The sequence below is a fragment of the Paenibacillus lupini genome, from assembly GCF_011761355.1.
Classification (GTDB): Bacteria; Bacillota; Bacilli; order Paenibacillales; family Paenibacillaceae; genus Pristimantibacillus; species Pristimantibacillus lupini.
The window spans coordinates 679,216-864,491 of sequence record NZ_JAASRW010000003.1; the positions used below are offsets into that span (position 1 = coordinate 679,216).

146 protein-coding genes, 1 rRNA gene, 2 pseudogenes and 2 riboswitches (1 of these 151 running past the window's edge) are annotated in these 185,276 nt (G+C 47.5%); of the genes and pseudogenes, 109 read left to right on the forward strand and 40 right to left on the reverse strand.

The window, feature by feature from the left end; translation table 11 throughout:
* Nucleotides 1–98, forward strand: partial view of a YneF family protein gene (locus FHS17_RS12695; protein ID WP_167278758.1) — the end only. The gene continues 124 nt to the left of window position 1, outside the view; 98 of the gene's 222 nt are visible here — the last part of the coding sequence; the start codon falls outside the window, past its left edge; it ends in the stop codon at nucleotides 96–98.
* Nucleotides 99–137: 39 nt separating this feature from the next.
* The gene (gene folE / locus FHS17_RS12700; protein ID WP_167278759.1) at nucleotides 138–728 is read left to right on the forward strand and encodes a GTP cyclohydrolase I FolE; all 591 of its coding nucleotides are present in this window, start codon (nucleotides 138–140) and stop codon (nucleotides 726–728) included.
* 87 nt (nucleotides 729–815) lie between these two features.
* Here folE and FHS17_RS12705 read toward each other — a convergent pair whose 3' ends face one another.
* On the reverse strand, nucleotides 816–1,928 hold the full coding sequence (locus FHS17_RS12705; protein ID WP_167278760.1) for an alpha/beta hydrolase: 1,113 nt from the start codon (nucleotides 1,926–1,928) through the stop codon (nucleotides 816–818).
* Nucleotides 1,929–2,164: 236 nt separating this feature from the next.
* Here FHS17_RS12705 and FHS17_RS12710 point away from each other — a divergent pair, with 236 nt between their 5' ends.
* Nucleotides 2,165–2,908 (forward strand): IclR family transcriptional regulator, encoded by a 744-nt coding sequence (locus FHS17_RS12710; RefSeq protein ID WP_167278761.1) that lies wholly within the window; start codon nucleotides 2,165–2,167, stop codon nucleotides 2,906–2,908.
* 281 nt (nucleotides 2,909–3,189) lie between these two features.
* Here FHS17_RS12710 and acnA read toward each other — a convergent pair whose 3' ends face one another.
* Entirely contained in the window at nucleotides 3,190–5,892 is a 2,703-nt protein-coding gene (gene acnA / locus FHS17_RS12715; protein ID WP_167278762.1) for an aconitate hydratase AcnA, read from the reverse strand.
* 203 nt (nucleotides 5,893–6,095) lie between these two features.
* On the opposite strand from acnA, the gene FHS17_RS12720 reads away from it, so the two are divergent.
* The 6 genes from FHS17_RS12720 to FHS17_RS12745 all read left to right on the forward strand — a co-directional run bounded on the left by FHS17_RS12720 (nucleotide 6,096) and on the right by FHS17_RS12745 (nucleotide 12,057).
* A complete protein-coding gene (locus tag FHS17_RS12720) occupies nucleotides 6,096–7,457 on the forward strand; it encodes an amidase domain-containing protein (protein ID WP_167278763.1) in 1,362 nt (453 codons plus the stop codon).
* A gap of 25 nt (nucleotides 7,458–7,482) precedes the next feature.
* A complete protein-coding gene (locus tag FHS17_RS12725) occupies nucleotides 7,483–8,607 on the forward strand; it encodes a D-alanine--D-alanine ligase (RefSeq protein ID WP_167278764.1) in 1,125 nt (374 codons plus the stop codon).
* Between the two features lie 25 nt (nucleotides 8,608–8,632).
* On the forward strand, nucleotides 8,633–8,950 hold the full coding sequence (locus tag FHS17_RS12730; RefSeq protein WP_167278765.1) for a hypothetical protein: 318 nt from the start codon (nucleotides 8,633–8,635) through the stop codon (nucleotides 8,948–8,950).
* Nucleotides 8,951–8,956: 6 nt separating this feature from the next.
* The gene (gene uvsE / locus FHS17_RS12735) at nucleotides 8,957–9,973 is read left to right on the forward strand and encodes a UV DNA damage repair endonuclease UvsE (protein ID WP_167278766.1); all 1,017 of its coding nucleotides are present in this window, start codon (nucleotides 8,957–8,959) and stop codon (nucleotides 9,971–9,973) included.
* A gap of 202 nt (nucleotides 9,974–10,175) precedes the next feature.
* Entirely contained in the window at nucleotides 10,176–10,994 is an 819-nt protein-coding gene (locus FHS17_RS12740; protein ID WP_243865347.1) for a sulfite exporter TauE/SafE family protein, read from the forward strand.
* A gap of 205 nt (nucleotides 10,995–11,199) precedes the next feature.
* Nucleotides 11,200–12,057, forward strand: a complete 858-nt coding sequence (locus tag FHS17_RS12745) for an inositol monophosphatase family protein (protein ID WP_167278768.1) — start codon at nucleotides 11,200–11,202, stop codon at nucleotides 12,055–12,057.
* 72 nt (nucleotides 12,058–12,129) lie between these two features.
* On the opposite strand, the gene FHS17_RS12750 is transcribed toward FHS17_RS12745, so the two are convergent.
* A complete protein-coding gene (locus FHS17_RS12750; RefSeq protein ID WP_167278769.1) occupies nucleotides 12,130–13,755 on the reverse strand; it encodes a response regulator transcription factor in 1,626 nt (541 codons plus the stop codon).
* A gap of 77 nt (nucleotides 13,756–13,832) precedes the next feature.
* The gene (locus tag FHS17_RS12755; RefSeq protein ID WP_167278770.1) at nucleotides 13,833–15,563 is read right to left on the reverse strand and encodes a sensor histidine kinase; all 1,731 of its coding nucleotides are present in this window, start codon (nucleotides 15,561–15,563) and stop codon (nucleotides 13,833–13,835) included.
* Nucleotides 15,564–15,725: 162 nt separating this feature from the next.
* Here FHS17_RS12755 and FHS17_RS12760 point away from each other — a divergent pair, with 162 nt between their 5' ends.
* The 4 genes from FHS17_RS12760 (at nucleotide 15,726) to FHS17_RS12775 (ending at nucleotide 29,037) form a co-directional block, all read left to right on the forward strand.
* Nucleotides 15,726–16,691 carry an ABC transporter permease gene (locus FHS17_RS12760; protein WP_415639843.1) on the forward strand — a complete coding sequence of 322 codons (966 nt, stop codon included), beginning with the start codon at nucleotides 15,726–15,728 and terminating at the stop codon, nucleotides 16,689–16,691.
* Between the two features lie 18 nt (nucleotides 16,692–16,709).
* The gene (locus tag FHS17_RS12765) at nucleotides 16,710–17,588 is read left to right on the forward strand and encodes a carbohydrate ABC transporter permease (protein ID WP_167278771.1); all 879 of its coding nucleotides are present in this window, start codon (nucleotides 16,710–16,712) and stop codon (nucleotides 17,586–17,588) included.
* A gap of 137 nt (nucleotides 17,589–17,725) precedes the next feature.
* Nucleotides 17,726–19,504: an extracellular solute-binding protein gene (locus tag FHS17_RS12770; RefSeq protein ID WP_167278772.1), complete on the forward strand. Its 1,779-nt coding sequence runs from the start codon at nucleotides 17,726–17,728 to the stop codon at nucleotides 19,502–19,504.
* Between the two features lie 158 nt (nucleotides 19,505–19,662).
* Nucleotides 19,663–29,037 (forward strand): hemoblobin-interacting domain-containing protein, encoded by a 9,375-nt coding sequence (locus FHS17_RS12775; protein ID WP_167278773.1) that lies wholly within the window; start codon nucleotides 19,663–19,665, stop codon nucleotides 29,035–29,037.
* A gap of 69 nt (nucleotides 29,038–29,106) precedes the next feature.
* Here the strand turns inward: FHS17_RS12775 and FHS17_RS12780 are convergent, their stop codons facing one another.
* Complete coding sequence (locus tag FHS17_RS12780; protein WP_167278774.1) at nucleotides 29,107–30,417, reverse strand: glutamate-1-semialdehyde 2,1-aminomutase; 1,311 nt, start codon at nucleotides 30,415–30,417, stop codon at nucleotides 29,107–29,109.
* 510 nt (nucleotides 30,418–30,927) lie between these two features.
* The gene (locus FHS17_RS12785) at nucleotides 30,928–31,980 is read right to left on the reverse strand and encodes an LCP family protein (protein WP_167278775.1); all 1,053 of its coding nucleotides are present in this window, start codon (nucleotides 31,978–31,980) and stop codon (nucleotides 30,928–30,930) included.
* Nucleotides 31,981–32,227: 247 nt separating this feature from the next.
* Between FHS17_RS12785 and FHS17_RS12790 the strand changes: the two genes are divergently transcribed.
* The 10 genes from FHS17_RS12790 (at nucleotide 32,228) to guaA (ending at nucleotide 44,845) form a co-directional block, all read left to right on the forward strand.
* Nucleotides 32,228–33,310, forward strand: a complete 1,083-nt coding sequence (locus FHS17_RS12790; protein WP_167278776.1) for an ABC transporter ATP-binding protein — start codon at nucleotides 32,228–32,230, stop codon at nucleotides 33,308–33,310.
* Nucleotides 33,307–34,101, forward strand: a complete 795-nt coding sequence (locus FHS17_RS12795) for an ABC transporter permease (RefSeq protein WP_167278777.1) — start codon at nucleotides 33,307–33,309, stop codon at nucleotides 34,099–34,101. The genes FHS17_RS12790 and FHS17_RS12795 overlap by 4 nt, the downstream gene beginning before the upstream one ends.
* A gap of 6 nt (nucleotides 34,102–34,107) precedes the next feature.
* Nucleotides 34,108–34,899, forward strand: coding sequence for an ABC transporter permease (locus tag FHS17_RS12800; RefSeq protein ID WP_167278778.1), 792 nt, complete (start codon nucleotides 34,108–34,110; stop codon nucleotides 34,897–34,899).
* A gap of 49 nt (nucleotides 34,900–34,948) precedes the next feature.
* Nucleotides 34,949–35,416 carry a thioredoxin-dependent thiol peroxidase gene (gene bcp / locus FHS17_RS12805; RefSeq protein ID WP_167278779.1) on the forward strand — a complete coding sequence of 156 codons (468 nt, stop codon included), beginning with the start codon at nucleotides 34,949–34,951 and terminating at the stop codon, nucleotides 35,414–35,416.
* Nucleotides 35,417–35,558: 142 nt separating this feature from the next.
* The gene (locus FHS17_RS12810; protein WP_167278780.1) at nucleotides 35,559–36,845 is read left to right on the forward strand and encodes a polysaccharide deacetylase family protein; all 1,287 of its coding nucleotides are present in this window, start codon (nucleotides 35,559–35,561) and stop codon (nucleotides 36,843–36,845) included.
* A 74-nt stretch (nucleotides 36,846–36,919) separates the two neighbouring features.
* Nucleotides 36,920–37,945, forward strand: coding sequence for an AAA family ATPase (locus FHS17_RS12815; RefSeq protein ID WP_167278781.1), 1,026 nt, complete (start codon nucleotides 36,920–36,922; stop codon nucleotides 37,943–37,945).
* The gene (locus FHS17_RS12820; protein ID WP_167278782.1) at nucleotides 37,942–39,435 is read left to right on the forward strand and encodes a DUF58 domain-containing protein; all 1,494 of its coding nucleotides are present in this window, start codon (nucleotides 37,942–37,944) and stop codon (nucleotides 39,433–39,435) included. The genes FHS17_RS12815 and FHS17_RS12820 overlap by 4 nt, the downstream gene beginning before the upstream one ends.
* The gene (locus tag FHS17_RS12825; protein WP_167278783.1) at nucleotides 39,435–41,909 is read left to right on the forward strand and encodes a DUF4129 domain-containing transglutaminase family protein; all 2,475 of its coding nucleotides are present in this window, start codon (nucleotides 39,435–39,437) and stop codon (nucleotides 41,907–41,909) included. Before FHS17_RS12820 ends, FHS17_RS12825 begins: the two co-directional genes overlap by 1 nt.
* Nucleotides 41,910–42,324: 415 nt before the next feature.
* Entirely contained in the window at nucleotides 42,325–43,191 is an 867-nt protein-coding gene (locus FHS17_RS12830) for a polysaccharide deacetylase family protein (protein WP_167278784.1), read from the forward strand.
* Between the two features lie 118 nt (nucleotides 43,192–43,309).
* Nucleotides 43,310–44,845 (forward strand): glutamine-hydrolyzing GMP synthase, encoded by a 1,536-nt coding sequence (gene guaA / locus FHS17_RS12835; RefSeq protein ID WP_167278785.1) that lies wholly within the window; start codon nucleotides 43,310–43,312, stop codon nucleotides 44,843–44,845.
* A 62-nt stretch (nucleotides 44,846–44,907) separates the two neighbouring features.
* Here the strand turns inward: guaA and FHS17_RS12840 are convergent, their stop codons facing one another.
* From FHS17_RS12840 to FHS17_RS12875, 8 genes are all read right to left on the reverse strand, one after another.
* Nucleotides 44,908–45,903, reverse strand: a complete 996-nt coding sequence (locus tag FHS17_RS12840) for a Gfo/Idh/MocA family protein (RefSeq protein ID WP_167278786.1) — start codon at nucleotides 45,901–45,903, stop codon at nucleotides 44,908–44,910.
* A 39-nt stretch (nucleotides 45,904–45,942) separates the two neighbouring features.
* The gene (locus FHS17_RS12845; protein ID WP_167278787.1) at nucleotides 45,943–47,025 is read right to left on the reverse strand and encodes a Gfo/Idh/MocA family protein; all 1,083 of its coding nucleotides are present in this window, start codon (nucleotides 47,023–47,025) and stop codon (nucleotides 45,943–45,945) included.
* The gene (locus FHS17_RS12850; RefSeq protein ID WP_243865313.1) at nucleotides 47,022–47,699 is read right to left on the reverse strand and encodes a hypothetical protein; all 678 of its coding nucleotides are present in this window, start codon (nucleotides 47,697–47,699) and stop codon (nucleotides 47,022–47,024) included. Before FHS17_RS12850 ends, FHS17_RS12845 begins: the two co-directional genes overlap by 4 nt.
* On the reverse strand, nucleotides 47,699–48,649 hold the full coding sequence (locus FHS17_RS12855; protein WP_341805823.1) for a sugar phosphate isomerase/epimerase family protein: 951 nt from the start codon (nucleotides 48,647–48,649) through the stop codon (nucleotides 47,699–47,701). Before FHS17_RS12855 ends, FHS17_RS12850 begins: the two co-directional genes overlap by 1 nt.
* A gap of 6 nt (nucleotides 48,650–48,655) precedes the next feature.
* Entirely contained in the window at nucleotides 48,656–49,546 is an 891-nt protein-coding gene (locus FHS17_RS12860) for a carbohydrate ABC transporter permease (RefSeq protein WP_167278788.1), read from the reverse strand.
* Nucleotides 49,546–50,451, reverse strand: coding sequence for an ABC transporter permease (locus FHS17_RS12865; RefSeq protein WP_167278789.1), 906 nt, complete (start codon nucleotides 50,449–50,451; stop codon nucleotides 49,546–49,548). Before FHS17_RS12865 ends, FHS17_RS12860 begins: the two co-directional genes overlap by 1 nt.
* Nucleotides 50,452–50,483: 32 nt before the next feature.
* Nucleotides 50,484–52,061, reverse strand: coding sequence for an extracellular solute-binding protein (locus tag FHS17_RS12870; RefSeq protein WP_208420339.1), 1,578 nt, complete (start codon nucleotides 52,059–52,061; stop codon nucleotides 50,484–50,486).
* Between the two features lie 168 nt (nucleotides 52,062–52,229).
* A complete protein-coding gene (locus FHS17_RS12875) occupies nucleotides 52,230–54,509 on the reverse strand; it encodes a helix-turn-helix domain-containing protein (RefSeq protein ID WP_167278790.1) in 2,280 nt (759 codons plus the stop codon).
* Nucleotides 54,510–54,782: 273 nt separating this feature from the next.
* Here FHS17_RS12875 and FHS17_RS12880 point away from each other — a divergent pair, with 273 nt between their 5' ends.
* The gene (locus FHS17_RS12880; RefSeq protein ID WP_167278791.1) at nucleotides 54,783–54,938 is read left to right on the forward strand and encodes a hypothetical protein; all 156 of its coding nucleotides are present in this window, start codon (nucleotides 54,783–54,785) and stop codon (nucleotides 54,936–54,938) included.
* Between the two features lie 115 nt (nucleotides 54,939–55,053).
* On the opposite strand, the gene FHS17_RS12885 is transcribed toward FHS17_RS12880, so the two are convergent.
* The gene (locus FHS17_RS12885) at nucleotides 55,054–57,972 is read right to left on the reverse strand and encodes an S-layer homology domain-containing protein (RefSeq protein WP_167278792.1); all 2,919 of its coding nucleotides are present in this window, start codon (nucleotides 57,970–57,972) and stop codon (nucleotides 55,054–55,056) included.
* 211 nt (nucleotides 57,973–58,183) lie between these two features.
* Between FHS17_RS12885 and FHS17_RS12890 the strand changes: the two genes are divergently transcribed.
* The 4 genes from FHS17_RS12890 to FHS17_RS12905 all read left to right on the forward strand — a co-directional run bounded on the left by FHS17_RS12890 (nucleotide 58,184) and on the right by FHS17_RS12905 (nucleotide 63,527).
* The gene (locus FHS17_RS12890) at nucleotides 58,184–59,047 is read left to right on the forward strand and encodes an AraC family transcriptional regulator (RefSeq protein ID WP_167278793.1); all 864 of its coding nucleotides are present in this window, start codon (nucleotides 58,184–58,186) and stop codon (nucleotides 59,045–59,047) included.
* A 112-nt stretch (nucleotides 59,048–59,159) separates the two neighbouring features.
* Nucleotides 59,160–60,125, forward strand: a complete 966-nt coding sequence (locus FHS17_RS12895; protein ID WP_167278937.1) for an N-acetylglucosamine kinase — start codon at nucleotides 59,160–59,162, stop codon at nucleotides 60,123–60,125.
* 97 nt (nucleotides 60,126–60,222) lie between these two features.
* Nucleotides 60,223–61,539: a 6-phospho-beta-glucosidase gene (locus tag FHS17_RS12900; protein WP_167278794.1), complete on the forward strand. Its 1,317-nt coding sequence runs from the start codon at nucleotides 60,223–60,225 to the stop codon at nucleotides 61,537–61,539.
* 258 nt (nucleotides 61,540–61,797) lie between these two features.
* Nucleotides 61,798–61,898: riboswitch (purine riboswitch) on the forward strand.
* A 243-nt stretch (nucleotides 61,899–62,141) separates the two neighbouring features.
* On the forward strand, nucleotides 62,142–63,527 hold the full coding sequence (locus FHS17_RS12905) for an NCS2 family permease (protein ID WP_167278795.1): 1,386 nt from the start codon (nucleotides 62,142–62,144) through the stop codon (nucleotides 63,525–63,527).
* A gap of 539 nt (nucleotides 63,528–64,066) precedes the next feature.
* Here the strand turns inward: FHS17_RS12905 and FHS17_RS12910 are convergent.
* Both FHS17_RS12910 and FHS17_RS12915 read right to left on the reverse strand, forming a co-directional pair.
* Nucleotides 64,067–65,146, reverse strand: coding sequence for a phosphodiester glycosidase family protein (locus tag FHS17_RS12910; RefSeq protein WP_167278796.1), 1,080 nt, complete (start codon nucleotides 65,144–65,146; stop codon nucleotides 64,067–64,069).
* Nucleotides 65,143–65,571, reverse strand: coding sequence for a hypothetical protein (locus FHS17_RS12915; RefSeq protein ID WP_167278797.1), 429 nt, complete (start codon nucleotides 65,569–65,571; stop codon nucleotides 65,143–65,145). Before FHS17_RS12915 ends, FHS17_RS12910 begins: the two co-directional genes overlap by 4 nt.
* A gap of 220 nt (nucleotides 65,572–65,791) precedes the next feature.
* Between FHS17_RS12915 and msrB the strand changes: the two genes are divergently transcribed.
* The 6 genes from msrB (at nucleotide 65,792) to FHS17_RS12945 (ending at nucleotide 71,853) form a co-directional block, all read left to right on the forward strand.
* Nucleotides 65,792–66,751, forward strand: a complete 960-nt coding sequence (gene msrB / locus FHS17_RS12920; RefSeq protein ID WP_167278798.1) for a peptide-methionine (R)-S-oxide reductase MsrB — start codon at nucleotides 65,792–65,794, stop codon at nucleotides 66,749–66,751.
* Nucleotides 66,752–66,791: 40 nt separating this feature from the next.
* A complete protein-coding gene (locus FHS17_RS12925; RefSeq protein WP_167278799.1) occupies nucleotides 66,792–67,364 on the forward strand; it encodes a nitroreductase family protein in 573 nt (190 codons plus the stop codon).
* 213 nt (nucleotides 67,365–67,577) lie between these two features.
* Nucleotides 67,578–68,012 (forward strand): MarR family winged helix-turn-helix transcriptional regulator, encoded by a 435-nt coding sequence (locus FHS17_RS12930; protein WP_167278800.1) that lies wholly within the window; start codon nucleotides 67,578–67,580, stop codon nucleotides 68,010–68,012.
* A 24-nt stretch (nucleotides 68,013–68,036) separates the two neighbouring features.
* Entirely contained in the window at nucleotides 68,037–69,668 is a 1,632-nt protein-coding gene (locus FHS17_RS12935; protein ID WP_167278801.1) for an MDR family MFS transporter, read from the forward strand.
* A gap of 188 nt (nucleotides 69,669–69,856) precedes the next feature.
* The gene (locus FHS17_RS12940) at nucleotides 69,857–70,291 is read left to right on the forward strand and encodes a MarR family winged helix-turn-helix transcriptional regulator (RefSeq protein ID WP_167278802.1); all 435 of its coding nucleotides are present in this window, start codon (nucleotides 69,857–69,859) and stop codon (nucleotides 70,289–70,291) included.
* 41 nt (nucleotides 70,292–70,332) lie between these two features.
* Nucleotides 70,333–71,853 carry a DHA2 family efflux MFS transporter permease subunit gene (locus tag FHS17_RS12945; protein WP_167278803.1) on the forward strand — a complete coding sequence of 507 codons (1,521 nt, stop codon included), beginning with the start codon at nucleotides 70,333–70,335 and terminating at the stop codon, nucleotides 71,851–71,853.
* 253 nt (nucleotides 71,854–72,106) lie between these two features.
* Here the strand turns inward: FHS17_RS12945 and FHS17_RS12950 are convergent, their stop codons facing one another.
* Nucleotides 72,107–73,396, reverse strand: a complete 1,290-nt coding sequence (locus FHS17_RS12950; protein WP_167278804.1) for a LysM peptidoglycan-binding domain-containing protein — start codon at nucleotides 73,394–73,396, stop codon at nucleotides 72,107–72,109.
* A gap of 270 nt (nucleotides 73,397–73,666) precedes the next feature.
* Nucleotides 73,667–73,767, forward strand: a riboswitch (purine riboswitch).
* Nucleotides 73,768–74,055: 288 nt separating this feature from the next.
* On the opposite strand from FHS17_RS12950, the gene purE reads away from it, so the two are divergent.
* From purE to FHS17_RS13030, 16 genes are all read left to right on the forward strand, one after another.
* A complete protein-coding gene (gene purE / locus FHS17_RS12955) occupies nucleotides 74,056–74,541 on the forward strand; it encodes a 5-(carboxyamino)imidazole ribonucleotide mutase (RefSeq protein WP_167278805.1) in 486 nt (161 codons plus the stop codon).
* A complete protein-coding gene (gene purK / locus FHS17_RS12960; protein ID WP_167278806.1) occupies nucleotides 74,538–75,704 on the forward strand; it encodes a 5-(carboxyamino)imidazole ribonucleotide synthase in 1,167 nt (388 codons plus the stop codon). Before purE ends, purK begins: the two co-directional genes overlap by 4 nt.
* A 7-nt stretch (nucleotides 75,705–75,711) precedes the next feature.
* Nucleotides 75,712–77,007: an adenylosuccinate lyase gene (gene purB, locus FHS17_RS12965; RefSeq protein WP_167278807.1), complete on the forward strand. Its 1,296-nt coding sequence runs from the start codon at nucleotides 75,712–75,714 to the stop codon at nucleotides 77,005–77,007.
* Nucleotides 77,008–77,028: 21 nt separating this feature from the next.
* A complete protein-coding gene (locus FHS17_RS12970; protein ID WP_167278808.1) occupies nucleotides 77,029–77,928 on the forward strand; it encodes a phosphoribosylaminoimidazolesuccinocarboxamide synthase in 900 nt (299 codons plus the stop codon).
* 361 nt (nucleotides 77,929–78,289) lie between these two features.
* On the forward strand, nucleotides 78,290–78,532 hold the full coding sequence (purS, locus tag FHS17_RS12975) for a phosphoribosylformylglycinamidine synthase subunit PurS (RefSeq protein WP_167278809.1): 243 nt from the start codon (nucleotides 78,290–78,292) through the stop codon (nucleotides 78,530–78,532).
* A 3-nt stretch (nucleotides 78,533–78,535) separates the two neighbouring features.
* Entirely contained in the window at nucleotides 78,536–79,231 is a 696-nt protein-coding gene (gene purQ / locus FHS17_RS12980; RefSeq protein ID WP_167278810.1) for a phosphoribosylformylglycinamidine synthase subunit PurQ, read from the forward strand.
* Nucleotides 79,209–81,452, forward strand: coding sequence for a phosphoribosylformylglycinamidine synthase subunit PurL (gene purL, locus FHS17_RS12985; RefSeq protein WP_167278811.1), 2,244 nt, complete (start codon nucleotides 79,209–79,211; stop codon nucleotides 81,450–81,452). The genes purQ and purL overlap by 23 nt, the downstream gene beginning before the upstream one ends.
* Nucleotides 81,437–82,915, forward strand: coding sequence for an amidophosphoribosyltransferase (gene purF / locus FHS17_RS12990; protein ID WP_167278812.1), 1,479 nt, complete (start codon nucleotides 81,437–81,439; stop codon nucleotides 82,913–82,915). Before purL ends, purF begins: the two co-directional genes overlap by 16 nt.
* Nucleotides 82,916–82,945: 30 nt before the next feature.
* Nucleotides 82,946–83,989 (forward strand): phosphoribosylformylglycinamidine cyclo-ligase, encoded by a 1,044-nt coding sequence (purM, locus tag FHS17_RS12995; RefSeq protein ID WP_167278813.1) that lies wholly within the window; start codon nucleotides 82,946–82,948, stop codon nucleotides 83,987–83,989.
* Nucleotides 83,989–84,600: a phosphoribosylglycinamide formyltransferase gene (gene purN / locus FHS17_RS13000; protein WP_167278814.1), complete on the forward strand. Its 612-nt coding sequence runs from the start codon at nucleotides 83,989–83,991 to the stop codon at nucleotides 84,598–84,600. The genes purM and purN overlap by 1 nt, the downstream gene beginning before the upstream one ends.
* 45 nt (nucleotides 84,601–84,645) lie before the next feature.
* Nucleotides 84,646–86,199, forward strand: coding sequence for a bifunctional phosphoribosylaminoimidazolecarboxamide formyltransferase/IMP cyclohydrolase (purH, locus tag FHS17_RS13005; RefSeq protein WP_167278815.1), 1,554 nt, complete (start codon nucleotides 84,646–84,648; stop codon nucleotides 86,197–86,199).
* Nucleotides 86,200–86,313: 114 nt separating this feature from the next.
* Nucleotides 86,314–87,582 (forward strand): phosphoribosylamine--glycine ligase, encoded by a 1,269-nt coding sequence (gene purD, locus FHS17_RS13010; RefSeq protein WP_167278816.1) that lies wholly within the window; start codon nucleotides 86,314–86,316, stop codon nucleotides 87,580–87,582.
* Between the two features lie 419 nt (nucleotides 87,583–88,001).
* Nucleotides 88,002–88,823 carry an alpha/beta hydrolase gene (locus tag FHS17_RS13015; RefSeq protein ID WP_167278817.1) on the forward strand — a complete coding sequence of 274 codons (822 nt, stop codon included), beginning with the start codon at nucleotides 88,002–88,004 and terminating at the stop codon, nucleotides 88,821–88,823.
* A gap of 84 nt (nucleotides 88,824–88,907) precedes the next feature.
* Nucleotides 88,908–89,972 (forward strand): DUF3048 domain-containing protein, encoded by a 1,065-nt coding sequence (locus tag FHS17_RS13020; RefSeq protein WP_167278818.1) that lies wholly within the window; start codon nucleotides 88,908–88,910, stop codon nucleotides 89,970–89,972.
* A gap of 242 nt (nucleotides 89,973–90,214) precedes the next feature.
* Nucleotides 90,215–90,826 (forward strand): DUF47 domain-containing protein, encoded by a 612-nt coding sequence (locus tag FHS17_RS13025; RefSeq protein WP_167278819.1) that lies wholly within the window; start codon nucleotides 90,215–90,217, stop codon nucleotides 90,824–90,826.
* Between the two features lie 29 nt (nucleotides 90,827–90,855).
* Nucleotides 90,856–91,851 carry an inorganic phosphate transporter gene (locus FHS17_RS13030; protein ID WP_167278820.1) on the forward strand — a complete coding sequence of 332 codons (996 nt, stop codon included), beginning with the start codon at nucleotides 90,856–90,858 and terminating at the stop codon, nucleotides 91,849–91,851.
* A 76-nt stretch (nucleotides 91,852–91,927) separates the two neighbouring features.
* On the opposite strand, the gene FHS17_RS13035 is transcribed toward FHS17_RS13030, so the two are convergent.
* The 3 genes from FHS17_RS13035 to FHS17_RS13045 all read right to left on the reverse strand — a co-directional run bounded on the left by FHS17_RS13035 (nucleotide 91,928) and on the right by FHS17_RS13045 (nucleotide 95,487).
* Nucleotides 91,928–93,277 carry a lytic polysaccharide monooxygenase gene (locus tag FHS17_RS13035; protein WP_167278821.1) on the reverse strand — a complete coding sequence of 450 codons (1,350 nt, stop codon included), beginning with the start codon at nucleotides 93,275–93,277 and terminating at the stop codon, nucleotides 91,928–91,930.
* 800 nt (nucleotides 93,278–94,077) lie between these two features.
* Nucleotides 94,078–94,752 (reverse strand): DUF559 domain-containing protein, encoded by a 675-nt coding sequence (locus FHS17_RS13040; protein ID WP_167278822.1) that lies wholly within the window; start codon nucleotides 94,750–94,752, stop codon nucleotides 94,078–94,080.
* Between the two features lie 162 nt (nucleotides 94,753–94,914).
* The gene (locus tag FHS17_RS13045) at nucleotides 94,915–95,487 is read right to left on the reverse strand and encodes a hypothetical protein (RefSeq protein WP_167278823.1); all 573 of its coding nucleotides are present in this window, start codon (nucleotides 95,485–95,487) and stop codon (nucleotides 94,915–94,917) included.
* A 338-nt stretch (nucleotides 95,488–95,825) separates the two neighbouring features.
* Here FHS17_RS13045 and FHS17_RS13050 point away from each other — a divergent pair, with 338 nt between their 5' ends.
* The 4 genes from FHS17_RS13050 (at nucleotide 95,826) to rlmD (ending at nucleotide 99,474) form a co-directional block, all read left to right on the forward strand.
* Nucleotides 95,826–96,116, forward strand: a complete 291-nt coding sequence (locus tag FHS17_RS13050) for a YerC/YecD family TrpR-related protein (protein WP_028612369.1) — start codon at nucleotides 95,826–95,828, stop codon at nucleotides 96,114–96,116.
* A gap of 4 nt (nucleotides 96,117–96,120) precedes the next feature.
* The gene (locus FHS17_RS13055; protein ID WP_167278824.1) at nucleotides 96,121–96,894 is read left to right on the forward strand and encodes a sirohydrochlorin chelatase; all 774 of its coding nucleotides are present in this window, start codon (nucleotides 96,121–96,123) and stop codon (nucleotides 96,892–96,894) included.
* 35 nt (nucleotides 96,895–96,929) lie between these two features.
* Nucleotides 96,930–97,844: a diacylglycerol kinase gene (locus FHS17_RS13060; RefSeq protein WP_167278825.1), complete on the forward strand. Its 915-nt coding sequence runs from the start codon at nucleotides 96,930–96,932 to the stop codon at nucleotides 97,842–97,844.
* 112 nt (nucleotides 97,845–97,956) lie between these two features.
* On the forward strand, nucleotides 97,957–99,474 hold the full coding sequence (gene rlmD / locus FHS17_RS13065; RefSeq protein ID WP_208420342.1) for a 23S rRNA (uracil(1939)-C(5))-methyltransferase RlmD: 1,518 nt from the start codon (nucleotides 97,957–97,959) through the stop codon (nucleotides 99,472–99,474).
* A gap of 55 nt (nucleotides 99,475–99,529) precedes the next feature.
* Here the strand turns inward: rlmD and FHS17_RS13070 are convergent, their stop codons facing one another.
* Complete coding sequence (locus FHS17_RS13070; protein ID WP_167278826.1) at nucleotides 99,530–100,063, reverse strand: NAD(P)H-dependent oxidoreductase; 534 nt, start codon at nucleotides 100,061–100,063, stop codon at nucleotides 99,530–99,532.
* A gap of 213 nt (nucleotides 100,064–100,276) precedes the next feature.
* Here FHS17_RS13070 and FHS17_RS13075 point away from each other — a divergent pair, with 213 nt between their 5' ends.
* The 4 genes from FHS17_RS13075 to FHS17_RS13090 all read left to right on the forward strand — a co-directional run bounded on the left by FHS17_RS13075 (nucleotide 100,277) and on the right by FHS17_RS13090 (nucleotide 103,994).
* Entirely contained in the window at nucleotides 100,277–100,642 is a 366-nt protein-coding gene (locus FHS17_RS13075; protein ID WP_167278827.1) for a winged helix-turn-helix transcriptional regulator, read from the forward strand.
* A 157-nt stretch (nucleotides 100,643–100,799) separates the two neighbouring features.
* Nucleotides 100,800–102,068 carry a carbohydrate-binding domain-containing protein gene (locus tag FHS17_RS13080; RefSeq protein ID WP_167278828.1) on the forward strand — a complete coding sequence of 423 codons (1,269 nt, stop codon included), beginning with the start codon at nucleotides 100,800–100,802 and terminating at the stop codon, nucleotides 102,066–102,068.
* A gap of 294 nt (nucleotides 102,069–102,362) precedes the next feature.
* On the forward strand, nucleotides 102,363–102,998 hold the full coding sequence (locus FHS17_RS13085; RefSeq protein WP_167278829.1) for a glycoside hydrolase family 11 protein: 636 nt from the start codon (nucleotides 102,363–102,365) through the stop codon (nucleotides 102,996–102,998).
* A gap of 78 nt (nucleotides 102,999–103,076) precedes the next feature.
* Complete coding sequence (locus FHS17_RS13090; RefSeq protein ID WP_167278830.1) at nucleotides 103,077–103,994, forward strand: formylglycine-generating enzyme family protein; 918 nt, start codon at nucleotides 103,077–103,079, stop codon at nucleotides 103,992–103,994.
* 164 nt (nucleotides 103,995–104,158) lie between these two features.
* On the opposite strand, the gene FHS17_RS13095 is transcribed toward FHS17_RS13090, so the two are convergent.
* Complete coding sequence (locus FHS17_RS13095; protein WP_167278939.1) at nucleotides 104,159–104,437, reverse strand: M28 family peptidase; 279 nt, start codon at nucleotides 104,435–104,437, stop codon at nucleotides 104,159–104,161.
* Between the two features lie 40 nt (nucleotides 104,438–104,477).
* On the opposite strand from FHS17_RS13095, the pseudogene FHS17_RS31110 reads away from it, so the two are divergent.
* From FHS17_RS31110 to FHS17_RS13130, 6 genes and pseudogenes are all read left to right on the forward strand, one after another.
* A pseudogene (locus tag FHS17_RS31110) lies at nucleotides 104,478–105,029 on the forward strand (DUF6882 domain-containing protein).
* 228 nt (nucleotides 105,030–105,257) lie between these two features.
* Nucleotides 105,258–105,800: a histidine phosphatase family protein gene (locus FHS17_RS13110; RefSeq protein ID WP_167278833.1), complete on the forward strand. Its 543-nt coding sequence runs from the start codon at nucleotides 105,258–105,260 to the stop codon at nucleotides 105,798–105,800.
* Nucleotides 105,801–105,816: 16 nt separating this feature from the next.
* Nucleotides 105,817–106,842 carry an alpha/beta hydrolase family protein gene (locus tag FHS17_RS13115; RefSeq protein ID WP_243865314.1) on the forward strand — a complete coding sequence of 342 codons (1,026 nt, stop codon included), beginning with the start codon at nucleotides 105,817–105,819 and terminating at the stop codon, nucleotides 106,840–106,842.
* 163 nt (nucleotides 106,843–107,005) lie between these two features.
* Entirely contained in the window at nucleotides 107,006–108,061 is a 1,056-nt protein-coding gene (locus FHS17_RS13120) for a CapA family protein (RefSeq protein WP_208420343.1), read from the forward strand.
* Between the two features lie 93 nt (nucleotides 108,062–108,154).
* Nucleotides 108,155–108,697: a GNAT family N-acetyltransferase gene (locus FHS17_RS13125; protein WP_167278834.1), complete on the forward strand. Its 543-nt coding sequence runs from the start codon at nucleotides 108,155–108,157 to the stop codon at nucleotides 108,695–108,697.
* Complete coding sequence (locus FHS17_RS13130; RefSeq protein WP_415639842.1) at nucleotides 108,666–109,574, forward strand: aminoglycoside phosphotransferase family protein; 909 nt, start codon at nucleotides 108,666–108,668, stop codon at nucleotides 109,572–109,574. Before FHS17_RS13125 ends, FHS17_RS13130 begins: the two co-directional genes overlap by 32 nt.
* A gap of 56 nt (nucleotides 109,575–109,630) precedes the next feature.
* Here the strand turns inward: FHS17_RS13130 and FHS17_RS13135 are convergent, their stop codons facing one another.
* The 5 genes from FHS17_RS13135 to FHS17_RS13155 all read right to left on the reverse strand — a co-directional run bounded on the left by FHS17_RS13135 (nucleotide 109,631) and on the right by FHS17_RS13155 (nucleotide 116,915).
* Nucleotides 109,631–110,728, reverse strand: coding sequence for a Ger(x)C family spore germination protein (locus FHS17_RS13135; RefSeq protein ID WP_167278835.1), 1,098 nt, complete (start codon nucleotides 110,726–110,728; stop codon nucleotides 109,631–109,633).
* Nucleotides 110,725–111,825: a GerAB/ArcD/ProY family transporter gene (locus tag FHS17_RS13140; protein WP_167278836.1), complete on the reverse strand. Its 1,101-nt coding sequence runs from the start codon at nucleotides 111,823–111,825 to the stop codon at nucleotides 110,725–110,727. Before FHS17_RS13140 ends, FHS17_RS13135 begins: the two co-directional genes overlap by 4 nt.
* Nucleotides 111,822–113,255 carry a spore germination protein gene (locus FHS17_RS13145; protein ID WP_167278837.1) on the reverse strand — a complete coding sequence of 478 codons (1,434 nt, stop codon included), beginning with the start codon at nucleotides 113,253–113,255 and terminating at the stop codon, nucleotides 111,822–111,824. Before FHS17_RS13145 ends, FHS17_RS13140 begins: the two co-directional genes overlap by 4 nt.
* Before the next feature lie 119 nt (nucleotides 113,256–113,374).
* The gene (locus FHS17_RS13150; protein ID WP_167278838.1) at nucleotides 113,375–115,153 is read right to left on the reverse strand and encodes an ABC transporter ATP-binding protein; all 1,779 of its coding nucleotides are present in this window, start codon (nucleotides 115,151–115,153) and stop codon (nucleotides 113,375–113,377) included.
* A complete protein-coding gene (locus tag FHS17_RS13155; protein WP_167278839.1) occupies nucleotides 115,140–116,915 on the reverse strand; it encodes an ABC transporter ATP-binding protein in 1,776 nt (591 codons plus the stop codon). The genes FHS17_RS13150 and FHS17_RS13155 overlap by 14 nt, the downstream gene beginning before the upstream one ends.
* Nucleotides 116,916–117,262: 347 nt before the next feature.
* Here FHS17_RS13155 and FHS17_RS13160 point away from each other — a divergent pair, with 347 nt between their 5' ends.
* Nucleotides 117,263–118,027, forward strand: a complete 765-nt coding sequence (locus FHS17_RS13160) for an aminoglycoside adenylyltransferase domain-containing protein (protein ID WP_167278840.1) — start codon at nucleotides 117,263–117,265, stop codon at nucleotides 118,025–118,027.
* Nucleotides 118,028–118,457: 430 nt separating this feature from the next.
* Here the strand turns inward: FHS17_RS13160 and FHS17_RS13165 are convergent, their stop codons facing one another.
* Nucleotides 118,458–119,318 (reverse strand): SDR family oxidoreductase, encoded by an 861-nt coding sequence (locus FHS17_RS13165; RefSeq protein ID WP_167278841.1) that lies wholly within the window; start codon nucleotides 119,316–119,318, stop codon nucleotides 118,458–118,460.
* A gap of 162 nt (nucleotides 119,319–119,480) precedes the next feature.
* On the opposite strand from FHS17_RS13165, the gene FHS17_RS13170 reads away from it, so the two are divergent.
* From FHS17_RS13170 to FHS17_RS13200, 7 genes are all read left to right on the forward strand, one after another.
* Nucleotides 119,481–120,077, forward strand: a complete 597-nt coding sequence (locus tag FHS17_RS13170; protein ID WP_167278842.1) for a TetR/AcrR family transcriptional regulator — start codon at nucleotides 119,481–119,483, stop codon at nucleotides 120,075–120,077.
* Between the two features lie 147 nt (nucleotides 120,078–120,224).
* Nucleotides 120,225–121,364, forward strand: a complete 1,140-nt coding sequence (locus FHS17_RS13175) for a GerAB/ArcD/ProY family transporter (RefSeq protein ID WP_167278843.1) — start codon at nucleotides 120,225–120,227, stop codon at nucleotides 121,362–121,364.
* Nucleotides 121,354–122,931 carry a spore germination protein gene (locus FHS17_RS13180; RefSeq protein WP_167278844.1) on the forward strand — a complete coding sequence of 526 codons (1,578 nt, stop codon included), beginning with the start codon at nucleotides 121,354–121,356 and terminating at the stop codon, nucleotides 122,929–122,931. Before FHS17_RS13175 ends, FHS17_RS13180 begins: the two co-directional genes overlap by 11 nt.
* The gene (locus FHS17_RS13185; protein ID WP_243865315.1) at nucleotides 122,932–124,038 is read left to right on the forward strand and encodes a GerAB/ArcD/ProY family transporter; all 1,107 of its coding nucleotides are present in this window, start codon (nucleotides 122,932–122,934) and stop codon (nucleotides 124,036–124,038) included.
* A complete protein-coding gene (locus FHS17_RS13190; RefSeq protein WP_243865316.1) occupies nucleotides 124,035–125,270 on the forward strand; it encodes a Ger(x)C family spore germination protein in 1,236 nt (411 codons plus the stop codon). Before FHS17_RS13185 ends, FHS17_RS13190 begins: the two co-directional genes overlap by 4 nt.
* Before the next feature lie 4 nt (nucleotides 125,271–125,274).
* A complete protein-coding gene (locus FHS17_RS13195; RefSeq protein ID WP_167278845.1) occupies nucleotides 125,275–125,532 on the forward strand; it encodes a hypothetical protein in 258 nt (85 codons plus the stop codon).
* Between the two features lie 207 nt (nucleotides 125,533–125,739).
* Nucleotides 125,740–126,768 carry a LysM peptidoglycan-binding domain-containing protein gene (locus FHS17_RS13200; RefSeq protein WP_167278846.1) on the forward strand — a complete coding sequence of 343 codons (1,029 nt, stop codon included), beginning with the start codon at nucleotides 125,740–125,742 and terminating at the stop codon, nucleotides 126,766–126,768.
* Nucleotides 126,769–126,825: 57 nt separating this feature from the next.
* On the opposite strand, the gene FHS17_RS13205 is transcribed toward FHS17_RS13200, so the two are convergent.
* Both FHS17_RS13205 and FHS17_RS13210 read right to left on the reverse strand, forming a co-directional pair.
* A complete protein-coding gene (locus tag FHS17_RS13205; RefSeq protein ID WP_167278847.1) occupies nucleotides 126,826–127,089 on the reverse strand; it encodes a hypothetical protein in 264 nt (87 codons plus the stop codon).
* A 71-nt stretch (nucleotides 127,090–127,160) separates the two neighbouring features.
* Complete coding sequence (locus tag FHS17_RS13210) at nucleotides 127,161–128,381, reverse strand: MFS transporter (protein ID WP_167278848.1); 1,221 nt, start codon at nucleotides 128,379–128,381, stop codon at nucleotides 127,161–127,163.
* 117 nt (nucleotides 128,382–128,498) lie between these two features.
* Here FHS17_RS13210 and FHS17_RS13215 point away from each other — a divergent pair, with 117 nt between their 5' ends.
* The 3 genes from FHS17_RS13215 to FHS17_RS13225 all read left to right on the forward strand — a co-directional run bounded on the left by FHS17_RS13215 (nucleotide 128,499) and on the right by FHS17_RS13225 (nucleotide 130,102).
* On the forward strand, nucleotides 128,499–129,299 hold the full coding sequence (locus tag FHS17_RS13215) for an AraC family transcriptional regulator (RefSeq protein WP_167278849.1): 801 nt from the start codon (nucleotides 128,499–128,501) through the stop codon (nucleotides 129,297–129,299).
* Between the two features lie 117 nt (nucleotides 129,300–129,416).
* Nucleotides 129,417–129,788 carry a MerR family transcriptional regulator gene (locus FHS17_RS13220; protein ID WP_167278850.1) on the forward strand — a complete coding sequence of 124 codons (372 nt, stop codon included), beginning with the start codon at nucleotides 129,417–129,419 and terminating at the stop codon, nucleotides 129,786–129,788.
* The gene (locus FHS17_RS13225) at nucleotides 129,785–130,102 is read left to right on the forward strand and encodes a thioredoxin family protein (RefSeq protein WP_167278851.1); all 318 of its coding nucleotides are present in this window, start codon (nucleotides 129,785–129,787) and stop codon (nucleotides 130,100–130,102) included. The genes FHS17_RS13220 and FHS17_RS13225 overlap by 4 nt, the downstream gene beginning before the upstream one ends.
* A gap of 282 nt (nucleotides 130,103–130,384) precedes the next feature.
* On the opposite strand, the gene FHS17_RS13230 is transcribed toward FHS17_RS13225, so the two are convergent.
* From FHS17_RS13230 to FHS17_RS13250, 5 genes are all read right to left on the reverse strand, one after another.
* A complete protein-coding gene (locus tag FHS17_RS13230; RefSeq protein WP_167278852.1) occupies nucleotides 130,385–131,134 on the reverse strand; it encodes a class I SAM-dependent methyltransferase in 750 nt (249 codons plus the stop codon).
* 340 nt (nucleotides 131,135–131,474) lie between these two features.
* Nucleotides 131,475–133,043: an ABC transporter substrate-binding protein gene (locus FHS17_RS13235; RefSeq protein ID WP_167278853.1), complete on the reverse strand. Its 1,569-nt coding sequence runs from the start codon at nucleotides 133,041–133,043 to the stop codon at nucleotides 131,475–131,477.
* A gap of 127 nt (nucleotides 133,044–133,170) precedes the next feature.
* Complete coding sequence (locus FHS17_RS13240) at nucleotides 133,171–134,049, reverse strand: carbohydrate ABC transporter permease (RefSeq protein ID WP_208420345.1); 879 nt, start codon at nucleotides 134,047–134,049, stop codon at nucleotides 133,171–133,173.
* A 19-nt stretch (nucleotides 134,050–134,068) separates the two neighbouring features.
* Nucleotides 134,069–135,061 carry an ABC transporter permease subunit gene (locus FHS17_RS13245; RefSeq protein WP_167278854.1) on the reverse strand — a complete coding sequence of 331 codons (993 nt, stop codon included), beginning with the start codon at nucleotides 135,059–135,061 and terminating at the stop codon, nucleotides 134,069–134,071.
* A 178-nt stretch (nucleotides 135,062–135,239) separates the two neighbouring features.
* Nucleotides 135,240–137,549: a helix-turn-helix domain-containing protein gene (locus FHS17_RS13250; protein ID WP_167278855.1), complete on the reverse strand. Its 2,310-nt coding sequence runs from the start codon at nucleotides 137,547–137,549 to the stop codon at nucleotides 135,240–135,242.
* Between the two features lie 205 nt (nucleotides 137,550–137,754).
* Here FHS17_RS13250 and FHS17_RS13255 point away from each other — a divergent pair, with 205 nt between their 5' ends.
* From FHS17_RS13255 to FHS17_RS13275, 5 genes and pseudogenes are all read left to right on the forward strand, one after another.
* Nucleotides 137,755–139,842 (forward strand): right-handed parallel beta-helix repeat-containing protein, encoded by a 2,088-nt coding sequence (locus FHS17_RS13255; protein ID WP_167278856.1) that lies wholly within the window; start codon nucleotides 137,755–137,757, stop codon nucleotides 139,840–139,842.
* Between the two features lie 231 nt (nucleotides 139,843–140,073).
* Complete coding sequence (locus FHS17_RS13260; protein ID WP_167278857.1) at nucleotides 140,074–140,607, forward strand: VOC family protein; 534 nt, start codon at nucleotides 140,074–140,076, stop codon at nucleotides 140,605–140,607.
* A gap of 193 nt (nucleotides 140,608–140,800) precedes the next feature.
* Entirely contained in the window at nucleotides 140,801–141,583 is a 783-nt protein-coding gene (locus FHS17_RS13265; protein WP_167278946.1) for an SDR family oxidoreductase, read from the forward strand.
* A 47-nt stretch (nucleotides 141,584–141,630) separates the two neighbouring features.
* Nucleotides 141,631–141,909: pseudogene (locus FHS17_RS13270) on the forward strand (GNAT family N-acetyltransferase); the annotation flags it as partial.
* A gap of 45 nt (nucleotides 141,910–141,954) precedes the next feature.
* A complete protein-coding gene (locus tag FHS17_RS13275; protein ID WP_167278859.1) occupies nucleotides 141,955–142,311 on the forward strand; it encodes a hypothetical protein in 357 nt (118 codons plus the stop codon).
* Here the strand turns inward: FHS17_RS13275 and FHS17_RS13280 are convergent.
* Nucleotides 142,280–143,143 carry a methyltransferase domain-containing protein gene (locus tag FHS17_RS13280; RefSeq protein WP_167278860.1) on the reverse strand — a complete coding sequence of 288 codons (864 nt, stop codon included), beginning with the start codon at nucleotides 143,141–143,143 and terminating at the stop codon, nucleotides 142,280–142,282. The two genes, FHS17_RS13275 and FHS17_RS13280, sit on opposite strands and share 32 nt — an antisense overlap.
* Nucleotides 143,144–143,349: 206 nt before the next feature.
* Here FHS17_RS13280 and FHS17_RS13285 point away from each other — a divergent pair, with 206 nt between their 5' ends.
* The 3 genes from FHS17_RS13285 to bshB2 all read left to right on the forward strand — a co-directional run bounded on the left by FHS17_RS13285 (nucleotide 143,350) and on the right by bshB2 (nucleotide 145,083).
* On the forward strand, nucleotides 143,350–143,904 hold the full coding sequence (locus FHS17_RS13285) for a GNAT family N-acetyltransferase (protein ID WP_167278861.1): 555 nt from the start codon (nucleotides 143,350–143,352) through the stop codon (nucleotides 143,902–143,904).
* A gap of 83 nt (nucleotides 143,905–143,987) precedes the next feature.
* A complete protein-coding gene (locus FHS17_RS13290) occupies nucleotides 143,988–144,335 on the forward strand; it encodes a YojF family protein (protein WP_208420346.1) in 348 nt (115 codons plus the stop codon).
* A gap of 91 nt (nucleotides 144,336–144,426) precedes the next feature.
* Nucleotides 144,427–145,083, forward strand: coding sequence for a bacillithiol biosynthesis deacetylase BshB2 (gene bshB2 / locus FHS17_RS13295; protein ID WP_167278862.1), 657 nt, complete (start codon nucleotides 144,427–144,429; stop codon nucleotides 145,081–145,083).
* A 69-nt stretch (nucleotides 145,084–145,152) separates the two neighbouring features.
* Here bshB2 and FHS17_RS13300 read toward each other — a convergent pair whose 3' ends face one another.
* The gene (locus FHS17_RS13300) at nucleotides 145,153–145,761 is read right to left on the reverse strand and encodes a transglutaminase-like domain-containing protein (RefSeq protein ID WP_167278863.1); all 609 of its coding nucleotides are present in this window, start codon (nucleotides 145,759–145,761) and stop codon (nucleotides 145,153–145,155) included.
* A 140-nt stretch (nucleotides 145,762–145,901) separates the two neighbouring features.
* Here FHS17_RS13300 and FHS17_RS13305 point away from each other — a divergent pair, with 140 nt between their 5' ends.
* The 6 genes from FHS17_RS13305 to FHS17_RS13330 all read left to right on the forward strand — a co-directional run bounded on the left by FHS17_RS13305 (nucleotide 145,902) and on the right by FHS17_RS13330 (nucleotide 149,014).
* Nucleotides 145,902–146,246: a DUF1801 domain-containing protein gene (locus FHS17_RS13305; protein ID WP_167278864.1), complete on the forward strand. Its 345-nt coding sequence runs from the start codon at nucleotides 145,902–145,904 to the stop codon at nucleotides 146,244–146,246.
* A gap of 185 nt (nucleotides 146,247–146,431) precedes the next feature.
* The gene (locus FHS17_RS13310; RefSeq protein WP_167278865.1) at nucleotides 146,432–147,151 is read left to right on the forward strand and encodes a GntR family transcriptional regulator; all 720 of its coding nucleotides are present in this window, start codon (nucleotides 146,432–146,434) and stop codon (nucleotides 147,149–147,151) included.
* A gap of 18 nt (nucleotides 147,152–147,169) precedes the next feature.
* Nucleotides 147,170–147,541 carry an iron chaperone gene (locus FHS17_RS13315; RefSeq protein WP_167278866.1) on the forward strand — a complete coding sequence of 124 codons (372 nt, stop codon included), beginning with the start codon at nucleotides 147,170–147,172 and terminating at the stop codon, nucleotides 147,539–147,541.
* Nucleotide 147,542: 1 nt separating this feature from the next.
* Entirely contained in the window at nucleotides 147,543–148,064 is a 522-nt protein-coding gene (locus FHS17_RS13320) for a GNAT family N-acetyltransferase (protein WP_167278867.1), read from the forward strand.
* 20 nt (nucleotides 148,065–148,084) lie between these two features.
* Nucleotides 148,085–148,564 carry a DinB family protein gene (locus FHS17_RS13325; RefSeq protein ID WP_167278868.1) on the forward strand — a complete coding sequence of 160 codons (480 nt, stop codon included), beginning with the start codon at nucleotides 148,085–148,087 and terminating at the stop codon, nucleotides 148,562–148,564.
* 135 nt (nucleotides 148,565–148,699) lie between these two features.
* Nucleotides 148,700–149,014 (forward strand): hypothetical protein, encoded by a 315-nt coding sequence (locus FHS17_RS13330; protein WP_167278869.1) that lies wholly within the window; start codon nucleotides 148,700–148,702, stop codon nucleotides 149,012–149,014.
* A gap of 512 nt (nucleotides 149,015–149,526) precedes the next feature.
* On the opposite strand, the gene FHS17_RS13335 is transcribed toward FHS17_RS13330, so the two are convergent.
* Together FHS17_RS13335 and FHS17_RS13340 are read right to left on the reverse strand one after the other, a co-directional pair.
* Entirely contained in the window at nucleotides 149,527–151,149 is a 1,623-nt protein-coding gene (locus FHS17_RS13335) for a response regulator (RefSeq protein ID WP_167278870.1), read from the reverse strand.
* 27 nt (nucleotides 151,150–151,176) lie between these two features.
* Entirely contained in the window at nucleotides 151,177–152,889 is a 1,713-nt protein-coding gene (locus FHS17_RS13340) for a sensor histidine kinase (protein WP_167278871.1), read from the reverse strand.
* Between the two features lie 220 nt (nucleotides 152,890–153,109).
* Here FHS17_RS13340 and FHS17_RS13345 point away from each other — a divergent pair, with 220 nt between their 5' ends.
* The 20 genes from FHS17_RS13345 to FHS17_RS13440 form a co-directional block, all read left to right on the forward strand.
* Nucleotides 153,110–153,994: an ABC transporter permease gene (locus tag FHS17_RS13345; protein ID WP_167278948.1), complete on the forward strand. Its 885-nt coding sequence runs from the start codon at nucleotides 153,110–153,112 to the stop codon at nucleotides 153,992–153,994.
* Between the two features lie 13 nt (nucleotides 153,995–154,007).
* Nucleotides 154,008–154,886, forward strand: coding sequence for a carbohydrate ABC transporter permease (locus tag FHS17_RS13350; RefSeq protein WP_167278872.1), 879 nt, complete (start codon nucleotides 154,008–154,010; stop codon nucleotides 154,884–154,886).
* 76 nt (nucleotides 154,887–154,962) lie between these two features.
* On the forward strand, nucleotides 154,963–159,273 hold the full coding sequence (locus FHS17_RS13355) for a carbohydrate binding domain-containing protein (RefSeq protein ID WP_243865317.1): 4,311 nt from the start codon (nucleotides 154,963–154,965) through the stop codon (nucleotides 159,271–159,273).
* A gap of 116 nt (nucleotides 159,274–159,389) precedes the next feature.
* Nucleotides 159,390–160,079: a beta-glucanase gene (gene bglS / locus FHS17_RS13360; protein WP_243865349.1), complete on the forward strand. Its 690-nt coding sequence runs from the start codon at nucleotides 159,390–159,392 to the stop codon at nucleotides 160,077–160,079.
* Between the two features lie 217 nt (nucleotides 160,080–160,296).
* On the forward strand, nucleotides 160,297–162,027 hold the full coding sequence (locus FHS17_RS13365) for an extracellular solute-binding protein (RefSeq protein ID WP_167278874.1): 1,731 nt from the start codon (nucleotides 160,297–160,299) through the stop codon (nucleotides 162,025–162,027).
* A gap of 158 nt (nucleotides 162,028–162,185) precedes the next feature.
* Nucleotides 162,186–163,652, forward strand: a complete 1,467-nt coding sequence (locus FHS17_RS13370; protein WP_167278875.1) for a sulfatase — start codon at nucleotides 162,186–162,188, stop codon at nucleotides 163,650–163,652.
* Between the two features lie 18 nt (nucleotides 163,653–163,670).
* Nucleotides 163,671–164,666, forward strand: a complete 996-nt coding sequence (locus tag FHS17_RS13375) for a formylglycine-generating enzyme family protein (protein WP_167278876.1) — start codon at nucleotides 163,671–163,673, stop codon at nucleotides 164,664–164,666.
* A gap of 574 nt (nucleotides 164,667–165,240) precedes the next feature.
* Nucleotides 165,241–166,590 carry an extracellular solute-binding protein gene (locus FHS17_RS13380; RefSeq protein WP_208420347.1) on the forward strand — a complete coding sequence of 450 codons (1,350 nt, stop codon included), beginning with the start codon at nucleotides 165,241–165,243 and terminating at the stop codon, nucleotides 166,588–166,590.
* Between the two features lie 94 nt (nucleotides 166,591–166,684).
* On the forward strand, nucleotides 166,685–167,989 hold the full coding sequence (locus FHS17_RS13385) for a carbohydrate ABC transporter permease (RefSeq protein WP_167278877.1): 1,305 nt from the start codon (nucleotides 166,685–166,687) through the stop codon (nucleotides 167,987–167,989).
* Between the two features lies 1 nt (nucleotide 167,990).
* Nucleotides 167,991–168,833, forward strand: a complete 843-nt coding sequence (locus FHS17_RS13390) for a sugar ABC transporter permease (protein WP_167278878.1) — start codon at nucleotides 167,991–167,993, stop codon at nucleotides 168,831–168,833.
* 46 nt (nucleotides 168,834–168,879) lie between these two features.
* Nucleotides 168,880–174,807 carry an S-layer homology domain-containing protein gene (locus FHS17_RS13395; RefSeq protein WP_167278879.1) on the forward strand — a complete coding sequence of 1,976 codons (5,928 nt, stop codon included), beginning with the start codon at nucleotides 168,880–168,882 and terminating at the stop codon, nucleotides 174,805–174,807.
* 163 nt (nucleotides 174,808–174,970) lie between these two features.
* Nucleotides 174,971–176,539 carry an ABC transporter substrate-binding protein gene (locus FHS17_RS13400; RefSeq protein ID WP_167278880.1) on the forward strand — a complete coding sequence of 523 codons (1,569 nt, stop codon included), beginning with the start codon at nucleotides 174,971–174,973 and terminating at the stop codon, nucleotides 176,537–176,539.
* 27 nt (nucleotides 176,540–176,566) lie between these two features.
* Nucleotides 176,567–178,324 (forward strand): sensor histidine kinase, encoded by a 1,758-nt coding sequence (locus tag FHS17_RS13405; protein WP_167278881.1) that lies wholly within the window; start codon nucleotides 176,567–176,569, stop codon nucleotides 178,322–178,324.
* Nucleotides 178,321–179,931 carry a response regulator gene (locus FHS17_RS13410; RefSeq protein ID WP_167278882.1) on the forward strand — a complete coding sequence of 537 codons (1,611 nt, stop codon included), beginning with the start codon at nucleotides 178,321–178,323 and terminating at the stop codon, nucleotides 179,929–179,931. The genes FHS17_RS13405 and FHS17_RS13410 overlap by 4 nt, the downstream gene beginning before the upstream one ends.
* Before the next feature lie 138 nt (nucleotides 179,932–180,069).
* Nucleotides 180,070–181,635 (forward strand): spore germination protein, encoded by a 1,566-nt coding sequence (locus tag FHS17_RS13415; protein ID WP_167278883.1) that lies wholly within the window; start codon nucleotides 180,070–180,072, stop codon nucleotides 181,633–181,635.
* Nucleotides 181,632–182,756 (forward strand): GerAB/ArcD/ProY family transporter, encoded by a 1,125-nt coding sequence (locus FHS17_RS13420; RefSeq protein WP_167278884.1) that lies wholly within the window; start codon nucleotides 181,632–181,634, stop codon nucleotides 182,754–182,756. The genes FHS17_RS13415 and FHS17_RS13420 overlap by 4 nt, the downstream gene beginning before the upstream one ends.
* A complete protein-coding gene (locus tag FHS17_RS13425; RefSeq protein ID WP_243865318.1) occupies nucleotides 182,737–183,855 on the forward strand; it encodes a Ger(x)C family spore germination protein in 1,119 nt (372 codons plus the stop codon). Before FHS17_RS13420 ends, FHS17_RS13425 begins: the two co-directional genes overlap by 20 nt.
* Nucleotides 183,856–183,967: 112 nt before the next feature.
* The gene (locus FHS17_RS13430) at nucleotides 183,968–184,183 is read left to right on the forward strand and encodes a hypothetical protein (RefSeq protein ID WP_167278885.1); all 216 of its coding nucleotides are present in this window, start codon (nucleotides 183,968–183,970) and stop codon (nucleotides 184,181–184,183) included.
* Between the two features lie 63 nt (nucleotides 184,184–184,246).
* The gene (locus FHS17_RS13435) at nucleotides 184,247–184,921 is read left to right on the forward strand and encodes a DNA alkylation repair protein (protein WP_243865319.1); all 675 of its coding nucleotides are present in this window, start codon (nucleotides 184,247–184,249) and stop codon (nucleotides 184,919–184,921) included.
* A 294-nt stretch (nucleotides 184,922–185,215) separates the two neighbouring features.
* Nucleotides 185,216–185,276: ribosomal RNA gene (locus FHS17_RS13440) — 16S ribosomal RNA — on the forward strand; the annotation flags it as partial.

Sequence of the window (185,276 nt, forward strand, 5' to 3'; positions counted from 1 at the left end):
TCCAAAAAATGGCCAAACAAATGGGCTACAACTTGAACAAGCAGCAAATGAATCGTGCACAGAATATGATGAAAAATCAGAAAATGCCACGAAAATAAAGTGCGGTTAGTTGGAAGTAGCCGGAGAGGTGGTTCGAAATGGCGGGTATGAAAGACTACGTCAATTCGGCGGTATCGCGCAACCGGGAACAAATTGAGCATCATGTGAAAGAAATACTGAAGCTGGTTGGCGAAGACGTTGAAAGAGAAGGGCTCTTGGAGACTCCGGCTCGTGTTACCCGGATGTATGAAGAGATTTTTGCAGGCTATGAGGTAGATCCACGCGAAGTGCTAGGCGTCACCTTTGACGAGCAGCATGAAGAGCTTGTTATTGTCAAAGACATTGTTTATTACAGCCAATGCGAGCATCATATGGCGCCTTTCTTTGGAAAGGTGCATATCGGATATATTCCAAGCGGTAAAATCGCAGGTCTCAGCAAACTTGCAAGACTTGTTGAAGCGGTAACGAGAAGACTTCAGGTACAGGAACGGATTACTACGCAGATCGCTAATATCATGCAAGAAGTGCTGAAGCCACAAGGTGTGATGGTTGTTGTTGAAGGCGAGCATCTGTGCATGTGCGCGCGTGGCGTTAAGAAGCCGGGCAGCAAGACGGTTACATCGGCAGTCCGCGGCGTGTTCTCGGACAGTGCGCTTCGTTCAGAGTTTCTGACTCTGCTGAAGCAATAACAGCAGTAATGAAAGAAAAGCCTCCTGTGTAACAAGCGTGATTCGCTTGATGCACAGGAGGCTTTTTGTATAAGTGCTAGATACTTATTATAACGTTTGAGATGATTCAACAGATGAGTTTGATTCAGCATCTGCTTGAGCTTGGAACTGTTGGTCCACTTGGCCTAAGAATAGGGCTGCGCGCTGAATATATTCAGTTGGTGAAGCTCGGAACAGCATTTCGTGTTGACCGTTTGGCACGATCCACGAACGGGACAGCGGATTCGACTGACCAGCTGCGATTTGCTCTGCTAACTGGTAAGGCGCCTTTGCATCATTTGTACCATGCATAATGTAAAGCGGGATATTAAAGGATTTCGCTAATATTTGATTGACGGGTACCTGCTTCAAATTCGCACCTGACCAGATCGGCAGCAGAGTCTCGATCAGCGGCATAGACGGGAACTTAGGAAGCGGCAGGATTTGCGTCACGTTATGGAACATCGTATCTGAGCTGGCAAGGAAAGTGCTGTCCAGAATCATGGCATCAATGTCATTGGTTTGGAGTGCCGCTTGAAGCGCTGTTCCTGCACCCATCGAGAAGCCCCAAACCACGATCTCTTGTGCTCCACGGGATTTAGCAAAATTAATCATGGCAAGCAGCTGCTGTGATTCTTCTATGCCTCCCGTTGCTGGAGCTTTGTGCTTCTGGGAAGCATATCCGTAGTCAAAAAGTACCACATTATAGTGAAGCCCATGCAATAGCTTCGTCAGATCATACATTGGTACCCAGCTTTCCTCCCGGTTCGCTCCATAACCATGGCTGAAAATAACGGTCCGTTCCGAGGATTGGGTCGAGCTTGCCAGGACAGCGTCTGAATCATTGTCTGCAGCAGGGACATACCAGCCGCTGACGGTGGTCTTACCACTTACACTAGGTAACATGATATCTTCATAATCGAGGCCAACTGCGGCCTTCGGGTTGGATGTGAGTGGTGCAACATAGGGATAAGTCAGCATCCATGCGATATATCCGTAGAAGACGAGAACAAGCAGCAAACATAGTGCAGTGAAAGAGGCGACAAGCGCAATAAAGAAATGTTTGCGAGTCTTCGCTTTAGGTCGTTGTTTCTGCAGTCCGCCTTCGAGAAGAGGATAAGGCTGCAAGGATTGAGGAAAGCCGGTTTCAAGCGGCATCGGTGTCATAATAGTTGTGTTCATCGCAGTGTCCCTCCCCACAAAACATAAAACTATGTAAGCGCTTCTACGCTTCTAGTACTTTTATCGTAGACCGATAGGGTGAGCCTGTCAATTGATGTCGATGTAATGTTAAGCATTTGTAATCATGCTGTAATGAACGAACTTATCTTTACCACTCTTACTTTATTAAGGTATACTAGATGATAATAAGTTTCATTGTACGGAACTAGATTTACAGCAAAAGGAGGACGGACTTCATGGAAGAGGGCAAAGCAAATGTACGGGCAGTTGAGCGGGCGCTGGATATATTGCTATGTTTTACGACGGGAACGGATCTGGCCATGTCAGAGATCGCGGAGAAGGTCGGTCTGCATAAAAGTACCGTCCACCGTATGCTGGCTACGCTGGAGGATCGGGGTTTTCTAGAGAGGGATCCTTCGTCGGAGCGGTATCATCTTGGAATGCGGATGTGGGAGCTGTCGGCGCATTTATCCCGTTCGGATGATCAAGCAGTTATCTGGCAGCCGGAGATGGAGCGTTTGCGTGACCGGTTAGGAGAGACGGTAAGTATTTATGTGCGTGACGGCTCGGAACGCGTTCGTATTCAAGCCGTGCAAAGCAATCAGCCGGTTCGTCGGGTTGCGCCGGTTGGTGCCAGACTACCCCTGTATGCTGGTGCTTCCAGCAAAGTATTAATCGCTTATTCGGACCGTTTTGTGCAAGAACAGATTTTCGGCGACCCCGCATGGTTGTTAACCATCGATCTGGATCAATATAAGCAGCAGCTTGAGGAAATCGTAGAGCAAGGCTACGCAACAAGCTTCGAAGAGCGGGAGCCGGGTGTAGCGGCTTTGTCTGCGCCAATCTTCAACCGGCATGGCCAGGTAGCAGCAGCGTTATCAGTATCGGGACCGGCAAGCCGGTTAACCATGGAGAGTATGCGTGAATATTCATCTGTCTTAATTGAATATGCGAAGCGTATGGGGACGATGATAAAGTGACGGTTAAAGTAGAGGTTAAGGGGGCAACTGCGCATTCGAATGTTCTTCCGATCGCCATTGCTCAGGGATTCCTTGGAACAATTCCAATGGGATTGGAATCCCTGAGCAAAAGCGAACGCTTCAAAGCTTTCTGAAAGAAAGCTACTTCGTAAGCATCAACTTCGCTTCTCCAGAATCATTCGAATGCTCCGTTTGCCATTAACCTAACTTTAAAGAGTGGAAGATTAGAAAGAAAAAGCGACTGTGCAGGCTAAGCCTAGCACAGTCGCTTTTTTTGCGAATTACATGATCTGGCGCAGTACGGTTTGAAGGATGCCTCCGTTGCGATAGTAGTCGACGTCGACCATGGAGTCGAGTCGTACGGTTGTACTGAACTCGGTTACTTTGCCGTTCTCATCGGTGGCTTTGACGCTTACCTTTTGACCCGGCTTTACGTCATTCGAAAGCCCCGAAATATCAATCGTCTCGCGGCCAGTCAGGCCAAGGGATTTCCAGCTTTGACCTTCCAGGAACTGCAGCGGAAGGACACCCATGCCTACGAGGTTCGAACGGTGAATCCTCTCGAAGCTTTCGGCAATGACCGCTTTGACGCCAAGCAGGAGGGTGCCTTTGGCCGCCCAGTCACGAGAGCTGCCCGTTCCGTATTCTTTGCCGGCGATCACGACAAGGTTGGTACCATCATCCTGATACTTCATGGAAGCATCATAGATGGACATCACTTCATTCGTAGGCAGATATGTGGTCACACCGCCTTCGGTTCCTGGAGCCACCTGATTACGAATCCGGATATTGGCGAATGTACCGCGCATCATGACCTCATGGTTACCGCGGCGGGAGCCATAAGAGTTGAAGTCGACCTTATCTACGTTATGATCGGTCAAATAGGTGCCGGCTGGACTGTCGGTCTTAATATTACCCGCAGGCGAAATATGATCGGTTGTCACTGAATCACCAAGCAGGGCGAGGATCTTCGATGCTGGAATATCAACGATGTCGGCAATATCTGCACCCAAATCCTCAAAGAACGGTGGATTCTGGATATAAGTTGAATCCGGATCCCATTCGTAGCTTTCACCTTTTGGTACCTCGATCGCGTTCCAGCGGTCATTTTGCGTGAAGACGTTGGCATATTTGTCACGGAACATTTCCGGACGGAGTGCGGCTTTGATTGCTTCATGCACCTCTTGATTTGTTGGCCAGATATCCTTCAGATAAACCGCCTTGCCATCCGAGCCTAGACCGATCGGATCCTTCGACAGGTCGATATTAACCGTGCCAGCAAGTGCGTAAGAAACGACAAGCGGCGGGGATGCCAGATAGTTTGCTCTTACCTGGGCATGGATACGGCCTTCGAAATTCCGGTTGCCGGAAAGAACGGCAGCTACAGTCATGTCATTGTCCGCTATGGCTTTGCTGACTTCATCAGGAAGCGGGCCAGAGTTGCCGATACAAGTCCCGCAGCCGTATCCGGTCAAGTGGAAGCCAAGTGACTCAAGCGGTTTCATTAAGCCTGCACGATTAAAGTATTCCGTTACAACAAGTGAACCCGGCGTCAGTGAAGTCTTCACATACGCAGGTACCTTAAGCCCGCGTTCGACTGCTTTCTTGGCCACAAGTCCTGCGGCGAGCATTACACTTGGATTGGACGTATTGGTGCAGCTGGTGATGGCTGCGATAACTACAGCACCAGTTCCCATTTCGCTCTCACGGCCGTCTTTATGGTGAACTGGAACCTTTTGATTAATATTCTCTTCACTTAAGCCGTAACCGCCTCTTTCAACGGACAGGTTGATAATGTCATTAAACGCCTCTTTCAGATGCGTAAGCTCTACGCGGTCCTGCGGCCGTTTGGGCCCAGCGAGAGAGGGGACAACACTCGATAAATCAAGCTCCAGCGTATCCGAAAATACAGGATCTGGTGTCTCATCGGTTCGGAACATATCCTGCGCCTGATAATACGCCTTTACCAGTTCAATCTGCGCCTCATCCCGGCCTGTATCACGAAGGAACCGGAGTGCTTCTTCATCTACAGGGAAATAGCCGATTGTTGCACCATACTCCGGTGACATGTTAGCCACGGTAGCACGGTCTGGCAGGCTGATATTGGACAGTCCTGGTCCAAAAAACTCGACAAACTTGCCAACAACACCTTTTTTTCGCAGCATTTGTGTAACGGTCAGGGCAAGGTCGGTAGCGGTCGAGCCTTCGGCTAGGCTGCCCGTCAGCTTGAAACCAATGACTTCGGGCATGACGAAATAAAGCGGCTGTCCGAGCATCCCGGCTTCTGCCTCAATACCGCCTACACCCCAGCCTACAACGCCAAGTCCATTGATCATCGTAGTATGGGAGTCTGTGCCGACAAGAGAATCGGGGAATACAACGGTGTCTTCTCCGATCTGTTTGGTCGCAGCCACAGACGCTAAGTACTCTAAATTCACCTGATGCACAATACCTGTACCGGGAGGGACTGCACGGAAATTATCAAAGGCCGTTTGCGCCCAGCGAAGGAACCGGTAGCGCTCGCCATTACGCTTGAATTCTAGCTTGGTATTGTACTCTAGGGCATCAGGGGTGCCGAATGTATCGATCATGACGGAATGGTCGATGACAAGATCAACCGGAACAAGAGGGTTGATCTTCTTCGGGTCACCCCCAGCACGCTTTACCGTATCGCGCATCGCTGCAAGATCAACAACGACTGGAACACCGGTGAAATCCTGAAGAACAATACGAGCTGGAATAAAAGGAATTTCCTTATCAACCCGGCCATTCGCCCAAGCGGCAATCTGCTTAACATGCTCTTCCGTTATCGCTCGTCCATCGAATTGGCGGACAGCCGCTTCAAGCAGTACTTTGATGGAGAAAGGAAGTTTAGAAACAGGGCCCAGCCCTTGCTTCTCCAGTTCTGCGATCGGGTAATACACATAGGTTTTGCCGGCAGCATCCAGCGTACTGCGCTGTGCAAAAGGGTTGTTCGTGGACATACGCTTTTTGACCTCCTAAAAAGTTTGCGAAGCAAACTTCGCTTCGAAAGCATCGGCTTAAGTTTGCGAAGCAAACTTCACTTCATTAGCATCCTCTGCTGTTTACCTCAAGTAGTGTTCCCAAGCCCTGTGGTGATTGTTACATGAATTAATACATTTGCTCATATAATGAACCAGCAAATACAGGAATGGGAGGGGTAGCCATGTCTACGCGATCGGATCGACCAAGGAATCGTGCCGATAGGCAGCGGTCAAACAAAGCCTTACTGCTCCAGCCGGCGCCGGTACGTTCCGTCCAGCCGTCAAGCCAGGCGGATTCTCAGGAGAGACATTCGTTTGAGGTACCTAATAATGCAGTCGTGCGTGAGCAGACCGGCAATCCGACGTTGTCATCGTCCAGAGAGCTACCTGCCCAATCCACCCATCCAAAGTCTGCCCAGCCTTCTGCCGGACATACTGCTGAGAGGCCAGCCCGCCAGAAGCTTTCTTCCTTGCTTCGTTCCTCGGATCAGGCAGGAGCAAAGAAGAGAGAAGCCTCTGGTGAATGGAAAACGGCCATTTCGAAATATGTAAACTTATATAATAAGGCGGAGACAGATCAGCATTTTGCTGCCCTAGATGACTATATAGACGATAAAGATCACTGCTCACGACTTCGTTATCGACTCGAGAGATTAAGGGAGAGAGATTTGTATCGTGGTGTGCTGCCAGCAAGAGGCGAGACAAAAGCTGATCTGATAAGGGTGAATGAATCCCCAACGGAAGTATCCGTACTTGTGAAGCTGCATATCAAAAGGCAAATGGAGCAGTCCGGGCTGTACTATCTGGAGGAGAGAACCGAATTCGAGCGGCTATGGCTGAATTTTACAGGAGAAGCTTGGCGTATTTTCCGAGTTGAGCCTGTCATTGCCGAGCGGAGACCACGATTTGGAATGGCGGAATATACAGGTGCAGTCGAAGAGGAGGTTCTGGATCAGACGCGGGAAGCATCTGTCTTCCGGTCCACACCATTTCTGAATCTTGACCAGTATCCACAGCTGAAGCAGCGGGTGAAAGGAATCCCATACCGGCGTGAAATGGCGGCTGCTTACGCCGACAGATGGTGGAATGAAGGTAATCCAGCCTATGAAGAATTTGAAGTGAACTGTACAAACTATATTTCCCAGTGTCTCTTTGCAGGCCACGCGCCTATGAACTATACTGGTAAAAGAGAAAGCGGCTGGTGGTACAAAGGCCGAAATGGCGGTAAAGAATGGTGGAGCTACAGCTGGGCAGTGTCCAATGCACTTACCAATTATTTGTCCGGCAAACGAAGCTCTGGCCTGCATGCAACGGTTGTTGAATCGGTGGAAGAGCTTCAGCTTGGTGATGTCATTACGTATGATTGGAACGGGGATAATAGGTACCAGCACAGCACGATTATTACGGCCTTTGATGCGGCGGGTATGCCGCTCGTTAATGCGAATACGGTTCCGAGCCGGCATCGCTTCTGGGATTATCGTGATTCCTATGCATGGACAGAACAAACGAGATATCGTTTTTTTCATATAGCGGACCACTTCTAAAATTGATCATACCGGAGGATACCTAATGGGGAAGAAAGTACACTTAGGGTTGATTTACGGAGGGAAGTCGGGAGAGCATGACGTATCGCTGCAGACGGCATTTGCAGTAATGGGTGAGCTCGATTACGCAAAATATGAAATAACGCCTTTTTATATTACTAAGCTTGGCGAGTGGAGAGTAGGAGAGGTAGCTGGATGCCAGCCGGCGGCAATTGATGAGCTTCGGCTCCTGCCGCCTGACGGTTCGCAGGTACCTGTAACTCCGGCATTCCCGCTCGCTCCATTGCTTGGCAGTCTAGCTGGCGGGAATACTGCGGCAGGAATTGATGTTGTTTTCCCGCTGCTTCATGGCACTTTCGGAGAAGACGGAACCATTCAAGGAATGCTGGAGATAGCGAACATTCCATATGTCGGGGCAGGGGTTTTAGCTTCCTCTGTCGGGATGGACAAGATTACAATGAAGAAAGTATTCGCCTACGAGGGTCTGCCGCAGTGCGTATTCCGTTATTTTAACCGGGCGCAGTGGGAGAAGGACGCCTCCTTTTTTATTATGGAATGTGAGGTTGCATTAGGGTATCCCTGTTTCGTGAAGCCTTCTAATCTCGGATCCAGCGTAGGAATATCCAAAGCGAAGAACCGAGATGAGCTTATCGCTGCCGTAGATTTTGCCTTTCGATTTGACCGCAAGGTCATCATTGAAGAATTTGTTGATGCAAGGGAAATTGAGGTCAGCGTACTGGGAAATGAAGATCCGAAGGTATCCGTGCCGGGCGAAATTGCGCCTTCCAATGAGTTTTACGATTATAAGGCGAAGTACGTAGATGGCAGATCAACCATTCACATTCCAGCAAATATCCCGAACAATAAGGCAGAAGCCATACGAGATATGGCGATTCGTGCATTTCTTGCGATTGACGGGTCGGGCCTGTCCCGCGTAGACTTTTTCTTAAGAAAAACAGATGGGCAGCTATTCATTAACGAAGTGAATACGATGCCAGGCTTTACGCCAATCAGTATGTATCCGCTTATGTGGAAGGAATCAGGTCTGCCTTACCGTGATCTGCTTGATAAGCTGATCGATCTTGCTCTGAAGCGTTATGCGGATAAGCAAACGATAGATTATGGCGGTTGCGGCAATATAGGTCCCTAATTCTAGAAGAAAGGAGGAGTTTAGAATGGGTTTTGCAACAGAGTTTAATTCCGTGTGTAAATTCAAATCGGAGCAAGAGCTGTATGAATTGCTTGAATACGGTAGGGGCAAAATGGTGAAGAGCGGGTTCCGCGTCTTCCCAACCGGCCAGAAAGTAATCGCGTATACACCTAATAACGAAGCGATTGCGATCGTTCGCGTCCTCGCCTCGATTGCGGAAATTAATTTCCAAGGCGAAGAAGTGACGGAAGTGGAGATGGAGCTGGTGCGCAAGCTGAACGAAGAGGAAGCGCGCATTCAGACGGCTCTCGCCTACGAGATGTTTTTCGGAGAGAGGGTATAATTCATAATGATCGTCCGGTTCGGATTTGTCGCCATGAGTATGATTCTTGAGAATGCTTCACCGTCTCGGACGATGACATTTGCGAGCTTTAATAAGCTGAATGATCGAGAGGCCGGCATACGGAAAATGGAGCGGATCGCAGAGGATAATCTGCGAAGCACGCTTCGTATCATGAAACATGCTAATGCGCATGACATCCACATGTACCGATTCTCGTCAAAGCTTATCCCGCTTGCTACCCACGGCGATCTTGCAGATTGGGATCCGTTTGTTGTGCTTCGTCCTACGATGAAGGAACTTGGCGACTATGCAATTAAGACAGGGATGAGGACCTCGTTCCATCCCGATCATTTTTGCGTATTCAGCACGAATCGGCCAGAGGTTCTGGTGAATTCCGAGCGTGATCTCGATTACCATATCCGGATGCTTGAGGCAATGGAGCTTCCCGAGACCGTGAAATGCAATATTCATATGGGTGGAGCTTATGGCGATAAAAAGCTGTCCAGTGAGCGTTTTATCGAGCAGTTTGGTGCATTATCGCCGAGGTACAAGCATCGAGTTACGTTAGAGAACGACGATAAGACATTTAATGTTCGAGAAACGCTGACAGCAGCGGAAGCCGTCGGCGTGCCGATGGTGCTGGACATTCATCATCATGCCGTCAACAGCGGCGATGTATCGATGGACGAGCTGTCTGCTGGCTTATGGCCGCGGATTGCACGTACCTGGAAGCTGGAAGAGGAGCGCCTTGGGCTAAAAGAAGGTGCACTGCCGCCGAAAATTCATGCTTCGAGTCCCAAAAGTCTTTCGGATCCTCGCGGCCATGCAGAGTTTCTGGAGCCAGAGCCGCTTGTGCAGTTTCTGCGAAGCGTTGCATCTACAACGCCAAGGATTGATTGTATGCTTGAAGCCAAGAGCAAGGATGCCGCTCTGCTCAAGCTGATGGAGGATTTGAAGGAAAGGGCCGCGCAGGAAGACGGGATCCGGATTCTTGATGGCGGAACCATTGAGATCGAGCCATAATCGTTAGCACCGTCAAGGTAGACTCCTTGAATTCTAAGCATTTATAAGTCTTGTCTTATAAACAGGTCTTAGAATTCTCCGGAATGAAACGCATCTCGCCGTCAGAAGATAGCGCAGAGCGTTTCACCTTGGCGGTGTTGTTTTATACAGGTACATAATTGAGATGCATCCAGAGACTTCAGAAAGCGGTGAAGCAAAAGTGTTGGAGTGGATTCTTCTAGCGCTGCTTGGCGTTGTTGCAGCGATGTTCGGGAGTATCGTTGGTCTTGGCGGGGGCATTATTATCGTCCCTGTGCTGATGCTCCTTGGGTCGCAGCTCACGGGCGGTGAGATCAGTCATGCGACCGCCGTAGGTACATCGCTCACGATGCTGATTGTAACGGCACTTGCTTCAACTCTAAGTTATGCGAAGAAGAAACTGGTCGATTTCCGCAGCGGCTGGTTGTTCTTTATCACCAGCGGGCCAGCTGCGATGATTGGATCAGCTTTGACAAGCCGGTTCCAAGGCGCCGCATTCTCGCTTTCGTTTGGCATATTCATGCTGCTTATGGCTGGCTTGTTAATCGCTAAGGATTATTTGAAACCGATTACCAGGGAATGGCCGATCAAACGGACGGTGGTGGATGCCAAAGGGCAAGAGCATACGTATGGCTATGCGATGGTTCCGGCACTCAGTATTGGTTTTGCTGTTGGGTTGATTTCGGGCTTGTTTGGGATCGGGGGCGGTTCTTTATTTGTTCCTCTGATGGTGCTGTTATTCCGATTCCCGCCGCATACAGCTACCGCGACATCCATGTTTGTTATCTTCCTTTCATCCATTCTTGGGAGCGGGATGCATGGCTTTCTTGGTGAAATCAATTATTGGATTGTACTGGCACTGGTGCCGGGAGCGTGGATTGGCGGCAAACTTGGAGCTATGATTGCTAGACGCATGAGTGGGAAAGGTCTGCTATGGCTGCTGCGCATCACGTTATTGCTGCTGGCTGGCCAATTGATATACGAAGGTTTGACGAAGCTTTAACACTAGGTTAATATTTTTAAAATATACGAAGTGTAAGATTTCACTATACTGAGCTACTATTTCATCGTGAAGTTTACGCTGCTCTTCCTAAGGATGACGCAGCCGTTTTCACTTGTGTGAAACTTGCATAGGAAGTCATACGTATAAGTTACAAACATACAATTAAAGCATTCATTAAATTATGACGAGAGTAGAGTGATGGACTGTGACTGTAGGTGATCAGCAGGGCACCGTCGTCGGAGGCAAAAGCTTCGCCGCCGTGGCGATCAACTGCGCGGCTAAAGCGGGAGAATGGATAAAGTCTAAGCTAGGAAATTATGAGAAGCTTGATATAAAGTATTCGGCGCATGATTTGGTGACAGAAGTGGATAAAGGCTCTGAGACATTGATTAAACGTCTTGTGCTGACACATTTCCCTCATCATTCGTTCCTAGGTGAAGAGGGTGTTGAGCCAGGGCCAGAAGCCTCCGCGCGTGCATTGGAAGAATTAAGCGATGCCGAGTATCTATGGATTGTTGACCCGATTGACGGGACAACCAACTTTGTTCATGGTTTTCCGTTTTTCGTCGTATCGATTGCCCTTGCCCATAAAGGTGAAGTTATTCTAGGGGTTGTTTATGATCCGATGCGGGATGAGCTGTTTATTGCCGAGAAGGGCAAAGGCGCTTATGTACATGGCAAACGGATGAGCGTGTCTGGCGAGGATACTCTGAAGACGAGCCTGATTGCAACGGGCTTCCCGGCAGATGCAGAATTTGCACTGCCGCTGAATATGAAGGGATTACAAGCAATGGCGCCGCAAGTGCGTAACATTCGTTCAGGCGGTTCCGCTGCCCTTCATATGGCTTATGTCGCTGCCGGACGCCTTAGCGGCTTCTGGGAAATTGGTCTGAACAGCTGGGACCTCGCAGCAGGCGCGCTGCTGGTACAGGAATCCGGCGGTATTGTAACCGATACACTAGGCGGGGCGTACAGTCTTGGCGTCCGCCATGTCGTAGCTTCGAATGGAAAGGTGCATAAACCATTCCTTGAGGCGCTTGCGAATGCGGAGGCAGTGCAATAGTAGGATGTACCAAGATAAAAATAGCGGTACAGGGATATCCCTGTACCGCTATTTTTATTTGCGGATTAACCTTTAGTTAGCAACCTTATTCCGATATTCCTGAGGTGTGATGCCAAAATGCTTCTTAAATAATTGAATGAAATAGCTTGGCTTCTGATAGCCGAGCATGACCGAGATTTCATAGATTTTCTCATCGGTTTGGGCGAGTAGTTCAGCTGACTTCTCCATCCTGGCACGGAGTAAATATTCGCTGATGCCTTCCCCGGTCTCCGTCTTATAAATCTTAGACAAGTAGGAAGGATTTAAGTAAACATGAGTGGAGATGGAGTTAAGCGAAGCCTGCTCCAAATGGCCATGAATAAATTCCTGGACTTTACGGATGATGCCCGAACGTGAATCCTTATCTTCACTATTAACTGACTTCTGATAGGAAGTGATGGACCGGCTTGTCCATGCACGCAAATCCTCAACGGAATTGATTGGACTGCCGTTCGCGAAAGCGTGGAAATCATCGCCAATCATGTCAGAGAGCCATTTCTTGTTCTTGTGAGCTAATGCAGCAAGAGAGGCAGCGATAGAGAAATAGGCTTCCAGCACATGCTCTTGGGAACCACGCCATTCTTCTTCGATTTCCCGGAAAATCGCCTCAAGCTTGTCGTTTGCAGTATCCCATTGACCAAGCTCAAGCATCTGCAAGACGGATGGCGGGCGGTACAGTTCGCCGAGCAGTTGAGGGGCTCCGCGTGTAGGCTCTTTGGCGAGCGACACGAATAGTTCTCTCTCACCACCGATGAACTGACGGAAGTTAGTGATGGAAGTCTGATAGAGCGGGTTTACATCTTGTGGGAATGTCCCGCCTTTACTCGTCAGAATGGAGATACCGACCTTGAGATAGGACTTCACAACATGCTGCAGCTGGAAGGCATGGCTTTCGATCCAGCCATCGAGGTCAGTTGGAATGGTAGAACCAGCTTTAGCTTTTAACAGACAGACAATAAATCCGTTCGAATCCTTACAATGCCACATATCCAGCTGATCCCCAAACACTTCTTCCGCCATATTGGATAGGGCATAATCAATGAGGCCTTCACTTTCACCATCATCATAGAGCCGGTCTTCATCATTCAATCGGAGCAGCAAGACATGGAATGGATCTCCCTCCTGGAAAGGGATCGAATAGGTCGCCAGCTTTTTCGATAATCGCTGAAGCGATATGGATTGTTTGCCGCTTAAGAGATCAAGCAGCAAATACTCCCGCAGCTTAGGCAATTGTTCTCGAAGGGAGTACATAGCTCGCTGCATAGAGCTGATCTCGAGCCATTCCTGTTCGAGTTCCTTAATTGCCCTGCGGACCGAAGTAAGAAGCTCATCATCAGCTGCGGGCTTGAGCAAATAATCAGTGGATTTCAGCTTCAGTGCCTGCTTCGTATATTCGAAATCGGAATACCCGGAGAGCAGGATACATTTCGTATGCTTCCAGTTCTGTTTAATTTCCTGAATAAGCTCAAGTCCTGTCATGCCAGGCATCCGGATATCGGTAATAACGACATCAATTGCGTGTACATGCATCAGCTCGATCGCATCTGGACCCGAATAAGCTTTATGTACGACATCAATCCCCGCTTCATCCCATGGCAGCATATCTGCAAGATCATCTGCCAGTATGGATTGGTCATCTACAATAAGAAGTTGGCGCATGTTAGATTCCTCCTAAAAAGAATTGTGAAGCAATTCTTACTTCGAAAGCATAGGCTTAAAGAATTGTGAAGCAATTCTTACTTCGTAAGCATGTTTGTCTCATTTGGCCAATACAACTCAACGGTAAGTCCACCGTCATCACCACGGTAAAGTCGTACGCCTGCTTCTTGTCCATACTGGAGCAGCATACGCTGGCGTGTATTCCATAACGCGCAGCCCTTATCCTCGGTAGGAGGCATAGACATTTGCAGCTTCAGCTGGGCGAGCTGTTCCTCGGAAACACCAATGCCGTTATCTGTGACGGTAATGAGGTTGTAGCGGTCATTTTGCGAGCCTGTAATTTGGACTTCGCCAGTACCGATAGGCTCCAAACCGTGCACAACGGCATTTTCTACAATTGGCTGCAGGATAAGCCTTGGAATTTCGAGCTCTTCCATTGCCTCTGGAATTGTAATGACATAGGTCATATCCTGGACATTCATCGCTTGAATAGCTAGATAGCTTTTGACAAGGTCCACTTCTTCTCGCAAGTAGGCCAGCTGTCTCTCGGATCTAGTTGTATAACGGTAATAACGGCTGAGATGAAGAGCAAGTTCCATAACCGATTCTTTCTCTCCAAGTCTCGTTAAGCTGCGAATGAGAGAGAAGCAATTATAAAGGAAATGCGGATTGATCTGGGACTGCAATTGCTTCAGGTTAGCATCTCTTGAACGGATCTGTTCGAGATAGACGTTCTGGATCAGCTGCTCGATCTGGACGGCCATATCGTTGAAGCTGACGAGCAGGAAGTGGAACTCATTATTCGGATGGAAGACCTTCAGCTTCGGATATTCCCCTTTCTTCAGCTTCTTCACACCGCGAATAAGCTCCCGTATTGGTACCTGGACATTCGTATACAGGATATAGGCGGCAATCGTACTGCCGATAAGCAAAAACACGATACAAATATAGAAAAGATTGCTGTTTGCTGTAATCGGTCTGACAACATCATCAATCGGTAAATAATCAAACAGATACCAGCCCAGCTCGGGCATGTAGACGCTGTTCACGGTATATTCGGTCCCGTTTAGCTTAATACGAGAGTACTGCGAGTGTGACAGCTTACTCAAATCTACTTTAGAGAGCAGCGTTTGCTGAAGCTCTTTGTCAGAGCCTCTTACGGCTAATATTTGCTGCTCGGGCGAAACGAAGAAGGCATCTCCCTTGCCACCTTGTTTAAAGCGTTCAAGCCCTTTTACTAATTCATCTGCTGCAAAGCTGACTTCTACAATAACCCCAGCGTTACCGGAGGAGCTGTCATAAGGTTCGGTCAGAAATCGGACAAACCTTGGATTATTCTGATAGTAGGGGGCGACATTCTCGGTATATTTCCATACCTTTGAATAGTTTTTCGTGACGAGATCTTTATTGTATTCCAGGTGGAAGTCGGTTGAAACGAAGGTATTGGTTGCAGGCGCATAGATGCTGATTGTTGTGTCCCAATCGGAGGAAGCATTGATCAGCCGAAGCTTGTCGGCAATTCGAATCTTCTGATCCGTTTGTTCATATAGGGTGGCAATCTCTAGAAACTCGAGGGTACGTACGTTGATATCTTCCGTGATCATAAGACCACTCTTTGCAAGCTGTTCTGCCGTTTCATCCGTCTTATCAGCAAAATAGGACAAGTCCTTATTCATAGATATTTCGACTTCATTCATAACAACATCCATGCTTGTTTTATTAGAAAACCAATAGAGCGCGATAATCGGAATAAGCAGCAAAACGATAATGCCGACTATTTTTGTAAACGTATTCAATCTAAGCGACATCCTTGTCCGTCTCCCCGCATCAATGTGGATGAAAACAAAAGAAATGGGTATCGTTCTAAAATCATTGGCGCAGACTTGCCGATTCCCCGATTGCTATACTTACTATACATCATGATGAGACTCTGTCAATCGACAAAAAGAATAGCGGAAAGGACAATGGGGATGGGGACAACAACAAAGGCGATAGCCCGTAATGAGGTCATTGGAGAGAACACTGAAAAAACAAAAGCAAGAGGTTTCCTGAAGAGGACATGGCCGCTGCATCTCATGTTGCTTCCGGCAGTAATCTTGCAATTCATCTTTGTGTACGTACCTCTCGGGGGATTGGTAATCGCTTTTCAAGACTATAAACCTTACGATGGTATTTTCCATTCCAAGTGGGTTGGGCTTGAGCATTTCAAGTTTATGTTCGATTATCCGGACATTCAGCAAGTGATCACGAACACGGCGTTTATTGCATGCCTGAAGATTATATGCGGTATTATTGTGCCGTTCATCTTCGCGCTTCTGCTGAACGAAGTGAACTTTAATCCATTCAAACGTACTGTTCAAACCTTGGTATATCTACCCTACTTTATTTCCTGGGTATTCCTCGGCGGGATCCTGAACGATATGCTGGCTTCGGATGGCATTATTAACTCCGTCCTTCATGATTGGTTCGGGATGAAAGAATCGATCTTGTTCCTGGGAGATGGGGACTGGTTCCGATTTGTAGTCGTACTAAGCGATGTATGGCAGCAATTTGGTTACGGTACAATCGTCTACTTGGCAGCGCTTGCGGGAGTTAATCCTTCTCTCTATGAGGCAGCAGAAGTGGATGGTGCAACTCGCTGGAAGCAAACCTGGCATGTTACGATCCCTTCGCTCTTGCCAATTGTTATCGTTGTAGGTACGCTTGCACTCGGTAATATTTTGAACGCAGGCTTCGACCAAATCTTCAACTTGTATAATCCGCTTGTCTACGATAAAGGCGATATCATTGATACCTTCGTCTATCGGACGGGTATTCTGAATGGGCAGTACAGCCTGGCGACGGCAGTGGGCATATTTAAATCCTTGATTGGATTCGTGCTCATCATTGTTGGCTACAAGCTCGCTCACAAATATGCGGATTATAAAATCTTCTAGAAAGGGGTACCTGCGTACATGTATCAGAAAACATTTGGCTATCGAGCATTCTCTGTCTTTAACTATCTCCTCTTAAGTCTCGCGGGACTGCTGTGTATTATACCAATCATTCATATTCTTTCGATCAGCTTTAGTGCCAGTGCCCCTGCGAATGCGCATTTGGTTGGCATGTGGCCGGTAGACTTCAACACGGAATCGTATACGAAAACAATGAATAACCCGAACTTCCTCCGGGCGTTCTGGATTTCGATCTTTCGAACAGCGCTTGGTGCCTCGATTACACTAGCGGTTATTACATTAGGCGGCTATGCGCTGTCGAAGGATACAACGGTATTCAAGAGCCGGTCGAGATATGCTTGGTATTTCGTATTTACGATGTGGTTCAGCGGCGGTATCGTTCCTCTGTATATCGTCATTCGTAATCTCCACATGATGAATACGATTTGGGCGCTTGTTCTTCCAGGCTCGGTTGCTGTATTCAATATGATTCTCTTGATGAACTTCTTCCGTGCAACTCCCAAAGAACTGGAGGAAGCAGCTTTCATCGACGGGGCAGGGCATTTCTCGATTTTGTTCCGAGTCTATCTTCCTCTAGCAATGCCGGCAATTGCAACGATGTCGTTGTTCACGATTGTTGGCAACTGGAATGCATGGTTTGACGCTTTGCTTTATATTAACGATTATCGTAATTACCCGCTCGCAACCTTCTTGCAGACGGTTATCGTCCAGCAGGACTTCAGTAAGCTGAACCCGGACGTGAACGAGCTGAAGAATATCTCGCAGCGTACCGTTAAGGCAGCGCAGATCTTCATCGGGATGCTTCCAGTACTCCTTGTGTATCCGTTCCTGCAGCGCTTTTTCGTCAAAGGGATTGTCCTAGGTGCGGTAAAAGAGTAATTGTTTCAGGAAGATAAAATAATGGTATGTTACTCAAAATTATGGTATTTATAACAGTGAAAACCAAGACTATAGTATTACTTGAGAGTAAATAAAGCGCTCTCATATAGGAATAATCATATTACGGGGGGAAAACAATGCGTAATTCAATGAAAAAGCTAATGCTCGTTTCGTTGACTGGTGTACTTGCAGCAAGCCTCGCGGCATGCGGATCGAACAATAATAACGGCAACAACCAGCCAGCTAGCGAAAAACCTTCAAACTCTGGCAACGCAGCAGCTACAAACAATGCGGCTACTAACGACGCGGGCAGCGGCGTGGACGAAACAGGCTGGGATGGCACGAAATATGCTGAGCCTATTACTCTTTCAACAGTAAAAGGCGTAGGTACGAACTACTTCTTCAAGACTGGCGAAACGATGGAAAACAACGTTTTGCAAAAGTATATGAAAAAAAACCTGGGCATTGATGTGAAATATGACTGGGTAGTAACAGATACAAACGACGCTTACAAAACAAAGCTTCGTCTGATGCTTTCTTCCGGCGAGAAAATGCCTGACGTTATTACTTACCGTGGTGACATGGAAACAGTTAACATGCTGATTGACTCCGGTCAATTCATGTCGGTTAACGATTTGTTTGATAAATACGCTGGCGACGAGTACAAAAAAGCAGCTGCTCTGAACCCGGATACATTCCTTCCTGTAACACGTGACGGCGAGAAAATGGCTCTTCCAGTTCTCGACTACGCATACAACGATGATATGGTGCTGTGGCTCCGCCAAGACTGGATGGATAAACTAGGTCTGCAAGCTCCAAAAACAGTTGCTGATCTCGAAGTCATCATGGATGCGTTCACAACCAAAGATCCAGACGGCAACGGCAAACCAGATACATTTGGTATGGCGCTTGGCTTCAAGAACGGCTTCCTGAACTGGATGACAGATGTAAGCTGGCTGTTTGGTGCATACGGTACAATGCCTGGCCAATGGAATAAAGCTGCAGACGGTACGCTGGCATTTGGTTCAGTTGATCCAGCTGCGAAGCAAGCTCTTGGTACATTGAAAAACTGGATGGATAAAGGCTGGATCTCGAAAGACTCCGGTTTGAAGGATGATACTTCGGGTTCCGAGTTCTTCACGAAAGGTCAAGCAGGCGCAATCGTAGGCCGTAACTGGCTGCCAGACTGGCCGTTTGGCGATCTGATCAACAACGTTCCAGGCGCGAAATACAAAGCATACGCAATTCCTGCTGGACCAGACGGTAAAATTGGTTCCCAAAGCGGTAACCCATCCGTTAACGGCTGGATGCTGATCAACAAAAAAGCAGAGCATCCTGAAGCGCTGCTCCGTTACTATAACTTCTTCTTCGATAACTGGGCTAACCCAGCAAAAGGCAGTCAGTTCGAGAACGGCTTCGCTGAAGGCTATGATTGGGCTAAATTGCCAGATGGCACAATTACAAAAGATCCGCAAAAATATCCGGACCTGTTCCCGAACTATGCAGACCGTACACATCTTGTAGAGCCAATCTACTACTCGCTGACATTTGAAGGCGCTCGTCAACCTTCACTGTATGCAGATACAATGATCAAGATTGCTAATGGTGAAGCGATGACGACTCCTTACGAAGAGCAAACCAAAGCGATTCGTAAGCCAGAGAATGTAGATGCGATGAAGATCGTTATGGAGCAAAAAGATATTCGTATGAAAAACTACTTCCAAGGTCCTCTGACGGAAACGATGAAATCGAAGAACGAATTGCTCAACAAGCTTGTTAACGAATCGTTCTCCAAAATCATCTACGGCCAAGCACCAATCGACTCGTTCGATACAATGGTAGAGAACTGGAAGAAATCCGGCGGCGACCAAGTGACGAAAGAAGTTAACGAATGGTACGCTTCCGCTTCGAAATAATCTATCAGTAAGCAGTAAGTATTTGCAACAGGATAAGGAACGCCATATTTATGCCAGGGCGTTCCTTTTCTATTGCCAAAATATATATTTTTAATATTCTGAAAGCGTTAACAGCATGAGAGACTCCCTAAGAATAACGTAAGAGAGGGGAAACGGCGTTGATACAAAGAAAGAGAAAAGGCAGTCGTCTTCGTATGAGACGGATGCTGTCACTAGTCATGTCGGTCATGATTCTAGCAAGCTATCTTCCATCTGCTGCTTATGCTTCAACGGAAGCTGCAGAACCCGTAAGTGTTGGACCTGCTGATGTAACCGGGCACTGGGCAGCGGAGCAAGTAGGCGAGTGGACTTCGAAAGGACTTGTCGCAAGTTATCCGGACGGCAGCTTTAAGCCGGAACAGCAAATTACACGTGCAGAGTTTACGAAATTGATTAACAGCTTGTTTGGCTTCACAGTGAAAGGCGACGATAGCTTTTCTGATGTAGCAGCTGGTGCATGGTATACGGATCAGATTGCTATTGGTAAAAAAGCAGGCTTCATTAATGGTTACCCAGATGGAACATTCAAGCCAAATGCGGCCATTACGAGACAGGAAGCTGCGAAAATTGCAGCAGGATTGTTCCGTCTGCCTGCAGTAACAGGCAATGACCCTTTAAGTGCCTTTAATGATAAAACGCAAGTTGGCGCATTTGCAGTAGAATCATTTGCCCAATTAGTAAGCGGGGGCTATCTGAAAGGATTCCCTAACGGCACCGTTCAGCCGCTCAAATCGATCACTCGTGCAGAAGCAGTTGTGCTGCTAGATCGTTTGGCAGGCGAGGCTTACACGAAAGCTGGTACTTACAAGGATCAGCAGCTGACTGGCAATGCGCTGGTGAACAAAGACGGAGTCACACTTGAGGATGCAGCCATCGGCGGTAATCTGTTCTTAACTGCGGGCATTGCTGAAGGCGATTTCACGCTGAAAGATTCTGAGGTGAAAGGCACCATCTATGTAAGTGGCGGTGGTGTTCATAGTATTCATTTTCATAATGTGAAGGCGCACAATATCGTCGTAGATAAGAAAGAAGGACCAGTACGTGTTGTGATTGAGGACTCTGATATCGATGATATGGATCTTAATACGAATACGGTTCTTGAAACAGAAAATACGGATATTGATCATTTGAACAATAATTCATCTGATTCTACCTTGAATGGAAACAAGCTGGACAAAGGGCAGAAGCAAGTGAGTAGCAACAGTAATAGCGGAAACGGAAGCACGAATTCTACACCAACACCGACACCAACACCGGACGAGGAAGAGTGGGAGCTGGTCTGGAATGATGAGTTTGACGGAACAGGCAGCCATCTCGACACGAATGGTGTAAACCTCGATAAGTGGGGATACCAGCTTGGTACAGGCTCGCAATATGGCCTGGATGGCTGGGGCAATAATGAGCAGCAAAGTTATGAAGCTGACAATATGAAAGTAGAAGATGGCAAACTTGTCATCACAGCAAAGAAAGAAGCAAACACCAATAATAAGCCTTATACATCGGGCAGAATTTTCACACAGGACACGTTCACCAAAGCTTATGGTAAATTCGAAGCGAAGTTGAAGCTGCCAAAAGGTCAAGGCTTCTGGCCAGCCTTCTGGATGATGCCGGCAACTAGTGAATATGGTACATGGGCATCCTCCGGTGAAATTGACATTATGGAGGCTGTAGGCAGACTGCCAGGTGAAGTTTCAGGAACGATTCATTATGGTAAAGCCGCTCCTGGTAACCGCTATACAGGTAACAAATATACCTTCCCAGAAGGAGTAGATTTTAGCGGTGAGCATGTTTACGCCGTTGAGTGGGAACCAGGCGAAATTCGCTGGCTGGTAGACGGCAAAGTCTATCAAACGCAGAACAATTGGAACAGCTGGGGGATTGATCAACCAGCGAAATATGCTTATCCGGCACCATTTGATAAGCCGTTTTATATGATTTTGAACCTAGCAGTTGGCGGTAACTTCGATGGCGGCAGAATGCCAACGGACGACAACGCCCGGACAATGGAAGTAGATTATGTCCGCGTGTACGACAAGAAAGGCGGATATTCAACTGCTGGTCTTGAGGAGCCGAAGGTAGATCGGGAACCATTGCCTGCTGATCATAAAGAAGCGATTAATGGCAACTATGTGCATGATGTGAACTTCGCAAATGGCTTCAAGACGGTGACAACGGATACAGATACACTCGATCCGGAAAAATGGAATTTCGTTCACGTACCTACCTACAATGGTAATGGTTCAATCGGAACTGATGTGATTGGCGGTACCACTTATGCGAAAGCAGAGATTACAAACGGTGGTTCTCAAGACTACGCGGTACAGCTTATACAGAATGTGACGGTTGGAAAAGGAAGATATTACAAGCTGTCCTTTGATGCAAAATCCAGCACGAACCGGACAATGTCCGCCAAGATTGGCGGCGGGGCTGACCGCGGCTGGGGCACTTATTCGGATGTCTTATCCGTTAACTTGACTGATGAGTTCAAGAACTACAGCATGACTTTCCAGATGGCAGCGGATACCGATGTTCTCGCTCGACTTGAGCTAAATATTGGTCTCAATACGAATCCTGTCTGGATTGGCAATGTGAAGCTGGAAGAAGTAGATGCACCGGATCCGTACAACGAGGATGCTGCTAAGGAGCCAATCCAAGGCAACCATGTCTATAACGGCAGCTTTGATCTTGGTAGATTGGACCGCCTCACGTACTGGCATTTTAATACGGCAGACGGAGCAGCAGCAACGGCTTCGGTTGATCCAGATGCTCGCGAGTTCACAGCAAATATTACAAACGGCGGTACCGGAGCCGCTTCGATTACATTGCTGCAAAAAGGCGTAAACCTCATTCCAAACAATGATTATGAAGTGAAGTTTAAGGCAAGTGCAACATCAAACCGTACCATTAAGGTCGGTATTCAAAAGCAGGACGGCACAAATGTGGTTGATCCTATTGAAGTGAACCTGATCGCGTCATCTGCTGTACAGACGGTGAACTTCAACTCTGCCGAAGCGGCAGACGACAAAGCGACTCTTGTCTTTATGCTTGGTGGTAATGATGCAGATGTAACTATCGATAATGTCGTTATGACTCGACTCACTAACAATGGCATCGGTGATCTGCCGCTAGCGGATCAATTCCCGCTCAAGAACGGTGACTTCTCAAACGGCAAGACCTCCTGGAATTTACATGTTCAGGGCTCCTATGACGGCTGGGACAAAGTGACCGGATACACCGAAGATGCAGGCAGCATGAAAGTTAATGTTAGCAGCGTTGGCAACAATCCATGGGACGTTATGCTGATGCAAAATGACTTCAATCTGAACAAAGACAATACCTACGTCGTATCCGTAGATCTCAAATCGACTGCAGAACGTGACGTTGAAATTGTGGTAGATAATGCTGGAGGAAGACTGCTCTCGAAGATGGAGCATTTGACGGCAGATTACCAGACGTTTACGTACGAACTGCCTGTTACAGCTGATACTCTAGCATCCTTTAAAGTACTGCTTGGCAAGCAAACAACAAATCCAGCTGGAGCACATGATGTGTACATGGATAATGTACGCGTAGAGATTAAAGGTGCCCGAGACAAAGCCTTCCTATTAAAGAACGGCTACTTTGCAAACGAAGGTGCTAATTGGTCTCAGCATGTGCAAGGCGTATACGACGGTAACTCCAAAGCAACCTTTGATTTTACAAGCGGCAGAGCCAAGGTGAACGTTGAGAATGTTGGTGCGAATCCTTGGGATGTGATGTTGTATCAACAGCCTCTGCTCGTTAAGAAAGACATGACTTATATCGTTACGTTCGATGCAAGATCTACACTTGCGAAGAACATGGAAGTGATCGCAGAGAACGGTACCTACACACGTTATCTGAATGAGAAAGTAACACTTGGTGAAACGACCAAGAGCTACTCGTTTGAGTTCACGATGCCAAAGGATGATACGGTAGGACTGAAATATCTGCTTGGTAAGAATGGCGATGCTTTGGCCGTCCATGACGTCTTTATTGATAATGTCCGATTCGAACGGAAAGGCGCGAAGGATGCATTAGGCGAAAAAGCCCCATTAGTCAATGATATCCGGCTCACTTCCGCACCAATTGTAACGCCGGATATCACAGACAACAGCCTTGGCAAAGATATTACGCTAACCATCGCTTTCCAGCCGGGCTGGAGCAGCTCGATTAAAGCGATTACGGTAGACGGAACAGCTCTTGCAGGAGCAGACTATACCGTTGGAACAAACAGCATCACGATTAAAGCAAGTGTCTTTACGACTGCAGGCGATCACGTCATTGTATTCCAAGCTTCCGGTTATGAGCTCGGGCAGGTGACACAAACGATTGAAACGGAGCAAATGTGGTCACTCGTGTGGTCTGACGAATTTAACGGTGATACGGTTACTCCAGATACAAACGGTGTCGACCTGTCCAAATGGGGCTACCAAGAAGGTAACGGCTCCGAATATGGCGTGGCCGATTGGGGGAATAACGAGCAGCAATACTACCGCAAGCAAAACATTACCGTAGATCCGGAAACGGGTAACCTTGTTATTACAGCTAAGAAAGAAACATTTAACGGTAAGCCTTATACCTCTGGCCGTCTATGGACCAGCAATACGTTTACGAAGGCTTATGGTAAATTCGAAGCTCGAATGAAACTTCCAGAAGGAACAGGCATTTGGCCAGCCTTCTGGATGATGCCCGCTGACAGCGAATATGGCGGCTGGGCAGCTTCTGGCGAGCTTGATATTATGGAAGCTAGAGGACGTCTGCCAGAAGAAGTTGGCGGAACTATCCATTACGGCAAAAACGCTCCGAATAATAAAGCAACAGGGGCAGCTTATAACTTCCCTGAGGGCGAGTCTATTACGGGCTATCATACCTACTCGGTAGAGTGGGAGCCAGGTGAGATCCGCTGGTATGTGGATGGCACGCTGTATCAAACTGTTAACAACTGGAACAGCTGGGGAGCAGATCAGCCAGATAAATATGCTTACCCTGCACCGTTTGACAAACCGTTCTATATTATTCTGAACTTGGCAGTTGGCGGTCAATTTGACGGCAACCGATTGCCAGCAGACAGCGACCTGCCAGCGAAAATGGAAGTCGACTACGTCCGTGCTTATGATCTGACAGGCCGCCCTTACCGTACGCCGGTAGAGCCGGATTCGAAGGACGACATCCCAGCAAACGCAAAAGCAATCGTTGACCAGGATTTCGAGCATGGTCTGACGGATATTACAGACTCTACACAAGCGCTTGATGCGAACTACTGGAACTTCCTGCATACGCCTGATTTTGGCGGCGCAGGCTCTGCAACCGTCGATACCATTGGTGACGATAAGTTCGCTAAAGTATCCATTACAAACGGCGGCGGTCAGAACTACGCTCTGCAATTAATTCAGTATGCGACGATTACGAAAGGCCATGCTTACAAAATCAGCTTTGATGCTAAAGCATCGGCAGCAAGAAACATGAGCTTGAAGGTTGGCGGAGATGCTGATGATGGCTGGGGCGCATATTCGGATAATTTCGACGCAGCTCTGACGACTAATCTGAAGCATTATGAATACCGCTTCTTGATGAACAACGATACAGATTTGGCTGCACGACTGGAGCTTAATCTTGGTCTCAATACGAATACGGTATGGATCGGCAATATTAAAATCGAAGAAGTAGATAGTGTCTCTCAAGCTAATGGTCCAAAGGCTCCGCTTGGCAATGGACAGCACGTCTATAATGGAAACTTCGATCTTGGTACGATGGACCGTATGTCTTACTGGAACTTCTCTACATCCGGCGACGCGGATGCATCTGCATCGGTTGACCCTGTTGTTAGACAGCTAGAGGCAGCGATTACTGACGGTGGCGACATTCCAGCGGACATAACGCTGACGCAAAAAGGGATCAATCTGCTGCAAAACGATTCCTATAAGCTGACCTTCAAGGCTTCTGCGGAATCGGATCGTTCGATTAACGTTTCATTCGTAAGTAAAGATGGCAGCACCGTCTATGCTTCGGATGACTTTACAGTTGGTACTGCAATGAGTAATCAGGAATTCACCTTCACAATGCCTGTTGGCATAACGGATGAAGAAGGGCAACTTGTCTTTGGACTTGGAGGAAGTGACGCGGATGTTGTGATCGACAACGTATCCCTGATCCGTACAACCAATAACAACTTCGACTTCACAGGCGTAGATCTATTCCCGCTGAAAAACGGTGATTTCTTCGCTGGCCTGCTGGGCTGGGAGCAGAATTCACAAGAGGGCGGAGCAGCACTATTTACGACGGAGGATGGCGCTGCAAAGATCAATGTAACAAGCGTAGGCAACCAACCGTACAGCAACATGCTGATTCAAGGCGGCATGAGCTTCAAGAAAGGTTTGACCTATACGCTTGAGTTTGATGTGAAAGCATCCGTTGCCCGCGATTTGCAGGCTACACTTGAGAATGCATCCTACGTAAGGAAATTTGATTCAGGTCTTCAATCTATCGGTACAGACTGGACACATCTAACCTTTACGATTCGTCCGAATGCCGATGAGCTGCTTGCCCTTAAAATCATGCTGGGCAAAACACCTAACGCAGTAGTTGGTACCGTATGGATCGATAACGTTGTGCTTGAGGTGGAAAATACACCAGTGAAACGTCCGCCAACAATGGTTGCGGACAGCACAAATAATCTGGCTGGCCAAGAAATCGTCATTCCTTTTGCGGATGACGCGGCTTGGAGAGGGGCTATCACATCGGTTTCCGTAAATGGTGTGGTATTAAATGCTTCGCAATATGCCGTAACAGCTGGCACATTGACGCTTCACTCGGACGTCTTCTCGGTTGACGGGAACTATCCAGTAAAAGTAACAGCTAGTGGGTATGGCGATGCTGTAATCACGCAGCAAGTCTTCTCCGGCGACGGCAATCTGGTTCTGAACGGCAGCTTCACGAACGGCACGTCGAACTGGGAGTCCTGGAAAGGCGCTGATGATTACTCTTCTATTTCTGTAGAAGGTGAGAAGGCTAAGATCCAAATTAACTATAACGGCGGTTTGGATCAGCAATGGCATGTGCCTTACACGTGGTCCACGCAGTTCATGCAATCCGGTATTCAGCTGAAAGCCGGCAAAACGTATGAGCTTAGCTTTAAAGTTTCGTCTACGGTTGACCGTCCGATTCTGGTAGAACTGACCGGCTACAACAATAATCAGCAAGTGGTGTTCTTTATTACGGGTGATGAAGCTGTCTACTCGAAAGTGCTGAAACCAACCGCTGATATGACCTTAACCGTGAAGTACCTGCTTGGTAATGTGATTAACGGTGATCAAGTGACACCAGAAGGTGAGCATACGATCACGATCGACGAGGTAGCTGTCCGCGAGAAAGTATCACCACCAGCTGTAGCTGCCGATGCAACAGATAATAAATTAACTAATCCAATTGAGCTGACCTTTACGGACAACACAACTTGGAGAAATGTAATTACAGGCATCATGATCGACGGCGCAGCAGTTGATGCAAGCAAGTATACGATTGCAGCTGGCAAAATCACGTTTGACCCATCGCTCTTCCCGTCTATCAAGAAGTATGCGATTGCTATTCTGGCTAATGGTTATGCGGCTGCGGAGGTATCGCAGGAAGTGAAGACCAATGCGAAGAATGCTGCGATCGGAAGCACGGCAACGGCTTCATTCAACAATCAGCCCGCGGCTAATGCCATTGATGGCAATATGGGTACAAGATGGGAGAGCGCTTCTCAAGATCCACAGTGGATTTCGCTCGATCTGAAAAAGCTTTATAAGCTCGACAGCATTATGCTCAGCTGGGAAGGGGCTTACGGTAAGACCTATACCGTTCAAGTCTCTGCAGCGGAAACGCCGGGAGATAACGACTGGACGACAATCTTCACCGAGCCATCCGGCAACGGGGGGATCGACAACATTACCCTGCATGGAGAAGAAGCCCGTCATGTACGTATCTACGGCACCGTAAGAGGTACGACCTATGGCTATTCGCTCTATGAATTCGAAGTATATGGCAACCCGTCTAATCCGGATCCAGTACTGCCTCTTGGGCCAGTTCTGACAGCCGATTCTTCGGATAATAAAGCAGGCAGCAGCATCGATGTTACCTTCTCAAGCAATACCGCATGGGAAAATGCAATTACAGCTGTAAAAGTGAATAATGCTGCTCTTGCAGCCAATCAATACACCGTTGCAGCAGGCAAAATCACACTGAATGCCAGCGTATTTACAGCCGCCGGCAGCTACACGATAACGGTAGCTGCTACGGGCTACGCAGACAGTGAAGTGACGCAAGCTATTACGGCGGATGTGAATCTGGCCCTGGGTAAGACAGCTGCTGCTTCGTCTAATGCTAATAACAGTCAGGCAGCAGCCGTACTTGATGGCAATCAGGGAACAAGATGGGAAGCTGCAACAGGCAGTAATCCAGAATGGGTTTATATTGATCTTGGTGCGGTATATTCCATTACGAGATTGAACCTGCTGTGGGAAACAGCTTACGGCAAAACCTTTGATATTCAAGTTGCTCAGCCGGGTGCTGATCTTAGTGATACGAACAGCTGGACAACGGTTAAGCATCTGGACCGCACACTGACTGGCTCGGGCAAAATACAAGATGCTATTTTGCTAGACTCACCAGCTGTTGGTCAGTACATCAGAGTGTATGTGACAACAAAAGGCTTCCCTCCATACGGTCCATCCCTTTGGGAGTTCGAAGTGTATGGCTCTGAAGCGGAAGCGACAGGTCCTGTTACAGCAGCGCCACCTGCTTTAACAGCAGATACAACAGATAACCAAGCAGGCAAAAGCATTGATCTGAGCTTTACGGGCGACGCAGCGTGGGAAGGTGCTGTGTCTGCCGTGAAGGTTAACGGGACATCGCTTGCTGCTGAGCAATTCAAAGTGGAAAGCGGCAGAATTGCTCTTGCCTCAACAGTATTCACGGCAGCTGGCAGCTACAATATCGTCATTGAAGCAAGCGGCTATTCGGATGCTGCGGTGACGCAAGTCATTACAGCGGCAGACGCTCCAGTTATCAATCTAGCATTGAACAAATCGGCAGTCGCTTCTTCTGCGCAAGGCCCTTATCTAGCAACGGAGGCGACTGACGGTGATCAAGGCTCCAGATGGGGTGCAGACTGGGAAGCAAATACGGATAACCATCCGGAATGGATTTATGTTGATCTTGGTGCGGTAGAGACCTTCAATAAGCTTGTATTGAATTGGGAAGGAGCATACGGTAAATCACTTGTCATTCAAGTGGCTCAACCAGGAGCTGATCTGTCCAGCAATGACAGCTGGACGACGGTTCATACCATTACCGGCCAATCCCTAAGCGGGGAAGGCTTGAAGCAGACGATTAATCTTGCTGCTCCGGCAGAAGGCCAATATGTACGGATTTATGTAATGGAGAAAGGCCTTGCTGCCTACGGTCCATCGTTATATGAGATTGAGATTTACTAGGTACTAGAAAAGCCACCTCATCGAACTGCCTGATGGCAGCCGATAAGGTGGCTTTTTGATGTTGTAAGTTTACAGCTTCGAGAAGGCAATCTCAGCGGCTGCGAGAGTAACCTCGATGTCTTCTTTTGTATGGGCGGTTGTCAGGAACCACGCTTCATATTTAGAAGGCGCTAGATTGATGCCTTGTTCAAGCATCAGCTTGAAGAAGCGGCCAAACACATCGCCGTTCGTATCCTGCGCTTCATCATAGTTGGTAACTGGATGATTACAGAAATGCGTCGAGAACGAACCGCGGATTTGGTTGATCGTAAGTGGGATGCCATGTTTGGAAGCAGAGGCACGAAGACCATCCGCCAGCAGCGTTGCCAGATCATTCATACGGTCATAGATGCCAGCTTCCTGCAATACTTCAAGACAGGCGATACCAGCCGAGATAGATGCTGGATTTCCCGCCATTGTACCCGCTTGATAAGCCGGGCCAAGCGGAGCGACCTGCTCCATAATTTCTTTGCGGCCGCCATAGGCGCCGATCGGCAGACCACCGCCGATGATTTTGCCAAGAGCAGTAAGGTCAGGCTCAATCGCTTTGAAGTCCGGGAATACGTTAAATGTTTGAGTCGTACCGTAATGGAAGCGGAAGGCTGTAATGACTTCATCATAAATAACGAGTGCACCAGCTTCACGGGTCAACTTGCAGACACCTTCCAGGAAGCCAGGTTCCGGCATAACCATACCGAAGTTGCCAACAATTGGCTCGATCATAACAGCTGCTGTATCATCGCCCCAGCGTTCCAGAGCTTCTTTTAAGGCTGGCAGGTTGTTGAAGGGAACGGTAATCACTTCTTGGGCAATGCTCGTAGGAATACCGGCGCTGTCCGGAATGCCAAGCGTAGAAGGGCCGGAGCCTGCTGCAACAAGTACAAGATCGGAATGGCCATGGTAACAGCCAGCGAATTTAATGATCTTGTTGCGTTTCGTGAACGCACGTGCAACACGGATGGTAGTCATAACCGCTTCCGTACCGGAGTTGACGAACCGTACTTTATCAAGGGAAGGAATAGCTTCCTTCAGCATACGGGCCATCTGGATTTCGAGCTCTGTAGGCGTACCGTATAGGGTACCGTTTTGCGCGGCACAAACGATTGCCTCTGTAATATGCGGGTGGGCATGTCCGGTAATAATCGGGCCGTATGCGGCCAAATAATCGATGTAACGATTATCGTCAACATCATAGAAGTAGGCGCCTTCGGCACGCTTCATAAATACTGGTGCGCCGCCACCAACTGCCTTGAAAGAGCGGGAAGGGCTGTTAACGCCTCCGACAATATGCTTGAGCGCTTCTTCATAAAGCGCTTCTGAACGTGTACGTTGCATAGACATAGAATAAATCCTCCGTATAAGAAATATGTAAGCCATCCTTAATCGGTCGAACGGCCTTAAGGGTTTTTAAATCGACACTCCCCATTATCGCGCAGTCTGGGCAAAAAGCAAAGTGCCGTGCTTACCTCTGTCTATGAACAGGCTAGGCTATATGGCGGCGGAGGTCAATTTCAGGTATAGAGGTATCGGACGTTACTTAGGTTGGATTTCATCCAGCAAAAGGGGTTTTTGAGAATGGTAAGGTTGGCTATAATGGATTCCATCCAATGAAATGATCCAGCTATACCCCCAGAAGTCCAAGTGAGGCGGTTTTTGTTGGACAATCTCCAACATAGAGCGGACTCTATCTATAGAGTTGCCATTTCACTGTACAAAATCCAACATAGGCAGGTTAGAGGTGACGAGTACTGCAGGATGTAAAGCCTGACCGATAAACAAAAGGACCTCAACTCCCGCCGCTAAGCGTGAGTATGAGGTCCTTTATTATTCAGTTATTCAGTAAGCTATATCTTATTGTGTTGTGCTGCTGTTATCAGTTGTTGCATCCGTTCCGTTCTCCGCACCAGGCGAAGTGGATGGAGGAGCTACTGTATCATCCGATGCGAGTGTATCTTGAACCGAAGCTTTCAGTTCATCCAGATCACGAACGCCAAGAACGGATGCACCACCAACATGCTCTTCCGCAATGTTATCCATTGGAGGCACTTGCTGCGTACCTGCCAGATGGGATTCAACGCCAAGCTGGCCAAGCTTCAGCATATCGGTAACCTGTAGGTTCGTCTCGATGTAAGGGGATACGCTGTCCAGAATTTTTTTCATCTGAACGATGTTCCAGCCGGATTTAAGCTTATCAGCTACAGCACCTAAGAACTCACGCTGACGCTCTGTACGTGTGAAGTCACTCATTGCGTCATGACGGAAGCGAACGTATTGCAAGGCTTTGTCGCCATCAAGCAGCTGATAGCCTTTCTTCAGATCGATATCGTATTTGTTCTCATCCGCGTTGTCCGTATAATGCATATCCTTTTCAACATCGAAGTAGACGCCGCCGATCGTATCGACGAGGGCTTTGAATCCTTCGAAATCAGTATACACATAATACTGAATATCAAGGCCAAGCAGATCACCAACTGTCTTCATTGCAAGCTGTGGTCCGCCAAGCGTTATAGCTGTATTGATACGCCCTTTGTCATGACCTTCAATATCAATATAAGTGTCACGCAGGACGGAGAATAGATGAGCTTTCTTCGTCACCGGATCAAAGGAGGCGATCATGATTGAATCGGAACGCGGTACCTGATTTTCTTCCAAGCCGCGGGCGTCACCGCCAAGCAGCAGGATGTTAACACGTTCTGTACCCTCCCATTTTGGAGGTGGTTCAACGGTTTCGTTATTAAATTGTCCGAAGCGGGATTCTTCCTTCGACTTGCTGAAGTTGTCCAATGAATTGTATACGCCCGTGCCCCAGTACACTAAGGCAGCGACGCCAAGGACTATAACTACGAGAAAACCGCTGAGAACCCATTTCCAAGGTTTTCTTTTCTTTTTTGCTTGTGTAGCCATGACTGTAGTAGTGCTCCTTTCAGCAACTCTCCTGCAAAATGGTGTAAACCCAAATGAGACAGGCGATCTGATTAACCTAAGATGCCTGCCATTTACGCACAACAATAACTAATGTAATATTACATATCATAAAATTATAAAGCGGAACGATAGATAGAAGCAAGTTTTATCGTTTCCCTTGGAAAAAACTCATAATTCCTCGGGAAATGTCGACCGTTGTAAACGGAGAGGAGATTATTTAAAGCTTATGTTAGCGATTGATGTCAAAGATCTGCGAAAGCAGTTTAAAGTGCAAAAGAACAGAGAAGGCTTGTCCGGCGCACTAAAAGACCTGTTCAAACGTGAATATAACGAGGTTACAGCCGTTAAAGATATTTCGTTCCAAATTCCACAAGGCGAGATCTGTGGTTATATTGGTGAGAATGGTGCAGGCAAGTCAACTACGATCAAGATGCTTACCGGTATTCTGGTCCCGACAGCGGGACAGCTGAAGGTAAATGGATACGTGCCGTTCAAAGACCGTGAGAAATTTGTAGGAGGGATCGGTGTTGTCTTCGGGCAGCGTTCCCAGCTGTGGTGGGATATCGGTGTTATTGAGTCTTTCCAGTTGCTGCGTAAAGTATATCGGGTATCCGAACAGGATTTCCGCAAAAGATTGGACAACCTGGTGGAGCGCCTTGATCTAGGTGAGCTGCTGAACCGTCCGGTCCGTAAACTGAGTCTTGGCCAGCGGATGCGCTGTGAGCTGGTTGCTTCACTGCTTCATAATCCGTCGATCTTGTTTCTGGATGAACCTACGATTGGTCTGGATATCGTGGTGAAGACAGAAATTCGTGAGTTTCTGAAGGAACTAAACCGTGAGGAAGGCACAACTATACTGCTGACCACCCATGACCTGCAGGATATTGAAGCGTTATGTTCCCGTGTCATTATGTTGGATGACGGCCGCATTATATATGATGGTGGTCTTGAAGAACTGAAGAATCGTTGGAGCAAGGGGCGCGAAATTCAATTCCAATTCGGTACTGTAACCCCTCTGACAAAGCTGCAGCTGCTGACAGCAGGTCTTGATGTCACCTGGACAATGAACGAGCAGGGGGCTTCCATGTGGCTGCCGCATACGATTAATGTATCTGATGCGCTTGGCATGGTAGTTGGCGGGGCGGATATCCGCGATATTAAGATCCTCGAGACGAACACTGACGATATCGTTCGTGAAATTTATCGCTCCGGTTCGGCTTCAGCGTCAGCCGCTGCAACGCTGCTTGAAACGGACTCCCCCAAGCAGGAGGCTGAGGTAGAGCCTGAGAAGGAGACTTCTCTCCGATGATGAGCGCATACGTAGATTTTATCCGAATCAGGTTTCTAACGATGCTGGCTTATCGCGTCAATTATTACAGCGGCATTATTATCTATGCCATCAATATTGGCGCTTATTATTTCTTGTGGAAGGCGATCTTTGGCTCAGCAGAGACACTTCAAGGCTTTACATTAGCTCAAATGACGACGTACATTGCGGTATCCTGGATGGCCCGCGCGTTTTACTTCAATAACCTAGACCGCGAGATTGCAAATGATGTCCGGGACGGCAGTATTGCGATGCAGCTTATCCGGCCATACTCGTACCTTGTTGTGAAAATGATGCAGGGACTTGGCGAAGGCTTGTTCCGCCTCATTCTCTTTATGGGGCCAGGTTTAGTTATCGTCTGTCTGCTCTTCCCGGTCAAGCTCCCGAAGGATCCAGCCGTATGGATTATCTATTTCGTCATGCTGATGTTTAGTCTGTTTATCAATTCGCAGCTTAACATTCTGACGGGCCTTGCGGCATTCTTCGTGGAAAATAACGAGGGCATGATGCGGATGAAGCGGGTCCTTGTTGACCTGTTCTCCGGTGTCCTCATTCCGATCGCTTTCTTCCCGGGGTGGCTGAAGGCGACGATGGAATGGCTGCCTTTTCAGGCGATTACGTATTTACCAAGTGCGGTATTTACAGGACGTACCCCGATGAGTGAGGCTTGGGGTGTTCTGGGGCTGCAGGCGTTATGGTTCCTTATTTTGCTTGTGCCTATCATGTTTACTTGGCGGGCGGCCCGTAAGCGGCTGTTCGTGCAAGGAGGTTAATTCTAGATGCTGTATGCAGTGTTGTTCTGGGAATACATTAAAAACTATGCGAAGACTCGTCTGACTTACCGTGCTGACTTCTGGGTAGAGGTTATCTCGGACTTGATGTTCCAAGGGATGAACCTGGTCTTTATTCTGGTCGTGTTCCAGCACACGCCAACGCTTGGCGGCTGGACGGAGTCCGAAGTCATCTTTGTTTACGGCTTCTTTATGATCCCGTATGGCTTATTCTCGACTTTCTTTGGGATGTGGAACTTCAGTGAACGGTATATTGTGAAAGGCGAGATGGACCGGATTCTAACTCGGCCGGCTCATAACCTGTTTCAGGTATTGCTGGAGAACGTTGATCCGCCATCCCTGATTGGTTCGGTTGTTGGGGCGGTCATTATGGCTGTCTGCTGGAATGATCTTGGACTAGCTTTCCATTGGTACTACGTGCTGATTATGCTCCTGTTCGTGCTTGGTGCCGTGCTTGTGTATGCAGGCATCTACACGGCGCTGTCGGCGATATCGTTCTTTTCGGATGCGCCAACGGGCATCGTTCCGCTAATTTATAACGTTCAGAACTATGGAAGATATCCGGTTAACATTTATAATAAAACGATTCGTTTTGTTTTGACCTGGCTGCTGCCTTTTGCCTTTGTTGGTGTTATACCGGCTTCGTATTTCTTGGAGAAGAAAACGGATGACTTGTCGCAGCTGGCTTGGTTTACGCCTGTTATGGGGATTATCGTATTCACGCTTGGTCTTATCATTTGGAATCATGGCGTGAAGCGTTACCGCGGGGCGGGTTCGTAGTCAGAAGCTAAGAGCAGCAGGTTGGGAGAGGTATTGGAGGAAAGTAACAATGAGTGCAATCGAGGTTGGCAAGAAGGCGCCGGATTTTAAGCTGCCGGCATCAAACGGAGAAACGGTTAAGCTAAGTGATTACCGCGGGAAAAAGGTCGTCATTTACTTCTATCCGAAGGATAATACACCGACTTGTACGCAGCAGGCTTGTGATTTCCGTGATGCGTATCCGGCAATGGCAGACAGTAATACAGTTGTGCTGGGCATCAGCTCGGACCCGGTTAAGTCGCATGAGAAGTTTATCGGCAAGCAGGGCTTGCCGTTCCTGCTGCTTTCGGATGAAGAACACAAGGTATGCGAGAAATACGGCGTATGGCAGATGAAGAAACTGTACGGCCGCGAATACATGGGCGTTGTCCGCTCAACCTTTCTCATCAATGAGAAAGGCAAACTGGTCCGCGAGTGGCGCGGCGTGAAGATTAAAGGCCATGTCCAGCAGGTAGCGGATGAGGCAGCAAAGCTATAAAAGATCGAAGGCGGGCCCTGATGGGCTCGCTTTTTTTGTTGCAGCACGTAACAAACAAATATGATCCACTGGGCATTTGCTAGATTTGCCGCTCATATACTCTATTAGATCGATTACGAGAATAGAGAAGGGTGGCAGATTCATGCGCTTGGTGAAGCAGACGGGGTTATGTTTGTTTATTGTATGGTTTGGGCTGCTAGGGATTGGTGTGGTAAATGGAGGAGAGGCGGCTCGTGAAGCGGCATTTGCAGGTTTATCGAGTGAGACAGCAACTGCTGCCGGGCGTTCGATAGTAACAGAAAATTTAGCTGCAGGGGAAGGTAACCTCACTCTATTAAATCAGTTAGCTGATTCTAGCACAGAAGTCGTACAAGCTTCGGACAAGGTCAAGCCAATCGTATATCTGACCTTTGACGATGGGCCAAGCGAGAAGACGAAGCAGGTGCTTGCGATCCTGAAGAGGGAAGGTGTGAAGGGGACTTTTTTTATGCTGGGCAAAGAGGTAAAGCGTTATCCGACTATCGCTAAGCAGGTTGTGCAAGAGGGCCATGCGATCGGCAATCATTCGTATGATCATGTATATGCAGAGCTGTACAGCAGCTTCGGGACGTTCGCCAAGCAGATTATGGATACCGATGATGCGATCTATAAAGCAATAGGAGTAAGAACGAATCTGGTTCGTGCGCCGGGTGGGACGTTTGGGAACTTCGACCAAGGCTATTTTGACGCGCTTGCGAAGGCAGGTTATATCGTGAACGACTGGAATGTAGACAGCGGGGATTCGACGAGGCTGAATGTCCCGGCAAAAGAAATTATAAGTACGGTTGAAGGCTCGAGGTTATCCAGCAAAGTTGTTGTACTCATGCATGACAGCTCCATTCACGGAGAATCGGTGAAGGCTTTGCCGGAAGTGATTGCTTTTTTCAAAAAGAAAGGGTATCAATTCGCCGTCTTGTCCGACCAAGTGAAGCCTATTCAGTTCCGGCTCGCGGAGTCTATCAAATGGAAACGTCCGAAGGTTACGGAAGCTGAGTTGCAGACCCTCGTTCAATATATGGCACGAACAAGAACAATTGTAGAAGCACCAAACCAACAAAGCTTGGTTGTTCATGCGGGCGATTATGAGATTGATTTTGCCCCAGCTGACTACAGAATGAGTAATGGAACCATTGAAGTCCCTCTTCGTCAATTGGTGACAGGACTGACAGGCATTATTCGATTGGACGTCTCAAACGGCATTGTTGAGGCTATGGTTAATAACCAAAGCGTGAGCTGGACAGCAGCTGAGGTGGGAGGAAGCGGACTATCGTTCCCGAGCCGGGTTATGGTACCGCTTAGGGATACGCTGCAGCAGTTTAATTATAGGATTAGCAAAATTACGATTACGACGGATAAAAGAGAGATTTGGGCAGACTCTATCTCCATCTAGCAGGTCTAAATATAGCGGCGCGTGGCGATACTGAAAGATAGAGAAGCTATTTTTCAGGAGGTTGAATAGAAGAGATGATAGCGCCAAAATTCGAAGGATCGTCGCCCGGGAGACAGGAAGCTCAGCCATGGCCGGAACCACCGCAGGTGCTGCTGCAGAGACTTATTCATAGAATAGATCATGTTTTGCTAGGAAAAAAAGAAACGGTTACCCATCTAATCACAGCTATGCTAGCTGGTGGTCATGTGCTGCTGGAGGATGTTCCCGGAGTGGGGAAAACGATGCTGGCCAGCGCTTGTGCTCGTGTTCTTGGCGGTGAGTTCAAGCGGATCCAGTTCACTTCGGATATGCTGCCTGCCGACGTAATTGGCGGCTCGGTCTGGGACAGTCGGATCAGTGAGCTTGTCTATCGGCCAGGGCCAATTATGGCCAATATTGTCCTTGCAGACGAGATCAACCGTACTTCACCACGTACGCAGTCTGCTCTACTGGAGGCGATGGAGGAGCGGCGCATCAGTATTGAGGGAGAGACGCGCAAGCTGCCTGAGCCGTTTGTATTAATTGCGACGCAAAATCCATTAAGTTATGAAGGAACGAATACGCTGCCGGAAGCACAGCTGGATCGTTTCATGATGCGGCTGTCCATCGGTTATCCGTCTATGGAGAATGAAGCGAGGATGCTGGAGCAGTATGCGGTTGGCTCAAGACCCGAGCCTCATCAATTGCGGCCAGTGCTTATGCTGGAGGAATGGCTGCGGATGCAGCGCGAAGCACGCCTCGGTCATGTTCATCCAGGACTGCTCGAATTTATGGCAAAAGTGACTGATGCGACTAGACGTGCACCTGAGCTGGAGCTAGGCTTAAGCCCCCGTGCGGGACGGGATTGGCTGCGTGCAGCGCAAGCCAGAGCCTATGTAGAAGGCAGACGGTATGTGCTGCCGGATGATCTGTTTGCAACTGGGGAGGTTGTTCTGACGCATCGTCTGAACGGAATAGCTGCTGGTGGAAGAAGAGCGTCAGAAGCGTTAACGCGTATTATGCGAACTACACCGCTGCCGGCATCGATTGCTCCTGCCTCTATGACAGGGAGACACAGATGAAGGCGCAGCGGAATGATTCGGATCTGGCAGTAACGGATACCTCTCAAGGGCATAAGACGCAGGGAAGTCAGGCAGGTGCTTTTTCAAAGAACGTATCGCAGCCGCAGTTAGATGATCAAATCCCATTGTTTGAGAAAACAGGTAAGCTGTATTACCGCACGAGGTGGGTAGCATGGCTGATCATAGCGATAGGCTGGTCTGTAAGCTTGGCAGCTGTTCTTACCAAGGGCGGGGCTGTGGAAATGTATCTGCTGATTGTGCTCAGCTTATTGCCGATCATTTCGATTGCGTTGCCATTACTTTCAATAATTGGTCTTTCCATCAGCCGGACCATTCAGGTCCAGCAGGTGAAGGACGGCGGTAAGGCAGATGTTCAGCTTACGATAAAGCGATCTGCCGCGATGCCGTTTGCCTGGCTGGCTGTTCATGATGGCATGGTGAATACGAGCTCGAAAGAGAAGACACGTCTGGATTATCGCTATATTGTTATGCCTTTGTTTCAAAAAGAGGTGCAAATCAACTACTCCATGCTTGCAGTCAGACGTGGAGAGCATCAGTTCGATCAGGTAACGGTAACCGTTGGTGATTGGCTGGGCCTTACGGCCATTCATCGCAAACTGGCATGTCCGGGTGTGCTGCTTGCATTTCCTGCGCTGCCGGAAGAGATCGGAAAACGCGCGGGGCGATTACATGGAGCGATAGCTGAGCAGCTATCTGGCGATTCATCGTCAGCCTATATAAGTGATAGTGGAGAGATCAGCGAATCTGTGGTGGATAAGCTGATTCAGCAATCAGGGATTGGGCCAGACAGCAGGCCTTACCGCGAAGGGGACTCTCTTCGACATATCAATTGGCGTGCCGCAGCCAAAGGACGTGGCATGTTCACGAAGCAGCATATGCTCGAACAGCCGGCAGAAGTGATCGTCATTGCGGATACCTTTGGTGCCGCCTACAGTCAGGATGGTCGTCTGTTTGATGCCTGTCTCGGGTGGACAGCCCGTGCCATAGAGCGAGCAGCTTCAGAAGGCAGCGAAGTAAGGCTGATCACAGCGACAGCAGGTGCAGCGAAACAACCAAAGAAGGATACTGAGGCAAAAGCCAAGTCGTCGCGAAAAGAGAATGCACGGCGGGGAAGCTTATCCCAGCAGACAAAAGCTCATTTGGAGCGGCTGGCTAAGCTGACGCTTACCAGTACGGTTGTCACAGCAGAGAACTTGCGGTCAGAGCTTGGCGGATTGAAGCCGGGCGGGATGATCCATGTTTTTACGGCAGATTGGAAAAACAGTCAAAGCTGGACCCAGCTCGCTGCTTATGCTGCCGAACAGGGTTGTCGCTTGGAGCTGCATTTGGTCACGAAGCAGTTGGTGTTGACCTATGCGATGCGTGAGCAGCAAAGGCAACTCGAGCAGGCAGGGATGGTTCTGAACTGGCTTGCTTATCCAGAGCAGATGAACCAGCAGCCGCAAGTGGTGGAAGGAGGCGGCAAGTAATGCGAGGGATCAATCATGAGAACGGCTCGCTTGGCTTCCGACTGCTGACAACGGTTCTGCTGTTTGGCTTATTAGCGGAATGGATGCTTCCATGGCTCCGTTACGGGGAATGGGCGGATGTGTACCAGGTTGGTCCACTTCTTGTCGTTGTAGGCTGTGTGATGATAGCGGGCCTTTTCCGCCCCGCTTGGTATATGTCGCTGCTGATGAATGGCGTATTATGCCTAATCACCCTTATGCTTTTATTTAAAGGGGACGACCAGAACGCCCTGCAATGGCTGGTTCATTATCCGCAACTGCTTGTGGAGGATATCAAGCAGCTGTTTACCTACGGCATGTGGACAATGAGTAATGAACTAAGGACATTGCTGTTGTTCGTGGGCTGGGCGATGCTGGCTCCTGCTTTGCAGGCACTGGTATGGATGAGGCAGGTAGCCTTGGGGCTGACCGCCATTACCGCGGCCTACTTGCTGACGCTGCATATATGGGTAGGGATGGATGTTTTTGATGGCTTGCTGCGTACGTCTGCGGAAGGACTGCTGCTAGGGGCTGTTGTCACCATTGCCAGGGTCAAACGTCTGCATGGCGGCAGCAGTGAGTACGATCGGCAGATTCATCCGAAATGGCTTGCAGCAGGTGAATTTCTCGTGCTGCTATGTGTAGGTATCGGCATGCTGATATCGAGCGGCCAGCCAAGGCAAACAGAGCCAGCTGCATGGACGGTAACCGCAGCGAATCGTCTCGAAGAGGCGATGGTTGAGCTTGGCAAAGCAGATTACTCCGCAGCAATGCAGGCAGCAGCCGGCACAGCGGGCCAAAAACTTTCACTCACGGGGTATGGCTTTGACGATAGTGAACTTGGTGCGTCTATCACGCCGGATGATACGGTTGTGTTTAATGGTTTTTCCCCGGTTCAGACCTACTGGCGGGGTGAATCCAAATCCATTTATGACGGTCGCGGCTGGAACAATAGCTGGAGCGGGAAAGTGCTGCATCCGGTAGAAAACGGCGATAAGCTCGATAAGCCATCGGAGGTTGCTGTCAGCACCGATTCGGGTAACCAGGTCATTAAGCAGACTGTTGTGATGAAAGAGCCTTCGGCTGCACAAGGGCTGCCGCTCTTTTTCGCAGGAAGCTCGGGGCGGGTTGTAAGCTTGTCTGCGATTGATCCAAATCGGCAGTTAAGCACGTATGTCGAAGATGAGCTGGCCGATACGCTGTACGCCGCAGATAAAGAGGCGAAGGTAGAGCGGTATACCGTTGAGAGCAGGCTTCCGGTTACCGATGTATCTGTACTCCGCAGCTCGGACCGCTCAACCTTCGAAGGAAATACGGCGGCGCTGAATACAGCGGCGGATGAAGCAGATCTCTCGGAGTATTTGCAGCTGCCCGATTCCATTCCAAGTCGTGTAAAGGCATTAGCGGATGAGATTGCCGGAGCGGGCATCACGAGCCAATACGACCGGGTTAAAGCGGTAGAGCAGTATTTGAAAAACAACTACAATTATTCGCTCGACAGCGCGGTTCCGCCTAAGGGAGCAGATTTCGTCGATTACTTCTTGTTTGAGCAGCAACGCGGTTATTGCGTTCATTTTTCAAGCGCAATGGTTGTCCTGCTTCGAGAGGAAGGCATTCCTGCGAGATGGGTAAAAGGTTTTGTGTCTGGCACGCCGGTATCTACGGCGGGCTTCGAAGAGACCAGCGCAGCCGGGACTCTCTACAATGTGCGTGCCAAGGATGCGCACGCTTGGGTAGAGGCGTACTTTCCCGGTGTAGGCTGGGTGCCGTTTGATCCAACGCCAGGCTTTGCCGGCGGTATGGGGCCTGTGGATGCCGACGCCGGAATTAACGCGGCGTCGGATGGGGTGGCATCGGCGGGTAATGCCGATGCTTCTGCGCTAGAGCATGCCGGAACTGACGGCATGCTGGCGCGGGCCCAGGCTGCTGCGGAACGCGCAGCCTCGGCCGTGACGCGAGGGGCGGATGTCCTCGCGGAGGCGGCGCAGAGCGCCGCAAGCGGTGCGGCGGCGGCTTCGCCCGCCGCCATAGCCGCCGCAGGCGCGGCCGCGCTGGTGCTCGCGGCCGCTCTGGCGGCAGCGGCGCAGCGCAAGCGGCTGCGCCTCGCGCTGGCGCTGCGCCGGTACCAGGCGGCGCATGCCGCTGGCCGCGCCGCCGCCGTGCAAGAGCAGTTCGCGGCAGTGTCCGCCGCGACTTGGGTACTGCTCGGCCGCCGCATTCTTGTGCGGCCGCCGCAGCACACCGCGCGCGAATACGCGGACGCCGTATCGGCGTCGATACCCGGCGCGCGCGCCGATGCGCTCAGGCGGTTCATCGCTTGGGACGATGCCGCCAGATTCGGGCAGCGGGGCGACTGGCAAGCCCCGCCTCCGGAGGAGCTTGCCACCGCGATTCAAGCGCTGCTCGGCAAGCCTCGCATCACCGGCACATCGGCTGCCGTTCAAGCTGCCGAATAACACAAGCCCGTCCCCTGATTGATGGGGGACGGGCTTTTTGCGTTGAAGAGAGCAGGAATAAGGAGGTTAATGTCCCTGAGGGACTCTAAAGGTGAGAAAAAGGGAGCAAGCTTGGAGTTTAAGGTCCCTAAGGGACTTTAAATCCGGCAAAGAGGCGGCTTAGTGCGCTGAAGAGAGCAGGAATAAGGGAGTTAAGGTCCCTGAGGGATCCTAAAGGTGAGAAAGAAGGAGCAAGCTTGCTGTTTAAAGTCCCTAGGGAACCTTAAATACTCTAAAGAGGCGACTTGGAGCTTTGGACTGCATGGAAATATGCAAGGTATGGGCTTTTTGTCTATTATGCATAGACTCCCCGCCAGTTGCCATTCTAATAAAATGGAAAACTACGACACAACTACGTACAGAAGGGGGATCTTCCATGATTAGAGGGTTAGCGATTTTTATGATAGGCGGCATGTTAGCACTTGCGGCAGCGGGATGCGGCAGTCACTCGGGAAATGAGCATAATCAAGGAGAGCCGCTTCCACAGCCTAATGCTTACTCGGATGAAGAGGGAGTGCCGATTCAAATAGAGGAGAATGATGATACCCCTGAGTTGGTTGATGGTTCGGAAAAAGCGGTCCGCAAAGAGGAGCCTCTGACGCTCGCGGAATTACGCGAGAAATATAAAAGCACTTTTTTGCTGCAGGGCAGCTCCAAGGAGAAACGAGTTGCTCTTACTTTTGATGACGGCCCGGATGAGACTTTTACCCCGCTGGTGCTCGATGAACTGAAAAAAGCAGGTGTTCATGCGACTTTTTTTGTCGTGGGTAACCGGATTGAAGCGAATCCGGATATTTTCCAGCGGATAGTGAATGAAGGACATGCCATCGGCAACCATTCCTACAGCCACCCGAATTATTTGAAACTGTCCGATGAGGATTTCCGGGATGAAATTGACCGTACCGACAAGCTTATCCAAACGTATATCGGCCACCGGCCTTCGCTTACAAGACCACCTTACGGCGGCGTTACGGAGAATCAGATTGAATGGCTTGCCAGCATGGAGAAAAAAATCATCAATTGGAACGTGGATTCCCTGGATTGGAAAGGCCTAAGTGCAGACGAAGTGTATACCAATATTATGGATGCGACTAAGGCTGGCAGCATTATTTTGCAGCATTCCGCAGGTGGTGATGGGGAGGACCTGACAGGGTCGGTCGAAGCTCTTCACCGCGTGATTGCTGAACTGAAGAAAAAGAACTTGGAGTTCGTAACTGTACCGGATCTCATTCATTTGCAGTAGGAGTTCGGAATATCGTCAACTCTAGCCGACATAAATCGAGTTTTGCCCTGCTCCCCTACCTTGACTCGTCCGAAGGGCTATATATATAATTACTACATTAATTGAGGGAGGCTCGGTAATGAACAAGAATGAAATTATCATTGTTCTCGACTTCGGAGGACAATACAACCAGCTGATCGCACGCCGCATTCGCGACTTGGGCGTTTACAGCGAACTGCTGCCATTTAACACGTCGGTAGAACGGATCCGTGAACTACAACCGAAAGGTATCGTATTCTCGGGAGGACCGGCAAGCGTTTATGAAGAAAAATCTCCGCTCGTTGATCCAGCGATCTACGATCTTGGAGTGCCAATCTTTGGTATTTGCTACGGCATGCAGCTGATGTCTCATCAGCTCGAAGGTAAAGTTGAGCGTGCAGGCAAACGCGAGTACGGTAAAGCAGAAGTTGACTTCGCAGCAGGCAGCCATTTGGCAGAAGGCCTTGAAGCAACTCAAACAGTATGGATGAGCCATAGTGACCTTGTTGTCGAGCCGCCAGTGGGCTTCCGCGTCGACGCAAGCACAGAGCATGCGCCAATCGCAGCAATGAGTAATCCTGATCGTAAATTCTATGCGGTACAATTCCATCCAGAGGTTCGTCACTCCGTGTATGGCAACGAAATGATCCGTAACTTCCTGTACAATATCTGTGGTTGCGAAGGCAACTGGACGATGGAATCGTTCATCGAAGATACGATCCAAGAAATCCGTAACGAAGTTGGCGATAAAAAAGTGCTTTGCGCTTTGTCCGGCGGCGTTGATTCTTCCGTTGTAGCGATTCTGCTTCACAAAGCAATCGGCGATCAATTGACTTGTATGTTCATCGACCATGGTCTGCTGCGTAAAGGCGAAGCAGAAGGCGTTATGGAAACCTTCGTTGGCAAGTTCGACATGAAGGTTGTGAAAATCGATGCGCGTGACCGCTTCATGGGCAAATTGGCAGGCGTCGATGACCCTGAGCAAAAACGTAAAATCATCGGTAACGAATTCATCTACGTCTTCCAAGAAGAATCCGCGAAGTTCGATGACTTCGAATTCCTGGCACAAGGCACACTCTACACCGATATCGTAGAGAGTGGTACAGCTACAGCTCAAACGATCAAATCCCACCACAACGTTGGCGGATTGCCTGAAGATATCAAGTTCAAGCTCGTTGAGCCGCTTAAAGCATTGTTCAAAGACGAAGTTCGTAAAGTCGGCGAAGAGTGTGGTCTGCCTTCCGAGATCGTATGGCGTCAACCGTTCCCAGGTCCAGGTCTTGCGATCCGTGTACTGGGCGAAGTAACAGAAGACAAGCTGCACATCGTTCGCGAATCCGATGCGATTCTGCGCGAAGAGATTATCAAAGCAGGTCTTGATCGTGAAATTTGGCAGTACTTCACAGCTCTGCCTGGCATGAAATCCGTTGGCGTTATGGGTGACGCTCGTACGTATTCGTACACTGTCGGCATCCGTGCCGTAACGTCCATCGACGGCATGACAGCTGACTGGGCTCGTATTCCGTGGGACGTTCTTGAAAAAATATCCGTTCGTATCGTTAACGAAGTAGACAACGTTAACCGTATCGTTTACGACGTAACGTCGAAACCACCTGCAACAATCGAGTGGGAATAAACCAAACAGCAAAGAAGCCGGGAGTAATTCCCGGCTTCTTTGCTGTTTAAAGTGACTGGTAGCTACGCCTGCAGCTGCGAAAGCTCTACCGCTTTGCCAAGTTTGGCTGAGAGGTTGGAGGCTTCCATGAGACGGGACAGGTCAAGAGCCATCTCCAGATTTTGCGTGTTTATCGTATTCTGCTGAATATGAGAAGCCCATTGCTCTAGATCCGAAGGCAGGGCATCCGGCAGCGGCCACTCTATCACCGGGTGGTCTCCGTTGTCCACGCTGGCCACAATCAGCTTCCGATTTTGCAGGCTGAAGGCCATGCTTCCTTTCGTGCCGTGCGCTTCAAGCGTTAACGGGGACAGCGGATTCACAAAGCCGGTTTCGACGATGCCCACAGCTCCGTCCGCATAACCCAATACGGCGACGGCGTTGTCTTCCACTTCTCTCCCTGTCACATAACCGTAGCTTGAGATGATGCTCTTCGGCATGCCGAGCAACAAGCGAGTCAAATACATCGGATGGCAGCCCAGGTCAATCATGGCACCGCCTCCGCATTGCTCTAGGCTGTAGAAGTAAGGAGGCAATCCCGTTTCCGACAACGCCCCTTTGTGCGCCATTCTTACCCGGACCTGTGTAAGTCTGCCGAGCAGTCCCTTGGCGGCCACTTCCTGAGCGGCTTGGGCAAAAGGGGTGTTCAGCCGGGGGAGGGAAACGGTCAGCTTGACGCCCGCTTTTTGCACGGAGTCCACAATTTCTTGGGCTTCCCGATTGGTTGCGGCGAGTACTTTTTCGGTAAAAATATGTTTGCCGGCTCGAGCCGCCGCCGAGATCACATCCCAGTGCATCGAAGTTGGAGTCGTGACAATAACGGCATCAATTTCCGGATTGGCTAGCAGTTCCTCCAAATCCGCATAGAAGGGCACCTGCCGTACTTCTGCCTGCATGGCTCCGCGGTCTGGGTCCTCGTCCCAGATCGCTTTGATCACCATCTCAGGATGCTGCTCGGCCTGCAATGCGTAATCCTTGGCATGGACATGCCAAAAGCTCAATATAGCTACATTGATCATCTCTTAAAACCTCCTTATGGCAGGGCTCTATCAGCTCTATCAATCGAAATAAATGGCCTCGCCGGTACGGTTGGATTCATAAATAGCTTCGATAATTTCCGAGACTACGCAGGCTTGCTCAGGTAATACGACCGGTTCCGTATCGTTCAGGATTGCTTCGATCCACATCCGGCATTCCCGCTCATGCATGCTTTCCTTGCGTCCGTCAAAGAAATCCGCGCCTTTGACGTCGAATTGGATGCTATTGGCGTAGAGGCGGCCGTATTTTTCGCCGTTAATCCGAAGTGTCTCTTTTACATCTGCACCGCCTTCCGTGCCGCAAAGCGTGTATAACGCTTCGCGTGTATCCAGCATATTCAGTGCCCAGCTGGACTCCAGCATCAGCGTAGCGCCATTTTTCATGACGATCATGCCAAACGCCGAGTCCTCTACCGTAAATTTGCCAGGATCCCAAGCTCCGCCTGCGTTAGCCGATCCCTTGCGGTTAGCCAGCTTTTGATAAGTAGTTCCCAAGACTGCCTTGGGTTCGTAATTGTTCATTAGCCACAGCGTCAGATCCAGCGCATGGGTACCGATGTCGATAAGCGGGCCGCCGCCTTGCTTGTCCTTGTCGAGGAAAACACCCCAAGTCGGAACGCCCCGTCTGCGCAGCGCGTGGGCTTTGGCGAAATAAATGTCGCCGAGATCGCCGTTGTCGCAAACCTGCTTCAAAAATTGGCTGTCCGGCCGGAACCGATTGTTAAAGCCGATGGTCAGTTTTTTGCCTGTACGTTTGGCGGCCTCCACCATACGGCGGGCATCGGTAGCGGTTTTGGCCATCGGTTTTTCGCACATCACGTGTTTACCTGCTTCCAGTGCAGCGATGGAAATTTCGGCATGGGCATCGTTTGCCGTACAAACATGCACAACGTCGATGGAGGAATCCGCCAGCAGTTCCCGGTAATCGCTGTAAACTTTAGCGTCCGTCGTTCCGAATTTTTCAGCAGCCTGCTGGGCTTTCTCGGTCACAATATCCGCGAAAGCCGTAATGGCAACGGCCTCTTGTTTGCTCAAGTTAGGCAAATGCTTGCCAAATGCGATAGCTCCGCAGCCAATGATTCCGACCTTTAATTGTCTGTTCATTTCTCTTTTCCCCCCAGGAATTCATCAATTTCAGCCAGTCTCTCCTTAATTCGGACGGGGACCTCAGCATGAAGCTGCTCCCAAGTGGTGTAAAGCGCCGGATCAATGCGGTATTCCCTGAATTCCATGGCAGGTTTGAATCGGAAGCTCTGCAAATAAAGCTCTACTTTGCGGTCCGTTTCGTCATCCGTCGAATATACCCCGTCGAACGGACCGGTAATCAGCAGACCGCGTCTTCCCGCATATTCATCCGTTGCGGTCATTAACTCCGGCAGCAGATAAAATATGTCCGCCTGAGGCAGGAAGGCATGTTTGCCCGGCTGGGAGTACAGCTTAACATGGGTGCCGTCAACCAGGTTGCTGCGGTCATGCAGAAGTCCTTTGAAATGTCTGCCGTGGAAGCTGGCGTCGCAATCAATGACATCGTCGTTTTGCCCCACATAAACCCATACATGCTCCAGCTCGTACAGGTGCTGAATATCGTAATCCCAATAAATGGCGTACTCGATAATATACTTAAGGCCCGGCTCGTCGAAAGCAAAGGTTCTGCGCGTAGAAGGAGAAGGACCTGCTTCCTCCAGCACGGTAACGCCGACACGGACAGGGAAGAAAGGTTCGTTGTTGTCAAAATAAATATAAGGCGCGTATTTGGAAATCCACTCCGTATTCATCATCAGGCTTGACCCTCCATAATAAGTAATTTGTTAATGATTTGGTTGTGACTTTGTTCAATTTCCTCAGGCATACAAGCGGATTTCAGCTCGTAAACCCGGACAGGAGCCTTATGGATCGTATCCAGGAAAACATCGAAATCGTCATTCTCGCTGTGGACATAAGGACACCAATGATCCGAAAGACCGATCGTTTCATGAATGTGTACGCCGGCGAGAGGGATATCAAGCTCCTGAAGGTCGCGCAGGTTCTCGTACAGCCCCATGCGGTCCATCATCATGGCATGGCCGATATCGTACCAAAGCCCGACAGGACTACCCTTCAGGCGGCTGGTCAGCCACTCGGCCTCGCGCAGCGTCGGAATCTGGTAGCAGCGTGCCCTGGTCTCAATGCCGATGGCTACCTTGTAGCCTTTATGCCCGATGAATTCACTGATCTCCTCCAGGCTGCGATGAATGCGTTCCAGGTTCTGCGGAGCCTGGTTTTGCCTTTGCTCCAGCATCGTTGTCCAGAGGGCAGCGTAAGCCTCCGAGTCTCTGCCCTGGTTCTTGTAAATCTCTTTAAGCCGGGCGTCGATGTTGCCTTGAAACACGACCTCACCGGGATGTACCACGACAGCTTTCGCGCCGTAGCGGACGGCATATTCAACGGATTGCTTAAGCAGATCAACCGCCCGTCTCCGTTTCTCCTCATCTTCATAACCAAGCATGGGCGAATCCGTGTCGAAATCCTTGTCGTCAATGAACGGAAAAGCATGGTGGACGCTGGATACGCCGATGGTGCCACTTTCGATCATCGGTTCGATCGTGGTCAGGTGCTCCCGCGTGACGTTATAATTCAACTCGACATGTTGGAAGCCGAGCTCGATAATTTCTTCCAGCATCGCCCTGCCATTCCGATGCTTCTTGATGTTCCAGCAAGTAGAAAATGAAAAGTCGCCTTTGTTCCTCACTTTGCGCTACTCCTTTACGGCCCCGATCATGACGCCGGAGATAAAATATTTTTGCAGCCAGGGATAAACAAGTAGAATCGGCACCGTGGCAAACATAATGCTTGCCGCTTTGATGCTTTCGGGCAATACGGAAACGACCTGATCGCCCTGCATCGACAAAGGATCGTTGGTCATGCTGTTCATGACAACCTGATACAGCTTTAGCTGAATGGGGTACAGCTTCGGATCCGTAATGTACATCAATGCGTCCATGAACCCGTTCCAGCGGCCCACAGCGTAAAATAAGCTCAGCGTAGCCAGCGCCGGCAGCGAAAGCGGCAGGACAATCCGAGTCAGGGTATGGAAATGACTGCTGCCGTCTATTTCGGCGGCTTCAAGCAGCCCACTGGGCAGTGAACGAAGAAAAGTAATAAGAATGATCATAAAAAACGGATTAATCATCGTAGGCAGCAGCAATGATCCGAGATGATTGGTCAAATGCAGGCCCCGGATCAGCAAATAATCCGGAATGGTGCCGCCGCTGAAAAACATCGTAAATACGATAAGGAACATCACATACTTTCCGCCCTTCAGCCGCTTGGAGAGCGGATAAGCGGCAAACACGGTCATCAGCATGGACAAGGCGGTATAACTCGCCGTCAATCCTAACGACAGCAGGAGCGAACGAATCATGGAAGCATCCTGAAAAATTTTCTGATAGGCCTCGAAATTGATTTCGAGTGGGAACACGGTTACCTCTCCGGAAAGAATAGCCCGGTTGGAGCTAAGCGACATGGAGGCGATATGAAGCAAAGGGGCTAGGCACAATATGACCAGCACAGCGATGATCACCGTATTAATGAGTTCGAATACACCTGCTTCAGATGAAACGGTCCGTTTAGGGTTTATAGCTTTCATCAGAACACTCCGTTACCCGTTATTTTCTTGGCGATCCGGTTTGCTCCAAGCAGCAGAATGATGCCTACTACGGCCTGGAACAGCCCCACGGCTGTTGCGAGGGAGAAGTCGGCCGTTTGAACCCCGGTCTTATATACAAACGTGCTTATTACTTCCGAGAAATCCAGAACGGTTACATTGCCGATGACATACGGCCGGTCAAAGCTGATTTGCACGATTTCCCCGATCTTGAGAATAAGCAGCACCACAACGGTCGGCCGGATGCCCGGCAGCGTAATGGACCACATTTTCCGGAAACGACCCGCTCCATCCACGGCCGCAGCCTCATAAAGCTCGGAATTGATGCCAGTAATGGCCGCCAGATAAATGATCGTCCCCCAACCTGCGCTTTGCCACACCCCTACAACCAGGTAGGTGATCAGCCAGTTGTATTTATTGGTCAGAAACGGAATCGGATCAATGCCCAGATGTCCCAGTAGCAGATTAACAATCCCTGTATTGGTAGCGAAGACTTGAAGCATGATGCCGCCGATAATGACCCAGGATAAAAAATGAGGCAGATACAAGATGGTTTGGGCCCATTTTTTGAACCTTGCCCGGCTAAGCTCATTAAGAAGAAGCGCAAGCAGAATAGGGGCAGGGAACGAAAAAAGCAGGTCCGTCAGATTCAACATAAAAGTGTTCCGGAGCGCCTTATAAAAGGCGCTCATGTCAAAAACCTCGCGGAACACGTCGAACCCGACCCAGGGACTGCCCATAACCCCTCTGAAAAGATTGAAATCTTGAAAAGCAATCAGGATGCCGTACATCGGGCCGTATTTAAAGACTAGAAAGTAGGCGACCGGACCAAGCAGCAGGACATACAATTGCCAATTTCGCAAAAAGTAAAGCCACAGTTGTTTCATTCCAAGCCTCCAAATGTTTGATTAGATAGCTGTCATTTCGCCATTGCTTTGTAGGCTTCTGTACGTTCTTTAACAATGGCATCCCCGCCGCTTGCCATATAATCTTTAAGGAGATCCTCGTAAACCTTGTCGAAGTCTGCAGCTTTGGCCATGATGCTTTTCACGATAAGTTGGTCATATATGTCTCTCAGCGCCGGCATATATTTGTTTTCCGCTTCGATCGGCGTGGTGAAGTTGGCATAACGAGTTGTGTCGGTCAGCGACATTTTGTAAGCGTCAATCACACTCTGCCGAAATTGCTCAGGTACGGCAGCCGCGGCCGCGGCCCAGTTTTTCTCGTTGCTGCCGAAATCCTCGCCCTGCGTAATCATGGCCATATCAGCGGAATTAAACATCCGCTTGCTGGTTTCTTCCGCTTGCGTGCGCTGCGGCAAACCGTCCACCAGCGTATAATCTTCGCCTTCGATGCCGTTCATCAGCGTTAAGAGCACGTCCGGCTGAGCCATCCAGTCCAGATATTTGATGGCCTCAACGCCGCGTTTGCTGGAAGCCGGAACCATTAGGAAGAAACCTGTAGGATCATATTCCGGTTTCAAGTGTTTGCCGGCATTGTTGGTATAAGGGTCAACAGGAACTAGATTCGCACCCGGAATGTTTTGAGTCAGCAGCTTGGCGATGCCGGGATTGTCCGTGTAGGCATTGCCCAAGTTATCGCTGTACATGCCGACTTTTCCGTTCATGACATCCTGGAAGACCTGTTTTTCATCTTTATCAAGCGCAAAATCGGGACTGACGAGGCCTTCATTGTAGAGCTTGTTCAAAAACTTCACTGCGTCTTTATGTCCAGGCAGCAGCAGCGGATAACCGAGATTTTCCGACAGGGTGTAGCGCTGTTCGTCAGTAAGACCGTCCTGAATGAATGACCAGACGATTGGTTCAAGGGAGGCTGGCGTCAGAGACAAGCCGAGAGGAATCACTTTACCGCCCGTTTGTCCTGGATCTTTTTCTTTAAAAGCCTTCAGCGTTTCATACACCTGCTCCGTGGATTGCGGCATCGGCAGACCAAGCTTGTCCAGCCAGTCCTTGCGGATCAGGTTTTCGTATTTGCCTGTGTTGACGCGGCGTCCGGGAATCGAATATTGCACCCCGTCAACCTTGCCGACGTCCAGAGCGTCTCCCAAATACATTTTAAGGTTCGGACCATATTGGTCGATAAGTGAATCGAGCGGTAGCAGACCGCCATCCTTGGCGTAACCATAAGGCGTTAGTACATTGGTGCTGGCGAATACGATATCCGGCGCATCGCCGCTAGTCATCATGACGTTGACTTTGTCGGAGGCATCGTTGCGCGGAATCGGGACAAACTCAACTTTAATGTGGTTGGGATCGCCGAAATTTTTTTGGACGTAGTCCGTCCAATAGTTATCCGTAGCTGTGTACCCCGCAGGAGCATTCCCGCGGTCAAAAATGCCGACCTTTAAGGTTACCTGCTTGCCCGCATCTGCGGACGCCGCGCCATCAGCTTCGTTTCCGCTTCCGGACGAACACCCGCCCAGAAAGCCGATAGACATGGTGGCCAACAACGCGTAGCTCAACGCTCTTTTTCTCATAAACCTTTTTTCACCTCGCCATAAGATTTGGAGTTGCAATTACGTTATAGCCTGAGTGAGTGAGGCGAGACAATTTACAAGTTTCCGCGGCCTATACAAAAGAGCAGAAATGGCGCCCGCGAGGCGCCATTGGAGCAAATAAACCTTATTCAGACAGCATACAAAAAGCTATAAACGGCCGGAATGAAGGGCATTTGGCTTATTTATGGGGCCAGACTGACTCTCCGGAGTCCGCATCAGCTTGCGGTAATCGCCGGGAGACAAGCCAACCATTTTCTTGAATATTCTCCCAAAAGAAATAACGTGCTCATAGCCAACCAGCCGCGAGATTTCATTTATCGATTCGTTGGTTTCCCGCAGCAGTTTTTGCGCTTGATCTATCCGCAGCCCAATCAGAAAATCGATGAACTTGATCTCGAATTTTTCCTTGAACAATTGGCTGGCGTATTTCCCGTTAATGCCGAAGCGGTCGCTTATGGATTTCAGGGACAGATCAAAGTCGTTAAAATGGTCTTCAATATATTGTTTCACCTCATATATCAGGTGATCTTTGCTTCTGGACTCCAGCATAACGTTGTACTGCTCATAAAGCTGATCAAACAGTTCGCTGAACAACAACCGGATTTCAGAGGTTTCCTCCATTTCTTTGAGAGCTTCGGTCATCCGGGGATAGATAACCATATGCCAATATTGATTGATCGTGGGCGAGGTATCCTCGAGCTCCCGTGCGAAGCGGTGTGTCAGATAATTAAAGAGGAGCTGCATTTCTTCGTTTTTCAGCAATTGGTCCTCCAGAAGATCGAAGATCCGGGAAAAATCGTTTTTCCATTCCTGCTGCTGAATCCGGAAATGGTGAACTAAATCTTCTACCCGCTTAAAATAAAGCGGGTTAACGGATTCCTCCCGGTCCCTTATGTCCAGATAAACGAGAATCCGATTGCTGCCTGTGGTCATTTTATATTGCAGGGCGGTCAGGGCTTCGCCAAAAGACTCTTTAATTTGCTTCAGCTCCGGTACCAGAGAACCGACCCCCATAGTGGTGGTAAACACTAATTCGCTTTCGGAACGGATTTGGAGCTGCTCAAGGGCATGAACCACGGCTTGCAGCGGCTCATCCTGCCCTTCAGATCCGTGCTCCAGATCCGAGGGGACATAAATTAGAAGGGACAGCCTGTCGGCTGAAATCCAATTATGAGCGACAGTTCGGGCCTGCAAATTCGGCCACTCCGCTGCCAGCTTTTCCAGCCGCTGCTTGGAATCGAACATGTTCTGACGATTCTGGCGCATCAAAGGGACGTATTTATCAATTTCCAAAATGGCGATGACCAGGCTGCCGTGCTTCGGAAGATCAAACAAGGAAAGATAGTAGTTCTGCCATTCCTCGGCCGGAACGACGTTTTCATAATCCTGCAGCTCGCTGAAAAATTGTCTTCGTCTGTACTGCAAATTTTCGGCTTCCTTAAGATCAATTTGATTCATCCGGATCAGCATATCGTCGAAAGCCTGCTCCAGAATGGCAAACTCATCGTCACCGGAGGTTTTAAGCTCCTGGTAGGAAGAGACCCTCGTGATCATATGTTCGATCGGCCGATAACCTCTTCGGGTGACATACAGGATCACCGCTACGATGGCAGCCAGGGTTAATACAATGATGGTCAAGGGATACAAGGACAACACGGCTGCTTGTCCGAGTAAATGCTCATTAGACATTCCGCTCGAAAAAGTCCAGCCCATATAATTGGAGTATAACTGGGTCGACAGCTTGGTAGTGCCGTTGTTAGGTCCGGTTGAATAAATGGGCAGCCCCTGGTGATCCGAAATGCTCATGAAGCTGCGGGAATGGTTTTTGAGATTGTCGGCAGCAGTCAGCAGGAGGTCCGCCTTTACATTCAATATAATCCAACCCTCGGATCCTATTTTCTGGGTCATGGATATAACTTGCTCGGGAGGATCAATTAAGGGGAATTCGCTATAAGTACGGAGGGACGACCACCGGGAGGCAGGGGGATTCTTTTGCAATTTTAGGATGAAACGATTGTCTTTAAACCGTGAAAGGCTGGTGATGTAACCTCCCGTAAGCACTTCCTGGTCCTTGCTCCGGAAAAAATACACGGAATGAATCAATGGGTTATCGCGAATGTTGTCTATCTCGTTAGAAGCATTATAGTTGATCAGTTTTGTTGCACCGTCGCCTCCGTCATTGTAAAAAAAATCGTTGATCGCTTGGTTTTTGATGATTTGCCCGGCTAATGTTCGTTCTAAATTCTTTAAGGACGTCGTCATACTGTCGACCACATGGTTGGCGTACTCGCTGTTTGACTTCTTAATATCCCGAACCAAATCGCTGTATGTGACGGCGTATGTGATGCAGATAATAGCAGCTCCAAAGCTGCACAGGATAGCCAAATGGGAATAAAGCATTTGTTTCAACCATTTTTTATTTCGCATCTCAATCAAATCCTTCCTTAACACGTTGAGTAGTTTTCTCGTATTGGGTTGGATAAAGCCTGTTTTTGTCCATGTTACTCGCCTTGTGTTATCGCAGTGTTTTGGACAGGCAAAGAGATGAAGGAGTGACTTGCTAATTCCTACAAACAGATTTTTTCGAAACTTGCGATAATAACGGGAACAGAACGGAAAGTCGTTCTACCTACAAAGTAGCCCGATAATGTTTCGGCGTCATGCCCGCATGGGCTTGCTGCCGCTGCAGCTGCCGGCGACATGAGAACGGTAGAGGAGCAGTTCAAGGATGTGCCTCATGACATGGTAATCCATGTCGACTCCGAGCAGCATACTTATGATTTTGGCTATGGATTGGACTGGAAAGGCGTCAACGAAGACGAACGTACACGGAGATATAGAAAAAATAGTTCATAACGTAGGTTTTTCCGACCTTGCGGGCCAGGTAAACTAGCGAAAAAGCTCACTTCGAGCTGCGTTATAGCAGTCAGAAGGGAGCTTTTTTTGTTAACTTGTTTGGTTGACAGCCGTTTTAAATATTTAATACATCAAGCAAGGTGTAAGCGACCTTCACAGCCTCAGCGCGCGTCAGGGCGTTATCCGGGCGGAAGGTGCCGTCGGGATAACCGCTCACGATACCCGAGGACGTGGTTTGATTTACTGCATCAAAGGCCCAAGCTGGGATAGCCGATGCATCGCTGAATGTCTTGCTTGAGCCAGCTGGTGCAATGCCGGCAGTCTTCAGAACGCGCGCGGCAATGACCGCGATTTCGGCGCGAGTAATTCGCTGCGAAGCATTAAAGACGGAGCCTTCTTTGGTATCAAAGCCGGTTACATAGCCCGCATCAGTAGCTGTTTTAACTTGTGACTTTGCCCATGCCGGGATGAGGCTGTCATCGGCAAAGTTAGTTGTACCGGATGCTTCAGGAAGTCCAAGCGAGTCCACGAGCAGCTTCACCCATTCTGCACGAGTGACCGATTGGTCCGGACGGAATTTTCCGTCTTCGTAACCAGAAATCACTCCCATGCCGATTAAGCGGTCGGCGTAAGGTTTTGCCCATGATGTGGTCAGATCCGAGAAGGTTTGAGGTGCGTAGCCGAACACTCCAAATTTCGTGAAATGCTTAACGTCGACGGTAATGGTCGTTCCGTTTGCTTTACCTCCGAGGAAGATCCATTTCTTCAACTTTTCGTTGTAGTAGTACACAGCAGGTTGGCTGTTTGGTGCAGTCGATTTCATTGTGTAGTTAAATGTCAGTTCAACTGGCTTGCCAAACGTCGTGCCCGCATTGCTGGTCATCTCGACGATTGGGCTCAGCGCCTGCAGATTGCCAAGCGGAGGCTGTTGTCCTGAAGAGAGAACCTGCGCGCCGATTGTTCCGTTCGAAGACACGGCTCCTGCCGGTATCTTGAAGGAGATCACGTCTTTCAAGCTGCCCTCTGCGCCTTTTGCCGGATCAATGTTAACGGAAACGGATGTTGCTGGCGAATTGTCCGGTGGAGATGTATTTCCGCCGCCCGGAGTCGAAGTTGAAGTCTGCGCCTTAATCGTCAACACAAAGGTTTTGGAATCCGATAATTCGCTGCGCGTTGCAGTTGCTTTGAGCGTAACGGAAGCGTTAGGTTGTCCCGCGCTTGGGCGGTTCACTTTGGCTATGCCATTCTCGATTGTAACCGCGTTTGATGAGTCGGCTGTTTCTTCCCAGGCGATTGCCGCACCATGCTCTCCTTCAGAAGGAAGAGTGATATTCTCAGTAACTGCGTCAACATTGCCAAGGGTCAGCTTGTCCAGCGTATCCTTAACTGCTTGCTCGTTGGTGTATGCAGCCGTATCTACAAAGATTGGATTCGAGTAGAACCACAGGTCCTTGTAGTTGCGGTCGTTAATCTCAATGAAACGTGTAGTGGCATCTGCCGTTGTTGTTTTTGGATCGATCAGCGGGTTGCCGTCTTGCGTCTCGCCCGGTACGTTCATACCGAGATTCGTGCCTCTCAGGCGGAAATACTGATCTTTGCTTGCCTTCGGCAGGTCAAATGTAATGACGTTATAGCCATTCTCATCCGTTGTCCAATCTTCGCTGGTGAATGTAGCAACGACGCGAGTGGAATCATTTGTATCCTTATCGTAGGCTGGCGTTCCTTTTTCCGCTAGTCCTGTCACATCGCCTGCGATCAGGTCGATATGATCGACAGTGGGTTTCATGCTGCCGGATTGGCCGCTATTGATTGGATTCTCATAGTTATTGGTCTCTGGGCTTTTGAATTTGATGGTAAGCGTAAGCTTATCGCCTTCTGTCGCCTGCAGGCTTTCGCCCATTTCGGCGTTCGTGCCGCCGTCAGCGATGTTGAAGTCCAGAGCATTTATTAGATCGCCAAAGGCAGAGAACGTTTTGCCCGAACGCATGCCATCCAAAATATCTTGAACGGATTGTCCTTCACTCCAAATATAGTTTTTCGCGTATTCGCCCGGCCAGTAGCCGCTTGAATTAGTGTCAATGGTTTTGAAATGGTAGTCGGAGTTAGCGAAATTCCAGAACTTACGGCCTTCGCCAAGCAGGGAATCCCAAACGCCGCCGACTTTTGCGACCATATAATCGACACCGCCATACGAACGGTTCTTATAATTGTCGTTGGCTGTTGGGTTAGCAGGATCATACGCCGAGTTGTATCCGCCGCGGTCCGGCTCCATTTGGTTGCCAAGCATCCCTTCAAAGCCAAACGCGATATCAGGGGCAGCATTGTTAAAATCACGGAAGTCCGAAATTTTGTATTTGCCAACACCACGGGAAGGGTGATTGACGATCATGTAGCTTGATTCCGGGTAGTTTCTCTTGAGCCAGTTAATAGCGGTCAAGCTGTCCGCATGCGTGGAGTAGGCCCTGTCGTCGGCTGCTTCCCACTGTAAAACATCAGCCGGATTGAACCAAGTTGCATCGCGGTTCGTGAACAGATATTCGAATTGGTTAGCTGCCTTAAGTGCTGCGTCGGATCCGGGTTCATCCGTCAGGATGCCAACGGAGCCATGTTCATGGGACGGGATATCCCATTCGAAGCCAGAGAAAATTGTCTTGCCGGCATATTTGCCTTCCTCTTGAAGTGCCTTCGTCTTCGGAACCTGGTAATTAAGCAGTCCCTTCGATAGCGGAATCGCTCCGCCAGGAATTGGTGTGCCTGTATCATCCCGTCCAGAGGAGCGCAAATGATCCGCCAGCATGATGAAATCGAGACCGTAAGTCGTCAGGCCATGGTCGAGTACCGATTCAAGGGAGCTTTGAGCATCGTCGGATTCAAATGTATGAGCGTGGAACTCGCCGGTCAGCCATTGCCCTTGTGAGGCGCTGTTATCGGCGGCAGCCGCTGCTTTAGGAAGTGGAATGGCGAGCCCTGATGATAGGATACTAGCCGAGAGAACCGCCGGGAATATAATTCGGAATTGCTTGTTAAACTTCAAAATGTCATGCACCACCAGTCTATGAATGTGTTGCCCAAAGATGAAGTAGGGGCACTATGAGTGTACAAGCCCAGTATCAGGGGGATGTTAGGATAGGCAGTAGATTTGTTAATGGGAGGTAAATCTTTGGAATCGATACCAAACCTCAACTCTATCGCCCCATTAGACGCCAGTGCTATACTACAACAAACACACTTTACGAACAGGAGGTATGCCAGTGAACCCCAGCGCTCCCGTGACGCGAGATCTTATCGATCTCCCGCCAACATTTCCAATTCTCATTTCTCAGACGCAAGGCGTGAGCCCGCTGTTCCAGCGGTTGCACTGGCATACGACTCTTGAGATTAACTATATCAGCCGGGGAAGCGGCTATTATTTGATTAATGGTATGCGTTACGACTTCCAAGAGGGGGATATTATCCTCATTAACTCAAATGATCTGCATCGTGCTTTTGAGAACGAAGAGCTAATCATGACGGTTATCATGTTTGATCCGGCGTATTTTGCATTGGAGCAGCGTTATGATACAGAGCTCCTTATCCCGTTTCGTGAGATTGGCATGCGCTTCGATAACCTGCTGGACCGTGGACATCCGATGCTTACCCGCCTTGGCGGAGCGATCGAGGAGATGCGAAGCGAGTTTTCGCGCCGGGAGCCTCATTATGAAGCGATCGTACGATCACAGCTTGTGCAGTTCATGGCTTTCGTGAACCGGTATTTTGCCAAGGAAAAAGACCGCCGTTCCTCTCATATCCGGGGGATGGAGACCATCCGCGAGGTGTTGAATCAGATCGAAGCGGACATTGCTTATCCTTGGACCTTAAAAGAGCTTGCAGCAACGGCTCACCTCAGTCCCTCGCGATTTAGCGCCTTGTTTGTACAGACCGTAGGAACTTCGCCGATGGATTATTTAATCCAGCTTCGTTTATCGGTCGCAGTTAATCTGCTGGAAACAACAGACAAGAAAATTATCGAGGTAGCGGAGGAATGCGGATTCCGTAATTTATCGAACTTTAACCGGCTGTTCAAGCAGCATATCGGCAAAATGCCTTCCGAGCTCAGACTACATCACTAACTAAAAACAGTAAGATAGTATCAGAACATCGTTCTTTCTCAGTAGAGGAACGGTGTTTTTTCTTTTATGCTCTTAATAGGTATAAGAAGACTATGTCGTCAGGAGTGTGGCTATTATGTTGTTTCTTGGAATAGATGCCGGGGGAAGCAAGACACATGCTTTGCTTACGGATGAGAATGGCCGAGTGCTCGGCAGAGGAAACGGCGGCAATGGCAATCATCAGACGGCTTACGAAGCTGCGCGGACTGAGATTGATCGGGCTTGCTCTGAGGCACTTCAACAGGCTGGAGCGTCAAAAGACGAAATTGATTTTGCCTACTTCGGCCTTGCAGGTGCAGATCGGGAACCAGATTATGCGATTCTCCGCCCGATGATCGCATCGCTTGATTTTCCTCGTCATGATATTGCCTGCGACACGATGATCGGTATGCGTGCGGGTACTCATCAATCTTATGGGGCTGTGATTATTAGCGGCACGGGATTTAATAGCGCGGCTCGCAACGCCAAGGGAGAAGAGCTGCAGTATGGCGGATTTGGCTATCTATTCGGAGACGGTCAAGGGTCTGGTACGGATCTGGCGATCCATGCTTTTCGAAGTGCGATCCGAAGCTGGGAAGGAAGGGAGCAGCCATCCATTCTAACCGAGCTTGTGCCCGAGCAAATGGGGTATTCATCCGTTCAGGAGATGTATGATGATGCACTCGTTAATGGTATAAGGCCGTTAGAGTCTCTCTCCAAAACGATGTTCAAAGCTGCACTACTTGGTGATGACGTTGCGATAAGGCTGCTGGAGGAAGCAGGGGATGAGCATGGGAATGCCGTAAATGCCTTGATCCGGAGGCTCGGCATGGAGCAGGACTGCTTTGATATCGTGCTGACGGGAAGTGTACTTGCGAAAGGCAGCTCACCACATATGATCAATGCGATTAGGGCAGCAGTTGCTGGTACGGCACCACATGCCAAGATCGTGAAGCTGACCGTCGATCCAGTCATCGGTGCAGTCATGAGTGCCATGGACAGCTGTGGAATCAAGATTTCAGAAGATACGGATGCGGCATTACGCCGGATAACCTTTTAATGATTCTTCAAAGTTAACGCTTACGTATAGTAAGAATCATCATGGACAGTCTTAATGACTGTCTGGGTGATCATTCTTTTTAGGAGGCATGAGGTAGATGTCATCAATTACAAAGCAAGGTCTAAAGGTCGTGGTCATCGGTGGAGGCTCCTCATATACACCGGAGCTGGTCGAAGGATTCATTAAACGATATAACGAGATGCCTATTCGCGAGCTGTGGCTCGTTGATATTGAGGAAGGCCGTCATAAGCTTGAGATTGTTGGGCAATTAGCGAAAAGAATGGTCGAGCAGGCTGGCTTACCAATCGATGTTCATCTTACATTAAACCGGCGTGAAGCTATTGCAGGAGCCGACTTTGTTACAACGCAGATGCGGGTAGGACTGCTTGAAGCAAGACGCCGTGACGAACATATTCCGATCAAACATGGTGTGATCGGCCAAGAGACGACGGGACCTGGCGGTATGCTGAAGGCGCTTCGTACGGTTCCGGTTATTCTGGATATTTGCCGAGATATTGAGGAGCTTGCACCCAATGCCTGGATGCTGAACTTCACGAATCCAGCCGGTATTGTGACGGAGGCGGTGCTGAAGCACAGCAAGGTGAGGACGGTTGGTCTATGTAATTCGCCGATTAACTTCCAGAAGTTTCTCGCGAAGCAATACGGAGTTACCGAACGTGAAGTTCTTCCGGAGTTCGTTGGCATCAATCACCTCCACTGGATTACGGCGGCTTATGTGAACGGGGAAGACAAGCTGCAGGAGATGATCGGCGGCGGTAAGGATTACTCGGCAACGAATGTCACAGCCTTCGATTGGGATGCAGATTTCCTCCGTTCGCTAGGTGCCCTTCCGACCTACTATTTGCGGTATTTCTACATGAAGGATACGATGTTCGCCGAAATGAAAGAGTCGCTTGAGAAGGATGGTACTCGTGCTGATGTCGTAAGCCGGGTAGAGGAGGAGCTGTTCGAGCTCTATAAGGATGTTAATCTGAATGAGAAGCCCAAGCAGCTGGAAAAGCGTGGCGGAGCCTTTTATTCCGAGGCGGCACTTAACCTGATGCATTCTCTCTACACAGATCGAAGAGACATCCAGACGCTTAACGTGCGAAATGGCGGGATCATCGACTTCCTGCCGGAAGATGCAAGCATCGAGGTCAACTGTGTCGTAACGGCGCAAGGTCCGGTGCCGCTTCCGCTGCAGCGAGTTCCAGAACATATCAAAGGGCTGCTCCACGCGGTAAAAACGTATGAGTCACTGACGATCGAAGCTGCTGTTACCGGCGACCGGGGCATCGCCCTGCAGGCGATGGTGCATCATCCGCTTGTGCCAAGCGTCTCTGTTGCGAAAACTTTACTTGGTGAAATGCTGGAAGCTAACGAAAAGTATTTGCCTCACTTCTTTAAAGGTTAAGTAAACGTATTACAGTAGTAGAAGATACCGCTGCAAAAGCCGTAATCCAATAGGATTGCGGCTTTTCATCTTTTTCTGCTCTTTTCGTATCATCCATTAATCTAATATAGATGTAACTAACTTCCAAATTCGGGACCAAAGGACTACCATTTTTTCGGAAAAAGACGAATGATAACTTTGTGAACAAAGACGAACGTTCGTAAATTATCGTTGACAAGGAGCAAGTTACTTATTATATTAATTTACGGATAACAACAACTAACAACATCATAAACTTTTCGTATAATCTCAAGAATTGGCTTGAGAGTCTCTACTAGATCACCGTAAATGATCAGGCTACGAAAGGAGTGGAAAAGTGCCGCGCAATTGTCATTAAGTTATGATTTTAACTTAATGACACTGACACGGTCCGCGGTATACTTTTCCCCTTTTTGCAGAGCCTAGGAGATAAATGCGTGAATACGCATCTTTTCCTAGGCTTTGTTGCAATTCTAAGGCTTTTATCTTAATAAGATAGAGCTCTAGAATTCTTCGGATTGAAACGCGCTGCATGAAGCCGTTTCACCTTGGCTTGTACACATTTTTGGGGGGTTAATGGGAAAATGGAACGTTTCTTTAAGTTTAAGGAACATGGTACAAACTTCAGAACGGAAATTATGGCGGGTCTGACTACGTTTATGACGATGGCTTACATACTAGCCGTCAACCCGATCATTCTGACGCCAACTGGTCTTGACTGGACGGCAGTATTCCTTGCAACAGCGATTGCAGCAGGTATTTTCACAATTGCTATGGGCTTGTTCGTAAACTTCCCAGTTGCCCTGGCACCTGGTATGGGTCTTAATGCATATTTCGCTTCGACGGTTATTGCTTCGCAGGCTACGGATAAACCAATCTCGGTAGCAATGGGTCTGACAGCGGTATTTATCTCGGGTATTATCTTTATCATCCTGACACTGACGCAAATTCGTCAAATGCTGATTACAGCTGTTCCAGACAGCTTGAAGCATGCAATTACGGTTGGTATCGGTTTGTTTATTACAATTGTTGGCTTGAAAGGCAGCGGTCTGATGACGGTTGCTGTAACAGCCTTTGGCGATATTAAAGCAGGTGCTTATACGGATGTTTCCGGTTCGGAGACAGTCATCCATATCGGCAGCTTCTCGAATGAAACGGTAGTAATGACAGTGGTTGCACTGCTCATTATCGGTATTCTGATGGTTATGCGTGTACCGGGCGCGATCCTGTGGGGTATCCTTGGTACAACCGTTCTTTCGATCATTCTTGGTCAAGTTGACGTGAAGAAGACTTTCACTGATCAAAATTGGGCACCAGACTTCACTACAATGAACATTGGCCACTTTGACTTCCCAGGCGTGTTTGAAGTTGGGATCATCACAGTCGTATTGACCTTCACGTTCGTAGAGTTGTTTGATACATTCGGTACGCTGGTTGGTACAGCTAACCGTGCCGGTCTTATGAAAAACCCTGAAGAGGGCAAAAAACGTATTGGTAAAGCGATGTTCGTTGATGCCTTCGCGGTAAGCGGTGGTGCATTGCTTGGTACAAGTACAGTAACAGCTTTCGTAGAAAGCTCCGCTGGTGTTGCGCAAGGCGGACGTACAGGGCTGACTTCGGTAACAACAGGTATCTGCTTCTTGCTCTCGATCTTCTTGTCGCCAGTCGTTGCACTGGTTCCTGCAGCAGCAACTAACGCAGCACTGATTATCGTTGGTGTACTGATGCTTCAATCGGTCAAAGAAATCGACTTCTCTGACATGGTATATGCGATTCCTTCGTTCCTGACACTGGCGCTTATGCCGTTCACGTACAGCATCGCTAACGGTATCTCGTTTGGTATCGTAACGTATGTTGTTCTGGCGACAGTTGCTAACGCAGCGAATAAAGGCAAATATAAAGTTCACTGGCTCATGTGGATACTGGCGATTCTAATTATCGGCCGCTACGTCATCATGGGAACAGAATAATTATAATAGAAGAAATAAAAAGCAGCGCTGGACCGGCGCTGCTTTTTTGTGTGCTTGGCAGCGCATCATGCTTAGGGTGCAAGTCCAGAGAATGCCGCTAAGTGCATGTTCGATTTATTGGCATGTTTACAGTCATCCTGTATTTCATCCAATGAAAATCGCCATTGGTGTTTGAGAGATCAGCTAAGTTGGATTCCATCCAGCGTAATCTTACTATTTAGTGGCTGGACGTAACTTATGATTGAATCTACTGTATGAAATACAACCTACGCATCTCTCTTGCTCCACCAGCCTCATTTTAAATGTATAAAATACAACATTATAGCTTGGCGGGCTAAGCGTTCCTACCAGTACTTATCCTACAAACCTAACCGTCATCGCCGGAGCAAGGGGCGATAAAATCCTGCGAGGGTCTTATATGAGTTGCATATAACCTATAATCAACTGAGATGAATATCAATCAGCCCCTTCGTGCCCGGCTGCCGACAAACAAAACAACTCCAGGTTCCTTGAACCTGGAGTTGTTTGTTTGCGGCTTATTATTTAAAAAACAAAAAGTGCGTAGGCAGCTTACGAAGCTGTCCATCGGACGGCTTGTTAATGACGCGTCCGTTCCAGATGAGTGACGAGGAGCCGCCGCCATCTAAGTTATAACCGTCAACTACGCCGAATCGCTGCAATAACAGCTGCATCTCAGTAAGTGTTGCGCCGGAGCTGCCGCCTTCGTTGCGGCCATCGGCTACAAGGATAAGCAGCTGCCCATCTTTATAGTTGGCGATGACGGTTCGTGGTGCTCGCGTCGGGCTGGTCTGCCACTTTGATGGAATGGTAGTAGGGCTGCCATTCTTGAGCAGCACGGGAACGAATGAAGCTCCAAACTTTACATTCAAGCTGTCGAGCTGCTGCTGGTTAGTGAACTTGCCGCCGACCAGCTTATTACTCACATTCAAGCCAACGAAGAACAAGTCGGCACGTGTTGGCTGGAAGCCATCTACATAATTGCCGTTAACGATGGTTGTGCTGAGCGGATAACGCTTGCCACCGCCATCGGCAAAGCCTCCAGCGTTAACGCCAGCGACAGCGCCATAACGCTGTACAGCAGCAAGTGTCGTCTCTGCACTGCCTGCTTTATCTTTGCCCAGCACCATTTTCATCGCATCGCTTGATTTCAGTTTAATCTTTAGTGCGTAGCTTTGAAAGTTATCAGCCTTTATGTAGTATAATTGCGCACGCAGCTTGTCCGAGTTAATCGTCCCCGAAGGAGAACCAAGCCGGCTTGTTATAATCCTATCGTACACAAGCAGGGGACGGCCCGCCTGAGCGGTTGCTGTCTTAACGATTTGCTTCATATCGGCATTGGTCTGGTTGTACAGCTTCAGTTGTTTCTTGATGGAGGCGCTTGTCTGGACAGCCGTTTGATGAGCCGTATCGAGGCCAGCTGCAAGTGACTTCGTACGGGCCTCTTCAGCATCTGTCTGCTGTTCAGAGCTCGCCTTTGGAAAACTGCTGTCTGGCAGCACAATCGAGATGTTCGATACCATCAGCCATAAAAGCATAGCAACAAATGGTGTGCAGGCGAGCAGCATCGTTCGGTTCATCATGCGGATGGATGGGGTCATTTGAGCACATCCAGGTTTTTCTGCAGTTCGTTCAGCTTCTTCTTCACTTCGTTTAATTGGCTGTACAGCTTGTTGCTGTTGTCGGTTTTGACATCAGCATTGTCCTTGGAGAAGGTAAGCAGCTCATTTAGTGCTTCAACCTTGGAATCCAATTGCGACAGTTCAGCTTTATAATCCGTTTCGAGTTTTGCGATGCGATCCTCGTATTGCTTTTGCATAACGGCAATTTGGCTTGCCGTTTGGCGTTCCACATCGGCAGCAATCTGCTGCTGAACATGTTCGCTGTATAGCTTGGCGCCGGTTATACCGGAAGCAATCAGGACGATCCATACACATACAAAGATAACGAAGGAGCGCTGCTTGGCAGCTTTGCGCGGCTTCGTCTCATAAGAAGCACTTGTTGTATCTAAAGCAGTATTGCTCATTAGGGCATTCACCTCATTCTTTTATTAAGAAGAGTGAAGTGAACGGACTGCAAAAAATAAGAGTAAAGCTAGTCTAACATTTTGGACGCACGAACGATGCCGATAGGTTGCGGCTGTCACTACATTGTAACAAAGATTGCTAATTAAGGTGTCAATCATTTTGTGGGAATTGAAGGATACGTTATAATAGGAGAGATTAAGCTTGAAGGAGGTTGCCAAAATGACTGCAGCTGTAGAACAAGCCATGTTTGCAGGAGGATGCTTCTGGTGCATGGTATCACCGTTTGAAGAAACACCGGGTATTTTGTCTGTTGTATCGGGTTATTCTGGAGGCCATACAGAAAATCCTACTTACGAGGAAGTATGCTCGGAAACAACCGGCCATGCCGAAGTCGTTCATATTACGTTTGATCCATCGATCTATTCCTATGACAAGCTGCTGGATGTGTACTGGCGGCAGATCGATCCAACCGATACAGGCGGCCAGTTCCATGACCGCGGAGAATCTTATCGGACGGCTATCTTCTATTATAATGAAGAGCAACGCGAGAAGGCGGAAGCGTCCAAGGCTGCACTGAATGCCAGCGGCAGATTCGACAAGCCAGTCGCAACGATTATTGAGCCGGCGAAAGAGTTTTATCCAGCGGAGGACTATCATCAAGGCTATCATCGGACGAACCCATTCCGTTATAAAATGTACCGCAAGGGATCTGGCCGAGATGCTTTCATTAATAAGCATTGGACAATTAAGAAGGATGAAGGCGATCTTCGTTCTCGCCTTACTCCAATTCAATATGAAGTGACGCAAAATAATGCAACGGAGCGTCCTTTTACCGGGGAATATTGGGATCATAAGGAAGATGGACTGTATGTCGATATCGTCTCTGGTGAGCCGCTGTTTACCTCCCGTGAGAAATATGATTCTGGCTGCGGCTGGCCAAGCTTCACAAAGCCGGTGAAGGAATCGGTTATTAACGAAGTACTTGATAAAAGTCACTTCATGGTCCGTACGGAAGTGCGGAGCAAAGAAGGCGATTCCCATCTCGGACATGTGTTTGATGACGGTCCTGGACCAAATGGACTCCGCTATTGCATTAACTCCGCTTCCCTTCGGTTTATTCCCGCAGCGGACCTGGAGAAGGAAGGGTACGGAGAGTACGTCGGCTATTTCGAAAAATAAGAAAGTTTACACTTGAATAACGTTTATTGGAGGAGAAACTATGCATATCGAAGAAGCAATTCGAACGAGACGTTCGATTGGACGCGTAAAGAAGGACCCGGTTGATCGTAATCTGATTGAGAAGGTGCTGGAAGCGGCGACATGGGCGCCAAGCCATCACAATACTCAGCCTTGGAAGTTTATCGTTATGACAGGTGAAGGCCGTGCGAAGCTTGGGGAAGGTTATGCACGTGTAGCACTTGCTTCGCTTGAAGCAGGGGAAAGCCCTGATCTGGAGGAAAGACTGCGCAAGGAACGGGTGAAAGCATACCGTTCACCTGTTGTCATTACGGTAGTCTGCTCTCCATCGGATGATCCTCGGGCAACGCTTGTCGAGGAGATTGCAGCATCGCATACAGCAGTTCAAAACCTGCTGCTTGCAGCACATGCGAACGGACTTGGTGCAATCTGGCGCTCCGGCGGTCCAATGTACCATCCTCTTATGAAGGACACATTTGGTCTTGCTGAGAATGAGCAGATTGTTGCTATGGTCTATATGGGTTATCCCGATATGACGCCGCCGGACGTGAAACGTACACCGGCAACAGAAAAAACAATCTGGCTGGAATCCTAGGAAATACAGACAATCTGAAGCGCCCGAGAGGGCGCTTTTTTTATTTTCGAATAAATAGGAAATAACTTCTCGAATCCAAACATTGACTGATTGAATGAAAAGCTATATAGTTGTAAATACTTTGTTGCTAATTAATTTAGTATTAAAATATTAAGAACTAACTAAATTAAAGGTTGAACGAAAGGCGAGGTCAGGGTGGGAAGGAGAGAGGGAATGACGAATACAAGCGAAGAATTGATTGGTTTTATCGGACAGTTCAGGACGTTTCTTAGAAACGTGAACAGCGATTGGAGCAAGAATACGATGTGCGGCATGAACTATACGCAATTCAAGCTGCTCTTCACCCTTCATACATCTGGCACTCACAAAGTATCGGATATTGCAGATATTCTCGGGCTTACTTCTGGGGCAATTACGGGAATCGCGGATAAGCTTGTTGCAGAAGGATGGATTAGCAGGGAACGGGCCAGTAATGACCGCAGAGTGGTGTACATTGCCTTAACGTCCAAAGGTCAGGAAATGGTTGATGAAATTCTTGAGTCACAGAAAGAGACCTTTTCTTCCCTTTTTAATGTACTGCCGGAAGAAGATATTCAGCACCTGAGAAGAATTTTCTCCAAGCTGCTTGCGAATATGGATAACAAATAGATTTAGAGGAGAAGAGAGTAAAACATGGAACATTTATCAAAACAAAGAAAACTGACGATTATGATTGCTATCATGTTCGCAATGTTCTTTGCAGCTATTAACCAAACAATAACAAGTACGGCAATGCCGCGCATTATCGCACAATTAGGCGGTATGGATCTTTATACATGGACGATCACGATCTATATGCTGACTTCCACCATCGCCACCATTCTAGTCGGCAAGCTGTCTGATATATATGGGCGTAAGCCATTTATCTTGGCAGGTATTTTATTTTTTATCGTTGGTGCATTTACGTCCGGTCTTTCGGAGAATGTGTATCAATTCATTACCTTCCGTGGTATTCAAGGGGTAGGCGCCGGTATTATTATGGCAACAGCTTTCACATCCGTAGGTGACTTGTTCCCTCCACGTGAACGGGGCAAATGGACAGGTATAATGACGGCTGTATTTGGCTTCTCCAGCGTTATTGGTCCAACACTTGGTGGATGGATTATCGACAATATGGCTTGGCACTGGGTATTCTGGATCTTCCTGCCGCTTGGTGTTATTGCATTCATTATGATTCTGACGTTATTCCCGAAAACCGAGCGCAAAGCTCATCAGCCAATCGACTACTTGGGTTCGATCTTCCTGACAACAACTCTCGTACCACTGCTGCTTGCTTTTACATGGGCAGGTTCGAAATACGAATGGGCGTCTGTTCAAGTTATCGGCTTGTTTGGCATAACCGTTTTATCGCTCATTATCTTCCTGCTTATTGAACGGAAAGCGAAGAACCCTGTGCTTCCGCTTTATATTTTCCGTAATGGTACAGTAGCTCTCTCCAATGTAATTGGCTTTATTATGAACTTCGGTATGATGGGGGCGCTGATCTACCTGTCCTTCTTCGTACAAGGTGTTCTTGGTATCTCGCCAACACATGCTGGTTATGTAACGATGCCAATGTCGATTGGTATGGTTATTACAAGTGCGATTGGTGGTCAATTGATCTCGAGAACAGGGAAGTACAAACGTTTTGCAGTTATTGGCTTGCCGATTATGCTTGTAGGTATGCTGATTATGACGTTTATGAACAACGTACCAATGGCGGTACTGGCGATGATCATCTTTGGCCTTGGTCTTGGCCTTGGTATGCCGGTCTTCTCACTTACGGTTCAAAATGCGGTACCGCACACAGAACTTGGTGCAGCAACAGCAACCATGCAATTGTTCCGTAACTTGGGTGGTACAATTGGTATCGCAGTGATGGGTACCGTCCTGTCCTCAGCACTGAAGCATAATCTGACGGATCTTTCCAAGTCTGGCGAAGGCGCAGATATGTCGAAGCTTGATCCAGCTACAGCGGAGAAATTTGCACAGTTTGCAAATCCTCAGATGCTGACAGATCAACCAGCACTTAAAGCGACTCGTGAAGGCTTAACGGCTGATCTGCAGGTGCAATTTGATAAAATGATAGACTTGCTTCGTGATGCGCTTAGCAATTCGCTGTCGACAGTATTTTTGACAGGTGCGGTCATTTTGTTCATCGCCGTAGTACTTGTATGGTTCATTAGAGAAATCCCACTTCGTACAACCAATAAGACACCACAAGAAGTTTCTGGTGGTACAGAAGTAAATGTGGAAGGCCAAGTTGCTGTTAGCCAAAGCAAATAAGGAAAAACTATTAAAGCAAAGACAGTCTAAAAGCTGTCTTTTTTCTTTCCAAAAAACCCGTTGACTGATTCATAAAAGAGATATATAGTAGTAAATGCTTTATTAATAATTTGTTTAGTTTTAAAATATTAAATGCTAATGTATTATCTCGATCCATGGCATATATCAGAGTAGAAAGGAGAGAGGGAATGAGCAATGCCAATGAAGAACTAATTGGTTTTCTTGGCCAGTTCCGGACATTCTTGAAGAACGTAAACAATGAATGGAGCAGGAAGACGATGAGCGGTATGAACTATACGCAGTTCAAAGTTTTGTTTACCCTTCATACATCAGGTTCGCGCAAGGTATCTGAAATGGCCGAAGTATTAGGACTTACCTCTGGCGCGATAACAGGCATAGCCGATAAATTGGTCGCTGAAGGCTGGATTAGCCGTGAGCGTGCCAATGATGATCGGCGAGTCGTGTACATTGCATTAACCGCTAAGGGCAAGGCGATGGTGGACGATTTGCTTGAATCGCAGAAAGAAACATTCTCCTCATTCTTTCATGCACTGCCAGTAGAGGATATTCAGCATCTGAAGAGGATTTTCACTCAGCTGCTTGCGAATATGGATAACAAATAGTATTTAGCATGCAACACATCTAAAAAAGGAGAGAAAGACCTATGAGTAATGCTGTAGCAGCATTTAAAAGAGGCCCGATCGTCGCATCGGTACTCATTGCAGCCTTTGTTGCGCTGCTTAGCCAGACGTTGTTGAACGTCGCGCTTCCAAGTATAATGGCTGACCTTGAAGTCAGCGCCAATACGGTACAATGGTTATCAACCGGTTATTTGCTTGTTAACGGGGTCCTTATTCCAATTAGTGCATATTTGATCAGCCGGTTCTCAACAAGGTCATTATTTATCGTTGCAACAAGTTTATTTTCGGCAGGTACTATAGTCAGCGCCTTGGCGCCAAGCTTTGAAGTCCTTCTTACAGGTCGTATTATTCAAGCGGCAGGCGCCGGTATTCTGATGCCGCTGATGTCCATCATCTTCTTGACCATCTTCCCGATCGAACAGCGTGGTAAGGCAATGGGGATGATGGGGATCGCAATGATCTTCGCTCCAGCTGTTGGACCAACACTGTCGGGCTGGGTCGTAGAGCATTATGACTGGCGTGTGTTGTTCTATATTGTATTGCCAATCTCGTTATTCGGCTTGATCTATGGCGCAATTTCGATGAAGAATGTAACGAAAACTGCAAAATCCAAGCTGGATATCTTCGCCGTTATTTTATCTACACTGGGCTTTGGCGGTCTGCTGTATGGCTTTAGTGATGCAGGTACAGACGGCTGGGATAGTCCGACGGTTTACACAAGCCTGAGCATTGGGGTTGTCGCACTTATTGCCTTTGTATGGTATCAACTGGTTGTTAAGAAACCGATTCTTGAAATTCGTGTATTCAAGTTCGGTATGTATTCCCTGACAACTGTCATTAACGTGATCATTACGATGGCGATGTTCTCGGGTATGATTTTGCTGCCGATCTATCTACAAAATATCATGGGATTCACTCCGCTTAAATCTGGTTTGCTCCTGCTTCCGGGTGCAATCCTGATGGGAATTATGTCTCCGATTACCGGTATGATCTTTGATAAAGTCGGCGCTCGCTGGCTGGCGGTAACTGGTCTTGTGATTACCGTGTATTCGTCCTATGAATTCAGTCAGTTGACGGATCATACGACTTATGGCTTTTTGATTACAATGTATACACTGCGGATGTTTGGTATGTCGATGCTGATGATGCCGATCCAAACAGCCGGCATGAACCAATTGCCGCAGCGTTTGAACGCTCACGGTTCCGCTATGTCACAAACGCTTCGTAACGTTGCAGGCGCCCTGGGTACAGCATTCCTGGTAACGCTGATGACGAACAAAACGGCTTCCGAAGCGAAGAGCATGGTTATATCGCAAGGTGTCGATCCTACCGACAAGGTAGCGATGGGTCATATTACACAGGAAGCGATGATTGTTGGTATCAACCACTCGTTCGTTGTAGCAACATGGTTCGCTGTTGTAGCACTCGTTCTGGCCTTCTTCATCCGTAAAGTAAAACCACATGAAGAACCGGCTAAAGTTGTAGGCTCCTCTTCAGAAGGCAGCATAGCAGAAGCTCAAATCGCTACAAGCCAATCTAAATAATATTTTTAACTGTTCTATAAAAGAGGCCGTGCAGGTCATAAAAAACCTGCACGGCCTCTTTCTGTTTCCCCTCAGAGGTTAAACGGAGCATTTAAATGATTCTGTAGAAGCGAAGCGTTCGCTATTGTGAAGGGGTTCCTACATATAAAATTTAGTTCAAGGAATTCCCCTGAGCAATGGCGATCGAAAGAACATTTAAATGCGCAGTGTGCTCAATACGCCAAATGCGCAGTTTGCGCGCGTTTAACCTCCCTCACTTCACCCACTTGTGGACATGGAAATTTTGCTCCAGCACCTGCCAGAAAACAGGGAACGGAACATCGAGCACCCAACCACTTATTCCGCGCAGGTGATAACATTTGACGAGATCAAGCTTCGCCTGCACACTTCTAGCATCCTCATACCAAACCTCATGATCACGTCCTTGCTCATCGAGGTACCTATAGTATGGCGACTCTGCTATCGGATCGTATTGGATAGAGGCGCCATACCTTGCCGCCCTTCGAACAGCATCGTTTGAGCTGATGGATAAAGCCCAGTCCTGGCCGGGGACATAAGGGAGAGTCCAGTCATAGCCGTATAAGGGCATACCCAGCATGATTTTATTCGCAGGTATTACTGATAAGGCATGTGCTACAACTTTAGCAACCTCATTGCGCGGGGCAACGGGCATCGGCGGTCCTCCGGACCAGCCCCATTCATACGTCATTAGAATAACGAAATCGAGCAGACGTCCATGGAAGGCATAATCCTGTCCTTCGTACAGATGACCCGCAAGATTAGGTTCAACAGCTGGAGGGAGAGTGGAGGACACCAGATATCCGTACCGATGCAGCGAGTCGGTCAGATGCTCCAGGAATTGATGATACAAGGCACGATCAGCAGCGGGAATAAACGCAAAATCGACATTAAGCACCCAATACCTGTTCGTTCGCATGGTGTTGATGACATTATGGATCAGACGGTCAATTACCGTTTTATTGGATAAAATGAAATGCACAAGGCTGGGACTAAACGAATAGCCGTCAAAGTTCGTGATTACCATCATTGGAGTGGCGCGGTTCTGATTGGCGGCTTGAATGATCGGCTTATCATACAGCATGCTTAATGAGCCGTCAGGTCTAACTTGATGACTGAACGGACTGAGGAAGGTCAAATGCCTGGCGGCGGAGGCTGCAGGTGAAGAGCCAGGAGCTCCTGTCATGGCAGATGGTTCAGTATAACCGTTAACCTCGATGGCGATCTTACGGGGCTTCGGAATGCGAAGCATCATGCCGGGAAGAATAAGGGCGGGATTAGTGATATGGTTCACTCTGGCCAGCTCTTGCAGTGTCACACTGTATTTCTGTGAGATCAACCATAAGGTTTCACCGGGCATCACTTGGTGGGTGGCCGCTTGAACGGGAATGATAAGCGACTGTCCGGAGACGAGAGGCTCAGATTCATGCATGCCATTGGCTGCAAATATCGCTTCAGGTCCTATGTTGAACTGCTGCGCCAGGCTTTGTATCGTATCGCGTGTTTTGACGGTATAGATTTGCATCGCCTCTCGCCTCCCGTTCCTTGAGCTTTTTAAGTTATACGCTAATGTCTCTTCTATTACTCTATTCCGAACCTTCCCAAACTTAACACCAAGCCAATTAATTTGATAAAGGCAGAAAAAGGGAGCCTGAATTGTTGCATTATTATGCAAAAACGAACTTTATTTGAACTATATTATTTTAATGTTCGTATTTTATATGCTTTTCATTGACAGACATAGGGGGATTGGATAAACTAGAGTAGGTTAAGGCGGAACGTTCGTCGAATGATCCGTTATTATGTTGAAAGTTCTCGTATATCCTCGGGAAAAAGGCCCGAAAGTATCTACCCGAAAACCTATATTTTCGGACTACGAGCATGATGGAACAAATAGACAGGTTGCCTGTAAGTCAGGGCAGCCTTATGCTGTCTTTGCATTACCGTGTTAATCAAGGTGATACGGCTTCCGTTTTCCTTTGGTAGCGGGCGTTTTGAAGTAAAGACAATTGTTGCCATTATAGACGCGCAGGGTGAATCCTTCGTTAATGAAGTACCCTGACGTTTTGCTCGAGTCCCGGCAGCATCCATAAGCGATATGGTTGCAGCGCGGGATTTTTGTATTTTTTCGGGTTGGTTTTCGCGAGATGTACACATTTTATATATGAAGGAAGGTTTGAACGCATGTCTGCGAAAGTAGGCGTCATCATGGGCAGCAAGTCGGATTGGGATACAATGAAACTTGCCTGCGACGTGTTAGAAGAACTGCAAATTCCGTACGAGAAAAAGGTTGTTTCTGCGCATCGGACACCAGATTTAATGTTCGAGTATGCGGAGACTGCTGCAGAACGCGGCCTTAAAGTAATCATTGCCGGTGCCGGTGGTGCCGCGCATTTGCCGGGTATGGTTGCTGCAAAGACGATTCTGCCGGTAATCGGTGTACCAGTAAAATCCTCCAATCTGAGCGGTCTTGATTCGCTCCTGTCGATCGTCCAAATGCCAGGCGGCATTCCGGTTGCGACAGTTGCGATTGGCAACGCCGGCGGTACAAACGCTGGCCTCTTGGCTGCTCAAATGCTTGGAGCCTTTGATCCAGAAGTACAAGCCCGTGTAGAAGCGCGGCGTGAGCGGGTCAAGCAGGAAGTGCTGGAAAGCAGTGAGACATTATGATGATGGAAGCAGGCAAAAGGACGCTGCTGCCAGGCAGTACAATTGGCGTTCTTGGCGGCGGACAGCTTGGCCGAATGATGGCACTTGCGGGCAGTGAAATGGGTTATCGCTTCGTTGCATTAGATCCAACGCCTAACGCACCATGCGGACAAGTAGCTGAACAGATCGTCGCTGCTTACAATGACCGTGAAGCAGCTCGCGAGCTTGCACGCCGGGCAGATGTCATCACCTACGAATTCGAGAATGTCGACGCTGATGTAGCTGCGATGCTCATGTCGGAATCGTATGTAGCGCAGGGAAGCGAGCTTCTTTATACAACGCAGCATCGGCTGCGTGAGAAGCGGGCGATTGAAGCGGCAGGCGTACGGGTTGCCCCGTACAGTGAGATCCGGAGCAGCGAGGAACTTCGCGTCGCGGCTGAGAAGTTTGGCCTTCCATGCGTACTTAAGACAGCAATGGGCGGCTATGACGGTAAAGGGCAATGGGTGATCAGAAGCTTCGACGAGATTGATGAAGCGTATGAGACATTAAGCCGTGCCGGTGTAGAGCTAGTGCTGGAACAATTCATTAAGTTTGACAAAGAGTTATCCATTATTGCAGCAAGAAGCCCGCAAGGGGAGATAAAAGCGTTCCCCGCAGCGGAAAATATTCATATCGAGAATATTTTGCACCTATCGATCGTTCCTGCTCGAATTGCAGAGAGTGTACAACAAGATGCGGAAAAGCTGGCGATGAAGATTGCTGAAGGGCTTGGAGTTGTTGGCTTGATCGCCGTTGAGCTGTTCTTGACAGCTAACGGTGAACTGTTCGTCAACGAACTGGCGCCGCGTCCTCATAACAGTGGGCATTATACAATGGAAGCTTGCCGTACTTCGCAGTTCGAACAGCATGTACGTGCGGTATGCAATTTGCCATTAGGTGATACTCAGCTGCTTACTCCAGTTGTTATGGTGAATGTACTTGGACAACATGTTGAGCCGCTGTTAGCGCGGATGGCCAAGCATGATGAGGCGGCATCGCGATTGAATGTTGCTCCGAAAGTTCATTTGTACGGTAAGAAAGACGCTGTTCATAAGCGTAAGATGGGCCATGTTAACGTGCTTGCAGGCGATGTGCAGCAGGCGCTTGATTGGATAGAAGAGACAAACATTTGGAAGGTGTGAACGGTACATGTTAGAGCGTTACAGCAGACCGGAAATGAGAGCAATTTGGACAGAGCAGAATAAATTCCAAGCATGGCTTGAAGTTGAGCTTTGCTCCTGTGAGGCTTGGGTTGAGCTTGGCGTTATTCCGAAGGAAGATGTCGAGGCGCTTCGTGAAGCAGCGACCTTCAATATCGACCGTATTTACGAAATCGAGCAAGAAACCCGTCATGACGTTATCGCGTTCACACGCGCCGTGTCCGAGACTGTTGGTCCGGAACGCAAATGGGTGCATTACGGCCTGACTTCGACTGACGTTGTAGATACAGCGAATGGCTACCTGCTTCTTCAAGCGAATGCCATCTTGAGAAAAGACATCGAGCGCTTCATCTCGATCCTTCGCGAGAAAGCTGTTCAATATAAAGATACGCCAATGATGGGCCGTACACATGGTGTACATGCTGAACCAACAACATTTGGTCTCAAAATGGCTCTGTGGCATGAAGAAATGAAACGTAACCTGGAGCGCTTCGAGCATGCAGCTAACGGCGTTCAATTCGGTAAAATCTCGGGTGCTGTTGGTACTTATGCAAACATCGATCCTTTCGTAGAAGAGTTCGTATGTAACAAGCTTGGGATCAGCGCAGCTCCAATCTCGACACAAACATTGCAGCGTGATCGTCACGCTGAATATATGGCGACACTGGCACTTGTTGCTACATCGCTTGATAAATTCGCTACTGAAATTCGCGCTTTGCAGAAGAGTGAATTCCGTGAAGTGGAAGAAGCATTCGCAAAAGGTCAAAAAGGCTCTTCCGCAATGCCGCACAAACGTAACCCAATTGGCTGCGAGAACATTTCCGGTCTGTCCCGCGTGATCCGTGGTCACATGCTGACAGCTTACGAGAACGTACCGCTGTGGCATGAGCGCGACATCAGCCACTCTTCGGCTGAACGTGTTATCCTCCCGGATGCAACAATGCTTCTGAACTACATGTTGAACCGTCTTGGCAACATCATTCAGAACTTGACTGTATTCCCTGAAAACATGAAGAAAAACATGCAGCGTACATTTGGCGTTCCGTTCTCTGGCCGCGTGATGACAAAGCTGATTGATAAAGGCCTCAGCCGTGAGCAAGCTTATGACACCGTTCAACCACGTGCGATGCAAGCATGGGAAGAGCAGCGTCAATTCCGCGACATTATCGAATCGACACCGGAGATCACAAGCCTGCTGTCTGCTGAAGAAATCGACGATGCATTTAATCCGGCTTGGCATTTGAAGCATGTGAATACGATTTTCACACGTCTTGGCTTGAACTAAGAGGCAAAGGGGATTCGAGGAATGACTGCACAATCGCAAGCTTTATCCTCAGCAGCGGATTATATCAAAGCTCCACTGCTGTATAAAGGCAAAGTACGTGAGCTTTACGATCTCGGCGAGCATTACCTGATCGTTGTAACGGACCGCATTTCGGCATTCGATTATATTCTTGATCCGGCTGTACCGCAGAAAGGCAATGTATTGAACCGTCTGTCAGCATTCTGGTTCGAGCAAACAGCTTTGATCCAGCCAAACCATGTCATCCACACCGATGTAGACAAGCTTGGGGATATCGTAACGGAGCCAGAATTGCTGAGAAACCGCATCATGGTAACGAAGAAAGCACAGCGCATTGATATTGAATGTGTAGTACGCGGCTATATCACTGGCAACGGTTGGAGACAATACCAACAAACGTCCGCGATTAACGGAATCGAGCTTCCGGAAGGTATGCGCAAGAACGAGCGCTTCCCTAAGCCAATCTTCACTCCAGCAGCGAAAAACGATGTTGGCCATGATGAAGACATTCCATTCGAGCGGATGCAAGAGATGGTTGGCGCAGAACTCGCTGAAGAGCTTCGCGACTGCAGTATCAGGCTGTACGAGTTCGCTCGTGAATATTGCGCGAAGCATGGTATTATCCTTGCTGATTGCAAATTCGAGTTCGGCTTGATCGACGGCAAAGTCATTCTGATCGACGAAATCTTCACTCCGGATTCCTCGCGTTTCTGGGCAGAGGGCAACTATGCTTTCGATATCGAGATCGACAGTATGGACAAAGAACCGGTCCGCACGTACCTTCTTGGTTCCGATTGGGACAGAGACAGCAAGCCGGCTCCACTGCCTGAATCCGTTGTTAACGAAACAACAAATCGTTATCTAGACATCTACAGCCGTTTAACTGGCAGTTCATTGGTATAGATCGTAATCATATCTCTTGATCTTTTCGTTCTTGATCTTATCTTTTAGGTTTTTGTTTTAGCTCTGAAGTTTGGCGTTGAGCACGATAGTGCGCAAACGCCCCCTAATTGCTTACACGACTACCCGGGAGGGGTTTGGGGTTGAGTTGCATAATGGTTGTGAGTGAGTAGGTGTTGGTGTCCGTCTGAGAGCCTTGGCGTTCGCCTTTGAAATCGGGAAAATACCGCTGAGCGGTCTTGATCAAATTTTCCGGATTTCAACAGCGACGAAGAGGGACACCAGCACTAAACGAGCGAACGCACACCATTTTCACCGCAATCCCATCACTCCAACCGGAAAAACCATTTTCAGGAGGCCACTTATGAAAGCCAAAGTCTACGTCACTATCAAACAAAATGTACTCGACCCGCAAGGTCAAGCCGTTCAAGGCTCGCTGCACACAATGGGATTTGCAGAAGTTGATAAAGTCCGCATCGGTAAATACCTGGAGCTTGAACTTGACACGAATGACCGCGCTGAAGCGGAAGCACGCGTGAAAGTAATGTGCGAGAAGCTGCTGGCAAACACGGTTGTCGAAGATTACCGTTTTGAATTGGAGGGATAATCGATGAAGTTTGCAGTAATCGTATTTCCCGGCTCCAACTGTGACATCGACTGCTACAAAGCGGTAGAAGATACAATCGGCCAAGAGGTTGATTACGTATGGCATACAGCGACTGACCTGTCCGCATACGATGCCATTCTCGTGCCAGGCGGCTTCTCCTACGGTGACTACCTGCGCTGCGGCGCGATGGCTAGTTATGCTCCAGTAATGAATGAAGTTGTGAAAGCAGCAGAACAAGGTAAGTTCATCCTTGGTATCTGCAACGGATTCCAGATCCTGACCGAAGCTAACCTTCTGCCAGGCGCACTGATCCGCAACACAGGCCTTAAATTCCGCTGCCACCAAACATCACTTGAAGTGGTGAACAACGGCACAGCGTTTACGAACCAATACTCGCAAGGCGAGATTATCGATATTCCAATTGCTCACGGCGAAGGCAACTACTATTGCGACGATGCAACACTTGCTGAGCTTAAAGCAAATAACCAAATCGTGTTCCGTTATGCAGGTGACACGAACCCGAATGGTTCGGTTGAGAACATTGCGGGTATCAGCAACAAAAAGGGTAATGTCGTTGGCATGATGCCTCACCCAGAGCGTGCGGTTGATCAAATCCTCGGCTCGGAAGACGGCAAACGGATGTTTACATCGATTTTGAATGCATGGAGGGAACAACATGGCGCAGCAATTAACGGCTAAGGAACCAACAGCCGAACAAATCGTCGAGCAAAAGATTTATCAACAATTTGGTGTATCGGATTATGAGTTTGAGCTTATCTGCGGTTTTCTCGGCCGTACACCTAACTACACGGAAATCGGCGTATTTAGCGTTATGTGGTCGGAGCATTGTGCCTACAAGAACTCCAAGCCAATCCTGAAGAAATTCCCGATCACTGGACCACGTGTCCTGATGGGACCAGGTGAAGGCGCGGGTATCGTTGATATCGGCGACAACCAAGCGGTCGTATTCAAGATCGAATCGCATAACCATCCATCTGCTGTTGAGCCTTACCAAGGCGCTGCAACAGGTGTTGGCGGCATTATCCGTGACATTTTCTCGATGGGCGCTCGTCCAGTTGCCCTGCTGAACTCGCTTCGTTTCGGTAAGCTGGAGAACGATCGTGTGAAGTACTTGTTCGAGAACGTTGTCAGCGGTATCGCTGGCTACGGTAACTGTATCGGTATCCCTACCGTTGCAGGCGAAGTCATGTTCGACGAGAGCTACGAAGGCAACCCGCTTGTTAACGCAATGTGCGTAGGTCTTATCGATCATGACAAAATCCAACGCGGTGTAGCAAAAGGTGTTGGTAACCCAGTCTTCTACGTTGGTCCTGCAACAGGCCGCGACGGTATCCACGGTGCGACATTCGCATCCGTTGAGCTGACAGAAGAATCCGAAGAGAAACGTACTGCCGTACAAGTCGGCGATCCATTCATGGAGAAGCTCGTTATGGAGTCCACTCTGGAACTGATCAACTCCGGTATCGTACTTGGTATTCAAGATATGGGCGCAGCGGGCCTCACTTGCTCGAGCGCAGAGATGGCTTCCAAAGCTGGCAACGGCCTGGAACTGTACCTCGATGAAGTTCCACAACGTGAGACAGGTATGACGCCTTACGAAATGATGTTGTCGGAGTCGCAAGAACGTATGTTGTTCGTTGTTGAACCGCAGCATGAAGCACAAGCACAAGAGATCTTCGACCGTTGGGGCGTTATTTGTAAAAAAGTTGGTAAAGTAACCGATGACGGACGTCTTCGTCTGTTCCACCAAGGTGAGCAAGTGGCTGACATGCCGGTTAAAGCACTCGTTGACGAGTGCCCGGTATATGAAAAACCATCGCAAGAGCCTGCTTACTACGCTGCGAATGCAACGCTTGATACAGCTGCATTCACTGAAGTAACAGACCTGACTGGTGCTCTTGAGAAAGTACTCGCTTCGCCAACTGTGGCAAGCAAAGAGTGGGTTTACAGCCAATATGACTACATGGTTCGTACATCAACAGCGGTTCAACCAGGCTCCGATGCGGCAGTTGTTACAATTCGCGGCACTCGTAAAGGCCTTGCAATGACAACTGACTGTAATGGTCGTTACGTATATCTGGATCCTGAAGTAGGCGGACGTATCGCGGTAGCAGAAGCTGCTCGTAACATTGTATGTTCCGGAGCAGAACCACTTGCGATTACAGATAACCTGAACTTCGGCAGCCCTGAGAAGCCGGAAGTATTCTGGCAAATTGAGAAAGCTGCAGACGGCATGTCCGAGGCTTGCCGCGTGCTTGATACGCCGGTAATCGGCGGTAACGTGAGCTTGTACAATGAGAATGCAAAAGGCGCGATCTACCCAACTCCGGTAATCGGTATGGTTGGTCTCGTACATGATGTGGACCACATCACGACACAAGGCTTCAAAAAAGAAGGCGACGTCATTATCCTTGTTGGCGACACTAAAGCAGAGTTTGGCGGCAGCGAGCTGCTCTACGTTCTGAACGGTGCGGCTGAAGGCCGTCCACCAGCTATTGATCTTGCAACGGAGAAAAACATGCTTGGCGCTGTTCTGACAGCGATCCAAGGTGGTCTGGTTGCTTCCGCTCATGACTTGTCTGAAGGCGGCCTTGCTGTAGCTCTTGCGGAATCCGCAATCAGCGGCAAAATTGGTGCAGAAGTGAACGTGGCAACGGATCTTCGTCCTGACCACCTTCTGTTCTCCGAGTCGCAATCGCGTATCTTGCTCTCTGCTACACCTGAGAAAGCAGCAGCATTGCAAGCGCACCTGACTGAACAAGGCGTAGTAAATGCAGCAATTGGTACTGTAAAAGGCAGCAGCCTGACCATCAACGTAAATGGCAAATCCGGCGTTAATGCACCGGTACAACAACTGGAGAAGGTCTGGAAGGATGCGATTCCATGTCTGATGAAATAAAACAGCATAAGCTGTGGACGGGAAATCATTATAACGAAGGCATTGGCCGTGACGATATGTTTGACAAATTGCGTGAGGAATGTGGTGTGTTCGGGGTATTTAATGTCCCGAATGCGTCCTCCCTCAGCTATTACGGCCTTCATGCTCTCCAGCATCGCGGCGAGGAAAGTGCAGGGATCTGTACAGTGGATACGGAGGCGGGAAACCGCTTCGCCTACCACCGTGGTATGGGGCTTGTGAAGGAAGTATTTGATAAAGAGCGGATTCAATCGCTCGCTGGTGATCGCTCCATTGGCCACGTTCGTTATTCGACGGCTGGCGAGAGCAAGCTGGCGAATGCGCAGCCGCTTATTTTCCGTTATCGGGATGGCGATCTGGCGGTTGCAACGAATGGTAATATCGTTAATGCACCAGAGATTCGCAAGGAGCTGGAGAGCCAAGGCTCGATCTTCCAAACCTCCAGCGATACGGAAGTTATCGCTCACTTGATCGCTCGTTCGTCTAAGAGCTTCGAAGAAGCAGCAAAAGATGCGCTTCAGCGTATTATTGGCGGCTTTGCGTTCCTTATTATGACGAATGATAAGCTGCTTGTAGCGTCTGACCCGAATGGTCTGCGTCCACTCGTGATGGGCAAGATCGGTGATGGATATGTATTCTCTTCCGAATCGTGTGCGTTCGAATCGATTGGCGCAGAATATGTACGTGACGTTCAACCAGGCGAACTGCTTTACCTTGATGCTGATGGTATGCGCGAAGACCGTTATGCAGAAGTAGAGCGCCGGGCAACATGTGCGATGGAATATATCTATTTTGCCCGCCCGGACAGCGATATTAATACAATCAACATCCATTCCGCACGTAAGCGGATGGGTAAACAGCTTGCGATGGAATCGTTCGTGGATGCAGACATCGTAATCGGCGTACCGGATTCGAGTATTTCGGCGTCTATTGGTTATGCTGAGCAAACAGGCATTCCTTATGAGCTTGGACTTATTAAGAATAAATACACAGGCCGTACGTTTATTCAGCCCTCCCAAGAGCTGCGGGAGCAAGGCGTGAAGATGAAGCTGTCTGCTGTGCGTAAAGTCGTGGAAGGCAGACGTGTTGTGATGATTGATGACTCGATCGTGCGCGGTACGACATCCCGCCGGATCGTGAACATGCTTCGCGAGGCTGGTGCGACTGAAGTCCATGTGCGGATTACATCACCACCATTCAAGAACCCTTGCTACTACGGTATTGATACGCCAGATCGCAAGGAGCTGGTTGCTTCTTCGAGAACGGTGCAGGAAATGTGTGAAATGATTAATGCGGACTCTTTATACTTCCTTAGCCATGAAGGTTTTATCGATTCGGTAGGCGGCAATGACGGCGCGTATAACCGCGGCATGTGTCTGGCTTGCTTCGATAATGATTATCCAACACCGGTAGACGAGGAATCGGATAAGAGCTGCAGCTGTTAATAGACAAGTTTATAAAAGGGGTTGACTGGTGTGTCAGAAGCGTACAAAAAGGCCGGAGTCGATATTGCTGCCGGCAATGAAGCAGTCGAACGGATGAAGAAGCATGTTAAGAAAACGTTCCGTCCAGAGGTGCTGACTGATCTCGGCGGGTTTGGCGGATTGTTTGGTCTTAACAAAGACAAATACGAGGAGCCTGTGCTCGTATCTGGAACGGACGGCGTTGGCACGAAGCTGAAGCTGGCGTTCATGATGGATAAACATGATACGATCGGCGTTGACGCGGTTGCCATGTGCGTAAACGATATTATCGTACAAGGCGCTGAGCCTCTCTTCTTCCTCGATTATCTGGCATGCGGTAAAGTCGTTCCGGAAAAAATCGAAGCTGTTGTAAAAGGTATCTCTGACGGCTGTGTACAAGCAGGCTGCGCACTGATTGGCGGAGAAACAGCTGAAATGCCTGGTATGTACCAAGGCGACGAATATGATATCGCTGGCTTTACAGTTGGCGTTGTTGATAAAAAGAAAATTATCGATGGCACTACAATCGCTCCTGGCGATGTTGTTCTTGGCTTCGCGTCAAGCGGTATCCACAGTAACGGCTACTCGCTCGTACGTCGTCTTCTTCTTGAAGAGTGCGGCTACGCGCTTGACCAACGTCTGCCTGAGCTGAATGATGCTGTACTTGGTGACGTTCTGATCGAGCCAACTCGCATCTATGTGAAATCGGCACTCAAGCTGATCGAGCAAGTGAATGTAAAAGGTATGGCGCATATTACAGGCGGCGGCTTTATTGAGAATATCCCACGGGTTCTGCCTGAAGGCGTAAATGTAAATGTAGAATACGGCTCTTGGCCTATTCTGCCTATCTTCCAGCTGATGCAGGACAAAGGCGCAATTACAAACCGTGACATGTTCACGACATTTAATATGGGCATCGGGTTAATCGTAGTTGTTCCAGCTGACCAAGCAGAAGAGGCTCTTAAAGTAGCAGCTGATCTTGGCGAAGCAGCATACCGAATCGGAACGGTAACGGAGGGCAATCGCGTCGTTACGTTTACAGGAGCGGACGTGTAATGGGAGCATTGCGTTTAGCCGTCTTCGCATCAGGGCAAGGAACAAACTTCCAAGCCCTGGTCGATGCGGTGCGACAAGGAGGGCTCGATGCAACCATCGAGCTTCTTGTTTGTGATAAGCCATCTGCTCCAGTAGTAGATCGGGCTCGCAAGGCGGGCGTAGATACCTTCATTTTTGTGCCGAAGGAGTATCCTTCCCGCGAGGCTTATGAAAAGGAAATACTAGCGGAGCTGCAGCGCCGCGGCATTGAACTGGTTGTATTAGCCGGGTATATGCGGATTATTACTTCTGTACTCGTAGATCCATTTTATGGCCGTATGATTAATATTCATCCTGCTCTTTTACCCTCCTTCCCTGGTGTGAATGGAATCGGACAAGCGCTCGAGCATGGCGTGAAGGTTACAGGTGTTACTGTTCATTATGTGGATGGCGGTATGGACAGCGGTCCGATTATTGCACAAAGCGCAGTTGAAGTGCTAAGCGGAGATACAGAGTCGACACTTGGCGAACGTATTCATGCAGCTGAGCAGCAGCTCTTCCCGCAGGTCGTGCAATGGATCGCACAGGGCCGCGTTGTCCTGGACGGACGCAACGTTACAGTTAAAGCTTAGCTTTTCTTATAAAATAAGTACCTATTTTCGAGGAGGCAATTTCGCGTGGCAATTCGTAGAGCGTTAATTAGTGTTTCGGACAAGACTGGCATTGTTGAATTTTCTCGTGAGCTGGCGGCTCAAGGCGTACAAATCATCTCGACAGGTGGTACGTTCAACCTGCTGGAGAAGGAAGGCATTCCTGTTATCGGTATTTCTGATGTAACGGGCTTCCCTGAAATTTTGGACGGCCGTGTAAAAACGCTTCATCCTGCGGTTCACAGCGGACTTCTGGCTATTCGTGACAACGAAGAGCATCAAAAGGTTATGCAGGAGCTTGGTCTGGATTACATCGACCTTGTGGTTGTTAACCTGTATCCGTTCAAGCAAACGATCGCAAACCCTAACGTGGAATATGAGGATGCTATCGAGAACATCGATATCGGCGGTCCTACTATGCTTCGTTCGGCTGCGAAAAACCATGCTTTCGTAACGGTTGTAGTAGATGCTAATGACTATGCTGCTGTAATCGAAGAGATCAAAGCAGGCGGAGACACTACACTTGAGACTCGCAAACGTCTGACTGCAAAAGTATTCCGTCATACAGCGGCTTACGATGCACTTATTGCTGATTATCTGACAAAGCAAGTTGGCGAAGAGCTTCCTGAGTCTTACACGGTCACTTACGAGAAAGTTCAAGATCTGCGCTACGGCGAGAACCCGCATCAGAAGGCGGCGTTCTACAGCAAGCCGCTTGCACCTGTTGGCAACATTACGACTGCTGAACAGCTGCATGGCAAAGAATTGTCCTACAACAACATTAATGATGCTAACGCAGCACTTGCCATCGTCAAAGAATTTGACGAGCCTGCCTGTGTAGCAGTCAAACATATGAATCCATGCGGCGTGGGTATCGGTGCTGACATCCATGAAGCTTATCAAAAAGCTTACGCAGCTGATCCTACATCGATCTTTGGCGGTATCGTTGCGGCGAACCGTACGATCGGCGCAGACACAGCTGAGCTGCTGAGCCAAATCTTCCTTGAAATCATCATCGCACCGGACTTCACTCCAGAAGCGCTGGAAGTGCTGACGAAGAAGAAAAATATCCGTCTTCTTAAACTTGGAGAGCTCTCTGCATCATCGGCTGCTGAGCGCAAATCCGATTGGTTGTCGACAACGGTTGACGGCGGTCTGCTCGTACAAGAGAGCGACGTTCGCAGCTTGACTGAGGCTGATCTGCAGTTCGTAACGGACCGCAAACCAACGGAAGAAGAGCTGAAACAACTGCTGTTCGGATGGAAAGTTGTGAAGCATGTGAAATCGAACGCGATTTTGCTGGCGAAAAACAACATGACGATCGGCGTTGGTGCTGGCCAAATGAACCGCGTTGGTTCCGCTCGTATTGCGATCGAGCAAGCAGGCGAGCAAGCGGTTGGATCGGTACTTGCTTCCGATGCATTCTTCCCAATGGGTGATACCGTTGAGCTTGCAGCAAAAGCTGGTATTACGGCTATTATCCAAACAGGTGGTTCGATCAAAGACGCAGAGTCGATCGAAGCAGCAAATAAGCATAATATCGCAATGGTGATGACAGGCGTTCGTCACTTCAAACACTAAGAGAGCAAGTTGAATAGCGGAGCTTCTTCCGGGTCATTATGGCGCGGCAAGACCAGCTTCGCTATTAGCTATTAATTAAGATAAGTATCTATCATCAGGGGGTAAATAAGAGCGATGAGAATTCTAGTTGTCGGCGGCGGCGGTCGCGAGCATGCTGTTGTTTGGGCGCTGAAGAAAAGTGAGAAGGTTAAGGAAGTATTTTGTGCACCGGGTAATGCAGGTATTGCGCAAATTGCAGATTGCGTGCCAATCGCGGTTCATCAATTTGATGAACTTGTGAGGTTTGCAAAGGATGCGTCTATTGATCTTGTCTTCATCGGTCCGGATGATCCACTTGCAGCAGGTATCGTAGATGCGTTCGAAGCGCATAACATTCCGGTCTATGGCCCGAACAAAGCGGCAGCGGAGATTGAAGGCAGCAAGATCTTCATGAAGGACCTGCTTCGCAAATACAATATCCCAACTGCCAAATACGAGACTTTCACGGAATATGAAGCAGCTCTTACTTATTTGCGTGAACAATCCGTGCCAATTGTTATTAAAGCGGATGGTCTTGCAGCAGGCAAAGGCGTAACGGTTGCTTACTCGCTGGAAGAAGCAGAGCAAGCCCTCAGAGAAGCCATGGTTGATAAAGTATTCGGCGATGCTGGCAACCAAATTGTCATCGAAGAATTCCTCGAAGGCCAAGAAATGTCGATCCTCGCTTTTGTTGATGGTGAGACGGTTAAAGCAATGGTACCGGCGCAAGACCACAAACCGGTATTTGATAATGACAAAGGCCCAAATACAGGCGGTATGGGGACATACTCCCCGCTGCCGCATATCGAGCAATCGATTATCGATGAGTCGATCCAGAATATTATTATTCCTACGGCTAAAGCGATGGTAAGCGAAGGACGTCCATTCCGCGGCGTATTGTTTGCTGGTCTGATGATTACTAAAGATGGCCCTAAAACAATTGAATTTAACGCTCGTATGGGCGACCCTGAAACACAAGTTGTATTGCCACGCCTCAAAACCGAGCTGGTTGACGTTGTTCTAGCGTCTTTGAACGGACGTCTGGATCAACTGGAGCTTGAGTGGAGCGAAGAAGCAGCGGTATGTGTCATCGTTGCATCAGAAGGCTACCCGGCATCGTATCCGAAAGGCCGTGAGATTACAGGCCTTGAGGCAGCAGAAGCACAAGGCGCGCTTGTCTTCCATGCCGGTACTGCCGAGCAGGATGGTAAAATCGTGACTAGCGGCGGCCGTGTTCTTGGCGTCGTTGGCCGTGGCCGCGATATCGCGGAAGCACGTGCCCGCGCTTATGAAGCAGTAAGCGTCATTCATTTCGACGGCATGCATAACCGTACGGATATTGCAGCAAAAGCGTTGAAGGGCTAAGCCCCGGGAAACGATAAAAGACCTTCTTCTTGCCAGGAATGGCCGGAAGAAGGTCTTTTTTTGTTCAGTGGTCTAGAACTATTCCTTATAGAACAGCAGGCTGCGGTCAAGGATGATATATAACACGGCAACAAATATGCCGGCAAGCAATAGAACCGTAAGCCAATGATCAGTGAGCCAAGTGATCCACATCGGCAAGGGAATCATCTCCTTGGTTGGGCAGTAGTGTGCTAGTTGTAGATTGAGCAATCATTGGCTGTGTTATTCGTCAGATGGGAAAATTATCGGGGCAGGCTGACGGACAGAATAAGACTATTGACACCATCCTTATACAGATGATAATATGAACTCAATTAAATCATAGTATTCGGGTAGGAATTATATATAAATGAAGAAGTAACCGCAGGAGGACATCTTTTATGGAAAAACAATTATTGCTGCGTCATGAAGGACTTGAGTTGACAGCTACGCTTCATTATCCAACGGATGATGTGAAGGACAATTCAAAAAAGAAGCAGGCCATTATTATATGCCATGGATTTATCGGAAGCCGGGTAGGTGTTGATCGGTTATTCGTTAAGACTGCACGTGCGCTTGCTGCGCAGGGGTCCTATGTGCTTCGATTCGATTATGGCGGCTGCGGAGAGAGCAATGGTGACTATGGTGCGCTGGGCTTTGACAGCATGATCGACCAGACTCGTACGGTTATTGATTATGTAGCGGAGATGGACTGCGTAGATCCAAGAAAGATAGTTCTGCTGGGACATAGCCTGGGTGGTGCGATAGCTATTATGACAGCTGTACGTGACAAACGCGTAAAACGTCTTGTCTTATGGTCGCCAGTAGCGTATCCGTTTAATGATATTGTTCGTATTGTGGGGCGTTCTGGCTACGACGAGGCCGTGCAGAAGGGCAGTACCGATTATGCAGGCTTTACTCTGCAGCCGGTATTCTTCGAATCTCTGCTGCAGCATCAGCCGTTCCAATCGGCAACACGATTTGGCGGGGAGGTACTGCTTGTCCACGGTACAAGCGACGATCTTATTCCAGTCGACTACAGCTTCCTGTACCAGAAAGTGTTCTGGACGCGCAGCGACGGGCTATGCGATAAGGAGATCATTTTCCAGGCTAACCATACGTACTCCTCAAGGCATCATCAGGAGGAAGCGATCCGTGTCACTTCTGAGTGGCTGGTGGGGCTTGATAAACAGCAACAGGACTGGCATAACTGGAGTATTTAGGAAGACAATCCCTGCGTTTTATGATTAAATGGTAGTATTCGACTTTTTCGACTCTATCATTCTCTACTAAAAGGCGGGGAACTCATGGGCAGACAATTACGCAGCGTATTCATTTTTGGTTTACTAATCCTATTATTATCGGCATGCAGCGGCGGCACGGGCAGCAATACGGAGGAGGCTGCACCAACTCCTACAGTATCAACCGAGCCGGAGGCTACTCCAACACCAGAACCAACACCGGAACTTGGCTTTACAGCTCCTCTGACAGGACTGAAACGTGAATCGGAAGCAGCGGCACGTCCAGTTGCGGTCATGATCAATAATTTGAAGCCGGCACGTCCGCAATCCGGGCTCACCAATGCCGATGTGGTATGGGAAGTATTAGCCGAAGGCGGGATCACACGGCTTGTTGCGATATTCCAAAGCACAGATGCGGTGAACGATGCAATTGGCCCGATCCGCAGTATTCGTCCTTACCTGATTGATATTGGCGAAAGTTATGGCGCTATTCTAGCCCACTCAGGGGCAAGTAATGACGGCTATGATATTTTGCAGCATCAGAATAAGCCTTATCTCGATGAGATTTCGAATGCGGGCCCTTATTTCTGGCGCAGCAAGGACCGCAAGGCACCGCATAATTTGTATTCTGAGCTTGCGAAGCTGCGGGCTGGAGCGGAGAAGAAAGGTTACAAGAGTGATGTAACGGTTCCCACTTACCCATTTGCAGAAGAAGGATCAACGGCTTCGGGAGAAGCGGCAGCATCTATTGAGATCAAATTTTTGCTGAAGGATTATAAAGTTTCTTATGCTTATGATGAAGCAAGTGGTGTTTACAAACGTTCCATTAACGACGAACCACATACTGATCTTAATAACGGCGAGCAGTTGACTGCTGCCAATGTGGTTGTGCTTGGTGCGAACCATAAAACACTGGATGATTATGGGCGTCTAGCTGTTGACCTCCATGCAGGTGGGTCAGCGATCTTGTTCCAGAAAGGCAAAGCGGTGGCGTGTGAATGGGTTCGGAGCAAAGACAACATGGTCCGATTGATGAAAGATGGAGCAGAGCTCACTTTTATCCCAGGGAAAACGTTCTTTAACGTCGTTCCGAATACACCAACTTTTGCAGAGCATGTGATTTATGGGTAAAAAATAAGCTTGTCGGACACACTCTAATTAGGTGTAGAGGGTGACCGCGTAAACAGCCAAAAAGGATATAATGGCGGTGCGCTCCTATGCGGAGCGCGCCTTTTTATATTTTTTTTGCAAAAACGCAAACTTTTCATAAATCCTTTACATTCCCTTAACAATTCTAAAGTAAACTGTGTTAAGATATTCTGGGCTCATTTCAAAATGATGCCTAACCATCCAGTCGGGCAAAGGGGATTAAGATGTTTAAGAAAAAGGATATTTTCTTTAAGACTTTTGAAGAAATGGCAGATACACTGGTTGATGCAATTGAATACTTCTCAAACGGTGTTTCGGACCTGTCGGATGTTACTTTGTTTGCAAAAACAATGAAAGAGTACGAAAGCAAGTGTGACCAATTTGTTCACACCATTCTGAAAGAACTGAACAAAACGTTCATTACCCCAATTGAGCGAGAAGATATTATGGCATTAACTTCATCTCTGGATGATGTGCTTGATGGTATTGAAGCTTGCGCATCGCGTTTTGAGATGTACAATATTCAAGAAAAAGACGAGTACATAACGTTGTTCGGCGATATTTTGCTTCGCTCAGCGAACCAAATCAAGAAAGCAATCTACTTGCTGACAGACAAAAAACTGCTTGCCATTCGTGAGCCTAACATTGCGCTTAACGAGCTGGAGAACCAAGCCGATGATCTGCTTCGTGTAAGCATTAAGAGCCTGTTTACGAATGTGAAGGATCCGATTGAGCTCATGAAACGGAAAGAAATCTACGAAATGTTGGAGCAAACGACCGACTACTGCGAAGATGTAGCGAATACGCTGGAATCGATCATTATGCGCAACAGCTAAGCTTACACGGAGAGTAGGAATCAATTCAAATGGATTCAATCACTATATGGATGGTCGTCATATTCGCGCTCGGTTTTGACTTTATAAATGGTTTTCACGATACGGCGAACGCTATCGCAACGACGGTATCGACACGGGCGCTTAAGCCGAGGGTGGCCATTATTATGGCGGCTTGTATGAACTTCATTGGGGCCATTACCTTCACAGGGGTTGCTAAGAAGATCGGCAGCGGTGTTGCTAATCCGGCTGATTTGCCTAACGGGGTAGAGATCGTTATAGCCGCACTTATCTCGGCGATTATATGGAACCTGCTAACCTGGTGGTTCGGCATACCTTCTTCCTCGTCACATGCCTTGATCGGCTCGCTTGCTGGTGCTGTAGCATCCGGCGCAGGATTTGATGCGATCAACGCACATGGTTTTGTCGATATCATTAAAGCGTTAATTTTCTCGCCGCTTATTGCTTTTACGATTGGTTTTATCATCATGTGGATTCTGAAGCGAATATTTGCGAGGTCCAGTCCACATCAGGTGAACAAAGGATTCCGGTTCGGTCAGATTTTGACCGCCGCATTCCAATCGTTCTCCCATGGTACAAATGATGCTCAAAAGGCGATGGGTATTATTACATTCGCTTTGGTCGCTGGAGGCATTCAGGATCATTTAGATGTTCCGCTGTGGGTTAAGATGTCGGCGGCTTTGTCCATGGCACTTGGTACATCCATTGGTGGATGGAAGATTATTAAGACAATGGGTACAAAAATCTTTAAGATTGAGCCAATCAACGGCTTTGCTGCAGATGTAGGCTCGGCTGGTGTTATCTTGACTGCTACGATGATGGAACTGCCAGTCAGCACAACGCATGTTATTACGTCATCAATTCTCGGCGTAGGCAGTGCGAAGCGCTTCTCCAGTGTCCGTTGGTCGCTCGCAGGCAAGATAGTTATTGCTTGGGTAATTACAATTCCAATTACGGCGCTCTTAGCAGCAGCTATTTATTGGATTATTGATAAGGTGTTCTTTTAAGTTTGGACAAGTTATAAGTAAAAGTGCCGGAGGAGTCTACTTGGACTCTCCCGGCACTTTTTATTGGATTCTGATTTTATTGCAGCTTCCAAAGTGCAGGTACATTAGAAGGTTCCCAGCCGGTAAGAGAAGTATGGGCTTGCAGGCATTTGTAGGTAGATCCGTTGTAGGTGACAAGTGCTCCAACCGCATACGAGGTATTGGCTGCCCAAGCAGGAGCGCCTGTGGACGCGGCAGTTGTACCGCTGATGGTACTTGCTGCGGATTGGTTGCCAGCAGCATCAATGGCGTAAACTGAGAAGTTATAGGTTGTGCTTGCAGCCAGACCCGTAACCGTGTAGGACGTGGCAGAGCCAGCGGTCGTTGTTACGAGAGTCGACCCGTTGTAGATTTTATAACCGGTCACAGCTACATTATCTGTGGAAGAGCTCCACATCAGCATCATGCTGGATGAGGTTAGCGTACCCATAATATGAAGTCCGCCTGGTGCGGATGGTGCCATCGTATCTACGGCCGGTGGTGCTGCTGTTGTGACGCTTAGACTGTTGCTGGCACTGGATTCATTACCGGCTGCATCCACGGCTTTGACGGTGAACGTATAGGCTGTACTTGCAGTAAGGCCAGTAACGGTATAGCTTGTTCCCGTACTCGATGTATTCGCAACAAGAGTACTGCCATTATAGATTTTATAGCCAATCAAGCCAACGTTATCCGTTGAGGCGTTCCATGACAAGGACACGCTTGTGGATGCAATAGTAGTTGCAGCAAGGGAGGATGGAGCGGAAGGAGCTGTCGTATCTACCGGATTCGTTCCAGTGAAATTAACGTCGATCACGTTATAGAAGGCATTTGCCGTATCGGCAACTTCCCATACCGCAAGAATGACCTGGTAGCCGCTTCGTGCTGGAACATTACATGTATTGGAGTAGCTGAAAGGTGGTTGTGCACCGTTGTAGGCAACGGAGCAGAAAGGCGTCAAGTCAAAGGAATCACGGGTAAGTGCGGCATTGGGGTTCCAAGTTGGCTTTGTAATATAATATTTCCAGCTTGCAGTGGAATGATTGGCTGTCAGCTTCCACGTGAAAGTATTGGTGCCAGAAGATATGTTCACTTTCGACCAACGGGTAGCGGATTGCTCATCAAGCTTTGGAAATGCTCCGTTTGCACTTGCGATCTTACCGTCTGCAGGACCTGCTGCAGGGAAGCCTTTAGGTGCTTCCAAGCTTTGCGGCTCATACACGATGGAACCACAATCGGTATTGGCACCGGATTTGCATAGCGCCGCCCGGCTTGCCGGCCCTTCCACATAGCCATGTGAATACGCTTTTGTTGTGTTGAACAACATGCTTACGACTGAGAGTACGAGGAGAGCGCAGATAATTAAAAGTTTTGCTGGGGTTGGCCGCGAAAATCGTAATACGGACATTACATCATACCTCCTAAGAAATTGGTTTTATATAAACTCGTTGAGCTTATATCGGCCAAAACAATGAAGGGTAGCTGCTGCAGCAGATAGGCAATGGATGTGGAGGAGACTAAGGGAAGAAGTGAAGGGAAGGCAAGACGAGCAAGACGAGCAAGTGGAGTGGTGCTTGCTGGGAGAAATTGAATTAAAGATTATAATGTTATAATCATTGTAGGTGAAACGAAGGAATTACTCATGAGTCTTTTGGAGTAAATTACCATAATGATGAAATTTTTGATCAAAATCTAGATGCGTATGTGCAAAATTAAATCAAGTGGCTTAGCAGAAGCAACACAAAAGCTAAATTTCGACACGGCGTCTAGGTCAAAAGTAACGTGAGAGGCTTGTACAGCATCTGCTGTGTTCGACAAAATCAGACACAGCGGTGTCGAATCTACTTCATAATGAGCTGTAGCTCGTTGCTGAGCTCGTCATGGTGGATTTGTGAGGGAAGCTCTAAAAGATACATTCAAAATGAGGCATTCAAGCAGAGTAGCTTACTGGTTGGGCTCGTGTTGGTGGATTAGTGAGGGAAGCTCATTATATAGTGAGGCAATCCGCGCTAATACGTGCCAATGGAGATCATAATGGAGCAACAGTGAGGCTAGCCTCATAGTTAGTGAGGGTCAACGTGTGAATAAGGCGTAAACCCTCACTATTTCGTCTGAAGTGCCGCTTGGGGCATACCAATACGGCGGAAATCCTCACTAATAGTGAGGTTTTCCGTCAATGACCAAACCTATTAGACTGCAAGAGGCTGCCTAGTCTGAGATATAATCCATCAGTATGTAGGTTGTCGTCCTTTGCTTAGCTGGTAACCTACGTATAATTGAAGCTTCTTCGAATCGACGCATCCAGTCTACGGCAGTGCGATTGCTGATCTGGAACTCGCGGGCAATGTCGCTTGGTCTAAGTCTACCTTGTTGCTGTAATGCCATTTGGATAATCCACTGTTTGCGCAATTCCCACATGTCCGTCGTTTGCTTCATTTCCCGCAGATAAGTCATTGACCACCAATGACCGATGGCTTGCTTTACTTTTACGATACATGGCTGAGGCTGATGCTCCACCTGCCAGGCAGTAAATCGAAGGACGAGCCAGCCGGATAATACGAGGTCATTTTGCCGAGATAGATGATCCTGAAATTCGGCAGGCGAGATATCTCTTGCGTGGGTAGTAAAACCGTCAATTTCGATGACGAGCTTCATGCCATTTTTTACATAGACGAAATCGCAGAATCGCCGTCCTCCCTTATGATCAACAAAAGGATGCTCTGCTTTAAGTCCATCGAAGTTATCTCCGAAGGCAGGTCCCCATACCCGCTCAAGAAAATACATCTGTGATCGCTCCAGTTTGTTGCGGAAGGATCCGTTCAAAACGGCTTCCCGCTCGAAGGAATCGATAAAATGCTGCAAAGAGGAACTAACCGCTGTCATTTAAAATCTACTCCCTTCTATAAGATACTCCGGAAAAAGAAAACACCCCGACTGCGGCCAATAAGGCTGCAATCGGGGTGTGCTTCACTCCGAACGATACGTATAGCTTTATCATACTCTGCTATCGATGAACGGGCAAGTCGAACGAGCAGCAGCACGCAATCAAGGCTGACGTTTCCGCTTGCGGCGGCGTCCAGCGGATCCGGTTGGTTTTTTGCGGCGCTTGCGTTTCTTAGGTACTACTTCCACATCATCATCTGATGTGTCGCTGCTGGAATCCTTTTTGAAGGAGCCCATCAGGACCTTAACCAGCGGGGCCATCTGAGACACACTGGATACCACTTTCTGCACTTTACCGACAGTACTCAGAATGCCATCCAGACCACCAAGGCGGTCGACAAAGCCCTTGATCTCCGTCATGCTTGGCATAGTGAAGCCGCCCGCTTTGGCTGGAGTTGTCGTTTCCACCATTTCAGCCGCTGTCGCTGGTATAACGACAGGTAAGCTTTCCTCTTGTTGTATAGGAACCTCTTCTACAGAGAAGACAGGAGGCGCAGGTGGAATTGGGGCGCTGCCATTGCCGAAGCCAAGAGGATTCTGGAAGCTGTTCATGCCTTGGCTGCCTGCTTGATTTCTGGCATAGCCGCGTCGGTGATGGCCGCTATGCGGCGAGTGCGGCGGATACTGGTGATGGTTCGGATTGCTGCCGCCACCAGGGTAGCTCCGGTAATTCACGCGGATCACAACCTTTTTTTCAAAGTGTATAACGCTTCCCTGCTCCGTCCGCTTCCATCCGGGACTGCTTAGACTGCACGCGAAGGTCTGATCCCGTATGTCGTATAGGGAAGTATTCCTGATATTAGTCTATGGCATAGGCAAACATGCGGATTGGACGAATGACCCGATTTTATATAAATAATGTGGATAATAACCTAATCTGATCGCTTACATCCTGTAAAGCGTGAATACGGTAATGCTTGAATAACCCCCCTAAAACCGATACAATGTGAGTAATAAACAGTTATAGAAATGCTGTAAATGCGCGTGTAATCACGCCAGAGGAGTGAATGATAATGCAGCTCAAAAAGCTGAATGATAAAGCGATTGACCAATTGTTCGAAGCGATCCTGACTTTAAAGTCAGTTGAGGAATGTTATGTCTTTTTTGATGATTTGTGTACGGTAAATGAGATCCAGTCATTATCGCAGCGTCTTGAGGTAGCACGTATGCTGGGCAAGGGCAGTACTTACAATCAGATTGAGGCGGAAACAGGCGCGAGCACGGCAACCATTTCCCGGGTTAAGCGTTGTTTGAATTATGGTAACGATGGGTATAAAATGGCTTTAGAGCGTTTAGGCAGATAGTGCCATGAAGCCAGGGATTCTAGTCATCAGTCATGGTTCGAGGGAAGCAGAATGGGTTCGGCTGGTCGATGAGGCGGTTACCGCTGCTGCAGCCTCCCCGCTCGTAAGAGGCGTGCCGGTCTATTCTTCTTTTCTCGAAATCGTGGAAGGCCGTTTGATTCAGGATGGAATTGATGTGTTAGAAGAGCAGGGCGTTACGGATTTATTCGTTCTGCCCTTATTCATTTCGTCAGGCAGCACACATGTCGATGAGATTGGGCAAGCGTTTGGTCTTCCTCCCGCAGCGGAGCTGGAAGGGGATCTTGGAACCTTCCGGGTGAAGGCGAATGTCCATTACGGTATGCCAATCGATGATGATTCTGATATTGCGGAGCTGCTGCTGTCGAATATTAAGTCATTATCTGCCCATCCTGAAACAGAGACGGTTATGCTCATTGCCCATGGCAGCAAGGAGAAGGTCTTCCATGAACGCTGGCAGCAAGGACTGAATCTGCTCGCGGAACGTCTGAGGAAGCTAGGCGGCTTCGCCCATTCGGCGACAGCTATGCTCCTCCCAGATCAAGCGGCAGAACAGGTAAGAGCTCTGCAGCAAGAGCGGCCGAATGAAGCGGTTATTGTTGTTCCTTTGTTTTTGAGCAAGGGATATTTTACGAAAACGGTTATTCCTACAAGGTTAAAGGGTCTTAATTACCGGTATAACGGGCAGGCGATGCTGCCTCATCCAGCGATCGAACGCTGGCTGGAGCGGCGGATGGCGGCTTGGCTTCAGGAGAATTAGATGACCGTTTTTTGAAAGAAATGGTGGGTTAGTCTATGAAGCGTGCAAGATTGATTTACAACCCGACATCGGGAAGAGAAGAAATGAAACGGCGTCTCCCGGATATACTGCAGAAGCTCGATCAAGCGGGTATCGAAACGAGCTGCCATGCAACGATTGGGGCGGGTGATGCGACGCTTGCTGCAGCAGATGCGGCCGATCGTGACTACGATCTGATCATCGCGGCAGGCGGTGATGGTACAATTTATGAAGTTATTAACGGGCTTGCGAATAAGCCAAACAGGCCGCCTCTTGGTATTTTACCACTTGGAACAACCAATGATTTCGCCCGTGCAATGGGTATCCCGAAGCATTGGGAATATGCTTGTGACCTCATTATTCAGAATTACACACGGGCAATCGATGTTGGTCAGGCTAATGATCGTTATTTCATTAATATTGCAGGGGGAGGCTCGCTCACCGAGCTGACCTATGATGTGCCGATCAAGCTGAAGACGATGATTGGGCAGCTTGCGTATTATTTGAAAGGGTTAGAGAAAATGACCCGGCTCAGTCCAACAGAGTTAGTCATCGAAGCAGAAGGTGTAGGCAAATTCCATGAGGAATTTATGCTCTTCCTGATCTGTAACAGTAACTCCGTTGGTGGATTCGAGAAGCTGGCGCCGGAATCCAAGCTGGATGACGGATTGTTTGACGTTGTGCTGCTTAAGAAATGTAACCTCGCCGAGTTTATCCGGATCGCTACACTTGCTCTTCGTGGTGAGCATCTGAATGATTCCCATGTCATTCATTTCCGGACCAATAAGATTAAGGTGACCTCACCAAGCTACGTCCAAATTAACTTGGACGGCGAATATGGCGGTACGCTGCCGTTTACGTTCTCGGTATTGCCTTCGCATCTGCGAATTTTTGCCGATGAGCTTGGCGAAGCAACTTATCGTCATCGTTAAGAGACAAGAGTAAACCTCTATTGGCAGGCTTTGTGCATGCCTTGGAGGTTTATTTCTTTTTGCAGATGCATTACACTATAGGGATAATAGCATGAGGAAGCGGAGAGCAATAATGAATAGAAATCAATCGCGTAATGCGGGTTCGAATAGAAAAGGCAAGTCGCAGTCTTCTGCCGGTGGCCGGAATAATGGACGAGCAAGAGGTGGTGCTCAGGCTGCTGCGGTAGTAGATGCACCTGTGCAAAAAAACGATGAGGTTGTTGTTGATATCATCGGCTTAACTCATGACGGAGAAGGGGTAGGCCGAGCTGATGGCTTTACCCTTTTCATCCAAGGAGCTCTGCCAGGTGAGCGAGTACGAGCGAAAGTGATGAAGGTGAAGAAAACTTTCGGCTACGCTCGGCTTCAAGAGCTGCTGGATGCAAGCGCGGACCGCATTGTACCGGTATGCGGTATTTATGACAAATGCGGTGGCTGCCAGCTTCAGCATATGAATTATGATGCGCAGTTGAGCTGGAAACGCCAGCATGTCATTGATGCGCTGGAGCGGATCGGTAAGCTGACGATTGGGGGCGATGATAAAGAAGGCGTTGTGGTTCATCCGACGGTAGGGATGACTGAGCCTTGGCGCTATCGCAATAAGGCGCAGGTGCCAATCGGAGCGGGAGTATCCGCTAGCGGCAGCCAGGAGCTGATTGCAGGCTTTTATGCCAAAGGTAGTCACCGAATCATTGATACGGATGAATGCCATATCCAGCATGACCGGAATGACGAGGTTGTCCGGATTGTGAAGACAATCGGCAGAGAGCTTGGTGTGTCGGTTTATGATGAAGAGTCCGGTCAAGGACTGCTTCGCCATGTGATGACGCGGACTGGATTTGTGAGCGGCGAGATTATGATCGTGCTTGTGACAAACGGCCGGAAGCTGCCACAGGCTGAACAATGGGTAGAGCGTATTCGCACCGCGCTGCCTGAAGTGAAGAGCATCGTGCAGAACGTAAACACACGTGATACAAACGTGATCTTTGGTGATGAGACCAAGGTATTATGGGGCAGCGAAGTTATTTATGATGAGCTGGATGGTATCCGTTTCGCGATATCGGCCCGTTCGTTCTATCAGGTAAACCCGGCTCAGACAGTGGAGCTATACCGCAAAGCAGTAGACTATGCACAGCTGACTGGTACAGAATCAGTGATTGATGCTTATTGCGGCATCGGGACGATTTCGCTGTTCCTCGCGCGCAAAGCTGGACGCGTCTACGGTGTAGAGATCGTGCCCGAGGCTATCGAGGATGCGAAACGCAATGCTAAGCTGAACGACATTACGAATGCCTCATTTGAAGCTGGTCCTGCGGAAGTGGTAATCCCACGCTGGCGTGAAGAGGGGATTATCCCCGATGTTATCGTAGTTGATCCGCCGCGCAAAGGCTGCGACCCAGCACTTCTCGACACAATTCTGGCTATGCAGCCGGAGCGGGTTGTATATGTAAGCTGCAATCCTTCGACGCTGGCGCGTGATCTTCAGACCTTAGAAGAAGGCGGATATAAGACGGTGGAAGTGACGCCGGTTGATATGTTCCCTTGGACGAGTCATGTGGAAAGTGTTGTTTGGATGGAAAAACGAAAATAATTATAAAAGGGCTATCCTAAAGTCATTGCTATAGACTTAGGATAGCCCTGTTGTATTATTGTTGATACTTCAGGATATAGGTGATATATTCCCTAGCACTTTCATTGATTTCCTCATTGCTTGCTTGGAATGAAGACCCAAAGACAGAATGATAGGGCAATGCGATTGCTCCAACATGTGCCGCGCTAGCTTTGAAAGGTGCAATCACTTCATCCACGGTAAAAGAAACGGAGCCCTCCGGCGTGTAATTCTGCTTCTTATCACCTATGGACATGGCAAGCCCTAGCTTTTTCCCATTCAGCTTATCGCCTTTTGATCCGTATGCCCACCCGTAAGTAAACACATCGTCGAACCATTTTTTCAATAGCGGCGGATAACTGTACCAATACAAAGGGAATTGAAAGATGACATGGTCATAGGCTTCTAATAATCTCTGCTCCCTAGGAACATCAATATTCCAATCCGGATATTCTTTGTAAATCTCATGGATGGTGATATCGTTTGGATATAGAATCAGTTCTTCTTTCCATCGCTGGTTTACTCTTGAAACCTCCAGGTTCGGGTGTGCCAAAATAATTAATGTTTTCATGATGAAAACTTCCTTTCCTAGGCCTATAATGAAGAGTAATCTCTAGAATGCCTTGTTTGAATATCATCATTATTGCGCCGATTTCACTAAATGAAAATACACACAATAAAGTAAGATAGTTACCTCAAAGTAAGTACTGGACTCTATAAAAAAGCCATGCGACAATAAAGGTTTCGACCGGCTCTTTGATCAGCATAAACGAGGTGTTATTCAATGAAACAATATAACCTGGGTATTGAAGCAACGCTGGAGATACTTGGTGGAAAATGGAAAACACTCATTATCTGCTTGTTAATGAGCGGTGTGAAGAGAACAAGTGAATTGCAGCGCAATATTCAAGGCATCTCGCAAAAGGTATTGATTCAGCAGCTTCGCGAGCTTGAGAAGGATGGACTCGTGAGCAGATATGTATACCAGCAAATGCCGCCTAAGGTCGAATACAGCCTCACGGAATATGGTATTACAGCGAATAAAATCGTTGATGTGATGTGTTCTTGGGGAAGAGAGAATATTAAAATGAGACAGCTGCAGGGAGAAGAGATTACCTTGCTGGAGGATGAGTCACCAGAGAGTAAATAGGTTAACTGAAGACGAATACCCTGAAGACTGTTGAACTAGCAGCTTCAGGGTATTTTTAAGTTTAAGTTTGATTTAAGAATAGTACTTTATGATTCAAATATGCCAAGGCGAGATCAAGTGATTCAGATAAACAAAGGATAAAAAGGAGTGTTCATTTATGAAAAAAACGAGGGTTAATAACATAAGTGCGATTACTTTAGCTCTATTACTTAGCGTAACTGCGGTGGGATGCTCTAAGGCACAAGTCAGCAGCGAGAATGCTGCTGCTACTTCAACTGTAGCCCAATCAACTCCCACTCAATCAGAAACTAGTCCATCAGCAAGTAATACAGGGACATCAACTGGAACTGGAACGTCAGCAGCTGACACTACCGCTCTAGATACATCGGAGCTATTCAGTGACCGGGATCTCGAACAGTCTGTAGATCTTTCAGCGGCCACACAAATTCAATTGGAAAACGATAAAGATGTGACGCTGAATACAGAAGGTGTATATGTCTTAAGCGGCGAGGTGAGTAATGTAACAGTTACGGTCGAAGCTCCTGAGGATGCCAAAGTTCAAATCGTCCTTAATGACGCCAGCATAACGAATGAAGATGCACCAGCCATTTATGTGAAAGCTGCGGATAAAGTATTCATTACAACGACAGACAGTGAGAACCACATGGAGGTTTCCGGAAGCTATGTGGCGGATGGAGATACTAATCTGGATGCCGTTATTTTCTCAAGAGCAGATCTGACCCTGAATGGAGTTGGTACACTAGGAATTGTATCTAGTGAAGGGAATGGCATTTCCTCCAAGGATGATCTTAAAATTACAGGAGGAGACTATAACATCCAATCCTCTGCAGATGCATTAGAGGCTAATGATGCAATCCTTATCAATAATGGATCAATTACAATAGATTCTGATAAGGATGCTTTGCACAGCGAGAACGAAGAGGATGCTTCCCTGGGGTATATCTATATTAAAAATGGCACTTTAAATATCACGGCTGCTGATGATGCAATCCGCGGTAACAGCATGGTTCAGATTGATGGCGGCACCATTAATATTAAGACAAGTGAAGAAGGCATCGAGGCAAACTATATTAAAATAAACGATGGTCAAATCACCTTGTATGCGAACAATGATGGTATAAATGCCTCACCAAAAGTCAATTCTGATGTGGCGATTGAAGTGAATGGCGGTACGATTGAAGTAAGTATGGCTAGCGGTGATACGGACGCATTTGATTCAAACGGTGATCTCTATATTAATGGAGGTACCATTAATGTGGAAGCAACTTCCGCTTTTGACTCGGATGGAACAGCTCAATTAAACGGCGGAGATGTTACGGTCAATGGAGAAAAGATTACTGAAATTACCCAATCACGCGGTGGTGGAGGCCGAGGGGGAGCAGGCGGCGGTAAAGGCATGCGCTAATAGACACAACAAACCTTCAGTTCGCTTAACAGCGGAGTGAAGGTTTTTTTATGCCAAGCGCCGTCCTACTTTTTGCGAAAGTTGAAATTACTTAAGAAATTAGGGATAGACCTTTAATCTGTTCCGTATCCATGAAAGCGTTTTCCTTCTATAATCTTGTCAGAGAGGAGGTTACAGTAAGAAATTGGTAGATGGAAATGAGGAATAATTACAGTACTGCAGCTAGAATCAAACGGAAATAAATGATTCAAGTAGTATGTAAGTCCAATCAAACCAAATTCTAGGAGGTAGATTATGTTTAAAATTAAAAAGAAAATCGCGGTAACCTTACTTGCAGCTTCTATGAGCATTGGCTTGTTTGCAGCTTCGGCAAATGCAGCAACAGACTACTGGCAAAATTGGACAGATGGCGGCGGTACCGTAAATGCTACCAATGGATCTGGCGGGAATTACAGCGTTTCATGGTCAAATACAGGGAATTTTGTTGTTGGTAAAGGCTGGGGTACTGGATCAGCTTCCCGCGTTATTAATTATAATGCAGGAGTATTTGCGCCAAGCGGCAACGGATACTTAACGCTTTACGGATGGACAAGAAACTCCCTTATCGAATATTATGTTGTCGATAGCTGGGGTACTTACAGACCTACTGGATCATTCAAAGGCACTGTAAGCAGCGATGGCGGCACTTATGATATCTATACAACTCAACGGGTTAACCAACCTTCCATTGATGGAACGGCAACCTTCACTCAGTTCTGGAGTGTTCGTCAGTCGAAGAGAGCGACAGGCAGCAACGTTGCAATCACATTCAGCAACCATGTTAACGCTTGGAAGAGCAAGGGAATGAATCTGGGAAGCAGCTGGTCATACCAAGTACTCGCAACTGAAGGCTACCAAAGCAGCGGCAGCTCTAACGTAACGGTGTGGTAATATAATCATTTGATAAAAATAGGGCCTGCCGGTCTCACAGCCGGCGGCCTTATGAATTTTAAAGGAGATCAAAAAACAATGAGAAAGCCAATCCTATTCCTTCTGATAGCTGCAATGGTTATGATTAGCGCTTGCTCGCAAGATAAGCCCGGCAAGACGGGGCAGACGGAAAGTAAGGAAAGTCCCGTGGCGACTAGTACTGGCACGACTGACAAGACAGAAAAGACGGACAAGATGACCAACTTTGTGTTGGTCAAAGGCGGTATTTTTAAAAATACAAAATCTAATTACTATGGACTAAATGGAACGCTATCTAATTTTTATATGGGTAAATATGAAGTGACTCAAAAAGAGTGGACCGAGGTCATGGGAACTAATCCCTCACAGTTCAAAGGCGATGATCTGCCGGTAGAGATGGTGAGCTGGTACGACGTCATTGAGTATTGTAATAATAGGAGTATTAAAGAGGGTTATAAACCGTTTTATAACATAGATAAGAATAGGAAAGACCCGAATAATAAGAGTGAAAATGATGATATAAAATGGATAATTACAGTCAACACAGAAGCTAATGGTTACCGATTGCCAACAGAAGCAGAATGGGAGTATGCCGCAGGCGGCGGTCAGATGAGCAAGAGCTACACGTACAGCGGAAGTAATAATCCCGATGAAGTAGAATGGTATTGGAGAAATGCTGGGGTAAAGGCGTTGTCTGGGGATTGGAACTGGCCAGCAATTGAGAACAACCATGTTCAGACCAAACCCGTTGGTGGTAAGACACCAAACGAGATTGGACTCTACGATATGTCAGGTAACGTTAGGGAATGGTGCTGGAACTGGTACGGAGACTTGAATAGCGATAGTGGCTCTTTACGGGTTGTTAAGGGTGGCGGCTGGATTGGTGACATTAGCAGCAGTGAGACAGCTTTTCGAGGAAAGTTTGAGGCGAATGGCTTTGGTCCCGATCAAGGTTTTCGTGTGACTCGGAATGGCTAAAAGGGAAATTGGCATAGTGACTAGAGGCACGGAATTATTCTGTGTCTCTTTGTATTTATTTACAAGAACAACCTTAGCTCGGCGATTAACCGAACTAAGGTTGTTTCGTTTATTGTGGATATAGAAGGTTGTTCAGCATGACCGCATCTTCCGCTCGGGCCGTGTTAGCAGCGAACGTACAGCAGACGTGTGAAGGAGCCGAGATGCTCTTCGATGCGTCCGGGATAGTTTGTGTCAATGTAATCGATTGTGTCTTTTGGCGTATGCCAGATCTCGCCGTCTTTTTCCGTTTGTGTGTAACCGTCCATCTCGCCAAGCTCCCAGTTAGTCGCTTCCAAGTACCCGTAAGGAATTCCGGCATATTTAAAAGCAACATGGTCGCTGGCATCGATCGTCGTTCCCGCCGGATACTTGAATTGCTGAATTAATTCATGTAATTTTATGGATGGGAATTGCTATTTAAATATATTAAGAGGTGGAAGAATGGGGTTATTCGATTTTTTAAAGAAACAGAAAAATTCTGAACCTGCAGTAAGAACAGTAGATTTACAAGATATTGAGAATTTTTCCTCGTTGCAAGAATTACTAGAGCGATACAGTGGTATTGCTCTTGAGAAACAACTAGCAATGACCGAGTCAATCGGCAGCCTTGATTGGAAAGTAGATATGAATGCAGGAACTGCAACATTTGGTAACCGTTTAACATTCCCCATTCAAATGTTGGGCAGTGTTTCGCACCAGTCAAATACCTGATTATGGGCTTGGGGCAACACTCAGGCACAGATTTGCTCTAATAGTCTGACACAAGCCATTCAATTGAAAGTTTATGGGATCAAGAACAACATTCCTGAATTGACAGAAAAAACAATCTCTGCGACCAATAACGAAGGTCATATAATGGCAAGTATCGCTTCTGGAATGTTTAAAAGCCGGTTTTATTATGCAGGCAACTATGGTGCAGGAACAGCATTTTTTACTATCGATGTAAGTGAAGAAGATTTAATGAAACAACCCGAATCGGTATTGCACAACTGATCATGACATTTGAACTCAATCACAGAAAAGCATTAAGCTTTTATCTGAAAGACAAAGCCTTTAAAGTTATCGAATCAAAAGACAGTCTAACAGGCGTTTCTTCTAAACTTACGGTTACAGCGCAGTTCGATGAACAGAATCGAATGATCAACTTAGAAGCATCTCACAAATAGAACCTGTAACTTATGTGATTATGATAGCGAATTAACACATAGGGAGAGAAGCGATATGAAAAATATATATGTTGTCAGACATTGCAAAGCGGATGGGCAGGCGCCTAATGCTGGGCTGACGGAGTCAGGTGTTCGGCAAGCGGAAGAGCTTGCTACTATTTTTATGGAGAAAGAGATTGATTGCATTCTATCAAGTCCTTATGAGAGAGCAGTTCAAACCATAAAACCTCTAGCTGATCAGCTTGGTATAGAAGTGGAGCTGGATCATAGATTGGCCGAGAGAGTCTTGTCCAGCGAGAATCACCCGGATTGGCGTGACAGACTTCGGCATACCTATGATGACCTGGATTTATGCTATGAAGGCGGGGAGTCCAGCAGCACGGCTATAAACCGCGCTGTTAGTGTAGTTCTGGAAGCCCTCGATCGTGAAAAAAACAACATTATAGTCGTTTCGCATGGCAATCTGATCTCTCTTCTGCTGAAGTACTTTGATGATCGTATCGGGTTTAAAGAATGGGAAGCCTTGTCTAATCCGGATATATTTCATTTTACTTTCTCAGAGGATACTCCGGTTATTCGTCGTATATGGACGGAGTAAGGGAGTGTGTGAGAGTATGAATTGGACGATGGATGCAATGCTGGAGCAGCTGTATGAACAAGCGGCAGCAGACAGACGACAGGCTATTCGTACAGCTTCGCCAGAGGAAAAGAGAGCTGGGCTGATGAAGAAGCTAAAGCAGGCGTTAGGAACATTACCCGATAGGAAATATCCGTTTCATGCTCAGGTCATTGATCGTGCCGATTACGGCGATTTTATATTGGAGAAGGTTACTTACTCGACGATGGAGTCGGTTGATGTGCCGGTGTGGGTACTTGTTCCGAGAGGGAAAGAGGGTCCATTACCAGCCGTGCTCGCCTGCCATGGGCATGGCAACGGGATGAGAGATGCGGTGGGCTTTGACGAAGAAGATCATGAACTGGAGGATACCGGTATTTATAACCGCTTTGCGGTTCAACTGGTTCGACAAGGGATGATTGTTGTCATTCCTGAGATCATGGGCTTTGGTGATCGTCGGCTGGCGAGCGAGCTGAAGACGGGATCAAACAGCAATAATTCCTGTGCAGCTTTAGCCGCTCGACTGCTCATGTACGGAAGAACATTAGCCGGAATGAGAGTGTATGAAGCGATTAGAGCAATCGATTATTTGGAATCCCGATCTGACGTAGATGCTGGGAAGATTGGTGTTTTCGGGTTTTCTGGAGGCGGCTTAATCGGGGCGTATACATCTGCACTAGACGAGCGTGTGAAAGCAACGGTATTATGCGGCTGGGTCAATACGTTTCAAGGCAGCGTGCTCACTATGTCTCATTGTATAGATAATTATATGCCCGGTATTGTTCTTGAAGCAGAACAGCCGGAGCTTACCGGATTGATTGCACCTAGAGCATTGTTCGTAGAATCCGGAGAGTATGACCCGATCTTCCCAGTGAAGGATACACGTAATGCAATTACTATTCTCCAGGAGACCTATGCCGAGTGGGGAGTGCCGGAGCATCTCGAGTCGGATATTCATCCTGGAAAACACGAGATTAGCGGCAGAGTATCCGTTAGCTGGCTGTATCAAAAACTAACAGAATAACTGAGAACAACAGAAGCCGTGTGTCACGGCTTCTTTTTTTTGCATATCTGTCACTTCCATACCCTATCTTCTAGTAATCTATTTTCTTCTACGAGCATACACATTAGTAGATTTCTTGCAGAGGATTAATAGATTTCAGAGAGTACATGGAGGGTGGATATGGATGATTATTCTAAAGTACCTTGCGGCTATTCTTATTTTTGTTGGGTTTAATTTGGAATCAGCTTCTGTAAGTGGGGACGCTGTTCAGGCTGCTTCAGCGAAGAAGGTTGAACAGGACAAGCCGATTGAGATCAGCTTTGCCGGCGATATTTTGCTAGATGGGAAAGTAGCCGCTAATATCGATAAGTACGGTATTGATTATCCGTTTGAGAAGGTGCGTAATATTTTATCCGGTTCAGACATCAGCTTCGCCAACCTGGAGACTCCAATCTCGACACGCGGGCAACAGGCCAACAAAACCTACACCTTCCGCTCCGCTCCTAAAACACTCGAAAGCATCGTGAACTCCGGGATTGACGGGGTATCGATTGCCAACAATCATACGCTCGATTATGGGGTTGATGCCCTGAAAGATACTGTACAGAATTTGGACAAGTATAAGATTGGCCGGACTGGTGCTGGGAACAACATAGACGAAGCCTTTACTGCTTATTCCGAAAAGGTAAACGGTAAAAAAGTAGCCATCGTTGGCATTAGTCGGGTTCTTTCGGGACCTTCCTGGTACGCTGGGGATAAGAAAGCTGGTATCGCATCCGGCTATAACTTTGATCTGATGATGCGCTATGTCAAAAATGCCGTGAAATATTCCGATATCACCATCATCTATATCCATTGGAATAACGAGTATCAAGATTACCCGGAGGATTACGCGAGAACGTATGCGAAAGCTTTTATTGATGCTGGAGTTGATGCGGTGATGGGGAGCCACAGCCATTGTTTACAAGGGATTGAGACGTACAAAGGGAAACCAATCTTCTACTCCCTCGGAAACTTTGTGTTCACACCAACGCAGCGTTCGAACAAAGCTACTGATTCCATGATTGCTACTTTGACATTCAATGGAGATAAGGTTAGCAGCAAAGTTACACCGGTCAAATTAGTAAATACGAGACCAACTCTTAGAGAAGCAGCCTACAACGAGACGACTTATTCTAAACTCAACAAGATTTCCTTTAATGTGAAGGTCAATGACGACGGAACAATTTCGGGAAAATAGTATAAATAAAATTCGAATATAACCAAACTCAACATTGTAACAAAGCACAGCGCGAACTATACTTTAGAAATCTTAGATGAGGAGGTATGCGGTATGACTATTGTGATCAAGGAATTATCAATAAATGATCTGACCCCAAATCTACTGCAGCACTTCAATCGATACCAAGAGGTTCGTCGCTGTTGGAGAAGAGAGCATGATGAATGGGTGCTTAAAGAGATTTCTTTTATAGAGCAATGGGATGAGATACTTAAGCAAGAGATTGTTCGTGAAGACTTTAGGAGTTGTATCCACTCCGGTGGAACGGTATGGGGTGTATTTGATGGAGCTAATCGTATGATTGCTTTCGCAAGTCTGTTATCCGACTTTTTTGGCAGCAGTAATCAGTATTTGCAGCTCATGCAAATCCATGTCTCCTATGAGCATAGAGGCAGAGGCATTGGGAAAAAGCTATTTGAGCTATGTGCCGAGAAAGCTAAAGCGATGGGGGCAGCCAAGCTGTATATCTCGACCCATTCATCCGAGGAATCGCAAGTCTTTTATCACAAAATAGGTTGTATGGATGCGATAGAGGTTAATCAAAAATTAGCCGAGCATGAGCCTTATGATCGTCAAATGGAATTTGTACTGGAGTGATGATATGAATACGTTCACCATAAATACCGAGCTAGTCAGCCGATTAATTAAGAAGCAATTTCCGCAATGGACAGACCTGCCGATCCGCCCAGTTGAAAAAGGAGGATACGACAACTTCACCTTTCATCTAGGGAATGAGATGAGTGTGAGGCTGCCAAGAGACGAGGGGCACGCACCACAAGCTGAGAAAGAAGCGTACTGGCTGCCAAAGCTGAAGCCCTATATTTCTCTACCTATTCCAGCTCCACTGGCAAAAGGAATGCCTGACGAGGAATATCCCTTTTACTGGTCAGTGAATAAGTGGATTGACGGAGAGACGTTAAGATATGACAATATCTCAAGTCAAAATGAATTTGCTGTGGAGCTTTCTTCCTTCATTAAGGAGCTTCAAACTATCGACGCATCGGATGGTCCAGCAGCCGGGGAGCATAACTATTTCAGAGGCTGCCCTCCAATGGTCTACAATGAGGGGACTTTACAAGCACTTGAAACGTTAGGTGATTTGGTGGATACCGAGAAAAGTCTAGAAATATGGAATGAAGCGATAGCAACGGAATGGACAAAGGAGCCTGTCTGGATTCATGGTGATATCGCGCCAGGAAATCTTCTTGTAAAGAACGGTAAATTATCTAGCGTGATTGATTTTGGCATTATGGGTGTTGGTGATCCTGCTATTGAGCTAACGATGGCATGGACTTTTTTTGACGAAGAGAGCAGACGAGTGTTTCTTCAGTCGGTGGGCCTGGACGTCGATACGGAAAATCGGGCAAGAGGCTGGGCGTTATGGAAGGCATTAATCACCTACGCCGCAGAAGATAAGGAGTCCGAATCGGCAAGAGAAGCGAAGCGGGTTATTGATGTTTTATTGAATGAATAGCAGGCTCAGGAACGTAACAAACAAGCGCCTACCTAACGGTATGGCGCTTGTTTGTTTTATTCCAAGATAGCGTTGTTGAGGATCCTGACCTTTACTTGCGGTTTGATTCCAATCTGCGGATATTGCTCACGCCAGCTCAATCCTGAGTATACTTTAGGATGAAAGGCTGCGACTTCATGTGCCAGCTGCAGGTAATCGCAATTAGCCTGCTTAATGGTTGCAATCACTTTAGCTGCCTTTGAATTTAGATCCGCTTCAATGGCTTTTTCCGTCTTAGCAAGTTCTTTATTGGTGTGCTTCTTTAACTCCGGGCCATCTTCGATTAATTTAACATCCATCTGTATGTCGACGGCTATATCGCGCAGCTTATCGGCATCCGTATTAATCTTAAAGTGACGCTTAGCATTCTGAACGAGAATGGAATAATGGATGCCGTTCTGTTCACCAATGATCAGCTGGTTTTTACCTGTTTCTCCTCCCATTAGGTTTGCGAGTTGAGTGTCTTCATTACTCAAATTAATCCCGGTATATCGCCCATCACTAAATAAGGAAGTGCCTGCAAGCCGTGCACTATCCTTGTAGGGTTCGAACCGATTGAGCGCGAAGTCATTCATGAACTGTGTACCTCCGAGAATATAGTGAAGCAGTTTATTGGAAGGAATTCGTCCTCTAGTCTTCTCGTCATCCAATAAGCCGATCAAAAAGTTAGCTACCGTCTGATCCTTCATACTTTTTTTGGCCAACAGCTTCGAGAGATCGCCGTCATAAATCGCCAGATAAGCATATAACGGATTGGATGCAAACTGACTGGCAATATTCAAATGGTCCAGTGGCTGTTCTTTAGCGAACTTAGTGCTTATTAAATACAGCCGGGTCTCCAGAACAGAGAGGATACCAGGTATTTCCTTGTTTGTTTTCGACACGGCCTCATAGAGGTTAGCCCCTGTTGTCTCCATAAATAAGGCAGACTGCCTGCCTCCTCCGAGGTTAGCTTCCCGAAGCGCCGAAATGACAAAGTTAACCTTGAGCTCTTTGCTGTCATCTACGTAATCAATCCCGACCACATCAACAAAGAGCAGATTTTTTAGCTGCAGCTGATCGAGGCATCCCGTGAGAAGCAAGCAGAGGAAGAAAGCTGCGATTCCTTTTTTCATACTCCCCGCCTCCCAGCGCCTCTTAATCCGGAGATGATGAGCAGAATGACTGGCAATCCGACAACTAAGAAGATGGACAGCTGATCTTGAAACGCAGCCACTTGCAACAGGTCATTGCGTTTCGTCATAAAGAAGCCCGCAATGAAACAAGCACATACGATAACCCAAACCCAAATATGCTGCTTGCCCATACCTCCACTACGCAAATGCATGAAAGCTTTGGCAGCCATAAAGAAATAAACGTAAACAGTAGCTGCTACGACACTTACATAGAAGATGAGGAACAAAATATCGACACTCTGCAAAATTTGGACTTTATAGTTCTTTAATATAAAAACAATCGGCTCTGGAATAACGATCAGCTGCTTCAAGCTAAACATCGTAGAGCAAACAAGGCAGACGACGACATAGAACACAATTGTACAGGCGTTGGCAATGGACATGGTCCATAGTAGTTTCTTCTTGCTTTGAGTCTGCACGTAAGGGTAGGCATAAAGCAGCAAGTCATAGCCAATATAAGCGCTATATGCAGCATATATTCCTTTCAGAATCGGGCTCCAGCCATCGGATACAATAGGGAGCAGGTTCTTGGCGTCAAATCCATAAACTCCGCTAAAAGCGATAAGCAAAAAGCAGATGACGGGAAAGAGCATAAAAGATTGCGATATATAGGCTAGCTTCTTCAGCGTTGAGGTTGCGGCATACCCACAAATAATCAGAAGCATTAGTAAGATAAGCCATCTCGGTGTGAGCGAAAACATCCATCTTTTTAAAATGTCGGTATATAGAGCAGTTATCAAGAGTCCGGAAAAGGCGTAATAGGTTCCATAAATCAAATTAATCAATATTCCGATTGGCTTGCCAACAATTTGGCTGGTGTAAGCATAGAAGTTCCGTTTCGGATAGTGGCTGCCCAGCCACCAGATCAATATGATTCCAAGCTGCGCAGCCATCCCGCTTAGAAGAACGGCTATCCAAGTATCATGTCCGGCCGTTGTTGCTCCAACATGAGGCAGGGATAATACTTCAGTACCAAGCTGCGCCATAACTGTAAGAGAAATAAGCTGTCTTCCGGTGATATGCTCTTCCTTCCTCATCGTTTCCAACTCCTCGGACGCCGTAGCCTAGTTTGATTGTGAGGTGCCGTTTCTGCTGGGCGATTGCGGATACTCCAGACTGGGGCACGCAACAGTGTGTCCTTCGTATCCTTAATGGAAAAAGGCGGTGTAAAGTAAGGAACACCCATCGTACTCATTTGGCATAAAAAAATACAAATGAACATAAAGAAAATCGCTAGCCCCAATAGTCCAAAGAATGAGGAGAGAAGGATCGCCGGATAGCTGAGCAGGCGGACTGCACTACTCATCTCGTAGGAGGGAATGACAAAAGAAGCCAGCCCCGTTAAGGCAGCAACGATCACCATCGTATTGGACACCAGATTAGACTGCACAACAACCGTTCCGATGACAATACCGCCAACAACGCCAATTGTTTGACCGACGGGGCTTGCCAGTCGAATGGTCGCCTCTCTTAATATTTCCAGGAGAAGCATCATGGATATGGTCTCGACAAAAGGTGGAAAGGTAACATATTTCAGTGAGCTCTGCAGCGTATTAACGAAATTAATCGGCAGCAATTGAGGATTAAAGGAGCTGACCGACACATAAAAGGCAGGTAGACCAATGGTGATCAAAAAACAGAAAAGGCGTAGGAGACGAAAAGTTGATCCTACCAGCCAGCTGCTATGGTAATCATCCGGACTTTGAAAAAACGACCAGAACGTAACAGGCAAAATAATCGTATCAGGGGAACCAGCAGTGGATACAACGACCTTCCCCTCCATTAAATAAGCACGTGCACGATCAGGCCGTTCCGTGATAAGCAGCTGAGGAAATAAGCTGAATTTCTTTTCACGAATCAGCTCGTCTATAAATCCAGGTGCCTCTACATAGTCTATGTCGATGCTTTTGAGCCTTTGATCCAATTTATCTATGATGGACGAATCGGCAATTGACTTGATATACATAACGGCTATCTTTGTCTGCGAAAGCTTTCCTATGGTATAGGTTTTGACGATAAGCTCCTTAGATGCAATGAGCTTGCGCATCAAGTTAAGATTGGTATCCAAGTTCTCGATAAAGGCTTCGTTTGCTCCCCGAAGTATCCGTTCATTCGTCGGGATATTAATGGAGCGCTCCTTCTTTAAATCCGCGCCAAGCAGATAAAGACGATTCTCCCCATTGCGATGCAGGACAGTTTTACCGCTAATGACCGCATGAACAGCTTCATCAAATAACTCGGTTTCGGCAAAGTCGAGAATCGACACAACATCGCGAACGGCTTCTTGGGGACGGGACAGCAATGGCCTCAATATAAACTCTTGAATAAGGGAGGAGTCAATCAACGTGTCAAAATAAAACAGTCTATATTCAATCCCGCCGATGAATAGCTGCTTTGATTGGAAATCACTTTGATCTGCGAACAGTTGCTTGAAATAATGTTCTGTCACTGCAACAGATGGATCCACACGTTTTTCCTCCTTCGCCATTGATTTCCTTAATTTAACCAGCGGAGCAGCTAATTATGTGATTTTTGGCATACAAAAAGGCCCCTGATCTTAGGTAAGATCAGGGGCCTTGCGTATTGTTAAATAGCTTCCATTTTCTGAGCAGAATACAGCTTGTAATATCTGCCGCGCTGCGCCATCAGTTCGTCATGCGAGCCTGATTCGGCAATGCCTTTATCAGCTACATACATGATACGGTCGCAGTTCTTAACGGTGGAGAGGCGATGGGCAATGATGAACGAAGTCCGTCCTTTGAGCAACTCGTTCAAGCCTTTCTGCAGCAAGCGCTCAGTCTGCGCATCAATGGATGAAGTAGCTTCATCCAGAATGAGGATACGCGGGTTGGCGAGCAGTGTACGGGCGAACGAGATCAGCTGACGTTGTCCTTGGGACAGCTTCGAGCCGCGTTCATTAACCTCTGTCATATAGCCATTCTCGAACTCACGGATGAAATCATCGGCGCAAACCGTTTTAGCTGCAGCGATAATTTCTTCTTCTGTAGCATCGAGCTTGCCGTAACGGATATTGTCCATAATTGTACCGGAGAAGATGAAGCTGTCCTGCAGCATGATACCCATTTGGCTTCGCAGCGATTTGAGCTTCATCTCCGCAATATCATAGCCATCGATAAGTATTTTACCACTTGATACGTTATAAAAACGTGAGATCAGATTGACGACCGTTGTTTTCCCCGCGCCGGTTGGACCAACAAGTGCGATACTCTCGCCCGCCTTAATATCGAAGCTTAAGTTCTCCAGTATGTTGTGGCCTGGATCGTAGGCGAAGGTCATATCCTCGAACGTTACCCGTCCTTTGATCGGAGGAAGTTCTTTAGCCTTAGGCACATCACTTACAGTTACCGGCTCATCCAGCGTCTCGAAGATCCGTTCCAGATAAGAGACGGCATTGATAAAGCTGTTATATAAGTTAGAAATGTTGAGAATCGGCTGCCAGAAGCGTGCCGCATAGCTGCTCATAGCAAGAATGACGCCGAAGGTGACTTCTTGAGGACTCAGTGCCAGCAAGCCTACGAAATAGATGGAAGTCGTTACTAGCGTTGTCAGGTTATCAACCGAGAATGGAACAAGGAAGTTGAAATACATCGTTCTCATCCAAGCTTGGCGATAGTTGACGGAAAGGCGGGTGAAGATGCCTTCGTTACGTTGTTCCCGATTGAAGATTTGAGTGACGCGAATGCCGCTGATACTTTCCTGCATGTAAGCATTCAAGTTGGAGCTCTTGTTGGATACGGCCTGCCATGCCCGGCGCTGCTTGGTCTTGATGAGCAGCATGATGGCAATAAAGATAGGCAGACCACCAAGGATGATAAGCGATAGTCTCGCATCGACGGCGAACATAAAGATACCAATGAAGAGCAGGTTCAATATCTCAAGGATAAGGTTGATGATACCGTTGGAAAGTACATCTGATACAGAGTTGACGTAGTTGACGACCCGAATCAGAATTTTACCTTGCGGACGATCATCATAATATTGGAACGGCAGCTCTTGCAAATGCTTGAACAGATCCGTACGGATATCAAAGATGATATCCTGCCCGACACGGGTCATCATCCGTGAGCGGATGGTAGCCAGAATAACGCTGACAATAATAGTCGCGAGCATAACCACTGACCATAGGACAAGCCCTGATTTGTCCTTTGCGGGAATGGTGTAGTCGACAACATGCTGTATGATAAGCGGAGCAGAGAGTGCGATACCCGCTGACAATGCACTTAGCACGAAAGCGATGATCATCGGCTTTTTCTGACGTTTGATGTAGACGAGTGCACGTTTGAAGTGCCGTATATTAAAGGGTGACTCCAAATTCTCGTCGATGTCGAATTTATTTCTTGCCATGAGCGGTCACCTCTCTTTCGATGCCTTCGTTCTGCAGCTTGAATACGCCGTAATAGTAGCCGCGGTTCGCCAATAATTCGGCATGAGTGCCTTCTTCAATGACACGGCCATTCTCTAGAATTAGAATACGATCAGCATGAGCAGTCGTGGACACACGCTGAGCAATGATGATTTTCGTGCAGGAGAATTCCAGTTCATTAAGGCTCCGCTGAATATGCTCCTCTGTCTCGTTATCTACAGCCGAAGTTGTATCGTCGAGAATCAGAATAGGAGGCTGTACGGCCATAGCACGGGCCAAAGCGATACGCTGCTTTTGTCCACCGGAGAGGCCTACGCCACGTTCGCCAACGACAGTATCATAACCTTCTGGCATCTTGCGGATGAAATCATCTGCGGCGGCGAGCTTAGCGAACTTCGTCACTTCCTCTTCCGGCATATCCGGATCGCCATAAGCAATGTTGCCATCAATGGTATCGGAGAACAGCAGGACATCCTGTGTAGCTACCCCAATATTGCTGCGTAGTTCATCAAGCTTCAGCTTGCGAACGTCGGTACCGTCCACTAAGACGCGGCCCTTGCTCACGTCATAGAAGCGTGGAATAAGATTAATCAGCGTTGTCTTGCCTGAGCCTGTTGCTCCCATGATGGCGATCGTCTCGCCCGGCTCAACGGTAAAGCTGATATTTTCCAGAACAGTTGCGCTGTCGTATTTGAAGCTTACGTTGTCGAACTGGATGCGGCCCTTAAAGCGAACTGTTGAGGAACCTTTATGCTCGTTAACAATTTGAGGCTGGGCATAGTAGACATCGACGATTTTGCTAAGGCTGGCAAAGAACCGCTGAATATCATTAATGATAATACCGATATTCCGCATCGGGTTGGACAGACCCCAGATCAACGCGGAAAAGGCCGAGAATTCACCAAAGGTAATACGTCCGTCCATAACTAGCATGCCGCCGGCGAGCATAAGGATGACGTTAAAGGCTTGTGAGAGAGTCTCCAGATACGGGAAGTAATCAAGCCATACCAAAGCGGCTTTCTTGTTCGCCGTGGAATAATTAATATTCTTCTCGGAGAATTTCTGAATCTCGAATTCTTCCCGGGCAAATGCTTTGACGACACGGTTGCCTGCGATATTTTCCTGAGTCGTTGTATTCAGCTGTGACAGCCGCTCCCGAAGGTCGATATACATCGGGCGTACGCGTCTTGCGAAAATAAACGCTACGATAAAAATTGGCGGCGACAGAAGAAGCAGCCATAAGGTGAGTCCAACGTCGATGAAGAAGAAGTAGGCGACCGCTGCTAGGAATACCGTCAGCGACTCGATAATCGTCTTAATGATCCAAGCCATGGAGTGACGCACCATATCAAGGTCACCTGTCATCTTGGTCATCAGGTCCCCGGTACGGTTGCGGTCGTAATAATTCATGTCTTGTCCTTGAATTTTGTTGTACAGATAAATCCGGACACGGTATAGCACGTTCTGTGATGCGCGTTCGTACAGCAAGGTTGTAAAATAGGCCAGACCTGTACGCAGCAGGGAAAAGCCGATCATGCCAATACAAAGGCCGATCAGCAGCGCCCGTTTATCCGTCAGATTTTGAACGGCATTATCGCCTGCGATAAAGGTATCGACAATGCGCTGACCAATGTACGGGTTAATAATCGTAAGCGAGGAGCCTACGACCGATAGGCACAACGCGAGAATATACCGTACACGGTCGCCTTTCAAGTTCTGCCATAACCAATTGAGTTGAAACATCTGATCACCAACTTTTTTGTGTGTGGATTTCCGAATTTCAGAGAGAACAGCCCTCCCTCCTCCTTGGATAGGAACATCCAATGGAATAGAGACGGCTCTTCCTTGAATTGAAAACTATGGAGATTATATCACGTTTGCATGGAAAGTAAGTGGGATTTTTTATGTTTACATGAGGAATTTCTATTGACGTTATTTATGGGTTGTTTGTGTGCAAATAGCAAGTTGAAACTACGAAAATAACTGACAACTTCTTCAATTTATTTGCATGGTATACTTTGTAAGTAGTTGTTTTTACCATTTTACGATGGGAGGAACATCATGGACGATATATTGAAGGCGGACAATATATGAATATAGACACGTACTTAGCTAAAATGGTGACCACCTTTCAGAAGGTGTTACAGGATAACCTGTCTGGCATCTATTTGCACGGATCGCTTGCCATGGGATGTTTTAATCCGGATAAAAGTGATTTGGATTTATTAATTGTTGTGAACAACAGGTTATCAAAAGACGAACAAAAGGCGATGACAGAGCATGTGTTACTGCTCCATGATGAAAGGCCAAGTGGAGGGGGAATTGAGCTTAGTGTGGTCTTAGAGACTTATATACGCAGCTTTGTTTATCCGACTCCATTTGAATACCATTACTCTGATTATCATCGTGAGCGGTATCAATCAGACCCGGATTACCTTTGCGGCGGGTTTGAGGATCCGGATCTAGCTGCACATTGTACAGTCATCTATCATAGGGGAATTACCCTTTACGGCAGTCCCATTCGAGATCTGTTCCAACCCGTAGAGCGTAAATATTATGTACATTCCATACTTAATGATATCGGAGATGCTTCAAAGGAAATTGTGGACCAACCGGTGTATTATTGTTTGAATTTATGCAGAGTACTCTTGTATTTGCAGGAAGGTACCGTATCCTCCAAGCTAGAAGGGGGAGAGTGGGGATTGCGCACATTACCGAGCAAGTTCCATTCTATGATTAACAAATGCTTAGAGGCATACATCGGTAGAGGTAAGGAGAAAAAGCTGGAGTTTGATAACAAGCAGTTAGTAGAGTTTGCCGAGTATATGCAAAATAAAATCCATCAATTTTACTGATCTCCATTCATAAAATAAAGCTTTGATCGGTTTGAATGGAAATCGTTTGCTACATCTCGTCCAGCATCTCGGCAATGGTCTGCTCGAGCAGGTCCTCAATACTAATGGCGCTCTGCTTGATGTGGATTTCGGCTTAAACATTCTGCCGGTTGCTGGTCTAACTCTAGATAAATCAAACTTCAAGTTGTTTTCTCGATAATTGAAAAATAAAGGGCCACACCATAGATCATTGATATGACTATGGTGCAGCCCTTTTTTATTTAGGTTAAGCAGCAACCTACGCATTCGAATGTTCTTCCGATCGCCATTGCTCGGGGATTCCTTTGAATCAACGAGTTAAGGTAGGAATCCCCTCACAAAAGCGAACGCTGACGCTTCTCCAGAATCATTCGAATTGCTCCGTTTGCAATTAACCGGGTTCATTTTATGATTAACCAAGTGACAGTGATGCCTTCAGCACATCCCGGAAAGTCATTGGCGTGCGGCCGATGAGCTTAGCTAATGTGGAATCTGTTCGTGCGAACTCTCCTTCGCGGCTTGCGAGGAAAATGCCGAGCAGCAGATCTGCCCGTTCTTCGGGGAGGCCATAGGAAATCAGCTGGTCACGATACTCTTCATCCGATATAACAACCCGGCGGATTGGACGTCCCGACAGTTCCGATGCTACCGCTGCGATGTCTTCCAGGTCCAGCATCTCGGAAGACGTCAGCACCGGGGTCTCGCCGTCAATAGGCTGCTCAGTAAGCAGGGTTGCCGTTAGTTCCGCGAGATCGGCGTGGGAAGTCCAAGCAACGGGGCCGTCTGCCGGAGCTGCCAAGATTCCTGTCTGAATGGCTTGGCCAAGCAGCATAATGCCGGAAGCGGTGTAAAAGCCGTTACGAAGAGAAGTGTAGGGTATACCTGAATCTTGCAGCATCTCTTCGGTGGCCGCATGGTCCACCATTGGGGCGAAATGCGAAGTATGTGATGAGCCCATCTGGCTTGTGTAGAGAATACGGCCGGCTCCAGCCATCTTCGCAGCATCAATAGCTGTTTGATGCTGACGGATCGTTGCCTCTCCCGAGCTGTTGGAGGAAACAATAAGCACCTGTGATGCTCCCTCGAAGGCATCGGCAAGACTTGCGGCATCATCGTAGTCTCCTCTGCGGACTCGTACTCCTCGTTCTATAAGTGCTTGTGCTTTAGTCACATCGCGGACACTCACGCCAATCGTCTCTGCTGGTACTCGCTTAAGTAATTGATCCACTACGGCCCGTCCTAATTGTCCGTTTGCTCCTGTTACAATAATCATCTCTATCATCCTTTCCTGTGTTGCTTAGCCATCGTCATACACGGCATAATGAAAGGATAAGCGGATTTCATTAGCCGAACAATCAGCAATAGAGAGCTATCGTTGTGTAGACAACAGATACCTGGTTCTGTCGGTTTTGTATCCTGAAGAGTGAGGTACAATATGCCTGTTAATCCAAATGACCCACGAGTGAAACGTACGAGGCAGTTGATGATGATTGCCTTTATGGAGCTGCTCGAGCAAAAGAAAAACATTTATTCCATATCGATTCAGGATATTACGAATCAAGCGACAGTCAACCGCGCTACCTTTTATGCGCATTTCGAAGATAAGAATGCTTTTCTGGAATGCTGGATGAGAGAGAAGTTTCTGATGATCATGAAGGACAAATTGCCCGACCTTAGAATTACGGGGATGAACAGCCTGCAAATTATTATTCAAACCGTATTCGAGTTTCTAATTCGGTTCAGGCAATACATGACGCCCGGCGATAATCAATTTGAACCGCTGTTTGAAATCGCCATGCATAAAGAGCTTGATCAACTGCTGCTTAGGTGGTTGAAGGAGGAGCACCGCGCATCGAGCTCCGAAGAAATGTTGGAAACGACTGCTTTGGTTATCAGTTGGGGTATATTTGGGACAGCTTTGCAGTGGAGTCGTAATCCTCAGCGAAGGTCGGTGAACTTGATGGTGCGGGAGGTAGTGGAGGTTGTTGCAGCAGCCGTGGCTCCAGTCATGGCAGATGCAGAATCCTTATAAACAATAGATGCATAACGATTGAAGACATGGAGAGCGCTCCATGTCTTTTTTTATATCTTGACCTTTTCTTGCTAATGCATTTTTTTCCACCCCGCTGTGCATGATAAGGAAACCAAAACTGGGCACATCGCGTGAGGGGGATAAGTCATGGTGACGCTGAGGCAGATGGCTTCGACGGTCATTTTATTTTTGATCGGAAGCTCCTCCTTGTTTGCTCTTGGAGGCAAGGCAGAGAAGGATGCCTGGATGTCTGTTTTTATAGGGGTGTTAGCCGGGCTGGTGCTGCTTAGCTTAGTGACTTTGCAGATTCAAAAGCTGGAGCCGGGGCGGAATCTTATTGAGATTTATAAACTTTATTTCGGTAAAATCATTGGCTTCGCATTTGGTTTCATCTATGTCGTCTACTATTGCTACAAGTGTATTCGTAACGTTCGTGAGTTTGCAGACTTGTCTATTATGCTCATGCTCTCGGATACGCCTTTATCGGTCGTTATGCTCATCATCTGTCTGATTGGCGGCTATGCGGTAATGGGAGGACCAGGTGTATTCTTTCGGATGGTAGAGATGCTGCTGCCTATTCTGCTGTTGATTTATGTGGTCCTGTATATTCTGCTGATCAGCTCAGGGCTTATTGATTTCAACCGACTGCTGCCATTCCTGGAGAAGGGGTTCAAGCCGGTCTGGGACGCCGCTATTCCTGAGATTATTTCGTTTCCATTTGGTGAAATGGTGTTGTTCCTCATGTTCTGGCGCTATGTCGAGTTTAAGCAATTCAGCCAAATTATGAAAATGACAATCATGGGCTATTTATTCGCTGGGATGTTCATCACCTTTATGAATGTAGTCATTATCTCCAGCCTTGGATCGTTTGCTGGCTGGAGTACGGTTCCACTGCTTCAAGCAGCAACCTATATTTCAATTGGCAACGTATTTGAGCGGATTGATCCACTTGTAGCTCTGCTCTTCTTCACTGCCGTGTATGTCAAATTGACCGCTTACTATTTGGGCGCTTCACTTGCCCTTGCTTATTTGCTCGGCATCTCGCTGCGAATAGCCGCGATTCCAGTCGGGCTTGGTATATTCATCGGCTCGTTTTGGTTCAAGAGCTATATGCATCAGGTTAACGTAGGGTTCGAGCAAAACTTGAAGTACCATTTTCCAATTTTTCAAATGCTTATACCAGCGGTACTGCTGATCGTTATGCTGTTAAGAAAAGGTGTACGCTCTGGCAGCAGCCATAAGCAGCCAAGCCATCCAACTAGTGAGGAAAGCAATCATGCCAAATGATGATAAGACAACCAAACAGTATGAGAATGAAGCACCAAAAAAAGAAACGAAACCCGAGCAAGTGCTTATTCCCGATTTGGACATTAATATTGAACGTCTGCATCGCTTTCTAGGCGGGGGCGCGGATATCGTATGCCGTACCCTCCAGCATCGTTCATTTGATAATGCCCGTTATGCACTGCTATATATTGATGGCATTGTAGATGGCATAGGACTCAACACGATGCTGCTTGGTCTTCTTGATGATGCCAATCGATATATCGAAGGCGGAGTGGAGTCGAGCCTTTATCATCATCTAACCGAGCGGGTGATCGCAAACGGCAAGCTTGGCGAGGTCAATTCGATCAATAAAGCATGCTATGCGATGCTGGAAGGAAGCACCATTCTTGTTGTGGATGGCAGCCTGCGGGCCATTATTATTGATACAACCGGAGGCAAGTCCCGAGCGGTGGAGGAGCCAAGCAGCCAGACCGTTGTACGGGGACCGAAGGAAGGCTTTACCGAAAATTTGAGGACCAACACCTCACTTATCCGCCGAATTATAAAGTCACCAGACTTACGTTTTGATTACAAAATGATAGGACATCAGACGAGGACAAATATTGCGATCGTTTATCTGGAGGGGATCGCAGAGGTTGAGGTCATTAAGGAGGTTCACCGCAGGCTAGATGCCATCGATATAGATGGCGTGCTCGAAAGCGGTTATATTGAAGAATTTATTCAGGACAGAGCCTTTACGCCATTCCCTCTCCTCCAAAATACGGAGCGACCAGATGCGGCATGTGCGGGTATATTAGAAGGCCAAGTCATTATTATGGTATCGGGAACGCCGTTTGTTCTTCAGGCACCGGTAACCTTTGTGAAGTTTTTTCAATCCAGCGAGGATTACTACCAGCGATATGATATTGCGACATTTCTAAGGATAATCCGGATGACCTCCTTTTTTATCTCTATGCTGCTGCCGTCGCTGTATATTGCGATAACCACCTTCCATCAGGAAATGCTGCCGACCTCGCTGCTCATCAGCTTGGCCGCACAACGTGAAGGTATTCCGTTTCCCGCATTGCTTGAGGCATTCTTGATGGAGATTACCTTCGAGATATTACGGGAAGCAGGCGTTCGGATGCCGCGCATTATCGGACCTGCTATTTCGATTGTTGGGGCACTCGTGCTTGGCCAGGCTGCGGTTCAAGCTGGTATTATTTCAGCTGCCATGGTCATTGTCGTATCATTTACGGCGATTGCAAGCTTTGTAATTCCGGCTGTAAATATGGGAGTTGCAGCTCGACTTATACGCTTCTTACTTATGATTCTGGCTGGGACATTTGGGTTGTTTGGTATTATGTCGGGGCTGATGATCCTGCTTGCTCACATGTGTGGTTTACGTTCCTTCGGCAAGCCATACCTGATGCCTTTTGCACCGTTTGTTGCATCGAATTTGAAGGATGTACTGATTCGTGTCCCTTGGTGGGCGATGCGTACTCGTCCGACTAATATTGCAAGCGATAAAAACATAACAAGGGCAGGTGCCGGGCAGAAGCCTAGCCCTGATCAGGAAGGAGTCTAGATGATGAAGCCCGCTATTTCGACAACGCAGACAGTCGCATTAATCCAAAGTGCGATTGCCCCTACCATGGTGTTAGCGATACCAAGTGTTATGGTCAGCATTGCTCAGCATGATGCTTGGATTTCAGGCGTTATAGCGGGTATCGTCGGTCTACTTATGGCTCTAATCATAGCGGCTATAAGTAAGGCCAATAAAGGACAGTACTTTGTTGAATGGCTGGAGGGCAGGTTAGGTAAACCGATTGGTATTGCTATTGGCATTATGTTTGGTATTTATTATTTCAACAACTTTTGTGTCATCGTGAGGGTTTTTGCCAACTTTGTATCCGATATGGTGCTTGATGAGACTCCTCTATTTATGCTGGTAGGTATGATGGTAGTGGTAACCGTCTTTACAGTCTTACAGGGGATAGAAGCTATCGCTCGCTCTGCTTTTATGGTGCTTCTTCTGATTCTAATCGTTGTGCCGGTATCCGTCTTTATCCTGTATACGGATATTGACTTTAAGAGGCTGATTCCCGTGTTTGATACTAGTGCAGCAAGAATGGCAGTTGCATCCCTTCCTCCAATTGCCCTTCTCTCTGAGGTGTCGGTTCTGCTTATATTGACTCCCTTTATGAAAAAACCAGCATCTGCTATAAGAGCAGGATTATTTGGCTCGCTCTTAAGTTCTTCACAGCTGCTGCTCGTTATTTTGTTGGCATTAACCATCTTTGGACCGCAGCTTGTTCCGATGCTGTCGTATACCTTTGTTAACGTGATGGCGATTGTGGAGGTCGGCGAATTTCTGGAGCGGATAGAAATCTTTACGGTGTCCGTCTGGTTTCTGACGATGTATATCAAATTAACCGTATTTCTGTTTGCAGGGGTGCATTGTCTGACCCATTCTCTTCGTTTGAAGAGTAAACATCATGTCCTGCTCGGGTTAGGCCTTCTTGCATTCGTAACGTCGGCGGGCGAATGGCCTCGTAATCTGGAAAGCGGTTATAAGAATTTGGCCAATATGCCGCAGCTGCTCCTTATAAACGTTGGTCTGCCTATTCTGATTGCCCTAGGTCTTCTAGTCACACGGGGGAAAAGGAAGCAAGGAGGGAAACAAAGGTCATGAGATTACTTGTTATGAAACGAATAGCTTGTGCTGCTCTGTTACTTCTTGCTGCTTTGACAACAACCGGCTGCTGGAATCGGATCGAGCTGAACGAGGTGGCTATTACATCGGCAACAGGAATCGACTGGGATGGTGAGAACTGGATTGTCTCTTATCAGGTCGTTATCCCAGCCGCAATCTCTTCGGTAACCGGCGGCTCAGGAGGCGGTGGGCCAAAATCCCCTATTATCGTGTACTCCACAAAGGGCAAAACGATTCGTGATGCGATTATGCACAGTTTTTCCGAAAGCCCCCGCAAGCTGTTTTTCGCTCATAACCGAGTCGTTGTTATTGGTGAAAAAGCGATGAACCGCGGGATTAATGAGCTTATTGATGTCTACTTCCGCAATTCGGGTTCCAGGGAAACCGTGAGTGTGCTCGCTACTCCCGGCACGGCTAGAAAGATTCTAGAGCAGTTCATGCAGCTGCAGGCTATTTCGGGGGCGGGAATGAAAGAAATCATTATATCCGAAATGAAGAATACTTCCATTCTGCCGAATATTCCGGTATACCAGTTGGCGATGGAGCTAACGGGTGATGCTAAAAGTGCGGTCGTACCTGAAATCTTTGTGTCAGGATCAGGGGATACCTCTTCCCTGGATTCGTTCAGCAATACCTCTATTCCATCCAAGCTGAAGCTCGGGCGTCTGGCTGTGCTGAAGGATGACAAAATGATCGGCTGGATGAGTCGTAAGGAATCGCTTGGTGCCGCCTATCTGCGTGATAGCGTACAGCAATCCTTCATCGTAGTTCCTTGTGAAGGTGGAGAAGGAAAGAAAGGATATGATACGATTCAAATCTTAAAGTCTTCAACCAAAATTATTCCTAAGCTGCGCGGGAGCAAGCTTACCTTTACTGCAGATGTTGATGTCTCAGGGACATTGTTGGAATCAAATTGCGCGCAGGATTTATATAAACCTGGTGTTATTCAGGGCCTTGAGCAAGGTGGACAAGTGCAGATCAGCTCCTTGCTCCAGGATGCATGGAAGAAAGGTCAGCAGATGAACACGGATATATTCGGGGCAGCAGAGAAAGTGCATCGTAAATACCCGAAGCAGTGGAAAGAGTGGGGCAAGAACTGGGATGAAGTCTTTAAGGAGGCTCCGCTCGAGACGAAGATAAAGTTCCGAATGGCCCGGATGGGACTCAGCAATAAATCGTTCCAATATCTAATGGATAAAAGGGAGAAGTGAGCCCATGGGATACTTCGTTATTCTCATACTGGCGGCGTACGTCGTGCTGCTCATTATAGGTGGGAAGCAGCTCACTCGTAAGAAATGGTACAAGGATTTGGTCGTATATATCGTACTGTTGACCTGGAGCACCACTATAGCGGTAGGGATGGCTATGGATTGGCCAGCTGTATCAGCGGGCACTACTGTAGCCTTAATTAATAAGAGTATGGGGCCTTTGAGGAATGTGATGCATGCCATGCTTGGCTGGGGAATAGATTAGCTTGGAGTGGGACTTTGTTCCTTTGGTATGAGTGGGTATATTAACCGAGTGGTGATTCCGAAGAAACCCGTATTGTGCGGGTTTCTTTTTTTGTTTATCCTACGATGGTATCAATTGTGTGACACCTTTGACGAATGAGAAGGAATTATGACGAATAGCAGCGAATCTGATGAGCCGCAATTATTCTGTCATAAGGTGTGATCATCGTTGAGCAGGCAGTTGAAGTGGGTCTTTTGTATGATTATGGTCATGATGGTCGTGATAAGTTACCCAAGTAACATGGGCGCCGCAGAGGCAAACCAGAACAAAGAGTCCTCAATTAGCGTTCCGTACACAGTGAAGCCGGGGGATACGTTGTTTGCCATCTCCAAGAAGTACTACTTGACCGGGCAATTTGAGCAGGTAGCAAAGGCTAACGGTTTGGATCCAAAAGCGGGCTTAAAGGCTGGAGCTGTCATTAAGTTAAACAATCCACTGGTCCTGGATTATTATGCGGTACAGCAAGGAGATACCGTATATGCCATTACAAACCGTTATTTCAACCGTACGAAATATATGGACGCCTTAATGACTTACAATGGGATAACTTCCCCGGATACCGGATTAAAAATCGGTATGGCACTCCGGATTCCGCTTCCGTCAGGAGAAGGAAAACATACCGTGTTAAAAGGGGATACCTTGTATAATCTGTCGGTTCGCTATTTCAAAGCACAGGACTATCAGCAGGCTATCGTCCAGGCAAATGGAATGGATGCAGCCTCCAGTAAAATCCAGGCGGGAGATGATCTGCAAATACCGAACCCGTATTATAGGACCAAATTCGAAAGCAAGGCTGCAGGGATCGTTCCGGCCAAGCTCTCCATTGAGATCGATATTACCAAGAACAAGCTATATGTGAAATCCGGTGGAACGGTAAAGAAGAGCTTTAACATTGCCAGCGGGAAAAAGGCAGGTCTAACACCAACCGGAAGCTTTGAGATTATGACGAAAATAGAAAATCCCTGGTATTCCGCTAAGGGGATTCCCGGCGGCGATCCGAAGAATCCACTAGGCAGCCGATGGCTGGGGCTCAGCGTTCCGAATACACAAGGGACGAAGTATGGGATTCACGGGACGAATGCTCCCTCATCCATTGGCACGAATGCCAGCGCCGGCTGTATCCGGATGCTAAATGAGGATGTAGAGTGGTTATTCGATATGATACCGAATGGTACTGAGGTTACGATTCATAAATAAATTTGAACAGCAGGACGTGAAAAAGAGGGGTGAAAGCCCCTCTTTTTCCTTTACTTATTAGAAATCATATTTTACATACTTACTAATGATTTCTTCATCCTCTATATCTTCAAACCATTCCGAATGAATCCATAGTGGAATTTGCAGGATCGACTCGAACTGCTCAATAGCCGCCTCGGGATCTTCTTGATTAAGGGTCTGTATGATTTGTTCGGAATGGGAATGACCAAGCAGTTCAGCGAGAATAGGGACATCTGCTATTTTGCTTTCCAGTTCATACTCTTCTTGAGTAGATTCAGAGCACCATAAGTGTCCAGTCATATACTCGCCGCTTTGGAACAGATTGATCTCCAGCACATCGTCATCAAAGTAGGAGCAGGTGAAGCTTATTTCTATATCGCTTTACGCATCAGCTTCGAATCCTTCGGCAGCAGGAAGGCGCATAGTCCAAGCAGCGGAAGGAAGGAGCAAAGCTCGATTGTAAAGGCAACATCCTTCACATCGGTAAGCCATCCGAGCAGGACGGAGCCGAGGCCTCCCATGCCAAACGCCAAGCCGAAGAATAAGCCGGATACGGTTCCGATATGACGCGGTAACAGTTCCTGCGCATAAACGATAATAACGGAGAAACCGGACATGAGAATCAGGCCAATTGCACAGCACAGTACCATGGCAATGCCGGGATTTACGTAAGGGAGCAGCAGAGAGAATGGTGCTGTTCCGGCGATAGAAATCCAGATCATTGTTTTACGGCCAAACTTGTCGGCAAGTGGTCCTCCAAGAAGGGTGCCAACCATGCCGGCGAATTGCAACGCGAATAAGCAAATTTGGGCACGGGCGAATGACAGATTGTAATGATCAATGAAATAGAACGAGTAATAACCGGTCATCCCCGCAATATAAACGAATTTGGAGAAGAGCAGGATGATGAGCAGCAACATGGTGCCCGCAATAAAAATAGTCGAATGCGGCGACTGTGCATCCAGCATTTTATTTGCAGCTTTCTTAGCGGATGCCGCGAATGTAAGCTGACTGGCGTACCAGCGGCTGATGATGATCTGGACAGCGATGCCAACGACAGCGAAAATCGTAAACCATAAGAAGCCTTGCTGCCCATGCGGCATTAATAAGAAGGCAACGAGCAGCGGAGCTAGTGCTTGGCCAGTATTACCGCCTACTTGGAAGAGCGATTGTGCCATCCCCTTCCCGCTTGAAGCAGCCATTCGGGCTACTCGGGAAGATTCCGGATGCAAAACGGACGAGCCTACGCCTATAAGAGTCGCAGATACAAGTAACATCCAGAAGGTGTCTGCATAAGCGAAGCCAATTACACCTGCCAGGGAGAAGAGCATCCCAAGAGGAAGCAGAAACGGCATTGGCCGGCGGTCGGATATGTATCCGATGAAGGGCTGGAGTAAGGACGCCGTAATGTTGAGCATAAACGCAACCCAGCCGATTTTGGTAAAGCTCAGATGCATGGTGGATTGAAAAAGTGGAAAAGAAGAAGGCACGGCAGTCTGCATCGCATCATTCAGCAGATGGGCGAAGCTGACACCAAACAGCATCCAGATCGCTGGGTTGCGTTGTGCCTGTATGGCAGCGGTTTGATTCATTGCGTTGTACTCCTTTTTTGATTTTTTTCCAGTATAGCGGGAGAAGGGGAACAAGGTCGTTGCGAAAAGTGCTGCAAACCGAGCAACTTTTGCTATAATGATGGCAGGTGAAGAGACATGGAGATGAAGGTAGAAACGGATTGGATCGAGTTATGGCAAGGAAGCCATAACTTCAAGAATGTTCCCCATATACATGAGGATTGGATGCAGGTTACGCTGCCAATTAAGGGTATTTGTCATTTTACGCAGGAAGAGCATAACTATGGCCTGAAAGAAGGGAATGGCCTGCTTCAGCCGCCAGGTACGGAGCATCATTTTTATCTGGGAGAGCAGTCTTCTGTTATTATCCTGAAGGTGCGTGAACGTGGGAACGGTGGGATGGCATCTATTGATCCGCAATTTATAGCTGGAACGGGTCATGATATTAAGCAGACTTTTCAGGCTGATGATATAGTCGGCCGTTTCCGTCAATGGATGCTGGCTCTTATACAAGGTCAGGCCTTGGCCGATCCGCTTGCTGTGCAGGAAGTGGAGCAGGATGTTGTCTCTTATCTGGGTGGAATGCTGAAGCTTGGTGAGAAGGAACGAATGCCTAAAGGTATTTCGGATCCGCATATCCTTCGGGCTTTATCCTACATTCATGACTGTTACGAAGAGATGATTAATATTGATGAGCTAGCTGGAATTGCGCTGCAAAGCCGCTATCATTTCATTCGTTCCTTCCGGGAAGCAACAGGAACAACGCCGTATCAATATTTGCTTAAGCTGCGGATTAAGGAAGCCATGAACCGGCTGCGCCGCTCAGATGCTACAATTGGTCAAATAAGCGTGGATCTTGGATTCTCAAGTACCAGTCAATTCCACCGTGCTTTTCTGAAGATGACCGGTGTAACGCCACAAGCTTATAGACTTCAATGAAGCAAGAGAGAGACCCTTCCGATTCGGAAGGGTCTTTGTGCAAAATGCCGCTTGACCCTCACACTAATGTCAGGGTATATAATCAACTCGAATCGACGATGCAGGAGGCGTTAAAGGATGAAAATCGGAGAGCTGTCGGAGCGTACCGGAGTTAGTCTGCGGTCATTGCGTTATTATGAGGAGCAAGGCCTGCTAACACCAATCCGGCTGGATAATGGTTATCGAGAGTATTCACCACTTGCGGAGGAGCAGGTGAAGACGATTCAGCTGTATCTTCATCTTGGCTTATCGACGGAGCAGATTGCAGGCTTCTTAAACTGTGTCTTGATGAATAAAGAGTCGTTCTGCCAAGAGGTACTCCCGATTTACCGTCAGAAGCTCGAAGAAATTGAGTCTCAAATCCATCTGCTGAACAATATTAAAACCAACCTCGAAGACCGCATTCAGTCGATTCTAGATGAACAGAAGGAAGCGGAGGAGAGAAAATGAGTGTAACCAAGATTGATGATGTTGGCTTTGCGAATGCAATTCGGCAGCAAGGTGTAACACTGGTCGAGTTTGGAGCAAAATGGTGCCCGCCGTGCAAAGTGCTGCTCCCCATTCTTGATGAGCTGCAGCAGGAAGAAGGAGAGAGGGTATCGATTCTGCAGGTAGACTGCGACGAATCACCGGACATTGCCTCGCAGTTTGGCGTCATGTCGATGCCAACCGTTATTGTTTTCCATAACGGCGAGCCAGCAGACAAGTTTATTGGCCTCCGGCCAAAGGATGTATATCAACAAGCGATTGCCAAGTATGCGTAACGGCAATGCTAAGAAGCCGCGGAAATTTTCCGCGGCTGTTTTTTATAAATACTGGCTAGATTGGATTCTGTACAGCGAAATGGCCTCCATTATATTGTAGGAGGCAGCTAGATTGGATTCCATGCAGTGAAATTCAGTACCTAGGAGCCTGCTGCAGCATTACTTGTCAAATTGACTGTATGAATTCCAACGTACCTTTACCACAATGGATTTGCGGCAGATTAGATTGGATGAATTCCAATCTAGCATACGTCGGTTTGCCCGATTTGGGCAATTACTGTTCTACAGCCTAGCTGTAATCACAAAACGTGCAGCATTGGTTTTGATTCCTTTATTAGTTTGATTCTCTAAAACAAATTGATAAAGGATGCGATAGTCGTGCTCGTTTTCTCCGAAGCTAGGAATAATAGGCGTGTGCGTCAACAGGAAAACCAAGTCTTCAACGGTTTGATAATATTCCGTAACGTCGAAATCAAACGACTGTATATCTGTAAAGCCAGCTTCCTTTAGTTCTGTCAAGTACTGCTCCCTAAGTTTGCCTGCTGTAGTTCCCCAAGCTTGCCCTCTTCCGAAAGCTTCTTTGAGGTTCAACTTATCATCCTCGCTGACTTGCTGTGTAATGAAGATGCCGCCTTTAACTAACACTTTAGCAGCTTCCTTGGCGCTGAAATTCGAATGTCTGCAAGTGATCATATCAAAGAATTCCCTTGGGAAGTCGAGTTTCTCAGCATCCATTTGCAGAAAACGAACATTAGATTTGCCTGACCGATTGGCATTTTCGATGGCTGTTCTAATCATTTGCTCAGATCGATCAATTCCCGTTAGCAGCAGTACTGAATCAGCAATCGGCAATATCGATTCGCCACCGCCAGTTCCGATATCAAGCAAAAGATCCGACGTCTTGCTTCGTGTTATCACTTCTTTGGCGAAATTCCATTGCAAACCCTCTGAGATACATTTCACATGGCTGAAATCCCAACCGTTCATCTTGCCAACCTTATCATAAAATTGTTTGTATTCGATCTCGTTCATTGATGATCACCCACTACCTACTATAGCTACAAAGATTAACGTAATGCGAGATAAAGTTTAGATATAACTAAATGGACTGACTGTATTCTATAATGCAAAAATACATGTCATTTTCTCGATTCACGAGATCATCAAAATGCGAAAGTACAGGATGATCCCTCCTAATCGTTCCGCCCAGGTTAATTCCGTAGGATTTACCTGCATTTTTACATCAGGAATGGCTAGAACATACATGTAGTGCTTATTTACCTGCACTTTGGCATTTCAATGACAAATCAATAAAAGAAAAACAAACAAGGCTGCCCTTAGGGCAGCCCTGCCGTGTTATCAGAATCTTATCTTATTTCAATCCTTTTTGCGTCAGGAACGCATCCCACTGCTTCGCAACCTCTTGGTCTACCTTCTCAGCACCGGATGCTTTCAGCTTGGATACGTACTCGGGAAGTACTTTGTTTGGATCAACCGCACCAGTCTCGAGCGCTGTTTCATATTCGTTTTTCACGGCGTTGATATTGGCGATTTCCGCTTTTACACTTTCTTCATTCACAGTAAATCCGCTGCTCGCAAGTACAACGGCATTATCGTTTAATTCAATCGTTTTTTGCCAAGTGTCCGCTGCTTGCCCTGGTTTCAGATACGCATTAAATTGGTTGCCGAATACCCAGTCTCCGTTAGGAGTATAGCCGGAGCCTTCAATTGGTTCAATAAAGGTATCGTCGACTTTCTTGTAGTGCGTGCCTTCGATTCCGTTACAAATCAAATTGTATAAATATTTATCGGTATTCAGAAGATTAATAAGCATCAGAGCACGTTCAGGGTTCTTTGAGCTTTTATTAACAACATGCATAGCGCTTGCAATACCTGTGAAATAGCTGTCGGAGATCGGAACGTATACGACATCATTGCCGCCGTTGATCGCTTTTTCGCCAATCTCGCCACCTGGTTTAGAAGTGAACTCGATGGATACGGCAACATTTCCTTTTGCTTTCAGATCATTAATGTTCTGCAGGACAGGAGCATCCTGATTGATATAACCATTCTCGTACCATTCATGAAGCTTTTGGAAATAAGGAAGGCGATCATTCGCTGTGTTCAGGAATGTAGATAACGTATAGGCTGGATCATCCTTCATATAGAACACAGGAGAGCCGTCTGTACCAACTGCTTTTGGATCAATGTACATGCCACGGGAGTTTTGAGCCAATCCGAGTGGAACTACATCTGGTTCGTTCTCTTTCAAAGTTTTAAGGAAAGGCTCGATGTCACTGTAGCTATGAATAGTGGAGACGTCCAGGCTGTATTTATCGATAAAGCGTTTTTGGATAATCAAGCTTTTCTGCTTAGCAGCTACTTGGTAGATTGGGAAGCCGTATACTTTGCCGTCTGCAGCAAGCATATCAGGCCAGAATTTATCTGGAATATTCGCGCGAGCCTCCGGCGCATATTTGGCGATCATGTCATCGGTCAGCTCAAGATAAGCACCGCGGTCAATGTATGGCTGATAGTTGCCGAGCCAGCCTTTGGAGCTCCATGCAATATCGAAATTCTCGTTAGCAGCGAGCATGGCATTTAGCTTCGGCTCGTATTCATCAAATGTGAGCGGTTTCAGTTCAACGGTCGCATTGATTTTTTCCTGCAAATATTTATTGATCTCTTCATTGACCAGCTTCTGGTCTGGACCTGGGTCGGCTGCAACGGGATAGATGAACGTAAGCTTAACGGGATCCAAAGCCGGTTCGGTCGATTCAGCAGGCGCATCGCTGGCAGCAGTAGTAGGTTCTGTAGTAGGTGCAGGCGTTGCATTATTGTTCCCGTTGTTATTGCTGGAGCAAGCAGCGAGAATGACAAACAATAAGGTGACAGACAGAAGTTTGGCGATCAATCGATTCTTTTTGTTGTTGTTCACCATGAACCCTCCAATTATAGTTCCTAATTTAGTATTACTACACTTCTTGAAGCAAACCTGCTAAAGCCAAGCAAAACAAGCAAAATGTCCAGACCACCTCCTAAAAAGAATGATGACATCACTCAATTAGTTATCCCTTGAGGGAGCCCACCGTTAACCCCTTTACAAAGTACTTCTGGAAGAAAGGGAAGATGAACAGCATCGGTCCGCTCGCAACAATCGCCATGGCCATCCGGACGGTCAAGGTTGGGAACTGTGCAAATTTGAGCTTATCTGCCACTTCAGCCATCGGCGAATTTGCAAGAAACTCGGCCTGCGATAAGATCCGTACTAGCAGCAGCTGAAGCGGAACGTATTTATCGTTGTCGATAAAGAGCAGCGCGTAGAACCATTCGTTCCAGTAGCCAAAGGCGATGAACAGGCCAAGAGTTGCAAGAGCAGGTGTGGAGAGCGGTAATATGATTTGGAAAAAGATTCGATACTCCTTCGCGCCATCTACCTTCGCCGATTCGATAATTTCCTTAGATATTTTATCGAGGAAGCCTTTCATAATCATGATGTTGAACGGACTCATCACGGTAGGAATGATGAGAGCGGCGAGTGAATTTTTCAAATGCAGGTACTGAGTCATCAGAATGTAGAACGGGATTAACCCCCCGTTGAACAGCATTGTGAAGAAGACATAAAACGTCAGCGGCCGCTGATAGCGGAAATCACTCCGGGAAATCGGGTAAGCAATTAATGCAGTCATGAAGAGCGACAACAAGGTGCCAACAATGGTGATCGTAATTGTCACTCCGTAGCCCCGCAGCAGGGATTCGGGCTTCTCGAATACAATGCGGTAAGCCTCCAGGCTCCATTCTTTAGGGATAAACTGATAGCCGAAATCGTGAAGGCTGTTCTCCGAAGTGAGCGAGATGGCGACCACAAGAACAAAGGGCATAGCGATCAGGAAACAGACGATAATGAAATACAGATTAATGATAGAATCAGCGAATTTAAGCTTCATGGGCAGATGGCCTCCTCAGTCAGAAAAGCGCATTGTCTTTGTCAATGCGGCGTACAATCAAGTTGGCAGATACGACGGTTATAAGTCCTACTACAGATTGCAGGAACCCAACGGCAGCAGCGGAGTTAATATCTCCAAGCTTCGTCAAGGCACGGTAGACGTAGGTGTCGATAATATCAGTGGTCGGGAAGTTTGGCCCAACGTTATTCGGAACGAAGTAATGCAGCCCGAAGTCCCCTCTGAAAATATTGCCGAGACCAAGAATAAACAAGATGATGATAAGCGGCTTCAGAAGCGGGAGTGTTATACGGGTCATCATCTGTACACGGGAAGCACCGTCCAGCCTTGCAGCTTCATAATAATCGGTGCTGATCCCCGTAATGCCGGCATAATAGACAAGAGTGGAGAAGCCGACGCCTTTCCAAAGCGCAACAAGCGGCAGGATGAACAACCATGGTGTTGTTTCCAAATACCAGTTATGCGTCTTTAGACCAAAGAAAGTAAGAACCGTATTCAGATATCCGTTCTGGAAGTCCAGAAAGGCGCTGCCGATATAGCCGACCAGTACCATGGAGATGAAGTAGGGAAGGAACAAGGTAGTCTGGTACACTTTTACCAGCTTTCCGCTAAGCTCATTGAGCAGCAGGGCCAGCAAGAGAGAGACGGCCATCGTGAGTAGAATATAAGTAAAGTTGTAGAGAAGCGTGTTGCGAATAATTCGGAAAGCATCCTGCGCCTTGAATAGAAACTCGAAGTTTTGAAGACCAACCCATTTGCTGCCGAATATCCCCTGATCATATCGGAAATATTTGAAGGCCAGGATTAACCCGACCATGGGCATGTAAGCAATAACTAATTTGAATAAGATGCCGGGCAGAGCAAGCAAGAGCAGCTCGCGGTTTCGGCGGATATGCCAGAACTCCTTGGCAAGCCAGTTTTTTTGTTTGGGCTTCTTAAGGCTAGTAGGCGTTTCCGGACCGCTGGGAACACCGGCAGACGGGACGTTGGACAAGTGCATCTCCTCCATTCTTTGCTGAGTCCAGCATGCCATGACCGTGATTGTAAGAGATAGAGTTCAATCATTGAAAAGCTGTAGAAGTGAGGTGTACTTATTGCGAATTACTGTTTATTACAGGTTTGCGGCATACAAAAACCGCCTGCTTCCTTGGTAGGATAGCAGGCGGTTTGGCCTAAGATATCGATTTCTTGATCCGGAATTCCTTTGGCGTGCTGCCGAACTTGCTTTTGAATAAGCGGAAAAAGTAGCTTTGATTGCCGTAGCCAACCTTCTCCATGATCTCCATGATTGTACTGTCCTCCTTAAGCAGCAGGTCTTGCGCTCTGCTCAAGCGAACATCATTCAGATATTCGGTAATCGTTAATCCGCAGCTGTCTTTGAACAGCTTACCAACATAAGCGGAGCTTAATTTGACCGTTGCGGCAATGGACTGCTGATTGAGATTGTAGTCGGCGTATTTTTGCCAGATAAGCTCTTTGACGGTCTCGATAATCATCTCATTACGCTCCATACTGGAGGGTTTTGCTTCTTCACAGATGGCTGTGCAAAGAGATAAGAAAGCCATATGCAGCTCGTCGAGTGTGTAGTAGTCCTGTGGCAGGAGCGGGATACGCTCGACATCCATCGAAAGGTGGGTGATCCGGTTGCTCGTAATATCGGCCGCTGCATTTTTGATAATCCACGCCATATCCGATATCGCCCTTCTCATATCCTCAAGCTGCAGCTTTGCTAGAATGTCGAATGCCCGCTCAAGCTCACTTCCAGCATCGGTTAGCTTCCCTTTCCTGATGGCTTCCGATAACTTCTTCTCAACATCATCAGGCAGAGATTTCTGCTTGTTATCCAGATTTGTACGTATATTCTGGGCTTCTATAGTGGCTTGATAACCCATCAGTATACTGTATTGGCTAAGCTGGTAGGACTGATAATAGCTGGAAGACAGCTGGTTAAGCTGCCCCGTGCTGTCGCTGATGCCGCATGTAAGAGAGAGGGAATAGTAGCGGTCGAGAACTTGCTGAACGTCTGCTATTAAAGGCTTAATGACCGCTATATCAAGTGGCATGCCGGATAGGATAAAAGTAAAATGATCCTGCTGCATGTCGATGATCTCACAGCCGAAAGTCTGGGACATGATTTCTTTTGTAATATTCGTAATGGCAAAGCTGTGCAGCTTCTTCATCTCTGGAGATGTTCTTCGCTCATACTCATCGTAGCGGTCAAGCCGAAGGGTACACACCATATAAGGACCGCTTGGGGCAAGCTGCAGCTCATGCTTCATAATTAACTGCCGCATATCCATCTCCGAAAGGCTCCTGCTGTCGGTCAGAAATTTACGGATATAATATTTACGTACAATCTGCTCGGAGCTGATCTCCTGCAGCTGTCCGGATAACTGCTCATAAACATCACTCATTGCATCCAGCTCGCTGCGTGATCTGGGGGAAGGCTCCTGAATGTTCCGCATATGCGGCAGGATTCGCTTCATCATCGTTTCAATGGGGCCATAAAGCTTATAGCTCAGCCAGATGGAGATCCCGATGGAAATAAGGATAAAAGCGCCGGTAAGCATCAAATTCCGTGTACGCATATCCGAGACGGCTTGCATTAATTGCTTGTAAGGCTGCATGTAAAGAATGGTCCAGTCACCAATACCACGAAGATAAGTCACCATAACCTTCTGCCCTCCGGCCTTGCCAATAACAAAACCGGATTCGCTTGGTTCCCCTGCGTTATCATTACGAATCAATCGCCCGATATCCTCCTGATTGAAAGTCTGGGAGGAATCACCGCTTTCGAACAATTGGCCGCTGGATGTCTGAATCAGAATGTCCCCGGTATTCCCATTACCGGTACCATTCAGCTTGCTAAGACTCTCGAATACCCAGTCAGGCTTGATGAATAAAATAATCGCCGATTGATCCGGGGTAAAAGGCCGATACGTATCTGTCACGATAAAAGCAAAGGCGTCAATGCCATTGGAGTTACTAAAGCTGAACGGGATGAGTCTGGATGCGGGCAAGCTGTCATTGGTATGCAGCAGCCATTGAAGAATGCTGCTTTTCGTCGTACCGCCATCTACAAGAAAGTCGCTGGAGGATCCATAAAGCTCTCCTGATGTCGCATTATAAACAGACATCATGTGCAGGAAAGAAGAGCTTTCGAGCATATTGTACATCTGCTGATAGCCGCGAATATAATCCATTTTGGGAAGACTGCTGCTAAACATGAGAGGGATCAAGGCATTATCCCGATAGGCGAAAGAGGATAGATGCACAATAATTTCATTCATATAAGAAAGGTTGTATTGCGTCTGAGTAAGGACCTTTAAGTTCGCTTCCTCTTGGACATTCTTAACCGACCTCTCCAGCAAGTAGGTGTTAACGGCGGATAAGCCCGTGAGGATAAGAGCCATGGTCAGCATGATTGAGAATAATACACGTTTAAAATATTTCTTGGATGTAAAGTAGCCGTATGCCTTCATGAGCATCCTACTCCTTTATCAAGCATGAGGTCTATATTATAGTTGTAAACGCTATCAATTTCTTATGCAAGGGTTATTTTAGCTAAAATCACCTTATAAACTGCAGATACCGGGATCGTACGCTTTTTAGCATATTGTGCAGTTTACAGCCTTTCCGTACATATGGCAGTGTGGAGCTAAACGATGATCATAAGGCGGTGCAGGAATGCAGGGAATACAAGTACTCTATGTTAGTCCGTCAGCAGGTATGAACGGTAATGGCAGTAAGGAACAGCCTTTCCGAAGTATACGCGAAGCGCAAATGGCCGTTAGAACGATGATCGCAAGCGGCGTGACAGGAGGGATAACCGTCATTGTCGGAGGGGGTACCTATACCCTTAATGAACCACTTCGCTTCGGCTGTGAGGATTCGGATGCAAAGAACTGTCCTGTTATCTACCGCAATGCAGAAGGCGAAACACCTGTACTGGTCGGCGGGATGTTCTTGACGGAGTGGGAGCCTTACAGGGATGGCATATGGACGGCGCATGTTCCGCAGGGAGTAAGATTCCAAACCTTGTATGTAGATGGGGAGCGTGTCGCGAAAGCCAGAATGCCGGCAACCGGCTATTATCATTCGCTTTCCATTGATGGTGATGGACGGGAAGGTATTGGTTATCGAGAGGGTGAGTTTCCGAAAGGGCTAGCTGCAGAGGGGATTCAAGCCTATATTTGGCCGGGCAGCGGGGAAGCGAATTGGTTTGCCGAGACGATTCCGGTTGCTGTTATTGATGATGTTGAACATAAAATTATGTTTAAGAGACCAAGCTGCTGGGGAATTGGAGAAGGCTCACGTTATTATTTGCAAGGATCGCTTACGTTCCTGCGGGAATCTGGTCAGTTTCATCTGGATGAAAAGACTGGTGTACTCTACTATCGTCCGCGAAGCGGGACTCCACTTGACCAACGCGTGGTGGCGCCTTTAATGACCAGGCTGCTAGATATTCAAGGGGATAGTGAGGAGCAAGGAGTATCGGGGCTGACCATTACAGGATTAACGCTTAAATGCAGTGATTTCTATGAAGATTTCCGGATGATGAGAGAAGAACCAGGTATGGATAACGCCGAACCGGATGAGAATCGGAACGGTATTGTCTATATGCGTATTGTTCGCAGCATTGAGCTCTCGCATTGTGTCATTCGGGAGTCGGGTACTTGCGGCATTTACTTGGATCGTTGTGCAGAAGAGGTTAGGTTAGTTGGCAATCGAATTGAGCGAGTTGGCCATACTGGGATTTACGCCTCGGGTTACGCTCCTGGTGAAGGGGATTTTCAGGACTCTATAGCTCCCAATCAAAATAAAGGTCATCTCATTACGGATAATGTGATTACCTGTGGGGGAGAGCTCGTTGGCCATGGCAGCGGAATCGTCCTTTACCAAAGTGGAGATTGTGATATCGCCCATAATCAGATATCGAATATGCCTCGGTACGGCATTTCGATGAAAGGACTACGTTATCAGGTGATGCCCGCCAAGCTGTGGGAGACTCCGGTTACGTGGGAGAACCATGCTTCCTTTCTTTTTACCCGCAATAACCGTATTCGGCATAATGATCTATCCAACGTTATGACGGACAGTCAGGATGGCGGGATGATCGAATCCTGGGGAATCGGCCGAGGTAATCAGATTCACGGGAACCATCTGCATCACAGCGGTATTCATTTCTCCTTTGGCTTTGGCATTTACCTTGATGACGCCTCCAATGATGTAGAGGTTACTCACAATGTACTTGATCATTTGTACCAGACGGGGGAAGGCAAGCTGTGGATGGCGATTTTCTCGAAAGGGATCGGGAACCGAATTATCAACAATTTAATCACAAATAATGAATCGGAATGTGCCATTGGCACGCAAGAGATGGTTGGCGAGAGCAACCGGGATATTATAATTGAGTCAAATATCGTATCCAACTCAGGAAATATGTACTGCCATGTCAATTGGAGCGAGGAGCGACTGGCATTTGCCGATCGTAATTTGTATTGGCGCGGCGGCGAAGCACCAATCGTATCAGGTGAACTGCCTGCACCATCAATTGGAGTAAGCAAAGTCTGGGGTAAGTTGTATGCCTGGGAGTCATGGCGGGAACTGCAGGATGGGAAGTTTGATGCACAGACGATACTTGCACCTATAGGTTTCGTGGATGAGGCGAATGGTGATTATCGATTAGTGGCGGAGTCACCAGCTTACACGCTTGGGTGGAAGGATATTGATTTTTCGAAGTTTGGTCCACGGATGAAACCTGATGCCGAATAGCAAGGTATTAGTCTAGAACACTAATCTGGCTAAGGGGTTGAAAGTCTGGAGAAGATTATCCCGATTTTACCGTGTCCATCGCTCAAAGAACAGACAGCATTTTATGAGATTCTAGGATTTCAAATCGAAAAGCTGTACACTCGCCCTAATCCGTATGCCGTTCTGAAGTATGGTTCAATTGAATTACATTTCTATGGCAGCAAAAAAACATTGCCTAATGAGAACCCGAATATGTGCTATATCATGGTTGAGGATGTCGATCAAATCTATGAGCGTTTTACCTCATCTTTGAAAGAAAAGACAGGTAAAATCTCACGCAGTGGAATACCTCGCATTTCCAAGCTGAAGGATTTGGCTGAAGATAGGCGGTTTATACTGACGGATGTTGGGGGAAATACGTTTTTTGTAGGTACACCTAATACGAAGCTATCTATCGATAACGTGTTTTTTAGAACCATTGATAGTCCGGAGCATGCAAACCATTTCGAGCTTCTGTATGATTTGATGTACTCGAAGGAAGACAGCCATTCGGCCTCGCTGATGTGGACTAAGTTCTTCCCGGAGGATACGAGCAAGCTTATTGCCAGTGATCTGGATATAGCGAAAATCCTGTTGGTCGCCCTCGATATAGGCTTGCACGAGCAGCAAGCCGTCAATCAAGAGATGGATGATAAGCTTAAAGCTCTGTTACAACAATATGGGCAAGAGGAATCAGACTGGGCTAGGATTGCTCAGAAGTATAATGACATAATGAATGTAGAATGAGTTTCAGCTTGGAATTCAGTGATTAAATAAAGTACAAGAACAGATGTATATTTAAGAGCCGCATAACAGCGGCTTTTTATTTTATGTTGTCAATGTTTCTACTATCAAGTAGAAGAATGAGGGGTTGCCTGTTGTGCTGACTCGCTGGATAATGGAAATAAATTGAAGAGACAAGAAGGAGGTCGAGATCTTGATGGGACACAAACTTAAGGGACGTGTGGCGATCGTTACTGGTGCAAGTCGTAAACGTGGTATAGGAACTGCCATTTGTAGAGCGTTGGCCTTAGAAGGGGCTGATATTCTTTTTACACATTGGGGCTCTTTCGACAAAACTCAAATATATGGTGAAGATAGCGGCTGGGAGAATCAACTAAGTAAAGAGCTGGAAGAATTAGGTGTAAGAGTTGCTCATTTGGAAGTTGACTTGGCGGATCCTCTTGCTGCGAATGAGATTCTTGATTATGCAGAGAAAACGTTAGGAACTCCTAGTATTCTCGTAAATAATGCGACTTACTGGGCAGAGTCAAATTACCTGACATTAGACGCTGAAGTATTTGACCGCCATTATGCTGTAAATATAAGAGGTACGAGCTTACTATCAACAACATTTGCCCAGAGGTTTGAACAAGCACATGCAGGTTCAATACCAGGACGAATCATATTTATGGTATCGAAAGGTAACGATGCCAATAATCTTGCTTATTTAGCTACAAAAGGTGCACAAACCGCATTAATCGAGCCGCTTTCGGTTGGCCTCGCACCGCTTGGGATTACCGTTAATGCAGTTGACCCTGGTCCAACGGACAGTGGTTGGATGGATGAAGATGTAAAGTCCTATTTACTGCCCATGTTCCCAATGGGGAGAATTGGACAGCCCGAAGATGCTGCAAGATTAATTACCTTTTTAGTGAGTGATGAAGCAGGATGGGTTACGGGACAGCGAATAGTTTCAGAGGGCGGCTTTATAAATAAGTAGTCTGTAGAGGCAACTGATTAAAAAGATTGGCTGCCTTTTGGCAGTAGAAAGTGATTGGTGGATTATTGTCGACTCTCTGTTGGAATTGGATTGAAATAGAAATTCTTTGGGTTGAGGAATCCCAAAGAGGATTAGGATATGGGTCATATTTGTTACATCAAATTGAGCGCATTGCAAAAGAAAAAGATTGCACGTTTATTAAGCCTAATACCTTTAGCTTCCAAGCCCCGAACTTTTATATAAAGAATGGTTATGAAGAAGCAGCCGTGTTTAAAGATGCCCCACTCGGGAGTAACCATTATTACTTTAAGAAAGCTATCTTCTAAACCTTATTTGGAGTTAGTGAAAGACGTGAGCGAGGTAACATTAAAATGGTAAAAAAATTATTAGCTTCTTGTTGTATCGCTTTGTTTATTATTGCAGCTATTTATGGCGTTTACGAAATGCAAAAACCGCTGCTTACGGAACAAGAAGCTCTAGCGAAAGCGAGATTGTATCTCGATTCAGTTAATCATCACTTGGACTTAACTTACAGAACCGATAGTATACCTACATATATTATTCTAGACAATGATACGTTTTGGAATAAAGCAACAGGGAATACAGTATGGGATATCTACCTTGACGATATTCTCATTACCATTGATGCCGATACAGGGAAGTTTAATAGAATGATTTTTCCCATGGATGGAGTAATTACAAGAGGTGAGCATCCCGACTGGTTCTAGGGTGAAATTTTACATATACCTTCTGAGCCATAATCGTACTCATCGCATGCTGATGAGGGATGCCGCTGGAGTTGCAGTCGAACACGATCTCGGCGCTGTCCTTGATCAGCCAGTCATGGTAATAGGTGAGCAGCTCGCCCGAATGCCATTTGTAGGCATGTGGTTCTTTTTCCGGTGGTGGCGCAATAAATGGCTTGTTCACGAATACGTTCAGAGCGTGGATTCCGCCTGGATTCGTAAATTGTTTATAGTTTGCGAAAATCTCCTGGCGGAACTCCGGCTTTATATAATGAAGCACACCGCTGGAGTACACAATGTCGTAGTGCGAGTCTAGCCTGAAATCCAACACATCCGCTTTGGTAACATCCACATGGACACCGGCCCTGTCAGCAAGTCGTTTCGTCTTCTCAATCCCGGCGTCCGACACATCAATCCCTGTAACCTCGTACCCATTCCGTGCAAAAAATACAGCGTCTCTGCCTTCACCACAGCCGATATCCAGCAGCTTAAGTCGTCTAGTTGGCGGCAATTGCTGCAGCACCTCATAGACACCACTGTTTGGCTCAGTTCCCCAGTAATAATTCTCTGTTTTATATTCCTCTTCGTAGATCGTAATGGGCTGATCCTGCGACACATACCCAAGCAGCTTGTCGACGCTTACTTGAAGGGTACGGCATAATTCAGGCAGCAGCGAAAGGTCGGGCATCGTCTGTGCAGTTTCCCATTTAGATACAGCTTGAAAAGAAATGCCAAGCCTTGTTGCGAGTTCCTCTTGCGTCAGACCCCGTTCTTTGCGATAAATGCTGATGTTACGCGCTAATTTCTCTTTCATAAGCCGCTCACACTCCTTTGTTATTACTCATTCTATTGAAGTTGTTTGGCACGAACAATAACTTCCTAATTGATTTTTCAGGAGACTCAACTTGTGGTTGAGTTTGGTTTTATGCCCCTGCAAAAGCTTAATGATGTAAATTCGTTTATCTTGCACGAACATTGTATACTTATAGTAGCTTTATGATTAGGAGGAGATCAGTCATCATGTTTACACGAACAGATCATATTGGAACTATTCAGTCAGATATAGAAGTCTTTCAGGCAAGGGAAGAAGATACAGCGGCTGTCCTGCAGCTTCTTGTTAATACAGCGGAATGGCTGAAAAGCAAAGGCTCTACGCAATGGAGTGGTCTTCTGCAAGGAGAAGACTCCCATCAGACGCCGGAAGCGATTAAGCGCGGCGAAGTGTACATTTTTGTCCAGAATGATACCTTAATGGGTATGGTTATGCTGATGCAGCAGGCAAGCCCATGGGACAAGGAACTATGGGGTGAAGAAGGGCATGAGAACGCCGTCTATCTGCACAGGCTGAATACTAACCGAGCGGCAGCGGGCAAAAATCTCGGTGAAGAGATCGTTCGCTGGGCGAGCTCAGGCATTCATTTCCCGGGGAAAGACCGCATCCGACTCGATTGTATTGCCAATAATCCGAAGCTGAACGACTTCTATAAGAACAGCTGCGGCTATGCGTTTAAAGGAACGGCAGTAAATCCGATTGGTGAATTTAATCTTTATGAGAAGCCGGTAACGATTAGCTAATCTAATTGTTGTAATTCCGATCGTTTTACTATACAATCTTCTCAATTACTCAAAATGATTTGTACGTTTAAGGAGGATCCAAGATGATACAACCGATTCAACCGGCAGAAATACAAAGACGTCTGGACAGCTTGAAAGATCAGGATGTGTATATTCATCTTGAGATGACGACAGGAGCTTACGCGGCTCATATGGACGCCTCTAAGCATCCGGCAGCTACTTTTATAACCAATGCGGTTATTCAATATTCACATGGTTCGATCTCTGGCAATGGTCCATTCCGTGTAGGACTCAAAATGAATCACGGATGGGTATACTCGGAAGGTCTTACCCATTATGTAGAAAGCGAGCCGGAACGACTTATTCTCGCCGGCCATGATCAGCAGGGCAAGCTGGTTGTATCACTTCAGCTCAGCCGCGAACCATTCTAGACGCAACTAATGCTTCCGAAGTAGCTTTTATACAAAATTCCTGGCTTATATACTGCAATGTGCTGTAAAAAAGCTTTAAGGAGAGATAAATATGGAACAACGTATTCTAGTCGTCCTGCCGCATCCTGATGATGAAGCTTTTGGATTGTCGGGGACGCTTGCACAATTAATAGACCAAGGTGCTTATGTCACTTATGCGTGCTTGACGCTTGGGGAGATGGCCCGGAACATGGGAACTCCGCCGTTCGCAAGCCGGGTGACACTGCCCCAGATTCGCCGGAAGGAGCTTGAAGAATCCTGCGCAGCCATCGGCATACAGGATTTGAGAATGCTTGGCTTCCATGATAAAACGATTGAGTTCGAGGATAAAGTGCTGCTCGATGAACATATAAATGCTCTTATAGAAGAAGTACGTCCGACCCTTGTTGTCACTTTTTATCCGGGTTACAGTGTCCATCCCGACCATGATGCGACCGGCGAAGCTGTTGTTCGCACGGTGGGCAGACTGCCTAAGGCAGAGCGTCCGCCTGTGTATTGCATGGCGTTCTCCCGGAACCATGAACAGGCAATTGGCAAGCCGGATATTTCATTTGATGTCCGTAATTATCTGAAGAATAAGATGGATTCCATCAAAGCGCATCGCTCCCAGTTCCAAGCAGGCGAGATTCTTGGAGACAAGGATCATACGGACACAGAGCTTCTAGAACGGTTCGGAACGGAACGGTTCTGGACGTATAAGTTTGATTAACAGAAAGAGAGGTTGTCCCTTGAATGGGGCAGCCTCTCTTTTGTTTATGTAATTTCCCTAGGAATTTACTTATAACTCAGCTGGCAAACCATGCAGGTACATCGTTCTGCAATCGCTATGCTGTTGAAGGGCATCAATGGTCTTCGGATGAGGCATCACATAGATGATTGGGTAATCCAGTTCCGCATAATGCTCTCGGATAGGAAATGCAAGTTGTTCCTCCCCTAGCGAGAACCGAGCGTCAATTCCCGGTTTATTACCGCGAGCATCTAGTCGGATCCACTTGTCGGCAGACCGCAAATAGACGGCATTTAATGCGTGGATGACGTAGCCGGTTTCTGGTGTATCTCCAAGAGTCAGCCGTTGATAGCAGTAACCTGCCGGAATGCCCTGACTCCGCAAGATTGCGCATAATAGATTCGATTTGGCATAGCAAATGCCTTCTTTATAGGCAAGAACATCAGTGGCCTTGCAGGTAATACGAGTGCTTTTAATGTCCCAAGAATGGGCGATCCGGTCCCTGACAAATTCGAAGGCAGATTGGATAAATGCTGTTTCATCCGTCGACTGACTATGTAACTCCTCCGCTAAAGCCAGAATAGAGGGATGACGGTAATCGATCCATTCAGATTCGGCCAAATAGTCGGCTACTGAAGATGATTCACAACGGAAAGACATACAATGATTCCCCCATTAGATTAATAGATTCTATAATTATGCAACCAAATACATATTTATTCAATAAGTATGTATGTTTTCTATTATTTGGTCAAAATGGTATAGTGAATAATAGAAAGTGAGCTAAGGGAGAGGATCGTATGAGACTAGAAGAGGTTACGTCTTTTATCACCGTATTAGTTCAGCCTTGGCAAGTTGATATATGTAACAAGCTTCGGGACATGGTTCATCAGACGGTGCCAGGTGTCGAGGAGAGAATGCAGTATAAGAAACCGCATTTCTTGAAAAATGGCAAGTATGCCGCGGTCATCTCAACAGCGAAAGAAGCAGTCAGCTTTGTTATTTTTAATACATCAGAAGTGGATTTTCCGGAAGGACAATTCGAAGGTCCGCCCGAACGGAAGACGATTAAATTCAAGTCAGGACAACCGGTTGATTATGACCTGTTGGCATCCTTGCTGAATAAGGCATCGGCAACGCTGTAATCAACTGCTTACACAAAGAGAACCAGCAAGTTACTGAAAGATTTTTTCATTAACTTGTTGGTTCTTTTTTTATTTCGGCCAAACATTATAATGTTCATTGACCTCCAATGGTAATCGATGTATCTTAACAGTATAATAGCCGATATTAGGATGAATGAGCGGTAGAAAGGTAGGAACAGACAGTAATGAAGCTGATACGAAATAACAGGCCTCTTTATATACAAGTGATGGACATCATTAAGGATCGGATTTTGCACGGGGTGTACCCTGTTGATTCGAATATTCCGTCGGAGCCGCAGCTCGAGCAGGAGTTCCAAGTAAGCAAAATAACGGTACGTAATGCGATCAAAGCGCTCGTGCAGGAAGGATATTTGGAGACGAGCAGCGGTAAAGGCACGAGGGTCATCCGCAATACGTCGTCCTCCAAATTGTCCAAGCTCAAGCGTTTCACTGAGGTGTTGGTAGAAGAAGGCCATCAGATTGGCAAGCAGCTAATACGTGCAGGGCTGACGGGCAATGAGGAAGGATCAGAGCCATATCGCCTCTTTGGTTCACAAGCGTTAAAGGTGGAGAGGTTGTACCTGCTTAATGGCAAACCCTATATTCATTACACACATTATCTGAATGCCGAGCTCTATCATCAAAGCACAGATGATAATCTGACCATTCAGTCGCTTTACGACTGGCTGGAGGAGCAAGGGTTAGTACCAGTGCGCTATCGGGATGAGTTTGCAGTATCACCAGCTTCTGAAGCCGTGTTGGTATCACTTGGGATCACGGCGGAGAGCGCTATTTTGCTGAAAAGGTCCCGGTTTGCTTATGGAGCAGATGAAGAGTTGATTGAATACAGCGTTGGCTTTTATAATACGGACATGCATCCTTATGTTGTCAATTACGATGTGTAAAGACGAAAGGGGTCTAATATGGAAGCGAACAAGAAAACGTACAACACGATTGATGAATATATTGCTGATTTTCCCGCCGAACTGCAGGTCATTCTTACAAAGATCAGGCAAGTGATCAAAGAGGCTGCGCCAGATGCGAAGGAAAAGATCAGCTATCAGATGCCGGCTTTTGAGCTGAACGGAAACCTGGTCTATTATGCGGCTTTCAAAAAGCATATTGGGTTCTATCCGACAGCTGGCGGAGTTAGTGCTTTTCAGGAGGAACTGTCTGCTTACAAAGGGGCCAAAGGCTCCGTACAATTCCCGTTTAATAAGCCTATTCCGTATGAGTTAATCGGAAGGATTACTGCCTATAGAGCGGCGCAGAACAGGGAGAAGGGGAGCAAATAGCATGAGCGAAGTTTACTTGGTTCGTCCTGCTATGGAGTGGAAACAAGCCTATCTGGATTTTTATCAGGAATGGATAACAAGCGGAGAAGATATCGTTCCGTGGGTGGTGGAGCAGGATCCATCCGATTTTGAAGCGATGATTCAGTGGCTGGATGATCACTCCAACGGTATTGATCTGCGTGAAGGATGGGTGCCTGATACGACCTTTTGGCTGGCTACAGCAGATCGGGAAATTGTTGGTGCAGTCAATATCCGTCATGAGCTGACGCCGTGGCTGATGGACAGGGGTGGACATATCGGATATGGAATCCGCCCTTCGGAAAGAAGAAAAGGGTATGCGACTAAGCTGCTTTCGCAGTCACTTCAGAAATTGAAGGAGCTTGGTGTTCATCAGGCTCTCGTCGTTTGTGATGAGAGTAATGTGGCATCTGCCAAGACGATTCTTAACAATGGCGGTAAAGAAAATGAACGTTTTATTGAGGAAAATGGCAATGTGATCAGACGGTTCTGGATCGAACTCTAAAATGAGAAAAGAGGGTTTATATGAGTCAAACTTTACTTAATCATCTTGCTTTTGTACGTCAAGTTACGATAACTGCAACACAAGGGTTGCCGGAACAAGCGTTAGATTACATACCTGAGGGCTTTAATAACAATATCAGATGGAATCTTGGTCATATTTTTGTCATCCAGGAGAAATTCGCTTTTCAATTTGCGGGTGAGCCTATGCAATTACCGGATAACTTTGAACGTTGGTTTGCCAAAGGGACGAAACCTGCAGATTGGAAAGAAGAGCAGCTTCCAACCCTCGATGAATTGCTGAAGCTGCTTGCTGAGCAGCCTGTACGAATTCAAAAGGAATTGCAGCATCGTCTGGACGAGCAGGTGAAAGCCCCACTCACAACTGGTAACGGCTTGACCTTAAGCACCATTGAGGAGTTCCTAAGCTATACCCTGTTCCACGAAGGGATTCACTTCAACGCGATTAATACATTGAAACGATTTGCGGCTAACAGCCTGTAAGGAAACCTCCCTAAAATCTAGGTTGACTGTTTCGAAATTTGTCAATTTTCACACAAGCCAGTCGAAAAGCTTTGGGCAGCTTAATCAACATGTCACCTTTCATCGCATATAGTGTAGTAAGGTGGTGATGATGAAGTGACATTTACACTTGTCGACTGGATTAAGTACACGTTATGGGGCGTATTCGGATTCATGATTATTGATTTCGTAATTGCCTTTTCCAAGTCGTTCTGGGAAGGAAGCTTCAAGCAGACATCATTTCTTCCTTATCTGAAGGACATTCTATTCTACGTATATCCGCTATATTTCCTCATATCGATTGTATCCCTGGACCCGACGGAATGGACGCTAATTACGTTGTACTTCATAGGCGGACTATCGCTTATAGTCAAGTACGTAATCGACATTATCGACCGGTTCCGTCCAAAAGGCGAAGAAGAAATAGACTAAGTGCACTACGCAAGCAAAGGTTCTTCCTAGCTGTTGTTTCCGGATTCTTTGAACAATCGTACTAGTGGTCCGAATCCGGCAACTACCTCAGAACCTTTACTTGCTCCGTTTCGAACAAGTGAAAAAGGTTCATCACTGCTCGATGAACCGCAAAAAGAAAAGACCCCTTGAGGGTCTTTTTTTGCATGTGAGCACGTCAATCCAAATAAGTCGCAAAAACCGTACTACAGATGTCAAGCGTGCGAGCAGCATAATGCTGCGAGCCAGAGAGAGGAGCGGGTAAAATAAAAAAAGACCCGCAAAGGTTTTAACTGTTTCATCCTAAAACGATGAAACAGTTTCTTTTGTGGCGTAACGTGTGGCACGGAGCAAGTAAATGTGCTGGAGAAGCGTAGCGTTCGCCTTTGTTTCCGGATTCGGACCATTGGGCCGATTGTTCAAGGAATCCGGAAACAACAGCGATCGGAAGAACATTCACTTGCGCAGTGCCATGCCCTTTAGGTTACCCACAACTAAACCCGAGCATCGTCCCGATACTCTTGGGGAGTCACATCAAAGAACTTCTTAAACACGCGGATGAAATACGCTGTGTTATTATACCCGACAATCTCAGCGATCTCGAACACTTTCCCCGGCGTCGTTCGAAGCAGGAAAGCCGCTTTTTCCATACGCAGCCGATACACATACTCCGTCAGCGGTTCACCGGTCTCGGCTTTATAGATCTTCGACAGGTATACAGGGTGAAGATGAACATGATCAGCAATTGCAGGTAAGGACACATCCTTCGCCAGATGAATATCGATGAAGGACCGAACTGAACGGACGATGGAGCTATGATTATCCTTCAGCTCTTGCTCCGCATCTTCCCGGATTCCCTGCAAAATACGAATCGACCACTCCATCAATTGTGCCGCAGTGGTATAAGCAGGAGAATGGAAGAACTTCAAGGCTTCAGGAGACAGAACCGTTGACAACAGCTTGCCATTTTTGTGGATGATATACGAAAAGGCTCCCGCCAGCACGTGATAAGCCTCAATCAACTGCTCGGATACATCCTGCTCATTACCCGCCTCCAGCATATCCTTGAAGATATGCCGGATTTTGGCCTCAATGTCATCAAACCTTCCGGCATCCAGAAGACTAATCAGGGTAGGAGGCTCGTATAAAGACCAAATCGTATGGATCGGGCTAGTCTCCACGGCTTCTTGTGTGGTGACGAATAATCCTTTCCCATGTCCCATCTTCCTGCGCATAGTAGTAACGGCTTGCTCGTAGATCTCTTTAGCCTGACTAGGAAACTGCCCCCAGCCTCCGACCAGTATGGAGATGGCTCCCTTAAGATAGTTCTGAACATTCGTTTGGATTTGCGCGGCATAACGTTCCAGCAGACTCTTCGCATCCATTCCCGCAAGGGAAGAATCCCTTGGCTTGACCAGCAGTACGATATAATCATGGGCATCGCGAGTATGCCAGATATAATAATCATTTTGCATCATTTCACTTGTAATATTGCAGATGGCATATTCCATAAGCGCCGCATCTTGTCCGGGCATTTCTGCAAAACGCTCTTCCATCCGAATAAGCATTATACCTATGTTATCTCCATCAGCAAAAGGCAGGCCAAGCAGCTTCAGCTTGTCCGCCACTGCAGCCTGCGAGCTGCCTCTAAGCAGCTCATTCAGCGTGTTAGCACGAAGCAAAGGCAGATTCTCGTTTAAGGTATAAAGCGTCTTTTGGTAGGAAGCAACCTCTTCCCATTTTTCCTTGATCTGATTAACGACACGTTGTACGGACTCAAGAAGATCCTCGTCACTTACCGGCTTGAGCAAGTAATCAAAGGTATTCTGGGCAATTGCTTGTTTGGCATAGTCAAAATCGGCATAGCCGGTGAGCAGAATCGTTTTTACATGCGGCCATTTGTTGTTAATCTGCGTTATTAGCTCAATCCCCGACATCCCCGGCATTCGGATATCTGTGATGACAATATCGACGGCATGATCCTCCATAATTTGAAGGGCCATTGGGCCGGATAAGGCTTCATGTACAACCGTAATTCCGCATTCTTCCCATGGAATCGTCTCAGCTAGTGTCTCTACAACGGACCGTTCATCATCTACCAATAAAAGCTGTAACATGCTGTTTCACCTGCTTTTTTATATAATTTAAGATCTAGTGTCATTCCAAGAAATAGTTGTCTTGACTCCGCCTAATTCCGAACGGGAATAGGAGAGTCCAGCTTCTTCGCCAAATAAATAAATCAATCTCTGATGTACATTCCATGTCCCGCAGCCCATCTTATCATCAAGCGGCTTGGTCAGGCTGAGCTGCAGCTCATTTATCTTTTCATCGGACATACCAACCCCGCTGTCTTCTACGGTAATTCTGTAAACGCCATCATTTTCATGAAAACCTCGGATGATGATCTCCCCATCCTCCACCTGCGGTTCAAGACCGTGGATAATGGCATTCTCAACAATCGGCTGCAAGGTTAGTCGGGAAATCGTTTTGTCCAATATATCATCGGGCACATCAATCGTAAATCGCATCCTCTCAAGTCGGAGAGACTGGATTTCCAAGTAATTGGTGATCATACTGACCTCTTCGCGAATCGTAGCGACATCGTTCTCGGACCTCGTAATGTATCGGAAATACTCCCCTAAATTCAGCGCCATGGCAACCACAGCTTTTTCGTTTTTCATCCGAGCCATGTTCTTGATATAGAACAGACAGTTGTATAGAAAATGCGGGTTGATCTGGGATTGAAGATGCTTTAGGGTCGCCTCGCGCCTGCGAAGCTTCTCTTCGTATACATTCTCAATCAGCTCTTGAATCCGCTGAGCCATGATGTTGAATCTTGCCAGTAATAGGCTGAATTCACTGTTGCCGGAGTGACGCAAACGGACCGAAAAGTCGCCAGATGACAGACGTTTTGTCCCACGAACAAGCTGCAAGAGTGGCAGCTGAACACTGCGGTAGATAACGAATATAACCGCAATACTCATGACAAGCAGGACTGCAATTGAGGTATAGAATAAATTCCTGCTGTTTGTGATGGGACTTAGAATTTGCTGCATCGGAACATAATCGACGTAATACCAATCCAGACTTTTGGATTTGATGTAAGAGACATAGTATTCGGTGTTATCCAGCTTTGTACGGAATCCTCCTTTGTCGCCAAGACGGGATGATTTCAGCTTTTGCGATAAAAGGGAGATCTTTGGTTCGTTGGCCGTTTTGTTCCGGATCGTACCTTGTGTGGCGTTAAACAGGAAAGGATCTCCGCTGTTGTTCACTTTGTTCTCGTCCAGCATGGTCTTTATGTGATTGATTGGAAAGTTGATCTTTGTAATCAATCGAGCATGACGGGGATTAGACATCGCTGTCGTTGGCTCGGTTGCGTACCAAACGAAGCTGTCCCCCATATACTCCCATGATTTGAGGAACGGTTTAGTAAAAGCATCCTCTTGATAAGAGATCGTATTGTAATATTCCGTCGACAGAGCGTCTCCGGTGCGTGGGAAGTATAACGTGATCGTAGAATGCCATTTGCTGGCGGCATTGTACAGATTCATTTTTTCCAGAATAGCAACACTTAGTTTCACACGTTCATAAGGCTGCCCTTTGAAGTCAGGACGCTGGAAATCCTGGATACTGGAGTCTTGTCCAATCGATACGCCATAGAGTGATAATTGATAAATATTAGACTCCACCTGGGCAGCAAAGGAGGACAAACGATTGGTTGTACCGCTTTGAATTTCATTCTCGATCACGCGTACACTTTCCCGGTTGGAGTAGGTGTAAAGGGATAGGACCGGTATGAGCAGAAGCAGGACCAGAAGTGTGATTTTGGTGAAAACATTAAAGCGCAGCAGCAAAGAGAGGCCCCCTAAGATAGTTAAAATATCAATATCGTTGTTGCAATATTAGGATATAGATCGGAAATCGGCGTTGCTATAATCGTTATATTACAAGGTCAGGACGACCTAGCAAAGTAAAATATTTTGTCAGAACATGGGGGATGCCGCGGTGAAAGACACAGTTATACCATCAACAACGCAACAAAAAAAACGCCGTGTTTCCAAAAACAAATGGAACATGAAACGGAATTGGCCGCTTCACTTGATGCTCTTGCCGGCGCTTTTGCTTGTCATTATTTTTCAATACGTCCCGATGGCCGGGATTGTTATTGCCTTCCAAGATTTTAAGCCTTGGAAAGGATTAACCGGTTCCGAATGGGTAGGACTAGACAACTTCCGCTTCCTGTTCAAATACCCGGATATTGATCAGGTGATCTGGAATACGCTCGTTATCGCCTTCTTCAAGATGGCTGCCGGACTGGTTGTTCCGTTCCTATTCGCCATTCTGCTCAATGAGATTAGGATGATGGCATTCAAGCGTGTAACACAAACGCTGGTCTACTTACCGCATTTTATGTCGTGGGTTATTCTCGGGGGCATCTTGCTCGATATTCTGTCTCCAGACGGAGGGCTCGTCAATAAGCTAGTGACGGCACTTGGAATGAAGCCAATCTTCTTTCTCGGGGATAATAACTGGTTCCGATTTACCCTGATTATCAGTGATGTCTGGAAGGAATTTGGATTCGGAACGATTGTCTTCCTTGCTGCTTTAGCGGGGATTAATCCGGCGCTTTATGAAGCGGCAGAGGTAGATGGCGCGACTAGGCTAAGACAGACCATTCACATTACGATGCCGGCGCTGATGCCAATTGCCATTGTGCTTGGAACGTTATCAATTGGCAATATTCTGAATGCAGGCTTTGATCAGGTCTTCAACCTCTACAACCCTCTCGTGTATGAGAAGGGAGATATTATCGACACCTTCGTTTATCGGCTTGGGATTCTAAATGGGAAAATGAGCTTTGCAACGACGGTTGGCCTGTTCAAATCCGTTGTCGGAATTGTGCTCATTGCCACTTCGTATCGATTAGCCTATAAATTTGCGAACTATCGCGTCTTCTAAGGGGGTTCTTCTTTTGTATTACAAAACGTTTGGCTACAGGCTTTTTAATATCGGCAACTATGTGTTTCTAGGCCTTCTATCGCTCTTATGTATTCTGCCTATTGTTCATATCCTTGCGGTATCGCTCAGCAGTATGGCACCAGCTAATGCTAATCTCGTAGGCTTCTGGCCAATGGGGTTTACGACAGATGCTTATGCGAAGACGTTTGGTAATTCCAACTTCCTTAACTCCTTGTGGATATCGGTCGAACGGACCGTATTGTCTACGGTGATTGGCATGATCATTGTGTTACTGACTGCCTACCCTCTGTCAAAGGATGACCAGAATTTCAAAGGACGCACGATGTATATCTGGATTTTCGTCTTTACGATCTTATTCAGCGGGGGACTTATCCCAAGCTACATTCTGATTCAAAAGATTGGACTAATGGACTCCATTTGGGCACTTATTCTGCCGGGTGCGGTGTCGGTTTATAACATCATTCTGATGCTGAACTTTTTCCGCGGCTTGCCCAAAGAGCTTGAAGAAGCAGCACATCTAGACGGTGCGGGTCAGCTCAAAACGCTTGTTCTTGTGTTCATTCCTTTGTCTATGCCTTCCATTGCAACGCTGTCTCTGTTCACGATGGTTTACCAGTGGAACTCGTGGTTTGACGGCATGATCTACATGCGGGATATCAAGGATTATCCTCTGGCTTCACTGCTTCAGACGATTATTGTGCAGCAGGATTTCAGTAAGATCAATGTCGATGCCAAACAATTGGAGAATATCTCGAACCGTACCGTACGTGCGGCTCAGATCTTTATCGGTGCACTTCCGATTCTTCTCGTGTATCCATTCCTTCAGCGCTTCTTCGTAAAAGGGATGGTCATTGGCGCGGTAAAAGAATAGCCATAACAACTGTTGTAAGAAGGGGCCGCGCAAGCGGCCTCATCTATGATAAAAAACGAAAGTAACTAAGGAGGATATGATGGTTAAAAAATGGATGTCTCGAATGGTCATATGCAGTCTGTTGGCTTCCTTCGCCAGCCCCGTTATCGGAGTGAATAGTACGTATGCTGCAGAGTCAACTCCAGTGAAGTCGTTTCAAGATCTAGAATGGCACTGGGCAAAATCGGCGATAGACCGTATGGCCTCACTTGGTATTGTAAGCGGTTACGATACGGGGGGCTTTAAACCCGGCTTATCAATCAGCAGAGCTGAATTTATAACAATGCTGGATCGTGTATTTGGTTTTTCTGGTACGGAATCAACAGCCTATGATGATGTAGCAGCGGATGCCTGGTATTATGATGCGGTTACAAGAGCAAGCGGTTCAGGCGTTGTGAATGGGATGGATAAGGATCATTTTGCACCAAATGCACAGATTACGAGAGAAGATGCTGCAGTTATGATCGATCGGGCGTTTGAGCTCTCAACAGGCAGCGAATCCGATGCCGAACTTAAGCAGTTTAAGGATTATAGGGCTGTTTCCAGCTATGCAAAGAAAGCGCTTTCTTATTTGATGGGTGAGAAGGTTATGAAAGGCTTCAACGGTAAGCTACAGCCAAAGTCGCCAATTACACGTGCTGAATCTGCTGTTCTCTTGTCCGGCATGATTGGTGATTTGATCACCAAGCCAGTCGTCTATGATGCTTCCAAAGTAGAGGGCAATCTGATCATCCGCGCAACCGATGTTACGGTCAAGAATACAGCGGTGCATGGCAGTCTGCTTCTTGCCGAAGGAATCAAGGAGGGCGACGTTACGCTGGAAGGTGTTACGGTTACAGGTAAGACCGTTATTAAGGGAGGCGGAAGCCATTCGGTTGTCTTTAATGGTGCCCAGCTGAATGACGTTTCCATTAACAAACCTGGAAGTTCCGTTCGAGTTGTTTTTCAGAATGGTACTCATGCAGAGCAGGTAAGAATTTTAACACCAACAGATTTTGAATGGTCTGAAGATAGTGAAGTAAAATCCCTCCAGGTTCAGTCAGATGGTGTTACGGTGAATGATAAGCCAATTCCTACGGGTACGGAGACTTCGTTAGGAGCCGGAGCATCCGGTACAACAAATCCGCCAACCACTACAAACCCGCCGTCAACTTCAGGAGAGACACCGGTACCGTCAACGACGATTCCAGATAAGGACTGGCAGCTGGTCTGGAATGATGAATTTAATAAACCAGCTATCGATACGACCAAATGGACGGTCGTGGACACGGATGTTGTCTACAACAATGAGCTGGAATATTACACGCCAAATAATGCCGCTATTGAGAAGGATGGAGACCGCAGCGTTCTGAGCATTAAGGCTAAGAAAGAAGAGTATAAGGGCAGCAGCTATACGTCTGCGAAGCTGATAACGAAAGAAAAAGGCGACTGGACTTACGGTAAAATGGTCGTTCGCGCCAAGCTGCCTGTTCAGCAGGGTATGTGGCCTGCGATGTGGATGATGCCAACCGATGAAGCGCATTACGGCGGATGGCCGGCTTCCGGTGAGATTGACATGATGGAGCTTATTGGCGGAGCGAACAAAAACAAGGTTTTTGGTACACTTCACTATGACAGTGTTCAACCAGACGGTTCACATGGTTCCGTTCAGAGCAGCTATGTGCTGCAGAATGGTGCGACCTTTGCCGACGACTATCATGATTTTCAATTAGAATGGCTGCCAGGCGTTATCCGTTTCTATGTTGATGGCCAGCTTTATCATGAAGTGAGAGATTGGAAGACCAAGGGACCGGGGCAGCCAGAATACTATACCTATCCCGCACCATTTGATAGACCCTTCTACATGATTCTGAATCTGGCAGTAGGCGGAGACTGGCCGGGAGCGCCAAATGGAGATTTTACAGCAGATCAGATGAACGTGGACTTTGTACGGGTGTATGAATATAAGAACCTGGACAGCTGGGAAGATGTAACGGGTAATCCTCCTGCACCTGAACCAAAACGTGCGCCGCAAGAGGACGGCAATTTGCTCTACAATGAGAAGTTTATGCAAGCCACAGATGCAAATGGAATCCCACCATATTGGCAGTTCCTTCTGAACGAAGGCGGAAGTGGTCAAGTGACTGTTGTGGATGATGAGGCAAAAGGGAAAGCGGCTAAAGTATCGATCACGAATGCCGGTACCCAGGTCTATTCCGTACAACTGACTCAAATGCCGGTCTACCTGCAAAAGGGCAAGAAATATAAAGTGACCTATGACGCCAAAGCGGATGCGGAACTGAACATTATGTCGAAGGTGAATCAGTTTGAGAAGAACTGGAAAGTGTACTCCGGCGAACAGCAGAGCCATCTGACGACAGAGTGGCAGTCCTATGAATATAACTTTGACATGTTAGAAAGCACTGATAATAATGCTAGATTTGAATTTAATCTTGGCAAAGATGCAGTAACAAGTGCCTATTTCGCAAATGTGAGGCTTGTAGAAATCGGAGAGGCTTCCCCTCAGCCGGAAATTCCGGTGGAACGGACGACGCTGCCCGATGGTAACCTCATCTATAACGGTACATTTGATCAAGGCTCGAACCGACTAGCCTTCTGGACAACTTCAGTAGCCGAGGATGCATCAGCTGATTTCAGCGTGAATAATTTCCTCGCGTTCCCTGTGATGGAGCGGCAATTGGCTGTTGATGTTGCCAATGGAGGAGCGGAAGCGTGTGCTGTAGCCGTCTCTCAACCAGGATTGGTGCTGGAGAAAAACAGCGAGTACGCGATTTATTTTGATGCCAAATCCGACACGGCTCGTGAGATGGATCTTGATGTGGTGAGCAGTCACCCTGTTTTGTTTCCAAGTGGTAGTGAAATTTCTCTTGGGACAACCATGCAAACCTACTCGACAGAGGTTGTGATCGGGGAGGGTGCAGATAAGGCTGAAGCGGAGCTCAAGCTGTTATTTGGCGGAGAGAACGGCAAGGTACTGGTAGACAATGTTCGATTGGTGAAGCGTGGCGCACCTGTCTCGGTATCGGGTTATACTCATATTCCTGCTGCCGGTGCGTGGGAGATGCAGGGCTTGCAGCTTGAGAACGCAAGTGAAGGCGGCAAGAATGTCGCCTATATGGACGAAGGTGATACGCTGCGATACAAGATTAGTGTCGAACGTTCCGGTGAGTATGCGATTTCAGCGAGAGTAGCGAGTGGTCAAGAGGATTCGCAAGTCCGATTGAACGTCAAAGACGAGACAGGTGGCCTTATTGCACAGTCAACTTATGATCTTGGCAGCACAGACGGATGGCAAAAGTATAAGACGATTTATTTGGATCAAGTAGAATTGGAAGCTGGTAACAGCTATTACCTTGATTTCGAGGGATACGGATACAACACTCTTTGGGTAGATATGTCGCCTAATATCGTGTTGAATGGTGATTTTGTTACGGACCTGAGCAGCTGGAACCTTACTCCTGGAGAACCTGCTTCTATGAGCAGATCGAGTGAAGGAGAGTTAGTAGCGGAGCTGCCGGGAACAAGCCAGAACTGGTGGGATTACACGCTGCAGCAGAGCAACGTGAACATGGTGAAGGGCAAAACTTACAGGCTGGAGTTTGATGCGTCTGCGTCGAGCTTGAAAAATATGCAGGTGGTTGTCTCGCAGAGCAGCGGCGAATTCGCCAAGTATCTGGAGCAAACAGCGTCACTAGGAGCGGATCAAGCCCATTTTGCCTACGACTTTACAATGGGCAGCGATTCGGATCCAGCATCTGTCCTTGTCTTTGGATTAGGCAACCCGGCAGCTAGTGAGGGTGCAAACTCGGTTGCGATCGATCACATTATGCTGTATGAAGTGAATGGTTCGGCAGAGACAGGAGGGCAGCCTCTTAACGTAAACCTGCTGCAAAATGGCGGCTTTACAAGTGGAACAGAGGGATGGTTCTCCTATACGGCAGCTCCTGGCCAGCTTGCTATCGCCGCAAATAATAACAGGCTTGAGGCTTCCATCGGATCAGTAGGCGATAATGCTTGGGATCGGCAGGTGATCCAGGAGGGCTTCGCGATTCAGCAAGGCTCTAAGTATCAGTTTACTTTCAAAGCGAAGGCTAATACGGCTAGAAAATTAGGAATTGGCATTGGCTGGGTAGATGTTCCGGCTGGATATGCGTGGCATGGTTACTTTGGCCAGCAGGTCGATCTGACGACAGAGGAGCAGACCTTCACTTTTACCTTTGATGTGACAGATGGCAGCTATGACCCTTCTCGTATTTCCTTCGATATGGGCAATATTGCGGGCGGCAACGCCGGTGATACAACCATTACGATCTCGGATGTAAATCTGGTCAATTTGGGACCGATCTAACATCATTTTATAGATCGAAAATGTACGGTTGGAAGGAGGGATAGGGGAAGGCTGGCTGATTTACAGTGTCCTATCACATTTGGAGGTGTTGTATGAAAAAGAAAGCATCACTCGTTATGGCTGGTTCGGCAATTGTATCGATGTTATTCGTTTCAAGTTCGTACGGAGCTACTGAGTTTTGGGAACCTTTGACGTACTATAATCCTGCAACCTGGCAAAAGGCGGATGGTTACTCGAACGGCGGTATGTTTAACTGTACCTGGCGTGCGAACAATGTGAGCTTCACGAGTGACGGCCATTTGAAGCTGGGCCTAACAAGCTCTGCCTACAACGTATTTAATTGCGCGGAATACCGTTCCGTTAACAAGTATGGTTATGGTCTCTATGAGGTCAGCATGAAGCCGGCTAAAAACACGGGTATCGTATCTTCTTTCTTCACCTACACCGGCCCGTCTGATGGCACGCCATGGGATGAGATTGATATTGAGTTCCTCGGCAAAGACACAACCAAGGTGCAGTTCAATTACTTTACCAATGGTATAGGCGGACACGAGAAAGTGGTAGATCTAGGCTTCGATGCGTCACAAGGCTTCCATACTTATGCTTTCAATTGGCAGGCAGGCTCTATCAAGTGGTATGTTGACGGTGTGCTCAAGCATACGGCTACTTCAACGATCCCGACTAATCCAGGCAAAATCATGATGAACATTTGGAACGGCACAGGTGTAGACAGCTGGCTCGGTGCCTATAATGGCGCCAATCCCCTCTATGCCGAATATGATTGGATGAAATATACGAGCAATTAAAGCGGAAAACGGTGCAGGAGGCTCCTGCACCGTTTTTGTGCAAATAATTCCCGGCTAGTAGTTAGTGGCCTCGTACAGTAAAATTTTAAAGATATATATTCAATTTTTAACATCCTAAGGAAGTGCAATTGATGTTGCAATCTTAGTATAGAACGAGGTAGTCCAACTCCTTAATATAGGTTTTGTAAACTACTACATTGCACTGGGGGAAATGCAGTTGAAAGAAAATAAAAGAAAGTTGCTGCCTACGATGGTGCTCGCGGGAGTTATGTCTCTAACAGCGATCACTACTGCGTGCGGCAACAATAACAATGCACCGGACAATGCCAATGCAAGTACAAATGCAAATGCCAGCAATGCGCCTGCTAATAACGCTGCTGCAGAAAATGCAACAAACGAGCTTAAAAAATATGATCCACCGATCACAATCAGCTACTTGCGCCCATGGGGCCCCGATGTAACGTTCAAAGAGGGTGAAGATGCCGACAATAACGTACATACAAAGTGGGCACTTGATAAATTCGGAATTCAGCTGAAGAACCAATGGATTGCGCCTTCGACGAACAATGCGTTTGAAACAAAGCTTCGCTTGTCTCTTGCGACGAATGAAAAAATGCCGGATATCATCTCTTACCGTGGCGACTTCACCCTCGTAAGAGAGCTGATCGACTCCGGACGTTTCATAGATGCTGGTGAATTGTTCGACAAATATGCCAGCCAAACTTGGAAAGATGCTATGAACGAAGATCCTACTGTATGGTATCCGTACATGGAGGATGGCAAACGAGTTGGTATTCCAATTCTCGATTACGCTTACAATGGCGACCCGGTTATGTGGATTCGCGAAGACTGGATGCAGAAGCTTGGACTTCCAGCTCCTAAGACCTTGGCTGATCTCGAAAAAGTTATGGATGCCTTCACCAATCAGGATCCGGATGGCAACGGCAAGAAAGATACGTACGGTCTCGCGATCGGCTTCAAAAACTGGCTCAACACGTGGATGTCTGATGCAGGCTGGATCTTCGGCATGTATGGCACGCAGCCAAACCAATGGAATAAAGCAGCAGACGGCACGCTCGAGTACGGTTCCGTTTCCGCAGGCTCGAAGCAAGCACTCGCAACGCTTCAAAGCTGGATGAGCAAAGGCTATCTGCCGACAGAAGCGGGCTTGTACGACGAGACGAAAGCGTCGGAAGATTTCACAGCAGGCAAAGCAGGTATCGTTGTTGGTCCTCACTGGATGCCGGCATGGCCGCTTGAAGATGTGAAGAAAAATAATAAAGATGCGCAATACAAAGCATACGCGCTGCCTGCTGGACCAGACGGCAAAGTGGGACGTCATGGTACAACTAACTCCAACGGTGTTGTGTTGATTAATGCAGAGATGGAGCATCCAGAAGCGTTCTTCGAATATCAGAACTACCTGTTCGACCAATTCGCGAATCCTCCAGCTGGTGGGGAGTTCGAGAATGGTATGGCAGAAGGTTATGACTGGGTAATGGTAGACGGTGAAGTGAAAAAAGATGCTGCAAGCACAGGCGGCTTTGCTCCAGAGAAGTATACGCTCACATTTGATGGAGCACGTATTCCAGGTCTGAACATGCAAGTACTTGCAAAGCTGGCGAATGGCGAAGAGGCAACTACACCGCTTGAGAAGAAGAACAAATTAAGCGCGACTCAGCCACTCCTCGAAGCAGCTAAGATCGTTCTGGAACAGAAGGATGCGGTTATGCCGCAAATGTTCACAGGTGCTCCAACAGAAACGATGCAAACGAGCAATGATATTTTGACGAAGATGGAGAAAGATACATTCTCTCAAATCATCTACGGCAAAGCTTCTGTTGATTCCTTCGACAAATTCGTAGAGAAGTGGAAATCTTCCGGCGGCGACAAAATTACGCAAGAAGTGAATGACTGGTACAAATCCGTGAGTGCTGGTGCAAAATAATAAAGGTTAGGCAAACGAGTGACCGCTTCTCCCATATGGAGAGGCGGTCACTTTTTTAATAAAGCAAATCCTTTTCTACTATTCACTCCTTTAAGAGTTTGCTATAGTAGGGGGTATTTAATAAGTACTCACTATTTGGGAAAATAAGAGGTGCTCAAATGAGATCGATTATGATTATGCTGGACACTTTGAATAGACGTGCTCTATCCGCGTATGGCGGAGAAGGCGTGATAACGCCGAACATAGATCGGCTTGCTGAGCAGTCTGTTGTATTCGACCAACACTGGTCCGGCTCATTACCATGTATGCCGGCTCGCAGAGATATGATGACCGGGCGTGCTGCTTTTCTTGAAAAAGGGTGGGGCGGCATCGAGCCGTTTGACCAAACCTTGCCGGCTGCCCTTCGGGAAGCAGGCGTATTCAGTCACATCGTCACCGATCATTATCATTACTTTGCGACAGGTGGAGAAAATTACTGCCAGTCTTTCTCGACTTGGGATTTCCACCGGGGGCAGGAGGATGATCCTTGGTTGTCTTCTGTCGCAGATCTGCCGAAGCGGGCTGAGTATTACGGTCAAGTGAGGGAGCAATGTGATAAGAATCGGACGCAGTTCATCCGGGAGGAAGACTATCCGGGACCACGGACGATTCAAGCGGCATGTGATTGGCTGGAGAGGAATGGGCGGGAAGACCGTTATTTTCTAACCGTTGAAGCGTTTGATCCGCATGAGCCTTTTGATACACCTGATCATTATTTGGAGATGTATCAAGACAGCTATGAAGGTCCGGCTTATAGCTGGCCGAAGTACGGCACGGTTGATGTACCACCTGATGCCCTTGCCCATATCCAGAAGCGTTATGCTGCGACACTTACTATGATTGATGTGTGGCTTGGCAAGTTGTTTGATACGATGGAACGGCTGGATATTTTGGATGATACGATGATTATCTTCACAACTGACCATGGCTTATTGCTCGGCGAGCATGAGCAGACAGGCAAGAATGTGATGCATGTCTATAATGAGCTAGCTAATATTCCGCTTATGATCAGGCTTCCTGAAGGTCAGGGAGCGGGGACACGGATCAAGGCGCTTACACAAAATATTGACCTCATGCCAACTATTCTTGATTATATGGGCGTAGAAATTCCGGAAACGGTGCAAGGAGCTTCACTTCGTCTATTAATTGAAGGAACGCAGGAGCATATTCGGGAGGCTGCTTTATACGGTTATCATGGGATGTGCGTGAACGTAACGGATGGTCGTTATACTTACATGCGCGCACCTGTCTCCCCGGATAATTATCCGTGTTATACGTACACGGCGATGCCAACGACGTTCCGCTCTTATCTAGGGCGTATCGCTCCTGAACAGATCGAAGCGGGACGATTCCTGCCTTATACGTCTTATCCAGTCTTCAAAATTCCGGAAAGCACGAAAGGCTTGAAGTACGCACGGAATCAATTCGTTATGGAAACACGTCTTTATGACCTTTCGAATGATCAAGCCCAGGAACATCCGCTGCATGATGAAGCGGCAGAGGCTAGAATGATTGAGCTGCTTATTAATGGAATGAGGCAAGCTGGAGCACCCGAGGAACAATATGTCAGACTAGGCTTGGCTTAGGCAGGGAGGAATACAAATATGGCAGAAGATTCGCAAGGCAATCCATTGAAATCTTGTTGTTCAACGCAGCGTTCGTCTATTGTAATTGAGCCTAAGAACCTTAAGCTAAAAGCAGGCGTTCAAGTGGTGAAAGCTAATCCTTCAAATGAGGATACGACAGGAATGGTCCTCATTCCAGGAGGAACCTTTCTTATGGGTACTAACGATAAGGAAGGATTTCCGGCTGATGGAGAAGGACCGATCCATGCGGTTACGGTCTCGGATTTTTATATGGATGAGTGTGCCGTAACGAATGAACAGTTCGAACGGTTTATCGCGGCAACCGGTTATGTGACGGAAGCCCAGCAATTCGGCTGGTCTTATGTGTTCCATTCTTTTGTATCGGAAGCTGATGCGGCAAAAGTCACGATGACTCCACAGTCTGCTCCATGGTGGTTCCCTATTGAAGGGGCCGATTGGAATCATCCCGAGGGACCAGATTCCGGTATCGAAGGTCGGGAGGATCATCCGGTTGTTCATGTGTCCTGGAATGATGCGATGGCCTATTGCAAGTGGGCAGGCAGAAGGCTTCCTACAGAAGCGGAATGGGAATATGCCGGAAGAGGCGGCCTTGTTCAGAAGCGCTACCCTTGGGGGGACAAGCTGAAGCAAGGCGGAGAGCATCACTGCAACATTTGGCAGGGCAAGTTCCCGGTCAAAAATCACGCCAGCGACGGTTTCCTCGGAACCGCTCCAGTACGAAGCTTCAAGCCTAACGGTTATGGCCTCTATAATATGGCGGGTAATGTATGGGAATGGTGTTCAGACTGGTTCAGCCCAGCCTATTACCAAAGCGGCGAGAGTGACAATCCGCAAGGCCCGCGAGGCGGAGAAGGAAGAGTAATGCGAGGTGGTTCTTATCTATGCCACAGCTCTTACTGCAACCGATACCGGGTAGCTGCACGTAATAAAAACACCCCCGACAGCTCAACAGGCAATGCGGGCTTCCGAACGGTGCTGTCAGCAACACAATAAAGCAAAGGACCGTCTTCCCAAGGAGACGGTCCTTGCTTGTTTATGGACAGTTAGACTGATTCATTCTTTTGATCCCTATTATAACCCCAGCCTATCTTAGCGCCACGTATCCACATACCCATTAATTGATGTCCTGCAATCTCAGTCTGTAAACTACACGCCCCGTATGTTGGATTTCATCCATTATAGCTCCCCTTCTTCCCTCATATCAGTCTCTATGTTGGATTTCATCCAGCATAATTCCGCTAGATGAAGGTTAATTGAACCTTGGTGACTTTTTTGCTGTACGGAATCCAATATAGACGAACAAGTAAAGCTCGTGACAATCTTCTTACTGGATGAAATCCAACATAGCCATGCTTAAGCTGTATGATTCCTGAGTAGCAGCTCGCCGATGTGTCACAGCTATTTTGTCCTAGGCTCCTTCTGCTATCGACAGGTCACAATCGTATCCTTTCAGGTCACCGGATTGGTAGTTAGGCCTCCCCCTGAACTCTTACAATTAACTCATGAACCACGGCATACCGGGGTCAACAAACGACAAAGAGTTGATAAAGGGAAGGGAGCAACAATCATGTTAAAGAGCAAAAAAATGCTTATTACGCTTAGCTTGCTGGCTGTATCGATGTCGCTCGCAGCATGCGGCGGCAACAACAATAAGACAACCGCAAACAATGCAAATGCCTCCGCTAGCACAAATACAAACGCTAACTCACCAGCTTCGGAATCACCAAGCACGGATGCTGCAGCAACAACAGAAGTCACGGGTCCAACGGAAGAGAAGCCAGCGGAACTGACAATCTGGCCAGACACTGCAGAAGATAAACTCGCGGTTATCCAAGCAGCGGCAGACAAATACACAGCCGCAACAGGAATCAAAATCAACATTAAACCGGTAGCGATGAACGATCAGCCGGATGTTCTTGCCCTTGACGGTCCTGCAGGCAAAGGTCCAGACCTGTTCTACCAGCCGGGCATCGGCAGCCTTGTTGTGAAAGGTCTCGTTCAAGAAGTGAAAGCTTCCGACGAAGTGAAGGGGACTTACACACCTGAAGCATTGGCAGCTCTTAGCCAAGACGGCGTGCTCTACGGTCTTCCGCTCGTAACTGAAACGTATGCTCTTTTTTATAATAAGAAGCTTGTTCCTACGGCACCGGCAACGATTGCGGAACTGGAGCAAATTATGAAAGATCAAACCGACGCGAAGAAACAAAACTACGGCTTCCTCTTCGAAGCAGCGAACTTCTACTTTGCTTGGGGCTTCCTTGGTGGTGAAGGCGGCTACATCTTCAAAGACAATGCCGGCAAATACGACATCAACGATATCGGCCTCAATAAAGAAGGTACAGTAAAAGGTGCCTCCCTCATTCAAAGCTGGTTCAACAACGGTTATCTGCCTAAAGGCGTAAACGGCGACATCGTTGGCGGCTTGTTCACACAAGGTAAAGTTGGCGCGGTTATCAACGGTCCTTGGGCAATTAACGATTACAAGAAAGCATTGGGTGACGATCTTGCGGTTGCTCCAATCCCTACCCTCGAAGGCGGCGGTCACCCAACTTCCTTCATCGGCGTAAAAGGCTGGATGCTTTCCAAGTTCACGAAGAGCCCAGAATGGGCAGCAGACTTTGCAGCCTTCCTGACGAACGAAGAGAATGCCCTTGATTACTTCAAAAAAACAGGTGAAGTTCCACCGGTCATTAGTGTCCTGAACAATCCGGCTCTAACTGGAGATCCGCTTGTATCCGGCTTCTCGCAGCAAATCCAATACGGTCAACCGTTCCCTACTGTTCCTGAGCTTGATCATGTATGGGATCCAATGGCTAACGCTTTGAAATTCATTACAGAAGGCAAAGACGTTCAAGCTTCACTGGATGACGCAGTAAATCTCATTAATGACAAGATGAAGATGGCAGGCGCGAAATAAGTAAACGTAACGTAAGCAAAAGGGAAGGGGCTCCTCGAAGCCCCTTTTCCTTTCCTATCTTAACGCATTCGGATATATGGAAGGTGAACCAAACATGAACATCAACGCCCTGGAGCCAGCACCAGCGTCCAGACAAAATAATCATAATCCTGTTCTGGCAACGGTTCTCTCAATCGTTCCTGGCTTAGGCCAGCTGTACAATCGAAGGTGGATTAAAGGAATTGTATTTCTTGTAATTGGCTTAAGCTTGATCGCTGCGTTATCCGTGCCTATCGCAAACAGCATCGCGGGTATGATCACTTTGGGAGATAACCCCGAAACAGATGATTCTCGTAATCTGCTCGTCCAAGGCTTGTTATCCTCGATCATTGGCATCATTTTGCTAGGCTTGTATGTGCTTAACCTGCTCGATGCCCGCAAAGATGCGAAGAAACGGCAGGAGGGTACTCGTACGCCATCCGTTCGGCAAGCATTCCAGGACAGCTGGGAGCATGGCTTCCCGTACTTTGTCGTTGTGCCGAATTTCATTATGATGGCGCTGATTGTTATTTTTCCGCTGCTGTTCATGATCTCTCTCGCTTTCACCAACTACAACCTGTACAATTCTCCACCCGCTCATTTGCTTAACTGGGTCGGCTTTGCCAACTTCAAATCACTGTTCACGGAAGCAGTGTGGAGCAAAAGCTTAATTACAGTCTTATCCTGGACGGTTGTCTGGACACTTGTTGCAACAACATTGCAGATTGTGCTGGCCTTTTTCTTAGCCGTATTGGTCAATGACAGTCGTGTCAAATTCAAACGTCTGATTCGTACCGTGTTAATCTTGCCATGGGCTGTTCCTTCGTTCATGACGGTGCTTGTGTTTACAGCGATGTTTAATGATACGTTTGGAGCGATTAACCGGGATATCTTCTCCCATTTTGGCGTGACAATTCCTTGGTTATCTGATCCAACTTGGGCTCGGATTGCAATTATTAGTATTCAAGTGTGGCTTGGTTTCCCTTATGTATTTACCTTGATTACAGGTGTTCTGCAGGGGATTTCGAAAGATTGGTACGAAGCAGCTGATGTAGACGGGGGCAGTCGTTGGAAGAAATTCCGCTTCATTACGATGCCGCATGTCCTGTTTGCTACGGCTCCGCTGCTGATCATGCAGTACTCGTACAACTTTAATAACTTCAACATTATTTATCTGTTTAATAAAGGCGGTCCGCCAGTACCGGGGCAAAGCTCAGGTGCTACCGACATTCTAATCTCGTGGGTGTACAGCCTGACGTTCAAAGAAAATAACTACAAGATGGCTGCCGCCGTTTCCATCATTATGGGGATCGTTGTAGCGGCGTTTGCCCTCTATCAATTCCGCAAAACCCGTTCCTTCAGAGAGGAGGATATGTACTAAGATGAAGCGTTCACTCAAATCCGCTCTCGAAGTATCCGGCATCTATTTGATCGTTCTCATTATGTTTGTTCTAATTCTATATCCGTTGTTGTGGGCGTTCAGTATGTCCCTCAATCCAGGAACAAGCTTGTTCTCTCTCAAAATGTTCCCGGACAACTGGTCGCTTGAGCATTATAAATGGTTGTTCACAGATCCAAGCAGCAATTACACCCTTTGGTATAAGAACACGTTGATCGTTGCTTTTATCAATGGTCTTGCATCGGTCTGCATTGTATCGATTGTAGCTTACGTTTTCTCAAGATTCCGTTTCATCGGCCGCAAGAACAGCATTTATACCTTCCTGCTGCTGCAGATGTTCCCGGTACTCATGGGGATGGTAGCCATCTATCTGCTGCTCAACACGGTTAACCTGCTGGATACGTTTACAGGCCTCATCCTGATCTATGTGTTTGGCGGTCTCCCAATGAACTTGTTCCTTGTAAAAGGTTACCTGGATACGATTCCGCGTGACCTCGACGAATCGGCCAAAATAGATGGAGCAGGATACCTGACGATCTTCTTCCGGATCTTAATTCCACTCGCCAGCCCGATTATTGCAGTTGTTGCTTTGTTTACGTTTATGGCGCCGTTCTTTGACTTCCTGACGCCGCAGATTATTATCCGCAGCCCGGAGAAGTTCACACTGGCGCTAGGCTTATACAACTTTATTAATGATAAGTTTGCGAATAACTTTACGATGTTTGCCGCAGGTACAATTCTTATTGCGATACCTATATCGATTGTTTTCCTGCTGCTGCAGCGCTTCCTCATCTCCGGTCTTGCGGATGGGGCAACGAAAGGTTAATTGTACTCTAAAATTATGTCATTACTTTGTAGGAGGAATGGGATCAATGCCAGCATCATTATTAAAGAAGCTTCTATTTCTTTGTATGGCGCTCCTTATTGCGATCCCCCCGCTGTCCGCAAGTGCGGACGGCGTTTCTGGGGTTAATAATGAAGACGCTTTCATCCAAATTCATAATCCTTGGAAAGGTTATTCCCTGTACGAGGATGCAGCAGGTAAGGTGCGTTACGGCTTTCCGGCTGTAAACGATCCTTATGCGCAGTGGATGATTGAAGTGAAGGGTGATCATAAGAGAATTAAAAACCGGGCGACCGGCCATTACATGAATTCTGAACAGGTGACAGATGCGAATATAACAAATGCGGTAGATAGCTCGGACATTGGCGAGAACTGGGTCTCTGACACATGGGATACCGCAGAAGTTGCAAGCAAACCTGGAGAGTTCAATATTATCAGTACTCGTAACGCTTCTTGGATCGTCAATTTCCAAATTGACAATGGTACCGTTCAGTCGAATAATTGGGCGCAATCGGACTGGGGAAGCGCAACCTGGACCTTTGATTCGTTAGAAGCCAGCAAACCAGTTCGAGCGCCGAAGCGGATCAAGAATAATTGGAAAGGCATCTATTTATATGAAGATAACGGTCAGATCAAATACGGCGACCCTGCTTATACGGATCAATCTTCGCAATGGACTTTGATTGACACGGCAAACGGCAAGCTGCTGCGCAACGTGGCGACGGGCCATTATATAACGAGTGTTGATTATGTCGGGGCAACACCGCTTTCCGCTGAAGCTACGCCAAGTGTAAATTCAGCTTGGATCATCGCGGCTGCCAAGAATGACAGCGGTGTAGAAGTAGACGGATATGTCTCGCTGAAGAGTGCGGCAAACGCAAGCAGTTTCATCAACGTGCAGAATCAAGACGGCTTCGCGCAGGGCAACAACTGGGCTCAGGCAACATGGGGCAGCGCACAGTGGGCGCTCGAGGACCCAGCTCCTCCTACAGCTCCGGTTGTTCCATACATTTGGATCAAGAATAACTGGCTGCAGCTGTATCTGTTCGAAGACGCCAATGGTGTTGTTCAATACGGCAACGTACTGTCATCTAATCAGAATGCGCAGTGGCTGGTGGAAGATCATGCTGGCGTAAAACGAATCAAGAACCGCGGCACTGGTCATTATTTGAATAATGATGGGGTAACAGGCGACCGGGATGCGCTGAAATCTACTGTTTTGGCAGAAGAAGATTCAACGGCAGTCGATTGGACAATTGAGACGTATCAAGGCTATAAGCTGATCAGCAAGCCAAGCGATGACAGCGGGAAATACGTCAATGCCGAGAACAAGCTGAAATACGCACAGTTCAGCGTTGTGCCTAAAGACTGGGGCAGCCCAAAATGGGAGTTTATCACCGTTGCTGAGACCGCTCCAGCTTACGTACGACTGAAGAACAGCTATTTTGGCCAATACCTCTTTGAAGATGAGGACGGTAAGGTCGCTTACGGTCAGCCTGATGCGAATGATCCTGCCTCCCAGTGGTCGATTGAGACCGCACCGCAAGGCGTTTATATTGTGAACCGGGCAACAGGGCATATGATTTCTAATGAGAACATTAACAAGCAGCCGGGGGAAACAGATCCACATCTCAAGCCACTCGAAAGCTTAACGCTGGACAAAACATGGGGCAGCGTGCAGTGGACGATGACGGATGTGGAAGGCTCTGTGAATACGAAAGTATTCAGCAACAGCTGGAACCCGAATTGGAATAATGAAGCCGCCAATATCCATATACAAGACCAGACTGGCTTTGCGCAAGCAAGCAATATTCCGGCGAATTGGGGCAGTGCGCAATGGGTACTGGAGGCTGCTGCGCAAGCACCGGCTGAATTGCCGGAAGGCTTTATCCGAATCAAGAATGAAGCATCCGGCCAATACCTGTATGAGAACGGCAACCATGTTGTCTTATACGGCGCACCAGCTGCGAACAATGCGGCATCGCACTGGCAAATCACGAGTGAAGATGGTACTCAGCATATCGTAAACCGTGCGACCAGCAATGCCATATCTATCGAAAATCTGCAAAGCTATCTGGAGACAACAACAGCTCCAGTGGATAAGGATACGAAAGTGAACTGGGTTGTAGAAAATGGTCCTTCCTCTGGTCTATATCTGCTACGCAGTGCAGCGGCAGGTTATGAAGACAACTATATTCATACCGAGGATTTGCAAGGTTATGCGCAATATGAACTAAGATCGATTGAAAGCCGCGGCGTGCAGTGGAGACTCGAGACGGCATCAGTTGAAGCCGTAACCATACCGTCTGTTGATTGTCCTGAGAACGCAGTGACTCCTATTTTGAAAGAAACGAATGTAGTTCGGATCGTTGATGGTGCAAGCGGCAAGGCAATAATCGAACATAGCGGCGCTATTGTTGCGGCTATTCCTACTGTTAATGATGACAAAGCAGCTAACTGGCTGCCGCAGGATTACAACGGTCATAAGCAATATGTGAATCAAGCGACTGGCCATAAGCTGGCTCTCAATCTGAATGGTCAGCCTTCGGCCATTACGGATGGAACAAGTCTAGCTGGACAATGGGAAGTTAATGCTTATGCAGGCTATCAGGTACTGAGCAATGCTGCTGCTCCTGAACAGTATTTAACACTAAGTGAAGCGGGAGCAGTTACTGCCGAGGCAGTTAATCCATCGGCAAGCTCGGCTCATTGGCTAATTCAGCCCGTGAAGAGTGACGTCCGCTACGAAGCGGACGAAGCTTTTATGACTGGCGGAGTATCAGCAAATGGAGCATACGTATCCGGTTTTACACAAGTGGATGCAGCACTGCAGTTTGCAGTCAATGCCGACAACGCTGATAGCTATGGAGCAAAAGTGCATTATCGCAATTCAGACCACAATGCAAAGACGTTAAATGTATTTGTTAACGGCTTAAAGCAGCCTGCTGCAATAGAGTTCCCAAGTACAGGTAACGGCTGGGCTGACAAGACATTGAACCTTCCACTTCGTGCAGGCATGAACACAATCTCCTTGCAGTACGATAACGGCAATACCGGCAACGTTGATGTCGATTACCTTATCGTGCAAAATGCAATCAACAAAGATTACCGCGGAGCGACAGTTCCCTTTACGACTTATGAAGCAGAACATGGCGTAACGAATGGTACTTTCATCGAAGAGGACCGTACGTTTAAAACTTTTGCTTCCGAAGCATCCGGCAGGGAAGCTGTTCGTTTGGACGCAACAGGACAATATGTAGAGTTTAAAACAACGGAGCAAGCGAATGCGCTGACCATGCGCTATATCATTCCGGACTCTGCAGCTGGTGACGGCGAAGAGCATACATTGACGCTGTATATTAATGGAGAAAAGCAAGGCAAGATTAATCTGTCCAGCAAGTACAGCTGGGTATATGGTAAATATCCTTGGACGAATAATCCTGCTGACGGAGATGCTCACCGTTTCTATGATGAATCCCGTCTGTTAGTTGGCGAAGTACCAGCAGGCTCAACGATCCGTCTCGTGAAGGAAGCGGACGATACAGCGGAATACTATGTGGTTGACTTGGTTGATCTGGAGCAGGCGCCTGATGCTTATTTGAAACCAGACGGCTACTTAACGGTAACAGACTTTGGAGCAATAGCGAATGATGAATCGGATGATTCAGCTGCTTTTGAAGCAGCAATTGCAACAGCGAAGGAACAGGATGTTGGCTTATGGATTCCGGCAGGGGTATTTACACTTACAGAAGGACCTCTCCATATCAATAATGTGACGATCCGTGGTGCGGGCATGTGGAACACCGAACTGCAGGGAGCAGGCTTCCTCGTTGAAGGCAGTAAAGTGCGGGTATACGATTTGTATATGGATCTTGGTGTGACCGGACGCCATGATGAGCTGCGTGAAGCGGGCTTTGATGGCACCTTTGGCCAGGGATCGGTAATTCAGAACGTATGGATTGAGCATGCAAAAGCCGGGATCTGGTCGATGCGTAGTGACGAAGGTATGCTGACAGATGGTTTATACGTTGGCGGCGTGCGAATTCGCGATACCTATGCCGATGGAATTAACTTCACAACCGGCACAAGAAACTCCATGATTGAGCAAACCCATATCCGTAACTCCGGTGATGACAGCATCGCGCTTTGGTCACAGAAGCCGGAAGGCGTATCCGATGATGACAGTCGTGTGAGCGGTAATACGGTTCGGTTTAATACGGTACAGCTGCCATGGCTTGCGGATAATGTAGCGATCTTTGGCGGACGGAACAATAACGTGCAGGACAATATCCTTTCGGATACAGTAGGGTTTGGTGCAGGGATTGCGGTATCAACAAGGTTCAATCCAGTAGCCTTCGATGGTACAACACTAATTGAGCGCAATACGCTAATTCGCACCGGCGGCCGCGAACCAAGCTGGGGTCAGAACTTTGGAGCCATCTGGCTGTTCACTGGTGATAAGCCAATTGATGCGGACATTATGATTCGTAATAACACAGCACTGGACAGTACTTATCAAGGTCTGTACGTGAACGGCCCTAACGCAATCACGAATGGTACTCATAGCATTACGATTGAAAACTATGTGATCGATGGAACCGGTACGTGGGGAATTCATGTGAACAGTGACGTAAGCGGATCAATTAATTTGGATAATGTTATCGTCCGCCATACGAAGATTGGACCTGTATTTAACGCAGTAGGAACGGGCTTTGAGCTTCGTACTGTTACGCATGAGGATAATGGAAACCCAGGCAATCATACAGGCGGTGGTTCAACACCAACTGAGCCATCCCTTAATCATGATGCTGAACTGAAGGCTGGCCTGCTATCAGGTAAAACGGAGATTATCATTGACTTGCCGGCTAATGTGGAAGTGGGAACTGTTGAGTTCTCTGCAGCTGTATTGAAGGAGGCAGCAGCTGCTCCTAAGGGTGCAGTCATTGTGATTCGTTATGGGGGTATGACGTATAACCTTCCATCAAATCTATGGACGATTCTGGAGGAAGCCGGATACGGACAGGATCTAGAGGTGACAGGCTCCAAGCTGACCATTAAACTCTCTCAAGCAGCATCAGATACAACTGAGGAGCTGAAGAACAAGGCAGCTTCGGCAGGCTTCACCATTGCAGGTAATCCCATTTCCTTCGAGATGACTTTGCAATCCGGCGTTAAGTCCATACCGGTACATCATTTCGGAAAGCAGTTTGTAGCTAGAAGCTTCATGCTCGACGGTTCATTAGATGTGGAGCACAGCACAGTTGTAGTGTTTGATCCGGCAACAGGACAATTTAGAACGGTACCTGCGTTGTTCACGAGTGAAGGCGGCCATACCGTTGTTACGGTAAAAAGCACAACAAACAGTCTTTACGCGGCAGCTGTTTCGACTGTTACCTTCAAGGATATATCTTCCCATTGGGCGAAGGATGATATTCTACTCTTGGCAAACAAACGGATCGTAAACGGTGTTGCTGTAGATACGTTTGCGCCAAACCGCGACATCAGCAGAGCGGAATTTGCAGCACTTGTGGTGAAGGCGCTTGGATTTGCACCAACAAGCGAAGACATCAAAACATTCACGGATGTACAGCCGTCTACCTGGTACGCCTCCTATATCAATACGGCTGTGCAATACGGTATTGTCAAAGGGATGAGCGATGGTACATTCCATCCCAATCAAGAGGTAACCCGCCAGGAAATGGCGGTCATGCTGGACCGGGTACTGGAGCTGACCCAAAAGGATACTTCATCTTGGGATACCGGAACAACAGCGTTTGAACAAGACGGCAGCCAAATCGCCGAGTGGGCACAGTCTTCTATTGAAGAGCTTGCAGCGGCAGGGATTATGCAAGGCAAATCTGCAGGTAAGTTCGCTCCGCTCGACCATGCCACACGTGCCGAAGCAGTAGTAACGCTGAAGCGTTTGCTGCAGGCAACTGACCTCATGGACATATAATTCAATATAATAAAGCAAGCCGGTTAAGGGGCTCCCTTAACCGGCTATTTGTCATGCGTTCAAAGTCACAATCTTGTTATTAAAAGTTACAATTAGAGTAGTCGGAAAGAATCAAGCCGTTGTATGATGAGGTATCTAACCTTGTGCCAAGGAGACGAGTGACATGTTTAATAGAGCCAACAAGAAAGCGCTTCCAATAATTGTCGGATCGCTGCTCGTCGTCGCTATCCTCATAGTATTCTCGACGATGTACGGACAAACCCCGAAGCCGACCCGATCGGCCGATGATTCCAATACAAATCCCGATAATCAATCTGCAACGAAGCCGGCTGCAGATACCAATAATACCGACAAGCTGGTTATGGTCTTCCCCGCGGGGAATGTGCCCAAGGACCTTAATCTTGTTGAAGACAAAATCAACGACTATCTTCTCAAAAAAATAAACGCCACAGTCGATATCCGAACCATTGATATGGGATCCTGGTGGGATAAGACGGGGCTTATGTTCGCTTCCGGCGAACAGATGGACATTCTCTTTACCGCAGGATGGATGCGTTTTGGTGATGAGATTGCGAAAGGACGCTACCTTCCACTTGATGAGTTGCTGGACAAATATGGCGAGGGCATTCGCGAGATTCTGGATCCGTCTATTCTTGAAGCCAGCAAGGTGAATGGCAAGTTATACGGCATTGTTACCAACAAAGAGTTTGCTTCCAGCAAAGGGCTCGTGCTCCGCCAGGATCTGGTGGATAAATACGATATTGATCTCTCGAAGGTGAAGACGCTGGCCAACTTTGGCCCCATTTTCGAGAGAATTAAACGAGATGAGTCGGGGGTTGCACCACTGCAGGCACGTGCAGACCGCAGTCCTCTTACGTTTATGATGCAGTACGGTATTTTTGACATGCTGGGAGAAGGTCCAGGTGTATTGCGACGTGACGGGCAATCAACGAAGGTACTTAGTATGGCGGAGACGGATGAATTTATGAACTATGCGAAGCTCCTCTATGAGTGGAATCGGAAGGGATATCTGAACGCGGATGCTACAACATCTAAAGATAATGAATATGACGCAGTGAAAGCAGGTAATGCCTTTGCTTATGCCGAGTCTCTTAAACCAGGATTTGAGATTCAAGCTTCGCGGGATACCGGTTATCCCATGGTCAGTGTAGAACTGACAAAACCTTATACGACAACAGCGGATACAACAAGCGCGATGTTCGCGATTACCCGTAATGCCAAGCATCCGGAGAAATCGATGATGCTGCTAAATCTTTTATACACCGATCCTTATTTACTGAATTTGCTCGATTGGGGCTTAGAGGGCGTTCATTACGTCAAGAAGTCGGATAATGTCATCGAATATCCGCCTGGCGTAGATGCCAAGACGGTGGGCTACAATCTCAATCAGCCTTGGATGTTTGGCAACCAGTTGAACTCCTATCTATGGGATAACGAAAATCCGGGTCTCTGGGAGGAATACCGCAGCTTTAACGAGCAGGCGGATAAATCGAAGGCACTTGGTTTTGTTTTTAACCCCGAGCATGTGAAGGCGGAGATTGCGGCTTCCCTACTTGTAGAGAAAGAATTTATGCCGGCTTTTAATACAGGAGCACAGGATCCGGAGAAAATTATCCCGATGTATATAAGCAAGCTGAAGGCTGCTGGAGCCGATAAAGTCGTCCAGGAGAAACAGCGTCAGCTTGATCTATGGCTGTCCAGCCACAACTAATTCGCAGATGAGGAGAGGAGAACGACAATGAGACAAGCGACGATGCGTTCCAGGCTGATCTTGGGCTTTGGTCTCGTCATTATTCCTCTCGTGATCCTGCTCTTGTGGAACAATCTCTATGCAACAAAGGTTGTCCACTCCCAGGTCGCACAGTCGAACCGGAATATGCTCACGATGTATATGAATGATATGGATCAGGTGCTGGGAGAGATCGAGAACTATCTCTACAAAGCGGCCGAGCAGGATCAAAGCTTAATCTCGCTCAGCCAATATGATCAAGACAGCTGGGAATATTATTTGTCTACGACGCAGACATCCAATGATTTGGATTTGAACATTAACTATTATGATGCAGCAGATGTCTTGTTTGCTTACAGTACCAAATATGAAGAGCTTCTAATCGCACAGCAGCAATCGGTTACTTATGACCGTAAGCAGGAGATTCAGACAAAGCTGAGAGAACTGCTTGCCAAAGATGATCCTACTATTCGCACCGGCTGGAACGTTGTGGAGTTGAATGGACAAAATGCTCTCGTTCGTATCGTGGATACGAATTATGATTCTTATATCGGAGCATGGATTGATCTGAATCGGCTGATGGAGCCGATGAGGGTATTGGGGCAAGGGGGCAAGGCAGAAGCACTTCTTGTATCGGGCGAAGGTAAGCCGTTATCAACCGTAGGAAATTCTATCCGTCAGGAGGTAGAAGCTTTCGACCTAACTACGTATATGGACAACGGTAACGCCGCTTATAACATTGTGAAACTGGGTAAACCTTACTTGCTTGTGGCGAAAAGCTCCAGGATGGCGGATATGAACCTTATCTTCCTGCTGCCGGAGCGTACACTGCTTGAAGGTCTTCCGATTTTCCGAAAAATGACGTATCTTATTCCAATGCTTGCTGCGATTATGCTTGGCCTTTATCTCTTCTTCCTGCAGAACTCGATTGTGAAGCCAATCCATCATTTCATTAAAGGAATGCGCAAGATTCGTTCCGGCGACCTGAGTGTTCGGATGGAGGATTATAAGCTTCAGGAATTTATTACACTCAAAGAAACGTTCAACGGAATGGCTCAGCAAATTGAGCATCTCAAGATTGATATCTACGAGGAACAGATCAGGACGCAGAAGGCGGAGCTGAAGCATCTACAGGCGCAGATCCATCCTCATTTTTTCATGAACTCTCTTAATATTGTCTATCAACTGGCACAGATCAAGGATTACGAAGTGATTCAGAACATGTCTTTGCATCTTGTACGCTATTTCCGATTTACGACCCGGACGCAGGTTTCAACGGTTACCGTGAAGGAAGAAGTCGAGCATCTCTATCATTATCTCTCGATTCAGAAGTATCGTTTCCCGGAGACACTTGCTTTTGATTTTATCGTAGACCCAGCTCTGGAGAACGTAAGTATTCCGCCGCTTAGCATTCAGCCTCTCGTTGAGAATGCAATGGTACACGGCTTCTCCATTCGTACAGGAACTCCATTCCATATTCGGGTGAAGGTATCATCAGAAGGAGAAGGGGATCAATCAGAGCTGGTCATTGAGGTAGAGGATAACGGAAAAGGTCTCACGGAGGAACAAATTGAACATTTGCATATGAAGGTGCAGCAGCTTGAGCCTGGTGATGGCAGTTTAGGGCTGTGGAACGTTGTTCGGCGATGCAGGCTCTATTATAAAGGTACAGTCAGAATGGCATTTGGCAGTGCTGATCCACAGGGTGCGATCGTAACGCTGCGGGTGCCGAGGAATAAAACGGGCGAGAGGGAGCCGGGACAATGATACGAGTACTCATTGTAGATGATGAAATTTATGCGGTGAAGGGACTTCGTTCAGGAGTCCGGTGGGATATGATTGGAGTCGATGAGGTTTATGAAGCTTATCATGCACCGATGGCGCAGCAGGTACTGCATGAACAGCAGATAGACATCGTCATATGTGATATCGAAATGCCGGAGATTAGTGGTCTTGAGCTGATGGCGTGGGTAAAAGCACAAGGCATGCAGCCAGAGACGATTGTGTTGACCTGCCATTCTGAGTTTGAGTATGCGAAGCGTGCAATCCATCTTGGCAGCTTTGAATATTTGCTTAAGCCGGTTATTTATACCGAGCTGGAGGAGACGCTCCTCACTGCGATCTCCCGGGTGAATGAGAAGCGGAGAATTAGTGAAACGGATGACCAATACAATAAAATCGTTGAGCTGTGGAACAGCCGTAAGCCAATGCTCGTAGAGCGCTTCTGGCAGGATCTGCTGGAACGCAGAGTATCAACGAGCCATGAAGCGATCAGGCAATCTCTCTCTGCTTATGATATGAAGCTAAGTACAGTTGAACGTGTTCGTCTCATCCTTATTAGTGTGGAGAGCTGGGAAAGACCACTTAACGAGCGGGATGAGCTTATTATGGAGTTTGCACTGCGTAAATCGGCAGAAGAGCTGCTCCTTGAGAAGCTTCCGGGCAACGTCATTCAAGATCATCGGGGTAATATTCTTGTCGTGCTGCACCTGGGTGAGATTGATGCAGCTAGAGAAGAAATTGAGGCATTGTGCCGATCATATGTGGAAGCATGCAGCCAATACTTCTATTGTCGTTTATCCTGCTATATTGGTGAATTAAGTGCGGTAACGGGTGTACTGCAAAGCTACTTAACCTTGCTGAACAAAGAATACCGTAATGTGAGCATGGCGGGCGGTATTATCTGGAGCGAAGATCCGAGGACAAATACCATCATACCGGCCGCCAAATTTACGGATGCAATGCTGGACTGGGCGGATTTGCTTGAGCAGGGCGATGTAACGGAGCTGGCGCAAAGGCTGGAGGATTGGACGAATACAATCGATCCGAATACGTCAACCGTCGATAGTTTAACTGCTTGCTATCATGCGTTGCTGCAAGTAATTTATTATGCGATGCACCGCAAGGGATTTCAAGCCCAGCAGCTCTATGAGCATCATGCCTGCTTGGGAATGGAGACCGCGACCCGTTCGGTCGGACAATTCAAAGTATGGGTGCGATGTATCACAGAAGCCGCGAGCAGCTTATTTTCCAGAACCATGGCTGTTAGTCCAATCGTGCTCAAGGTGAAGGCTTTTATCGCTGAGCATCTGAACGAGGAGCTTAGCCGTGAGCAGCTAGCATCCATTGCTTTTGTGAATCCAGCCTATCTGTCCCGTCTGTTCCGGAAGGAAACGGGTATGGTGCTGACCGACTATATATTGAAGGAAAGAATGGATAAAGCTGCGGAGCTTCTTACAACAACCGACCGAAGCATCAGCGAGATCGCCGACGGACTCAGCTATGGTAATTTCTCTTACTTCGCCAGATTGTTCCGTAAGGTTCATGGTGTAACTCCGCAGGAATACCGGAAGCCCTATCGCAGAGTACAGTAAGCATAGTTTGAGTATCAAACTTTATGACCACCTGGAGAGGTGGTTTTTTTATTTTCCTTCATAAAATTTCCTTCTGAGGGAATCCTTAAGTTACACATAGAGGTGCAGTCTGTCGCATGAACGAGAAGGGGGATATATATGGAGCATAACGGACAACCATTAGAGCAGCCATCTATACCATCTGCATCTGTCAGAGACAACATGGCCTATATCAAGCAATTGCTTGGGGCGCCAAGCGACTTATTAATACGTACCTTTCTAACGGCTGAAGGCGAAAAGGCTGCGGTTGTTTGTATAGAAGGATTGGTAGACAAGCAGGTTATCCAGAATCAAGTCATTAGCCAGCTCATGCTTACCGGCGGGAGTTCTTTTGTTCGTTCTGAACAAAGAGAGAAGACCGGACAGATGGATGATGAACACAGTAATAGCATGTTTACACATGCATCAGAAACCGAAAGACTAGCTCTGCAGGATATGAGAAACTCAGCCGACTGGGACGATATTGTGCTGACTATTTTATCCGGCGATGCAGCCTTGTTTATTGAAGAGATGGAAGAGGTCATTCTAATCGGGAGCAAAGGCTGGAAAAGCCGGGCGATTGAAGAGCCTCAGACCGAATCCATTATCCGTGGGCCAAGGGATGGCTTTACGGAAGATATTCGGACGAATACAACACTAGTCAGAAGACGGATCAGAGATCCGCATCTTCGGTTTGATTCCTTTTGCATAGGGCGAAGATCACGAAAAGATATAGTCGTTGCTTATATTGACGGCGTTGTGAATCCAATGCTTGTGAATGAGGTGAAACGAAGAATCAACACCATTGATATGGATGACGCCGAAGGCTCAGGGTTTATTGAGCAGTGGATTCAGGATCATTATTGGTCACCCTATCCGCAAATCATAAATACGGAACGTCCCGACAAGGTGGCAGGTGCTCTATTGCAAGGACGGGTTGCGGTGCTTGTTGACGGTACGCCGTTTCAATTAATCCTGCCTATTACGATTTCTTCCTTTATTCAATCTCCTGAGGATTACTATCAGAACTGGATCTTAGCGAGTGTCCTTCGAATTCTGCGTGTCTTCGCTGTATTTGTAGCTTTATTTCTGCCAGGCCTGTACATCGCTTTATTGGAGTATCATCACGGAATGCTGCCATCCAAGCTGGCTTTTTCCGTAGCGGGGACAAGAGAAGGCGTTCCCTTCCCGGCTGTTGTGGAAACCTTTCTTATGGAAGCGACTTTGGAACTGCTGCGTGAAGCGGGGGTGCGGCTGCCGAAATCAATCGGACAGACCATTGGTGTTGTAGGTGGTCTTGTAATTGGGGAGGCGGCAGTAACGGCGGGAATCGTAAGTCCGGTCATGGTCGTTATTGTAGCTGTCACAGCCATCGCGTCTTTTGCTATTCCATCCTATGGGTTTGCAATCTCCATTCGATTGATGAGGTTCCTTATTATGATCGCGGCAAGTGTATTTGGGCTGTACGGAATCGTGCTTGCCCTGATTATTAATTGTATTCACCTTGTGAATTTGAGGAGCTTTGGTATTCCGTATACTGCCCCACTTGCACCGCTCAGACTTTCAGATTGGCGGGATCTTATTTATCGGCTACCCGTTATCCGTTTATCTCATAGACCAGAAATATTAGAACCTATGGATAGTAAGAGACTGAGTAAGGGCAGCAAAGGAAAGAGGTCACAATGAGAATCAATAGCTTTGGCGAAAAACCATTATCATCCCTGGAGATGAGCATGACCATAGCTTCCATGCTGATTGGTGTTGGCATACTGACACTTCCCCGGGCGGTTGCGACCTATACGAGGTCTTTCGACGGCTGGATGAGTATTTTACTTGCGGGTTGTGTTGCGCTTCTTGCTGGTCTGCTTGTTTCCAAGGTGGCCATTCGTGCAGGGAATAAGACTTTCCTTGATTATTCTGTAACCCTGGTTGGCAAACCGGTAACATATATCATCGCTGCTCTCCAGTTCAGCTATTTTTTAGGCTTCTGTTCATATGAGGCAAGAGCGATCGCCAATATATCGAAGCAATATTTATTTGATCGGACGCCAGTTGAGTATATTTCACTAGCGTTTATTCTCGTTGTGGTTTATGGAGTGTCCGGCAGCAGGTCGGGGCTGCTTCGGCTGAATGTCTTGTTTTTGCCATCTGTCCTATTGATGGTTATCATTGTCGTCTGCTTTGGCTACAGATGGTTTGAATTTACAAACCTGCAGCCCTTTTTCATTACGCCGCCTATTGGCATCATGCAGGGAATGAGGGAGGTTATCTATTCCCTTCTCGGGTTTGAAATTATTTTGTACTACATTGTTTTTATGGAACGTCCTGAAAAAGCTACGAAATCAGTCCTGTCAGGCATTGCGGTGTCCGTTGTCATCTACCTGGTTATCTATCAGCTCGTGGTCGGTATATTCTCCAATATTGGTGCGATGAATATCGTCTATCCAACCATTGAGCTTGCCAAAGAAATCCAATTCCCGGGCAACTTCTTCGAACGGTTTGAATCGTTGTTTTTTGTCATTTGGATCATGACGGTATTTAACACAGCGGCAATGGGATTTGATCTGGCCAATGAATGCATGTCCTTTTTGTTTAAAAAATTAAGTAAAAGATATCGCCTGCTAATCATTGCTCCTATCTCTTATTTAGTTTGTATGACTCCAGGAGATATGGCAGAGTTCTCCACTCTTGGGACGATGATCAGCTATATGGCTATCCTTTCCGGCATTTTATTGCCTATCTCTCTTCTTATGTTTGGCGGTAAGAAGAAAAAGGAGGAGAAGGTTGATGACAAGAGCAGCGCCTAGAAGACGAATGCTGCCCTTGCTGTTGGCGGTTTGTGTTTTTATGACAGGCTGTTGGGACCGTGTTGAGATTGATCAGCGTGGCTTTGTTGTTGGAGTAGGAATAGATGAACCGGATAAGAAGGAAGAAGGAAAGGGGGATGAGGATAATCAGAAAAATAATCAAAGCGATTCGAATCAAATGTTCAGGGTTGTTTATCAGATTGTCATGCCAGCTGGCTTAAGCACCAATAAGGGAGGAGGGGATGGCACAGGAGGCAAAGCTTATTTCAATATGGCGGTGGAAGAGAATACGATGGCGACTTCTATGGCAAAGCTCTCCCAGCGTTTAAGCCGCGCTCCTTTCTTTGAACATTTAAAAGTGATCATCGTTTCAGAGAGTATTGCTCGAAAACCTAAGAAATTCGCGGAGACCATTGATTTCTTCCTGAGAGAAAGCCAGATGAGACGTTCCACTAGAGTAATGGTAACCAGGGATAAGGCGGTTAATATTTTTAATACGCATCCACCTGATCAGAGGCTGCCATCTGCTTATTTGGAAGAACTCTCAGACAATACGAAGGAAAGCACCAGGATTTTACCCGAATCCCGTATCGGGGATGTGCATGAGTTTTTGCTGAAGCATAAAAGCTTCGCCATCCAAGGTGTCCAGAATGGTAACCGGAATTTTTCAACAGTGACGGAAGCGGCTGTCTTTAATGGATCCTCGAATCAACTGGTTGGTTTTCTAAATCCGATGGAAACTGCCGGGCTTAACTTTATGGAAGGGAATGTAAAAGGCGGTCAAATTAAATTCACCTTTGAAGACCGGCTTGGCGTATTTAGCATTGAACGGATGAGTAAGAGGCTGGAATGTAAGTTTGGCCCGGACAATATGCCTTCGTTTACTTTTCATATTCGTGTGGAAGGGGCAGTCGATGAGGTATTTCATGCACCGGATACACTGAAGGAACCTGCCATTAATAAAATGGAAGAAGCTATACAGGGGGAGATTGTCAAATTAATGACGATGACCACCAATAAACTACAGCATGAATACAACTGTGATGTGATGGGGCTTCGTGAATATTTATTTCACAAACATTATAGATGGTTTCAGTAGCATGAGTCCCAGTGGGAGGAGGAGGGCAATCTCTTCTCGACTCGACCGGTACAAATGGATGTGAAGGTAAGTGTTCGGAGTAGCGGTAATATTAATTTGACGGAGGATTAGAATGGATTTCTTGAGAAGAGTACTTGGCCTATTGCCGTCTGTCAGTATTTTGTCCAGCGCCATCCTATGTGTGCTCATCCCTATGTGCTTCTACTGGGTATCGGACAGGATGCGGAAGCATGACCCGCCATGGAAGCAAGATCATCCGGATAATCAGCTGGAAGGATCGATGCTGCCTCCGGGCTCCTCTAATGATCAGTACGAAGACTTGACATGATCGTTTGCAGATTGCAGCTTCTTCACACTATACTTTGTTGTAAGTATGGAAAGGGATGAGCATTTGTCGACTTACACTATGCAATTAGCAGAATGGCTGGGGAAGCACGCAAATTCGGAAAATGCCCGCAGCATGGAAGCTTATATGCGTAATCAATTTCCGTTTCTTGGGCTTAAGACACCGGAGCGTGCGCAGTTAACGCGGGAGTTCTGGAAGGAACATGGTCTGCCTAAAGGTGATCTGTTGCTGCAAACGGTAAGTGAGCTATGGGAAATGCCGGAGCGGGAATATCAATATATAGCGATGGTTCTGTTGGACAAGCACCGTAAGCAGGCGGAAAGATCACATATTGAGGTATTAGAGCGACTGGTTGTCACAAAGTCTTGGTGGGATACGGTAGATATCATTGCTGGGCAGCTTATAGGATTCTATTTATCGAAGTACCCGGAGCTGCTTGTCGATTACCCGGATCGCTGGATACACTCAGATAATATGTGGCTGCGTCGGACGGCTATCCTCTATCAGCTGAAGTATAAAGAGAGTACAGATACCGAGCGGCTCTTTCATTATATCGTTCTGCAAAAAGAAGAATCCGAGTTCTTTATCCGGAAAGCAATTGGCTGGGCTCTTAGGGAATACGCGAAGACAGAGCCGGATGTGGTTCGCCGATTTGTTAACGAAACTCCCCTATCCTCTCTTAGTATAAGAGAAGCTTTGAAGCATATAGGAAAAGAATAGATTACTAGAGTGAAAACTTTTTGGAAAAAAGCTTGCAATGGAATAGTCGCCTATGGTATATTCTAATTCCGGCCGAGAGAGATACAGTGTTCGGACGAAAAGCTAAACAACATCAATCGATAGAAATTGAAATTGATGAAAAATAAAGCTTGACACTGAATTCGATAACGTGATAAGATATGCAGCGTTGTTGAAAAAAATTGTTCTTTGAAAACTGAACAACGAGCAAAACTGCCCCGTTAGAAATAACGGAAAAAGCGAAAAACAAAGTTTGAGCAAGTCAAACAGAACCATTTCATGGAGAGTTTGATCCTGGCTCAGGACGAACGCTGGCGGCGTGCCTAATACATGCAAG

Coding starts and splice junctions, on each gene's coding strand:
- FHS17_RS12890 (WP_167278793.1), top strand. CDS start 58,184: ATGCCAGTGAACCCCAGCGCTCCCGTGACGCGAGATCTTATCGATCTC.
- purS (WP_167278809.1), top strand. CDS start 78,290: ATGAAAGCCAAAGTCTACGTCACTATCAAACAAAATGTACTCGACCCG.
- purB (WP_167278807.1), top strand. CDS start 75,712: ATGTTAGAGCGTTACAGCAGACCGGAAATGAGAGCAATTTGGACAGAG.
- FHS17_RS13125 (WP_167278834.1), top strand. CDS start 108,155: ATGACTATTGTGATCAAGGAATTATCAATAAATGATCTGACCCCAAAT.
- FHS17_RS13170 (WP_167278842.1), top strand. CDS start 119,481: ATGCCTGTTAATCCAAATGACCCACGAGTGAAACGTACGAGGCAGTTG.
- purF (WP_167278812.1), top strand. CDS start 81,437: ATGTCTGATGAAATAAAACAGCATAAGCTGTGGACGGGAAATCATTAT.
- FHS17_RS12950 (WP_167278804.1), bottom strand. CDS start 73,396: ATGCAAATCTATACCGTCAAAACACGCGATACGATACAAAGCCTGGCG.
- FHS17_RS13395 (WP_167278879.1), top strand. CDS start 168,880: ATGCCAGCATCATTATTAAAGAAGCTTCTATTTCTTTGTATGGCGCTC.
- FHS17_RS13415 (WP_167278883.1), top strand. CDS start 180,070: ATGGAGCATAACGGACAACCATTAGAGCAGCCATCTATACCATCTGCA.
- FHS17_RS13410 (WP_167278882.1), top strand. CDS start 178,321: ATGATACGAGTACTCATTGTAGATGATGAAATTTATGCGGTGAAGGGA.
- FHS17_RS13020 (WP_167278818.1), top strand. CDS start 88,908: ATGGGCAGACAATTACGCAGCGTATTCATTTTTGGTTTACTAATCCTA.
- msrB (WP_167278798.1), top strand. CDS start 65,792: ATGACTGCAGCTGTAGAACAAGCCATGTTTGCAGGAGGATGCTTCTGG.
- uvsE (WP_167278766.1), top strand. CDS start 8,957: ATGATCGTCCGGTTCGGATTTGTCGCCATGAGTATGATTCTTGAGAAT.
- FHS17_RS12795 (WP_167278777.1), top strand. CDS start 33,307: ATGATGAGCGCATACGTAGATTTTATCCGAATCAGGTTTCTAACGATG.
- FHS17_RS12825 (WP_167278783.1), top strand. CDS start 39,435: ATGCGAGGGATCAATCATGAGAACGGCTCGCTTGGCTTCCGACTGCTG.
- FHS17_RS13090 (WP_167278830.1), top strand. CDS start 103,077: ATGAGAAAGCCAATCCTATTCCTTCTGATAGCTGCAATGGTTATGATT.
- FHS17_RS13255 (WP_167278856.1), top strand. CDS start 137,755: ATGCAGGGAATACAAGTACTCTATGTTAGTCCGTCAGCAGGTATGAAC.
- FHS17_RS13390 (WP_167278878.1), top strand. CDS start 167,991: ATGAAGCGTTCACTCAAATCCGCTCTCGAAGTATCCGGCATCTATTTG.
- FHS17_RS12880 (WP_167278791.1), top strand. CDS start 54,783: ATGAGAACGGTAGAGGAGCAGTTCAAGGATGTGCCTCATGACATGGTA.
- FHS17_RS12810 (WP_167278780.1), top strand. CDS start 35,559: ATGCGCTTGGTGAAGCAGACGGGGTTATGTTTGTTTATTGTATGGTTT.
- FHS17_RS13185 (WP_243865315.1), top strand. CDS start 122,932: ATGATGAAGCCCGCTATTTCGACAACGCAGACAGTCGCATTAATCCAA.
- FHS17_RS13275 (WP_167278859.1), top strand. CDS start 141,955: ATGGTAAAAAAATTATTAGCTTCTTGTTGTATCGCTTTGTTTATTATT.
- FHS17_RS12870 (WP_208420339.1), bottom strand. CDS start 52,061: ATGAGAAAAAGAGCGTTGAGCTACGCGTTGTTGGCCACCATGTCTATC.
- folE (WP_167278759.1), top strand. CDS start 138: ATGGCGGGTATGAAAGACTACGTCAATTCGGCGGTATCGCGCAACCGG.
- FHS17_RS13325 (WP_167278868.1), top strand. CDS start 148,085: ATGAGTCAAACTTTACTTAATCATCTTGCTTTTGTACGTCAAGTTACG.
- bshB2 (WP_167278862.1), top strand. CDS start 144,427: ATGGAACAACGTATTCTAGTCGTCCTGCCGCATCCTGATGATGAAGCT.
- FHS17_RS13370 (WP_167278875.1), top strand. CDS start 162,186: ATGAGATCGATTATGATTATGCTGGACACTTTGAATAGACGTGCTCTA.
- purE (WP_167278805.1), top strand. CDS start 74,056: ATGTCTGCGAAAGTAGGCGTCATCATGGGCAGCAAGTCGGATTGGGAT.
- FHS17_RS12840 (WP_167278786.1), bottom strand. CDS start 45,903: ATGATCAATGTAGCTATATTGAGCTTTTGGCATGTCCATGCCAAGGAT.
- FHS17_RS13250 (WP_167278855.1), bottom strand. CDS start 137,549: ATGAAGGCATACGGCTACTTTACATCCAAGAAATATTTTAAACGTGTA.
- FHS17_RS13180 (WP_167278844.1), top strand. CDS start 121,354: ATGCCAAATGATGATAAGACAACCAAACAGTATGAGAATGAAGCACCA.
- FHS17_RS12915 (WP_167278797.1), bottom strand. CDS start 65,571: ATGAGCAATACTGCTTTAGATACAACAAGTGCTTCTTATGAGACGAAG.
- purN (WP_167278814.1), top strand. CDS start 83,989: ATGGGAGCATTGCGTTTAGCCGTCTTCGCATCAGGGCAAGGAACAAAC.
- FHS17_RS12790 (WP_167278776.1), top strand. CDS start 32,228: ATGTTAGCGATTGATGTCAAAGATCTGCGAAAGCAGTTTAAAGTGCAA.
- FHS17_RS13280 (WP_167278860.1), bottom strand. CDS start 143,143: ATGAAAGAGAAATTAGCGCGTAACATCAGCATTTATCGCAAAGAACGG.
- FHS17_RS13080 (WP_167278828.1), top strand. CDS start 100,800: ATGAAAAAAACGAGGGTTAATAACATAAGTGCGATTACTTTAGCTCTA.
- FHS17_RS13055 (WP_167278824.1), top strand. CDS start 96,121: ATGAAGCCAGGGATTCTAGTCATCAGTCATGGTTCGAGGGAAGCAGAA.
- FHS17_RS12845 (WP_167278787.1), bottom strand. CDS start 47,025: ATGAACAGACAATTAAAGGTCGGAATCATTGGCTGCGGAGCTATCGCA.
- FHS17_RS12860 (WP_167278788.1), bottom strand. CDS start 49,546: ATGAAAGCTATAAACCCTAAACGGACCGTTTCATCTGAAGCAGGTGTA.
- FHS17_RS12720 (WP_167278763.1), top strand. CDS start 6,096: ATGTCTACGCGATCGGATCGACCAAGGAATCGTGCCGATAGGCAGCGG.
- FHS17_RS12900 (WP_167278794.1), top strand. CDS start 60,223: ATGTCATCAATTACAAAGCAAGGTCTAAAGGTCGTGGTCATCGGTGGA.
- FHS17_RS13265 (WP_167278946.1), top strand. CDS start 140,801: ATGGGACACAAACTTAAGGGACGTGTGGCGATCGTTACTGGTGCAAGT.
- FHS17_RS13240 (WP_208420345.1), bottom strand. CDS start 134,049: ATGAAGCTTAAATTCGCTGATTCTATCATTAATCTGTATTTCATTATC.
- FHS17_RS13085 (WP_167278829.1), top strand. CDS start 102,363: ATGTTTAAAATTAAAAAGAAAATCGCGGTAACCTTACTTGCAGCTTCT.
- FHS17_RS13155 (WP_167278839.1), bottom strand. CDS start 116,915: ATGTTTCAACTCAATTGGTTATGGCAGAACTTGAAAGGCGACCGTGTA.
- FHS17_RS13140 (WP_167278836.1), bottom strand. CDS start 111,825: ATGAGGAAGGAAGAGCATATCACCGGAAGACAGCTTATTTCTCTTACA.
- FHS17_RS13015 (WP_167278817.1), top strand. CDS start 88,002: ATGGAAAAACAATTATTGCTGCGTCATGAAGGACTTGAGTTGACAGCT.
- FHS17_RS13260 (WP_167278857.1), top strand. CDS start 140,074: ATGTGCTATATCATGGTTGAGGATGTCGATCAAATCTATGAGCGTTTT.
- purK (WP_167278806.1), top strand. CDS start 74,538: ATGATGATGGAAGCAGGCAAAAGGACGCTGCTGCCAGGCAGTACAATT.
- FHS17_RS12940 (WP_167278802.1), top strand. CDS start 69,857: ATGAGCAATGCCAATGAAGAACTAATTGGTTTTCTTGGCCAGTTCCGG.
- FHS17_RS12705 (WP_167278760.1), bottom strand. CDS start 1,928: ATGAACACAACTATTATGACACCGATGCCGCTTGAAACCGGCTTTCCT.
- FHS17_RS13115 (WP_243865314.1), top strand. CDS start 105,817: ATGAATTGGACGATGGATGCAATGCTGGAGCAGCTGTATGAACAAGCG.
- FHS17_RS12780 (WP_167278774.1), bottom strand. CDS start 30,417: ATGTCTATGCAACGTACACGTTCAGAAGCGCTTTATGAAGAAGCGCTC.
- FHS17_RS12830 (WP_167278784.1), top strand. CDS start 42,325: ATGATTAGAGGGTTAGCGATTTTTATGATAGGCGGCATGTTAGCACTT.
- FHS17_RS13300 (WP_167278863.1), bottom strand. CDS start 145,761: ATGTCTTTCCGTTGTGAATCATCTTCAGTAGCCGACTATTTGGCCGAA.
- FHS17_RS13420 (WP_167278884.1), top strand. CDS start 181,632: ATGAGAATCAATAGCTTTGGCGAAAAACCATTATCATCCCTGGAGATG.
- FHS17_RS12755 (WP_167278770.1), bottom strand. CDS start 15,563: ATGTCGCTTAGATTGAATACGTTTACAAAAATAGTCGGCATTATCGTT.
- FHS17_RS13235 (WP_167278853.1), bottom strand. CDS start 133,043: ATGGTGAACAACAACAAAAAGAATCGATTGATCGCCAAACTTCTGTCT.
- FHS17_RS12750 (WP_167278769.1), bottom strand. CDS start 13,755: ATGCGCCAACTTCTTATTGTAGATGACCAATCCATACTGGCAGATGAT.
- FHS17_RS12930 (WP_167278800.1), top strand. CDS start 67,578: ATGACGAATACAAGCGAAGAATTGATTGGTTTTATCGGACAGTTCAGG.
- FHS17_RS13285 (WP_167278861.1), top strand. CDS start 143,350: ATGTTTACACGAACAGATCATATTGGAACTATTCAGTCAGATATAGAA.
- FHS17_RS12935 (WP_167278801.1), top strand. CDS start 68,037: ATGGAACATTTATCAAAACAAAGAAAACTGACGATTATGATTGCTATC.
- FHS17_RS12905 (WP_167278795.1), top strand. CDS start 62,142: ATGGAACGTTTCTTTAAGTTTAAGGAACATGGTACAAACTTCAGAACG.
- FHS17_RS13230 (WP_167278852.1), bottom strand. CDS start 131,134: ATGAACGAGATCGAATACAAACAATTTTATGATAAGGTTGGCAAGATG.
- FHS17_RS13110 (WP_167278833.1), top strand. CDS start 105,258: ATGAAAAATATATATGTTGTCAGACATTGCAAAGCGGATGGGCAGGCG.
- FHS17_RS12785 (WP_167278775.1), bottom strand. CDS start 31,980: ATGGCTACACAAGCAAAAAAGAAAAGAAAACCTTGGAAATGGGTTCTC.
- rlmD (WP_208420342.1), top strand. CDS start 97,957: ATGAATAGAAATCAATCGCGTAATGCGGGTTCGAATAGAAAAGGCAAG.
- FHS17_RS13405 (WP_167278881.1), top strand. CDS start 176,567: ATGAGACAAGCGACGATGCGTTCCAGGCTGATCTTGGGCTTTGGTCTC.
- FHS17_RS13380 (WP_208420347.1), top strand. CDS start 165,241: ATGTTAAAGAGCAAAAAAATGCTTATTACGCTTAGCTTGCTGGCTGTA.
- guaA (WP_167278785.1), top strand. CDS start 43,310: ATGAACAAGAATGAAATTATCATTGTTCTCGACTTCGGAGGACAATAC.
- FHS17_RS13150 (WP_167278838.1), bottom strand. CDS start 115,153: ATGGCAAGAAATAAATTCGACATCGACGAGAATTTGGAGTCACCCTTT.
- FHS17_RS12925 (WP_167278799.1), top strand. CDS start 66,792: ATGCATATCGAAGAAGCAATTCGAACGAGACGTTCGATTGGACGCGTA.
- FHS17_RS12725 (WP_167278764.1), top strand. CDS start 7,483: ATGGGGAAGAAAGTACACTTAGGGTTGATTTACGGAGGGAAGTCGGGA.
- FHS17_RS13385 (WP_167278877.1), top strand. CDS start 166,685: ATGAACATCAACGCCCTGGAGCCAGCACCAGCGTCCAGACAAAATAAT.
- FHS17_RS12815 (WP_167278781.1), top strand. CDS start 36,920: ATGATAGCGCCAAAATTCGAAGGATCGTCGCCCGGGAGACAGGAAGCT.
- FHS17_RS13290 (WP_208420346.1), top strand. CDS start 143,988: ATGATACAACCGATTCAACCGGCAGAAATACAAAGACGTCTGGACAGC.
- FHS17_RS13310 (WP_167278865.1), top strand. CDS start 146,432: ATGAAGCTGATACGAAATAACAGGCCTCTTTATATACAAGTGATGGAC.
- FHS17_RS13195 (WP_167278845.1), top strand. CDS start 125,275: ATGGGATACTTCGTTATTCTCATACTGGCGGCGTACGTCGTGCTGCTC.
- FHS17_RS13165 (WP_167278841.1), bottom strand. CDS start 119,318: ATGATTATTGTAACAGGAGCAAACGGACAATTAGGACGGGCCGTAGTG.
- FHS17_RS13025 (WP_167278819.1), top strand. CDS start 90,215: ATGTTTAAGAAAAAGGATATTTTCTTTAAGACTTTTGAAGAAATGGCA.
- FHS17_RS13040 (WP_167278822.1), bottom strand. CDS start 94,752: ATGACAGCGGTTAGTTCCTCTTTGCAGCATTTTATCGATTCCTTCGAG.
- FHS17_RS12970 (WP_167278808.1), top strand. CDS start 77,029: ATGACTGCACAATCGCAAGCTTTATCCTCAGCAGCGGATTATATCAAA.
- FHS17_RS12910 (WP_167278796.1), bottom strand. CDS start 65,146: ATGACCCCATCCATCCGCATGATGAACCGAACGATGCTGCTCGCCTGC.
- FHS17_RS13035 (WP_167278821.1), bottom strand. CDS start 93,277: ATGTCCGTATTACGATTTTCGCGGCCAACCCCAGCAAAACTTTTAATT.
- FHS17_RS13030 (WP_167278820.1), top strand. CDS start 90,856: ATGGATTCAATCACTATATGGATGGTCGTCATATTCGCGCTCGGTTTT.
- FHS17_RS12770 (WP_167278772.1), top strand. CDS start 17,726: ATGCGTAATTCAATGAAAAAGCTAATGCTCGTTTCGTTGACTGGTGTA.
- FHS17_RS13120 (WP_208420343.1), top strand. CDS start 107,006: ATGATTATTCTAAAGTACCTTGCGGCTATTCTTATTTTTGTTGGGTTT.
- FHS17_RS13320 (WP_167278867.1), top strand. CDS start 147,543: ATGAGCGAAGTTTACTTGGTTCGTCCTGCTATGGAGTGGAAACAAGCC.
- FHS17_RS13210 (WP_167278848.1), bottom strand. CDS start 128,381: ATGAATCAAACCGCTGCCATACAGGCACAACGCAACCCAGCGATCTGG.
- FHS17_RS13225 (WP_167278851.1), top strand. CDS start 129,785: ATGAGTGTAACCAAGATTGATGATGTTGGCTTTGCGAATGCAATTCGG.
- FHS17_RS13070 (WP_167278826.1), bottom strand. CDS start 100,063: ATGAAAACATTAATTATTTTGGCACACCCGAACCTGGAGGTTTCAAGA.
- FHS17_RS13345 (WP_167278948.1), top strand. CDS start 153,110: ATGAAACGGAATTGGCCGCTTCACTTGATGCTCTTGCCGGCGCTTTTG.
- FHS17_RS12865 (WP_167278789.1), bottom strand. CDS start 50,451: ATGAAACAACTGTGGCTTTACTTTTTGCGAAATTGGCAATTGTATGTC.
- bcp (WP_167278779.1), top strand. CDS start 34,949: ATGAGTGCAATCGAGGTTGGCAAGAAGGCGCCGGATTTTAAGCTGCCG.
- purL (WP_167278811.1), top strand. CDS start 79,209: ATGGCGCAGCAATTAACGGCTAAGGAACCAACAGCCGAACAAATCGTC.
- FHS17_RS12730 (WP_167278765.1), top strand. CDS start 8,633: ATGGGTTTTGCAACAGAGTTTAATTCCGTGTGTAAATTCAAATCGGAG.
- FHS17_RS12765 (WP_167278771.1), top strand. CDS start 16,710: ATGTATCAGAAAACATTTGGCTATCGAGCATTCTCTGTCTTTAACTAT.
- purD (WP_167278816.1), top strand. CDS start 86,314: ATGAGAATTCTAGTTGTCGGCGGCGGCGGTCGCGAGCATGCTGTTGTT.
- bglS (WP_243865349.1), top strand. CDS start 159,390: ATGGCTGGTTCGGCAATTGTATCGATGTTATTCGTTTCAAGTTCGTAC.
- FHS17_RS13160 (WP_167278840.1), top strand. CDS start 117,263: ATGAATATAGACACGTACTTAGCTAAAATGGTGACCACCTTTCAGAAG.
- FHS17_RS13425 (WP_243865318.1), top strand. CDS start 182,737: ATGACAAGAGCAGCGCCTAGAAGACGAATGCTGCCCTTGCTGTTGGCG.
- FHS17_RS12800 (WP_167278778.1), top strand. CDS start 34,108: ATGCTGTATGCAGTGTTGTTCTGGGAATACATTAAAAACTATGCGAAG.
- FHS17_RS12850 (WP_243865313.1), bottom strand. CDS start 47,699: ATGATGAATACGGAGTGGATTTCCAAATACGCGCCTTATATTTATTTT.
- FHS17_RS13190 (WP_243865316.1), top strand. CDS start 124,035: ATGAGATTACTTGTTATGAAACGAATAGCTTGTGCTGCTCTGTTACTT.
- acnA (WP_167278762.1), bottom strand. CDS start 5,892: ATGTCCACGAACAACCCTTTTGCACAGCGCAGTACGCTGGATGCTGCC.
- FHS17_RS12760 (WP_415639843.1), top strand. CDS start 15,726: ATGGGGACAACAACAAAGGCGATAGCCCGTAATGAGGTCATTGGAGAG.
- FHS17_RS13135 (WP_167278835.1), bottom strand. CDS start 110,728: ATGAAAAAAGGAATCGCAGCTTTCTTCCTCTGCTTGCTTCTCACGGGA.
- FHS17_RS13175 (WP_167278843.1), top strand. CDS start 120,225: ATGGTGACGCTGAGGCAGATGGCTTCGACGGTCATTTTATTTTTGATC.
- FHS17_RS12945 (WP_167278803.1), top strand. CDS start 70,333: ATGAGTAATGCTGTAGCAGCATTTAAAAGAGGCCCGATCGTCGCATCG.
- FHS17_RS13355 (WP_243865317.1), top strand. CDS start 154,963: ATGATGGTTAAAAAATGGATGTCTCGAATGGTCATATGCAGTCTGTTG.
- FHS17_RS13130 (WP_415639842.1), top strand. CDS start 108,666: ATGATCGTCAAATGGAATTTGTACTGGAGTGATGATATGAATACGTTC.
- FHS17_RS13220 (WP_167278850.1), top strand. CDS start 129,417: ATGAAAATCGGAGAGCTGTCGGAGCGTACCGGAGTTAGTCTGCGGTCA.
- FHS17_RS13205 (WP_167278847.1), bottom strand. CDS start 127,089: ATGACTGGACACTTATGGTGCTCTGAATCTACTCAAGAAGAGTATGAA.
- FHS17_RS13400 (WP_167278880.1), top strand. CDS start 174,971: ATGTTTAATAGAGCCAACAAGAAAGCGCTTCCAATAATTGTCGGATCG.
- FHS17_RS13050 (WP_028612369.1), top strand. CDS start 95,826: ATGCAGCTCAAAAAGCTGAATGATAAAGCGATTGACCAATTGTTCGAA.
- FHS17_RS12710 (WP_167278761.1), top strand. CDS start 2,165: ATGGAAGAGGGCAAAGCAAATGTACGGGCAGTTGAGCGGGCGCTGGAT.
- FHS17_RS13315 (WP_167278866.1), top strand. CDS start 147,170: ATGGAAGCGAACAAGAAAACGTACAACACGATTGATGAATATATTGCT.
- FHS17_RS12820 (WP_167278782.1), top strand. CDS start 37,942: ATGAAGGCGCAGCGGAATGATTCGGATCTGGCAGTAACGGATACCTCT.
- FHS17_RS13075 (WP_167278827.1), top strand. CDS start 100,277: ATGAAACAATATAACCTGGGTATTGAAGCAACGCTGGAGATACTTGGT.
- FHS17_RS13335 (WP_167278870.1), bottom strand. CDS start 151,149: ATGTTACAGCTTTTATTGGTAGATGATGAACGGTCCGTTGTAGAGACA.
- purQ (WP_167278810.1), top strand. CDS start 78,536: ATGAAGTTTGCAGTAATCGTATTTCCCGGCTCCAACTGTGACATCGAC.
- FHS17_RS13430 (WP_167278885.1), top strand. CDS start 183,968: ATGGATTTCTTGAGAAGAGTACTTGGCCTATTGCCGTCTGTCAGTATT.
- FHS17_RS13060 (WP_167278825.1), top strand. CDS start 96,930: ATGAAGCGTGCAAGATTGATTTACAACCCGACATCGGGAAGAGAAGAA.
- FHS17_RS13305 (WP_167278864.1), top strand. CDS start 145,902: ATGAGACTAGAAGAGGTTACGTCTTTTATCACCGTATTAGTTCAGCCT.
- FHS17_RS12875 (WP_167278790.1), bottom strand. CDS start 54,509: ATGCGAAATAAAAAATGGTTGAAACAAATGCTTTATTCCCATTTGGCT.
- FHS17_RS13375 (WP_167278876.1), top strand. CDS start 163,671: ATGGCAGAAGATTCGCAAGGCAATCCATTGAAATCTTGTTGTTCAACG.
- FHS17_RS13215 (WP_167278849.1), top strand. CDS start 128,499: ATGGAGATGAAGGTAGAAACGGATTGGATCGAGTTATGGCAAGGAAGC.